The sequence below is a fragment of the Saliniramus fredricksonii genome (assembly GCF_900094735.1).
GTDB lineage: Bacteria > Pseudomonadota > Alphaproteobacteria > Rhizobiales > Beijerinckiaceae > Saliniramus > Saliniramus fredricksonii.
In genome coordinates this window covers 1-228,692 of record NZ_FMBM01000003.1, presented here as the reverse complement: position 1 = coordinate 228,692, position 228,692 = coordinate 1, and the positions used below count along the sequence as shown (strand labels likewise).

Genomic DNA, 228,692 nt, shown 5'->3' with positions numbered 1-228,692 from the left:
TCGCGGATCAGCACAGCGCGGATGGCACGCCAGCTGCGCGCGGCGAGCGAGCGGCGTTCCCCTTGCAGATTCAGGGTACCGCGCAAGGCCATGTCGGTCATCCCGGTCCCGTGCTCGGCAGGGTCTGGCCGTGCGCGCACGCGGTAGACGGCGCCATCGGGGACGGGGCCGTCCTCGCCCGCATGGGCGGGAATGCCGCCGCCATGAACCGAGGCAAGTTCTGGCGCCGAGGCGAGGCGGGCAGTGGCGGTATCGGCGATCTCGGTGATGCGGACCGCGACGGGGCTGCGCGCCGGCGCAGCCGGATAGAAAACCGCCATGCTGCCCGGCGCGACACGGGCAAGATCGGCCTCACCGAGATAGGCCTCGACCAGCGGCGCATCCGGGACGATCAGCGTGGCGAGCCATTCACCGGCGCCGATCCAGTCGCCGATGCCGGTTTCAGGGTCACGCGCGACGATGCGTCCCGCATGCGGGGCGCGCAGGATCAGGCGTTCGGCCTCCCGGGTGAGGCTTGCGCGCTCGGCCAGCGCGCCTTCGAGTTCCCGCCACAGGGCCGCGCGATCGACCCGCGCGCCGGACGCCTCCGCATCCATTGCTGCGCGCCAGCGCAACAGCGCGATGGATCGCGCATTCTCGTCGAGGCGATGCGCCATGTCGGGTGCGGCGAAATTGAACAGCACCTCGCCCTGCGCGACATCCGCGCCGAAGGCGGCATTATCGGTGACGAGCAGCGCATCCGCCGGCGCGAAGATCTGCGTCTGGCGTTCCGCCCGCAACAGGGCCGGGGCGTGGATCGCCCATTGCAGCGGCATCAGAAATAAAGCCGCCAGAGCGAGGCCCGTGCCGAGTGTGACGAGGGTGTTGCGGTTGAGGCGGTAGCGCGCGCGGCGCGCGTACCATTCGCGCAATTCCAGTGCGATCGGGCGTCCAATGAACCAGGCCAGCTCCACGATCATCAGGATGATGCCGAGCGCCTTGAAGAAGAAATGGTAGACGATCAGGGCGATGCCGAGAAACAGCAGAAAGCGATAGATCCAGGTTGCCCAGGCATAGACGATCAGGAGCCGCGCGCGGCCTGCGGGGAAGCGCTCCGGCGGGTTCTCGCCAAATCCGAACAGGGCCTCGCGCAGGCGCCAGCGCGCGAGCCTGAAGGCACGCTCCTGCAGATTGGGCATGTCGAGCAGGTCGGAGAACAGGAAATACCCGTCGAAACGCATGAACGGGTTGAGATTGATCGCCAGAGTCATGATCCAGGTGGTGGTGGCCAGTACGAAGCTGGCCGAGCGCATGGCGCCGTCGGGCATGAAGCTCCAGGCCAGCGTCATCCAGGCGGCGATCGCCAGCTCGATCGCCATGCCGGCATAGCCGATCCGCAGGCGCTTGCGCCGATCAGTGAGGCGCCAGGCAGCGGTCGTATCGGTATAGAGTACGGGATAGAGCACCATCAGCGCCACGCCCATGGTGGGAACCGGCAGCCCCTCGCGTTTCGCGGCATGGGCATGGGCGAGCTCATGGGCGATCTTGGTGATGATCAGCGCGATGGCGATCGCCGCAAGTCCCTGCCAGCTGAACAGATGCAGGAAGGTCGTGGTGAAGACCTCCCATTGCCGCAGGGCCAGCAGCAGCCCGGCCATGGCGGCGATCAGCGTGGCGATCCAGAAGATGCGCGAGAAGAACGGTGCCGCGAGACCGCGCGTCGCCTCCAGGAAGCCGTCCGGGTGCACCAGCGGGATGCGGATGAAGAGATAATTCTTCAAGACGAAGGCGAGCGGTTGCATGCGCGCGGCGTTTGCCTGCTCGGCGAGCATGCGCAAGGCGCGCTCGCCGCGAAGCTGCACCAGATTGGCCCCGGCGAGAAAACGGGCGAAGGCCTCGACCTCGTCCGGCGAGAGCGTGAGCGTGGTCTCCTGTGTTACTGCGGCGGCAATTGCGGCGGGGTCGCCCAGATGCCAGCGCGCGAGCATCTCGATCTCCGCCCAGCCAAGCCGGAAATAGCGCGCGCGCGCTGGATCCTCCAGAGTCCAGCCGGGCGCACCCTCGCGATCCGCCGGGCCCGGATGCAGGATGATCTCGTCGCGCAGCGGCGGCAGTCGTTGCGCGACGACGCCCGCACCCCCCTCGGCGAGGCTGATGCGCGGCCCCGGCTGCGGTGCATCCGCGCCGATCGTGCCCCCGGTCGCCATTACAGGCCGGCCTGCAGCCGCAGCCAGGCGATCGGGCGGCGCAGCAGGTAAAGCACGAGGAGGGTGCGGTCGCCATAGATCCGGGCCGTCCCGCGCAAGCCGATGCGCAGGCGCGGATCATCATCATCGAGAGTGGCGCGCAGCCGATAGGCCATCGTGCCGTCCGGCATCGCGCGTGCGCGATAACCCGCGCGGGTGAGCGAGGCGGCGACCGGATCGGCCGGATCGATATTGAGAAAGAAGCGGATATCGGCGCCAGGTTCGAGATTGATCGCATCGGCGACGCCGAGGTTGATCTCCAGCGCGCGTGCCTGCGGATCGGCAAGAAGCATGATGCGTTCGCCGAGCGCGACCGGGCGGCCCTCCCAATCAGCAATATCGTCGAAGATGGCGATGCCGTCGCGGACGGCAGTGACGTCGATGCGCGTGAGGCGCTCATTGAGGAAGGCGAGTTCCGCGGCATGCTGATCGCGGCGCCCCTCAAGCACGGCGAGGCGGGCGCGCGATTGCGGATCGAACAGGGCCTGCTGGCGGGCCTGGCGCAGTTCCGCCTCGGCGACGCTGAGCTGCTGCCGGGCGATCTGGCGCTGGGTGCCGAGCTCCGAACCGTCGAGCGAGACCAGCCGGTCTCCGGCACTGACGGCCTCGTTGGGCCGCACATGCACGGTCTCGATCACGCCGGCCAGCGGTGCGCGCACGAGGTCCGGTTGCTGCGCAACGATCTCGGCCGGGGCGAGCACGGATTGGCGCACGGGCAGCGCCAGCAGCGCCGTGAGCGTGAGAAGGCCGGCGAGCATGATCACACGGCTGCGCCGCAGGCGTCGCTGCCGGCGGCGCGGGCCGGTCAATGCCGCGAGCGCATGGCCATAGGCATCGGCGAGATGATCGAGTGCGTTGATCTCGCTGCGCGTGAAGGGCTCGTCGCGCGCAAACAGGAGGGCGCCCTGCAGATCATCCTTGTGACGCAAGGGCAGGAGCGCGATCTGGGCCGGCAGATGTGCGCTGAAGAACGTGCGCGCCTCGCTCCACGCCGCGCTGTCCTCAGGCCCGAAAGCCGCGCCCATCCGCGCCGCCGTCAGGCTCTGGGTGCGTGTCTGCGACCGCAGGCTCTTGCGGAAGAAGGCTTCGAGCCTGCGCGTGAAGGGCGCGTCGCGATCCGGCGTGGCCAGACCCGACAGGCTGCGCAGACGATTCGTCGCGGCGCAGAACCAGGCCGCTTGCCGGTAGGGAATCACGAGATGGGTGTCGTTGACCATGAGGAAGCCGAGTGCCTGGGCATCCTCGGCGGCGCGGGCGCGTTTTTCCAGTTCGAGCAATGTGGCGAGGGTGATGCCCTTGCGGGGCGGCTGTTCACTCATGGCGCACCGTCGGGTCCGGCATCCGGCTCGGGCGGGCGCAACTCCGCCTCGCCGCTCATCCCGGCCATGAGCCCCTCCGGCGCCTGCGTGATCGCGGCGAAGATGCGGATCGACTGGCTCACCGGGTCGACCCGCGCACCGATGCGCGACACGCTGGCCTCCAGGGTGGTTTCGAGTTCGTCGATGGCGACTTCGAAAGCGTGTCCGGGCCGCAGCCAGGCGAGCCAGCGCGACGGCACCATCAGCGCGACTTCGAGATCACGGTCATCGAGAATGGCAATGATCGGTTCACCTTCGGCGACATATTGAAACGGTTCCGCCAGCCGCTCGGCCACGCGGCCTGGGAAGGGGGCTGTGATGGTGCAACGCGAGACCGCGATCTCGGACAGGGTCGTCTCGGCCTCTGCCACGGTGAGGGCGGCGACGGTCTCGTCGTATTCGAGCCGGCTGATGGAGCTGAGCGCATCGAGCCGCCCGGCGGTTTCAAGGCGCCGGCGCGCGGATTGCTCCTGTGCGCGCGACCGGTCGCGGCGCGCGATATGGACGGCGCAATCGAAGCCGACCAGGGGATCGCCCTGCGCGAAACGCTCGCCTTCACGCAGGGGGAATGTGGCGATCTTGCCGGATATCTCCGCAGAGAGCACGGTCTGGCGGCGCGGGCTGATCTGGGCGCGCAGAACGGGCCGGGCAAAATCGGCGAGGTCACTGATCGGTGGCCCGCCCAAGGCGGAAGCGTTCGTGTCGGAGCCTTCAAAACCGGTGCCGCGCATGACGGGACCAGCTGCTCCGGGGGTGGAGGAGGCTGGTGGCGCGCCGTCTGTCATCGGTGCGAAGGGGTTGTCGCCCCCCGGTTCACCTGCGCCTGGAAGCGGGACAGGGAGGTTGCCGGCGCTTTGCACGGAGGCAGGCCTATCCGGCGCGGATTGCGCATGTGGCGCTGACAGGGTGGAGCAGAGCGTGGAAGACGTGATTGCAAAAATCAGAATGGCGCGTCGTATCGAAACGACGCTACGGCAAAATCGGGCCCGGACAGAGCGGCCGGACCCGGGTGACGTCGCAGAAAAGATCCGGTCCGCATCCATGTCCTGCCCGTCACGCATGATCGCCGCATCTCTGTTGCGCCTTGTCGCACTCTACTCGTGCGCAGGCTGTGGCGGCCTCGGCGGCGGCAGCATGGCATAGGCCGTGCTTCCATCCGATGCCGGATCATGCGCGGCAATCGGGGTGGCAGCGGCAGGAATATCCGGCAGGCGCGCGCGTCCGGACGCGATTTCGGCGGCGCGGGCGGCGATGGCCTCCTGCAGCGTGGCGAGATCATGATCGGCGATGGTCTCGGGCAGCGGATCGAAGCCGGAAGCGGCGTAGACTGCGCCGAGTGCGTTGTTGACCTCGGCGAAGGCCTGATTGCGCGCGCGTTGCGCGAGAACGGCGGCAGCTGCGGCACGAACACGTTCCAGGCGGTTCTGCGCATCGCTCTCCTCGGCGCTGCGCGTCGCCTCGGCGATGCGCTGCTCGACGCTCTGCAATTCGGCTGCGCGGCCGTAATGCGCCGTGGCGCGCTGATAGCGCCGATAGGCGACGTTGACCTGGGTGAGGATCGCCATGCGCAGGGCCAGTCGGCGCGCGTCGGAGAGGTCTTCGCGCGCCTCCGACTCGGCCTGCATGGCCGGGAGGGACAGCAGGCGCAGCAGGTTCCAGGTCACCTGGATGCCGGCATCGGCCCATGACTGGTTGAGCAGGAAACTGTTGGAATCGTAGTTCACGCCGGCAAAGAGATTCGCGCCCGGCATCAGCGAGAGCATCTGCGAGCGGGCTTCGAGAACGACATTGCGGGCATTGTAGAGCTCCTCGCGGATCTCCGGGCGCTCGACCATGGCCACCGCCTCGAGATCGGCGAGACGATAGGGCAGCCGCGTGGCGCCGTGGCGCGGCGCTGCCAGGCTGAAGCGGGTGCCGGGCGGGAGACCCATCAGCCCGGCGAGCTCGGTCCGGGCGCTGGCGAGCTCGCTCTCCAGCCCTTCCAGCTGCTGGATGATTTCGAGCATGGCCCGCTGGAACTGCAGCGTCTCGAGTGGCGGCATCAGCCGTTCCGTCTCGGCCTGACGGGCGAAGCCGAGCGCTTCGCGCGCTTCGCCGAGGACGCGGCGCACGCGCGGCGCCAGTTGCTCGGCGGTGACGGCCTCCCAATAGGCGTTACGGACCTCGTCGGCGACCGTGAGCACGATGCGGCGGCGACGCTCTTCCGCCGCAAGTGCCCGGTTGGCCTGGGCCTGCGCCCCGAAATAACTCAAGCCGAAATCGAGCACATTCAGCGAAAGCTGCAGATCTGCGGTGCCCGTATCCCGTTCGCTGCTCGTTGAGGGCTCAAGCGATTGGCGGCCCGTCTCGATCGATCGACTTGACGAGGCGGCGATGTTGTCGCGGGTGTTCAGACCGGCACGGCCCGCAAGCTGCGGCAGCAGGTCCATCTGCGCAGTATCGCCGAGTCGTTCTTCCAGCGCACGCTCCATCAAGGCGACGCGATGATCGAGATTGTATTTCAGCGCCCGCGCCATCGCCTCTTCGAGACGGACCGGGCCGGATATCGGCTCCTGCGAGGCATAGATCGTATGGCGATCGGCGGCGGCCACGCTGATCTGTTCCGCAAGGCTGAGCCTTTCTGGCGATGCGGCGCAGCCCGCGAGAAGAGTGGCAGCGGCGATCCCCGTGAGGAGCGGGCGAAGGCGCAAAGCTGACGGCCGCAGCCGGGTTGACGCCGCCCTCGTTGTTGTGGCCGCGGAACTGCCCCGATCTGTGAATTGCACCGAACCCGATTTCATCCGCATGGCTACACGCCCCCAAACTTCCCCGATCGCGACTGCGACCCACCCGTACAATGGCCCGCGCGAGACACTCGCGCCGAAGGCAGCTGTCACCCGCTTCAGATCCCGAGCACCGCTGCGCATGGCCCGCCCCCGAAATGCCCGCCCCGAAATGCCCGCCCCCGCGCGCGGAGCCGGACCCATCGCCACGGCAGCGCCTTGCGACTCGGGAGCCGAACTGTCGGTGCGCTCCTTGCAGGCGCAGGCGGTCCGCCTGGGCGTTTCCATGCATTGCACCGTGCGATCGTACGCTACTAATACCTGTTAGACTTTCCGCTAAATACAGCTTCAGGCTGATAGAAGCGAATCATTGTAATCCAGGATCATATCGTCAGAATATGCTGCTTCTTGCAAGGGCTCTGCCCAGAATTCGACCGCGTCCGTGGTGAAGTCCCCGACAAGTGTTGCCATCCCGACACGGCTTGCCGCGCGGACCACGTCGCTGAAGGCCGGCTTGCCGGCGGCGGGCGCGGTGGCGGGATCGATCAGCATCGCGTCCTCTGCTTCTGCTGCCTGCGCCTCAATGGAGATCGTCAGCGTGACCTGCGCGCTTTCGCCGCCCGGCAAAGTCGCGGTGATCACGATCTCGTAAACCCCGTCAGCCCCCTCCGGTGGATCGATGCTGAAGCTGCCGGTCGCGGCGTCGAAGGACATCCAGTCCGGCAGATCCTCGCCATCGCCAAGGCTGGCGGTGACGGAGACCGGCAGTGTCGTATCGGCCACCACGAAAGTTGCGGCAGGCAGGGTTACGGTGAAAGCATCATCGGCAGCGCTGCTGGTTATCGGTGCGACCAGCGTCTCGGCGCGAATGACTTCGCCCGGTGCCAGAATGCCGGCGGATGGCGCGATAAAGAACCCGGGAACGATGCTGCGCACTTCGCTGCCGCCCGGCCCCGCCTGTTCTGCAGAAGCCGGTTCAGCCTGAAGGGAAGAGGGCAGAGGCGCGAAGGCTCCAGCGGAAACCGGCTGCATCGGTTCGAACAGGACCGTTTGCGGCGGCGGTGCAGGGGGCGCAGCAGGAGGAGGCGCAGCAGGCGGCCGAGGTGGTGAAGGTGGCGGCGCTGACGGCTCGGAGGGCGCCTCGACCGTGAGCGGCGGCCCGTCGATCGTCAGCGTGACGGATGCGCTCGACGTGACTGTCCCGTCCGCGACGAAGATGTCGAAGATCTGCGTGTCGCTTTCGCCGGCATCAAGGCGGTCCGGCTCGGGAACGAAGACCAGCTTGCGGATCGCCTCCTGCGCGTCGGCAGCAGAGGGGATGCCCGTACGGGTATAGACGCCGAGCCCGGTACCGGTGAAACCGGCATCGGCCAGAGAGGCTGCCGTGAAGGTGCCCATGCCAAGCGCATCGGCGCCAATGGTGATGCTCAGCACCTGGCCGGGATCCGGATCGGCGATGGTGACATCGGCAAACAGCGCGATGGTTTCCGATTGCGCCACGCTGGCGTCATCGAACCCGCCGAGCGCCGGCGGATCGTTGACGGCAGTGACCGTCACCGTGCTGCTCTGCTGTGCCGCTGCTGCGACACCGTCATCGACGCGCGCGGTGAGAACGATATCTTCCGTATCACCGGGGGTGAGGCGGTTCTCCACGGGCGCGAAGACGAGGGCCCGCAGGGCGGTCTGCGCCGTCGCGGCATCGGGCGCGGTGCGCTCATGGACGCCGCCGCCGAGATCCGTGAAGCCCGAGTTGGTGAGCGATGCGGCGGTGAAGCCGCCGCGAGCGGGCTCATCGACCGTCACGCGCAGGGTCAGCGGTTGGCCGGTATCCGGATCGGCGATCACGGCCGACGCGAAGGGCGTGCTGGTGACGTTGTCGTTTTGCGCCAGCGTCGCGGCGATGCCGGTGAGCGTGGCTGCGTCATTGACCGAGGTGCTGACGATCTGCGTCTGCGCCTGATCCGTCGCCTCTCCGTCATTCACCAGCACGGTGAGTGTCGTTGTTTCGGTATCGCCCGGTGCGACGCGGTTCTCCGCCGGCGTGAAGACGAGGGCGCGCAGCGCGGTCTCGGCATCGGCCTGGTTGCCGTTGAAGACATAGGAGCCGTCGCCCTGATCGGTAAAGCCGCCGAGATTGGTCAGGCTGCCCTTGGCCGCATCGTCGAGGCTCACGGTCACGGTGAGGGGCACGCCCGGACCATCGATATCCTCTAAAGTGGCGGCGGAGAAAGGTGTCAGGGTGCTGTCGTCATCGGTTGCCTGCGGGCCGGGTGCGATGCCACCGAGTTCCGGCGCATCATTCGCGCCGATCACGGTGACGGCGATATCCGCAGCCGCGCTCGTTGCGGCGCCCGGCCCGGCTGCGGCGTCGCGGATGGTGAGGGTGAGGGTGCGGGCGGATTCGGTCGGCGTTGCGGTATCCAGATTCTCGTAGCCGAGGGCGCGGATCAATGTGGTGACGGCGGCGGGCGTGGCCTCGTCATTGAAGAAAACGACAAGATCGTTGCCGTTCGTCCCGCCGCTAACGGTGCCGATGGTGACACCTGCCGCCTCCACATTCGCCCCGTCCAGGGTGATCGCCCCGGCTTGTTCGATGATGCCCAGCCGGTCTTCGGCTGTGACATTGTTCGCTGTGACCGACAGGCGCAATTCACCCCCGTCGAAATTCGCGGAATCGGCGTCGGTGACAACCGCGTCGAGGGCGGTGTTCAGGCGGACAAGCCCGCTGTCTTCGGTATAGTTGATGGCGCCGGCAAAGCCCGCGATGACGGGCGGGTTGGGCGTGGCCTCGATGGTGAAGGCGGCTGTCGCGGTCGACTGGTCGCCGTTCGGCCCGCCATCCGCGCCGCCATCATCGATGGCGAGGGTGAAGCCGCGTTCGCCGAGGCCGGAGGGAGCTTCGTAGGTGAGGGCGCGCAGGAGCGTCTCGACGCGCGCTTGCGTCGCATCCGTATTGAGATCGACACGCAGCCCATTGCCGGCCTGCCCGTCCTGGCCCGTGGCAACGGTGCCGATCACGGTGCCGCCTATGGCGACGCTTTCGCCCTCGGCAAACTGGCCATCGCCGCCGGAAGTCGCGCCGGTGCCGTCGAGGCCGAAATGGCCGTTGGCGGTGCCGGTATTCTGGGTGATCTGCACGAAGCCGCCATCGAAGACGGTCGTATCGACATCGCTGACGGCTGCATCCGCGAGAAGGCCGATCGCGGCAGGGCCGGTCCCGGCCACGACGCCGCTGGTCTCGCCCGCGACACTGCCGATCACGGGTGCGTCGTTGACGGCGGTGAGGCTGACATTCGAGGCGATGGCAAGCGCCGTCGTATCCTGCCCGCCATCCGCCGTCCCGCCGGAATCGGTGATCTGCGTCAGCGTCACCACGCGCGGCGTGCCGGTTGTGGGGGCGTCACTGTCATTGCGATAGGCGAGCCCGTCGACAAGGGTCTGCGCCGTGGCGGCATTGGCGGAGAGGCCGGTGAGGCTGATCGTGGCGGTGGAGCCGGTCACGCTGATCGCCACGTTGCCGCCGGCGACGGGGCCGCTGGTGGCATCGGTGAGATCAAAGGCGGTACCATCGATGATGATCTTCTCATCGGCGCCGTCAGCCAGATTGGTGATGGTGAGGCTCAGCCCGGTGATCGTCTGCCCCGCCTCGATCGTGTCGATGCTGGCGCCCGAGAACAGGCTCGCCGGGCCGGCGCCCTCGATGAAGGTCGGATTGCTCGCCGTTGCGGTCAGGCTTGGAGCATCATTGACCGGGGTGATGGTGATGTCGGTGGTGCCGGTGACGGTCTCGACGCCGCCGGTGCCCTGGCTGCCTCCGGAATTGCCGTCCGAGAAGCTCCAGCGCAGGCTGGCGGTGGCGGGCGGATCGTCGGATGCATTGGCGTATTGCACGGCGCGCAGGGTCTCGGTGACGAGCGCCGTGGTCGGGATCGTGCCGTTATTCGCGAAGCTGATCTGCAGCTCGCCGTTGCCGGTATCGGCGATGCTGGCGATGACGTTGCCGCCGGCGCTGACCGTGCCGCCGCCATCGGGGCCGCCCGCGACGGTGAGTGCGCCGCCGGTGGCGATGCTGAAGCGGTCGTCACCATTCGCGCCGCCATCGCGGGTGATGGTGAGGCCGGCGCCGGAATAATCACCCGCGCCGGCATTGAGCGCATCGAGCTCGATATCGGCGATGCTGACGCTCGGCGCGATCTGCACGGCTGTGCCGCCCTCGATGAAGGTGGCGCTGCTGGTCAGATCGGTGAAGACCGGGGCGTCGTTCACGGCGGTGACGTCGAGGGTGATGGTGCCCTCAGCGGGGCCGGTATCGGCGGCATCGCGGATGCGGGTGGTGATGGTGACGTCCTGATCCCGGTTCGCGACCGGCGTGAAGGCGACGGCGGCGAGCGCGGCGTTCACATCGGCCACGGAGCCGGTCACCGTCCAGATCCCGGTGCCGGCATCGTAGCTCGAGGTCGCGGCGCCGAACGTGCCGGTGGAGAGGCTGCCGGCTTCCGGAGCGTTCAGGGTGAGCGTCGCGGTGACGGCCTGGCCTACATCCGGCTCGGTAACGACGATGTCGTCAAGCGCCACGGCGCCGCCGGGATCCTCGGTATAGGTGACCACCTGCGTCATGTTGGTGGCGGTGGGCGCGTCGTTGATCGCGGTGGAGACGATTGTGGTGGTGTCGTTGTCCACCGTGGCGACTCCGTCCGAGACCGCGACGGTGAAGGTGGTCGTCTCCGTCGCGCCGGGGGCGACGCGGTTTTCGGCGGGATCGAAGACGAGGGCGCGCAGGGCGCTCTCGGCGGCTGCGGCGTTCGCGAGGCCGGTGGCCTCGTAGACGCCGCCGCCCTGATCGGTGAAGCTGCCGAGATTGGTCAGCACGCCCTTGGCTGCGTCGTCGAGCGTGACGGTGACGGTGAGGGGCTGGCTGGTATCCGGGTCGCTGATCGTGGCGCCGGTGAAGGGGCTGATCGTGGCGTTGTCGTCGACGCTCTGCCCCGCCGTGAAGCCGCCGATCACGGAGGTATCGTTGATCGAGGTGGAGTCCACCGTGGTGGTATTGTCGACGGTGTCCGTCGTGCCGTCATTGACGGTGATGGTGAAGGTGGTGGTCTCGGTCGTGCCGGGGGCGACGCGGTTTTCGGCGGGGTCGAAGACGAGGGCGCGGATGGCGCTCTGGGCATCGCCCGGCGCGCGCGATGTGAGCGTATAGCTGCCGCCGCCGGCATCGACGAAGCCGCTCGCCGTCAGCGAGGCGGCGGTGAAGCCACCCTTGGCGGCATTGTCGAGGGCGATCGTGACGCTGACATTGTCGCCGTCATCATCCGCGATGGTGACGGCGGAGAAGGGCGTGACCGTCGCATCGTCATTGACCGCCTGACCTGCCGCGACCCCGCCGATATCGGGTGCGGCATTGGTCACCGCCGCAGCGATGACCATGTCGTCAATGGCAACTGATGCGTAGAGAAGAGGGACATCCGCGTAATCATCACCATCAAAATGAAACGTGCTGCTCGATCGGATAAGAAATCCCGTTATGTTGTCAAAGCTTCCACTTGTCGATGATGAAAAATCAATGCTGTTGATCGCGTCCATGGATGGCGTATCGATACGAAATGTGCCAACTTCATCACTGTTGTTAAGGCCAACGAATTCAATCCAGTCGACTGTGAAGCTTGCGTTGAGACTGTAGAACACGGTGTCCAGACTGGACAATCTGAAGGCGGAGCCGTCTGTGGAATCCATGCGGGCGTCTATAATACCATCATTCAATCGGATCCACGTGAAGGCGGCGTCGCTGGAACTCACAAGTGCTGTCGGAGCCGGGGAACTGTCGGTGTTGATGAAAGCTATGCGCCCATTGCCGTTGCCAAACTCATACGTGTCGGGTGGATTGGCGCCCAAGGCTTGAAAAAAACGGAAGGAAGCGCTTACGTCGAAGCCGTTCAGAAGTGTTGACGCAGACGCATTGACGGCAACATCTGCCCCGTCTCCAAGCACGGCCTCGCTTGATCCGAAGCCCATTGTCCCCGCCACTGGCCCCGTCAGCACATCATCAAATCCCGACGCAGCCAGCAGCGTCGTGACCTCGCTCTCGGCGATGGGTCCCGTCGCATGTTCCAGCACCCAGTCACCGCCGATTTCATCCGCGCCAGTCGGGTCGATCGAGGCGGCGATATCGGCGCCGGTCTCGGCGGCGACGGTATCGATGAAGGCCTGGCCCGCGCCATCGGCGGCGACGAAGCAGCCATAGAGCAAGATATCGCCGCCCTCGGTCATGGCGGCGCCGATCCGGGAAAGATCATCGGCAAAATCGGCGAGATTGCCCGAATCGACCACGCCGGAGGCGAATTTCAGGGCGCCATTGGCGCCATGGCTGAGGATGTGGACGGCGCCGAGATCCGAGCGCCCCTCGAGATGATCGGCGATCTGGGTCAGGGCCGGAGCATCGCCGTCGAGAATGACGATTTCCGCAGCCTCGCCGATCGCATCGATCAGGGCCTGTGCGTCGGCGATGCCGGAATCGATGAAGACGATTTCCGGCTCTGCGGCCTCATCCTGCGTCATCGCCTCGCCGGTTTCCGCATCGCCATCCTCGGCGGTATCGGCATAGGTGGCGGCGCCGGCGGCATCGAACATGATGCGCGGCTCCAGCGCCAGATTGAACGCTGCGCGCGGGAACGCGCCCGGCAGGCTGCGTGATTCGCCAGGCATGCCCGCCGGAGCGGTGGATCGCAACAGATCCTGCGCCTTTACGGATGGGTGGGGCCGCAATGCCATGGCTCATCTCCTCAATCGCGCCGCCGGCAAGCGGGCGCCGCACGCAACAGAACAGGCCGGTCACGATGCCCGGCTCGCATCTTGCAACCGCTCCCGACCGTCAGGGGCCCTGCCCGGTGGCCGCAATCGCGCATTGCCGATCTGCCACCGAAACGGCGAATCGCGTCAGCCTCCAAGAATCGCAATCCAGAATGGATCATTGCGCTGAAAATGCCAAGGCGCCGGATCGTCTCGAATCCATGAAAGACAATAAAAAATTGCTTATGCGGGCAAAAAAGAAAGATTTTATAATGAAGCTGAATAAAACTTTGCATATTGCGCAATTAAAAATTTTGCAACTCATACATTCTATGATTGCATCATGATGGTGGTGCAGGATGATTCGCCTTGCTCGCCTGATTGCCTTGCCCGCGCCGCTGCCGGCGCCTGTCGACACACGGGAGACGATGATGGATCAACCCTTTATCAGCATGATCATGATCTGGGCGCCGGATTTCGCCCCGCAGAACTGGTCGTTCTGCGCGGGACAGCTGATCGCGATTTCGCAAAACCAGGCCCTGTTCTCGCTGATCGGAACAACCTATGGCGGGGACGGGCATACAACCTTCGCCTTGCCCGATCTGCGCGGCCGGGCGCCCACCGGCGTCGGACACGGGCCCGGGCTCGACCCGATCCAGCTCGGCTGGCACGGTGGAACCAACGAGGTGACGCTGACGCAGGTCAACATGCCGGCCCACAGCCATGATGCCGGCTCGATGAGTGCAGCGACGCAGGCCTGGGATACGCCCGGCACGGACCACAATCCTCTTCCGGGGAAAGGGTTGGCCGCTGCCAAGCAAGGTTCAGGTATCACGGCACAGGATGTTTCCGCCTACGCCGATCCCTCCGGCAACGCCGTCGATCTCGCCGGCGGGCATATCCATGGCACGACCGGCATGGCCGGCGGCAGCCAGCCCTTCGGCATCATGCAACCTTATCTCGGCCTGAATTTCTGCATCGCGATGTACGGACTCTATCCCTCGCGCAGCTGATCGCACGCCGCGCCGCCTTCGGCAAAACACCAAAGGCGGCTGTGCGTGCGGCGCGTCGACAGCGCCGCACGCCTCGATCACTATGCGTCCGGAGGCCGCCGCGCGAAGCGGCCGTCAACGAGAACCGGGCGCCATGATCGACAAGACAGTTCCCACCCTCACCGAGGCGATGGCCGGCATCGCCGACGGCGCCACCATCCTGATCGGCGGATTCGGCTCGGTCGGCCAGCCCGATACGCTGATCGAGGGGCTGATCGAGAGCGGCGCCGGCGATCTCGTCGTCGTGTCCAACAATGCGGGAACCGGGCGCGCCGGGCTCGCGCGGCTGATGGAACTCGGGCGGGTGCGCAAGATCATCTGCACCTATCCGCGCAGCGCCGGCTCCGTCGTCTTCGAGGAGCTCTATGCTGCGGGAAAGATCGCGCTCGAAATCGTGCCGCAGGGCACCCTGGCCGAGCGCCTGCGCGCCGCCGGTGCCGGCATTCCCGCCTTCTTCACCCCCACCGCCTACGGCACCAGGCTCGCCGAGGGCAAGGAGACGCGCCGGATCGACGGGCGCGATTACGTGCTGGAATACGCGCTGCCCGGCGATGTCGCCCTCGTCGAGGCCTGGGAGGCTGATCGCTGGGGCAATCTCACCTACCGGGCGAGCGGGCGCAATTTCAATCCGGTCATGGCCACGGCGGCGAAGCTGACCATCGCCCAGACCAACCATATCCGCGATCTCGGCGAACTCGCCCCCGACATGATCGGCACGCCGGGGCTCTATGTCGACCGGGTGCTGCACGCGCCGCGCGAAGCCGAAGGAGTCTGATCCATGAGCGAGACCGCGCAGACCGGCATCACCGCATGGCAACCCCTCGACCGCAAGGGAATGGCCGCCCGGGTGGCCGAAGACATTCCCGAGGGCTGGTACGTCAATCTCGGCATCGGCATGCCGACCATGATCGCCGATTACGTGCCTGATGACCGCGAGGTGGTGATCCATTCGGAGAACGGTATCGTCGGCATGGGTCCAGCCCCCACGCCCGAGCAGGACGATCCCTGGCTGATCAATGCCGGCAAGCAGCGCGTCACCCTGCGCAAGGGCGGCTCCTACGTGCACCAGGCCGACAGCTTCGCGATCATCCGGGGCGGGCATCTCGATCTGTGCGTGCTCGGCGCTTTCGAGGTGGCGCAGAATGGCGATATCGCGAATTGGTCAACCGGTGACAGCGACATGGCCCCCGCCGTCGGCGGTGCCATGGATCTCTCGGCAGGGGCAAAGCGCATCTGGGTGATCATGCAGCACAATACCCGCGACGGGCGTCCGCGCCTTGTCGAGCGCTGTGGCTATCCGCTGACGGCGCCGGGGGTGGTCAAGCGGATCTACACCGATCTCGCCGTGCTCGATGTCACCCCCGAGGGTTTCGTCGTGCGCGAGATGGTGCCGGGGCTGACGCTGGCGGAGCTGCAGGAACGCACGGCGGCGCGGCTGATCGGCTGAAACGGCGCCTTTACGCCGTTTCCAGCACGTGCACGCGGCGATCGGCGATCAGGTCCTTCACTTTCGCTGCATAGGCGGCCATGTGAGGCGCTGCGGCGTGAGCTTTCAGGGTCTCCGGGCCCGACCATTTCTCGATCACCATGAAGCTGTCCGGGCCGATCTCCGTCTGGAAGGAAAAGCCGGATGCGTCGATGACAGGCTGGTATTCGATGCAGCCCTGTTCGGCATGGACGGCGGGCATGTTGGCGCGAAACGCGTCGAGGATCGCCTCGCGCTTGCCCGGTTTTGCCGTGATGATGGCGACGACGTGGATCATGGCTGGCCTCCCTCGCTTTCTGCAAGCCGAGCCTAGACGCAGCGGGCATTCCGGCAAAGAGTGCGCGCCGCGTGGCTTTCGCCAAAGGCCGATCGGCAAAAGAGACTGGTCAAGCCGCGCCGGCCCGGCTATCGACAGGGCATGCAGAATATGCCGAAAGACACCCCGCGCGCGGATCGCGCCGAACTCCTGGTCACCGACGGCTGGGAGGATTACCGCCTCCTCGATACGGGCGGAGGCCGCAAGCTGGAGCGCTTCGGCCGCGTCGTGCTCGATCGCCCCGAGCCGCAGGCGATCTGGCAGAAGAGCGATCCCGGCCAGTGGAAGCAGGCGGATGCCGCCTTCGAGGCCAAGGAAGATGCCGAGCAGGGGGCCTGGCAGTACCGCAAGGGACGGCTCGGCGACTGGTCGATGCAGGTGATGGATCTGGATATCCGCCTGCGCGCCACCTCGTTTCGCCATGTCGGCATCTTTCCCGAGCAGATCGAGCACTGGCGCTGGATGGAGGCACGCATCGCCGCCGATAAGCGCCCGCTCTCGGTGCTCAACCTGTTCGGCTATACCGGCGTCGCCAGCCTGATCTGCGCGCGCGCCGGGGCGAAGGTCACCCATGTCGACGCCTCGAAGAAAGCCATCGCCTGGACGCGCGAGAACCAGGCGGTGTCGGGGCTCGAGGACAAGCCGATCCGCTGGATCTGCGATGACGCGGTGAAGTTCGTGCAGCGCGAATTGCGCCGCGGCAACAGCTACGACGCCATCCTGCTCGATCCGCCGCGTTACGGGCGCGGGCCCAATAACGAAGTGTGGCACCTGTTCGAGATGCTGCCCGGACTCGTCTCGGATTGCACGAAGCTGCTTTCGAACAAGCCGAGCTTCATGATCCTCACGGCCTATGCCGTGCGGCTGTCCTTCCTCACCCTGCACGAGGTGATGCGCGACCATCTCGCCGGGCACGGCGGGGAGATCGATTCGGGCGAACTCGTCGTGCGCGACCAGGCTGGCGGGCGGCGGCTGTCGACCTCGCTCTATGCGCGCTGGGTGCCCCCGGGCGGGGGCGCGTGATGGCGGAGGAAGCCGGCGGTATACGCGAGATCGTCAGCCTGACCAATCCGCTGGTCAAGCAGCTGCGCGCCCTGCACCAGCGCAAGGAGCGCCGCGAATCCGGGCTGTTCCTGGCGGAGGGCGCGCGCACCATCGTCGAGGCGCTGGATAACGGGCAGGCGCCGGAGATCCTGGTCTATCACCGTGACGGGCGCGAACGCGCGATCATTGCGCGGCTGCGCGAAGCCTGTCTCGCTGCGGGCGGGACCTGCATCGAGACAAACGATACGGTGCTGGCCAAGATCTCGCGCAAGGACAATCCGCAATCCGTCGTCGCAGCCTTCCGCTGGGTGGAGCGCGGTTTCGATGCGATCGATCCTGACAGCGCGCGCGTCTTCGTGGCGCTCGACCGGGTGCGCGATCCGGGCAATCTCGGTACCGTCATCCGCACCGCCGATGCGGTGGGGGCGGGGGGCGTGCTCCTGATCGGCGAGACCTGCGATCCGGCCTCGGTGGAGGCGGTGCGCGCCTCGATGGGCTCGATCTTCGCGGTGCCGGTCTTCGCCGGATCGGAGGCGGATTTCCTCGCCCTGTGCGGGCGCTGGCCGGGCGCCGTCATCGGCACCGCGCTGCCGGCGACGACGCATTACCGCAAGACGGACGCGCCCGCGCCGCATCTCGTCGTCATGGGCAACGAGCAGGCGGGAATCACGGATACGATTGCCGGCGCCTGCACGCATCTCGTGCGCATCCCCATGGTGGGCCGCGCCGACAGCCTCAATCTCGCCGTCTCGACTGCCGTGATGCTCTATGGCATCGCGGAGCCGGAGGAGGGCGGGCTGGGCTGACGGGTGAAAGCGCCCTCAGCCGCGCCCCACCAAGACGCCGTCAGCCGCGCCCGACGAAGGGCATTTTCGTCGCCATCACCGTCATGAACAGCACATTGGCATCGAGCGGCAGGCTCGCCATATGCGCCACCGCATTGCCGGCATGGGTGACGTCCATCAGGGGCTCGGCCTTCGTCGCGCCGTCTGCCTGCAACACGCCGTCCGCCATGCGCCTGGCGAGATCGGTCTCGGCATTGCCGATATCGAGCTGACCGACGGCGATGTCGTATTTGCGGCCATCCATGGAGAGCGTGCGGGTGATGCCGGAGACAGCGTGTTTCGTCGCCGTATAGGCGATCGAATTGGGACGCGGGGCATAGGCCGAGATCGAGCCGTTATTGATGATCCGCCCGCCCCGGGGGCGCTGCGCCTTCATGATCCGGAACGCCCATTGCGCACAAAGGAACGTGCCCGTCAGATTGGCGTCGACCACGGCCTTCCATTTCTCGAAGGGCAGATCCTCGACGGGAACGGCGGGAGCGCCCGTGCCGGCATTGTTGAAGAGAAGATCAAGCCGCGAAAAGCGCGCCTGATGCGCCTCGAACAGGGCATCGACTGAAGCCGGATCGCCGACATCGGCGCAGACGGCCAGCGCCTCGCGGCCGAGCGCGCGGACTTCCTCGGCCACTTTCTCGATCGGCTCGGGGCGGCGGCCCGTCAGGGTGACGTCCCAGCCATCACGGGCGAGAGCGAGTGCGGCGGCGCGACCGACGCCGGTTCCGGCGCCGGTAACGAGTGCATTTTTCGACATGACGATCCTCCCTGAACGCTTCGCGCGCTGTCTGCGGGCAGATTAGCGGTCGGTATGCCGAGAGGCGATGGGCAATTGCGAAAGCGCGCTTGCCGCTTTTCGATATTCGGGTCGCAGGCCGGCTCAGCCGCCGACCTTGCAGTTCTTCGATGCTTCGGTCGCAGGCCGGCTCAGCCGCCGCCCTTGCTCCAGGGGCTGTCACCGCTCCAGGGCGTCGGCGCGGCATTGCTGCTGCCATCGCCGCCCGATCCGGAGCCGGGCATGCCGGGCAGGCCGCTCCAGGGTGTGGGCGGGAAGGGCGGCGCGTTGGCTTCGCCCGCCTGCGCGCCGTCTGCCGCCTTCTCCTGCGCCGCCTGCTCCCGTGCCAGCAACTCCGCCGCACTGGGGCGCAGGGTCAGCTTCTCCGGTGGCGGGCGCCGTCCGCCAGCATGGCGTTCCAAAGCCGCGACGCGATCCTCGATCGCGGGATGGGTGGCCAGCAGTGCGGTGAAGCCGGTGCGCGGGTTCTCGATGCACATTTCCATGATGCTCGACGGCGTCTTGGGCATCTCCGCGCGCCCGGAAATCTTGAGCAGGGCCGAGATCATCGCATCCGGACGCTTGGTGAGCTCGACGGCGCCGGCATCGGCGAGATATTCGCGCGAGCGCGACAGGGCGAAGCGGATCACCAGCGAGAGCAGCCAGGCGATCAGCACGATCGCGGCGGCCACCAGCAGCGCGACAGCCGCACCGCCCCCGGCACGACCGCCGCTGCGCCCGCCACCGCGCCGCATGCCGCCGGTGAGAAGGCGCATGCGCCCGCCATAACGCAGGGAGCGGAAGAGCATCTCCCCGGTGAAGGAGACGACGCCGGCAATGATCACCGCGATCACCATCATGCGCACATCCTCGTTGCGGATATGCGTGAGTTCATGTGCGATCACCGCCTCGATCTCGTCATCCTCCAGCCGCTCGACGAGGCCGCGCGTGAGGGTGATGGTATATTGCTTCTCCTCGAGGCCCGAGGCGAAGGCGTTGAGCGCTTCCGTCTCCATGATCTTGAGCTTCGGCGTGGTCATGCCGCGCGAGATGCACAGGTTTTCCAGCATGCGGTAGAGCCGGGGATCGTCCTCACGGCGGATCTCGTGCGCCCCGGTGACGGCGTCGATCATCTTCTGGTGGCCGAAATAGGCGATGAAGATCCAGGCCAGCACCCCGATCGTCGCGAACGGCGCGGCATAGAGCATGTCGCCATAGGCGCCGCCGAGGTTCATCGAGAGGCTGTCGAACTGGCCCTCACCCATGCCGCGCAGGGCAAGGGCGCCGGCGAAGACCACTGCATAGACCAGGAAGAACAGGCCCAGAAGCAGCGCAACCGAGCGACGGCGATTGGCCTGGATATGCGAATAGAGACCAAAAGCGGGAAACACCGCATCATCCTCCGGCGCCGTCGCGGGGGTGATGGCGGGCGCATCTGCCCGCGCATCAGATCACAATGTCACGCTCAGAACTTGACTTCCGGCGCTGTCTGCAGTGTCTCCCGCTTGTCTTCGCCGATATCGAAATATTCGCGCGCGGAGAAACCGATCGAGCGGGCAAACAGCACCGCCGGGAAGGATTCGATCGCGGCGTTGTATTCCGCCACGGCGTTGTTGAAGAAGCGCCGCGCCGCAGCGAGCTTGTCCTCGACATTGGACAATTCGCTCTGCAGGGCGAGGAAGTTCTGATTGGCCTTCAGGTCGGGATAGGCTTCCGCAAGGGCAAAGAGGCGCCCCAGCGTGGCGTTGAGGATATTTTCCGCCGCAGCCTGATCCGCCGGGCCATGCGCATTCGCAGCCGCGTTGCGGGCCTTGACCACGGCGTCGAGGGTCTCTTTCTCGTGCGATGCATAACCCTTCACCGTCTCCACCAGATTGGGGATCAGGTCGTGGCGCTGGCGCAACTGAACGTCGATATCGGCGAAGGCCTGCGTGGTGCGCTGGCGCATGGCGACAAGGCCGTTATAGATGACGATCGCCCAGACCACGAGCGCGACAACGATGGCCAGCAAGACCCATTCCATGAGCGCAGGCTCCTTCTTCCCGTTGGCGCCCCGGAATGGGGCCGCAGATCCTCCGGGCGGTGATCCGCGCGAGTGTGCGACGAAACCGCGTGAGAGGCAATTCGGCCGCCATGATAGCGCAGATACGTCACGCAATGGTAAACTGCGAGTACCGTGGCGGGTCAGAGTCTGCGAATCCAGAATTGCAGGGGTTTGCGGGTCTCTCCGGCCTGACCGACATCCTTCCATGAGAACTCCGCGATCACGCCTTCCAGCGGCGCGTAGCCACGCTTGCGCCAGAAATCATCGAGCGGGCGGTAACCCGCCGGGCGGGAAGGGTGATCCCCGGGGCGGATCACGGCGCAGAAGGCGCTATGACTGAAACCGTGGGTGCGGGCATGATCCTCACGCAGATCGAAAAAGCGGTGCCCGATGCCGCGCCCGCGCCATTGCGGCAACAGTACCGATTCGGCGCAATAGAACACCTTGTCGAGATCGAGCCCGCTTCCGGCAAGGGCTTGCGCGAAGTCATCGGCGTGATCGGCAAGCGGCGTGCCCGTCGCGGCGCCGACGAGGCTATCGCCATCGAAGGCGCCGACGAGGACCGCGCGCGGGCTCTGCCGGTAGCTCTCAAGATAACGCCGCTCATAGGCGAGATCGCCGTCATAGAGATAGGGAAAATCGGCAAAGACGGTGATGCGCAGCCGCGCGACCGCATCGAGCGCCGCATCCAGGGCTGTACCGGTCAGGGCTTCCACGCGCATGATCTCGCTCCTTCGCCTGCTCATGCGGGGGAAATGGCATGGGCCGGGTTTCGCGACAAGGCTGCACAGGGCGACGGGGCGCCCCCGGTCACGCGCGCACGCCTGTGTGATTTGACCGCAGCGCCCGGATTTGACCACACTCACCCGTCAGCCATAGTAATCCTGTCCGGGCGCGTGCCCCAATATCTGGAATGAAAGCCGGTGACGTATCCCACGCTACGCCGTTTTCCCGCCGACAAGCTCGCGCCGGTCGCGCGCGCGACGGTGTTTTCCATGCTGGTCTTCAGCCTCGCCCTTGCACTGGCGAGCCTGCTCCCGCTGCGCGCGGCGCTTGCGCAGGGCTCGTTCACCATCGTGCGCGATGCCGAGCTCGAAGGGCTGATGCGTGATTATGCGGCGCCGATCCTCGCCGCTGCGGGCATTCCCGGTCGGGCGGGCGAGATCATCCTCGTCAATGATACGTCGTTCAACGCCTTCGTCGCGGACGGGCAGCGCATCTTCATCAATCTCGGCGCCATCCTGCAGACCGAGACACCCAACGAACTGATCGGTGTGATCGCCCATGAGGCCGGACATATCCATGGCGGTCATCTGGCCCGGCTGCGCCAGGAGATCCGGAATGCGCAGGTGCTCTCGATCGCCTCGATGCTGCTCGGCGGCGCAGCGGCGGTCGGCAGCGCACGCGGCGGCGTGGGTGAACCCGGGATCGGCGGAGCCGGCATCGCCATGGGTGGCGGCGAGATCGCGCGGCGCTCGCTATTGGCCTATCAGCGCTCGGAGGAAATGGCCGCCGACCAGGCCGCCATGCGCTTTCTGCGTGCGACCGGCCAGTCGCCGATGGGGATGATCCGCATCTTCGAGCGCTTCGCCAACGAATCACTGTTTCGCTCCAGCCTTGACCCGTATCAGATCAGCCATCCCCTGCCGCGCGAGCGCATCGCCCAGCTGGAGCGCCTTGCCGCCGAGAGCCCGCATCGCAATCGCACCGATCCGCCGGCCCTGCAGCGCCGACACGATCTCGCCCGCGCCAAGATTTCCGGTTTCGTCGAGCGCCCGGAGACGGTCTTGCGCCGCTTCCCGCCGAGCGACAATTCCCTGGCTTCGCGTTATGCCCGCGCCATCGTGGCGCATCGCTCCGGGCGGATGCGTGACGCGATCGGCCTGATGGACGAACTGGTCGGGGCGCAGCCGAACAACCCGCATTTCCACGAGCTGCGCGGCCAGATCCTCCTGGAGAGCGCCCGCCCGCAGGAGGCCGTCTCCTCGTTGCGGCGCGCCGTCAGTCTCGCGCCGGATGCCGCGCCCATGCGCACGCTCTATGGCCAGGCGCTGGTCGCGATCGGGGACGGAGCGAGCCTCGAAGAGGCGATCAATCAGCTGCGCCGCGCCATCCGCATCGAACCCGAATCACCGGACGCCTATCGTCCGCTGGCCATGGCCTATGGCCGAACCGGACAGGTCGGGCGCGCGGAACTCGCCATCGCCCAGCATTATTTCCACGCCGGCGACATCCGCAACGCCCAGAATCAGGCGCATCGCGCCATGAACTCGCTGGTCGAAGGCACGCCCGAATGGTTGCGTGCCAAGGATATCTTCGACTACGTCCCACCCCGTCACATGCGCTGAGGCGCGACGAAACCGGCGTCGATGACAGGGCGCCGGCACGATGATACAAGGATGGATCATGACCCGTTTCCTGCGTGCCCTCGCCACGTTCTCCCTCGCCGCCCTGCTGCTGCTGCCGCTTCCCCGCGCCGAGGCCCAGCCCGTCTTTTCCGAGGACGAGCGCACGGCGATCGTCGAGATCATGCGCGAATATCTTCTGGAGAATCCCGAGATCATCCGCGAGATGATCACCGAGCTCGAGCGCCGCGAGACGGCGGAGCAGGATGCGCGGCGCACGCAGACCCTGAGCGAGGCGCATGATGCGCTCTACGGGGGCGACGACATCGTCATGGGCAATCCCGATGGCGACGTCACGCTGGTGGAATTCTTCGACTATAATTGCGGCTTCTGCGAGCGCGCGCTGGAGCATGTCGACGCCATGATCGCCGCCGACCCGGATCTGCGCGTCGTGCTCAAGGACTTCCCCGTTCTCGGCCAGGGTTCGCTCGACGCCGCGCGCATCGGTCTTGCCGCCATGGAGCAATTCGACAACGAGACCGCAGGCGAGTTCCACATTCAGCTGATGCGCATGCGTGGCCAGGCCAATGGCGACAATGCCGCGCGCCTCGCTGTCGAGCTCGGGGCCGATCCCGACCGGCTTGAAGCTGATGCCAACAGCGCGCGCGTGCGCGATACCCTCACCGAGAATTTCGAACTCGCGGATGATCTCGGCCTCACGGGCACACCCGCATGGGTGATCGGTGATGCCGTCATCTCCGGCGCGGTCGGCCCCGAGCGCCTCGGCGCGGCGGTGGCCAATGTCCGTGCCTGCGGGCTCGCGGAATGCTGAGCGGCGAGAAGCCGCTTGCATGCGTCGTCGCGCATGAAAACGCGCTTCATCACCCTTGGCCTTGGCGCAAGCCTTGGCCTCGGCGCATGGCGGTGGCATCACTGCGTTGATGATGAGCTTTGCGACAACCGGAACGACACCGATCGGCGTCGCCGCAGCGGCGGCGCCGGCGCGGCGTGTGGCGGACGTGATCATCCCGCTCGCCCTCGATACCGCCTACAGCTACGCCGTGCCCGCCGGCATGGAACTCTTGCCCGGCGCGCAGGTGCGCGTGCCGTTCGGGCCGCGTCGCGAGGCGATCGGCGTGGTCTGGGGCCTGCGCGCGGGCGATCCGGGTAATCTCAAACAAGTGATCGAACCCGCCGGCGGGCCGGTCTTTTCCGACAATCTGCGCAGCTTCCTCGACTGGGTGGCGCGCTGGACACTTGCCCCGCGCGGCTCGGTCCTCGCCATGGCGCTCAAGCGTCCGGACGAGGAACGCGGTGAGGTGATTCGCGTCGGCATACGCCTGGCCGGCCCGCCGCCGAAACGGATGACGCCGGCGCGCAGCCGCGTCATCGCCGCCGCCGAGGGCGGGCTTTTGCATGGCAAGAGCGATCTCGCCCGCGCCGCCGGCGTCAGCGCCGGGGTGATCGACGGTCTCGTCGATGAGGGCACCCTCGAAACCTGCGTGATGCCGCCGGAAAACCTGTTTCCGCCGCCTGATCCTGATCACGCGGTGACGCAGCTCGGCCCGGCCCAGGAAGCAGCGGCCCGGAATCTGCGCGAGGCCGTGGCGGCGCATGATGCCGGTGCCTTCCTGCTCGAAGGCGTCACCGGCTCCGGAAAGACCGAGGTCTATTTCGAAGCGGTGGCCGAGACGCTGCGCGCAGGCCGGCAGAGCCTGATCCTGGTGCCGGAAATCGCGCTCACCGCGCAATTCCTCGATCGTTTCGCCCAGCGCTTCGGGGTGCGCCCCGCCGTATGGCATTCCGGCGTGACCGGGCGAAAACGCGAAAAGCTCTATGCCGGGCTCGCCTCGGGGGAGGTGCGCGTCGTCGCCGGCGCCCGCTCGGCCCTGTTCCTGCCCTATGCCGATCTCGGTCTGATCGTCGTCGATGAAGAGCACGAAGCCGCCTATAAACAGGAAGACGGGGTGCATTATCACGCCCGCGACATGGCGGTGGTGCGCGGGCGCATCGATGGCTGCCCCGTCGTGCTCGCGTCGGCCACGCCCACGATCGAGACCCGCGTCAATGCCGCGCAGGAACGCTACCGCCATCTCATCCTGCCAGAGCGCTATGGCGGGCGCACGCTTCCCGCGATCACGGCTGTCGATCTGCGCGGGGCGAAGGCCGGCGGCAAAAGCGACGACAAGCCCGAGGGCGATGGCTGGATCTCGCCGCCGCTCGCCGCCGCGATCGAGGAGACCATGGCGCGCGGCGAGCAGGCGCTGATCTTCCTCAACCGGCGCGGCTATGCCCCGCTGACCCTGTGCCGCGCCTGCGGACACCGCTATGAATGCCCCAATTGCTCGGCCTGGCTCGTCGATCACCGCTTCCGCCGCGCCCTCGTCTGTCACCATTGCGGCCATGTCGCGCGCCGGCCCAGCGCCTGCGAGGCCTGCGGCACGGTGGATGCGCTGGCCGCCTGCGGGCCGGGTGTGGAGCGCATCGCGGAAGAGGTCGCGACGCGTTTTCCCGGCAAGCGCGCCATCACCCTGTCGAGCGATTTCCCGGGCGGCACGGAGCGCATGCGCCGCGAGCTCGCCGATATCGCTGCGGGCAAATGCGACATCGTCATCGGCACCCAGCTTGTGGCCAAGGGGCACAACTTCCCCGGCATGACGCTGGTCGGCGTGATCGATGCCGATATCGGGCTCTCGTCGGGGGATCCGCGCGCGGCGGAGCGCACCTTCCAGCTGCTGCAGCAGGTCACCGGGCGCGCCGGGCGCGGCGAGAAGGCCGGGCGGGCGCTGGTGCAGACCTATCAGCCCGAGCATCCGGTGATCGCGGCGCTGATCTCCGGCGATGCCGAGCGCTTCTACGCGCAGGAGACCGAGAACCGCCGCCTCGCCGGGCTGCCGCCCTTCGGGCGCCTCGCCTCGCTGATCATCTCCTCACGCCACCGCGAGCAAGCCGAGGCGCATGCCCGTGCGCTTGCCCGCGCGGCCCATGCCATGGATCTGCGCGATCCCCGCCTCACCCTGCTCGGCCCGGCGGAGGCGCCGATCATCCTGATCCGGGGGCGCTATCGCTACCGGCTGCTCCTCAAGAGCGCCCGCGAATTCGATCTCCAGAGCTTCATCCGCGACTGGCTCGCGGGCGCGCCCAAACCCCGCGGCGATATCCGCGTGCAGGTGGATATCGACCCGCAGAGCTTTTTCTAAAACCTGGTCAGCGACGGTCGAGGCGGACGGCTTTGCGCAGCGTCTCGTCGATGCGGCTCTGCCAGCCGGGGCCACCGGCCCGGAAATGTTCGAGCACTTCCGGACTGAGCCGGATCGTCGTGCTCACCTTGGTCCTGGCGGCTTTCGGTCGGCCCCGCTGCACCTTTGCCTTCGCGAACTTCTCCTGCCATTCGGGTGCCGACAGGTCCGGTGCGCCGTCATCGAAATCGGGGGGCATAGGCTTTCTGTTCTCGGTCATTGGCCTTCCTCATGCTGATGATCCGGCATGCCTCGCCGCGTGGCGTCCAGACGAGAACGACCATCCAGCCTGCCAGAAACCCGACAGTGATGTAACGCGACTCGCCATACTCGAAACGATCATCCTCCACTGTCAGGTGATCGCCTTCAAACACCTCGGCAGCGTCGGCCATATCGAGACCACGTTCCACGAGCGTGGTTAGCCGCTTGGATGCATCGAAGGCAATCTTCGTCATTGCCGTTACTACAAAAAAGTTGCCGCGTCAATTATTGTTGTAACATTATATGTCTCTCGCGAGAACGCGCAACGGGCTTTCCGCAGTCCCATGGGGGCAGGAAGTCCGCATCAGCAAGCCCTTGACGAGGTAACCCTTGCCACCAACCACACAATGGTGGCAAAGCCTCCGGCACTGCTTCACGCGCCCGGAAACCTGCGATGACCCCTTCCCTCGACCAGTTTCGCCGCGTTGTCATCAAGGTGGGTTCGGCCCTGCTGGTCGACCACGCGCGCGGGCGCCTGAATGCGGCCTGGCTGGCATCGCTGGCGGAGGATATCGCCGATCTGCATGCGCGCGGCAACGAGGTTCTCGTCGTCTCCTCCGGCGCCATTGCGCTCGGGCGCACCGTTCTCGACCTTCCCGCCGGCGCCCTGCGGCTGGAGGAGAGCCAGGCGGCTGCGGCGGCGGGGCAGATCGCGCTGGCGCGCGTCTGGGCCGAGATGCTCGGTCATCACGACGTGCGGGCAGGGCAGATTCTCGTCACCTTTGCCGATACGGAGGAGCGCCGGCGTTATCTGAACGCGCGGGCGACCATCGCGAAACTTCTGGAACTGCGCGCCGTCCCCGTCGTCAACGAGAACGATACGGTGGCCACCAACGAAATCCGCTACGGCGACAATGACCGCCTCGCCGCCCGCGTCGCGGCGATGATCGGCGCGGATCTGCTGGTGCTCTTTTCCGATGTCGACGGGCTCTACAGCGCGCCGCCGGCGCGCAACCCGCAGGCGCAGCACCTGCCGGTGATCGCGCGGGTCACGCCCGAGATCGAGGCGATGGCCGGCGGCGCCGCATCAGAGCTCTCGCGCGGCGGCATGCGTACCAAGATCGAAGCCGCCAAGATCGCCACCCAGGCCGGCGCGCACATGATCATCGCCGACGGGCGTGTGAAGAATCCGCTCGCCCGCATTGCCGGGGGCGCGCGCTGCTCCTGGTTCCTGACCGCCGCCACGCCGACATCGGCGCGCAAGGCCTGGATCGGCGGCAGCCTCGAATCACGCGGTACGCTGCATGTCGATGAAGGCGCGGCGCAGGCCCTGCGCAAGGGCGCGAGCCTGCTCCCGGTCGGCGTGACCCGTGTCGAGGGCGCATTTGCGCGCGGCGACGCCGTCAGGATCTGCGATCCGCAAGGGCGCCTGCTCGGGCGTGGTCTGGTCGCCTTCGATCACGGCGATGCCGCGCGCGTGGCCGGTCGGCGCAGCACCGAGATCGCCGATCTGCTCGGCTATAGCGGGCGCGATACCATGATTCATCGCGACGATCTGGCTCTCGACGCGAACGATTGAGTTCCTGACATGAGGATCGGGCGTGATCGGGCATGCCATGTGCACGCGAATCGGCCTTGCCGCCGCGCCGACGGTACGGCAAGGCTGTGCGCGAAACGGAATATCAGCCCATGAACCTCCTTTTGCGGGAAGCGCAGGCATCGGATCTGCCGGCGATCATTGGCCTGCATGCCGCAGACCGGACCGGCGGGCACGGCGATTGCTGGAGCGAGGCCACGCGCCCCGCCTATGAGGCGGCTTTTGCGCGGATTGCCGCGTCCACGGATTGTACGCTCTTCGTCGCCATGAGACGCGATACGCTTTTGGGCAGTTTCCAGCTGACCCTGATCCCTACCATTACCGGCCGCGGCGGGCTGCGCGCCAAGGTCGAGAGCGTCCAGGTGGCTCAGGCGGCGCGCGGACAGGGAATCGGCGCGGCCATGATGGCCCATGCCGAATCTGTTGCGCGCGATGCCGGTGCGGCTTTCATCGAACTCGCCTCCAACAAGGCCCGCACTGACGCCCATCGCTTCTATGCGCGGCTCGGCTACGACCAGAGCCATCTCGGCTTCAAGAAGAGGCTTTAGCGCGTTCTGATCTGACGGAGTCAGGCCGGGCGCTCCAGGTCATTGTTCGACGCATCATTTCTCCGTCAGCCGGTATCCACCTGACGGAACGATGCTTTGGGCGCGGGCGGAAAGCGACCGGCGCCGGATTGAAATTGGGGCTCACGTTCGGGACCGATTTCGGTTATACGGGGGGCGCAATTGCAGGCAACGAGGTTTCATCATCATGGCGACGGTGCTCGACATCGCCAATCGCAAGGTCACATCCCCGGTGCAGCAGCCGGCGATCGAGAAGACCGCGCAGGTCCCCATGGCGCCCGGCGCCCAGCCGACGCAGCCCTCGCTGGTCGGCCTCACCCGCGAGGAGCTGGCCGAGCGGCTGCAGGCGATCGGAGTGAGCGCGCGCGAGAGCCGCATGCGCGTCGCGCAGCTCTGGCACTGGATCTATTTCCGCGGGATCGACGATTTTTCCCAGATGACCAATGTCGGCAAGGCCCTGCGCGAGAATCTCGCCGCGCATTACACCCTGTCGCGCCCGGAGGTGATCTCCGAGCAGGTCTCGCAGGACGGCACCCGCAAATGGCTGATGCGCATGCCCTCCACCGGCCCCTTCGACAAGGGCGCGGAGATCGAGTGCGTCTACATCCCCGAAACCGATCGCGGCACGCTCTGCGTCTCCAGCCAGGTCGGCTGCACCCTGACCTGTACCTTCTGCCATACCGGCACGCAGAAACTCGTGCGCAATCTCACCTCCGCCGAGATCGCCGCCCAGCTTGTCGTCGCCCGGGATCGTCTCGGCGACTGGCCGGATCGCGAACCGCCGGAGGGCGCCTTCGTGCCGAAGGAGGGCGGGCGTTACGTCACCAATGTCGTCTATATGGGGATGGGCGAGCCGCTCTATAACACCGACAACGTCATCGCCTCGATCAGGATCCTGAGCGACAATGAGGGTCTCGGCCTGTCGCGCCGGCGCATCACCGTCTCGACTTCGGGCGTCGTGCCGCAGATCGGGCGGCTCGGCGAGGAAGCCAACACGATGCTCGCGATCTCGCTGCACGCCGTGCGCGATGATCTGCGCAACACGCTGGTGCCGATCAATAAAAAGTATCCGATCGACGCCCTGCTGCAGGCCTGCCGGGATTATCCCGGCCTCTCCAATGCAAGGCGCATCACCTTCGAATACGTGATGCTCAAGGGCGTCAACGATTCCAATGCCGATGCGCGCGAGCTGGTGCGCCTGCTCAAGGGCATACCGGCCAAGATCAACCTGATCCCGTTCAACCCCTGGCCGGGCTCGCAATATGACTGCTCGGACTGGGAGCGTATCGAGGAATTCTCCGAGATCGTCTACCGGGCCGGCTATGCCTCGCCGGTGCGCACTCCGCGCGGGCGCGACATCCTCGCCGCCTGCGGCCAGCTCAAGAGCGAGACGGAGAAGCTGCGGGCCCGCACCCGGATGATGCTCGAAGCGGGGATCGGCGCAGAGGGGGTCTACGCGCTCGGGCGCGATGCGGACTGACCCGTTACGCCAGAGCGCGTTCCGACCTGACGGAGTCAGGCCGGCGCTCCAAATTATTGTTCGACGCATCATTTTTTCCGTCAGCCGGTATCCGCCTGACACAATGATGCTCTAGCCATCCGGAGGTCTCTTGCGGTTTCTCGGTCGCCTGATCCTGCTGATCCTGGGCCTGATCTTCGCCATCCCCGCCGGCGCGCTGACCCTGGCGCTCGGCATTTTCAGCGAACCGGCGGCGCAGGAGCTCGTCGCCCTGATCGGCACCGCCGTGTTCGATCTGCTCTTTGCCGAAGCCATGCAGAACGGCGATCCGGATGTGGTGATCGCGGAATTCGCACTCGGCTTCGCCTTTGTCTCGCTGGTCCTGCTCGTGGCGCCCGTCACCTTCGTGGCGATCTCCGGCGAGGTCACGGGCACACGATCCGTGATCTTCTATGGCCTCGTGACCGGGCTCATCACCGCAGCAATCCCCTGGCTGATGCGCGGCGGCTTCGTCGAGACGGCGGCGCTCGAAGCGGAATGGCGCATCACCGCCCTGCTCTTCGTCACCGGCGCCGTGGCGGGCTTCGTCTACTGGCTGATCACCGGTCGCAGCGCCGGAAGACGGCGTGATCCCGCAGCAGGTGATTCAACCTCGCTGCGCAGCTGACTTTCCAGACCTCACGGCCACATTCCGGTCCAGGCGAAGGCCAGGGCCAGGCGCGTTATTACGCACGCGAATCGTGATTTATGCACAAGTAACAGGCGGAAATTGGTCAAAACCGTGACAATGCCGCTCAAGGGCGTTAAGAGTCCGTTGACGCTGGCAAGGGAAGCAACAGGAGCGAAGCGATGTACAAACAGATACTCGTCCCTGTCGATCTGACGCATGTTGATCGATTGGGAAAAGCGCTGCAGACGGCGGCAGACCTGTCGCGCCATTATGATGCGCCGGTCTGCTATGTCGGCGTCACACCGGAAACCCCGTCACCGGTCGCGCACAATCCGAAGGAATTCGCCCAGAAGCTGGAAGCCTTCGGCAACCAGCAGGCGAGCGAGCACGGGATCACCGCCACGACGCGCTCCTACAGTTCGACCGATCCGGCCATCGATATCAACAAGACCCTGAAGAAGGCTGTCGAGGAATCCGGTGCGGATCTCGTCGTCATGGCCAGCCACGTACCCAACGTGACCGATTACATCTGGCCCTCGCATGGCGGCTGGGTGGCCGAGCATTCCAGCGCCTCGGTCTTCGTGGTGCGCTGAGCGCCGGTCGACAGCCGAACACTCAATGGGGACGCACAATGAGTAACCAGAACGAAAACGAAAACCAGCCGGATGCGGAGGTCGAAGCGGAAGCCCTGCCCGAACCGGAAGGTGCGTCCGACGTCATCGAAACCGATTACGAGATCGGCCAGGACAATATCACGCCGCAGATCGGGCCGCTCGGGCTCGACATCCACAATCCGGTTTTCGCCATCTCCGCAGCCGTGATCATCGTCTTCGTGGCAGCGGTTCTCGCGGTCGGCGGCGAGGCCTCGGCGTCATTCTTCGGGGACCTGCGCGGCGATCTGACCAGCACCTTCGACTGGTTCTTCATCATTGCCGGCAACATCTTCGTGATCGTCTGCCTCGGCATCCTCGTCTCCCCGCTCGGCAAGGTCCGCATCGGCGGTGTCGATGCGACACCCGATTACAGCTATGCGGGCTGGTTCGCCATGCTGTTCGCCGCCGGCATGGGCATCGGTCTGATGTTCTTCGGTGTGCTCGAACCGGTCTACTATTTCGCCACGCCCTTGGGTGACCAGCCGCTGGGCCGCGAGATCGGCATCGTCGATGGCGAACTGGCTGATCCCGCGACCGTCGAGGCAGCGCGCCTCACGGCCATGGCCGCCACGATCTACCATTGGGGTCTGCATCCCTGGGCGATCTATGCCATCGTGGCGCTTTCGCTGGCCCTGTTTGCCTATAACAAGGGCCTGCCGCTGACCGTGCGTTCGATCTTCTATCCGATCTTCGGCGAGCGCATCTGGGGCTGGCCGGGCCATGTCATCGACATTCTGGCGGTGTTCGCCACGCTGTTCGGTCTGGCCACTTCGCTGGGCCTTGGCGCCAAGCAGGCGGCATCGGGTATCGGATTCGTCTTCGGAATGGACTGGGTCGGCGCAAGCATCCCGGCAGCCGTGGTGTTGATCTCGATCATCACCCTGCTGGCGCTGATCTCGGTGCTGCGCGGCCTTGATGGCGGCGTGAAGGTGCTTTCCGAGATCAACATGGTGCTGGCGGGCCTGTTGCTGGTCTTCATCCTCGCCGTCGGGCCGACGATGACGCTGATCTCGCAGTTCTTCGGCAATCTGGGTGCCTACGCCACGGATATCTTTGCCCTGTCGAACCCGGTGGGCCGCGAGGATGACGGTTACCGCCAGGGCTGGACGGCCTTCTACTGGGCCTGGTGGATCAGCTGGTCGCCCTTCGTCGGCATGTTCATCGCACGCGTCAGCCGCGGTCGCACGGTGCGCGAGTTCATCACCTGCGTACTGCTGATCCCGACGGTCGTGTCGGCCATCTGGATGACCGTCTTCGGCGGCACGGGTATCGACCAGGTGATCGAACTGGTCACCGAGAGCGGCGTCTACAGCTATGTCGTGGCATCCTATGTGCCCGAACTGTCGCTGTTCGGCATGCTGGCCGATCTGCCGCTGGCATCGATCACCTCGGTCCTCGCGATCATCCTCGTGATCGTGTTCTTCGTCACCTCGTCGGATTCCGGCAGCCTGGTGATCGACACGATCACCGCCGGCGGCAAGATCAACGCGCCGGTCAGCCAGCGTGTGTTCTGGGTGCTCTTCGAGGGCGTCGTCGCGTCGGTGCTGCTGATCGGTGGCGGACGGACTCGCGGCCCTGCAGGCCGCTTCGGTCTCGACCGGTCTGCCCTTCGCCATCGTGCTGCTTCTGGCCTGCTATGCGCTGGTCAGGGGCCTGATGGCCGAGCCGCGCGGGTAACCGTCCCGCGATGACCGCTGCCCTGCAGGCGGCTTTGAAACGGCGTCGCGGTCCATCCGTGGCGCCGTTTTTCGTATCCGCCTGCGGGCAAGGGCGCACCACTTTGCTACCATCCGTCACTGGCGAAAGCGCTGTTTTCGGCGCAGTCTGCGCCGATGCGACAGCGCCCGGTCGATATCTATGTTCTGCGCGGTTTGCTGGGGCTGGCGCTCGGGATTCTTGCCGTGGTCGGCTTCGCGATCTGGAGATCCGAAATCCGCCCGCCCCCCTCACGCGTGCCACCATCGCCGCAATTCACATTGGCTATCAGCGAGGACGGGCGGATCCTGCACTTCTCCGGGACCGTCGATTTCGGCCTCACCGCCGCCTTGCGCGAGGCGGTCGCGGCTCATCCGCAGATCAGGCGCATCGTCCTCGACAGCAATGGCGGCTACATTGCCGAGGCGCGCGGCGTGGTCACGGTCTTGCGCGCACATCGCATCGCCACCCATGTCGAGGGCCATTGTGCCTCGGCCTGCGCCCTGATCTTCGCCGGCGGCGCGCAGCGGACGCTGGACCCGGATGCGCGGCTGGGACTGCACGGCTACGCGATGCGCCATGATCGCCATTTCGGCATGATCGACCCGAAAGCGGAAATGCAGCGCGATCTCGCCATTTACCGCGCGCAGGCGATCTCCGAGGATTTCGTCGCGAAACTGGCCGAGCTGCCGACATCACCCATGTGGTATCCCGACCACGCGGAACTCGAAGCGGCGGGCGTGATCACGCCCGAGGCCGGGCCACGCTGAACACGCGGACCGATACGGCATTTCAGCTGCCGGCGTCAGCTTCGCGGATCGCCGCCCAGCTGTTGCGCTCGCTCATCATCGCGCGGATCGATTCGAGCGATTCGGCGACTTCCTGACGTGACAGATCCCGGGCGAGCACTTTCTCCGCCTCGTCGAACTTGCCGCTCAGGCCGAGGACGAGTGCAAGGTTCTGGCGCACCCGCTTATCCGCGCGCGGATGTTCGGCAGCCTGGCGCAGCTTGCTCTCGGCGCGCGGCAATTCATTCGCCAGTGCCAGCGACAGCCCGTAATTCGACAGGATCGAGGGCTCGTCCGGCTGGATCCGCAAGGCGGCCTCATAGTAGCCGCGTGCGCGTTCCTGGTCACCGAGCTGGTCGGCGACGGTCCCCTGCGCGGAGAGGATGCGCCAATCGGGGTTCTCGGGCAGATGCGCCCGCGCAAGGACGGAATCCGCCTCCTCGAAGCGCCCGACACCAGCCAGGGCGCGGCCATAGGCGCCGAGCAGTTCCATATTGTCGGGGGTTCGGATCGAGGCGGATTGCAGCACCGCAACGGCCTGGGCGCGCTGATCAAGCCGGCGCAGCACGCTGGCATAGGCCACCGTGACCTGCACATCGTCCGGATTGCGCGCATGGCGTTCGGCCAATGCCTCGGCATGCGCGCGCAGATCGCTCTGGCTCATCTGCCTGGTGGCCTGCGGATCGATCGAGCCCGTCGTGGTCGGATTGCGGTTGAAGCAGCCCGCAGCTGCCAGTGCGACCAGGGCGACGGTGCACAGACGCCTTGCGGGACGTCCCGTCACGCGGCGGAATATCGACGCCATGCTTGCTCTCCATGCCGGATTCGCTTCGTTATCTCCGGAAATAATTGATTAACCCTAACAGCGCGTTAATCGCGCTTCTTGCATCGCCGCGCATGCATCTGCACTCTGCACGCATGCGGCGGGAATATGCGAGGCACGACAAGGGGCGCGCCATGTCTGATGACCGGGAAAGCGGCAGCACACCGGACGAGATTGCCGGGAGCATCAGCCCCGAGGATGAAACAGGCGCAGCGAAGGGCATGCGCAAACAATGGAAGCGTCTTGCCGACAAGCACTCTGCACTGGCCGGCGGCGGCATGGCGACCTGGCTCGGCATCGCCCTGTGGGCCGGCCTCGGCTGGGGGATCGCTCTGGCCGGGATCGGCATCATTCTGCTGGTCGAGCAGCTGACGCGCCGGCGTTTCGGCCTTCGTTACGATCTGTTCCGGGTGATTGCCGGGGCGACCGGTCTGATCGGCGGCATGCTGATCGAGGGCGGTGCCGATATTGGTTTCGGCCCCGCCATCCTGATCGCATTGGGGGTCTTCATCATTCTCTCCGCGCTCTCTGGCGACAGGTCGAAGCTGTAAGACGGGCGCATGAGAAAGCGCCGGCGGAGACTTGCCGCCGGCGCTCGGGTCTGGATCACAATGCGGGGCGAATCAGGCGGCCTGCCCGGTCGCGAGGCCCTCGCCCTGCAACGCTGCGCGATCACCCGCACCGACATGATCGGCGATCAGCTTGCGGGTGAGCTTCACGAACAGCCAGATCGTGGCGATCTGCACGCCGATGAGGGGCAGATAAAGCGCGCCATAAGCCAGCGAGAACGGCGCCACGACACCGATCCCGACGAGACCGGGATTGATCATGAAGTTGCCGAAGACGAACAGGGCGACACCGGGGCAGACGAGGGCGAAGGCGCCGGGTGACTTCTCGGGGCCATTGACCCAGCGTCCGAAATAACCGACGCGCTGCATCACGGCCCAGCCGATCAGGCCGAAGAGCAACTGGATGCCCAGAAAGGCCGAAAGCAGGGCAAAGATCTCGCCTTCGCTGACAGGCACGCCGAACTGATGTGCAAGGCTCATCTTCAGACGATAGATGCCGATACCGATCACCGTGAGGAGCGGGATCACGATCCACAGGGTGGGAGTCGTCTCGGCCCCGGCACGAAACTCCATCATTGCCCGAAAACCCAGCACCAGCTTGATCGCGCCGAGCACGATGGCGGTGGCGAGGAAGAAGCTGGCACCGACGAAGCCGATCGCGGCGGTGGCCGGCACGGCGCTCATCGCGGCGGAGGCGGAGAAGCCCACACCGATCATGGCGAAGGCGAAGACGGCGATCATCTGGCCGAGATTGTTGCTCTTGGCGCATTCATAGCCACCCTCGACGAGGACGCGGGAAATGAAGGCGAGATAGATCCGGAAGGCGAGAATGCCGATTCCGGCGAAAGCGGCCAGCGCGAGCGGGAACAGCGCCTCGCGCACGCCCCACAGACCCGGCACGAAAACGGCGCCGAGAATGAAGGCAACATTGACACTCATGGCGAGCGCCAGTGGCAGGGCCATCAGCTGGCTCTCCATATTGCCCTCGCGGAACCGGGCGAAAGCCGGCGTACGCCGCCAGGCCGTGTAGCGCCCGAGATTCCAGGCCATCAGGCGCACATGCCAGATCGCAAAAAATGCGATTCCGGCAATCGCCACGGCCATCAGCCCCTGCAGGGCGAGGCCGGCGGTTGCGAAATCGGTGCTCAGCGAGGCGAAATGCGGGATCGGTGAGCCGTCATGCGGCGTCATCCAGAGAAGATACATGAAGAAACTCACCGCGAGCCCGCCGGCGCCGAGCGCGGCGAGGAAATATTGCGGCGTATAGGGAGAGGCCTGCGGCCGGGCGGCATCGGACATGGTCGGCTCCTTTTTGCATGAGCGGCGATGGACGGGGGGCGATGGGTGATCGCCAAAATCTGATGCGAGAATATTAGATAATTCTAATATTAATATCGGGAGGATTACGCATATGGTCAGGCCCACGCCGCGAGGCTGACGGGGAGGGAGCGGTGCTGCCGGATCGATTTCTGCAGCCTTTGCAAAGACCTCTTGTGGCAGCCCCTTGCGCGACGGGCATGCGAACGTCTAGTCAGATCGGTAGACGCGCCCGGCCATTGGACGCGTATCCATCATCGTGGAGCCCTGCATGTCCTTCGATCCCGCGCAATCATCGCCCGCCATCGCTGCCCGCGTGCAGCGGGTCGCGCCCTTCCTTGCCATGGATGTGCTCGCGCGCGCCGCCGAGAAGGAGCGGCGGGGTGATTCGGTGGTGCATATGGAAGTCGGGCAGCCGGGCGCGCCGGCGCCACTGGCCGTGCGCGAAGCCGCCAAGGCCGCGATCGATACGGGGCGGATCGGCTATACCGAGGCGCTCGGCCTCGCGGCCCTGCGCGCGCGGATCGCGCGCCATTATCGCGACGCCTATGGGGTCGAGGTCGGGCCGGAGCGGATCGCGGTGACGACGGGCTCCTCGGCGGGTTTCGTGCTCGCCTTTCTCGCCATGTTCGAACCCGGCGACCGTGTCGCCATCACCGCACCCGGCTATCCGGCCTATCGCAACATCTTCGAGGCGCTGGGCGTCGAGGTGGTAACCATTCCGCTGGAGAAGGCGGATGGTTACGTGATGACGGCGCGGGCGGTGCGCGCGGCGCATGCGCACAAGCCGCTCAAGGGCGTGCTGGCCATGAGCCCTGCCAATCCGTCGGGCACCATGATCGGGCGCGCCGGGCTCGCCGATCTGGGGGCGGCCTGTCGCGAGGCGGGGATCTGGTTCGTCTCCGACGAGATCTATCACGGGCTGACCTATGACGCGCCGGCGCAGACCGCGCTCGCCGTCGATCCCGATGCGGTGATCGTCAACAGCTTCTCGAAATATTATTGCATGACCGGCTGGCGCATCGGCTGGCTGGTGTTGCCGCCGGCTCTGGTGCGCCCGGTCGAGGTGCTGGCGCAAAGCCTCTATATCTCCGCCCCCTACATCTCGCAGGTCGCGGCCATCGCGGCTTTCGAGGCGACCGACGAGCTCGAGGTGATCAAGGCGGGTTATGCGCGCAACCGGGAAATCCTGCTGGAGGCCTTGCCGCGTATCGGCATCACCGACATGCACCCGGTCGACGGCGCATTCTACGTCTATGCCGATATCGCCCGCTTCACCAACGACTCGCTCGATTTCTGCAAGCGCATGCTCGATGAGGCGGGGATTGCGGCGACGCCGGGGCTCGATTTCGACCCGGCCGAGGGCGCGCATCACATGCGGCTCTCCTTCGCTGGCACGGAGGAGGATTGCCGTGAGGGAATGCGGCGGCTCGGGGCCTGGCTCGGCTGAGCCGGCGCAAAAAAGAACCCCTCGCCGGAGCGAGGGGTTCGCGATGATCAATCCTGACCGGTAATGATCGTCTTCGCCTTCGACCACCAGCCGGCACGTTTGGGCCGCTCGGGGTCGGGCGGGGTGAGCACCACCGTGACCGGTTCCGGCGGCGGTGTCGGAGCCTGTTCTTCCTCAGGCGTTTCGACCTGCGCGGCATCGCCATTGCCGGCCGCTTCCGGCTGCAATGCGACACCATCCCCCGAATCGCCTGCGGGAGATGTGGTCTCGGGCTCGGATTCGGGCGCAGCCGCGACGGGCTCCGCCGTGTCACCCTCCGCAGGTGCCTCCGCAACCGCAGTGTCGTCCGGCTTGGCGGCCTTGCGGCGGGTGCCTGCGCGTTTTGCCGGAGCGCGCTTTTTCCTGGGCTTGGCTTCGCCTTCTTCCGCCTCTGCGGATGCCGGCTCCTGCGTACCATCGCCCTCGGCGACCGAATCCGGTTCCGTCGTGGCGGGTTTCGCCGCCTTCCTGCGGGTCCGACGACGCGGTGCGGATTTGGGCTCTTCCGGCGCCTCCGGCTGCGCTGCGGCGGCGTCCCCGGTCTGTTCGGGAGCAGCCTCGTCCGGAGCGTTGCCTTCGCTTATCGGAACATGCACCACATCGCCGTCATCAGCCTGAGCGTCCTGTTCGGCACCATCCTGCCGGCCATCGTCGTTCGCGGCATCGGAGCGCGAAACGGCGTCATCCGGGCCGCGCCGATTGCGGCGACCACCGCGACGGCCCCGGCGGCGTCTGCCCTCGGCTTCGCCCTGATCCTCCGCCTCCTCGCTGCGTGCGGAGGTGTGCGCGGAGGTCTCGGAAGCGTCGCGATCATCGTCGGCCTGGTCGTCGTGCGCCTGCCCCTCTTCCTCGTCGGCGTCATCCTCGTCACCGTTCCGGCCATCGCCGTTCTGTGCGTAGGCTTCGCCGTTCTCGCCGCTGCGTCCACGACGGCGACGGCGCCTGCGCCGCCGGCGCGTACCGGCATCGCCGCCCTCGTCTTCCGAACCCGTTTCGCGCGGGGCGGTTTCCTGATCGGCCTCTTCGGCATCGGCCTCCTCGATGGTTCCGGCGGCCGTCACCGGTTCCGCCGCAATCGCCTCGCGCCCGCGCGGCGCGCCCGCCCGGCTGGCCGGTGCGCCGCGATCGACTGCAAATGGCGTCGAAGAGGACAAGGTTTCGTCTGCGCTCACCGTGATCTCGACGCCGAAACGCTCCTCCAGTTCGCGCAGGGAGCCGCGCTTCTGGTTGAGAATGTAGAATGCGACGGCGAAATCGGTCCGGATGGTGAGATCATGCGCGGCGCTCTTGATCAGCATCTCCTCGACGGAACGCAGCACATGCAGCGCGATCGAGGGCGTGGCACGCACATAGCCGGAGCCGCCACAGGTCGGGCAGATCACGGATGAACTCTCGAGCACACCGGTGCGCATGCGCTGGCGTGACATTTCGAGCAGCCCGAATGGCGATATCCGCCCGATCTGGATGCGCGCCCGGTCGCTCTTGAGCGCGTCCTTGAGGCGTTTCTCGACGGCGCGGTTGTTGCGCTTCTCGTCCATGTCGATGAAATCGATGACGATCAGCCCCGCCAGATCGCGCAGCCGCAACTGGCGTGCCACCTCGTCGGCGGCCTCCAGATTGGTCTTGAGGGCCGTATCCTCGATATTGTGCTCGCGGGTGGAGCGCCCGGAATTGACGTCGATCGAAACGAGCGCCTCGGTCGGATTGATGACGAGATATCCGCCCGATTTGAGGGAGACCTGGCTCGAGAACATGGCGTCGAGCTGTGCTTCGACGCCGAAGGCTGCAAACAGCGGGGTGGGCTCCTTGTAGGCCTTCACTGCCTTGGCGTGGCTGGGCATCAGCATGCGCATGAAGTCCTTGGCCTCGCGATAGCCTTCGTCGCCGGAGACCAGGACCTCATCGATATCCTTGTTGTAGAGATCGCGGATGGCGCGCTTGATCAGCGAGCCTTCCTCATAGACCAGCGCCGGGGCCGAGGAGGACATCGTCGCCTCGCGCACATTCTCCCAGGCACGCATCAGGTAATCGAAATCGCGGCGGATCTCGGCCTTGGTGCGCGATGCGCCGGCAGTGCGCAGGATCACGCCCATGCCATCGGGCACTTCGAGCTCTTCGGCGACAGCCTTGAGCCGCTTGCGGTCATCGGCATTGGTGATCTTGCGCGAGATCCCGCCACCGCGCGCGGTGTTGGGCATCAGAACCGAATAACGGCCCGCCAGCGACAGATAGGTGGTGAGCGCCGCGCCCTTGGTGCCACGCTCTTCCTTGACGACCTGCACGAGCAGGATCTGCCGGCGCTTGATGACTTCCTGGATCTTGTATTGCCGGCGCGGATTCCGGCGCTCGGGCATTTCCTCAAGCGCATCGCCGCCGAGCTGCTCGACGGAATCCTCGTCATCGCCGTCATTGCGGGAATCGCCCTGCCCATCGGACCCGTTGTCGTTATCGGTGTCCTCGGACACGGCGTCATCGCCGTTCCCGCCGGCCTTGAACTTGACCCGCCGGCGGTTGGGGCGCTTTTCCTCTTCCTTGTCCTTCTCCTTCTCGCGGGCCGCCTCGTCCTCGAGCAGGGCCTGCCGATCCGCCGTGGGGATCTGGTAATAATCGGGATGGATTTCGCTGAAGGCGAGGAAGCCGTGGCGATTGCCGCCATATTCGACGAAGGCCGCCTGGAGCGAGGGCTCCACGCGGGTCACTTTCGCAAGATAGATATTACCTCTGAGCTGTTTGCGATTGGCGGCCTCGAAGTCGAATTCCTCGACCCTTTGTCCGCGGACGACCACGACCCGGGTTTCCTCCGGGTGTGATGCGTCGATCAACATCTTGTTTGCCATGGAAAACTCTCGACATGGCGTCGGCCGTCCCGGCGGCTTCTGGCGAGGGGGATGGCGAGGTCGGTGCGCGCCGCGCTACCGCTCGGATCAATCTGGCCATTGCCTGGTCGGGGCCGAACGCCGGGAAGCGCCGCGATGCGCCGCGCTTCGGGTTGACCTTGGGAACCGGAAGACCGCACCGCACGCCAACGGCGGCGGCTGGCGATCCGAGCGCTTGAGGAGAAGCGACGACGAGCATCAAAGCTTGTGTCCTTCCTGCGCTCATCTCCGAACATTCCCTTCGAATTCGATGGGCCGGCAAGCCGGTCATCGGCAAATCACGCGGGCGATTGCGCCGCATGCGTGACACCGCTCCGGCCGATTATCGGGGCTTTTCGCCGGTGGGGGCGCGCGGGTCGGCATTGCATTTGAGGCCGCTCTCCCGAAATCAAGGCGCCCTCGCCGGAATCGGCTGAGCCGGACGGGGTCTTTTTCAATACAGACCATTTACGGGATTTGGCAAGAGCGCGTTTGGCCGTTGCGCAAAAAACACGCTTGTTGCACGAGGCGCGTGACGGCGTTCACGAACTGTTAACCATCGCGCCCTAATGCGGTAGGGCGTGCGCGACGCCGGGAGCACCTGATGAGGCCTGCGCCGATTCCATACTGCAATCAGGAGCGGCATCTGCGCCGCCCGATGGCGAAGCTGCGGCCATTCGCCGATCTCCCGGACATCCTGTGCGCTCTCGCCATGCTCGTGCTCATGCTCGCCCCTGCCAGCATTGCGTTTGCGCAGGAGTCGGAATCGCCCGGCAGCATCGTCGCCATCGACGTCGCGATCGAAGCGGAAGCGCAAGAGACGCGCCTCGTCTTCAAGCTCAGCGGTCCGCTGGAGGGCCGGGCCCTGCATACCGGCTCACCGGAGCGCGTCATCATCGATCTGCCGCGCGTGAATTTTCAGTTGCCGGCCGATCAGGCGCGCAGTGGCGGGCTGATATCACATTTTCGTTACGGGCTGTTCGCGCGCGAGCGCTCGCGCGTCGTGATCGATCTCGCCGGGCCCGCGCTGGCGACTTCGCTCGCCTCGCGTGAGCGGGAGGCGGACGGTGCGCATTTCTTCACGATCACGCTCACCCCCGTGGATCGCGACCGTTTCACCAAGGTGGTTGCGCGTGATACGCAGGATCTGGCAGAGGCCGCCGCGCGCAGCAGTGCCATCGCGGCGCAGATCGGGGAGCTTGATGATCGCCCGGTCATCGTGATCGATCCCGGCCATGGTGGCGTCGATCCCGGCGCCGTCGCCACCGGTGGCGTGCTGGAGAAGGATATCGTTCTCGCTTTCGGCCTGCGCCTGCGCGAGCGGCTCGAGCAGAGCGGGCGCTACCAGGTCATCATGACGCGCGGCGACGATGTCTTCGTTGCCCTGGCCGATCGCGTGCGCATCGCCCGCAAGGCCCGGGCGGATCTGTTCATCTCGATCCATGCCGATTCGATTTCCTCGGCACCGCAGGTGCGCGGCCTGACCGTCTATACGGGTTCGGAACAGGCATCGGATGCCGAATCAGCGCGGCTCGCCGAGCGCGAGAACCGCGCCGATGCCGCTGCCGGTGTCGAGGAAGAGCGCATCGACAACGGTGTCGACGACATCCTGATGGATCTCACCCGCCGCGAGACGCGGGGCTTCTCCCACGGCTTTGCGCGCTATCTCGTCGACGAGATGGAGAATATCGCGCGCCTCAACCGCAATCCGTTGCGACAGGCGGGTTTCAGGGTCCTGCGCGCGCCGGATGTGCCTTCCGTTCTCGTCGAGCTCGGTTATCTCTCGAGCCGGCGCGACATCGCGCTGTTGCGTTCGCAGGAATGGCGCGACAAGACCACCCGATCCATGGCCGAGGCAATCGGGACCTATTTTACGGTCCGTTTCGCGAATCGGGGCCTCGCCCCAGTTTCACCATAGATGCGTTGTGTGTATCAGCCCTCGGTATGGCCGGGCGATTTAACACGGGTGCCGCGATGCGGTAGGATGCGTGCCTCGGGATTTGCGGATCCGGATTCGCGGGTGCGCGACTTGAAGAGACGGCAAAGGGGCTGATCACGTGATCATGCGGCTCATATTGAGATTTTTCGGCATTCTGTTCAGCGCCGGATTCATGCTGTTCCTGATCGGCTCGGCCGTGGCTGCCGTGGCTTTCATGCATTTTTCGCAGGATCTGCCCGATCACGAACAACTTGCCGAGTACGAGCCCCCGGTCATGAGTCGCGTCCATGCCGCAGATGGCAGCCTCGTTGCCGAATATGCCAGCGAACGGCGCCTCTATCTGCCGATCGGGGCGATCCCGGACACGCTCAAGGCCGCGTTTCTTTCGGCGGAAGACAAGAATTTCTACCAGCATCACGGCGTTGATCCCGAGGGCATCGTGCGCGCGGCGGTGGCCAATCTCGCCAGTGGCGGTCGGATTCAGCAGGGCGCCTCGACCATCACCCAGCAGGTTGCCAAGAACTTCCTGCTCTCCTCCGAACAGACGATCAACCGCAAGATTCGCGAGGCGCTGATTGCCTTTCGCATGGAATCCGCCTTCAGCAAGGACACGATACTCGAACTCTACCTGAACGAGATTTTCCTCGGCACCCTGACGCCCGGGCGCAATCTGCATGGCGTGGCCGCCGCCGCGCTGGATTATTTCGGCAAGTCGGTGCACGAGCTCACCCTCGCCGAGATGGCCTATCTGGCCGCGCTGCCCAAGGCGCCCAACAACTACCACCCCTTCCGTCGCGAGGCTGAAGCGGTCGGGCGGCGCAACTGGGTGCTCGATCGGATGGTCGATAACGGCTATGTCACTGCCGAGGAGGCCGAGGCCGCCAAGGCGGAGCCGCTGGTCGTCAACCCGCGCAACGTGTCTCCCAACACCCTCGCCGCCGGCTATTTCGTGGAGGAAGTGCGCCGCGAGATCACGAATTTCTACGGTCCCGAAAAACTCTACGAGGGTGGGCTGTCGGTGCGGTCCACGCTCGATCCGCGCATGCAGGCCATGGCCCGCAAGGCGCTCGTCGACGGGCTGGTACGCTATGACGAAAGCCGGGGTGGCTGGCGCGGGGCGCAGGAGCAACTCGATCTGAACACCGGCGAATGGGGCGCTCTGCTGGCCGAAATCTCCGCGCTGCGTGATGTCGATCCCTGGCGGCTTGCCGTGGTGCTCGAGATTGCCGATGGGGAAGCCCGCATCGGCCTGCAGCCCGAACGCGCATCCAACGGCGAGGTTGTCGCGGAGCGCGAGACCGGCGTGATTCGCGCGGCCGGGGTGGAATGGACCAACCGCTCGGTTGCCGAGGCGCTCGATCCGGGTGACGTGGTCTATGTCGAACCGCTCTCGGGGGATCGCGAATTTCGTCTGCGTCAGGTTCCAGAAGTCTCCGGCGGTCTCGTGGCGATGGATCCCCATAGCGGGCGCGTGCATGCAATCGTCGGCGGCTTCTCCTTCGACCAGAGCCAGTTCAACCGCGCCACCCAGGCGCGCCGCCAGCCGGGATCGGCCTACAAGCCCTTCGTTTATGCGGCTGCGCTCGACAATGGCTACACGCCGTCGAGCATCGTGCTGGACGGGCCGATCACCATCGACAATCCAGGCTCGGACCCCTGGTCGCCGACCAATTACGACAACAGCTTCGCCGGGCCGCGCACATTGCGCTACGGGATCGAGTTCTCCAAGAACCTGATGACGGTGCGCCTGGCACAGAATGTCGGCATGCCGATGATTGCGGAATATTCGCGCCGCTTCGGCGTCTATGACGACATGGCGCCGCTGCTCTCGATGTCGCTGGGCGCGGGCGAGACCACCGTGATGCGGATGACGGCGGCCTATGCGATGCTGGTCAATGGCGGCAAGCGCATTCGCCCCACCCTCGTCGACCGCATTCAGGACCGCACCGGCGAGACCATCTTCCGGCACGACCGCCGCGAATGTCACGGCTGTGTCGCCGATGGCTGGTCGGGGCAGAACGAACCCGTGCTGATCGACGAGCGCGAACAGGTGATCGATCCGCATTCCGCCTATCAGATGACCTCGATTCTCGAAGGCGTCGTCGAGCGCGGCACGGCGCGCACGGTGCAGGCCGTCGGCAAGCCGCTTGCCGGCAAGACAGGCACCACGAACGACGCGCGCGACGTCTGGTTCGTCGGGTTCTCGCCGGACCTCGCGGTCGGCGTCTATATCGGCTTCGATCAGCCGCGCTCGCTGGGGCGCCGGGTCGCGGCGGGCACCTATGCCGCGCCGATCTTCCGCGACTTCATGGCGATGGCGCTCGAAGACGAGCCCGCCACCCCGTTCCGCGTCCCGCCCGGCATCAAGCTGGTGCATGTCAATGCCAGCGACGGCACCCGCAGCGGCCCCGGCGCGCCGGGCACGATTCGCGAAGCCTTCAAGCCGGGTACCGCGCCACCGTCGAATCTGGCGGGAACCGGGCTGGATGCGGATTGGGGTTTCGACAGTATCAGCGAGTTCGACGGCGATGCGGGTGAACCCGGCCCTGATGCGCCGCCTGCCGTTTCGGAGGAATGGAGCCCCTGGAGCGATGTGGGGCCAGGTGACGATTGGGGCGTCGCCGAGGATGCGCCCGGCAGTTCCATCGGCGCGAGCGGGTTGTACTGAGCCTGCCGCGCCGGCGACGGCGTTTTCAATTTTGCCCATCCGCTTCGCGGTGATTCCGCGCGAATGCCGGGCGCGGCTGCGATAGACTGTGCGTCGACAGCCATTGCATGCGAGCGACACAGTGACCACAGCCATCGCCAGCCTCGATACAGAAAGCCTCGGCGCCTATCTCGCCGGAAAGATCGCCGGTTTCGGGACATTGCAGAAAGCGGAGAAATTCGCCGGCGGGCAATCCAATCCCACCTTTCTTCTCACCACCGATACGGGGCGCTACGTCCTGCGCCGCAAGCCGCCGGGGCAGTTGCTGAAATCCGCCCATGCGGTCGATCGCGAATATCGCGTCATGCAGGCCTTGGCTGACACACCCGTTCCGGTGCCGCGCATGCACCATCTTTGCGAGGACGAGAGCGTCATAGGCTCGGTCTTCTTCGTGATGGATTATCTGGAAGGCCGGATCTTCTGGGAGGCGCTGCTGCCCGATTGTGATCGGGCGGAGCGGGTTGCGCTCTATGACGCCATGAACGCGGCGCTCGCAGCACTTCACGATGTCGATCCGGCGCAGGTTGGATTGTCCGATTTCGGCAGGCCGGGCAGTTACTATGAGCGCCAGATCGGACGCTGGGGCCAGCAATACCGCGCCTCGGAGACCGCAGTGATTCCCGATATGGACGCGCTGATCGCATGGCTCGAGACGAACCAGCCGGCGGATGACGGGATGGTCTCGCTGGTCCATGGGGATTTCCGTCACGACAACATGATCTTTGACCCCGCCGCGCCGCGCATCCTCGCCATTCTCGACTGGGAATTGTCGACGCTCGGCCATCCCTACGCGGATCTTGCCTATCAATGCATGCAATGGCGGTTGCCCTCGCAGGGCGCCTTCCGCGGCATGGGCGACGCTGATCGCGCGGCGCTCGGGCTTCCGACCGAGGCGGATTACGTCGCGCAATACTGCGCCCGGCGCGGGATCGACGGGATTCCGGACTGGTCCTTCTATATCGCCTTCGCCTTCTTCCGCCTCGCCGCGATCCTGCAGGGCGTCTACAAACGCGCCCTCGACGGCAATGCCTCCAATCCCGAGCGCGGCATCCGCATGGGCGAGACCGTGCCGCTGCTCGCGCGCATGGCCATGGCCGAGATCGCGGGAGAAGCCTCGTGAGCGCGGATTATGCGGGGAGGGTCGTGCTGATCACCGGGGCCGCCGGCGGTTTCGGGAGCGAAGCCGCCAGATGCTTCTCCAAGGCTGGCGCGAAGCTCGTGCTGACCGATCGCGACGCGGATGCGCTGGCGGCGCTCGTGGGCAATCTGCCGGACGGCGCGGTCGTCACGCAGGCCGGCGACATCACGGATGAGGCCACCGCCGAGGCGGTGATCGCAGCAGGCGTCGCGGGCTTCGGGCGGATCGATGTCGCGATCAACAATGCCGGGATCGCGCCGGATCTGATGCGCCTGTCGGAGACTCCGGCGCAGGTGATGGAGCAGGTGATGCAGGTGAACGTGCTCGGCACGTTTCATGTCATGCGCCGCGAGATCGCGCTGATGCAGGAGCAATTTGCGCGGGACGGATGCGGCGGCGTGATCCTCAACGTCGCCTCGGTCGCCGGTCTCGTCGGCGCGCCGATGCTCGCCGCCTATGCCGCATCGAAGCACGCGGTGGTCGGGCTGACCCGCTCGGCGGCGATCGAGACGGCGAAGCGCGGCGTGCGCATCAACGCCCTGTGCCCGTCATTCGCGGCGACGCCGATGGTCGATGCCATGGTCGAGAGCATGCAGCATGCCCCCGACGAAGCGCTCGCGCGGCTCGTCTCCGCCGTGCCGATGGGGCGCACGGCAACGGCTGAGGAGGTGGTCGGTGCGATGCTCTGGATCTGCTCAGACGCCAACAGCTTCATGACGGGGAACGCCGTGGCTCTCGATGGCGGTCTCTCGGCGGGCTGAGGCCGGGTGTCGGACCCGCTCGCCGCGAGCGCTCACCGCGGACACGCTCGCCTCAAACTTTCTCTTGCAGTCGCAGCAGCGCGATCTGGCCGATCTCGCGCATGGCGGTGTCGAATTCCGCATCCGGATCGTTTTCCAGCCGCGCCTCGAATGCGGCGAGGATTTCGCCCTTCGATTTTCCCTTCACGGCCATGATGAAAGGGAAATCGAACTTTGCCCTGTAGGCATCGTTGAGTTCAAGAAAGCGGTCGCGCTCCTCTTCCGTGAGCGCGGTGAGGCCGGCGGAGGCCTGTTCGGCCTGCGAATCGGGCGCCATATCCGCGACCTGCAGGCGCCCGGCGAGATCGGGATGGGCGCGGATCAGGGCGAGTTTGGCCTCGCGCGGTGCCGCTTCGAGCACCGCCATCATCGCCTGATGCAGCCCCTCTGCCGTGTCGGCCTGGGGCCCGAGTCCGGCCTCGTGGGTGCGCTCGGCGATCCAGCGGGAATGCTCGAACACGTCGCCGAACAGGCCGACGAAGAGCCCGCGCGCCATCTTCGAAGGGGTGAGATGCGCCGGGCGGTGATGGCGCGCCCAGTGACGGGCGATATCGATCCGGCGCGCCACCCAGACCTGCTCGTGGCTCGCGACGTAATTGATGAAGCGCGCCAGCGCCGCCGCGCGGCCCGGGCGCCCGGCGAGGCGGCAATGCAGCCCCACCGACATCATCTTCGGCGCATCCTCGCCCTCGGCATAGAGCGTGTCGAACGTGTCCTTGAGATAGGTGAAGAACTGGTCGCCCGCATTGAAACCCTGCGCGGTGGCAAAGCGCATGTCGTTGGCGTCGAGCGTATAGGGCACGACGAGCTGCGTACCGGCGTCGCTTTCGATCCAGTAGGGCAGGTCGTCGGCATAGCTGTCGGCGCTGTAGAGAAAGCCGCCTTCCTCCATGACGAGATCCAGGGTGTTGGGGGAGGTGCGGCCCTGGTAGAAGCCGAGGGGAGGCGTGCCGGTGAGTTCTTCCTGGATGCGGATCGCCTCGCGGATATGGGCGCGCTCTTCGTCAGCGCTGAAATCCTTGTAATCGATCCATTTCAGCCCGTGGCTGGCGATCTCCCAACCGGCCTCGCGCATGGCGGCGACGGCTTGCGGATGGCGCGCCATGGCGCTCGCCACGCCGAAGACGGTGACGGGCATGTCGCGGGCGGTGAAGAGCCGGTGCAGCCGCCAGAACCCGGCGCGGGAGCCGTATTCATAAAGCGATTCCATGCTGGGATGACGCTGGCCGAGCCAGGGCTGCGCGCCGACAATGTCGGACAGGAAGGCCTCGGAGGCGCGGTCGCCGTGCAGGATGCTGTTTTCGCCGCCTTCCTCGTAATTGACCACGAATTGCACGCAGATGCGCGCATCACCCGGCCAGCGCGGATGCGGCGGGTTGGGGCCGTAGCCGATCATGTCGCGCGGATAATCGGGCATCGCATCAACTCCCGCGATAGGTGGTGCAGCCCCAGGGCGAGGCGAGCAGCGGCACGTGGTAATGCCCGTCCGGCTCGGCGATGCCGAAGCGGATCGGGACCTCGTCGAGAAAGGCGGGTTCGGGCAGGGCGGCGCCTTGTGCACGGAAATAATCGCCGATGGCGAAGACGAGCTCGTAGCGCCCGCAGATGAAGGCATCGCCCGTGAGCAGCGGCCCGTCGGTGCGCCCGTCGGCATTGGTGCGGGTCTCGACGAGGATGGTGCGGCTGCCGTCACCCTCCAGCCTGTAGAGGACGATTACGACCCCGCCCGCCGGCTTGCCGTTGGCGGTATCGAGCACATGGGTGGAAAGACGGCCCATGGCAGCACTCCGTTCGCTGGATGACGATTCGTCTGCGCCCAATGAAGCAGCTTGCGCGCCGGCTTTCCAGCCCCCGGGACGGATTGCGGGGCCCCGCACGCCGAAGCATTGCGGGCGGCATTGCTGTCCCGGAAAGGCCAAGCTTGTTACAGTCGCGCATGATCGTGGCCAATTCTCCTTGCGCGAACGGACTGCCCTGATGAATATCGCTATCCTCCTTGCCGCCCCGCCGGCCATCCAGATCCATACCTTCGCCGCGCTCGGCGCGCTGTTTCTGGGGCTTGCCCAGTTCACCACGCCCGCCGGCGCACCCATCCACCGGGTGCTCGGCTATGGCTGGGTCAGCCTGATGCTGGTGACGACGCTGTCGTCGTTCCTGATCAGCGCCAATCCGATCGTCGGGCGGTTCAGCTGGATCCACGGGTTATCCGTCTTCACCACGGTGATGATCGTCGTCGCCATCATCAAGGCACGCCGGCAAGAGGTGAAGGCGCATCGGGCGATCATGATCAATCTGTTCATTTTCGCGCTGGTTCTGACCGGCGCTTTCACGCTGCTGCCCGGTCGCGTCATGCATGCGGTGGTGTTCGGCTGAACTATCCCCGGCTGAATTGGCCGTAACGCTTGAAAATGCGGGCGAAAACCGCCATCACAAAACCGGATTGTCGTGCAGATTCGGCAGGGTCCGGTACAAGCCCGGTTCCGCGCCGCCCCCACGTTTCGACGAGAAAGAAAAACCTTGGCCGATAACGATCAGACCCGCCCCGATGGTCCGCCGCCCGGCGGCGACGTGAAGAGCATCTCCATCGTCGAGGAGATGAAGAAATCCTATCTCGATTACGCCATGAGCGTGATCGTCTCGCGCGCGCTTCCCGATGTGCGCGACGGGCTCAAGCCGGTGCATCGGCGCATCCTCTATGCGATGCACGAGAGCGGCTACATGCCGGAGAAGCCCTATGTGAAATGCGCCCGCGTCGTCGGCGACGTGATGGGTAAATATCACCCGCACGGCGATTCCGCGATCTACGACGCGCTGGTGCGCATGGCGCAGGATTTCTCCATGCGCCTGCCGCTGATCGACGGGCAGGGCAATTTCGGCTCGGTGGACGGCGATCCGGCGGCGGCCATGCGCTATACCGAGTGCCGCTTGGCGAAACCCGCCGTGGCGCTGCTCGACGATATCGACAAGAACACGGTCGATTTCGATGAGAACTACGACGGCAAGGAGATGGAGCCCGTCGTCCTGCCAGCGCGTTTCCCCAATCTGCTGGTGAACGGCGCCGGCGGCATCGCGGTGGGCATGGCGACCAATATCCCGCCGCATAATCTCGGCGAAGTGATCGATGCCTGCTTTGCCTATATCGCGAATCCGGCGATCTCCATCGACGATCTGATCGAGATCGTCCCCGGCCCGGATTTCCCCACGGGCGGGCTGATCCTCGGATATAGCGGCGCCCGATCGGCCTATAATACCGGGCGCGGCTCGGTGATCATGCGTGCGAAGGCGGATGTCGAGGAGATCCGCAAGGAGCGCGAGGCGATCATCATCACCGAGATCCCCTATCAGGTGAACAAATCCACCCTGATCGAGCGCATTGCGGATCTGGTGCGCGAGAAGCGGGTGGAAGGCATTGCCGATCTGCGCGACGAATCGGATCGCGACGGCATGCGCATCGTCATCGAGCTCAAGCGCGACGCGGTGGCGGATGTCGTGCTCAACCAGCTCTACCGCTTCACGGCCTTGCAATCCTCCTTCGGCTGCAACTTTGTCGCGCTCAATGGCGGGCGTCCGGAGACGATGAATCTCAAGGACATGATCCGCGCCTTCGTGGATTTCCGCGAGAGTGTCGTCAGCCGCCGCACCAAGTTCCTGCTGGGCAAGGCGCGCGATCGGGCCCATGTCCTGTGCGGGCTGGCCATCGCGGTCGCCAATATTGATGAGGTGATCCACCTCATCCGTACCGCGCCGGATCCGAATGCCGCGCGCGCCGCGCTGATGGATCGCGACTGGCCGGCCTACGACATCGCGCCGCTGATCGCGCTCGTCGATGATCCGCTGCATCGCGTTGCCGAGGACGGGACCTACCGCCTGTCGGAGACGCAGGCGCGCGCCATCCTCGACCTGCGCCTGCAGCGCCTCACCGCGCTCGGTCGGGACGAGATCGGCGACGAATTGAAGAAGCTCGCCGACGAGATCCGAGACTATCTCGAGATCCTGAGCTCGCGTGCGCGCATCATGCAGATCATCGGTGAGGAATTCGCCGAGATCCGTGAGGCCTATGCCACGCCGCGCAAGACGCAGATCGTCGAGCATGACGCCGATTTCGACGTCGAGGATCTGATCCAGCGCGAGGACATGGTCGTCACCGTCTCGCATGCCGGCTACATCAAGCGCGTGCCGCTCTCCACCTATCGGGCGCAGCGGCGCGGCGGCAAGGGGCGCTCGGGCATGGCGACCCGCGAGGAGGATTTCGTCACGCGGCTCTTCGTGGCCAATACCCACACGCCGGTACTGTTTTTCTCATCACGCGGGCAGGTCTACAAGGAAAAAGTCTGGCGGCTGCCGCTTTCGGCGCCGAATGCCAAGGGCAAGGCGCTGGTCAACATGCTGCCGATCCATCAGGAGGAGCGCATCACCACGATCATGCCCCTGCCCGAGGACGAGGATTCCTGGGACAATTACGACGTGATGTTCGCGACCGCGCGCGGCAATGTCCGCCGCAACAAGCTGTCGGATTTCGTCAACGTCAACCGCGCCGGCAAGATCGCGATGAAGCTCGACGAGGGCGACGCCATCGTCGATGTGCAGGTCTGTTCGACCGATGACGACGTGCTCCTGACCACGTTGAAGGGGCAGTGCATCCGCTTCGCGGTGCCGGAAGTGCGCGTCTTCAAGGGGCGCGATTCTACCGGCGTGCGCGGCATCGCGCTGGGCCGGGACGACAAGGTGATTGCGCTCGCGATCCTGCGCCATGTCGATGCGACGGCGGAAGAACGCCAGGCCTATCTCAGGCACGCTTCGGCCATGCGCCGGGCCGCCGGTGCCGAGCTGGAGGAGGGCGCGGCCAATAGCGGCCCGCCCGCCGATGGCGAGGATGCCGCCGATATCGAGCTCGGCCAGGAGCGCTATGCCGAGATGGGCGCTGCCGAGCAATTCGTGCTGAGCCTGTCCGAAAACGGGTACGGCAAGCGCTCCTCGGCTTACGAGTATCGTGTCACCGGGCGCGGCGGCAAAGGGATTACCGGCATGGTCACCAATGACCGTAACGGCAAACTCGTCTCCGCCTTCCCCGTCGAGCAGCATGACCAGCTCATGCTGATCACCGATCGCGGCCAGACGATCCGCGTGCCGGTGGACGGAATCCGCATCGCCGGGCGCTCGACCCAGGGCGTCATCGTGTTCAACACCGCCGCTGACGAGCGGGTCGTCTCAGTCGAACATATCGAAGGCGAAACGGAAGCGGCCGTCGTCGATGACGAGGTCGATCTCGGCGAGACGCCGGAAACCGGAGCCGGTTCCGCAGAGGGCGGCGCGTCAGGCGAGACGCCGGATGCCGGGGATCCGGGGGGCGACGATTCTGCGGGAGACGATACCCGGGGAGACGATCCGGAGCGTTGAGCGGGTCAGCAGTCACGATCGGCGGCGATCGGCCAGACGGGCCGGTCGCCGTTTTCGTCCGGAAAACCACCATCGTCGGCGGATCGGCCCTTGGCCGGCGCAACCGGCCCTGCTACCAAGATCGCGATGGTGCCCGGTGCAAGCCGGGAGAATAGGGAAACCGGTGCGCGGATCGCCTCCTGCGAGACGATGTGCAATTCCGGTGCTGCCCCCGCAACTGTGAGCGGAGAGCGCCCCCTTCATGCCACTGCTTCCGGAAACGGGAGCGGGAAGGCGGAGAGGCGCGATGACCTGCGAGCCAGGAGACCTGCCATCGCCGATGCAACACCAGACCGGCGGGGTGTCCGGAGGAGGCCAAATGATCAAAGCGCGCTCACGCGTGTCATGCGTCTGGCAACCTGTGCCCCCTGCTTTCGCAGGCAGAGGGCCAAATGCAGCACGCAAATCCGCATTCTGAGAGCATGAGTCATGCATCGCGTCCGCTTTGCGACGGTCGTTGTCGTGCGTTCATGGCTGTGCAAGGTCCGATGCGGCGCCGGGCAGGATCATGAGTTGCCCGCCTCCCGCCGCCGCCCGGCTCGCTCTTGAGGCCGTCACCTGGGGGAACGGCATCCTGCATCCGGTCAGCCTGGATCTCGCTCCCGGCCGTGTCCTGGGCGTGCTCGGCGCGAATGGTGCCGGCAAATCCACGCTCCTGCGGCTGATCTACCGTTTCCACAAGCCGCAAGCCGGCCGCGTCCTGCTCGACGGGCAGGATATCCGGGCCATGCCCGCGCGCCGCGTGGCGCAGCGCGTGGCGGCGGTGCTTCAGGAGCAGCCGACGGATTTCGCGCTTACGGTCGTGGAGATCGTCGCGCTCGGGCGCGCGCCGCATCGGCGGGCGCTGGCAGGTCTCTCGGCGCAGGATTTGCATATCGTCGATCACGCGCTGGAGCGGCTTGATCTGCATGATTTCGCGCAGCGCCCCTTCGGCACGCTCTCCGGCGGTGAGCGCCAGCGGGTGATGGTGGCGCGGGCGCTGGCGCAGGAGCCGGGGCTTATCGTCCTCGACGAGCCGACCAACCATCTCGATATCCGCCACCAGCTCGAAGTGCTGCGGCTGGTGCGCGGGCTCGGCGCCACGGTCGTGGCCTCATTGCATGATCTCAACCTCGTCCACGGCTTCGCCGATGATCTGCTCGTCCTGGCCGATGGCCACCCGCTCGCCTTCGGGCCGGTGGAGGCGGTGCTCACCCCCGAGCTGATCGCGCGCGCCTTTCGTGTCGTGGCGACGCCGCGCGCATCGGCGGGTTTCGATTTCGCGCTGCCCACCGAGGCGCATTTCCAGGCAACCATGCCAACCATTCCGCAAAGGGAAAAATCGTCATGAACCGTGGCTGCCCGGCTGTTGCCGGCCTGCTCCTCGCCAATCTCGCTCTCGGCCTGCCGATCACGCCGGTAGAGGCGCATCCCGTCACCGTGCAGAGCTGCGACCGCGAGATCACGTTCGACGCGCCGCCGCAGCGTGCAGCCTCGAATGACGTCAATCTCACCGAGATGATGCTGGTGCTCGGCCTGACGGATTCGATGGTGGGCTATACCGGGATTTCCGGCTGGAACAAGCTCGATGAGACCATGCGCGAAGGCGTGGCGGAGCTTCCCGAACTCTCCGCGCGCTATCCCACCCGCGAGGTGCTGATCGGCGCCGATCTCGATTTCTGGTTCGCCGGCTGGAATTACGGCATGCGCGTGGGCGGCGAGGTCACGCCCGAGACGCTCGCCCCCTTCGGGATCACGGTCTACGAGCTCACCGAGAGCTGCATCCACATCATGGAGCGCGATCGCATCGCCATCGACGACATGTTCAACGACATCCGTAACCTCGGCGCCATTTTCGGCGTGGATGAGCGGGCCGAGGGGCTGATCGCCGGCTGGCAGGACGAACTTGACGCGATCGTGCAGGCAATTCCCGAAGGTGAGCCCCTGCGCGTCTTTGTCTATGACAGCGGCGAGGACACGCCCTTTACCGCCGGGCGCTATGCCATGCCGAGCGCGATGATCGCCGCCGCCGGCGGGCGCAACATCATGGATGATGTCGAGACCTCCTGGACGCGGGTGGCCTGGGAGCCGGTGGTCGCGCGCGATCCGCAAGTGATCATCATCGTCGATTACGGCGAGGTGACCGCTGAGGAGAAGATCGCTTTCCTGCGCGGCAATCCGGCGCTCGCAGAGTTGGATGCGGTGGTCAATGACCGCTTCGTGGTGCTCGATTACGTCGAGGCGACGCCCGGCCCGCGCAACATTGCGGCAATCCGCACCCTCGCCGAGGCCTTCCACGGCAGCGAAGGCTTGGCCACCGAACGCGCCCCGGAGTAAGCCGGATGCGCGCCACGCCCGACCCCGAGATCGCCGCGCCCGTCATCGCCGCGCAGGCGCAGGCGCAGGCGCCGCGCCGCACGCGCCCACTGCGCAAGGGGGTATGGGGGATCGGGATCGGTCTCCTGCTCCTGTCGCTCTCGGCGGCGGTGAGCCTCGGTGCTGTGGCGATCCCGATCGGCACCGTCTGGGGCGTCATCCTCGAGCGCATCGCCCCGGGCCTGATCACACCCGACTGGTCCGCCGGGCGCGCCGCCATCGTCTGGGATATCCGGCTGCCACGCGCCCTGCTCGCGGCTTTGGTGGGGGCGGGGCTCGCGCTTGTGGGCGCCGTTCTGCAGGCCGTGACGCGCAACCCGCTGGCCGATCCCCATCTTCTGGGGATCTCGTCCGGCGGGGCTTTCGGGGCGATCCTCGCGCTTTTGCATACGGGGATGTTTCTCGGGCTCGCGACCGTGCCGATCTTCGCCTTCATCGGTGCGCTGGCCGCGACGCTGCTGGTGCTCGCGCTCGCCAGCTTCGCCCGGGCGACCTCCGCCGACAGGCTGGTCCTGACCGGCGTCGCCGTCTCCTTCATCGTGATGGCGCTCGCCAATCTCCTGATCTTCATGGGTGATCCGCGCGCGGCGCATACGGTGGTCTTCTGGATGCTTGGGGGCTTGGGGCTCGCACAATGGGGCCATCTGATCTGGCCGGCGGTGATCCTGGCCGGCGCGGCTTTCTGGTTTCGCCTCGTCGCCGGCTCGCTCAACGCCATGACCATCGGTGACGAGACGGCGGCGACGCTCGGCATCCCGGTCGCCGCCTTCCGCCTCGCCGTCTTCGTCATCGCGGCTCTGGTGACCGGGGTGATGGTGGCGTTTTCCGGCGTGATCGGCTTCGTCGGCCTGATGATCCCGCATATCGTGCGGCTGATCGTCGGTGGCGACAATGCCCGCGTCCTCCCCGCCGCCATGCTCACCGGCGCCATCTTCCTGATCTGGGCCGATATCATCGCGCGCACCATCATGCGCCCCGAAGACATGCCGATCGGCATCGTTACCGGCCTGATCGGCGGAGCGTTCTTCGTCTGGCTGCTGCGCCGGCGGGCGCAGGGTGGGTGAGGTTCGTGGCGTAAACCTGATCTGCTTCGAACGCTTGTCGCGTCCGGGCCAGAACTCCTGTATGCTCGTCGCAAAGCATTGGAGAAGAAATGACATCTCGCCCGAATGACGTAACGTTGAGCAGCCTGCAAGAGACCCTTCCAGTCGAGTATGTTCGCATGGTGCTCAGCCAGCTTCACGATCGTGAGCGATCGCTGGGAGGCGCATCTGTGCGTGTCTGCCTGAATGCGGAATTCGAGCCACCCCATTATTGCATCGATTCCACCACGGATGCGGAGACGGGCGAGGGAACGAATTCGGCGTCATTCCACGGCAAAACGCACAAGCCACTGACCGCGCGCCAGGCTTGCGATGTCGTATGGGGAGCCGAGCGCATGACCTATCGTCAGGTTTCCGATCTGATCGGCGCAATGAGAAATTTCTCGAAGCCGAAGCCCGCCGCCGGTCGGAGATGAAGGCGGGGGCCTGTTCCTCCAAAGCGCGGCGGCCCCAAACCCGCACCCCGACCCTTGACTTTCGCCGCCGCCACCCGTAACGAGCAGGCTCGATTTCGTCGCAGAGCCGAAATGCGAGACGCCGACTGGTCCGCGAGGCCGGAGGTCCACGCCCGACAGCGCGTTGCGCCCTCGGGCGTGTTTTGCGTTACCGCATTGACGCTGTGCAGCCATTCAGGCGGGAAGGAAGCATCATGTTCGAAGGATTATCCGAACGCCTTTCCGGTATTCTCGGGGGGCTGACGCGGCGCGGCAAGCTGTCCGACCAGGATGTGCAGAATGCCCTGCGCGAGGTCCGCCGCGCCCTGCTCGAGGCGGATGTCGCGCTTGAAGTGGTGCGCTCCTTCACCGATCGCGTGCGCGAACGCGCCGTCGGCGCGGAAGTGGTCAAGTCGGTGACGCCCGGGCAGATGGTCGTCAAGATCGTCAACGACGCCCTCGTCGAGATGCTCGGCGCCGAGGCCGAGACGATCAATCTCAATGCCACGCCGCCGGTGCCGATCCTGATGGTCGGACTGCAGGGCTCGGGCAAGACCACGACGACCGCCAAGATCGCGCGTCGCCTCAAGGAGCGCGATAAAAAACGCGTGCTGATGGCCTCCCTTGATACCCGCCGCCCGGCGGCGATGGAGCAGCTCGCCGTGCTGGGCGGACAGGTCGAGGTCGATACGCTGCCCATCGTCACCGGCCAGAGCGCGCCGCAGATCGCGCGCCGCGCCATGGAGGCGGGGCGACTTGGCGGCTATGACGTGGTGATGCTCGACACGGCGGGCCGCGTCACCGTCGACGAGGCGCTGATGGACGAGGCGGCGGAGGTCGCGCGCACCGTTGATGCGCACGAAGTGCTTCTCGTCGCCGATGCGCTGACCGGTCAGGACGCGGTCAACACCGCGCGCGCCTTCGATGAGCGGATGGGGCTCACCGGCATCGTGCTCACCCGCATGGATGGCGATTCGCGCGGTGGCGCGGCGCTTTCGATGCGCGCGGTGACGGGCAAGCCGATCAAGCTGATCGGGACCGGCGAAAAGGTCGATGCGCTGGAGGAGTTCCACCCCTCGCGCGTGGCCAACCGCATTCTCGGCATGGGCGACATCGTCTCGCTGGTCGAGAAGGCGTCGGAATCGATCGACCAGGAAGAGGCCGTGCGCATCGCCGAGAAGATGCGCAAGGGGAAGTTCGATCTGGCCGATCTGCGCAACCAGCTTGCCCAGATGGAAAAACTCGGCGGCGTCGGCGGCCTGATGGGAATGATGCCCGGCATGGGCGCCATGAAGAAGCAGCTCGAAGGCGCCAATGTCGATGACAAGGTGATCAAGCGCCAATGCGCCATCATCGATTCGATGACGCCGAAGGAGCGCCGCAGCCCCGATATCCTCAAGGCCTCGCGCAAGAAGCGCATCGCCGCCGGCGCGGGCATGAAGGTCGAGGACGTCAACAAGCTTCTGAAGATGCACCGCCAGATGGCGGACATGATGAAGCAGATGGGCAAGAACAAGCGCGGCGGCATTGCCGGGGCGCTCGGCTCCATGTTCGGCCTCGGCGGTGGCGGCATGCCAGGCGGGATTCCGGGCGGCATGCCCGGCGGTATGCCGAATCCGAGCCCGGAAATGCTCGAACAGGTCAAGAAGCAGATGGGCGGGCAGTTGCCGCCCGGTATGGGCGGTGGTGGTATCCCGCCGATGCCGCCCGATCTCGGGGGCGGTAAAGGAGCCGGCAAGAAGGATACCCCGTCGCTTCCCGGCCTCGGTGGTGGCTCCGGCGGGCCGAAATTGCCCGGTCTCGGCTTGCCCTTCGGCGGAGGCAAGAAGAAGTGATCAACGCGGTTCCGGTTCTGGAGACGCCCCGTCTCACCCTGCGCGGCTGGCGCGAGACCGATTTCCCCGGTTTTGCGGCATTTTGCGCGGATGAGGCGACGCGGCGTTTCATTCCGGGCGCGGAAACCGGACCGAAGGCCTGGCAGCGCATGTGCGGCTTTGCCGGGCAATGGAGCCTGCGCGGTTATGGCTTCTGGGCGCTGGAGCGCAAGGATGACGGCGCTTTCGTCGGCTATGCCGGCTTCTTTCACCCGCCCGACTGGCCGGAGCCCGAGCTCGGCTGGGGAGCGGTTCCGGCCTATCGTGGTGCGGGCTTCGTGACCGAAGCGGCGCGGCGCATGCGCGCTTACGCTTATCAGAATCTGGGGTGGAAGACGCTGGTCAGCTTCATCCATCCCGAAAACCATCCCTCCGTGCAGGTCGCCCTTCGCCTCGGCGCGATCCATGAGCGGGATCACGAATTGCGGGACATGCGGCTCGGCGCCTGGCGCCATCCGTCCCCTGCGCAATGTCACGACTGAAACAACCGGAGTAACGACAATGGCCCTCAAGATTCGTCTCACCCGTGGCGGCGCCAAGAAGCGCCCGTATTATCGCATCATCGTCGCCGATTCGCGCTTCCCGCGCGATGGTCGCTTCATCGACCGGATCGGCGCCTATGACCCGATGAAGCCGAAGGATGCCGCCGATCGCGTCGTGCTTGATGTCGAGAAGGCGAAGGAATGGCTGGCCAAGGGTGCGCAGCCGACCGATCGCGTCGCCCGCTTCCTCGATCAGGCTGGCCTGATGAAGCGCGCGGCCCGCAACAATCCGGAAAAGGCCAAGCCCGGCAAGAAGGCCGAGGAGCGCGCCGCAGAGCGGGCCGAGAAGGCTGCCGCCGCCGCTGCGCCTGCCGAAGGTGAAGGCGCTGCCGCCGAGTGATCGGCGCGCATTCTGACCGGAAGGTGGCTGCGTGATGGGTGCCGGATCGAAACGGCGCGGATCGCGTCCCCCGGCGGGTGCATCCCGCCGGGCAGGGGATGTGCGCAGCGCTGCGCCTGCCGCTGCGCCCACCGTCCCCGCCCTGCCCGACGATGTCGTACGCATCGGCGAATGCGGGCGCGCGCACGGGCTGCATGGCGAGTTGCGGCTGAAATCCTTCACCGATGATCCGGCCATGCTGGCCCGCTACGAACCGCTCTTCGACGAGAGTGGCGCGCGGCGCGTGATCAAGGCCCTGCGCCCGGCGCCGGGCGGAGCCACGGACCTGTTCATCGCGCGCATCGCGGGTGTCGATGACCGCAATGCGGCCGAGGCACTTAACCGGCGCGGGCTCTACACCACCCGCGCGGCCCTCGCGACGCTCGACCCGCCCGAGGAAGACGAATTCCTGCTCGCCGATCTGATCGGCCTGAAGGCGGTAACGCCGCTGGGCGAGATACGCGGCACGGTGGTCGAGGTGCCCGATTACGGGGCCGGAACGTTGATCGGCATCGCCCCGGTCACCGATGCGAATGCGTCGGTGCGGGCCGGCGCGCGCGGCGATACCGTGCTTCTGCCCTTCACCAAAGCGTTTTTCCCCGAGATCGACATTGCCGGTGGTCGCATCCTGGTCGATGCGCCCGACGATGTCTTTGAAGCCGATTCCGGTGATTTGCCTCCTGACGAGGCGGAGTGAGCCTGATGTGGCGTGCCGATATCCTCACGCTCTATCCCGAGATGTTTCCCGGCCCGCTCGGCGCTTCGCTTTCCGGCGATGCGCTCGCACGCGGGCTCTGGTCGCTCACCACGCATCAGATCCGTGATCACGGGCGCGGGCGTCATCGCGCCGTTGACGACACCCCCGCCGGCGGCGGCCCCGGTATGGTGATCCGCGCGGATGTGCTCGGCGAGGCGCTCGATGCGGTGAGTGTCGCGGATGACCCGCGTCCGCGTCTGTACATGAGCCCGCGCGGGCGCCGGCTCGACCAGGGATTCGTGCGCGAACTCGCCGGCGGACCCGGGGCCGTCATGCTTTGCGGGCGCTTCGAGGGGATCGACGAGCGGGTGATCGCGGGGCGCGATCTGATCGAGGTCTCGATCGGCGATTACGTGCTCTCGGGTGGCGAACTCGCGGCGATGGTGATGCTCGATGCCTGCGTCCGACTCTTGCCGGGCGTCATGGGGGCGAGCGCGTCGGGCGAGGAGGAGAGCTTCGAATCGGGGTTGCTTGAATATCCGCATTATACCCGCCCCCGCGAATGGGAGGGGCGGGCGATCCCTGACATCCTGCTCTCAGGCGATCACGGCGCCATCGCGCGCTGGCGGCGCGAACAGGCGCTCAGGGTCACGCGCGAACGGCGCCCGGATCTGCGCGCCGCATCCGATGATCAGCCGGAATGAGGCAGTTTCGGGTCCCGGCTTGATCTGGCGCAAGGCGGGGCGGGCCGGGTGCGGGCAATCTGGTGGCGAAATCACTCGTCAGCTACGGGGCGCATCGTGACCAAGCTCGCCATTCTCGTTTTCATCTTCACCGCGCCGACTTTCGCCGGCATCTTCGTCATCGGCGTTCTGACGGTCGATATGGCGATGGCCAGCGCCATGCCGATCGTGCTTGCCGCGCTCGCCGGTGTCCTGCTCGCCGCCCCGGCGAGCTGGCTCATCGCGAAGGCGATCGTGAACGCGACGCGCCCGCCCAAGAACGAAAACGCCTGACGGGTCAGTCCGTCACGGTTGGCCCGTCCGGGATCGCCGCGCCGTAGAAGATCACGCTCGCGCCCAGTTGTGGACGGTCACCAAGATACGCTGCGATTTCCGTGAGCGTGCCGAAGCGCGCCTGAGTATCCGGCAGGCTCGCCTGTGTGGCGACGATGCAGGGGGTGTCCGGGGAGAGGCCCCGGGCGATCAGGGCCTCGACGAGCAGCGCGAAGGTGGCCTTGCCCATGAAGACGCAGGTCGTGGCGCCGGGATCGGCGAGCGCGGCGATGTCGAGATCGCGCGGCAATTGCCCGTCGACATCGTGGCCCGTGACGAATTGCAGGCGCCGCGCCACGCCGCGCTTGGTCAGCGAGAAGCCGAGTTCGGCGGCTGCCGCCGTCGCTGCGGTGACGCCGGGGACGATCTCGAAGGGGATTCCCGCTTCGCGGGCGGCGACGATCTCCTCATCGAGGCGCCCGAAAATCGTGGGATCGCCGGATTTCAGCCGCACCACCCGCTGCCCCATCTTCGCATGCGCCACCATCAGCCGGCTTACCTGCGACTGCCTGGGCGAGACCCGCCCCGCACGCTTGCCCACCGCGATCAGCTCGGTCTGGGCGCTGGCGTGCTTGAGCAGCGGCCCGGCGCCGAGATCGTCGAACAGGATCACATCGGCGGCCTCGATGCGTTTGACCGCACGGATGGTCAGGAGATCGGGATCGCCTGGGCCGGCGCCGATCATGGTGATGTGACCGCCCTTCGCGGGTGTCTCGGACATCGGCTTCAGGCTCCGTTACTATCCGCGTCGAGGGCGCTGATCAGGTGGAAGAAGGACCCGGTGACATGGCCGCGCCGGGAACCGGTTTCCGGTACGTCCTTGCCATTGGCGTCGACGACGCGCGCGAGCGGTTCATCAGGCTGTGCCAGGATGGTGGTATAGTGGAATTCGTGCCCGCGCAGGGCCGCGCCCGGCGCATGGCCGGGTATCGGCGCATGCAGGGTGGCGTGGCGGTAGCCCAGATGCATGGAGCGTTTGGCGAAGGAGGTTTCGAGCCCGATCAGCCCGGCCATTTCATGGCGCGCGCCATCGGCATCGATCAGCCCCGCACCCAGCGCCATGTAGCCGCCGCACTCGCCATGGACCGGGCGCGTGCGCGCGCATTCATGCAGGCCCTTGCGGAAGTTCTGCGCCTGGGCGAGCCGCCCGGCATGAAGTTCCGGATAGCCGCCGGGCAGCCAGACCACGTCGCAGGCCGGGTCGGGCGCCTCGTCGGCGAGCGGCGAGAACGGGATGATCTCGGCTCCCGCCGCGCGCCAGCGATCGAGCAGATGCGGATAGACGAAGCTGAAGGCTGCGTCGCGGGCGAGCGCGATGCGCTGACCGGGCGGAGTGACGGGTAAGGCGCGGGTTTCACATATGGAAAGCCGCGAGGGTGCCGCCAGCGCCGTGAGCGCGTCGAGATCGATATGGTCTTGCGCAAAATCCGCCAGTGCATCGAGCCGCGCGGCGAGATCGGCGGTATCGCCTGCCTGGACGAGGCCGAGATGGCGCTCGGGCAGGACGAGATCGGCGCGTTTGGGCATGGCACCGAGCACCGGGATGCCCGCCTTCTCCATGCCCTTGCGCAGCAGCATGTCGTGGCGCGGGCTCGCGACGCGGTTGAGGATGACGCCGGCCAGCGTGATATCGTCGCGGTAGACCCGGCAGCCCAGCGCGATGGCGGCGGCGGACTGGGCCTGGCCGGAGGCGTCGATCACGAGAATCACCGGCCATCCGGTCACGGCGGCGATATCGGCATTCGAGCCGTCGCCGGAAGCGCCGGGCTGCGCCACGCCGTCGAACAGGCCCATTGAGCCCTCGGCGATAGCGATATCCGAATCGCTCCCGCGTGCGAGCAGTTCCGCGAGCTGCGCCCGGGTGAAGGCCCAGCTGTCGAGATTGAAGGAGGGGCGCCGCGCCGCCGCGCTGTGGAAGGCGGGGTCGATATAGTCGGGCCCGCATTTGAAGGGCTGGACGTTGAGGCCGCGCCGGCTGAGCGCGCGCTGGATGCCGAGCGTCACCGTGGTCTTGCCCGAGCCCGAGCGCGGCGCGGCAATGATCAGGCCGCGCAGTGTCGGTGCCGGTGCCGGATTCGGCCTATCGCCCATTTGCATTTCTCCTGACAGAAACCTCGCACGGTCCTATAACGCATTTGATGGAGAAAACAGGCCCGAAGACCGAATTGCGTCGTGGATGGACCACGGGAAGCTGCGCCACCGCAGCCGCCCGGGCCGCCTTCCATGCGCTGCATTGCGGTGATTTTCCCGATCCCGTGACGATCGCCCTGCCCAGCGGCGACCGGGTGGCGTTCTCGCTCGCCATGCATGATCGCGGTGCGGGATTCGCGCGGGCAGGCATCGTCAAGGATGCCGGTGACGATCCGGATGCCACCCATGGGGCGCTGATCATCGCGAAGGTTACGGGCAACGCGCCGGGTGCGGGAATCGCCTGGCGTGCCGGGGAGGGGGTCGGCACGGTGACGCTGCCCGGCCTGCCGCTGCCGCCAGGCGAGCCGGCGATCAACCCGGTGCCGCGCGCCATGATCGCGCAGGCGATCGAGGAGGAAGCGCAGGCTCTGGGCGTGCCCGCCGATGCGGTGGTCGAGATCGCCATTCCCGATGGCGAGGCGATCGCGCGCAAGACCATGAATCCGCGTCTGGGGATTATCGGCGGTCTCTCGATTCTGGGCACGCGCGGCATCGTCATCCCGTTTTCCTGCGCCGCCTGGATTCACTCGATCCATCGCGGCGTCGATGTGGCCCGCGCCGCCGGGATCGACCATGTGGCGGGCGCCACCGGCAACACGTCTGAACGCGCCATCGCGGCGCTGGATGATCTGCCCGAGATCGCGCTGATGGATATGGGCGATTTCGTCGGCGGCATGCTGAAATACATCCGCAAACACCCGATCCCCCGCGTCACCATCGCCGGCGGTTTCGCCAAGATGGTCAAGCTCTCGCAGGGGCTGATCGATCTGCATTCGCGCTCTGGCAGCGTCGATCTCGTGCATCTCGCGCACCTCGCCGGGGAGGCGGGGGCCTCGGATGAACTCGTCGCGGCGATTCCGCAGATGAATTCCGCCCTCGAAGCGCTCCAGCGCGCGGATGCGGAGGGGGTGGATATTGCAGGCACGGTCGCGGCCCATGCGGTCAAGACCGCCGCGCGGCTGGTGCGCGATACCGATATTGGCGTCGATGTCGCGATCTTCGACCGCGAGGGAAAGCTACGCGCCCGCACCCCCGTCGTCAGTGCCGCCATCACCACCACCTGAGCGATAGCGCCGGTGATAGCCGGCATCGTAAAGCGCGCTGTCGCGGAAATCCGAGGCGCCGAGGACGCGCCCGACCACGATCAGTGCCGTGCGCTCCACCGGATCCTTCGCATGGATGGCGCTGATCGTCTCCAGCGTGCCGCGCAGGATGCGCTCGTCGGGCCAGGAGGCACGGTAGACGATGGCGACGGGGCAATCGGCGCGGTAATGCGGGATCAGGCGTTCGACCACGTCGTCGAGCACATGGATCGAGAGATGGATGGCGAGCGTCGCGCCGGTGGCGGCGAAGGCTTCCAGCTTCTCGGCCTCCGGCATGGCCGAGGCGCGCCCGGAGGTGCGGGTGAGGACAAGGCTCTGGGCGACTTCCGGGAGGGTGAATTCGCGGCCCAGAGCCGCTGCGGCTGCGGCGAAGGCGGGCACGCCCGGGGTGATCGTATAGGCAATGCCGCGCGCCTCCAGCCGGCGCAACTGCTCGCCCATGGCGCTCCAGACCGACATATCCCCCGAATGCAGCCGCGCGACATCGAGCCCGGCCTCATGCGCGCGGACATATTCCGCCTCGATCGCATCGAGATCCATCGGCGCGGTGTTGATCACCCGCGCCTCGGGCGGGCATAACGCGATGATCCCGGGCGGGACCAGCGAGCCGGCATAGAGACAGACCGGGCAGCGCGCCACGAGATCGCGCCCGCGCACGGTGATGAGATCCGGTGCGCCCGGCCCGGCCCCGATGAAATGCACGCTCATGGGAAATCCTTCTGCGTCGAATGCGCGAGCGCGACCGCCGCCGTGGCCATCCGGTCGGCGCCGATCATGCGGGGCACGATGAGCCGGGCTTCGCCCCATGGCGCGTATTGCGCCGCTGCGGCGAGTGCTGCCGCTTCGCACAGGCTCGCGCCGGCGGGCAGGCGGGTGACGCGCGTCTCGCGGGTGGTGACGTTTTGCGCCTGTGCGGCGAGTGCCGCAGCGTCGAGGACAAGGATGGTGAGGCCGTGCCGGGCGGCGAGGGTGCGCATGGCAGGGCTCTCGGCCTTGTCCGTCGCGCTCGCGAGAACGGGTGGCGGGCGCGCGCCGGGCGCTTTCGCCATGGCGGCAGCGATGGCCGCACCGAGCACGGCATCGAGGCTCTCAGGGCTCGCTTCTGCGCGAAAGCCGAGGCCGATGATGAAGGGGGAGGGCGTGTCCGTCATCGCCGGTAGCACCATTGCGTCACGGGCATCGCCGCGCGCCAGCCGCGCATCTCGCCCACCGGCGTGACGCGGGAGATGGCGATGCGGGTGAGATCGCCGCCCAGCCGCGCATGCAGATCGATGAGCAGCGCCTCGGTCTCCAGCGTCACCGCATTGATCACGAGCCGCCCGCCGGGTTTGAGCGCAGCGAGGGCCGCGTCGATCACGCCCTCGCGCGAGGCGCCGCCGCCGATGAAGATCGCATCGGGCGGCGCGAGACCTGCAAGCGCGTCAGGCGCGCGCCCGGCGCGGAAATCGACATGCGGCACGCCGAGCGCCAGCGCGTTCTGCACAGCCCGGTCCAGCCGGTCCGGGCGCGCCTCGATGCCGATGGCGCGGTTATGCGGATGGGCAAGGCACCATTCGATGGCGACGGATCCCGCGCCGGCGCCGATATCCCAGAGCAGTTCCCCGGGCCGGGGCGCGAGCGCGGACAGCGTCAGCGCGCGGATCTCGCGCTTGGTGAGCTGGCCGTCATTGGCGAAACAATCATCGGGCAGGCCCGGCGCGCGGGGGATCAGGGCTGCATCGGGACCGGCCTCGACAGTGATGGCGAGGGCGACCGGGGTGGCGATATCGTCGGGCAGGGTTTCATCCGCGTGCAGGCTGCGGATGCGCTCATGCGGGCCGCCGAGGCGTTCGAGCAGGGTCAGTCGCGAGGTGCCGCAGCCGGTCTCGCGCAGGAGTGCGGCGGCCTCGGTAATCGCTGCGCCGTCGCGCACCAGCACGATCAGCCGCGCGCCGTGATGCAGTTGCGGGCGCATCAGGCGGATTTGGCGGGCATGCAGCCCCAGCGTCACACATTCTTCGAGCCGCCAGCCGAGACGGGCGCAGGCGAGGGAGAAGGTTGCGGGGGCGGGGTGGATCGTGAGCGCGTCGATCGGCAGATGCTGCATCAGGCTGCCGCCGGCGCCGTGCCAGAACGGATCGCCGGAGGCAAGAATGGCGATGCGCAGGGCGGGCTCGGCCGCGCGCCGCGCAAGCAGTTCTTCAAGCGATTCGGCAAAGGGCGTGCCCCAGGCGAAGCGCTCCTTGCCGGCAAGCGCCGGGTCGGCATCGAGGAAGGTGAGATGGCGGGCGCCGCCGGCGATCAGATCGGCGTTTTCGAGCGCGGCCCGGCCCCCGGCCCCGAGCCCGGCGAGCCCGTCCTCGCCGATTCCGATCACGCTGATGCGCGGATGCGACGATGACGCTTGATCCGCAGCGTGATTGTCGGGCAAGTGGTCAGGCATGATTGCCTCCGAAAGACGCTCCGCGAAAACCCGCAATATCCTCCTGCTCGGCGGCACGGGGGAGGCCAGCGCGCTGGCGCAGGCGCTCGCCGCGCGTGTTGATCTGAGCGTCACGCTCTCCTATGCCGGGCGCGTGGCGCAGCCGAAAGCCCAGCCTGTGGCGATCCGCGTCGGCGGGTTCGGCGGTATTGCCGGCTTGCGCGATTATCTGCAAGCGCAGGCGATTGATGCGGTGATCGACGCGACGCATCCTTTCGCCGCGCAGATGAGCGCGAATGCCGTTGCGGCCTGCGCCGGGGCAGGCGTGCCGCTCGTCGCGCTGGAGCGTCCCGCATGGCAGGCAATGCCGGCGGATCGCTGGATCGATGTTGCCGATCTGGAGGGCGCGGCGGAATATCTTGCGCAAAGCGAGGCCACGCCGCGCAACGTCTTCCTCGCGATCGGCCGGCTGCATCTGCATCATTTCGCGCGCGCGCCGCAGCATCGCTACACGGTGCGGCTGATCGACGAGCCGGGGGAGGCGCTGCCGCTTCCGCAGGTCGCGGTGCTGATCGCGCGCGGGCCCTTCACGATGGAGGGCGACGCGGCGCTGATGCGCGAACGCGGGATCGAAATGATCGTCGCCAAGAATTCCGGCGGCGCCGGGGCGTTTGCCAAGATCGCGGCGGCCCGCAGCCTCGGCCTGCCTGTCATCATGATCGCACGTCCGGATATCCCCGCGCGGGCGCGCTGCGAGAGCGTCGCGCAGGTGATCGCATGGCTCGATCATGCCGCACCCTCCGGCGGCATCCCGGCCCAGCGCGGCGTGTAGACGATCGGGCGATCTGCGCCGCGCTCGATCAGACGCGTCAGGGAGGAGCCGACAATCACCACACTGCGCATATCCGCCTGTTCGGGCCTTGCTTGCCCGAGCGTGGTGATGGCGAAGCGCTCGTCGTCGCGGGTGACGTTGCGGGCGAAGACGATGATGGTATCAGGCCCGCATTCCTCGCGCAGGATCTCCAGGGTGCGGGCGAATTGCCAGGGGCGCGAGCGGGAGGAGGGGTTGTAGAAGGCCATGGCAAAATCGCCGCGCGCGGCATGGCGCAGGCGTTTCTCGACGAGTTCCCAGGGTTTGAGATTATCCGACAGGTTGATGGCGCAGAAATCATGCCCGAGCGGCGCACCGAGCCGCGCGGCGGCGGCGAGCATGGCGGTGATTCCGGGTATGACCGTGATCGCGACGCCCTCCCAGCGCGCCGGATCCGCCTCCAGCGCCTCGAAGATCGCCGCCGCCATGGCAAAGACGCCGGGATCGCCGGATGAAACCACGGCGACGCGCCGCCCCGCCGCCGCGAGATCGAGTGCATGGCGGGCGCGTTCGATCTCGACGCGGTTGTCGGAAGCATGGCGCTCCTGATCGGGCCGCAGCGGCACGCGCGCCACATAGGGGCCATAGCCGATGATATCCTGCGCCGCGCTCAGCGCGGCCTGCGCATCGGGCGTCACCGCCCCCTCCGCGCCGGGGCCGAGGCCGATGATGCTGACGTGACCTTTCTCACGCCCGCTCATGGTCGCCGTCCTTTCATGGCCGCCGTCCTTTCATGGCCGCCGCCCCTGGCCGTGGACGATGATCATCGAGAAATACGGCGCGTCGTCGGTTTCCTTTTGCGATAGCGGCATCACCTGCTGCTGCGGCATCGCCCCATAGGCGACATAGAAGGCGCGTTCAGCGAGCCCCGCGCGCTCGAGGGCGCGGCGCACCTTGGGGAGGTTGCGCCCGAGCTTCATCACCACGAGCGCATCGGCCTCGCGCATGCGTGCGACCAGGCTCTCCTCGTCGAGCGTGCCGGCGAGGACGCAGAGCACGTCGTCGCCATAGGTGATCGGCTGGCCCGTCGCCGTCCAGCAGGCGGACATGCCGGTAATGCCGGGCACCACCTCCACCGGGCAATGGCCGAGGAGGCGGGAATGCAGATGCATGAAGGAGCCGTAGAAGAAAGGATCGCCCTCGCAGAGCACGACCACGTTGCGCCCCGCGCGCACCATGGCGAGAAGCTTTTCGACGCAATCTTCATAGAACGCCTTCAGCGTTGCCGCGTAGGCCGGATCGTCGAGGGGGATTTCGGTGGTTACGGGGTATTCCATGGCGAATTCATGCACATCCGCCCGCAACAGCCCGTCGACGCTGGTGCGTGCGCGGCCCCTGCGCCCGCTCTTGCGAAAGTAGGCGATATCCGTGGCATTGCTGACGAGGCGATGTGCCTTGACGCTCATCAGATCCGGATCGCCGGGGCCGAGGCCGACGCCGTATATGGTGCCGGTCCCGCTCATTCGCGCTCACTCGCCAGCGCGTTGATCGCCGCGACCGTCACCGCCGAGCCGCCCCGGCGTCCGCGCACGATCAGGCCGGGGACCCGGCCATCCGCCATCAGCGCTTCCTTCGATTCCACCGCACCGACGAAGCCGACCGGGATGCCGATGATCGCGGCGGGGCGGGGTGTCGCGGGATCGTCGAGCATTTCGAGCAGCCGGAAAAGCGATGTCGGCGCGTTGCCGATGGCGATGACAGCGCCTTCGAGATGCGGGCGCCACAACTCCATCGCCGCCGCAGAGCGGGTCGTGCCCATCTGCGCGGCAAGATCGGGGACGCGGGGATCCTGCAGGGTGCAGATCACGGGGTTGTCGGCGGGGAGCCGCGCGCGGGTGACGCCCTCCGAGACCATGCGCGCATCGCACAGGATCGGCGCGCCTTCGCGCAGGGCCGCCTTGGCCGCTTTGGCGAAGCCGGGGGCGAAGATGATGTCGCCTGCGAGATCGACCATGCCGCTGGCATGGATCATCCGCACGGCGACCTTCTCCTCGTCGGCGTCGAAGCGCGTGAGATCCGCCTCGGCGCGGATGATGGCGAAGGAGCGCTCGTAGATCGCGGCGCCGTTCTTTTCGTATGCGTAGCCCATTCCCGTTCCCGTCATTGCCGCGTCGCGACATGCTTGCATTGCGCGATCAGCGCCGCGCGCGTGAGCGCCTGCGCAACCGGTTTATCGCTCACCTTGCCATCCTGCACCAGATCATGGCCCTGCGCGGTGCCGATCACCGTGAGTGCCGCCGGCGCGGAGCGCGCGCAACCCTTGCCGCAGCCGGAAACATGGAGCCCCCGATCGCGCATGGCGCGCGGCAGGGCCGCGGCGATTTCGCGGGCGAGCGAATGGGTTTCGATCATCCCGGAGGCGCAAGCCGGAGCGCCGGGGCAGGTATCGATGCCGGTGAGCGGGTCATCCGGATCGGTGATGAAACCGATCGCGGCGAGCGTCTCTGCCAGGGCGGGGTCGGCGCCGGGGAGCCAGAGCGCGCGCCAGGGGGTGAGGCGCGGCACGATACCGGTCCCGTCCAGATGGTCCGCGAGGCGATGCAGGGCCTGCGCATCGGTCTGGCCAAAAGGCAGGGCGGCGAGGAGGCCGCCGCTCGAAGCGCCGGGTCGCGGCGGCGCGCCGGCATCGGCGGTGCGCGCCGGGGCCAGATTGGCGAGCCCGGCATCGCGATACAGATCGCCGCCTTCGCCGCTTTCAATCAGCGCCTGCATGCGGTGGAAGCGCCCGGCCATAACCACGGGGTGGCGCGCGAAGGCGCGGGCCAGGGCCAGCGCGTGCGCAACAGCATCCGCCGTCGTGACCGCCACGGCCTCATCGCATGCCGCTGCCCGCAGACACAGCCCGCCATCCAACGCGCGTTCGATGCGGATATCGCCGGGTGTGGCGGCAAGGCGGCGGGGATTGCCGAGATCGATCAGGAAACCGAATTTCGCCGGCAGCGCCGCCAGCCCGGCATCCTCGCGCGCGGCTTCGACGAGCGCGCGCTCCAGCGCAAGGCCGGGATGGTCGGATGTGGCCAGCGGATCATGCACCACCTGCCGCGCGCTTTCCGCCGCCGCATCATCATCAACGAGGCCCTGCGCCTGCAGATCGGCGCGCAGCGAGGCCGCGTCATCCTCATCCGCGATGCCCCGGATCTGGAGCGCGGCGCGGCGGGTGATCTCGATGACGGCGTTGCCGTAGCGCACCGCGTCGTCGGCGATGCGGCGCAGATCTGTAACAGTGAGCCTGCCGCCGGGTGGGCGCAGACGCAGGATCAGCCCGTCTCCGGAGCGCATCGGGCGCCAGGCGCCGGGGCACCAGCCCTTGCGAGAGAAGCCCGTCGCTGGTGCAGGCGCGGTCATGAGGCAAGCCGCGTATCGTGCGCGTCGCCTTCAAGCTCGGGCACGTCCTGTGCCAGCGTGGCGATGACGCTGTTGCGCAGGGGCTTCCAGTAGCCGTATTCGCGCATCGCCTCGAACCGGTTGCGCATCTGGCGCAAGGCTTCCGGATTGGCGTTGGCGAGGAAGTCGCGCACGCTCTCGTCGCCGAGCGTCGCATCGAAATAGAGGTCGAAATGATGGCTCCCCACCACCTCGGCGAGGGCGGCGAAGCGGGCCATCTGGTCGAGCGTGGCGGCGATCTCCGCCGCGCCGCGATAGCCGTGGCGCATCTGGCCGGCGAGCCAGCGCGGATTACTCGCCCGCGCCCGCACCAGCCGCGCGATCTCCTCATGCGTGGCACGGATACGCGTCTGTTCGGGGCGGGTGGTGTCGAGATGATAGAGCGCGGGTGCGCCGCCTTCCTCCCCGCGCAGGCTGCGGGCAGCGGCGGCGAAACCGCCCTGGTGCTGGGCGTAGTCGGGCGCGCTCAGGAGGTCGCTTTCAGCCAGATCATGGGCATGCACATAGGCCGAGGCCTGCGCCACGCGGGCCTCGAGGCCAGCCTTGTCGTAACGTCCTGCCTTGTCTCCGCCATAGGCGAAGGCGGAGGCTGCGAGCCAGTCCTGCCCGGCCTTGTCGATCGTCTCGCGCGAAAAGTCCTGCGTGAGATGATCGACACCCGCGCCATAGCTGCCCGGTGCCGGGCCGAAGACATGGGCGGTGTCGGCAGCTTCCGCGTAATACGGGTTCTCGCCCTCGGGCTCGGCGCGTTTGCGCAGGGCGGCCACGGCCTGTTCGAACAGATCGGCAAGGCCGGGAAAGACGTCGCGGAACAGGCCGGATATGCGCAGTGTTACCGCGATGCGCGGTCGCCCGAGGATGGCGGGGGCGAGGATCTCGAAGCCGGAGATCCGGCTCGAGCCGTGATCCCAGACGGGTTGGGCCCCGATCAGCCGCATCGCCATGGCGAAATCCTCGCCGGCGGTGCGCATGGTGGCCGAGCCCCACAGATCGACCACGACGCCTTGCGGGTAATCGCCATGATCCTGCAAATGTCGCATGACCAGCGCCTCGGCCATGCGCGTGCCCTGTTCGACCGCCGCGCGGCTGGGCACGGCGCGCGGATCGACGGCGAAGAGATTGCGCCCGGTGGGCAGCACATCGCGGCGCCCGCGCCAGGGCGAGCCGGCGGGGCCGGGGGCGACGAAACGTCCGTCGAGCGCCGCGATCAGCGCCGCGCGCTCGCCCTGCGGGCAGGATGCGAGCGCATGTGGATCGAGAGCTTGCGGATCGAGCGCGCCTTCGTCTTCCGCGCGCGCCGGTTCGCCGAAGACGTGGAGCCCGTCGGTGAACTGGGTTTCCTTGATGTCGCAGACGAAGGCATCGACGCGCGCGATCACCTCCTGCTTGCAGGTCTCCGGCGTGATCTGGAGATCCTCGACGATCTGCGTCGCCTGCGCGGCGTCGATGATGGCATCGACGAGCCGGTCGCGGCGGCGCGGGTCGAGCCCGTCGGCGGTGGAATATTCGTCGAGCAGGCGCTCCAGCCCGTGCAGCGTCTCTGGCATGGCGCCGCTGCGCACGGGTGGCGTCATATGGCCGATAGTGAGCGCGCCGATGCGCCGCTTGGCCGTGGCGGCCTCGCCTGGATCGTTGACGATGAAGGGATAGATCACCGGTACCGCGCCGGTCAGCGCCTGCGGCCAGCATTCGGATCCGAGCGCCACGGCCTTGCCGGGCAGCCATTCCAGCGTCCCGTGTGCGCCGAGATGAATCAGCGCGTCGATGGCGCATGCCTGGCGCAGCCAGAGATAGAAGGCGATATAGGCGTGACGCGGGGCGCGGGCCAGATCGTGATATTCCTGCGCGCGATCAGCGCTGTTGCCGCGCTCGGGCTGGAGCGCGGTGATCATATGGCCGTGCTCAAGCGCCCGGAAATGGAAGGCGCCGTCGCGGCAATCGGGATCCTCCTCCGGCGCACCCCATTGCGCTTCGAGCGCGTCGCGCAGGCTCTGCGGCAGGGCAGCGAGCGCAGCGTGATAGGCTTCGAGCGGCCAGCTGATGCGCGATGTGCTCAGCGCGCCGACGAGGCCGTCGCCATCGGCAGGTGTCTCACCCGTGTCATAGTCGTGCTCGGCCAGGAGCCCGTAGAGGCCGACGGCGCTCGCCGGCGCATCGAGGCCGATCGCGTGGGCGTGCTGGTCCTCGCGTCCGGGATAGGTCGAGAGGATGAGGGCGAGACGACGCTGCTCGGGCGGCTTGCGGCGCAGATTGACCTGCGCATGCGCCTTGGCGGCAAGCGCGGCGATCTGGCCCGGATCGGCGCAATGGGCACGGCGTGCGAAGCCGAGATCAGGGTCACGCGCCTCCTGCTCCTTGAACGAGACGACGCCGGCGAAGATGCGGCCATCGACTTCCGGGAGCACCACATGCATGGCGAGATCCGCCGGCGAGAGCCCGCGTTCGGCCTCGCTCCAGGCCTTGCGGTCGGAATTGGCCAGCGCCACCTGCAGAACCGGCGCATCGGCGATGTCAAGCGGCGTGCCGCCTTGCGTATCCATGCGCGCGGAGAAGGCGGTGGCGTTGATGATCACGTCGGGTTCCAGCCGGGCGAGATGGCGGCGCAGCCAGCCGGCGGCATCGGGGGCCTTCAGGCTCGGCACGAAGATGCCGAAGGAATCGAAGCCGCGTTCCTCCAGGGCCGCGATCATCGCCTCGACCGGGCCGGTATCGGCGGCGGTGAGGAAGGAGCGGTAGAAGATCACCGGCGCGAGCGGGCGCGAACCGGCGCGCGGCAGGGCCAGCGGACAGACGATTCCGGTGCCGGGACGGAAGAAGCCGACCGGCGCCATCGCCTTCACGCCCATCACCGGATCCGCATAGAGCCCGCCGGCCAGCGCGAGCTGGGCGAGGGCTGCATGCGCCGCGCCCTGTCCGCCCTGGTCGCACAGATGCGCGATGCGCCGCAGGGTCGAGACCGGCAGGTTCGACGCCGCATCGAGCCGTTCATCCGGGCGACCGTCAGCCGGGATCACGGCGAGCGCGATGTTCTCGCGGGCGGCAAGCTTCTGGATCTGCTCGATCCCGTAGGGCCAGTAATCCACCCCGCCGAGGATGCGGATCAGGATCGCGCGCGCGCCCGACAGTGTGTTCTCGCAATAGGTATCGACGGAGAGCGGATGGATCAGCGATGCGATATTCGCAAGCCGCAGGCTCGGCATCCCCTCGCGCGCCGCCCGCCAGGCAGCGGCGAAGGCGCCGAGATCGCTGTCGGAGAAGGACAGAACGACGAGATCGGCCGGGCTCTGCCCCAGATCCCGGGGCGCGCCGGCTTCTTCGAGGCCATGGCTTTCGCGAAAGACGACATGCATCGCTGAAAACCCGCTCAGCCGTTGAGCACGGATTCGATGGCCGTGCGGTTGATGTGATCATGCTCGGCGATCACGACGAGCCGCGAGGCACGTTCTTCCTGCGGCGCCCAGGGGCGGTCGAACTGGGTGCGCACCCGCGCGCCGACACCCTGGACGAGGAGCCGCATCGGCTTGCCGGGCACCGCGACATAGCCCTTCACCCGCAGGATGTTCTGCTCGCGCGCGAGACGCTCGACGCGTGCCACGATCTCATCGGGCGAGAGCCCCTCCGGCAGGGAGACGATGATGCTCTCGAAATCCTCGTGATCATGCTCGTGATCATGATCGTCGTGATGCGAGGGCCGCGCCGCGAGATCGTCCTCCGCCGCCTTGCCGAGCCCGATCAGCACGCGCGGATCGAGCCTGGCCTCGCTGGCTTCGAGGATCGGCACCGGACGCGGCGCTTTCTTCTCGACGATGGCCCGGGCGCGCGCCATGGCATCTGCATCGACGAGATCGGCCTTGTTGAGAATGACGAGATCGGCGCAGGAAATCTGGTCTTCGAAAAGCTCGGAGAGCGGGGTCTCGTGATCGACACCCTCATCGGCGAGACGCTGGGCCTCCACCGCTTCGGGATTGGCCGCGAAACGCCCCGCAGCCACCGCCTCGGCATCGGCGACCGCAATGACCCCGTCGACGGTGATGCGCGAACGCAGATCCGGCCAGTCGAAGGCCTTGAGCAGGGGTTTTGGCAAAGCAAGGCCCGACGTCTCGATGACGATGTGATCGGGCTTTTGCGGCAGCTTCATCAGTGCTTCGATGGTGGGTACGAAATCATCGGCGACGGTGCAGCACAGGCAGCCATTGGCGAGTTCGAGGATCGAATCCGCCGGACAGTTCTCGTCGGCGCAGGATTTCAGGATGTCTCCGTCGACGCCGACATCGCCGAACTCATTGACGATCACGGCAAGCCGCAGGCCCTGCGGGTTTTGCATCAGATTGCGGATCAGCGTCGTCTTCCCCGAGCCGAGAAAGCCGGTGATGATGGTGACGGGCGTCTTGCTGACCGAAGGGGCGAAAGCGTTGCTCATGCAGATTGGTCCTCGCTGGCGCGGGCCGGGTTGGCGGCGGGCGCGGCGGAATGGGAAGATGAAAGCGGGAAGGGCGGGATCCGGGCGATCACCCCTTGCGGAAGATCTGCGGGCGCTCGCGCCAGGGCACGATACCGTCATCGGTGCCGGCATAGAGCGTGGCGCCGGCAATGATGTCGTCGATGCTCCCGACCGGATCGAGATCGCCATAGACATAGCTCCAGCGCATCGGGCTGGTCAGCCCCACGGTGCAGGCGCGCTTGCAGTTTGAGAGGCATTCGACGCCCCTGACCACGAAGGGGGCGTCATCCGGCAGGGCGGCGGCGAGATTGTCATGGAGGCGCGTCCCGGCGCGCGGCCCCTCCGTCTCGATGATCTGACCCTCGGCGTCGCGCTGCCGGCAGGTGAGGCAGACATGGAGGATCGGGCGCGTGTCTGGCTGATATGTCGTTTCAGGGGCGGCATCGGTGCCGCGCGTATCGTCCTGGCTCATGGTGTCGTGTCCAAACCTCGAAGGCCGGGTGAGCCCGGCATTCGCGTCCGGCAACGGACCTGCGCCCCGTCAGCCGATCATTTCCCCCGGTGCACCCCGCCCGGATCGATCATCAATGCAGGCGACGGCAGGTCTCCTGGCTCACGGGTCGTCGCCGCCAGCTCCTTCCCGGCCATGGGCCAGTGGTTCACGCTGGAAGCTCGCCGCTCACAGTTGCGGGGGCAGCTCCGGCACGGATATGGCGGGACGAGGCCCGCACATCCTTCCGGCATTCCCTTGAAAGCCGCGCCCGAAAGCGCGGCACCGTCGGCTTGTTCAATGGTCTAACGGAGCGCGGGGCGATGTCAACCGAGGGCTGCCCGCTCCGCGCCGCTTCGAAATGGCTCAGCTCTTCGTGTCGCCGTTGTGATCATGATCGTCGTCATGATCGTGGTCATCGGCTCCCACGGGCGCCTCGACGCCGACCTCGGCGGTGATCGCGCCGGCATTCGCGAATTCGAACACGATGTCGAAATGATCGCCTTCGCGCAGCACGCGCTGGACGTTGGGCAGGACCAGCGTGATGCCGCCCTGCTGGAAGCTGATGGTCTGGCCGGGGGCGATCTCGAGCGTCGGCGCCTCGACGACACGCAGGGCACCGTTCTCGAAGGCCGGGGCCTGAAGCCTGCCGTGACCTGTAAAGCGCGTGGTCGCGGCGATGAGTTCATCGCCCTCGAGGCCGGTATTGTCGATGGTCAGATAGACCTCGATCGCATCCGAGGTGGCGCTGGTGGCATGGGTCCACAGATGGCTGACGATGATCTCGCCGGACTGGTAGACATCCCCGCCGTCATGCGCCTTGACCGGGGTGACGATGCTGGTCGGCATGGCGAGCAGGAAAGCGGCGACGAGCGCCGTGAGGAACTTGTTCATCATTATTCTCCCACGAGGACTCCCGCCCTCGTCGATCAGGGTTGCTTCACGTCGGCAGGTCTCCTGGCTCTCGGGTCATCACCGCGATGTCCACCTTCCCGGTGCGCGGGGCACCAGTGGCTTTCGGACGGGCTCACCGATTACAGTTGCGGGAGCAGCACCGGTCTCGCACCGGTTTCCCTGTTGGGCCCGAAAGGGCGCCGACCACGGCAAGGGGCCACATGGAAAGGGGCGAGTCAATCGGGCGTCCCGCATGACGAGGCCGATCGCGCCTCTACCGGAATGGCGCGTGACGGACCAAATCCCTGTCAGATATCGAAGAACACGGTCTCGCGCGGGCCTTGCAAAAAAATCTCGAAACGGTATGCGCCCGGCGCCACTTCCTGCGCGATCAGCGTCGTGATGCGCGCGCGATGCTCGATTCGGGCGAGCACCGGATCGCCGGAGAGATCATCTTGTGGAAAATACATGCGCGTATGCAGGCCCAGATTGATGCCGCGCGCAACGATCCACAGGCTGACATGCGGCGCCATCAGCGTGCCACCCGGTCCCGAAACCGCGCCGGGGCGGATCGTCTCGAAGCGGAATTCGCCGGTCTGCGGATCGGCGGCGCAGCGCCCGAACCCGGTGAAGAACGGGTCCCCATTGCCGCGCGGATCGCCGCGCCCGGGATGGATGCCTTGCGCATCCGCCTGCCATATCTCGATGAGCGCGTCGCGCAGGGGCGCCTCCATCCCGTCATGCACGCAACCGGTGACGCTGATGCGCTCGCCGCGCGTCTCGTCGCTGATCATGATGGCGCCGAGATCCGCATGCGGCCAGTCGAGCCCGGCTGCCCGCGGGGTACAGCCGATATGGAGATACGGCCCCGCCGTCTGCGAGGGGGTCTGCTTCAGGTAATCGGGTCGATCATGCATCAGGAGCCCTCCGGACGGTTCTCGAAGAAGGTGGCGCGGCGCCCGCGCAGGACGATGTCGAAACGCCAGGCGATGGCGTCCATCGGCTGGGTGGCGCGCATGTCGAGCCGGGCCGTGAGCGAATTGATCGCCTGAGGGTCGGGGATGGTGTTGACGATCGGGCACAGGCCGATCAGCGGATCACCCGCAAAATACATCTGCGTGATCAGGCGCTGCGCGAAGGCGTGGCCGAAGACGGAGAAATGGATATGGGCGGGGCGCCAGTCATTGGCCCGGTTCGGCCAGGGATAGGGGCCGGGCTGGATGCTGCGGAAGGCATAGGCGCCCTGCTCGTCGCTGATGGTGCGCCCGCAGCCGCCGAAATCGGGATCGAGAGGCGCGAGGTAGCCGTCCCGCTTGTGGCGATAGCGCCCGCCGGCATTGGCCTGCCAGATTTCGATCAGCGCATCAGGCACCCCGCGCCCGTCCTCATCGAGGATACGGCCATGCACGATGATGCGCGGGCCGATCGCGCTGTAGCCGGAGCGGGCATGGTTCATGGTCAGATCCGCGTCATGCGGGCCGATGATCTCGTGACCGAAGACCGGGCCGGTGAGTTCCGACAGGGTCGCGGGGAGGGCGACGAGCGGCTTTTGCGGACTGCGCAACAGGCTCGACTTGTAAGCCGGCGTCAGGGCCGGCGGATGGCGGGAGGTATCGCGTTCGGTATAGCTCATGAATCCGCCTCCTGCGCATCCATCGCCGCGAAGATCTCTTTCGCGATCTTCAGTGCGTGGTTGGCGCGCGGCACCCCGGCATAAACCGCCACATGCATCAGCGCCTCGCGCACATCCTCGCGGCTCGCCCCGGTATTGCGCGTGGCACGCAGATGCAGGGCGAGCTCCTCGTCATTGCCCAGGCCAGCGAGCAGGGCGATCGTCACGAGCGAGCGCTCACGCGGCGTGAATTCCGGGCGCGTCCAGAGCATGCCCCAGGCGGAGCGGGTGATGAAATCCTGAAACGGTGCGTCGAAACCGGTCTTGCGCGCCTCGGCGCGATCCACATGCGCGTCGCCGAGCACCTTGCGCCGCACGCGCATGCCCTCATCGTGCAAATCACTCATTACGGCTCTCCCATGCGGCCCGCGATCTCCTGCGGTGATGCGACACCGGCTCGCGGGACATTGTTATTCGTCGCCTTGCGCGACAGATTAGGCGTGTCGGCTGCGCCTGTCATCGTTTCGATGCGTCATCGGACGCGGCGGCGGGTGCTTTCGCGGCGTGGCGCTTTGCGCTATGCGACGGTGGAGATCGAGGAGGGTGAGCGGTCATGGCGAGCGGCAGGTTGCGTCTGGGTGTGAATATCGATCACGTCGCCACGGTGCGTAACGCCCGTGGTGGCCCCCATCCCGATCCGGTGCGCGCGGCGCATCTGGCCATCGAGGCCGGGGCCGACGGCATCACGGCGCATCTGCGCGAGGATCGCCGGCACATCCGCGATACCGACATGGAGCGGCTGCGTGCAGAGATCGCCAGACCGCTCAATTTCGAAATGGCCGTGACCGACGAGATGGTCACGATCGCCACGCGCCTGCGCCCGCACGCCGCCTGTCTCGTGCCGGAAAAGCGTGAGGAACGCACGACCGAGGGCGGGCTCGATCTCGATGCGCGCCCTGACGCCTTGCGCGATGCGATCAAGGCGCTCGCGGATGCGGGTTGCCGCGTCTCGCTCTTCGTCGAACCGGAGGAGCGCGTCATGGATGCCGCCCGCGCGCTCGGCGCGCCGGTGGTCGAATTGCATACGGGACGTTATGCGGAACTCTGGCTCGCCGGCGACGACGCCGGTATCGCAAGCGAACGCGAACGGCTGCGCCGCGCGGCAGCGCATGGGGCTGCGATCGGGCTCGAAATGCATGCGGGCCATGGGCTCACCACGGAGAATGTCGGCCCGGTGGCGGCGATCGGGGAATTCGTCGAGCTCAATATCGGCCATTACCTGATCGGCGAGGCGATCTTCGGCGGGCTGCCCGAGGCGATCGGCGCCATGCGTGCGGCGATGGATGAAGCACGATCGGGGCAATCCGCATGATCGTCGGGATCGGCTCGGATCTGTGCGATATCCGGCGCGTCGAAGCCTCGATCGCGCGCCATGGCACCCGCTTCACGCATCGCGTCTTCACCGAGGGCGAGCGGGCGCGCTGCGAGGCGCGTGTCAATCCCGGCCCCTGCTATGCGCGCCGTTTCGCCGCGAAGGAAGCGGCGGTGAAGGCGCTCGGCACCGGCATTGCCGAGGGGGTGTTCTGGCGCGATATCGCGGTGGTCAACGATGCGGCGGGCCGCCCCACGCTGGAACTGACAGGCGGTGCGGCAGAGCGGCTCGCGGCGCTGATCCCGGAAGGCCATGAGGCGCATGTCCATGTCAGCCTCACGGACGAGCCGCCGATGGCGCAGGCCTTCGTGATCATCGAGGCGCTTGCGAAGAGGTGACGTGCCGGGCGCTCGTCATGGGCGCGGATGCTCCATGTAGAGGGCTTGCGGATCATAGCTTGCGAGTACCGCCGGCTGCGCGATTGGGCGGGTCGCGAATCCATGCCTTTGCCAAAAGCCGGTGGCGGGGCCGGTACTGATCAGTGCGATCACCGGGTAACGGGCGAAGGCTTCGCGCTTCAAGGTCGCGAGGATTGCCGCAGCATCGCCCTTGCCGCGCCGCTGGGGGGCGATGGCAAGGTCGTGGATATACAGGCAATCGGGATCATCGGGCAGTGCGCCAATCAGGCTATCGAGGGCGGGCGGGGCGCCACGGCGCCAGGGATGGGCCAGGAGGTAGCCATGAAGCTCGGCGCCGGCGGCTAGAACGCGGCACCATTGCGGGGCGAGGGCGCGGCGCTCGCGTGCGATCTCCGGGCGCTCCGGATAGGCCGGGTGGATCTGCTTCGAGAGAGTGAATACGGCTGGAAGATCGGCATGCGCCATCGGGCGCCATGCGTAGCGATTGCGCGCATCGGCCATGCTGGTCTCCCGCACCGAATCGATGCGCCGGGCCTCGCGGGCCCGGCGATATCACGGTTGCGATCAGAACGACTTGACGATCTCGTCGACCATCTTCTTGGCGTCGCCGAACAGCATCATGGTATTGTCGCGGAAGAACAGCTCGTTCTCGACGCCGGCATAGCCCGAACCCATGCCGCGCTTGATGAAAAGCACGGTCTTGGCCTTGTCCACATCGAGGATCGGCATGCCGAAGATCGGCGATTGCGGATCGGTCTTGGCGGCGGGGTTGGTCACGTCGTTGGCGCCGATCACGAAGGCGACATCGGCCTGGGCGAACTCGCCGTTGATATCCTCGAGCTCGAAGACTTCGTCGTAAGGCACGTTCGCCTCGGCCAGCAGCACGTTCATGTGACCGGGCATGCGGCCCGCCACCGGGTGGATGGCGTATTTGACCTCGACACCTTCCGCCTTCAGCAGATCCGCCATCTCCCGCAGGGTGTGCTGCGCCTGCGCCACCGCCATGCCGTAACCCGGCACGATGATGACCTTGGCGGAGTTCTTCATGATGAAGGCCGCATCATCCGCCGATCCCTTCTTGACGGGCCGCGTTTCGACGCCGCCCGCTGCCGCTGCCTCGCTCTCGCCGCCGAAGCCACCGAGAATCACCGAGATGAAGGAGCGGTTCATGCCCTTGCACATGATATACGAGAGGATCGCGCCCGACGAGCCGACCAGCGCGCCGGTGATGATCAGCGCCAGGTTGCCCAGCGTAAAGCCGATACCCGCCGCAGCCCAGCCGGAATAGGAGTTGAGCATCGAGACGACGACCGGCATGTCGGCACCGCCGATCGGGATGATCAGCAGCACACCCAGCGCCAGCGCGACGAGGACGATCAGCCAGAAGGCGACGGCGCTCTCGGTGGCGATGAAGATCGCGAGCAACAGCACCATGGCGATGCCGAGGCCGAGATTGATCGCATGGCGCGCCGGCAGCATGATCGGCTTGCCGGACATGCGACCATCGAGCTTGAGGAATGCGATGACCGAACCGGTGAAAGTAAGCGCACCGATGGCGCAGCCGAGCCCCATCTCGAACAGGGTGACACCGGAAATGCTCCCGGGTGCCCCGAGATCGAAGGCCTGCGGTGCATAGAGCGCGGCCGCCGCGACGAGCACCGCGGCCATGCCGACCAGCGAATGGAAGGCGGCGACGAGTTGCGGCATCGCCGTCATCGGCACGCGCCGGGCGATCACCGCACCGATGCCGCCACCGATGGCGATCCCGATGATGACCAGCAGCCAGCCACCGAGAGAGGGATTGGCATAGACCAGCGTCGTGGCCACAGCCAGCCCCATGCCGACCATGCCGTAGACATTGCCCTGGCGAGAGGTGGTCGGATGCGACAGGCCGCGCAGCGCCAGAATGAAAAGGACGCCCGAGACGAGGTAAAGCAGGTTTGCGATATTGGCGCTCATCCCGTCAGCCCTTCTTCTTGTACATGGCGAGCATGCGCTGGGTGACGAGGAAGCCGCCGAAGATGTTCACGGAGGCCATGACGAGGGCGAGGAAGCCGAAGACCTGTGCGCCCCAGCCGGCCCCGCTATCGGTCATCGCGGCAGCGGCGGGCATGCCCACGGCGAGCAGTGCGCCGACCACGATCACCGAGGAAATCGCGTTGGTCACCGACATCAGCGGCGTGTGCAAAGCGGGCGTCACCGCCCAGACCACGTAATAGCCGACGAAAATGGCGAGCACGAAGATCGCGATGCGAAACACCGTCGGATCGACGCCGCCACCCGTGGCCACCGTCGCGGCAGCCGCCAGCGAATCGGCATAGCCTTGCGCCGCATCCGCCGCCTCGCGAGCGACTTCCGCCGCCGCCTGTGCGCGTTCGAGCGCCTGTTCGGGAGTGAGGTCCGTCATCGTTTCCCCCCTCTGTCCTTATGCTGCCGCGCTCACGCGTCCGGCTTGAAATTGGGATGGACGATCGCGCCGTCACGGGTGAGGAGCGTCGCCTTGACGAGCTCGTCCTCCCAGTTCACGGCAATCGCCTTGGCCTCCTTGTCGATCAGCGTCTCGACGAAGGCATAGAGGTTCTTGGCGTAGAGCGACGAAGCGCTCGCGGCGAGGCGACCGGGCATGTTGAGATGGCCGACGATCTTGACGCCCTGGTGCTCGATCACGTCACCCGGCTCGGACAATTCGCAATTGCCGCCGCGCTCGACCGCGAGATCGACGATCACCGAACCGGGTTTCATGGATTCGACCATGGCGCGATCAATCAGGACCGGCGCAGGCCGACCCGGGATCAGCGCGGTGGTGATCACGAGATCCTGCTTGGCGATGTGGGCGGCGACGAGCTCGGCCTGCTTGGCCTTGTATTCCGCCGACATTTCCTTGGCATAACCGCCTGCCGTCTCGGCTTGTCTGAACTCCTCGTCCTCGACGGCGATGAACTTGGCGCCGAGACTCTCGACCTGTTCCTTCACCGCAGGGCGCACATCGGTCGCGGAGACGACGGCGCCAAGGCGGCGTGCCGTGGCGATCGCCTGCAGACCGGCGACGCCGGCCCCCATGACGAAGGCGCGCGCAGCGGGAATGGTGCCGGCTGCGGTCATCATCATCGGCATGGCGCGGCCATATTCCGCCGCGGCGTCGATCACGGCGCGATAGCCGGCGAGATTGGCCTGGCTGGAAAGCACGTCCATGACCTGCGCGCGGGTGATGCGCGGCATCAGCTCCATGGCGAAACCGGCAATGTTGCGCCCGGCCATCTCGGCCAGCGCATCCTGCGCGCCATACGGGTCCATGATGGCGACGACGATGGCGCCTTCCTTGATGACCTCGATCACGGCGCTTTCCGGGCGGCGCACGACAAGCACGATATCCGCACCATCAGCCGCCGTGCCGGGGCTCGCCGCAATCGTCGCGCCGACCGCCTCGTAATCGGCATCCGTGACGCCGGAAGTCAGGCCCGCTCCGGCCTGAACGACGACATCCGCGCCGAGCGCCTTGAACTTCTTCACCGTGTCCGGTGTCGCGGCAACCCGGCTCTCGTTCGCCTCGGTTTCCGTGAGTACGGCGATACGCATGCAATACCCCCCTCGCATTGAGCCGGGACCGGCAGGCAGCGTCACGTCCGATGCCGGTGAGGCGTGCACGTCCTGCTGTCGGTGCCGCTACCGGATCTGCGTTACGCGCCCCATCCCCTCTGCCGCCGCTGGCGGAGACCGCCCCGCGACATTCGCAACAGGCACCGTTTCCCGATGCTCTTCATCATCTTCCCACACCCGATTCGCCCGCTCGTCCTGCTCCGCCCCATATGGCGCACCCCTGCCAGGATGCAAGACGATGCGAATGGAGCGGCCGGCGTTCAGATCACCAGAAAATGAAGAATCATGAGCCCGAACACGGCTGCCGGCGCCTTCCAGGCAACCGTGCGCGATACGGCGCCGATGGCCCCGGCCACACTCGAGAGCACGACATAGACGATCGCGGCGACCCAGGCGCCCTTGATCCCGCCCAGGGCGAGCGCGAGCACCCAGCACAAAACGACGAGCGTGGACAGAGTGGTGAATTCCACGAACCCGTCATAGGTTTTCTCGTGGATTTCCCCATCCATCTCGGGCCTGTATTCCTCCGTCGGACGACGGTTCGTATCCGCCATGGCAGCCATGTCCTGTTTTTCCTACTGAAACTGTCCATCGGCTTTAGCCCAACCGGGCGCGTCTCGCAATCCATTGATGCAGCGCAAGTGTGGCTTTCGACAGGATAGATCGCAAATCCCGGTTCGGTGTGTCACGCCGGCATGGGCTCCAGGCCCGCGCGCGCAAGTGCCGCGTTCTGCCGCTGCGCGAGGGCTTCGATGTCGAAACGGGCGATTTCTTCTTCGAACAGCTGATGATAATTCAGTTCCGCGCGCAGATGCAGATAGACCGCGCCCAGCCCGATTGCGGCGCGATCCATGAAGACGAATTCGCGCGGCACCGTCACGGGGCCCTTCTCCTTGAGCGCCCGGTGCACCTCGAAGGCCTGCCGGCGCCCGTATTCGCCTGGTTTCACGCCATCGGCGATGGTACGGACGCGATCCTCGAGCAGTGGACCGTAGATGAAGCGCGCCCAGATATTGAGAATGTCGATCAGCTCGTTGGTCAGCCCCTTGAAGCCCCAGGTCTCGTAGGCATGCACCGTGCGCTCGCGGTCATCATGCTGGAGCCCGCGATAGAGATCGACGACGCCACTGACGAATTTCGGCGGGAAGATGCGGATACAGCCGTAATCGAGCAGATTGATGCCCATCGGTTCGCCGGCTTCCTCGAACACCGTGTAATTTCCGAGATGCGGATCGCCATGGATCACTGCCGCATGGCTGAACGGGTGCCACCAGGCCTTGAACATGGCGATGGCGAGACGGTTGCGGATCTCGACCGGATGCTCCTTGTATTCGAGAATGCGCTTGCCCTCGAGCCAGCCCAGGCTCAGCAGGCGCTTTGTGGAAAGATCGAGATGCACTGACGGTACACGCACGGCATCGACGCCCCGGAGGGCGTCGTCATAGAGCGCGACATGCCTGGCTTCGCGGGCGTAATCGAGTTCCTCGCGCACCCGCTCGCCGATTTCCGTGGCGATCTCGCGGGTGTCGATGGCCGGGTCCATGCGCCGGTGGATGGCAAAGACCATGCCGAGCTGGCGCAGATCCGCCTCGACGGCGGATTGCATGTCGGGATATTGCAGCTTGCAGGCCAGCGGCTCGCCGTCCTTCGTGGTGGCGCGATGCACCTGGCCGAGAGAGGCTGCGGCGGCGGGCTTGAGGTCGAATTCGCCGAAGCGTTCGCGCCATCCCGCGCCGAGCTCCGTCTGCATGCGGCGCTTGACGAAGGCGGCGCCCATGGGCGGGGCTTCCGATTGCAGCTTTTGCAATTCCGCCGCGTATTCCGGCGGCACCGCTTCCGGGATGGTGGCGAGCAGCTGCGCCACCTTCATGATCGGCCCCTTGAGGCCGCCCAGCGCCTGGGCGAGAGCCGCGGCGTTTTCCGGATTGGCCTGCCCCCTGGTCCCGAACAGGCGCGATCCTGCGGCACGCGCAGCGACCGCGCCGACATTGGCACCCACGCGGGCATAGCGGCTCGCGCGTGCTGAAAAACGGTTTGCTTCGCGATCACGCGTGCTCATGCGGCGGCCTCCGGCGCGGTTCTGGAACGGTCTCCATCAGATAGCGTCAGGCGGCCACATGAGAAGGGGAGGCGTCACTGCGCGGCGGGGGCCTGCGCTTCCGGGCCATCCTGCGCCGCCTCCGCATCCGGCGGTAACACGAAGACCTGGCCCGGATAGATCAGGTCCGGATTGCGGATCTGATCCTGATTGGCTTCGAAGATCTCGGTATAACGGATGCCGCGCCCATAGACCTGCCGGCTGATGCGCCACAGACTGTCGCCGCGCTCGACCGAGGCGGTGGACAATTCCGGAACGACCACCGTCGCTTCGGGGCGCTCCGCGACGGTTGCCGGCGCCTCGGGAGGCGATTCGGCTTCGGTGGCGGTGCCAGGCAACGCGTCGGCGGATTCGGCCTGGCGTTGCGGCTCGCGCGCCGCGCTGTCCTGAGCCTCGGCGATTTCAGCCTCTGTTGCCTCGGGCGCGGTTGACGGGGATCCGGCCTGCTCGGCCTCGCCAGCCTGCACGGCTGGAGGCGTCGGCGCGCGTGCTTCTGCAGCGGGAGCCGGTTGCGGCTCCGGCTGCGCCGCCGCCACCGCTTCGGGGAAGGTGAATCCGACCTCGGCGCGTGACAGCACCGTGCCGGTCTCCGGATCGACGTCGTCGAGCCGCACCTGATAGCGCCCGGCCCGCACACCGCGCCTGATGGCGAAGGAAACGCCACCGGCGTCATCGGCCTCGGCGCGAGCGACCAGGGTATCGTTCAGATAGAGCCGGATCGCCGCCTGCGCATCAGCCTCGCCGGAGACGAAGAGCCCGCCCCCGGTCTCGGCCTCGACGGCGACGATGCGCACCCCGGGACGCGCAGCGACGGGCTGCGCCGTATTATCGGCGTCCGGATCGATTGCGGCGACCGTCGTCTCTGTTTCGTCGGTCGCCATTGCGTCGCTTTCGGGCATGGCCGTCTCTGCAGTACCGGGCTCGCGCGGCATTTGCTGTGCGACATCCGCCCCGGAGGCATCGCTTTCTTCGGGCGACCCGGCAACGTCATCGGGCTCGACCGCGTCGCGGGTCGCGCGCACTTCCGCCGGTGCTTCGGAGGACGTCGTTTCCTGCACGGCGACCTCTGCAACCTGCGCCGGTTCGGGACGCGATAGCACTTCGGTGGGACGCCCGGGCGCCGTGAGCGCCACCATCGGCATCTGCAAGCGATCGGCATCGACGATGATGGTGACGCTTTCGCGCGACATCAGCACATTGCCGTCCGCATCGGTGGCGCGCAGCGCGACATCGCTGGTGCCGACCGGAAACGGCTCGGGAATGAAGACGAAGGCGCCTGACGGGCCGGCATAGGTCTCGTCGTAAACCTCGCCGTCGCGCAGCAACGCCACCTCGCCCTGCGGCGCATCCCGCCCGGCAATGACGGCCTCGCCCGTGGGCTCGACGCGGACCGTATCGAAGGCCGGCAGGCGCGGTTGCCCGTTTTCCGGCTCCGCTTCCGGCGCCGGAGCGGCGGGATCGCCGAGGGCGGTGACATTCTCCTCGATCGGTGTTTCGATCTGCGCGGTGCCGGCATCGCTTTGCGAGACAGCGTCTTGTGGCACGCCTTCAATGCCGTCGCGAGTGGCTTGCGCATCGGTCTCACCTGTCGCCCGCGCCCGGTCAGCGGGCTCGTTGGATGGTCCCGGTTCGATCGCTTCCCGCTCCGCCTCGACCTGCGCCGTCTGGTCCGCAGGCGCCCGCACCTCGGCCTGCGACGGCGCGGCATCCTGCCTGGTCACAGATTCCCGTTGCGCGACGGGCGCGCTACGCTCATCCTCGCTCATGACATACCAGAGCCCGCCCGCTGCACCGGCAGTGGCGATGAGCCCGGCGAAGAAGACGGTACGAGACAGACCAAAGATCACGGCGCGGTCTCCAATGCGGTTGCGCCAATCCGTTGCGGCGCAAAAATACGCGTAGACGGCAAGGGTTTACACGGTTCGGCAAGGCCTGAAAACGGCTAAATGCAATGGTTGGGCCAAACTTGGGACAAAAACGGACGAAATGATGAATACCATCCGCTCCATCTGTGTTTATTGCGGCTCCGGTTCCGGCAGCGATCCGGCCTTTGCCGAGGCGGCGAAGGCGCTCGGGCGCGCCATGGCTGCGGAAAATATCGGCCTCGTCTATGGCGGCGGTGCCGTCGGGCTTATGGGGACGGTCGCCCGCGCGGTACTCGATCACGGCGGCCATGTCACGGGAATCATTCCCGATTTCCTCATGGACAAGGAGCGCACGCTTTCCGGCGTTCAGGATACCATCGTCGTCTCCGACATGCATACCCGCAAGCAGATGATGTTCGAGAAAGCCGATGCCTTCGTTGCCCTGCCCGGCGGGATCGGCACGCTGGAAGAACTGGTCGAACAGATGACCTGGGCCCAGCTCGGTCGCCACCGCAAGCCGATCCTGATGCTCTCGGTCGCCGATTTCTACAAGCCGCTGCTGGTTCTGCTCGCCCATATGCGCCAGAGCGGCTTCATCCGTGCAGGAATGGAGCTGAATTATCTCGTGGCCGAGCGCCCGGAAGACGTGATCGGCATGCTGCGCGATGCCGCCCGCCGGCGTGGTGAGGGCGATGCGCATGACGAATCGCTGATCGAGAGCCGGTTCTGAGAGAGGCAAGGACCAGCCGCGCGAGGGCGCGGGCGCGGGGGGCGAGCCCGTATCAAGCCGCTTGCCTTCCCCGCCGCCCCCGGCTAACCCTTCCTCAAGCATTGCCGGTGCAGATTCGGATCTGGCACACGCGGACGTGGCGGAACTGGTAGACGCAAGGGACTTAAAATCCCTCGACTTCGGTCATGCGGGTTCGATTCCCGCCGTCCGCACCAACGCTCCCGATGATCGCCAGATCAGTTGCTGGGCAATTCCGAGGCGCCGCCATGGGCCGCCGACCATTTTGCCGGCTCGTTGAGGAAAGTCTCGACTTCGCTGAGCGTATTGACGTCGAAATATTCCATCGTGCGCGCCACGCGCAGAACGTCCCACCAGGTGGCCAACGCATGCATGGCGACACCGTTCTCGCGCAGCATGTCCTTGGTCTGCGGGAAAATGTCATAGTGGAAGACCACGAAGGCGTGCTCGACGATCAGGCCACTCTTGCGCATGGCATCGACGAACTTGATCTTGGAGCGCCCGTCCGTGGTGAGGTCTTCCACCAGCAGCACGCGTGAGCCCTCGATGTAATGGCCCTCGATCTGGGCGTCGCGCCCGAAACCCTTCGGCTTCTTGCGCACATATTGCATCGGCATCGACAGACGGTCGGCGATCCAGGCGGCGAAGGGGATACCCGCCGTCTCGCCACCAGCGATCGCGTCGAGTGTCTCGAAACCGACCTCGCGCAGGATCACGGAAGCGGCGAAATCCATCAGCGTGTTGCGCACGCGGGGAAACGAGATCAGCTTGCGGCAATCGATATAGACCGGGCTCGCCCAGCCGGAGGTGAAGCGGAACGGCTCATCCGCGCGAAAATGCACGGCCTCCACTTCCAGCAGCATCTTGGCGGTCATGTCGGCGATCAGGGTCCGGTCGGGAAAGCTGGTCATGGGGCACCTCGTCTGGCGGCAACGCGCATTTGCCGTTCCTGTGGCAGATGGCGGAGATCAAGGCAAGTCGCAAGCAGAAGGCAAGCCGCAAGCTGTGGGTAAACGACTCAGGCCGCCTCGCTCGTGCCGACGATGATCTGGCGGGCCTGGGCGGGCGTCAGCGGCTCACCGAAGAGATAGCCCTGTGCGTAATCGCAGCCGAGCTGTGAAAGCTCGACGGCATCCGACTCGGTCTCGACCAGATCCGCGACGACTTCGAGCCCGAGATCCTGCGCCATGCGGATGACCGGCGAGAGCAGGGCCGAGCGCTCGCCCGAGGGCCGCTCGCGCATGAGGCTGCGATCAAGCCGCATCATTTCGAGCGGCAGGCGCTCGAGATAGGCGAGCGCGCAATAGCCGGCGCCGAACCCGTCCAGCGTCATGCCGGCGCCGAGATCGCGCAGACGCAGGAAGAGCTGCGCGGCATATTCCGGATTCTCCATCACCATGCGCTCCGGAAAGGCGAGACGCAGGCTGCGCGGCGCGACGCGCGCGCGGGAGAGCACGTTCTTTACGTCCGAAAGCAGTTCGTGGCGCATCAATTCCGGCGACAGGATCGGCGTGTTGACGAAGATGGGCGGATCGACATCCAGGGCCCCCTGCCAGAAATTCAACTCCTCGGCCGCCCGTTCCATGGCGAAAGCGACGAGGTCGCCCGCTGCTCCACTTTCCTGCGCGATCGCGGCGAAGACGTCATCGGCGATGCGCCCACGCTTGGGGTGATCCCAGCGCAGAACCGTCTCGAACCCGGCGATGGTGCGGTCATCGAGCCGCACGATGGGCTGGAACAGGGCGCGGATCTCGTTCTGCTCCAGCGCCCGAGCGAGATCGGCGGCGAGCGGCAGATCCTCTGTCTGCACGCTGCGCAGGGTGGGGCGATAGACATGGGTACGGTCGCCGCCCAGGCGCTTGGCCTCGGTCATGGCGAGATCGGCATTGTCGAGCATGGCATCGGGCTTCAGCGTCTGGGCGTCATAAAGCGCGACGCCGATCGAGGCGGTGAAGAAGATCTCGCGTTCGGCATAGGTGACGGGTGTGGCGAGGCTGCGCCGGACGGCATCGGCGAAGCCCATGATGCGATCGGGATCGCGCTCGCTGAGCAGGATCACGCCGAAGCGGTCGCCATTGAGGCGCGCGAGGGTGTCCTGCGGGCGCAGCAGCCGCGACAGGCGCCGCGACAATGTGAGCAGGATGGCATCGCCGGCGGAGAGTCCCGCTTCCTCGTTGACCTGCTTGAAGCGATCAATGTCGATGACGATCACCGTCGGCGAATGCCGCGCATCCTGCGAGGCCAGGATGAGGGCGGCACGCAGGCGATCATCAAAGAGGCATCTGTTGGGCAGGCCGGTGAGATTGTCGTGCACCGCATCATGCAACAGCCGCTCCTGGGCGGTGCGTGTATCGGTCACGTCGGCGATGGTGCCGACCACGCGGATCACCTCGCCGTCACTGCCGATGACCGGGCGTGCACGCAGGCGCAGCCAGTGATAGGGCCCCTGCCCCGAGCGCAGACGAAATTCCTGCGAGATGCGACCGCGTTTCTGCTCGATCACCGCATCGAGCGCGGTGCGGTAGCGATCCCGGTCGAAGGGATGGACCAGGTCGAGCCAGTTCGCCACCGATCCCTGCAACGCACCGCGCCTGAGCGAAAGCTGGTCCTCGATCTCGGGGCTGACGAAGACGCGGTCGGACAGCACGTCCCAGTCGAAGACGATATCGCCGGCGCCGGAGAGCGCCAGCGCCCGCCGCTCCGAATCACTCACCAGCCCCTGCGCGAAGGCGCCGCCGGCAAAGGCGTGCTGCATCACGGTGAAGCCGATCAGCATGACGATCAGGACCAGTCCGCCGATCAGCGCCTGCGAGACGAGATCCCCGGTGAGATAGCCCGTCACGGTAAAGCCGGCCGCCGTGACCCAGGCGATCAGCAGGAGCCAGGTCGGGATCAGCATCACCGCCCGGTCATAGCCGAGTGTGGCGAGATGCAGCACCAGCAGGAAACCGATCCCGGCAACGGCCGCGATCGAGACCCGCGCCACCCCCGCCGCGACAGGCGGATCGATCACGGCGAGACCGACAAGCGCGGCGAGGAAGGCGAGCCAGAAAAGCGTGACGTAGCCGTAGCGGACATGCCATCGGTTGAGATTGAGATAGGCGAAGAGGAAGACGAGCAAGGTCGCGGCGAGGATCGCCTCGGCGGCGGCGCGGTAGATCCGCTCGGCCGGCTCCTCCACGGGAAAGACGCGCTGGAAGAAGCCGAAATCGATTCCCGCATAGGCCAGCACCGCCCAGGCGATCGCGGCGGCAGCGGGGAAGATCACGGCGCCCTTGACCACGAAGACAACGGTCAGGAACAGGGCGAGCAGCCCGGCAATCCCGATGATGATGCCCTTGTAGAGCGTCAGCCCGGATATCTTGGCGCGATAGGCATCAGGCTCCCACAGATGCAGCTGGGGCACCTGGGCTGCGCGCAGTTCGCCAACATAGGTGACGGTCGCGCCCGGATCGAGGGTAATGCGGAAGACATCCGCCTCGGTGGAGACCTCCCGATCCGGCCGGATACCCTGGCTGGCAGTAATCGCGGCGATGCGCGAGGAGCCGAGATCGGGCCAGACCACACCGGAATCCACCAGCCGGAAATGCGGTGCGACCAGCAACCTTTCGAGCTGTTCGGAGCTTTCATTGGTGAGTGCGAAGACGATCCAGTCAGGCCGCAACCCGGCTTCGCGCGCGGTCACCGCGATGCGGCGCACGATGCCGTCGGGCCCCGGCGCGGTCGAGATCTGGATGATGTCGCCATCGGAGCGATAATGCTCGATCGCATCCGTCAGATCGATCGCCGTGGTGGCGCGATCCACCCGCACCGCATCGACCGCATGAACCGGCGCGCCGAGACCGATGATCAGGACGGCGAGGGTCAGGGCCAGGGCGAGGCTGTGGCGGATTACGGACAACGCTGGGCTACTTTCGTCTGGTGCGGCGGAACGGGCCGGGAGGAGGCGGTCAGGCCGGTTTCCGCGCCCGGGGCGATGCCAGGACCGCCACCCGGCACGCGGAAGCGTTCAGCAAAGCGGCACAACACGCCCGAATCAAGGCGCGGGCGATGCCTTCCTTCACCGCCCATCAGCGCCGACCGGAGACGAGGCCCGCTTCGATGATGTAATTCGAGCCCACCCGCGCCGGAACCGTCAGATTGTCCTCGACCAGAGTGAAGGTGCCCGAACTCGCTCCCTGCTCCACGGTCGCGGATGCCTGGACGCGGCGATCCTCGAAAGTCTCGCTGTTGTTGCGCAGAACGATGCGAAGTGGCGCATCGTAGCGTCCGGGTCCACCGCGGGGGCCGAGCAGGGCACGGCCTTCGACGCCGAGGGTGATGATGAATTCCTGGCCGTCGGAAGAGACGACGCATTCACGCGCCAGATTGGCGATGGAGATCTGTGAACGCAGGTTCTGGTTCGATTCGGCTCCGGCGAAATTGCGGATCGCGGCGCCACCGGTAATGACGTCAACCTGCGGGCAGGGGGCGAATTCCGGAATATCGGGCACGAGCTCCGGTGCCGTTGTCGAGCCGAAGCGCACGAGATTCGAGAGCGGCGTGCCTTCCTCGGACCTGATCACGCCGTCCGTGGAAGCTGCGCCCGCCTCTGCTCCGGGCGAGCCCGAGCCGCCGGGCAGGGCCGTGCAGGCGGCGAGGGTCGATATGACGAAGGCGACCGTCGTCAGGCGTCCGAACTGGGCCAGCATGTTCACTCCCGCTTCCTCATGCCGCAGATGGTGCGGCCCCCGATCGGATACCCGATCTCTGCGCATTGATAAACGCCGTCACTCCAGACTGTCGAATCCATCCGCGAATCCGTCGAGGGAGACCGGGATGCCGATACCCTCTTCCGGCGTCTGGAAGACGATGAACGTGGCCTCTTCTCCGCTGCGCAACTGGCCGATCAGGGTTTCGTCCATCACCACCTCGGCGACGCAGCCGGTGGCCAGACAGCGCACGAAGCCGGCACGCCCCACATCCTCCTCGTCGATCAGCAGGCCGAGACCCGCAGGCAGGAGCACGCCCAGAGGCGCGACCACCCGCAGCAGCATGCTCTCGTCATCCGCTGTTGGCAGCACGATCACGAGCAGCGTCAGATTGGGACGGTCCTCTGCCGCAACATTCTGGACGATGGCGCATTGCTCCTCGGTCGCGCCGGCAGGCGTCTCGCAGCGCTTCTGCCAATCGCCGAAGACATCGCGCACCGCACCCTGCGCTGCGGCCCGGTTCACCGTCAGGGTCAGCGCGAGTGTGAGCGCGAGGGCGAAGACGACGATGAGCGCATGCCGCCGGGACTTGTCGCTCGATGCTTGGAACTGAAAGGACATCACCACTCCGATGGACGCGGACATCTGTGCGATTCGGCGCAGACAGCGCCGGGCCGCAGGACGGGATCACGCGACGGCGCGAGCTTGTCAAGGCGCATCCACCAGCCGTTTCCGGCATTTCACGCTGGCCGCGCGGCAGGCAGAGGCGATCCGGCTCCAATCCGCGACCCCTGCGCATTTTGTCGCAGTTTGGGCGGGTCGCCAAGCATCTTTTCAAGCATAATTCGACGTTTGCGCGCGCTGCAGGCCGTCCGGCGACGAATTTTGCCGCTGCGGGGCCCGGGTCGGGTGAGTGCGCTCCGCCCGCAACAGGTTGCGGACGCCCCGGCACGTGCGACCACGATGACATTGCACTCATGGCGACATTGTGGTTTTGACTTGTATCAATGTGGAAGTCGTGGCTGTAAGGGCTCGCTTTTCCGGCGGGGTCTTGCTAAGCCCGCCGGAATCGTTCCGGGGTCGCGGGACGGGCGGAAGGTCGCGATGGCGCTGGGGGTGCCGTCCACCGAGCGAAGAATCGAAACGGAGCTTCGAGAGAACGATGCCAATGGAACAGACCGGATCCCGGGAAACGCGCCTGCGTCGCGCAATGCCGCGCCTCGTGACGGGCGCCGCGGCAGGCATGGCCGCGCTGGCGGCGGCGGTACCGGCCGCAGCCGAAGTCATCAACCAGCCGCAACCGTGGCAGATGGGCATGATGCCGCCGCAGAGCGACGTGGCGCAGAGCATGGTCAGCTTCCACAATGGTCTGCTGTGGATTATCACGCTCATCACTGTCTTCGTCGGTGCGCTGCTGCTGATCTGCATCTTCCGCTTCAGCGAGAAGAAAAATCCAAATCCTTCGCGCACCTCGCACAACACCATGCTCGAGGTGGCCTGGACGGTGATTCCGATCCTGATCCTCGTTGCGATCGCCGTCCCGTCCTTCCGGCTTCTGCGCGATCAGCTGATCATTCCGGAGCCGGATGTGGTGGTCAAGGCGACCGGACATTCCTGGTATTGGGAATACGAGTATCCGGAAGATCAGGGTGGCTTCTCCTTCATTTCCGCCATGCTCGAGCGCGAAGAGGCCGAGGCTTCCGGCCAGCCCTATCTGCTCGCTGTCGATAATGCGATGGTCGTGCCGGTCGGGGCCAATGTGGCCGTGCAGGTGACAGCGCAGGGTGTGCTTCATTCGTTTGCGATGCCGTCTTTCGGCATCAAGACCGATGCAGTGCCGGGGCGGCTGAACGAAACCTGGTTCCGCGCCGAGCGTGAGGGCATCTATTACGGGCAGTGCTCCGAATTGTGCGGTTCGGGCCATGCCTTCATGCCGATCGCGGTGCGGGTGGTCAGTGACGAGGCCTATGCCGAATGGCTGGACGAGGCGCGCGCCATGTTCGCCTCGGTCGATGACGAGCGCCGGGTGGCATCGTCGGATTGACACCATGCGGGCGTCGCGCGGGCGGCGCCGGGCCGGTGGCGGGCTGCGGTGTCACGTGGCGCGTCGTTCGGTCGCCGGGGCGGTCGCGGGTGATCGCCATAGTTTGAGAAACGTGGCAGCGATTCATCGCTGAAGAGGCTGCAAGAGGGCTATTCATCATGGCAAGTGTCGCCACCAATGCGCCGGGTCATGCGGACGACCATCCTACCGGATGGCGTCGCTGGATCTATTCGACGAACCACAAGGACATCGGCACGATGTACCTGATCTTCGCCTTCATGGCGGGGGTGGTGGGTGGTCTGTTATCGATCCTTATCCGGATCGAGCTGCAGAGCCCCGGGACGGATCTGTTCGTCAATCCGCAGATGTACAACGTGGTCGTGACCGGTCACGGGCTGATCATGGTGTTCTTCCTGGTCATGCCGGCCCTGATCGGCGGGTTCGGCAACTGGTTCGTGCCGCTGATGATCGGTGCGCCGGACATGGCGTTCCCGCGGATGAACAACATCTCGTTCTGGCTGACGGTTGCGGCCTTCTGCCTGCTGATCATGTCACTGTTCGTCGAGGGCGCCCCCGGGTCGCTCGGCTTCGGCGGCGGCTGGACGGTGTATCCGCCCTTGTCCACGATCGGCCATCCCGGCCCGGCTCTGGACTTCGCGATCCTGTCGCTGCACCTCGCCGGTGCCGCTTCGATCCTCGGCGCGATCAACTTCATCACCACGATCCTGAACATGCGCGCTCCGGGCATGACGCTGCACAAGATGCCGCTCTTCGCCTGGGCGATGCTCGTCACCGCCTTCCTGCTGCTGCTGGCCCTGCCGGTTCTCGCCGGCGCCATCACGATGCTGCTGACGGACCGCAATTTCGGCACGACCTTCTTCGATCCTGCCGGTGGCGGTGATCCGGTCCTGTACCAGCACCTGTTCTGGTTCTTCGGGCATCCGGAAGTCTACATCATGATTCTTCCGGCCTTCGGCATCGTCAGCCACATCATTGCGACCTTCTCGCGCAAGCCCATCTTCGGCTATCTCGGCATGGCCTATGCCATGGTCGCGATCGGTGTGGTCGGTTTCGTGGTCTGGGCGCACCACATGTACACGGTCGGCCTCTCGCTGCAGACGCAGGCCTATTTCGTCTTCGCCACGATGGTGATCGCGGTGCCGACCGGCATCAAGATCTTCTCCTGGATCGCGACGATGTGGGGGGGATCGATCCGCTTTACCGCGCCGATGTACTGGGCAGTGGGCTTCATCTTCCTGTTCACCGTCGGTGGCGTGACGGGTGTGGTCCTCGCCAATGCCGGTATCGACCGCTACATGCACGACACCTACTACGTGGTGGCGCATTTCCACTATGTGCTTTCGCTCGGTGCCGTGTTCATCATCTTCGCCGGCATGTATTACTGGTTCCCCAAGATGTCGGGCTACATGATGCCGGAATGGGTCGGGAAACTGCATTTCTGGATCGCGTTCATCGGCTCGAACATCCTGTTCTTCCCGATGCACTTCCTCGGGCTCGCCGGCATGCCGCGCCGCTACGCGGATTATCCGGATGCCTTTGCCGGCTGGAACTTCGTCGCCTCGATGGGTTCCTACATCTTCGCCGTCGGCATCTTTGTCTTCCTCTACGGCGTCTACATCGCCTTCCGCGACAAGGTCGTGGCTGGTGACAATCCGTGGGGCGAGGGTGCGACCACGCTCGAATGGACCCTGTCCTCGCCGCCGCCCTTCCACCAGTTCAACGAACTGCCGAAGATTGCGGAAGCGAAACACTGACCACGAGACCGGGCGGGAAACTCCCGCCCGGCTCTTTCTCCCGCCCGCCCGGATTCCGCGTCACGCGGGGCGGGCGGGAGAAGGAGCCGAGGCTCCGTGACGGTCTCGCCGCCGGGCGAGACATTGTCTTATGGACGGGTGCGCCCGTTCTGATTTGCACATTCGACAGGTCGGGCCGAGCAAGCGTATGACTGGCATGATGAATCCGATTCAATCCGCAGCACCGCATGCGCAAAGCCGCTATGGCGGTGAGGGCTACGAGACAGTGGTCGTCTCCAGCGGCGAGGCCCGCGACTTCATCGCCCTGCTGAAGCCCCGGGTGATGTCGCTTGTCGTCTTCACCGCGCTGACGGGCATGGTCGTGGCGCATGGCACGATCCATCCGGTGCTCGCCTTCGCGGCTCTGCTGGCGATCGCGGTCGGGGCGGGCGCTTCCGGCTGCCTGAACATGTGGTACGATGCGGATATCGACGCGGTCATGTCGCGCACCGCCAAGCGACCGATCCCCGCCGGCAAGATCACGCCTTCCGAGGCTCTGGCTTTCGGGATGACCCTCTCGGTCGGCTCGGTCCTGTTCCTCGGGCTGGTGGCGAACTGGCTGGCTGCCGGGCTCCTGGCATTCACCATCTTCTTCTACGCCGTGATCTATTCGATGTGGCTGAAGCGCTGGACACCGCAGAACATCGTCATCGGCGGTGCGGCGGGGGCCTTTCCCCCGATGATCGGACAGGCGGCCGTGACCGGGGCGGTGACGCTCGATACGGTCATTCTCTTCGCCATCATCTTCATCTGGACGCCGCCGCATTTCTGGGCGCTGGCCCTGGTGAAATCGGGGGATTACGCCCGCGCCGGTGTGCCGATGCTTCCCAATGTGCGTGGCCCGGATGAAACCCGTCGGCAGATCCTGTTCTACACGCTCCTGCTCGCACCTGTGGGTGTTCTGCCCGCGCTGAGCGGTTTCGGCGGGATGCTGTATCTGGGCGTCTCCGTGGCGACCGGTGCCTGGATGCTGCTGCTGGCGGCGCGCGTCTATCGTCGGCGTGACGGCGATGCGGCGGCAAAAGCATGCTGGTCGCTGTTCGGATTCTCGATCGTCTATCTGTTCGGCCTGTTCGCGGTACTGATCGCCGAGCACGGCTTCGGGCTGATGATGCCGGTGATGGGAGGCTGAATATGGTAGAAGCTGAACACAAGCCGGATGAGGCTCGCGAGATTCACGCTGCACCGGATAAACAGGTCAAAGGCGAGCCCAGGGCACCCGATCGTGACGCGCAGGGGCTGACGGATGTCGACCGTCGGCGCCGGCGCTCGCGCTCCATCGCGCTCGCCGTGACCCTGGGGCTTCTGGTCGCCTTGTTCTATGTCGTCACCATCGCCAAACTCGGTCCTGGCGTTCTCGATCGGCCGATGTGATCGGCCGCCGCAGGCACGCTCGGACAATGTTCGTACAGGGATGTCATGACACAGCATAATCACAGCCCCGCGCAGAAACAGGCAATGCGCAAGACGGTGGTCACCTGCCTGGGCGTCGTGTTCGGCATGGTCGGGCTGGCCTATGCATCCGTGCCGCTCTACGACCTGTTCTGCCGCGTGACCGGCTTCGGCGGCACGCCGATGGTCGGTACCGCCGATGCCGGGACAGTGCTGGAAGAGACAGTGCGGGTGCGGTTCGATTCGAACGTGGCACGGGCGCTTCCCTGGGAATTCGACGCCGAGCGCTCCGTCGTGCAGACGCAGATCGGCCAGACCGAGACCGTGTTCTACCGCGTCGCCAACATGGCCGATCAACCGGTCGACGGCATGGCGACCTACAACGTCTCGCCCGAGAAAGCGGCGCAGTATTTCGTCAAGCTGCAATGTTTCTGCTTCGAGGAAAATACCCTGCAGGCTGGTGAGGAGATGGATTCGGCCGTCGTCTTCTACGTCGATCCCGCAATCGTCGAGGATCCGGACTTCGAGAGCATGCGCACGATCACGTTGTCCTACACCTATTGGCCGGCTGCGGGTGGTGATCCGATCACGACGTCTGCGCTCGACACCACCGAGTGAGCCTCCAAGCATCTGCGCGGCGAAAGCCGGACGGGGAAAACGGGTGATGAAATCGGGCTTGCGCATCGCGCGACTTGATTTTTTCTTCCCAGAGTTGGAAAACGCCGATAGATATCCGAAGGAACGCGGATAAGGCACCGGAGACAAGAACATGGCCGACGCCCACGCCAAGAAACACGATTACCATCTCGTCGATCCCAGCCCCTGGCCGTTCATCGGGTCATTGAGTGCGCTGATTCTCGCCGTCGGCTTCATCGCCTTCATCCGCGACATGCCGATTGCCGGTCTCCAGATCGGCGGTCTCGTCTTCGGCCTTGGTATCATTGGTGTGCTGTACACCATGGCTGCCTGGTGGGTGGATGTCGTCAAGGAAGCGCAGGCGGGGGATCACACCCGCGTGGTGCAGTTGCACCATCGCTACGGGATGATCATGTTCATCGCCTCGGAAGTGATGTTCTTCGTGGCGTGGTTCTGGGCCTATTTCGACGTTGCGCTCTTCCCCTCCGATGCGATCCAGTTCCAGCGCGCTGAACTCACGGGCGGCGTCTGGCCGCCGGAAGGGATCAAGACCTTCAACCCCTGGCATCTGCCGCTCTTCGGCACGCTGATCCTGCTCACGTCCGGCACCACGGTGACCTGGGCCCACCACGCGATGATCGAGAACGACCGTCAGTCGGTGAAGTGGGGATTGTGGCTGACCGTGCTGCTCGGCGTGGCCTTCAGCTTTGTTCAGGCCTATGAGTACATCACCGCCTATTTCGGCTTCTCGGGCCACATCTACGGCGCGACCTTCTTCATGGCGACGGGCTTCCACGGCGCGCATGTCATCATCGGGACGATCTTCCTCGCCGTCTGCCTCTGGCGGGTCTATCTCGGCCATTTCACGCCGAAGCAGCATCTCGGCTTCGAGTTTGCCGCCTGGTACTGGCACTTCGTCGACGTGGTCTGGATCTTCCTCTTCGCCTCGATCTATGTCTGGGGCTATGGCGGTTGAGCGCATCCCGGGATGACACGGCGCCTTCAGCGCACTACATCAAGGGCGGCCTTCGGGTCGCCCTTTTCGCTTGAGGCGCAAGCAGGGACTGCGTCGTCACATATCCAGGACGCATCAAGGATCAATCATGGCGTATCAACCGGGAAACGAACCGTCCCCCGTCGCAGCCGGCCTGCATGGGCGGTGTCCCCGCTGTGGCGAGGGGCACATGTTTGACGGGTTCCTCGCTCTTCAGAAGACATGCGAGCAATGCGCGCTCGATTACGATTTCGCCGATTCGGCTGACGGGCCGGCCGTGTTCATCATGTTCATCGTCGGCTTCGTCGTGGTGGGGCTCGCCATGTGGGTCGAATTCACCTTCATGCCGCCGATCTGGCTGCATCTGGTCATGTGGTTTTCATTGACGATCGCGCTGGCGCTCGTCCTCGCGCGCCCGCTCAAGGGGGTGATGATTGCCCTGCAATACCACCACCGCGCCGAGGAAGGGCGCCGCGAGAAGTGAATACACCGATGCCTGATCCGCAGGTCGCATCTCCGGGAGCGTTTGCGGGCTCACATCGTTCCGGCCCGTCGAACCGCGCGCTGATCGCCGCCGCGATCGCTACCGTGATCTCGCTCGTCATCCTGATCAATCTTGGCAACTGGCAGATGGAGCGCCTCGCCTGGAAGGAAGGGCTGATCGCACAGATGCAGGCGCGCGCCTATGGCGAGCCGGGTGCAATCCTGCCGCCGGAGCAATGGGCCGATTACGTGCCGCAGGAGGAAGAGTATCGCAGGGTCAGCGTGACCGGGCGATTCCTGCATGGGGAAGAGGTCGCCGTGCACGGGCTGATGCCGACCAGCACCCGCGGTAATCCCGTGCAGGGCTTCTATCTGCTGACCCCGCTCGAAATTGCAGAGGGTGCGCTGGTCTTCGTCAATCGCGGCTTCGTACCGACCTCCATGCGCGATCCCGCCGCCCGCCCCGCGCCCCCTCCGGAAGGGGAGGCCCGCCTGACCGGCCTCGTGCGCGCGCCGGAGGAGCGGGGGCTGTTCGTGCCCGAGAACATTCCGCAGGACGAGCGCTGGATGGTGCGCGATATCGCGCAGATGGCCGATGCGCGGGGTCTCGCCGGGGTCGCGCCGTTCTATATCGATGCGGAATTCGATCCCGGCGCGCCGGACTGGCCGCGGGCTGGGGCCACCGTGCTCGATCCGCCCAACAACCATCTGCAATACGCCCTGACCTGGTACGGCCTGGCCGCCGTGCTCGCGGTGATCTTCCTGTTCTATGCCCGCCCGCGCCTGCGCAAGCTGCTGCGGCGTCGTTGAAGGCTGCGGCGTTTTGAACCGCCGCGTCATTGCAACACTTTCATTGTGCCTGCTCTATGTCACGGGTCGCAAGAGGCGCGTGGAAGTCACGCCGTGGCGGGGAGGAGAGCATTGATGTCGGTGGCAGCCCTGATCGTCGTCGCGCTTCTGTTCGGAGGCATGGTGCTCTATGCGTTCGGTTTCGCCGCCTTCGTCTTCAAGGCCTTGCCGGCGGAGGCGGCAGGTACGCTGATCCGCCAGGCTTTCCCGCATTTCTATTTTTTCGTCATCGTCGTATCCGGGCTCGCAGCATTGCTGCTGGTGCCTGTGGACGGGGTGAGTGCGACGCTGATGGCGCTCGTCGCGGTGAGCACCATCCCCACGCGACAGGCCCTGATGCCGGCGATCAACAATGCCCGCGATGCCGGCGCCATGCGCCGCTTCGCCTGGCTGCATGGCGGATCGGTGGCGATCACGCTCGCGCATATTCTCGTCAGCGGCTACGTTCTGACGCGTTTCATCTGAACCGGATTCACGCTCTCCAGGCAGGTCACGGCCAGTGCCGGGAGGCGTGTTCGCGCCCTGCATGTTCCCCACCGTCAATCTTTCTCCGGCATGGAAGTTACCAATCCGGAAAGGTTAATCAAATACATATCTTGCGAGCACTGGCCCAGCTTGAGAAATCGCTGATGGTTTCGCATTTAAATTTGATTCACGACAATAGGTAAACTTGAAATTCATCCTGTTATTTAAACTCGTTTTCATCCGCGAAACTTATGTTCGTCTCAGAAACAGATCGGGCTCCATGGCCTGGCATCAACAACAGTGAGGCGCGTTATGAGCAATCTTGCGAAAGCTTTGAAGGATCCGGTGGAGCAGGCGGAAGGTACGGAGATCAAGCCGCAATATCTGGAGGCGCTGCATCTCGTGGAACGCCTGCATCGCCGCCTGCTTGACGTCATCAAGGACGAGTTCGAGCGGCGCGGGCGTGACGATGTCAACAGCGTCCAGGCGCTGCTCATCTACAATATCGGCGACAAGGAACTGACCGCGAGCGAATTGCGCACGCGCGGCTATTATCTCGGCTCGAACGTCTCGTACAACGTCAAGAAACTGGTCGAGATGGGCTATCTGCACCATGCCCGCTCGCGGGTCGACCGCCGCTCGGTGCGCATCAGCCTGACCGAGAAGGGGCGCGACATTCACGACATGGTGCGCTCGCTCTATGAAAAGCACTCGCGCACGATCCAGCCGATCGGCGGCATCTCGGACGAGGATTTCGAGCGCCTCAACACGGCTCTGAACCGCCTCGAGCGCTTCTGGACCGACCAGATCCGCTATCGGCTGTGATCGCTGGAGGCGGGTTCAGGAAGGCAGGGTCTTGTCGCGGTAGCGGCACAGATCGATGATCGGGCAGCGCGGGCAATCGGGTTTGCGCGCCTTGCAGATATAGCGCCCGTGCAGGATCAGCCAATGATGGGCGTGGCGGCGATAGGGGGCGGGAACGATCGGCGTCAGCGCCGCTTCCATCGCGTCGGCGGTCTTGGCGTATGCCAGCGGAATCCTGTGCGCCACACGGAAAATATGGGTGTCCACCGCAATGGTGGCTTCGCCGAAGGCGATATTGACCACGACGGCGGCCGTCTTCTTGCCGACACCGGGCAGCTTTTCGAGCGCCGCGCGCGATGGCGGCACGGCGCCGCCATATTGTTCCACCAGGATCCGCGACAATGCGATCACGTTCTTCGCCTTGGCCCGATACAGGCCGATGGTGCGGATCTGTTCGCGCACCGCGTCCTCACCCAGAGCCAGCATCGCCTCCGGTGTGTCGGCGCGCGCAAACAGCCGGCGCGTCGCCTTGTTGACGCCGGCATCCGTCGCCTGGGCCGAAAGCACCACCGCGACGAGCAATGTATAGGGGTCGCGGTATTCGAGATCCGAGCGCGGTTCGGGATTGGCCCTGGCCAGACGGGCGAAGATTTCCTTGCGGGCTTTCGGCCCCACCGGTTTCGGAGACGCGGATCCGGACGACGCGGTTTTTGGTGCGGTCGATCCGGTCTCGCGCGCGGGCGCGGCTTTTCGTCTCGCCTGGGTCACCCGGCGCCCTCCCTTCAATCTGATCCGTAACGCGTTATAATAGGTAACTTGTTTGCGGCAAGATGTTCGGACAGGTAGTGCGCATGGTATCCCCCGATCTGCGCCCGGCAGGGCAGACAGCGCCGGAAGAGCCGGTCTTCGCTGCGGTGATCACGCCGCATCGCTCGCTTGATCGCGATTCGACGCGGCTGGTGCTCACCCTGTGCTGCATCGCGACAGTCGTCTCCAGCATCCCCTTCATCGTGCTCGGCGCCTGGCCCGTGGCCTGGTTCTTCGGGATCGATCTCGCGGCTCTGTTCCTCGCCTTCCATCTGAACTTCCGCTCCGCCAGGCGCATGGAGGAGGTGATTCTCACGCCGATCGATCTGCTCTTGCGCCGCATCGGCCATCGCGGCGAGCAGTTCGAGCAGCGCTTCAACCCCCTCTGGACGAAGCTCGACCGGCGCGAGGACGACGAATTCGGCCTGCAGGAGATCTGCCTCGTCTCGCGGGGCGAGCGCGTCGTGATCGCGCGCGATCTCTCCCCGCATGAGCGTGAAAGCTTCGCCCGCGAGTTCGGCGCGGCGCTCGCCCGGGTGAAGAAGGGGGCGCCGGTTTGAATCCGGCTTCGCGCCTGCTTGCGGTGGCGCTCGCATCGTCCGTGGCCATGCTCGGTGCCGGTCCGGCGCTGGCGGAGATCATCACCCTGAACGTCGAGAACCGGTATGGCGCGCCGCTGGAATTTCGCGCCGGCAGCGGATTTCAGGGGCGGCTTGATGCAGCCATGCCCCGCGTGATCGCACCCGGCGAGACGATCACCCGGCGGCTGCGTACGGCGTTTCCCAACAGCCAGGGCGGCGGCTTCCGTTATGGGGATGGTACGGGACGCGAATGCGATTTCGGCATGTCGCGTCTGCGCGATCCCGGCGGCCCCTGGCAGATGCCGGTTCTGCGTGCCCGGGCCTCGCGCGCGGGGATCGGTTGCCGGGCCGAGCCAGAATCGATCGAGCCCGGTGGAGATTTCAGCATCCGGTTCATTGTCGAGTAGGCGTTGATGCCAGCTCCTCACCGGTTATCCTGCACGTCAATGCAGGTGCTACCGGGGGAAACCAGCATGGCCGCACTCAAGGACATCATCGCGCGTGATTACGGCACGCCCGCCGTGGTCATCGATCTCGACATCGTCACGCACAACATTGCGCGGCTGCAGGCGGCCTGCGAGGCGCGCGGGCTGGAAAACCGCCCGCATATCAAGACCCACAAGAGCCCTGAACTCGCCGCCATGCAGCGCGAAGCCGGCGCGGCGGGGATCACCTGTCAGAAACTCGGTGAAGCCGAGATCATGGCCGATGCCGGCTTCGACGACATCCTGATCAGCTATAACCTGATCGGCGAGGAGAAGATCGCCCGGCTCGCGGCGCTGATCCCGCGCGCGCGCATCATCGTCGCCGCCGACAATCCGGTGGCAGTTGATGCCTATGCCGAGGCGGCCAAACGCGCCGGCAAGCCGCTGGAAGTGATCATCGAATGCGATACCGGGCGCAAGCGCGCCGGCGTCGAGAGCGTGGCCGATGCGATTGCACTGGCGGAGCGGATCAAGGCCAGCCCGCAGCTGCGCTTTGCCGGGTTCATGCTCTACAATCCCGAAGACGCGGTGGCGCAGACGCAGGCCTTCCTCGACGAAGCCCTCGCCGGCATCCGCGGGCTCGGCCTCGAGGCCTCGATCATCTCGACCGGGGGCACGCCGAATCTGAGCAATCTCGGGCGGATTCGCGGCACCACGGAGCACCGTGCGGGCACCTATATCTTCAACGACCGGATGATGCTCGCCTGCGGCGCGGCCGAGCTCGCCGATTGCGCCCTGCATGTCTATACGACGGTGGTCAGCCGTGCGGGACCCGAGCGCGGCATTCTCGATGCCGGTTCCAAGACGCTGACCTCCGATATCGGCGGACTCGACGGGCACGGCCTGATCCGCGAATTCCCCCAGGCCAGGATCGCGCGCTTTGCCGAGGAACATGGCTTTCTCGATCTCTCGGCAAGCTCGCGCAAGCCGGCAATCGGCGATGTCGTGCGGGTGATCCCCAACCATGTCTGCGTCGTGGTCAACATGGTCGACCGCCTCATCGCCGTGCGCGGCGACGAGGTGGTGGGTGAGATACCCGTGGCCGCGCGAGGGCGGATCGTCTGAGGCGCAGCGCGGAGCGGGCCGGGTCAGCGGAACTGGCCGTGATATTCCGGATTGGGGCGCATATCGACGGCGGATGCCATCCGGTTCGACATGTTGAAGAATCCGGCAACAGCGCCGATATCCCAGATGTCGCGCTCGCTGAACCCGGCTGCGCGCAGTGATTCGCGATCGGGTTCGTCGATCGCCCAGGGCTCGCGGGTCAGCTTGTCGGCGAAGTCCAGCATGGCGCGGTGGCGCTGCGAGAGTTTCGCGGCGCGGTAATTCACCGCCATCAGCTCGCCGAGGATCGAATCGCCGGAATATTGCCGCACGGCGGCACCGTGAGCCGTGACGCAATAATAGCAGTGATTGCGACCGGAAACGACCACCGCGATCATCTCCCGCTCGAGCTTGGAGAGCCCGGAGGGTGCCAGCATCAGATCGTTATAGAAACCGGCGAAAAGCGCGAGCTTGGTGTCGTCATGGGCATAGGCGCGTAGCACATTGGGTACGAATCCGAGCTTCTCGTTGCATTTGTCGAAATAGCCCTGCATCTCCGGCCCGAGCGTCGCGGGCGGCAGGTCGAGCGCCATAACGCTGTCGTCGCGATCCTGCGGCGGGGGCATTTCACCGGATTTTTTGTGCGCTGCATCGGATTTTTCCGGGTTTTGACCCGCATTTTTCGAATCCATGGTCCTTCCTCCGCAATTTTTGTTGTAGGAATGGCTGAACTCCGGTTCGAGCGGAGTTCCACGGCGTATCACCCTCACGCGCCGGCGTAACAAAGGCAAGAAGGATCGCAAGATCATGACGCGCGACGCGGCCAATCCCCTCTCGGCAGCTTCCCAGGCCCTCGCTGACAAGAGCCGCCGGCTCACGCCGCCCGGCATGGTCTCCTGCCTGTTCGGACGCGCGCCGGTGGAGGATCTGGCGCAATATACGCCCGATGCGCTGGCCTCGCTCGCGACCTCGGCGCATGAGCATCTGATGGCGCCACGCCGGCCCGGGCACTGGGATATCCGCCTGCTGGATTTCGAGATGGTCACCGAGGAGCATCGCCGGGAATATACCGTGGTGCAGGTCGTCAATGACGACATGCCCTTCCTGCTCGACTCGACGCTCTCCGAACTCACCGATCAGGGTTACGAGCCGCATCTCGTCGCGCATCCGATCCTCGCCGTGAAGCGCGACGACGAGGGTGAGCTGGTCGGCTTCGAAGGCGAGGCGACGCTGGCGCCGAGGCCGTCGATCCAGCGCGAGAGTCTCATCCACATCCATATCGACCGGATCGACAGGCCGGAGGCCCGAGAGCGCCTGATTGCCGGCCTGCAGCGCGTCTATGCCGATGTATCGGTATCCGTCGCGGACTGGTCCAAGATGCGCGCGCGGCTGATCGACGTGATCGGCGATTATCGCGACAACCCGCCACCTCTGCCCCAGGACGAAACCGAAGAGGGGCTGGCTTTCCTCGACTGGATCGTCAACGACAACTTCACCATCCTGGGCGTGCGCGAATATCGCTTTCCCGATGGTGATGCGGCGGCGGATGTGGTCGAGGGTTCGGGGCTGGGCATCCTGCGCGATCCGTCGGTGAAGGTGCTGCGGCGCGGCTCCGAACTCGTGATCATGACGCCGGAAATCCGCGAATTCCTGCAAAAGCCGCGCGCGCTGATCATCACCAAGGCGAATGTGAAATCGCGCGTGCACCGGCGCGTGCATCTCGATTACATCGGCGTGAAGCTGTTTTCACCGGACGGCACGCTGGAAGGCGAATTGCGCGTCATCGGGCTGTTTACGGCCAACGCCTATACCGGCTCCACCGCCACGGTGCCCTTCCTGCGCCTGAAGGTGCAGAAGATTCTCGAGCGGGCCGAGTTCGATCCGAAAAGCCATGCCGGGCGCGCGCTGCTCAACGTGCTTGAGAGCTATCCGCGCGATGAACTCTTCCAGGTCGAGGAGGATACGCTCTACGCCTTCGCGCTGGAGATCATGAGCCTGTCGGATCGCCCGCGTGTGCGCGTTCTGGCGCGCCCGGACAATTTCAACCGCTTCGTCTCCGTACTCGTCTTCATCCCCAAGGATCGCTACGACACCAATGTCCGCCGCCGGGTCACCCAGTTCCTCGCCGGCGTGTTCGAAGGGCGCCCCTCGGCGGCCTACCCCGCCTATCCCGAAGGCATGCTCGCGCGCACCCATGTGATCATCGGGCGCGACGAGGGTGAGACCCCGGTGATCGATCGCGCGGTGCTGGAAAAAGGCGTCAGCGCCATCGTGCGCACCTGGGGCGACGCCTTGCGCGAGGAGCTGATGGACCAGCTCGGCGGTGCCCGCGCGCGCCAGCTCGCCAATACTTATGCGGATGCGTTCAATGCCGCCTATCGCGAGGCGTTCGATGCCCGTGACGCGATTCGCGATATCGGCTCGCTGGAGCGTCTTTCGGATGAGCGCCCGCGCGCGGTGGATCTGTATCGGCGCGAAGGTGATCCGCTCACGCGGGTCAATCTCAAGGTCTTCTCCCGGGGCGCCAGCATCCCGCTCTCCGAGCGCGTACCACTGCTCGAAAATCTCGGTTTCCGGGTGGTCAACGAGCGGACCTACCGCGTCACGCCCGCAGGTCTGCGCGAGGAACAGGGCGTCTGGCTGCACGACATGACCCTGGAGCGCGCCTCGGGTGGCGATCTCGACATCGCCGCGATCGAGCGCCCGATCGAGGCGGCCTTGCTGGCCCTGTTCCGGGGGCTGGCCGAATCGGACGGGTTCAACAAGCTCGTGCTCGAGGCCGGGCTCGGCTGGCGCGACGTCGCCATGATCCGGGCGCTCGCGCGCTATCTGCGTCAGGCGCGCATCGCCTATGCGCAGGATTACATCGCCAATACGCTGGCCCGCAACGGTGCGATCGCGGAGATGATCGTCGATCACTTCTATGCCCGCTTCGACCCTCATGCCGCGAGAAAGCGCACGCCTGACGAGGCGCAGGCGAAGACGCGCGAAAAAATCGAGGCGGCGCTCGCCGATGTGGCGAGCCTCGACGATGACCGCATCCTGCGCCGTTTCGTCAATCTCATCGATGCGGGATTGCGCACCAACTATTTCCAGATCGGCGAGGACGGCCATCCGCGCTCGACCATCTCCTTCAAGTTCGATTGCGCGCGCGTCGAGGGCCTGCCACTGCCGCGTCCGCTCTTCGAGATCTTCGTCTACAGCCCCCGCGTCGAGGGTGTGCATCTGCGCTACGGCAAGGTCGCGCGCGGGGGCTTGCGCTGGTCGGACCGCCCGCAGGATTTCCGCACCGAGGTGCTCGGTCTCGTCAAGGCGCAGCAGGTCAAGAATGCGGTGATCGTGCCGGTCGGCGCGAAGGGTGGCTTCGTGCCCAAGCAATTACCCTCCCCCTCCGACCGTCAGGCCTGGCTGGAGGAGGGCACGGAAAGCTACCGTATCTTCATCCGCACCCTGTTGCAGCTCACCGACAACATCGTCGATGGCGAAACCATCCCGCCAGCGGATACATTGCGCCATGACGGCGACGACCCCTATCTCGTCGTCGCCGCCGACAAGGGCACCGCCACCTTCTCCGATACGGCCAATGCCATCTCGCTCGACAAGAACCACTGGCTCGGCGACGCCTTCGCCTCGGGGGGCTCGAACGGCTATGATCATAAAAAGATGGGCATCACCGCGCGGGGCGCCTGGGAGGCGGTGAAGCGCCATTTCCGCGAGATCGACATCGACATCCAGAACGAGCCCGTCACCGTGTCCGGCGTCGGCGACATGTCGGGTGACGTCTTCGGCAACGGCATGCTGCTCTCGCGTGCGCTCAAGCTCGTCGCGGCCTTCGATCACCGCGACATCTTCATCGATCCCGATCCCGACCCGGCCCGCTCCTGGGAAGAGCGCAAGCGGCTGTTCGACATGCCGCGCTCGACCTGGCGCGATTACGACGAGAAGCTGATCTCGAAGGGCGGCGGCGTGTTTTCGCGGCAGGCGAAGTCGATCAGTCTGACGCCGGAAATCCGCAAGCTCCTCGATCTCGACAAGGAGCGCGCCACCCCGCAGGAGGTGATGCGCGCCATTCTCGCGATGCGGGTGGATCTGCTCTGGTTCGGCGGTATCGGCACCTATATCCGCGCCGAAAGCGAGAGCGACGACGAAGTCGGTGATCGCGCCAATGATTCGATCCGCGTCACCGGCAGTCAGTTGCGTGCCCGGGTGATCGGCGAGGGGGCCAATCTCGGTGCCACCCAGCTCGGGCGCATCGAGGCGGCGCACAAGGGCGTGCGTGTCAATACCGATGCGATCGACAATTCCGCCGGGGTGAACACCTCCGACGTCGAGGTCAACATCAAGATCGCGCTGACGGAGGCCGAGCGCAGCGGCCAGCTCTCGCAGGACAGCCGCAACAAGTTCCTCGCGGAGATGACCGACGAGGTCGGCCAGCTCGTCCTGCGCAACAACTATCTGCAGAGCCTGTCGCTGTCGCTCTCGCAACGGCGCGGCTCGCGGGAGATCGGCTTCCAGCGCCGTCTGATGCAGATGATGGAGCATGAAGGGCGGCTCGACCGGGCGGTGGAATATCTGCCCGACGAGGGCGCACTCACCGAGCGGGCCCTGCGCGGCGAGGGGCTGACGCGGCCCGAACTCGCGGTGCTTCTGGCCTATGCCAAGCTCTCGCTCTACGACCGGCTGCTTGACAGTCCGGTGCCGGACGACCCCTATCTGGGGCGGGAATTGCAACGCTACTTCCCCAAGGTGATGCAAGACCGCTTCGGCGATGCCATCGAGAATCATCGGCTGCGGCGCGAGATCATCGCCACCCAATTGTCCAACGCCATCGTCAATCGCGGCGGCGCCACTGTGATCGCCCGCCTCGTCGACGAGACCGGCGCGGATGGCGCCACCATCGCGGCGGCCTATGCCACGGTGCGCGAGACCTTCGACACGATCGGGCTCAACCAGGCGCTCGATTCCTGCGACAACCGTATCGCGGGTGAGTTGCAGCTCTCGCTCTACGCGCAGGTGCAGGATCTGACGCTCAACCGGATTGCCTGGTTCATCCGCCATGTCGATTTCGGCAACGAGCCGCTGGAAGCAATCATCACGCGTTTCCGCGACGGCATCGCGGCCTTGCGCGATTCGCTTGAGACGACCCTGCCGGAAGCCTCGCTGAAACTGTGGCGTGACAATGCCCGCGCGCTTGCCGGCAAGGATGTCGATCCCGATCTCGCCCAGCGTCTGACCGCCCTGCCGATCCTCTTCGCGGGACCGGATATCGTGCAGATCGCCGAGGAGACCGGGCGCCCGATCTCCGAGATCGCGAGCACCTATTTCGCGGTTGACGACACGTTCAAGCTCAGCGCACTCGTGGCGCAGGGGCGTGAGGTGACGATCTCGGATTACTATGACGGCCTCGCCCTCGACCGCGCCATCAGCGGCGTCGCCCTCGCCCATCGCCGGCTCACCGCCGAGATCGCCGGCGATATCCGCGATGTGACGGGATCGGAAGCGGTGACGCTCTGGGGCCAGAATCGCGGCGGGGAGGTGGTGCGTATCCGCTCCTCCGTCGATGGTATCGTCGCCTCGGGGCTGAGCCTGTCGAAGCTCACGGTTGCGGCGAGCCTGCTCGGCGACCTGGTGAAAAGCTGATATCCACCGCGCGACAGCCGGGCGATTTCGCTTTCGCCCGGCCCCGGCTTTCGGATAGATAGCGGCACGGACCATACGGATCGAGAGTTGCGATCATGGATGCAATGAGTGAAGCACGCGGCGAAGCGCACGGGGATGGCGATGTCGGCACCCTGATGCAGGCTATCGGCACCCGTGCCCGGGCGGCGGCGCGGCGCCTCGCACGCGCACCGGAATCCGGCAAGAACGCCGCGCTCGCCGCCATGGCGGAGAACCTGCGCAAGGCCGCGCCGGAGATCCTCGCGCGCAATGCAGAGGATGTGGCGCTCGCCCGCGAGGCCGGGCAGAACGCCGCCTATCTCGACCGTCTCTCCCTCGACGCGGCGCGGATCGGAGCGATCGCTGCGGCGGTCGAGGCGATTGCGGCCTTGCCCGACCCCGTGGGACGGGTACTGGCTGGCTTCGAGAGGCCGAACGGCCTGAAAATCGAGCGTGTCGCCACGCCGCTCGGGGTGATCGGCGTGATCTTCGAGAGCCGCCCCAATGTGACGGCGGATGCCGGGGCCCTGTGCCTGAAGGCGGGCAATGCCGCGATTCTGCGCGCGGGTTCGGATTCGCTCGGCACGGCCATGGCGATGGCGCAGGCCATGCGCGCCGGGCTGGCCGAGGCGGGCCTGCCGGAAGATGCCGTCCAGATCGTGCCCACCCGTGATCGCGCGGCGGTGGGTGCCATGCTCACCGGTCTTCAGGGCTGCATCGACGTGATCGTCCCGCGCGGCGGCAAGAGCCTCGTGGCGCGTGTGCAGGAGGAAGCGCGCGTGCCGGTCTTCGCGCATCTGGAGGGGATCTGCCACGTCTTCGTGCATGGCGATGCCGATCTCGCCATGGCGCGCGCCATCGTGAAGAACGCCAAGCTTCGCCGCACCGGCGTCTGCGGCGCCGCCGAGACTTTGCTGGTCGATGAAGCCTGTGCGCAGACACATCTCGCCCCGCTCGTCACCATGCTGCTGGATGCCGGCTGCGCCGTGCGCGGCGATGAGCCGACCTGCGCCGTCGATCCGCGTGTCACCCCCGCCAAAGATGCGGATTGGGATACCGAATATCTCGACGCGATCATCGCCGTGCGCGTGGTCGCCGGTCTCGACGGGGCGCTCGAACATATTGCGCGCCATTCCTCCGCCCATACCGAATCGATCATCACGCAGGATGAAGCCGCCGCGCAGCGTTTCCTGGCGGAGGTCGATTCCGCCATCGTGATGCATAATGCCTCGACGCAATTCGCCGATGGCGGGGAGTTCGGCTTCGGCGCAGAGATCGGCATCGCCACCGGGCGCATGCATGCGCGCGGCCCGGTCGGCGTCGAGCAGCTCACCTCGTTCAAATACCGCGTATGCGGCACGGGCCAGACCCGTCCGTGAGGCGCATCCGTCGAGCGGGTTCGTGAAGGCGGGTTGGCAATCCGGGCGATGAGACCCATCTGAAGGCGGAGCAGCCGGGGCTTGCCCCCGGCCCGGGCCACAGGGCATCATTGCGTCATGACGAAGATCAGGACCAGCGAACCAGACGATCCAGGTGCTGCCGGCGATGCCTTCGCGCGGCTTCTCGCCGCTGCCGGGGACCAGAAGGGCAAGCCGCCGGTCGAGCGCTGGAATCCGGAATATTGCGGCGAGATCGATATGCGTATCGCCGCCGATGGCACCTGGTTCTATCGTGGCACGCCGATCGGGCGTCAGAAGCTGGTGCAGCTCTTCGCCTCCATCCTGCGCAAGGATCCCGAGCGGTACGTCCTGGTCACACCGGTAGAGCGGGTCGGGATCGATGTGGAGGACGCTCCGTTTCTCGCGGTCGAGATGGCGGTCGCGGGGGAGGGGGCGTCGCGGGCCCTGTCGTTTCGCACCAATGTCGACGACCTGGTACAGGTCGGCCCGGATAACCGGCTTCGCTTCGAGACGCAGCCCGATGGCGGGGTGAAGCCTTATCTGCGTGTGCGCGGCGATCTATGGGCGCTGGTGACGCGGGCGCTGATGTTCGATCTCATCGAGATGGGCGAGGAGCGGATCGTGGATGGCAAGACCGTCTACGGCCTTGATGCCGGCGGCGTGTTCCATGTGATCGCAAGCGATGGCGGGCATGCTCCCGGGATTGCCTGATGCCATGCGGGCGCGATGCCGAGGATTTCGTGACGCGTGCTGCCGGGCGTCTGCATCGGGCGCCGCCGGATTTCGATGCGCCGCGCGGTGATCACGATCTCAATCCCGACTGGCTCGAACCGGAGGCGGGACGGCGCTACAAGCCGGCGGCGGTGCTCGTTCCGGTGATCATGCGCCGGCACGGCCTCACCATCATGCTCACTCATCGCGGCTCGGCGCTGCGGGCGCATTCCGGGCAGATATCCTTTCCCGGCGGCAAGGTCGATGACGGCGATTCCGGCCCGCTATCCACGGCCTTGCGTGAGGCGCAGGAGGAGATCGGACTGGCTGCGGGCCATGTCGAACTGATGGGCTATGGCGATGCCTACCGCTCCACCAGCGGCTATCTGGTGACGCCGGTGGTGGCGCTGGTGGAGGAGGGGTTCCGGCTGTCTCTCAATCCGTTCGAGGTGGCAGAGATTTTCGAGGTGCCGGTCGCTTTTCTGATGAATCCCGAAAACCACGAGGTGCAGGTGCGGCTTTGGAACGGGCGTTTGCGTCAATATTATGCCATGCCCTATGACAGGCATTATATCTGGGGCGTGACCGCCGGCATATTGCGGCATCTCTACGAGAGGCTCTATCATCCATGACACGCGCTCTCTTGACGGAATTCGCGTTCTTTCTGATTCCGTTCGCGATCTTCTTCATCTATCTGCTGCTGCGTCAGCGTAATCCGCTGACGTTCTCGGCCTGGGAAAAGTCCATACCGATCCTTGTCCTGGTCGGCGGCGGGCTGGTCGTCGCATCGCTGCTCTATACCGGCTTCACGGCCGAGCGCAGCACGGGGACCTACACGCCGCCGAGCCTGCAGGACGGTCAGGTTGCGCCCGGCCGTTTCGACTGAGCGTCAAACATGGCCAATCTGCCGCCCGGCCTTGATCGCCGCCATCTCGACGCCATCCTGGACGAGCCGCGCCTGCGCCGGCTGCTGGCCGTGCTCGATGGTCACGGCGAGGAGACGCGTGTCGTCGGCGGCGCTGTGCGCAATGCACTGTTCGGGCGTCCGGTCAAGGATGTCGATCTCGCCACGACCGCCCTCCCGCAGGTGACGCAGGCACGGGCGGAGGCGGCGGGGTTCAAGGTGGTGCCGACGGGAATCGCGCATGGCACGCTCACGGTGATTGTGGCTGGCGAACCGTTTGAGGTGACGACGCTGCGCGAGGATGTGGAGACGGATGGTCGCCACGCGGTGGTGCGATTCGGACGCGATTTTGCCGCCGATGCGCTGCGGCGCGACTTTACCATCAACGCGCTCTCGGTCTGTGCGGATGGTGAAATCCGCGATTATGCCGGCGGTCTCGACGATATTGCCGCGCGCCGGGTGCGCTTCATCGGATCCGCGCGCGGGCGCATCCGGGAGGATTATCTGCGGATCCTGCGCTTCTTTCGCTTCTTCGCGGAATACGCCACGGGGCCGGTCGATGCCGAGGGGCTGCATGCCGCGATCCATGAGCGGGCGGGGCTGGAGCGGCTGTCGCGCGAGCGTATCCGCAGCGAGTTCCTGCGCCTGCTTGCAGCGCCGCGCGCCCGCGAGACCGCCGCGCTGATCACGCATGCCGGTCTGCTCGATCGTCTGACCGGCGGGATCGGCGATCCGGGGCGGCTGGCGCGCGTCATCGCGCATGCGCCGCCCGACCCGGTCCTGCGTCTCGCCGCCTTCGATGTCGCGAGTGGCGCCGATGCGGCGCGGCTGGTGGAACGGCTGCGGCTGTCGAATGCCGAGGCCGCCCGGCTCGCCGCCTATGCCCGCGCCTTTCCGGCCCTGCGGGGGCGTATGCCGGCGCCGGATGCGATGCAGATCCGGCGCCTCGTCGCGGAATTCGGCGTCGAAGCCGTCAGCGATGCGGCCTATGCTCTGGATGGTGAGCCGCGCCCGGTCCTCGATGATCCGGCCCGCGCGGCGCTCGCGGCGTTTCGATCCGGTGCCGAGCCGGTACCGGAAATGCCGCTCGCCGGGCGCGATCTCCTGGCACGGGGCGTGGCACGCGGACGCATGATCGGCGCGGCACTGGCCCATGCACGGGAAGCCTGGCTCGCCGGCGGATGCCGTGGCGGAGAGGCCGAGCGTGAGCGCCTCATCGCGATCGCCATGGAGGTCGCCGGGCAGAGTGCGGGCGCACGATCGCGCTGATTCGCCAAAAGTCGGAAAAGGCGGCATGATCAGGTATCTGGCGATGCCTTGTGGCGAAGAGATGCGGGACAGACAGCCATGGTGCGATCGGGAAATCGGAACCGTCCCGAAGACATCGCGCGGCGCGTGGCGGATCGGTTCAACAGGCAGGATTCGTCTGCTGATGCCCGGCGCGGACAAGCGCGCGACGTGTTCAGCCGCGAGACCTTCCGCCTGCCGCGCGAGCAGGCCCGCGAGACGGCGCGCGCCTGGTTCGAGCGCTATCCCAAGGCCGCCTACATGACCCGGGTCGAAAGCTGGCGGGTGATGGATGACGGGCGTATCGAATTCACCATGCGCCGCCTGCCGAGCGCCGATTGAACGGATCATCCCGATGTCCGGATTCGGGTGTCGCGCGGTCGCACAGATCGCCTAATCTGCCAGAAGATGCAGGAGTCCGTTCGATCATGTCGTCATCGCGAACCGTCGCAGATACCGTGTCGTGCGCACAGGCCGCCGAGCCTGTGGCCGATCCCGGGCAGCATGCCCGCGATTACGAGCAGGTGCGCGCCATCATCGCGCATATCTCGCAGAACTGGCGCGACCAGCCCGATCTGGAGCGCATCGCGGCCGATCTCGGCCTCTCGCCGGTGCAGGTGCAAAGGCTGTTCCGGCGCTGGGCCGGGCTGACGCCGAAGGCGTTTCTGCAGGCTGTTACACTGGATGCGGCCAAACGCATGCTCGCGGATTCGGCGAGTATTCTGGATACCGCCTACGAGACAGGGCTGTCGGGGCCCTCGCGCCTGCATGATCTCTTCGTGACGCACGAGGCGCTGTCGCCGGGCGAGTTCAAGAGGCGCGGCGGCGGGGTCGGCATGCTCTACGGCTATCACCCCACGCCCTTTGGCGAGGCGATCATCGTGGCGACGCCGCGCGGGCTGGCGGGGCTCGGCTTCGTCGATGACGGCGCGCGTGAGGCCGCGCTTTCCGACATGCGCCGGCGTTGGCCCAATGCGGATTTCACGCATGATGACGCCGCGACGGCGGATCATGCAGCGCGCATCTTCTCGCGCGAGGCGTGGCGTCCGGATCAGCCGCTGCGCGTGGTCATGATCGGGACGGATTTCGAATTGCGGGTCTGGGAGACGCTGCTGCGCATCCCGTTCGGGCATGCGGCGACCTATTCCGATATCGCCCGGCAGATCGGGCGCCCCAAAGCGGCGCGGGCCGTCGGGGCGGCGGTGGGCCGCAATCCGATCTCCTTCGTCGTGCCTTGCCACCGGGTGATCGGACGCTCCGGCGCCCTGACCGGCTACCACTGGGGGCTGACCCGCAAGCGGGCCATTCTGGGATGGGAATCGGGGCTCGTCACCGCTGATGAGACGGGCGCCTGAGCCACGTTCTCAAGCGGCCATCGTCTTGCGCTGCGGCAGATGCGCCCCGAGATCGCGGATCTTGGCCAGTCCGAGGGCGAGTTCGGCATCGTCGCGCACCGAGGTCATCGAGCAGCGTATGAAATCCCCGCCCTGACGCGTCATGCTGAAGGCGCTCGCGGGAGCGATGTCGACACCCTGTTTCTCCGCGAGCCTGGCGAAATTGCTGCCCGGGGGCGTTGTCAGCCACAGATGCGTACGCGGTGTATCCGGGGCATCGGGAAAGATGCGTTTCACGACGGGCCAGCGTTCTTCGACGATGCGTTTCTGCTGCCCGGCATGGTTCATGGCAACGCCATTGGCGATCAGTTTCGTCGCCGTTTCGATCATGATCGGCGCAGCGAACCAGCTCGACATCGAGACTTCCCTCTCCAGGCGCGCCACGGCGGGATGGTCCCCCACCACGAAACCGAAGCGCAGCCCGGGCGCGAAGGCCTTTGACAGGCTCGAAACAAGGATGTGCGGGCCTGCGCATTCCGATACGAGAGGTGCAAGCCCGGTATAACTGCCATAGGCGTCGTCCTCGATCAGCAACAGCCCGAGGCGCGCAATGGTCGCGGCGATCGCCTTGCGCCGTGCCGGCCCCATGATCGCGCCGGTGGGATTTTGCAGGTTGGGCGTGGCGAAGAGAATCGTCGCGCCGGTGCGCTTGTGCGCCTGTTCGAGTTCCTCCGGGATCAATCCTTGCGCATCGCAGGCGATCCCGACGGGTTTGATGCCGATCAGATCGGCCGTGGTGCGCAGGCCGGGAAACGTATGTTCTTCGACGAGAATGGACTGGCCGGCGCGTAAAAGCATGGACAAGAGCGCCTGCAAACCCGCCTGTGCGCCCGCCGTGATCGCCACATGGGCGGGATCACGCGTCAACCCGCGCCAGCGAATCCAGTCGCGCACTGCGTCGCAACCGCGATGCAGTTGCAGCAGGGAAGGATAGGCGAAGGCCTCGTCTGCGCGCTCCGCGAGAATCGTGCGCAGGGTCTCGGTGATGATGGCATCATCGATTCGCGGTGGCGTGATGCGCGCCATGTCGATCCGCGCGGCCATGGCCATCGTCTCCGCGAACAGGCTCGCGGCACGGCTTTGCGGCATGACGAATGTGCCACGCCCGATCTCGCCGGAGATCAGCCCTTCCTGCGTCGCTTGTTCGAAGGCGCGCGTCACGGTGGAGAGATTGACCCCGAGCCTGTGGGCCAGCTCGCGCTGGGCCGGCAGGCGCGTATTGGCCGGCAACTCCCCCGTTTCGATCGCCATGCGCAGGGCGCGCACGATAGCCACGGTCCTGGCGATGCCTTCTTCCAGTCTGGGGACCCACATTGCTCTCACTCCAGCATTGTTTTGCATACATTATTTCCATTGACTCATACAATGCAACCCGAAAATGTCGAGAGGGGCGGGATATCGAAAATCTTTCATGGTGCGGCAATGAATCATCACGAATCGCCAAGGCGGCAACGCGAGTGGCTGTGCTTCCGCCATCTCGCGCTTGATCCGTTACGGGCGATCAACTTCGCCGATGGTCGGGAACTGCCTCATGAACAGGGCGCCGCATGCATCGACGCTGCCATGGATGGTATCGTCAGCCGTTGCAAATGACGTTGTGAACACGCGAAGTTTCTGAAACAGTCATGCGTCAGGTTGTGGCCCGAGGATCTGCTCACGAGAGATTACAGCATGATCGAAATCTGGGGATTTGCCCTGTTTGCTTATGTCGCCTCGGCGACGCCCGGCCCCAATAACGTGCTGCTCACCGCCGTCGGCGCATCCGTCGGGATCAGGCGGGGCTTGCCGGCGCTGGCGGGGATCGCCGGCGGTTTCGCCATGATGATCTTCGTGCTCGCCCTGAGCGTCGGGCAGACGGTGATGCTGACCGATTCGAACGTGCAGATCGGCATGCGCCTCGTAGGTTTCGCCGTGCTGCTCTGGCTGGCCTGGAAGATTGCGACGTCGCCGGTGACGCCTGAAGGTGCGCCAAAGGATACGGATGAGCCGCAGGAGCCCGGGCGGGTGGTCGGGTTTTTCGGCGCCGCCCTGTTTCAATGGGTCAATCCCAAGGCCTGGATCGTCTGCGCGGCGGCGATCGCGGCTTATCTCAATGTCGAGCAGGCCGTTTTGCCGCAGGCGGTCATGCTCGCGCTGACCTTCGTCGGCGCCGCCATCCTCGGCTGCCTGCCCTGGCTCGCCGTCGGAACGCTGGTCGGGCGCTATCTGAAAGGCAATCGGGCCCGCGCCTTCAACTACGCGATGGCGGGCTTGCTGGTCGTCTCGGTCGTGCCGATGCTGCTCTGATGCCGGCGATGCGCCGTCTCACCCGGTCAGCGCTTCCAGCATTGCCGCGTAATCGGCTGCCGTGACCGGGCGGGGATTGGTGGCGGTGGAATGGTCGCGCTCGGCCTTTTGCGCGATATCGGCGATGACCTGCTTGCCGACGCCCATTTCCGCGAGATCGGCGGGCATGCCGATGCGGGCGTTGAGCGCGGCGATCTCGCCGGCGACATCGGCATTCTCGGCGAGCCCCATGGCGCGGGCGAGGCGGGGATACTTGTCGTCGGCGTGCCCTTCGTTGAAGCGCAGGACCGGCGGCAGCACCACGGCGTTGAGGGTGCCGTGATGCAGCGAGGGCTCTTTCAGCGAGCCGAGCGCATGCGAAAGGCCATGCACGGCGCCGAGCCCTTTCTGGAAGCACATGCCACCCATCAGCGCGCCGATCATCAGCTCCTCGCGCGCCACCATGTCTGCGCCATCGGCGACGGCGCGTTCGAGATGGCGCATGATCCGCCCGGCGCCATCAAGCGCGATCGCATCCGCAGGCGGGTTGAATCGCGGCGAGAGAAAGGTCTCGATGCAATGCGAGAGCGCGTCCATCCCGGTCGCCGCCGTGAGGCGCGGTGGCATGCCGGCGGTGAGATCGGGATCGCAGATGGCGCGTTGCGGGATCATGTGCGGCGCGACGATGCCGACCTTGCGGCCATCGGCGAGGTTCATCAGAGCCGCGCGCCCGACTTCACTGCCCGTCCCCGCCGTGGTGGGGATGGCGATGATCGGGGCGATGGCGGCGGTGATCTTCGCAAGCCCCCCGTCGATCAGGGCGTATTGCGAAAGCGGCTCGGGATGGGTGGCAAGCAGGGCCACCGCCTTGGCCAGATCGATCGGTGAACCGCCGCCGAAACCGATCACCCCGTCGCAGCCCGCAGCCCGATAGACCGCGAGTGCTTCCAGTGTCGCCGCTTCGGTCGGATTGGTCTCGACCCCGTCGAAAATGGCGGGCGCGGCCCCGCCCATTGCCGCTTCGAGTTTCGCGAGCAGGCCGGCGGCGACGATGCCCTTGTCGGTGACCACGAGCGGCTTCGTCATGCCGCAGGCGGCGATGTCTTCGCGCAATTGCCCGATGACGCCGCGTCCGAAGCGGATCGTGGTGAGATAGGTGATCAGCGACATGGGTGGCCTCCGCGCGATGCTCATCTGCGGCCGTTGCCGCAATCCGATGCGCCGTGGTCAGACGGCGCGTTGCTTCCGGGCTCGACATTCTCCCGCAACAATGCTGCGCACAAGAACCATGCCTGCCCATACGGTGGGGGAAGGGATGCGCCACCAGCGTGAGGGGGCCTCTCTGTGCTTTCATGTTGCGATGCAGCAATGTGCGGGCTATCGATATTGCAGTGCGGGATCGCATTGGCTGTCGGGTGCGGAGAAAGAGCAAATGGCGGGCATACTGGTCATCATTGCGGCGCTCGCAGCGCTGATGTATCTCGCCTACCGGGGTTTCAGCCTGCTCCTGCTCACGCCCGCACTCGCGATCCTCGCGGTGCTCGTCGCCGAACGGGGCCCGCTTCTGGCGAGCTATACGCAGATATTCATGGAGGCCACCGGCGGCTTCATCATCCAGTATTTCCCGCTCTTCCTGCTCGGCGCGGTGTTCGGCAAGCTGATGGAGGCGTCCGGCTCCGCGCGCGTGCTCGCCGACGGGATTATCCGCAGGCTGGGGCCGCGCCGGGCCATTCTCGCGGTGATCCTCTCCTGCGCGGTGATGACCTATGGCGGCGTCTCGCTCTTCGTCGTCGCCTTCGCGGTCTGGCCGATCGCCTCGGCCCTGTTTCGCGAGGCGCAATTGCCGCGCGTGCTGATTCCGGCCACGATCGCGCTCGGCGCCTTCACCTTCACCATGACGGCCTTGCCCGGGACGCCGGCCATCCAGAATGCGATTCCGATGCCGTATTTCGGCACCACGCCCTTCGCCGCGCCTGGGCTCGGGATCATCACCGGGGCGCTGATGCTGGGGCTTGGCTGGGCCTGGCTGGAGCGGCGTGCGCGCAGCCTCGGCCCGGGCTACGGTGAAGGCGCGGATGAGGGTATGGGTGAAATCGTGCGCGCCATGCCCGGTCTGGCGATTGCCGCGACGCCGCTGATCATGGTGCTCTTGCTCAATCTGGCATTCACCTTCGTGATCGTCCCCCGGATGGATACCGCCTATCTGGCACAGCCCGAATTCGGCGCGACGGATGTCGGGGCCCTGCGCGGTGTCTGGTCGATCATCGCGGCGCTGACCTTTTCCTCGCTGCTCCTGATTGCGCTGAACTGGCGGCGTCTTGCCGACAGCCTCGGGGTGACGCTCGATGCGGGTGCGAGGGATTCCCTCAAGCCGATCTTCAACACGGCCTGCCTCGTCGGTTTCGGCGCCGTGATCGCCTCGCTCGGCGCTTTCGGGGTGATCCGCGACTGGGTGGTGACGGTGGGCGGCGACAATCCGCTGATCTCGCTCGCCATCGGCACCAGCCTGCTGGCGGGCATGACCGGCTCGGCATCGGGGGGCATGTCGATCGCGCTCTCGACTTTGGGCGAGACCTATCTCGCCATGGGCGAGGCGGCCGGCATATCGCCGGAACTGCTCCACCGGGTGACGGCGGTGGCGACGGGCGGGCTCGATGCGCTGCCGCATAACGGCGCGGTGATCACCCTGCTCACGATCTGCGGGCTCAGCCACAAACAGGCCTACAAGGATATTGCGGTGGTCGCCGTGGTGATCCCGCTGATCGCCCTCGTGGTGCTGGTCACGCTGGGCACGCTGTTTGGCAGCTTCTGACGCGCAGTCTCCGACGCATTATCGCGCGCCGCTGGAACCGTGACGCATGCGAGCCCGTTATCGATGCGACAGGCAGCGGATGGCGCTGCCCGTGCGAGCCATGAAAACCGGCTCCGGCACAAGACATCAGCATCGATGGAGAGAGACATGAACTGGGATCAGATCAAGGGCCAGTGGAAGCAATATACCGGCAAGGCGCGTGAAAAATGGGGTGAACTCACCGATGACGATCTTGAGCGCGCCGCAGGCAGTCGCGATCAACTTGTCGGCGTGGTTCAGGAGCGCTACGGCATTGCCCGCGAAGAGGCGGAAAAGCAGGTCGATTCCTGGAGCAGGGAACTGGGCTGATCCGGGCATTTGCGTCGCGCCGGCAGCCACTTTACGCTGGGCCAATCGGCGCAAGCCGAAGGCTGCCGAAAAGTAATTCATAGAAGATAGCTTGCGCAGCGCCGTTACGGGCGCTGCGCGACGTTAAAGGGGAGGGTATCATGGACGCCAAGACAGGTGTGAACAAGGACAATCCGCTCGCATTGAAGGATCCGAGCCTGTTGCGGCAGGCCAATTACATTGACGGCGCCTGGGTCGGAGCTGATGATTCCGCGACGCTGGATGTACGCAATCCCGCGACCGGTGCCGTCATCGGGACGGTGCCCAAGGGTGGCAAGGGCGAGACGCGGCGGGCGATCGAGGCGGCGGAACGCGCCCTCGTCGACTGGCGTGCGCGCACTGCCAAGGAGCGCCATGCCATCCTGATCCGCTGGTTCGACCTGATGATGGAGAATCAGGAGGATCTCGCCCGCATCATGACGGCGGAGGGCGGCAAGCCGCTGGCGGAAGCGCGCGGTGAAATTGCCTATGGCGCAAGCTTCATCCAGTGGTTCGCCGAGGAAGGCAAGCGCATCTATGGCGACACCATCCCCTCGCCCGTGGCCGGGCGCCGGATGATGGTCATCAAGCAGCCGGTCGGCGTATGCGGTGCGATCACACCGTGGAATTTCCCCAATGCGATGATCGGGCGCAAGGCCGGCCCGGCGCTCGCAGCCGGCTGCACCATGGTGCTCAAGCCCGCCTCCGCGACGCCCTATTCCGCGCTGGCCCTGGCGGAACTCGGCGAGCGCGCGGGTATCCCCAAGGGCGTGTTCAGCATCGTCACCGGTTCTGCCAGTGCAATCGGCGAAGAGCTCACGACGAATCCGATCGTGCGCAAGATCACCTTTACCGGCTCCACCGAAGTCGGCAAGCAGCTGATGGCGGCCTCCGCCGGCACGGTGAAGAAGGTCTCGATGGAGCTGGGCGGCAACGCGCCCTTTATCGTCTTCGACGATGCGGATGTCGATGCCGCCGTCGAGGGGGCGATCGCCTCGAAATTCCGCAATACCGGGCAGACCTGCGTCTGCGCCAACCGCATCCTCGTGCAGGACGGGATCTACGATGCCTTCGTGAAGAAGCTCGCCGCCGCGACCGAAAATCTGAAGGTGGCCGACGGTTTCGAGGACGGTTCGCAGATCGGGCCGCTGATCGACGATGCGGCGGTGGCCAAGGTCGAGGATCATATCAAGGACGCGACGGGCAAGGGCGCGAAGGTGCTCACCGGCGGGGAACGCCATCCGCTGGGTGGCAGCTTCTACAAGCCCACCGTGCTCGCGGATGTCACGCCGCAGATGAAGGTGGCCCGCGAGGAGACCTTCGGGCCGCTCGCCCCGGTCTTCCGCTTCAAGGACGAGGCGGAGGCGATCCGCATGGCCAACGACACCGAATTCGGCCTCGCCGCTTATTTCTATTCCCGAGACGTGGGCCGCGTCTGGCGTGTGGGGGAGGCGCTGGAATACGGCATCGTCTCGATCAATGTCGGCGTCTTCTCCAACGAAGTCGCACCCTTCGGCGGCGTCAAGGAGAGTGGCGTCGGGCGCGAAGGCTCGAAATACGGGATCGACGATTATCTCGAGATGAAGTTCCTCTGCCTCGGCGGCATCGATTGAGGCCGAGCAACGGCTGACTGCCTTCGCGCCCGGTCCATTCCGGTGGACCGGGCGCGTTCACGTCTGTTCGGAAGAATCCGCGTCAGCGGGTGAGCACGATCGATCCGCCATTGGGGCCAAGGCCCGGCGGGATCGGGACATCCGAGAGGTGGTAATCGGTATTGAGCACGATTCCGGTTTCGCCTTCGAAGCTCAGTTCCGGCCCCTGTTGCAGCGTAAAACGCTGCGCCACGATAATGGTGAAGGGGGAGCGATCAGCGATGGTGACGCCGGAACCCACGGAAAAATGCCCGTCGGGGAGATAGATCGTGCCCGTCAGAACCGATGCGTGTGCGCTGCCGAAATAGTAGCGCTGGTGACCACCACTTGGTTGCTGCCCGGTCAGTAGCAGCCCGGCCATGGAGCCGCTACGCGGTGCCGTGAGCGCGATGTGCGCCTCGCGACCGACAGTTAGAACGATGTTGTGATCCGGGCCGACGCCATGGAAATGCAGGTTGACCTCATCTCCCGCAAGCCGCGCACCGTCGAAGATCCGCAGCGCGCCGGCAAAAACGTAGTTCCCGGGGCGCAATTCGATATCCGCGCCTGGTCGCAACTCGATCACGCCGCAATAGGTTCCCGGATCGAGAATGCGGCGGTCACTGATACGGTTGCGCCCATCCATGATGCACGGCCCCGGCTCTGGGAGTGCACGGCTGCGCAGCGGATCAGCGACCGGCGGGCAATCCGTTTCGCGATGCGCGCTCGAGCTGAAGGCGCCGCTGGTCGCGATCCCGCCAGTTGCGCAGACGAGCGCGGCCTCGAGCGTTGAATTGCCCTGGATATGAACCGCGCGATGGTGCGTCGAATTGGCGTAGAAGGCGCAGCCGGGCGCGTCGACGCGGGTACGGGTGCTGAACTGCATGCTGTGGTTTGCGCTCTCATCCAGGGTCACGAGGCAGAGCGGGTACTCCCCGCCCACCGACATGGCGACCGCCTCGACGGAAACAACGGAGGTCTCGCCACGCAGAGCCTTGATGAAGAGTGTTTCGGGATAGCCTTCGAAAACGATGCGCACACTGTGTTCATGCTTGTCGATCAACGCGCTGATATCGGCGACGAGCCCTTCCTCCGCGACATGGCTGCGCCCGCGCGCTTCCAGATACGCCTCCAGCGCCGCGAGATCGCGTTGCCGCAGCTGCATTTCGCGTGCGCCGGAGAGAGCCAGATGATCGGCGATGTTCTGGAGACTGGCCCGGGTCATCGTCATGCGCGACAGATCGACCGCAAGGCCGGCCATTGCGGCAAGCAGAGGCAGGGAGAGCGCTGCGACAATGGCAACGCTGCCGCGTGTATCGGTGCGCAGCCTTCTGCGCCAGGACGCCCGGAAAAGCGAGGTGATCTTGCCGATTGCCGGCATGGCTGTCTCCTCGATGACAGCACGGTTGCGCTGTCGGTGGTCTCTCATATCGTTGCGGCAAGAATTGATTGATCGTTTTGCAAGCAATTCAGCGCAGATTACGAAACGTAAGATGCGCTGATTCATTAAAGATTGTTTGAAGCGAATTGTCGGGAATCCGAAGTATCCTGTTTTTTGCAAGCGAACTGGGCGTCGTTGAATCGGACGCCGACATTGCGGCCGTTGCGCCGCACGCAGATACAGGCGCGCTTCAATGCCTCGGCTCCCGCGATCAGAAGAACGAAGCGCTCCGGCAACGCGCTCTTGCGGTCGATCTGAAGGCCCGCCCCCGTTGCCGAGAGATTGACCAGTGTGCAGGGCAGGCGGATGTCCTGCGCCGGATCGAAGATCAGCGAGGGAATTCGCAGGTTTCGCCGTGTCGCGCCCCTGCGCTCCTGCCCGGGCGCGTGACCCGGCCATGGCGCGTCATCAGACCGGGTCTTGTCCATCGCATCCTCCAATACGGTATTCAGGCATGGGCGGTAGCGCCGCCAAGGGCGCGATGCGCGCGCAGCAGGAACTTGATCTGATGGCTGAGCAGCCGCCAGTTCATCGGCTTGACCGCGAATGATGTCGCGCCGGCATCGAAGGCAGCGTCAATCGAGGCCATGTCCTCGCGCCCGGTGATGACCATGATCGCCATATCGTCGAAACGGTGATCGGCGCGTAACTGCCGCACCAGCGAGATGCCGTCCATGCCATCGAGATCGACATCGACCAGCGCGATGTCGAAACATTGCGCCTCGAGAGCCGAAAGCGCTTCTTCAGCCGATTCGACCGTGTGGACCTCCGCCACGGGCGATGCCAGATAAACCTGCGAGAACTCCCGCTGGATCGGGTCGTCATCGATGACGAGCAGGCTCACGGCTTCGTCCAGGACGAAGCGGAAGCGCTGTTTCGTTTCATGCGGGTCACCCATTCCGGCATCTCCTGTCGCGTCACCAGTGGCCATGCATGTGCGGAGATAACGGAAAAGGCTGAACGAATTCTTTGGTGAATTGACCGGTTGCTCGAAGAAGCATCCGTTGCGTATCGCCAGGGCAGATATCCGGGCAATAGAGAATTGTTTTTTGAAGTTCATGAAGCTTATGAGGGCAATGGAATTATAATTTTAGTTGTATTATCATGTGATTAGTGCTTCAAGATTGGTTTTTGTTGTTGCGGGAAGCCATCTGCATAAGAAATCTTAGGGGTTGCGGGTCATCATCGGCGCATGACACGCCCATCCGGAACGACGATCCGTACCCGCCTGCTGCTGATGATCGCCATCGCGATCGCGGCTGCCCAGGCTGTGGCGCTTGTTTTCGCCGGCTGGAACGAGCTGGTTCGCTATGGCGAGGCCAAGCGCGATGTTCTCGTCGCTCAGGCCAATGTCCTCGCCGGGGCGGCTGCAGAGGGCATGCGGCGCGGGGATGATCGTGCCGTGCAATCGGCGCTCGCCTCGGTGGGACGCATCGACGGGCTCGTCCATGTCGCCATCCGTGATTCCGACGGCCGGATCATGGCGCGCAGCGGGCGCACGGAATTGCTGGCCGGGGGGGCCGTCCTGGAAGGGCCCGATGCGGCGCTCGCCCTGCGGGATCTGTTTTTCGCGCAGACCATCGCCATCGTCACGCCGGTGACACGCGGCGGCCGAGAGATCGGGGAATTGCGGCTGATCGCCGATACGCGGGATTTGCCGGCAAAGCTGCGCGATGCGGTGGGCGTCACCCTGATCGGCGCGCTGCTCGCGCTCGTGATCGCGCTGCTTATCGTCCTGCCCCTGCAGCGCGCCATCACCCGTCCGCTCGCGCTCCTGAGTGCCGCCATGAGCGGCCTGGGCCGGGGGCCGCGCGAACAGGTCGCGGCGCGACCGCTCGATGTCCCGGCGCGGGCGGGGCGGGAGATCGATCTGCTGATCGCCGGATTCAACCGGATGATCGCCGATATCGCCCAGCGCGATGCCGCACTCGCGCGCCATCGTGCGGATCTCGAGCAGGAGGTGCGTGAACGCACCGCCGATTACCAGCGCGCCGCTGCCGAAGCGGATGCGGCCAATGCGGCGAAATCCGCCTTCCTCGCCACCATGAGCCATGAAATCCGCACGCCGATGAACGGGGTGCTTGTCATGGCCGAACTCCTCGCCGAAGGGCGCCTTGCGGATGCGGAGCGGCACAAGGCTCAGATGATCGTGCGATCAGGGCGCAATCTGCTTGCCATCATCAACGACATTCTGGATTTCTCGAAGATCGAAGCCGGCAAGCTCGACATCGTACCCGAGCCGCATGATCCCGGCGAGACGATCGCGGCGGTGCATGCGCTCTATGGCGATGCGGCGCGCGAGAAGGGGCTGGCATTCACCTGCGAGAATGCGCTCGAACCGGGACGCGGTGTCATGGCGGATCCGGTGCGGCTGGGACAGGTGGTCTCCAACCTCGTCGCGAACGCTATCAAATTCACGGGCGAAGGCGCGGTCGGGATCAGCGTCGCGCCACTGCCGGAAGATGCACAAAGGGTCTGCTTCACGGTGCGCGACAGCGGGATCGGCATCCCGCCGGACAAGCAGGATGCGATCTTCGAAGCTTTCACCCAGGCCGACCAGACCACGCATCGCAGCTATGGCGGGACCGGGCTGGGCCTCTCCATCGCGCGGCACCTCGTCGAGGAGATGGGCGGCGTGATGGAACTGGAGAGCGTCGAGGGGGAGGGCACGTGTTTTCGGTTCACCCTGCCCGGCTGCGCGGTCTCGACATCCGGGCAGGAAACCGCGGCGGCGCAGATCGCGCAGCTGGATTTCTCGGCTGCCCGGGTGCTCGTGGCTGATGACAGCGAGACCAATCTGGCGGTGGCGCGCGCGGCACTCGGGCACTTCGGCATCACGCCCGATTGTGTGCAGGACGGGCATGAAGCCGTGGCGGCGCTGGAGGGGGGCGGTTACGATCTGGTGCTGATGGATGGCTGGATGCCCGGCCTCGACGGCTATGCGGCGACCCGCGAAATCCGCGTCCGGGAGGTTCGGCAGGGGCGCGCGCCGGTTTCGATCGTGGCGCTCACCGCGCATGTGGTCGGCGCGCAGGCACAGGCCTGGCGCGAGGCGGGCATGGATGCGGCTTTGTCGAAACCCTTCACGCTCGCGCAATTGCAGGAGACCCTGATGCACCATCTGCCGGCGGCGCGTCGGCAGGCGGGTCGCGCCGCGCCGGAAACCGGGGTTCTGCAGGCCGCAACGGAACCGGCGGACGGGCCGATCGATCCGGCGGTTCTGGAAGATCTGATCGATGCTGCCGGCGGGTCAAAGGTGATTGCCGAGCGGGTGGTGGGGCTGTTTGCCAGCGAATCGCAAAGGCGGCTGGCGGAGTTGCGCGAAGCGGTCGAAGCACGCAATGCCGAGCATCTTGCCGCAGCATCCCATGCGCTGCGCTCGATCAGTCTGAATGTGGGTGCGGTGGAGCTCGCGCACATGCTGTCAGACTACGAAAACGGCGCGAGGGAAGGCGGGGCGGTGATCACGGCGTGCGAGGCCGATGCGATCGCGGAGGAGATCGTGGATGTCAATGCCGCGCTCGGGGCATTCTTGCGTCAGGGCAGCTGATCGGCGGCGTTTGCACCGGCAGGCAGGATCGCCATGCCGCCGGAATCGGCGATCAGCGCGGTGATGTCATCGGCGCAGACCGGGTGCGAGAACAGAAATCCCTGAAGGAAGTGGCAGCCGGATCCGCGCAGGATCCTGTGTTGTTCCTGCGTCTCCACTCCCTCTGCCGTCACGCGCATTCCCAGCGATCGCGACAGCGCCACGATGGACTGGACGATCGCCGCTGAACGCATCAGATGAACGTCCTTGATGAAGGATTTGTCGATCTTCACCTTGTCGATCGCGAGGTTCATCAGATAGGTCAGGCTGGAATAGCCGGTGCCGAAATCGTCGAGCGCAATCCTGATGCCCGCTTTGCGCAAGATCGCGATATTCGCCGCAGCGCGGTCGAAATCGCGAATATAGGCGTTTTCGATCAGTTCCAGCTCCACGCGATCGCGGGCGAGTCCCGAGGCGTCGACCCGTGCGATCGCCTCTTCTGCGAAGCCGGCATGCGCGAAATGCGGGGCGCAGATGTTGACGCTGACGCTGAGGCCGGGCCAGGCCCTGGCGTCACGACAGGCGCGTTCCAGGACCCACCAGTCGAGTGCCCGCAATTCGTCTGGCTTGTGCAGCAGATCCAGCACTTCCCAAGGGCCGAGCCATCCTTCATGCGGATGCTTGCGGCGCAGCAGGGCTTCCACCGAAATCACCCGGTTGTCGAGACGCGCGACCTGCGGCTGGTAGAACAGTTCCAGCTCGGTCGTCGAGACCGGTCCAATGTACTTGCCCGGCGCTTTGTCGCCCATGGCAGTCCCTGTTCCCGTTGTATGGTGGGCAGGACGATCAGGCAGATCATGGTTCGTGATCCGTATTTGCTGATCCATCGGTTCTGCCTCGACCTGGTCCGTGTTCGGGTGATCCGTATGGCCCGTCTTGGACCCGTTGTGCGGCGGGGGGCGGATGATTGCCGGCTCCGCCCCCCCCGTTTGTCCGTGACAGGGCGGACGAACCATACGTGTTTCCGCAGGGGCCGTCATGCGACGACAGGGCCGCCCCGGAAACACCGGGAGAGTAGGCGAAGAAGTGTTTTCTGATTATTTATGCAAATTAATAGAACCGCTTGTTTCTCGGTGTAATTTCCGGAAGGTTGTCATTTATTGATTGTGCGGCGCGGGCGATCCGGGATGTGCCGGCCGTGCTGCGAAATCTCGCTGCGCACTCTTCATGCAAGCTCTTCATGCAAGCTCTTCATACGAGCTCTTCATACGAGCTCTTCATACGAGCTCTTGCGGTTCGCATTCGGTCCGGTTAACGTCGTGCCTGCCGTTGGGGTGCCCGTGAGGGCTGAGAGGCGCGATCCGCCAACCCATCGAACCTGATCCGGGCAATGCCGGCGTAGGGAACGGGCTCTTCGACGATCATTCGTCATCTGACCTGTCTCTTCGTGCGCATGGCCGGCGCGAGGAGTGCAGATGGTTTGTGCCAGATACAGATCGATCATCCTCACGGTGACGGGCGCAATGCCCGGGGCCGGCGCGTCGCCATCCGTGCATCACGGGGGGCGCTCACAGCGTCACCGCCGCTGCGGCGCGCATCCGGGTCAGCCCGCAGATTCCGGACAGATGGATGATACCCTTATGCATGCCTTGAAGAAGAAAACTCTCCCCGCTCTCGCCGGCGCGCTCGCCGCATCCCTGATGCTGTCGGTCGCCACGATCACGCCTGCCGCTGCGCAGGATCGGATCGAGGTGATCCTCGACTGGTTCGTCAATCCCGATCACGGCCCGATCATCCTTGCCGAGGAACTCGGCTATTTCGAGGAAGCCGGGCTGGAGGTCGATGTGGTGGCGCCGGCCGATCCGACCGATCCGCCGCGCATGGTGGCGGCGGGGCGCGCCGATATCGCGATATCGTATCAGCCGCAGCTGCATCTCAACCTGCATCAGGGCATGCCGCTGGTGCGGGTGGGCACCCTGGTCTCCACGCCCCTGACCTGTCTCGTCGTCCTTGCCGATGGCCCGATCCGGGAGATGACCGATCTCGCCGGCGGCAAGGTCGGCTTCGCCGTGGCCGGCATCCAGGAGGTGATGCTCGAAGCCATGCTCGCCCATCACGGCATGAGCGGTGAGGATGTCGAGCAGATCAATATCGGCTGGTCGATCTCGCCGGCGCTGATGAGCGGCCAGGTCGACGGGGTGATCGGGGCGTTTCGCAATTTCGAGCTCAACCAGCTTGAGATCGAAGGCACTTCCGGGCGTTGCTTCAACCCAGAGGAAGAAGGCATTCCTGCCTATGACGAGTTGATCTACGTGGCCAATCCGGAAACCATGGACAAGGACGTAATCGCCCGCTTCCTCACGGCGACGGAGCGTGCCACGCATTACATTCTCAACAATCCGGAAGATGCCTGGGAGATCTTCGCGGCGACGTCCGACGAACTGCGCACAGAGCTGAATATCCGTGCCTGGGGCGATACCTATCCGCGTTTCGCCAGCCGCCCCGCAGCCTTTGATTACGGGCGCTATGCCGATTTCGAGGCCTTCCTGCACGAAGCCGGAATGATCCCCGAAATCCATCCGGTCGAGCGCCTCGCCATCGATGTGACGCGCCCGTGACCATGTCTGGCGCATCCGTGCAGATGAAGACGGGGGCGGGCGCTGCGTCCGCTCCCGGCATCACGCTTGCGGGTGAAGGCTATTCCGGCGAGGCGCTGCTCTTCGCGCCGCTGACGCTGACCCTGCCTGCCGGGCGCTGGACGGGTCTGCTCGGGGCGTCCGGCGTGGGGAAATCGACGCTGCTGCGGGTGATTGCGGGGCTGGAGACGGGGGTGCGCTTCGTCGGAGAGGTGCGCGTGAGCGACGGGCTGCCGCTCTCAGGGCGGGTGGCGCTGATGGCGCAGAGCGATCTGCTGGTGCCGTGGCGCGACATTCTCGGCAATGTCACCATCGGTGCGACCCTGCGCGGTGCACGGGCCGATCGCGATCGCGCCATGGCGCTTCTGGAGCGCGTCGGCCTCGCCGATCACGCGCACAAGCGCCCGCATATGCTCTCGGGCGGTCAGCGCCAGCGCGCCGCTCTCGCGCGCACCCTGATGGAGGATCGCCCGGTCATCCTGCTCGACGAGCCGTTTTCCGCGCTGGATGCGCGCATGCGCGCGCAGATGCAGGAGCTCGCCGGCGCGTTGCTCACCGGGCGCACGGTGCTGCTCGTCACGCATGAGCCGGCGGAGGCTGCGCGGCTGTCGCATGCCGCCTGGCTGATGCATGCGCGCGGGCTCGAGGCGCTGGAATTGCCGCAGACGCCGCCGGTGCGCGATCTCGAGGATCCGGCCTTTCTGAGCGCACAGGCAGCTTTGTTCAGGCGTTTGCGGGCCCGCGATCCGGGTGTCCCGGAACGCGCCGGGGAGGGCGCGTGATGGGGCCCCTTACGTTGCGCCGCAGCGCTCCGTTCCTGCGCGGGCTCGCCGTCTTCGCCTTCGCCATCGCCCTGTGGCAGGGCATCGTCTGGGGCACGGGCGTGCCGCATTTCATCCTGCCGGGGCCGGAGCGGGTCTGGCGGGCACTGGTCAGTTCCCGCACGATCATTCTCGATAATGCCTGGATCACCTTCGCGCAGATCCTGACCGGGCTCGTTCTGGGCGCCACGCTCGGCGTCGTCACGGCGCTGCAACTTGCCATCTCGCCGCTGGCGCGGCTGGTGATGCGCCCGATCCTCGTCTTCGCGCAGGCGATCCCGATCTTCGCCCTGGCGCCGATCCTGACGCTCTGGCTCGGCTACGGCATGGGTTCGAAGATCGTGATGGTGATCCTGATCATCTATTTCCCCGTCGCCTCCTCCTTCTTCGACGGGCTGATGCGTACGCCGCGCGGATGGCTTGATCTGGCGCAGGTGATGGGCGCCTCGCCCAACCGCGCGATCTTCCTGCTGCGCGCGCCGCACGCGCTGCCGTCGCTTGCCTCGGGCCTGCGGCTGGCCGCGGTCTATGCGCCGTTCGGGGCGGTGATCGGGGAATGGGTGGGGGCGTCGAAGGGGCTCGGCTATCTGATGCTGCTCGCCAATGGCCGGGCGCAGACGGATCTGATGTTCGCCGCTCTGTTCGTCCTCGCGGCCTTCACCGTGCTGCTCTATCTCGCCATCGACCGCGCCGCCGCCGCGCTGACGGCCCGCTTCACCGAGCCGAGCGGGTAGGGGCGCCTGCAGGATGAAGGGGCGTTCCCCGCCTCATGGCAGGGAGGCAAGGCGCGTACTTCATCATGCGCACGCTTTATTCGGCTGCGCATTCAATCCTGTCAGCTTGGCAGGAAAGCCTGATGCGCCCGCGCGGTCAATGGCATGTGCGATGCGATGACACGTGCGATGCGATGACCCGGCATGTGCAATCAGCCGGCGCACAGCGTCTCGTCCAACGCGCCGTCAACGCTTTATCAGCCTTTATGGGCCAGCTTGTGGGTATCAGGCAGAAGAGGTTCGGATGTCGACAGCCGCACATATGACAGATGATCGCACGCGCCCGGATTCCGCGGCTGGCGGTCGTCGTGCGGCGGACGGCTTGTCGAACGATTACCTCAACCATTTCAACGAAGTGCTGATGCTGGTGGAGATCGCGGCCGATGCGCCCGAGATCGTTGCGGATCTGCAGGATTGGCGCCCCGTTTCCTACCCGGAGTATTTCGCGGCCTCCAATCTGCGCCATGCCCCTGAGGCGGGCGCCGCTTATGATCGCGTCGCGGTCGATCGCCGCGCGGCTTTCGAGGAACTCGTCCATGCCATGGACCGCCTCGCCATGACCGCGATCCGCGCGCTGCGCCCGCCCTGCGAGGCTGAAGATGCGGGTCTGGTTGCCGAAGTGACGGCGCCCGCCCTGCGCGCACTCATCGCCCAGGCCGGCGCCTTCCTCAATTCCGGCGGCCGGGACATTCCGGATTCGACCGAGATCGAGGAGGCGCAGCTCGTGATCGACAGGCTGCTTGCGCATGTGAACGCCGATGATGGCGTTCAGTTGATCACCTGACCGGCAAGCCGCGCGGTCGCGCCGTCAGAACGCGCCGAGGTGGAACACCCTGTGGGGGATGAATTCCCCATTCTCGACATCGCCGACCGCGACCAGTGTCCCCGCCAGCGAAACGAAGACCTGGCCCTCGATCGGCGCGTCGCGCCCGCGCAGGATCACGGACTGGCCGCGCATGATCCGTGTTGCGGCATCGCGTGAGACGGGGATCTCGTCGACCTCGTCCAGGGCGGACTGAACCGGCAGGATCAGATCACCGAAATCGATCGGCGCAGTTCCTGCTGCGGCGTCGGTCATGGCCTCGATCTCCGCCGGCGCGACGGCGTCCTCTTCGGTGAAGGGGCCGACGCGGGTGCGGCGCAGGGCGGTGATATGGCCGAGACACCCCAGCTCGCGGCCCATGTCGCGTGCGAGCGCGCGCACGTAAGTGCCCTTGCCGCATTCAGCCTCGAACACGCTCCTGCCCTCGGCATGATGCAGCAGCGTCAGGCGGTCGATCTCGACGGGGCGCGGCTGCAGCGCGACCTGCTCGCCGTCGCGGGCGAGGTCATAGGCGCGTTCCCCGGCGATCTTGATGGCGGAGAATTGCGGCGGCGTCTGCATGATCTGGCCGGTAAAGCGTGGCAGCAGCGCCTCGACATCGGCGCGCTCGGGCACCGCATCGGTGCGATCGACGACATTGCCCTCGGCATCATCCGTATCGGTCTCCACGCCCCAGGTCACGGTGAAGACATAGGCCTTGCGCCCGTCCATGACGAAGGGGACGGTCTTCGTTGCCTCGCCCAGAGCGATCGGCAGCAGCCCGGAAGCGAGCGGGTCGAGCGTGCCGGCATGGCCGGCCTTCTTCGCGTTGAGGCAGCGCTTGACCATGCCGACCGCCTGGGTCGAGGTCATGCCGACGCCCTTGTCAAGCACCACCCAGCCGTTCACGTCGCGCCGCTTGGGGCGATCACCCTGACGCTGGCCGCGCCCGCCGCGACGCGCGCCGGCTTGTTTGCCTCCCGGCTTGCCGTTACGCGGGCGCGCGACCGCTGCATCGTCGCGCGGCTGGTCGGGCGGAGCGGAAGGTGCGCCGGGCTGCGAAATCTCGTCGGACATACGGGGGGTTCCTGTGCAGGTTTCCTGATCGGAATTCTGGTGTCGTTTTGCAGGGCCGTCGAAGCGGCTCAGTCTCGCGGATCGCCCTCGCCCGGATGCCCTGCCGCGTCGGGACCGTAATCGCCGTCGGAGGGCACGTCGAGATCGCGGCGGACTTCATCGGTGCGCAGCAATGCCTCGATGCGGTCTGCCTCGTCGAAGGTTTCGTCGCGGCGAAAGCGCAATTCGGGCGCAAATTTCAGATTGACGCGCCGCGCCACCTCGGCCCGCAGCAGCTTGCGATGGCGCTCAAGTGCGGCGAGGACCGGTTTCTCGTCCTGCCCGCCCATTGGCATGACATAGGCAGTAGCGAGCTTGAGATCCGGCGACATGCGCACTTCCGGCACGGTGACAATATGGCTTGCAAGCACGTCATCGGCGATATCGCCGCGCTGAAGGACTTCCGCGATCGCATGGCGGACGAGTTCGGCCACCCGCTGTTGACGCTGGGATGGGCCCCGCGCTTCGAAACGCTTCGGCATGACCGCCTCCGCTCCTGATCCTGGTTATATCCGGGCCGGCCCGCGCGCCGCCTTCAAGCGGCCAGACGCGTTGTTCGCGACCGGTCATGATCCGGTGCTGCGGCGGTTCGGACGCCGCATCCGGAATAAAGATCAAGCCGGCGCGCATGGCGCGCCGGCCGAGATGCAACACTTACAGCGTGCGCTTCACCTCTTCGACGGTGTAGCACTCAATCACGTCGCCCTTGCGCATGTCCTGATAATTCTCGAAGGCCATGCCGCATTCCTGTCCGGCGACCACCTCGCGGGCATCGTCCTTGAAGCGCTTGAGCTGGCTGAGCTTGCCTTCGTGGATGACAACGTTGTCGCGGATCAGGCGGACATGGGCGCCGCGCTGGACGTTTCCATCGAGCACGCGACAACCGGCCACCTTGCCGACCTTGGAGACGTTGAACACTTCGAGGATCTCGGCTTCGCCCAGACGCGTCTCGCGCAGGGTCGGCGCCAGCATGCCCGACATCGCCGCTTTCACATCGTCCACAAGATCGTAGATGATGTTGTAATAGCGGATTTCGGTACCGTTGCGGGCGGCGAGTTCGCGCGCTTCCTTGAAGGCGCGAACGTTGAAGCCGATGACGATCGCATCCGAGGCTTCCGCGAGGGTCACGTCGGATTCGGTGATACCACCGACTCCGGCATGCACCAGACGGGCGCTGACTTCGTCGTTGCCGGCCTTCTCCAGTGCGCCCGCAATCGCCTCGACGGAGCCCTGCACGTCACCCTTGATGACAAGCGGGAATTCCTTGCGCTCGGCACCTTCCTTGAGGTCGCGCATCATGTCCGCGAGCGAGCGGCTGGTGCCGCCGGTCCGCGCGGCCATGAGATCACGCTTGCGGCGTGACCGGTACTCCGTGACTTCGCGGGCACGAGCCTCGTTCTCGACGACCGCAACGCGATCACCGGCTTCGGGGGTGCCGTTGAAGCCGAGGATTTCGGCCGGCATCGAGGGGCCGGCCTCGTCGATCTTGTCGCCGGTATCGCTGATCAGGGCACGCACGCGGCCCCATTCGGCGCCCGCCACGACGATGTCGCCGGTCTTCAATGTGCCGCGCTGGACGAGGACGGTGGCCACGGGGCCACGTCCGCGATCGAGCTTGGCCTCGATCACCGTACCCTCGGCGGGGCGATCCGGATTGGCCTTGAGATCGAGGATCTCGGCCTGCAGCTGCAAACCTTCGAGCAATTCGCCGAGCCCGTCGCGGGTCTTGGCGGAAACCTCGAATTCGAGCGTGTCGCCGCCCATGGATTCGACCTGGATGTCATGCTGCAGCAGTTCGGTGCGGACACGCTGGGGATCGGCCTCGGGCTTGTCGATCTTGTTGATCGCCACCACGAGCGGGACACCCGCCGCCTTGGCATGGCTGATCGCCTCGATGGTCTGGGGCATGACGCCGTCATCGGCGGCCACGACCAGAACCACGATATCGGTGACCTGGGCACCACGGGCACGCATCGCCGTGAAGGCGGCGTGGCCGGGCGTATCGACGAAGGCGACCTTGCCGCCGCTCGGGCTCGTCACCTGATAGGCGCCGATATGCTGGGTGATGCCGCCCGCCTCGCCCGAGACCACGTTGGTCTTGCGGATGGCGTCGAGCAGCGAAGTCTTGCCGTGGTCGACATGGCCCATGATGGTGACGACCGGTGGCCGCGTGCGCAGCACCTCCGGAGCATCGGCATCGTCGAACAGGCCTTCCTCCACGTCGCTTTCGGCCACGCGCTTGACGGTATGGCCCATCTCCTCGGCCACGAGCTGCGCAGTGTCGGCATCGATCACGTCGGTGATCTTGTGCATCGCACCCTGCTTCATCAGCAGGCGAATCACGTCGACGCCACGCTCGGCCATGCGGTTGGCGAGTTCCTGGATGGTGATCGTCTCGGGGACGATGACCTCGCGGGCAATCTTCTCCTTGGGCTCGGAGGAGCCCTTGCCCGTCAGGCGCTGCATGCGGCGACGGAAGGATGCGACCGAACGGGTGCGCTCGTCGTCACCCGAAAGCGCCTTGGTGACGGTCAGGCGGCCTTTGCGGCGATCGTCTGCGCCCTTGGGAGTCTTCGGTGCGGCCGGAACCTTCGCGGCGCCCTTGCGACCACCGCGCGGTGCATCATCCTCCTCGGTGGCACGGGCACGGGCCGGTGACGGCTTGGCAGCGGGTCGCGCCGTGTCCTTGGTCGCAGCCTTGCCGCTTTCCGCAGCCTTGGCTTCGGTCGGCTTCTCCGCCGGCTTTTCGGGCGCAGGCTCGGGCTTTGCCAGATCGTCGAGACTTGGCGGCTTGCGCATGTCACGCATGGGCCGCGCAGAAGCCTGAGCCGGCTCCGCGGCCTCAGGCGCGGCGGGCGCGGCCTTCTCGGCAACGGGTGCGGCCTGAGACGGATCGGCCTTGGGGGTTGCAGCCGATTGCGCGCTTTCCGCAGCCTCGGCCTCCTGACGCTGACGCGCCTCTTCCTCGGCCTTGCGGGCAGCTTCGGCCTCGGCCCTGGCGCGTGCCTCCGCCTCGATGCGGGCGCGCTCCTCGTCCGCGCGACGCTGGCGGTCCTCTTCCTCGCGGCGCTTGGCATCGGCGAGCGCTGCCGCACGGGCATCGATCTCGCTCTCGCTCAGCGTGCGCAACACGACACCGCCGCCGCGTCCGGGACGGGCCGGCTGGCGCGGCGGAGCGGATTCCCGCGACGAGACGGGCTTTGTCGCGGACGGACCCGGCGCAGCCGTGCGCGCCGCCTCTTTCGGGGCGTCCTTGCCGGCATCCCTGCCACCATCCTTGGCCGTCTCGCCGGGGCCGACGCTACGCCGTTTGACCTTCTCGACCACGACCTGCTTGGTGCGGCCATGGGAGAAGCTCTGGCGAACAGTTCCCTGCTCGCCACGGCGCTTGAGGGTCAGCGTCTTGGGGGACGAAACCTGAAGAGTCTTGTCGCCCGGGTTCTTCGTATCAGACATTCCGCTCACAATCCTGCGGGTTCGTTATCATCAAGGCTGCGCTCCTCCTCATGAGGGGCGTCAGACATGGCGATGGATCCGCGAAACACGCATAGCCGCCGCCAGCGCTCCAGGAAGCCTCGGCTCCCGGCGCCCGCGACGAGCGCTGCATGTATCACACGAGACCGGCCCAAAGCCAAATCCAAATCGTCACCGGAGAGAAAATCGATCACGGGGATCGTTTCCGCACCGTCACCGAGGCACCGTCGCAGCGCCTGTGCGAGTTTGCGACGCCCGTCCGCAGCAGCTTCCGCCGCATGGATGAGCACCACAACGTCACCGGATGCAATCGCGCCTTCCACCTTGTGGAAGCCCGTGACCACGCATCCGGCCTTGTTGGCCAGGGCAAGAGCCTGGCGAAGATCAATGGCGAGATCGGCCTCGATGCGGTCGGCCAGATCGGCCGGCGCATTCACCGAAGCCTTGAAGGCGCGGGCGAAGGCCTTGCGCCGCAAGGCCGCCTCGACCGCATCGCGCCTGGCACTGACCCAGGCGCCACGCCCGGGCAGACGCGCTTTCAGATCGGGAACAACGTCGCCCTGCGGGCTCACCGCGAAGCGGATGAGCTCGTCGGGTTCGCGCACCTCACGGGTGGCGATGCAGGTTCGACGTTGTTCACGACGCGGCACGCAGGCGCCTCCTTCACCGCCCTGGGGCGGTCATTGGTCATCATGACCGGACAGGCCCGGAAGGGCCCGTTCACCGGTCCGTTTCCACATTCTCACCGACGGGAAGGGCAGTATCCTCCGCAGCAGTCGCAGTTGCCTGCGTCACCTCTTCCGCCTCACCTTCATCACCTTCGAGCGTCTCGACCGCCTCGGTCGGCGCCTCGATCCAGCCGGCACGGATGCGGGCATCCATGATCATCGCTTCGGCATCAGCGCGCGACAGGTCGAACCCGTCGAGGAAGCCGGCATGGCGCACGGCCTCGGCACCGCGACCTTCCGTGTAGCCGACGAGATCATCGGTTGCACATCCGGCAAAGTCCTCGATGTTCTTCACGTCGTTCTCGCCCAGGGCAACCAGCATTGCCGTGGTGATGCCGTCGATATCGCGCAATTCATCGGCAACGCCGAGCTCGCGGCGCTTGGCGTCATTCTCTTCCTCGATCCGCTCGAGATATTCCCGTGCGCGGGTCTGGATTTCCTGCGCGGTCTCCTCGTCGAAGCCCTCGATATTGGCCACCTCGTCGACCTCGACATAGGCGATTTCCTCGATCGAGCGGAAGCCTTCCGAGGCGAGCAGCTGGCCGACCACCTCGTCGACGTCGAGCGCCTCCATGAACAATTCGGAGCGCTCGTTGAATTCCTTCTGGCGGCGCTCGGATTCCTCGGCTTCGGTCAGGATGTCGATATCCCAGCCGGTAAGCTGTGAGGCGAGGCGCACATTCTGACCGCGCCGACCGATGGCGAGGGAGAGCTGCTCATCGGGCACGACCACCTCGATGCGCTCGCTATCCTCGTCGAGCACGACCTTGACGACTTCCGCCGGCTGGAGCGCGTTGACGATGAAGGTCGCCTCGTCCTCGGACCAGGGGATGATATCGATCTTCTCGCCCTGCAATTCGCCGACCACGGCCTGCACGCGCGAGCCGCGCATGCCGACACAGGCGCCGACCGGGTCGATCGAGGAATCGCGCGAGATCACGGCGATCTTGGCGCGCGAGCCCGGATCGCGGGCCACGGCCTTGATGGTGACGACGTTGTCGTAGATCTCGGGCACTTCCTGACCGAAAAGCTTGGCCATGAATTGCGGATGCGTGCGCGACAGGAAGATCTGCGGTCCGCGCGTCTCGCGGCGCACGTCGTAGAGATAGGCGCGGATACGGTCGCCGGGGCGGAAGGTCTCGCGCGGGATCAGATCGTCGCGGCGCACGATCGCCTCGGCCCGGCCGAGATCGACGATGACGTTGCCGTATTCGACGCGCTTGACCTGGCCGTTGATGATCTCGCCGACGCGATCCTTGAATTCCTCGTATTGCCGGTCCCGCTCGGCATCACGCACCTTCTGCACGATGACCTGCTTGGCCGATTGCGCCGAGATGCGCCCGAAATCGAAGGGCGGCAGGGTCTCGGCGATGAAGTCTCCGACCAGCGCACCCGGGTTGCGATGGCGGGCATCCTCGAGCGAAATCTCGGTGGCCGGATTGTCGACCTCCTCGACCACCTGCAGGAGCCGCGACAGGGCGATCTCGCCGGTGCGCGGATTGATCTCGGCGCGGACCTCGGTCTCGCTGCCGTAGCGGGCGCGGGCGGCCTTCTGGATCGCATCCTCCATCGCGGCGAGCACGATCTGGCGGTCGATCACCTTTTCACGCGCGACCGCATCGGCGATCTGCAGAAGTTCAAGCCTGTTGGCGCTGATGGCCATCGAGGTCACTCCTTCGTGGACTTGCTGGCGTTGTCGTTGTCGGGATGATGCGGCATCTCGGTCGCATCATCCGTCTCGGAGCCGTCGTTGCCGGCGGCCTCGAATTCTTCGGTTTCCTCTGCGTCATCAGCGGTCGGGGCCGTGCCCCGGCGCAGCGATTCGCGAATCAGATCATCCGTCAGGACCAGCCGCGCCTCGCCGATATCGCCGATGGGCAGGCGTGCCAGCGGGTCCGTCCCCTCGGGCGCGTCGGGCAGGCGAATCAGTGCAATTGCCCCTTCTGCGCCCTCGATCATGCCGCGATAGCGCTTGCGGCCCTCGATCGGTACGGCCATCTCGATCTTCGCCTCGTATCCTGCCCAGCGGGTGAAGTCCTGCGGACGCACCAGCGGGCGATCGATACCCGGCGAGGAGATTTCGAGATGATACGCGCGATCGATCGGATCGTCCACATCGAGCGCCGGCGAAACCGCATGGCTGACGGTCTCGCAATCGGAGACGCTCATCGTGCCGTCCGGGCGCTCGGCCATGATCTGGACCGTGCAGCCATTCGTCCCGGTCACGCGCACACGCACGAGGCGATAGCCGAGATCGACGATTACGGGTTCGACGATCGCCGCAACCCTTGCGGCGACGCCTGATTCCTTCACAAGACGCTGTTCGTTCGCGCTCGACATCACTCAATCCGTTTCGTCCGGCGGGAGGTGCATCGCGTCGCTTTAAAGACCCGACGAAGTCGATGGTCCAAAAATTTAAGGAGCGGACCCGGCGGGGCCCACTCCCGACATACGATGCAGCGCATCGCAACCAGAGCTGACAAGACCGATATAGCCGCCCGCGCCGGGTTTTTCAAGCGCAATCGCGCGAAGGCGCCGTCACCGCGCCCCGGTGAGCCGCTCGAAGCGCCATTGCACCGGCGCTGCGCCGGCGAGATCGAAGCGCAGGACCAGTTGCTCGCTCTTGCGCGCGCCATCCGTCGCGGCGAGGAAGACGCTTTCCTCCAGCGCGAAGGTGAGGCCCGGCGCGCGGGCCTGCCAGGCTTCCCCGTCAGGCAGGACGAGCATGGCGATACGCCCGGCCTGGGCGAGGCTCGCGCGAATCGCGGGATGCAGGTGGAAGCGGATTTCGGCGCGGGTTGCGGGCGCGCCGGTAAAATCGCCCTCGATCCGGTCCTCGCCCTCGAGCATGTCGCCATCCGGCGCCAGCGTGATCCGGCGCTCGTGGGTGATGCCGAAAGCGGGCGCATAGCCGTCATGGCTCATGCGAAAGCGTAACGGGCTCGGGCGCTCGACCCTGACTGCGCGCGGCCCGCGCAGCATGACGGGGCCGAGTCGGCGGATCAGCCAGCGCGCCACGAGGCGGCGCCCGATCCAGCCGGTTTCCGTCAGGAATTGCGCACATGAGGTGTCGGCGATGCCAAGCGTGCTGTGCGCGGCGGTGCTGCGGGCGGGCAGCGCGATAGGATCGTCATGACCGCGCGGCGCGCCGCAATTCACGATCATGCGCTGGCCGCGCACGGAGAATTCGAACGCCCCCGGCCCCGCCCCCGCTTCCGCCGCATGGATGGCGGGCGGGCAGGCACCGGTATCGGCGATCAGCAGGGCATCGCGCGCCTCGATCCGCTCGAAACCGGAAACGAGGGCGCGTTGCAGGGGGCTGCCACGGGCCTCGTCATAGAAGAGCAGCGTGGTGAGATGATCCACCGGTGTCGAGCCCATGCCGTTGAACAGGGCGAGCGTGCCGTCACCATGGCGCATCAGACGCAGCAGCGGCGGGATCCGATCGAGCGCCTTGAGCAACTCCCCCGGCGGCTCGATACCCCGGGCGAGATAGACCTGCTTGAGCGGCAGCAGATCGAGCAGCAATTCCAGCACGGTCCTGGGATTGCGCCCGACATGGCCGCCATCGGGCAGGATCTGCGCCTCGAGCTCGCGCGCGAGAATGCGGGAAGCGCGCCGGGCGACGCCTTCGAAACCCTCCAGGCTGAGCCCGGCATAGGTGACCGCGACTGCCGCACGCAGCCGCGCGAGGGGGCGGGGATGGGAGAGCATGGCACGCTGCAGCCGGCGCAGATCCCGCCCCAGAGCGCGCATCAGCTTGTGATAGAAGGCGTGATCCGCCCCGTCCAGGATCAGGGGGGACTGGCTGAGAAAGGCGATGACCCGCCTTGCGCTGACATCCGTCTCGCGCGCCGCCGGATCGGGCGGACGCGACAGAAATTCCCCGACGAGCGCACGCGCATTGGCCCGCGCCAGCGCCGTGTCAGCCGCTCGCAAATGCCGCAGCCAGCCGAAACCGTAGAGCAGTTCCGCCCAGTGACGCGACGGCGGCGTCAGGCTGAAGGGCGAGCGCCCGCCCGTGGTGACGGCCCGCCCGCCGAAGACGAAGGAGCCGGCATAGATGTCATTGGCGATGGTGGCGTCCGAGGTGCGCAGATCCGGCGGAACGATCAGCAGCCGCTCGGGCACGCGCTTGCGCACCGAGCCGATGCCGAGCACGCGCCGCGCGCCATCACGCAAAGCGCGCCCGGCTTCACGCAGGGCCAACCCGTAGATGTGCCAGCGATCGGAGCGCGCGCTCAATCAACCCCCCACCCGCAATTGCCTGCCTGCGCTGCCGTTTCGCCGAAACGGACGAGCCCCGTTCGGCGAGGGAGACGGCGTGGATGCGACAGATCTGCCCCTATCTTCTCACCTGAACCGGCCATGGTTAACAAGCGGTTTCCCACTTGCCACAAATACAGGCAATCGCGGCGCAAATTGCGAGGAACGCGCAGGCGCTCTCCCGCGAGCAGCGCGTCAGGCGGGATCGTTTGCAGCCGGGAGCTTGCGGAAACGCGCGGCGAAGAAACCGTCGAGCCCCTCGACGAGCCCTGATCCGCCGCGATGGGGCAGAGCGCGGAAATCGCCCTGCGCATCGATCAGGCCGGCAAGGTCCGCAAGCGCCCCCGATGCGGCGAGTTCGTCGGGCGTGATCGCGATGCGCTGCATATCGCCATGGCGCTCCAGCAGGTAGCGCGCCTGTGCCTCGCCCTCCTCCGGCTCCAGCGAGCAAGTGCAATAGACGAGCCGCCCTCCCGGCGCGAGCAGCCCGACGGCCTTGTCGATCAATCGGCGCTGCAGATCGGCGAGTTTGGCAATATCCTCCGGCGTCTTCGTCCAGGCGACATCCGGATTGCGGCGCAGCGTGCCCGTGGCGGAACAGGGAGCATCGAGGAGGATCGCGTCGAAGCGCAGATCATCTTCCAGCGCCAGAACGTCGGCTGCGCGCAATCGCGCGGTGAGCCGCAACCGGGCGAGATTCTCCGCAACACGCGTCAGGCGTTTCTGCGAGCGGTCGACGGCGAGCACATCCGCGCCCCTCGCCGCAAGCTGGACGGTCTTGCCGCCGGGTGCGGCGCACAGATCGGCGACGCGCTCACCGGGGCCGACCGCGAGCAGGCGCGCGGGAATGGCGGCAGCAGCATCCTGCACCAGCCAGGCGCCGTCGTCGTAACCGGGCAGCGTCTCCACGGCCCGGCGATCAGCAAGACGCAGCGACCCCGTCGGCAGAATGCGCGCATCGAGCCGCTCCGCCCAGAGCGCGCGCGCCGGCCCGTCCTGATCGTCGCGCAGAGTGAGATCGAGCGGGGCTTCCCGGCGCAGCACACCAGCCATGGCGATGCATTCCGCTTCGCCCCAGCGCGAGAGCCAGCGCGCATGCAGCCATTCGGGAAGATCATCCAGCGGCCCGGCCTCGGCGAGAATCGACTCGCGCTCACGCGCGATCCGCCGCCCAAGGGCGTTCACCAGTCTGGCGTAATGCTTGAGATCGGGATGGCTACGCGCCAGCGCCACGCCGGTGGCGACGGCAGCGTGATCGGGCACGTCGAGAAACAGGATCTGTGCGGCGATCACGGTGAGCAGATCGCGCAACTGACCTTTTGCAGACTTGCCTGTCATGCGCGCGGCCAGAGCGGCGCGGATCGTGCCCATCCTGCGGAAGGCGACGATGCAGATGGCGCGTGCCAGAGCCGCGTCACGCTGGGGGATGTCCGCCTTCATCGCAGCCAGGGCCTGCGGGAAGGCATCGTCGAGGGGGCGACGGCTGCGCAGAACCTCGCCGATGACCGTGAAGGCAAGGCGCCGGGCGGCGAGCCCTTCGCCATCATCGCGCGCGGCGCCCGCGCCACGCGGTTTGTGCGTCCTGGCGGGCGATGAGGCTGAGCGCGATTTACGACCGGTGTCGTCCGGCGGTTTTTGAGAAGGCGATGTCATGTGGCGACAACCATGCGCGATGCGCGTCAAAGAAGAAAGGCTGCGGCAGGCTTATCCCACCGCAGCCCCGAAAGCGAGCCCATGCAGCCTTGTGCTGATGATATGCCGTAGCGCGCCCGATCAATCCTTCTGCGGTGCGATCGCGACATCCAGATCGATCATGTGGCCGGCACGATCGCGCTTGGATGCGAGGTAGCGGACGTTTTCCGGATTGGTGCGCCCGATCGAGCGCTCATCGGCGACGACATCCAGTCCGGCTTCCCGGAGAGCGCCAATCTTCACGGGATTGTTGGTGAGCACCCGCACACGGCTCACCCCGAGCTCGGTGAGCATCTGGGCGGCGAAATCGAAGCGGCGCTGGTCGAGACCGAAGCCGAGGGCCGCATCGGCGTCATAGGTGTCAAAGCCTTCCGATTGCAGCTTGTAGGCCCGGATTTTATTCGCAATGCCGTTACCGCGGCCTTCCTGATCGAGATAGAGCAGGATGCCGCCCTCTCCCTCGGCCATGGCCTGGACGGCGCCGCGCAGCTGATCGCCGCAATCGCATTTCAGCGAGCCGAACAGATCGCCCGTCAGGCAGGCGGAATGCAGGCGCACGAAGACCGGCTTGTCAAAATCCGGCTTGCCGACAATGATCGCGACCTGGTCGCGCATGCCCTCACCACCGCGAAACACGACGAATTCGGTTTCATGCGCGCCTTCGAGCGGCACCGGCGCGCGGCTGGCGATGCGCAGAAGCTTCGCCTGCTGCTTGCGGAAAGCGCGAATGGCTTCACCCGTCACGGTGAGGATGCTGGGCTCGTGTTCCATGCCCTCGGGAAGCGGAATCACCAGCACGGCGGGAGTCACGAACGACAATGCCGCCAGTTCAAGCGCATCGAGATCGACCTGTGTGGCTGCACGCACAGGCGCATCGACGCGCGCATCGACGCGTCTGGCGAGAAGAGCGATCCGCTCCGCATCCACCACGGGCATCGCCACCGCGCCCGCATCCTCGCGCTCCAGTCCGATCCGGCGCAGGCGTGGCCCCGTGAGGATCAGCCGCGCGCGACCGCCTGCCACCGCATCGATGCGACGGCACAGGGCATCATCGAGATCCTCGATGCCGAGAACCAGCGCCCGCATATCGTCGTTTTCGATGATGACAGGGCGCGCATGCCGGAATTCCGCAATGGCACGTTCCACATTCATCAAAATGGTATCGTCTGAATAACCGAGTACAAGACGCATCATCGACCAAGGTTTCCTGTATCGTGCGGCCCGCGCCCCGAGAGAACATGATCCGACACCGGATCAAACCTGTTCGCAAGAGGGACAAACCCTACATTACCCCACATGCAAGCGCCGCCCGGATTATCAAGATATCATCTGCTGGATATCGTTCCGGGTTGGCGCAATTGCAAATGCTTCTACGGCTCATCAGTTCCGGCGGATCAATATGAGAGCGATTTCAAGCCTGCCCGGCGCTCCGGCATTCGGGAATTTCGGCGACGCCACCCCGGCCGCACCCTTCGTCGTGGCCCAGCTCGGCCAATCCCTCGACGGGCGGATCGCCACGGTGACAGGGCACTCCTTCTATATCAACGGCGGGGGTGCGCTCGACCATCTGCATGCCATCCGCGCGCATGTCGATGCAGTGGTGGTCGGTATCGGGACCGTCATCGCCGATGATCCGCAATTGAATGTGCGGCGCGTGGCGGGGCGCGATCCCGCGCGGGTGGTCATCGATCCCAACGGTCGTCTGCCCGCATCGGCCCGGATTCTGCGCGATGACGGCGCAAGGCGCCTCGTCCTGCGCCGGGCGGGCCGGGGTGAAAAGCTTCCCGAAGGCGCCGAGGAGATCGTTCTCGACGCGGTGGAAGCGGGCCCCGTCGCCCCGCAGCAGATCCTGAAACTGCTGCGCCAGGCGGGGTTCCGGCGGATCCTGCTGGAGGGCGGGGCGCGCACGATCTCGGATTTTCTCGCGGCGCGTTGCATCGATCGCCTGCACATGCTGGTGGCACCCATGCTGATCGGCTCGGGCAAACCCGGGATCACCCTGCCCCGATCGAAACCCTCGATGACGCCTTGCGACCGGCGACATCCGCCTATTTACTGGAGCAGGGTGATGTTCTGTTCGATTGCGATCTGCGCCGGTCGAGCGATGCGGTCGCGACCTGAGGCGAAGGAGGTATGCAATGAGCAGTGACGCTTCGACGGCGAAGGCGGCGCCGGCAATTCCCGAAAGGCGCTATTCCGGTATCCAGATCGCGCTGCATTGGGTTATCGCGCTGGTCATCATCGGCATGATCCCGGTTGGATTGGTGATGACCCGGCTCGACCCGTCCACGCTCACGAACCTGCTCTATGAAATGCATAAATCCTTTGGTCTGATCGTGTTCGGTCTTGCGGTCGTTCGAATCGGGGCGCGATTCGCGCTCGGCGTACCGCCACTCGCGCCGAACATGCCGCACTGGCAGATCAGGGCCGCGCGCATCAGCCATGCTGCGCTTTATGTGCTGATCATCCTGGTTCCGCTCACCGGTTGGGCCGCGACTTCCGCCTGCTGTGCGCCGGTCAATCTGTTCTGGGCGATCCCGTTGACACTGCCCATCGGGGGCGGCTTCGAGACCGCCGGCCCGATCTTCCTGCTGCACAACATCTCCACCATGACGCTGATCGCGCTGGTGCTGCTGCATTCCCTGGCAGCGCTCTACCACCATTACGGGCTGAAGGATGGTACCCTGCGCAAGATGATGCCAGGCGCGAAACGCTGAGCCGGCCTTGCCGGAATGCGGCGATCATGGGATGAAGATCGCGCCCTGCGCAGCATCGCAGCTCGGGAAGGGCGCTCCCGTTGCCGTCGGCGGGGCAAAACCAATTCGAAGGGATTGTCATGCCGGGACCGATCCGCGCCGTTGCCTTCGACATCATCGAAACGGTTTTCTCGATCGAGAGCCTGAGATCGGGTCTGACACCGCTCGGCCTGCCGGCAAACACCCTCGACACCTGGTTCGCCGCGAGCCTGCGTGATGCGTTCGCCCTCGCGGCCATGGATGATTTCGCCCCTTTCCGCAGAATCATGGGCGATGCGCTGGCCGATCTCCTGCAACGGCATAACCTTCCCGTCATGGAGAACCGCATTGCCGCCTTCCTCGACGGCATGAAGAATCTGGAGGCCAGACCCGACGCAGATCGCGCCTTCGCGATGCTTGCGCAGGCGAATCTGCCGATTGTCGCCGTCAGCAACGGTGCCGCTGCAGCGACACAGCACCTGCTTGAGCGCGCCGCGCTGGCGCCACGCGTGCAAAGGGTCTTTTCGGTCGACGAGATCGGCCTGTCGAAGCCGCGGCGAGAGGTCTATACGCACGTCGCGCAGAGCCTTGACCTGCCTGCCTCAGCAATCTGCCTCGTGGCCGCGCATCCATGGGATGTGCATGGCGCGCGTTCGGCCGGGCTGCACGGGGCCTTCGTCTCGCGCGGCCAGCCCTGGCCGGCCTCCATGCGCAGACCCACCATGATCGGGGACGAACTCCTCGACACGGTCGAGGCAGTGCTTGCGCATACGGGCTGACAGCCGGGTTCAGGTCTTCATGTCGATCACGGTACGCGCCATCTCGGAGGCCGTCGAGAAGACCTTCGCATTCGCCTTGAAGGCTGCGACGGAAGCGGCCTGGTCGGCGATTTCGCGCGTGTAATCGACATTCGGCGCCGCCACCATGCCCCGGGCATCGGCGAAAGGCGCATCGGGTTGATAGCGCAATTCGTAAGCAGGAAGCCGTTCGCTCATCCGCGCCGCAGTGCCGCTGCCGGTGGAGACCTGCACCACATCGACGGGCTGGTAGACACTGCGCGGGTCATCGCTGCGCGGGACCGGGCGATCAGGCGGCGTCTGCGGAACGGGGCCGTTGCTGCGGGCATTGGCGACGTTCGAAGCACTCGCCTCGATGCGAAGCGCCGAGCCATTCATACCGCTCGCGGCTATGGTCAGTGAGGACGACATGCCCGGACAATGTCGCCCGCCGCGTTACGACACGATCAAGCGGAACAATTGCATTTTAGGGATTTGTCGAAAAAGCCGGGCAAAAAAAATCGCATGACGACCGGAACCGGTGGCGGCTGCGGACGTTGGCACGCTAACCGACCTTGATCTGCCCCCACCGGTCGGCAACTCTAAGGCGCATCCGGTGATCCGGATGCGCCTTTTTCGCATCAGTCCAGATCATGCGGCGATGTCGCGGGCATAGGCCCAGTAGAGTTCCCGGGCGCGCTGGTAGATCGGCCCGGGCTGGAGCCCGTGCTCCTCGATCCGTGTCACCGGCGTGACCTTGGCATAGTTGCCGGTGCAGAAGATTTCATCTGCATCGAGGAATTCCTCGTAGCGCAGCACCCGCTCGATCACCTCGACACCGCTGTCGCGCAGCAGGGCGATGACACGCTGGCGGGTGATCCCGTTGAGGAAGGTTCCGTTGGGAATCGGCGTGTGCACGACACCGGCCTTGGCCATGAAGATATTTGCGGTTGCCGTCTCGGCGACGCTGCCCAGCATGTCGAGCACGACGGCGTTGTCGAAGCCGCGCGTGCGCGCCTCGCGCAGGATGCGGGCATTGTTGGGATAGAGACAGCCTGCCTTGGCATCGGTGGGCATGGTCTCCAGCGTCGGGCGGCGGAAAGCGCCCTTCGTGACGGCGGCGCCGGCAGGCTCTGCCATCGGCGCCTCGAACAACGTCATGCAGAAGCCGACATTGTCGGGATCGGTCGTGATCGTACCGGGCCCCTCGCCCTCGCCCCAATACATCGGCTTGACGTAGAGGGCTTCGCCGGATTCGAATTTCTTCGCCCCTTCCAGGGCCAGTGCGACCATTTCTTCCGTGCTCACCGTCGGATTGAGATCGATCGCCTTGGCGGAACGGTTGACACGGGCCATGTGCAGGTCGAGATCCGGCGCCACGCCGTCGAAGATGCGTGCGCCATCGAATACGGTGGAACCGAGCCAGCTGGCATGGGAACGCGGGCCGATGATCGGCGGGTTGCCTTCGTGCCAGTCTCCTGCATACCAGGTCCAAGTCTTCGAATACCAGGCCACGCGTTTTCTCCTTCCATGCACTGACGACGCAACGCATGCGTCGTCCCTATCCAAGAGATGCCCGGCCCCGCCTGTCAATCGGCAAGTTTCCCCACCATGTCTTGCAGGCGATGCCCGCCGCTGCGCGCGGCCAATGAGCATGGCAATCGCACAAGAGCGTCGCGATCCGACGGTAGAGCCGTTGAAGCGCCGCCCGCAAGCCCGGAATCTGCAAACACTGCGCGCATGCCAAAACACCCAAGCCGGATGCCCGCAAGCTGGGCGCGTCTGGACAAGCCATCGCACGAGTGAAGGTGCCGCATCCCGTCATGGATCGGCCACTTTCGACGCACGAGCGGGAAGCGGCAGGACCGACAGGTCGAGTACCGGCACGCAGTTTGATCGCATGAAAAAATGACCGTAGTGCAGCGGTGAGACACGAACCTGCGTGAACCGGCCCGGCCAATTGTTCAAGCCTGGCTGCGCAGCCTGTCCCGGGTTTCGGCAAGGGCGGCGATGGCCGCATCGATCTCGTCACGCTGGCCTTCGAGATGCGCAATCTGCTCCTCGACCTTGGTCAGGGAGAGCTTGAGATCAATTCCACCCTTGCCCCCCTGCTCGGTCGGTGTGAGCATGTCCTGGATCTCGGCAAGCGTGAAACCGAGCTGCTTGCCCTTGAGAATCACCGAAAGGCGCTCACGGTCGCGGCTCGAATAGATGCGCATGGTACCGATACGCTTCGGCGCGAGCAGGCCACGATCCTCGTAGAAACGCAGCGCCCGCAGCGTGACGCCGAATTCTCGCGACAGATCGCTGATCAGGTATTCCTTCGCTTCGGAACCGCCTTCTTCGGCGAATCCCGAAACTTCCGGCGAAATCGTCTTGACACTATCCATGTACGACACAAAGACCCCCTTTGTTCGATACCCGCCGCCGGACGCCCGTCCGCGCAGAGAACCGCTTCGGACAATCTCGCCCAACCTGAAACGCACAACACTCCGATTGGAATAATCAGAGATTGCCTTGCCGGGCAGACGAAAGCCCGATCCGGCCGCCCGGACCAGACCCGAGACCTTCCGGAACCAGCACTCGGACTATGCCCCAGACAAAGCCCGGTGCCAATATCAAGCTGCATTAAATTCGTATAGCAACCTTTAAGAAACGTCACCGTTGCATATCCGCTACGGCATCGCGCGGGAAACCTGCGTCACCCGGCGATGATCGCGCTGCGCCGGCTCAATCCGGCTCGAAGCATTTCCGCCTTTTTACCAACCGCGCGCTGCGTCACCGTGGCGAAAGCGTCGCGGAGAGATACCGGACTCACACCCGGCCCCGGATTGAAATATCACGACGCATGGGCAACGCACCCGAACGACGCTCTCGCCGAACGCGGCAGAGGGGCGGAGGGGCCGAGGGGCCGAGGGGCCGAGGGGTGGAGGGGCACATGCTTCGCAAGAGGCTTCGCGAGCAGGGGCGGCCATGGAGGCTCATGCGGGTTGCATGTTGCGACCGATGAACCCGACCAGACCCCGCTTCCCGGAAGGACCTTGCAACCGGACTTGTCGCGTGACCCGGCGCATCAGGGCGCTGGTCAGCGGGAAACCCGCCCGATCAGGGATATGCTAGAGACATGACACGTTATTGCGCTCGATCTCATCGACATTGCGCACGGGCCAGGGCGTCGTTTCGCCAAGTTCGAGATCACCGATGATCGCATAGCCGATCATCGGGGTATAGACATTGGCGACTTCCGCGAGAATGAAACTGCTGTCGGGAACGGCGAAGCCCGCGGGAATATCGACGCTGCTGCCCGTCGCGCGCGGCCCGATATCGCGCCCGTCGCTCCAGCAGACACGGCCGACGAGGCTGCCATTGTCATCCTCTATGACGACCGAGGAAACCCGCATGGTCACGCGGGAGATGTCATAGGGCGCCATGACGGAGAGGGCGGCGTTGAAGACCTCCTCCATCTGGGCATTGTCGATGCCGTCCGACGACCGGCTGGTGATATCGGCAATGGTGCGCGACAGGATCGTGACCTTGCGATTGATGTTCACGCCCTGCGTGACCTCGGACATGCCGAGAAACAGAAGCAGCATCACCGGCAGGATCATGGCGAATTCGACGGCTGCGACACCGGCGGTTGCCAGCGGGAAGGCCCGTGCGCGCCGCCAGGTCCCGCGACATTCCGCGAGCGCCAGATGCAGACCATAATGCAAGACCGGGTGGAACCGTCCACCTGTCCACAGACGCATCATCGCGTGCTTCATGAATCCGGTCATGTCCACCCTCACTGTGTGAACGGTTCGTTGCGGAAAGCCGACGTGGCCATGATCAGACGCCCGCCACCATTGAGCATGGTCTCGCGCGAGCCGAAAATTCCAACGAAAGCCGGATAGTTCATGGCGGCACGCACCACCACGATTTCATCAGGGCCGGTCGCCTGATAGTCGAAATCGGATGCGTCGAATTCACCTTCCGGCGTGACCGGAGTCGCCAGCGTGGCGCCGGGAAAGTTCGGGAAGGAGCGGACATCAACCTCGACGAGATCATTGCAGTTGAACAACGCCGTCACCCGGCTGCAGATCTCGTCACGGAAAGCATCCGCGCTCTGCCCGCCGGCATTCTGGAATTGCCCCGTATAGATCTGCCGCGATGCATCGGCGACGGCGTTTTCCAGCACCTGCGTGGCCCAGAAGGTCAGGGCGACTTCGATGATCGCGAAGATGATGCCGAAGAAGGGCAACGCCACCAGCGCGAATTCGACCGCCGTGGCACCCTCGCGATCCTTCAGGAAATGCCGCAGGACCAGCCGGCGCCGCAAACTGTCGCCGCAGCGGGTGCCCGTGCGGCCTTTCCGCGCTGCTCCCCCGGCGCCCGAGACGGGAACATTTGCCGGACACATATCGGGAGCATCAAATGATTGTGGACAATTCATCGACCCAATCCTCGTCTCTTCCAGCGAACCGATCCGCAGCGCGCGCCGCGCCGGATACGCGTCATGAGATCCATCCTCGATAGCGCGAAATGATTTCCCGAGCGTTATCCGGAATGATGAAACCCGGGACAGTTCACCGCTATATTATCAAAAATTGTGATAATTTGCATCTATAAATCATCGATGAGGCTTAATAAAAACTATTTAATATACATAAAGATTATAAAAATATTAAAATTTGATAATTCAAATCGGAAAGCCGCCGCGCCTGCAGGACGCGACGGCCATATCGGGAAAGCGTGTTGGTCGGGATGGCCCGGAAGCGATCAGCGGCGGGTCGCCAGTTCGTTGCGCTGTGTCGCCTGCGCGCCGACGCCATCGAAGAAGCCCGGATTATCACCAAGTTGCAGCGACGGCTGGCAGGTCGGCGTGCAGGAATAGGATTCACGATTGAGCCCGCGCTGAACCGTCACCACCGAATCCTGCGGGGCCTGCACGCTGATCATGGATTCAGCGAGAAGTGCGCCGGACCCGTCGAGGGCAATCATGTTGGTTGACCCGAAGCTCTTGCCCGTCACCACGAGGATGCCGTTGCGCTGGACCGTGACGTCCGCAATGATCGGGTTTCCCACGATCACGGTCTGGGTGCGTTCGGGCAACTGCACGACCTTGGCATGATCGACATGGACCACGAAAGCGCCGTCATCGACGGTCGCGCCCGCGCCGGGAGCGGTCGCTGCGGCACCTGAGGGGATCGACACGGTTTGCGCGGCGGGTGCGACGGCTTCGCCCTGGCCGCCTTCGACCGGATCCTGCGTGCGGGGTTCGCCGCCGGCGAGAGGCGCATCACTGACATTGCGGGGAGCGACTGGCGCGGGTGGCGCCACCTGCGCCGTCTGTCTCGCCTGCACGTCCGGCGTACCGTCCTCTTGCATCGTGACGTCTTGCCCGGTGGTTTCCTGCCCGGCGGCTTCCTGCCCGGCGGCTTCCTGCCCAGCGGCTTCCTGCCCGGCGGCTTCCTGCCCGGCGGCTTCCTGCGCCGTCGCCTGCCAGGGGGAAAGGTCGCCGGTGAAGAGCGCCAATGCGGTGGCGGACACGATCGCAATACCCAGCGGACGGGTCAGGCGGGCGGGACGGATAACACGGTTCAGCCGAGGCGCCATGGTTTCGCTCACTTCGCGGTCTCTTGGAATCACCCTGTGGTTCTAACCCGGAATGGTGAATGAATGACTAACTACCGGGCATTGTCCGATTTTTTTCACGCAAAAGTGGCATTTTGAATCAAATGCTGCTATATACAGTCTTGCGCGGCTTTATACAGTCTTGCGCGGCTTGGCGCCGAGTGGGCTTTTGCTGTCTGATGCAGGGAGCCGCTCGACTACATGTTAACGATTGATTAGTCTTGAATAACTTGATGCATTCACTGAGATACTTCGGAGGTGCAAATAGCCTTTATAAAGAATTACGCAGAGATTTGTTAACCATCCGGGCCTGATTTCAAGTATTAATTTGTTTCGACGATGAAATTAACTTCATTGAAACAGAGCCCTCCTACATTGTCCCTCGTCCTCGGCGGCGTGCTGCGGCGCGGCGCTCGCGGACATCAACAGGCAACCGTGACAGGAGCTTACCGACCATGAAAAATCTTTTTTCCCGTTTCGCCAATGACGAATCCGGCGCCACCGCCATCGAATATGGCCTGATCGCCGCCCTCATCGCCGTCGTGATCATCGGCGCCCTCGAGCTTCTCGGCGAAGAACTCGAGTCCACCTTCGGAGATGTCTCGACCGCCATCAGCGGTGATTGATCTGCCACAGCGGTTCGGTTGAACCGTCACGCGACAGCGCGCCTCGAACGGCGCGCTGTCATGATAGGCGATCCTGCGTTCAACTATCCGCAAGCAATCGCGTTGCGTGGCTTGATGCAAGTCACGCGATATCTCGGGCATGCGTTGCGCCCCCCTTGACGTCGGTTCGCATCATTGAACGCACGGAGGTTGCCGTGAGAGCCTTGCTTGCGCGTGCCATGAACGACGAATCGGGATCAACTGCCACGGAGTATGCCGTGATCGCAGCCGTCATGGCCATCGTCGTGGCAGCCGGCGCACGCAGCGTCGGTGCCGAAATCTTCGAACTCTATGGCTTCGTGAGCACGAATATCGCCGAGGCTCTGCAGGGCGGCGAAGCCGAACCCTGAGCCCATGAACCCTGATCCCATGAACCCTGAGTCCATGCACGAACCGTCCTTGCCGAACGGCGGGTGACGATGGCGCATGCGGTCGGGCTTGCGCTCCGTGCAGCGCCGAGCCCAGCTCCCCCGACAGGCCCGCCAGACGATATCGAACACGGCCTCGAACGCAGCCTCTGGCACAGATACGCCCTGCCCGCGACGTCTCGGCAAAAAATTTATCAAAAATTGTATTGCTGGATCGGCAATTGACGCCAGGCCAAGGCGTTCAAAGGCTCACAGAGCAAGTTGTCAGCATCCCCTGGTTGATTTTTTTCGTCGATTCCGGGGAATGATACGTCTGATTAACCATAAGTTGACGATTGCGTGTTCGAATTCGGGCGTCAACACAAGCGACGCGTGGATTTTAGCTGCCATGAAACGAGCCCAGATTGTCGTCCTCGGCATCGCCGTCACCGCCGGTATCGGCGCTATGTTTCTGATGCGCGGCGGCAACGAGCCGCCGCCACCGAGAGAAGTCGTCACCGTGTCCGAGCCCTCGGCACCCGCGATGGAAGTCCTGGTCGCTGCGGCGGACTTGCCCATGGGGCGGCGCCTCAACCGCGCGGATCTGCGCTGGCAGCCCTGGCCGGCCGATTCGGTGCCGGTCGGACTGATTACCCGCTCGGCTGCCTCCGAGTCACTTGACCAGATTGCCGGCTCTCTGGCGCGAAGCCAGATCCTCGCCGGTGAGCCGATTCGTCGCGAGCGCCTGATCCAGTCGGAGAACGGCGGCTTCATGTCGGCGATTCTTCCTGCAGGAAAGCGCGCCGTCGCGATCTCGATCGATACGCGCGGCTCATCGACAGCCGGCGGCTTCATCCTGCCCAATGACCGTGTCGACGTGCTGCGCACGTTCCGCACCGACGATGCCGGCGGCCAGGGTGATCAGCAGGCGACCGAGATCCTGTTGCGCAACATCCGCGTCCTCGCCATCGGCAGGAACGTGCAGACGGATGATCAGGGCAACTCGAGCGCCGAGGGCGAAACCGCAACCCTCGAGCTCACCCCGTCCCAGGCCGAGATCGTCACGCTGGCCCAGCGTACCGGACATGTCTCCCTGGCCCTGCGGTCTCTGGCGGATGCCGAGCTTGGAGAGGATGAACTCGACGAAGGCGGACGCGGACTCACGGTCGTGCGCTTCGGCATCCCACGCCAGACGACGACCCCCTGAGGCGACCATGTCCAGATCCGATTCCCGCATGCGCAAACCGATTCGCGACCCGCGTCGTTCGAGCCCGGCGACACCGGTCCGCGCCGAAGCGCCGGCACCGCCAGCAGGCCTCGCCGCCCGCATTCTGCGAGAGAGAAAAGCCATGACAGCAGAAACTTCAGCCGCAGCGCCCGCGCCGTTCCGGAACCGCATCCGGACCTTCGCAACGGCGGCGCACCAGGCCCCCTCCAAAGCCGGAACGCGCGGCGGGGTGCGCACAAGTCGCAAGCTCGGCTTCACGATGCTCTGCGCCACCGCAGCGCTGACATTGTATCTCGCCCCGCTATCGGTGCAGGCCGCAGATTTCGATTCGGGCGGCCAGGGCGGTTTCGGCAAGGGCGGCTTCGGCAAGGGGCAAGCGGCGCAATGGTCCGACCAGTCGTTCGACAGTGAATCGACCGTGCGCATCGGCGATCATGAAGGTCAGCGGACCCGGCGCATCGGGCTGGGCATCGGCAAGTCGGTAATCGTCGATCTGCCGCGTGACGCCAAGGAGGTCTTCGTCGCCAACCCGGCCGTCGCCAATGCGGTGGTACGCTCGACCCGCAAGATCTTTCTGATCGGCCAGGAAGACGGCGAGACGTCCGTCTTCATTTTCGACGCGGATGGCCATCAGCTCGCGACGCTGGAAGTCTCGGTGGGTCGCGAACTGGGCGAATTGCGCGATACCCTGCGCCGCTCCTTCCCCCGGGCGCGCATCGATATCCAGCCGGCAGGCGATTCGATCATCCTGACCGGCTCCGTTTCAAGTGCGACCCAGGCTCAGCATGCCGTCGATATCGCGGAAGCCTTCGTCGGTCGCGAGGGCGGCGATCTCGGCGGACGTGGCGCGGTGATCAACTCGCTCACCATCGAGGAGCAGGATCAGGTGATGCTGCGCGTCGCCGTGGTGGAGGTGGCCCGCGCCGTGGTCAAGCAGTTCGGCATCCAGACCAATGTCGGCTGGGATACGCTGGAAGCCGAGGATATGACCTCGCTCTTCCCGCTCAATCCCGGTCTCGACAGCACGCGCGGCAGCTATACGGCGAATTTCGGTGGCAGCGGCTTCGATGTGAAAGCGACCCTGCAGGCCTTCGAGCGCGCCGGTGTCTCGCGCACCCTCGCCGAACCGACGCTCGTCGCCGTCTCGGGGGAATCCGCAAGCTTCATGGCCGGCGGGGAGATCCCGGTTCTCACCCCTTGCCCGCCGAGCGAGCCAAACTGCGTTCCGTCGGTCAATTTCAAGCCCTTCGGCATCAATCTGGACTTCACCCCGGTCGTGCTGGCCGAGAACCGGATTTCGCTTCGTGTCTCGACCGAGGTATCCGAACTCGATTTCGAAAACAGCTCGACCGTACTCGGCAGCAGCGTGCCCGGCATGAAGGTGCGCAAATCCGAGACCAGCGTCGAACTGCCCTCGGGCGGCACCATGATGACTGCCGGACTGATCTCGACGCGCACGGGACAGACGGTCGCCGGCATGCCGGGCCTGATGAATCTGCCGATCCTCGGCGCGCTGTTCCGCTCGCGCGACTACCAGCGCCAGGAAACCGAACTGATGATCCTGGTCTCGCCCTATATCGCCAAGCCGATGGAGCAGGCCGAGGCAGAACGCCCGGATGACGGTTTCATCGAAGCCTTCGACCCGCAGGCCGTCCTGATGGGCCGGTTCAATCAGATGTACGGCACGACCGGCGACTCGCAGCCCGCACGTGGCACGCCCGGCCGCTTCGGCTTCATCGCGGATTGAGGGAGCAGCCGTCATGAACCCTCCCGTGCTCGCCAATCCATCCAACCGCGCACCCCATGAAGCGGCACATGATGCGACATCAAGGAATGCTGGCATGACTCAGCCCAAACCTACCATCCGGAGCGGCTCACGAAGCCTCGGCATCACCCTCGTCGCGCTGTCCGCCTTCGCATTGGCCGCCTGCGCGCAGGACCGCGTGGTTCAGACCGGCTCGATCTACCCTTACGACTACCGCGATCGCCACCCGATCGTGCTCAGTGACAAGCCCCATCACCTCGATATTTTCGTCCGCGGCAGCCGGCTCGACGACCGCCAGACGGAGGATCTTGACAGCTTCGTCGAAAAGTATCGCAAGGAAGGCAAGGGGCGCATCAGTATCCAGGTGCCGCGTTCCGAAGCCGGAGCCGGGCGCACCCTCGATTCGCTGCGTGTCCGGCTGCGCGATGCGGGCATTCCGTCCAACGCCTATTCCGTGTCGCATTACGACCCGACGCAATCGGGTCTCGCCGCGCCGATCCGCCTGAGTTTCCGCCACATGGCGGCGCAGGTCGAGGGCCCTTGCGGGCTCTGGCCGCAGGATCTCGGTGTCAGCGATGCCGGGTTCAACATGCGCAACGAGCCCTATTGGAACCATGGTTGTGCCACCCAGAGCAACGTCGCTTCCCAGATCGCCGACCCTGTCGATCTGGTCTGTGGGCGCACTCCGGGCGCGGTCGATCCGGTTCGGCGTTCCGCGAATATCCAGAAACTGCGCGAAGGCAACGATCCGTCCACCAACTACCAGCAAGATGGGCGCAGCGGCATCAGCGATGTCGGCGACTGATCACGCGTGAACGGATGCCAATCCTGACAGGACAACGTCGCGAACGAAGGATAATGAAGTCATGAGTCACAGTGAAGACGACATGATCGCGCCGGTACCGCGCGTCACGATTCAGGCGTTTTGTGATTCGCCCGATATCGCGACAGCGCTGGAATCAGCGGCGACCGACCGGCGCATGCAGAAGGCGCATCTGCGCGTTCAGGCCGGGGGTGCCGCCGGTGCCGTCGCGGCCTTCGCCCAGGCTCCCACGCCGAACGTGATCATCCTCGAAGTCGGTCAGAACGAGCAGGCCCAGTTCCTTCGCCACCTCGACGAGCTTTCCGAGGTCTGCGATACGGGCACCCGGGTGCTCGTCGTCGGCCATGTCAACGACGTCCTGCTCTATCGCGATCTGATCCGGCGCGGCGTCAGCGATTATCTGATCGCACCCCTCTCGCCTGTCGATATGGTGCGCGCCGTATCCGGCCTGTTTACGACGCCGGGCTCCGACCCGGTCGGTCGGATCGTTGCCGTCATCGGCGCGAAAGGCGGCGTCGGCGCCTCGACGGTTGCGCATAATCTGGCCTGGTCGTTTTCGCGCGATCTCGATATGGCGACAGTGGTTGCCGATCTCGACATCGCCTTTGGCACCGCCGGGCTCGACTTCAACCAGGATCCGCCGCAGGGCATCGCCGAGGCGATCTTCGCGCCCGACAGGCTCGATGCCAATGTGGTTGATCGCCTGATGTCGAAATGTTCGGACAAGCTGTCGCTGCTCGCGGCTCCCGCCGTGCTCGACCGTACCTGCGATCTGACGGAGACCACTTTCGACCAATTGCTCGACCTGCTGCGCGCCAACATGCCCTGTATCGTGCTCGACGTGCCGCATCTCTGGAGCGCATGGACGAAACGCATCCTGCTTGCCGCCGACGACATCATCGTCGTTGCGGAGCCGGAGCTCGCTTCGCTGCGCAATGCGAAAAATCTTGCGGATCTGTTGCGCCAGCAACGCCCGAATGATCGTCCGCCACGCTTGATGCTCAACCGTATCGGTCTGCCCAAGCGTCCGGAGATCTCAAGCGCGGACTTCGCCAAGGCCGTGGGTCATGATCTGGATGCGCAGATGCCCTTCGATGCCCAGCTCTTCGGTTCGGCCGCCAATAACGGGCAGATGCTGGCTGAATTGCAGCCCGGATGCCGGCCAGCGGAAATCTTCACGGAGCTGGCGGCCACGCTCATCGGTCGCACGGAATTGAAGAACAAGCGTGCCGGCCTGCTGGATCCGCTGCTGTCCAAATTCCTGAAACGCAAATCGGCTTCGTGACCGGCCCGTTCAGGGCCCGTCGGGCAGCCGCCGGCTAACGACAAACCGCGCAGAGAGTGATCCATATGTTCGGCAAGAGGTCCTCGATCGGAAATCAGCAACCGGCGCAGCCGCGCATGCCTGCGGCACGACCGGAGGCCGGGCCGGCGAACACGGCGAGCGAGCCGGCGGTCCCCGTCCTGCCGGTCGAAAACCCGCGACCGAGCGGGAGTTTCAACGCCAGCCCCCTGCCACCGCCGGAGCCGGCGAAGCAGAAGCCGGTTGCCGTGGAGACGCGACAGCGCTCAGACGAATATTACCAGACGAAGAGCATGATCTTCGGCGCGCTGATCGAGGCCATTGATCTGGCACAGCTCGCGCGCCTCGACGCGGATTCCGCCCGTGAAGAGATTCGCGACATCGTCAACGAGATCATCGCACTGAAGAATGTCGTCCTCTCCATCGCGGAGCAGGAAGAACTGCTCGACGACATCTGTAACGACGTTCTCGGCTACGGCCCGCTCGAGCCGCTGCTGGCGCGCGACGACATCGCCGACATCATGGTGAACAATGCGCGCAAGACCTATATCGAAGTTGACGGCAAGATCCAGCTGACCAACGTCCGCTTCCGCGACGAGCAGCAGCTGATGAATATCTGCCAGCGGATCGTCAGCCAGGTCGGTCGCCGCGTCGACGAATCCAGCCCGATCTGCGACGCCCGCCTTCCCGACGGCTCGCGCGTCAACGTGATCGCGCCACCGCTCGCGATTGACGGGCCGGCGCTGACGATCCGCAAGTTCAAGAAGGACAAGCTGACCCTCGACCAGCTGGTCAAGTTCGGGGCCATCTCTCCGCCGGGCGCGGAAGTGCTCAAGATCATCGGCAAGGTCCGCGCCAATGTCGTGATCTCGGGCGGTACGGGCTCGGGCAAGACGACGCTTCTGAACTGCCTGACGAACTATATCGAGCACGACGAACGCATCATTACCTGTGAGGATGCGGCGGAGCTCCAGCTGCAGCAGCCGCATGTGGTGCGTCTCGAAACCCGCCCGCCCAATCTGGAAGGTCAGGGCCAGGTTACCATGCGTGATCTCGTCCGCAACTGCCTGCGCATGCGCCCCGAACGCATCATCGTCGGCGAGGTGCGCGGCCCGGAAGCCTTTGATCTGCTGCAGGCAATGAATACGGGCCATGACGGTTCGATGGGCACCCTGCACGCGAACTCACCGCGTGAATGCCTGTCGCGTATCGAATCGATGATCACCATGGGCGGCTTCGCGCTGCCTTCGAAGACGATTCGCGAGATGATCGTCTCCTCCATCGACGTCATCGTCCAGGCCGCGCGACTGCGCGACGGCTCACGCCGGATCACCCACATCACCGAGGTGCTGGGCATGGAGGGCGACGTGATCGTGACCCAGGATATCGTGCTCTACGACGTGCTTGGTGAGGACCAGAACGGGCGCCTGATCGGCAGCCACCGCTCGACCGGCGTCGGACGCCCGGGTTTCTGGGAACGTGCGCGTTATTACGGCGTCGAGGAGCAGCTCGCAACGGCGCTCGACGCGATGGAAGCGGCAAACGAGCCTGCTTGACGACGATCGGGAGATCAGGACAGGGCCATGGAAATACGCGACATTCTTCTCGTCATGCTGATCGCGATCGCCGTCGGCGGCATCGCGCAGGTCTTCCTGTACCCGCTCCTCTCGGGGGAAAAGCGCGCGGAAAAGCGTCAGCAGGCCCTGATGGCGAAGACGCCCAACCAGCGTGTCGAGCGCGTCCCGCGCGATTCCGCCCAGCGTCGCGATCAGATCGTGCAGACCCTGCGTGAGATCGAGGAGAAGCGCGATCGCAACAAGGCTTCTCTGGAAGAGCGTATTGCCCATGCCGGACTCGACTGGACGAAATCGCGTTTCTTCCTGATGAGCGCTGCGCTGGGATTGCTGGTCGGCCTGTTTCTCTTCATCCTCACGGGGGGAGCTTCATCGTGGCGGGGCTCGGCACCTTCGCTGGCGGGCTCGGCCTGCCGAACTGGATTCTCGGCTATCTCGCGAAGAAGCGCGTCGAGAAATTCATCACCGAACTTCCCGATGCGATGGACATTATCGTGCGCGGCATCCGGGCCGGATTGCCGTTGGGCGACTGCATGCGCGAGATCGCGGCCTCGGCGGAAGAGCCGATCCGCAGCGAGTTTCGTCTGGTTACCGAATCGCAGGCGATGGGTGTGACCCTCTCGGATGCGCTCGAGCGCCTGGCGGAGCGGGTCCCGGTGGCCGAATCCTCGTTCTTCGCCACGGTGATCACCATTCAGACCAAGGCCGGCGGCAACCTTTCCGAAGCCATCGGCAACCTGTCGCGCGTCCTGCGCGAGCGCAAGAAGATGAAGGGCAAGATCCAGGCGATGAGCATGGAGGCCAAGGCCTCTGCCGCAATCATTGCGGCCCTGCCCTTCATCGTGGCTCTGATGACCTATATTTCCAGCCCCAGCTATATCGAACTGCTCTGGCTGACACTCACCGGCAAGATCGTGCTCGGTGTCTGTGCGATCTGGATGCTGTTTGGCGTGATGGTCATGAAGAACATGATTTCCTTCGATATCTGATCGGAACGGAGCAAAGCGATGATCATGCAGGCCCTTTCCGACCCGCAATTCCTGGCAATGGTCCTGGCGGGAATCGCCGCAGTCGCGACCGTCTTCACAGTCGCGATGCCGCTGATCGCCAACGACAATCTCGACAAGCGCATGAAGGCCGTCGCGGTGGAACGCGACCGGATCAGGGCGCGCGAGCGCGAGCGTCTTACGCGGCAGAACCGGGGCTCCCTGCGCTCGAGACCCGCCGAGCGCATCCGCCAGTTCGTCGAACAGTTCAAGCTTTCGGACTGGCTCGGGACCGAGACGGCCAAGATGCAGTTGATGCAAGCCGGTTTTCGGGGTCAGAAATCGGAATATACGTTTCTGGTTTTTCGTCTGGTTCTGCCCATCAGCTTCACACTGATCGCGGGGGCGTACCTGTATTTCATCGATGATTTCGAGCTCAGCCTGATCATCCAGCTCGGTATCGTGATCTTTGCGGCGTATATCGGGATCAAGGCTCCGGAGATCTTCCTGCGCAATGCCATGCAGAAACGCCAGCTCTCCATCCGTCGGGCCTGGCCCGATGCCCTTGATCTGCTGCTGATCTGCGCCGAATCCGGCACGTCCATGGAACAGGCCTTTCGCCGGGTCAGTACCGAGATCGGACGCGCCTCGATCGCGCTTGCGGAAGAACTCGCTCTCACCACCGCAGAGCTCTCCTATCTGCCCGAGCGCCGGCAGGCCTACGAGCATCTCGCCGAACGCACCGGACTCGAATCGGTCAAGGCCGTTTCGACGGCACTCATCCAGGCGGAGCGTTACGGCACGCCCATCGGTCAGGCCCTGCGCGTGCTCGCCCAGGAGAGCCGCGACCAGCGCATGAACGAGGCCGAGAAGAAGGCGGCTGCCCTGCCGCCCAAGCTGACTGTCCCGATGATCCTGTTCTTCCTCCCGGTCCTCTTCGCCGTGATCATGACTCCCGCGCTCATTCAGGTCTTCGACTGGCAGTGAGCCGCCCGCGCATGGCGGGGTTGCCTCGCCAGGCATGGCCTTTCCCGTCCGGCTTTGCTAGATCCGGGCCGTGACGCGTGACCGCGCGTCGCCGGATCAAGCGAGCGACGAGGGTTCATGTCATCCGCACCGGGCCAGCCCGACACCTCCCCGGGCACGACCGGCCTGCCGAGCGCATCCGGCCTCGGCCTCGCCTTCGCAAGCGCCGGGGCAACGGCTTACGGGATCAGCATCGTCTTTGCCCGCATGGCCGCCGATTCGGGATTGTCCGGTGTCTCGGTCGCGCTTTACCGCGTCATCGCGATGTTTGTCGTCGCCGCGCTCGTCGCCGCCCTGTGGCGCCGGCTGCCGCGTATCGCCCCTGGTGAAGGCCGTGCCATGATCGCGCTCGCGCTCGGCGGTGCGGGCGTGGGGATCGGCTACATGAGCGCGGTAACCTTCATTCCGGTCTCGGTGGCGGTGGTCATCTTCTTCACCTTTCCGATCGTGATCGTGCTGCTCTCGCCGCTCGTGGATGGCGGGAGCCTGCGTCCTGCCCTGCTCGTGCTGGCAGGCATGGCCTTCACGGGCGTGGCGCTGGTGATCGGGCCCGGCTTCGGCACCCTCGACTGGCGCGGCGTCGCGCTGGCCGGGCTGGCGAGCGCCTCGGCAACCCTGCAATTCTTCTCCGGCACACGTTCGCCGAAAACGCCGACACTGGCCAAGATCTTCTGGGTCAATCTCGCCGTGATCCCCGCCTGCATCATCGTCGGCGCCGTGCTCGGCGCGCTGGATCCGCCGGCAGTGCTGACGGTGGCGCCCGCTGCCGTGGCGCTTCTGATCGCGACCTATATGGCGGGATTGTTCTTCCAGCTCGTCGCCCTCGTGCGCGCCTCGGCAGTGGTGGTCGGCCTCGCCTTCTGCGCCGAGCCGGTGGTCGCGACCGCCGCCTCGGCAATCCTGCTCGGCGAACGGCTCGTGCCCCTGCAATTCCTCGGTGGTGCCCTTGTCGTTGGCGCCGTCGCCACCAATGTGCTCATGGAGAACCGGCGCAGCCGTGCGCTTGCCACGCGCCGCGCCCTGACGGAGTAGGATGCATGACCGATCAGAACAGCGCACAACCCGCCGCCGGACGCCGCCCGGAGCCCTTGCCGCTGACGGTGCTCACCGGGTTCCTCGGTTCCGGCAAGACGACGCTGCTCAACCGCATCCTCACCGACCCCGCCATGTCTGACACCGTGGTGATCGTGAATGAATTCGGCGAGATCGGGCTCGATCACATGCTGGTCGAGACGGTGGACGAGGGCATGATCCTGCTCTCGGCCGGCTGCCTGTGCTGCTCGGTGCGCGGCGATCTGATCCACACGCTCGAGGACCTGCTGCGCAAGCGCGACAATGACCGCATCATGCCCTTCAAGCGTGTGATCATCGAGACCACGGGGCTGGCCGATCCGGCACCCATCCTGCATGCGGTGCTCTACCATCCCTATCTCTCGATGCGCTTTGCCGTGCAGGGACTCGTCACCGTGGTCGATGCCATGGCGGGCGCGGCGACGCTGGACACACATGAGGAAGCCGTACGCCAGGCCGCGATGGCGGACCGGCTGGTTCTCTCCAAGACGGATCTGTCCGATTCCGGAGCGGTCGCGGCGCTCACAGCCCGCTTGCGCCAGCTCAATCCCGGTGCCGCGATCCTCGATGCCGGGGATGCGCTCGATCTCGAAAGCATGGTCATGTCGGGTTTGTTCGACACGCAGGGCAAGATCGGCGACGTCGCGACATGGCTTTCAGCCGAGGCCATCGCCGAGGCGGAAGATGCCGCGCACCGGCGCCAGCATGAGCATGATCACGGGCATGGACATGGCCATGGACATGACGAACACCACGACCACCACCATCACGACGTCAACCGCCACGACGCCTCGATCCGGGCCTTCTGCCTGACGAGCGACGCGCCAGTGCCCCAGCGCAGCCTCGACCTCTTCCTCGATCTCCTGCGGGCGAGCCACGGCGCCAAGCTGCTGCGCGTCAAGGGAATCGTCTGTATTGCCGAAGATCCCGATCATCCCGTCGTGCTGCATGGCGTACAGCATGTCGTTCACGTCCCCGCCATTCTCGATGCCTGGCCCGACGATGCCGACCGGCGCACCCGGCTCGTCTTCATCGTCAAGGATCTGGATCGCGCGGAAGTCGAAGCGCTGTGGCAGGCGTTTCTCGGCCAGCCCGGCATTGATCGTCCGGATGCGCAAGCCCTCGCCGACAACCCATTGCGGGTCGCCTGGGGCGGCTGAAGGCGCCGGCCACTCGTGAAGGCTGAGCCGGAGGCGTGGCATCCGGCTCCATCGCCATTCAAGAGTTTGTTAACCTTAACGAAAACTTGCCAGCTACCGGCGCCTCACCCTACGTCATTGCGGTATGGTTCTTGAACCGTGAACGCCCATGGACATTCACATGCGTTGATTGTTCTGTTTCGGAACAGGACAGGCAGGCGACATGCAGAAAGCGGGAGGCGATCATGGTGGCACCGATGTGGGCACGTTCGAATGAGGCGGCATCGGAGGCAACGCGTTCGGGGCCTCATGGCGCGCGCGGCATCGCCTTCGATCCCGCCACGCATGGCGGCGAGGATATCGCCGGGTTCCGCCTCTGCCTGCTCCCGGCGCGGGCGGCGGAGAGCCTGTGCACCGCGTGGCAGCGGGTCGCATCGCGGGCACTCGTTCCCGATCCCTTCCTGCATCCGCTCTGGCTCGCCGCAGCCGCCCGCCACGACAACACTCTGCGCGATCTGCAGATCCTGACGGTCTGGCGCGCCGGGACCTTGTGTGGCCTGCTCCCGCTGCGCACGACGGCCGGTTTTCTGACGCGCAGCTGGCAGATCGTACGCCCGCATCCGGCCGCGACCGGCGCGCCCTTCCTACTGCGCGGAGAGGCGGAGTGGGCCTTCGCCGCAGCCTGTACGATGCTTGGCAGGCGCGCGACGACGCTGCAGTTCGAACTCCCGCAGACGCCCTCGGCCTTCGCGGCGCTGGTTCGCAACCAGAGCGACCGACAAGGTTCGCAATTGCGCGAGGGTCCGCTTTGCCAGCCCGCCCTGCGCCCCAGAGCGACCGCAGCCGGACCGGATATGAACAACACACTTACGTTCCAGCGCAGCAGCGATGCCGCCTCCCTGCGGTCGGGCGTGGAACATCTGCTCGATTGCGACGCCCGCGCAGCCGCGCGTCAGGGGCGCCGTGCGTTGCTTCAGGATGTCGGTATCGTCAATACCATCCGCGCAGCCAGCCGCGCCATGGCGGATGACAGGAGTTGTCAGGTTGCGCTCCTGCGCGAGGGTGACGCGGTTCTGGCTGCCGCCCTGGTGCTGTTTGCTCATGGCCGCGCGGTGATCTGGCACGAAGCGACCGATCCGGCCTGTCCTGGCGCGGCGACGCTCCTGCGCGCGCGCCTCGCATCCGCACTTGCACGCCGCCGTGACAAGCCGGAACTCGCCTCTATCGACAATGGTCTGCAGGGCTGGCGCAGCTGCCGGCTGCGTCTCACTGCCCGGCATGATTTTCTCGGCGGATTCGCCCGTCGCCGTGACGCGTCAACGGATGCCGCTGACGCGCATCAGGTGATCCGGCGCGCGGGTCGGGCCGTTGGAAATCCCGGACACAGCGCCGCGCCCTCCGCGAGGCCGGCGGGCGCCCCCGTCCCGCCCGCACGTCGCGCCTCCTGAAGCAGCGCGGCTTCTCAGGCCGGCCTCAGGCGCCTTCCGATCCGGCGCCCTGTGGCGCAGGCGCCGGACTGCTGCTGCGGCGCAGCCACATGATCAGCGGCGTGACCCAGATCAGCAGCGTCACCACACCGAGCCCCGCCGCGATCGGGCGTCCGAAGAAGGCAAGGAGTTCACCGTCACTGCGGATCATGGTGGTGATGAAATGCTGCTCGACCATGCCGCCCAGAACGATTCCGAGAATGCAGGGCGCAACCGGTATGCCGTTGTCTTCCATGAAGAAGCCGAGGATACCGAAAGCCAGCATGATACCGATATTGAACACGGCGTTGTTGGTGGCAAAGGCGCCGACCATGCAGAAGGCGAGGATCACCGGCATGATGATCCGCCGCGGGATGCGCAACAATTGCCGGCCCGCCCTGATCGCCAGATAGCCGAGCGGTATCATGATCAGATTGGCCAGAATGAAGATCAGGAAGATGGCGTAGATGTTCTGGGGGTTGAAGATGAACAGGGTCGGCCCCGGATTGAGCCCCTTGACGAAGAGCACCCCGATCACGATCGCCGTGATCGTATCACCGGGAATGCCGAAGACCAGAGCCGGCACCCATGCCGCCCCCACCGCCGCATTATTGGCGGAGGTGGCCTCGACGATGCCTTCCACATGCCCCTTGCCGTATTTCTCCCGGTTCTTCGAAAAACGCCGGCTCACGGCATAGGCGATCCAGGCGGCGAGATCGGCGCCTGCACCGGGCAGCGCGCCCACGCCGACGCCCACGGCATTGCCGCGGATCTGCTGGCGCCAATAGGTGCGCAACATCCGCCCCCAACCACGCAGGGGATTGCCGATCGGCACTTGCGGCACGGGCAGGTTACGCGCCCCGCCGGCGGCGTTGCGCAGGATTTCGGAGACCGCGAACAGGCCAATCATCGCCGCGATGAAATCGATCCCGCCCATCATTTCCGTATGCCCGAAGGTGAAGCGCGGCAGCCCGGCCGGGTTGTTGAGCCCGATCGTGGCCACGGACAACCCGATCAGCAGGCTGACCAGCCCCTTGACCGGCGATCCCGAACTGATGAAGGCGGCGCAGGTCAGGCCCAGCATCGCCATCCAGAAATATTCCGTGGAAGAGAATTTCAGCGCGACTTCGGCGAGATGCGGCGCGGCGAAGATCAGCACCGCCGTCCCCACCAGACCACCGACTGCCGAGAAGAGCAGATTGGCACCCAGCGCCGTCTCCGCCTCGCCCTTGAGTGTCATGGCATAGGCCTCGTCGGTATAGGCGGCGGAAGCCGGCGTACCGGGTATGCGCAAAAGCGCGCCGGGAATGTCCCCGGCGAAGATCGCCATGGCCGCGCAGGTCACCATCGCCCCGACGGCGGGGATCGGCTCCATGAAGAAGGTGACCGGCACAAGCAGCGCGATCGCCATGGTCGCGGTCAGGCCGGGTATGGCGCCCACGAACATGCCGAATACGGCTGCGAAGAAGATCGTGACCAGAACGTCCCATTGGAAGACCAGCCCGACAGCCTGCTCGATCGCACCCATCGTTCACCACCAGCGTATCGGCGCGAGCAGACCCCAGGGAAGCGGGACCAGCAGGAAGCGACCGAAGAGATATTGCATGCCCAGAACCGCGATCACGGCAATCGTCAGCGAAAGCAGCCAGCCGACACCGAACAGGCGCAGCATGATCAGGATGATCGGCGCCATCGTCAGCATGAATCCGAGTTGGCGCGAGAAAACGATATAGACGACCACGAGGCCGATGATCACCACGACATTGCGGATCCCGTCGGGCTCGCGGGTCCAGTCCGTCCATACGATCGCGGGCAGGCGGCTGCGCAGACCGGCGATCACGAGAATGACGCCGCACAGGGCGAAGCCGGTCGCAAGCACGGTCGGAAAGGCGCCAGCGCCGATCTGCTGGCCGGGAATCGGCTTGAAATCGCGTGAGCCGAGATAAAGCGCAGCCGCTACCCCGAACAACAACAAACCCAGAAGGGCATCGTTGAGCCGCATTCCCGTCTCCGATCGAGAGTCGATTCAAGGGAAAGCGGGTGCCGTGCCTGGAGGGACGGACACGGCACCCGTGGCAGACCTCGCAAGGGGCGAGGCCGAACTTACTCGGCGAGGCCGACTTCGCGCATCACGTCGCCGAGATTCTCGTTGCTCTCACCCATGAAGGTGACGAGATCGTCGCCGACCGCCCAGCGCATACCGAAGCCCTGACCGGACATGAACTCGGCATACTCGTCGCTGTTATAAACGGTCTCCAGTGCGGCGGTGAGCGTCTCGACGGCTTCCTCGGGCAGCCCCTGCGGTCCGACGATCGCGCGCCACGCGCCGATATTCCAGGCCACGCCGACGATTTCCTCGGTGGTCGGCACGTCGGGGAAGGCGGCGTTGCGTTCGCTCGACATCACCGCGAGCGACTTGACGCGCCCGGCATCGAGGAGCGAACGGGCCTCGGGGATCGAGGAGGGCACGATGTCGACGCCGCCGGCGACGAGATCCTGCAGACCCGGCGCCGCGCCCTGGCTCGGCACCCACGGCACCGATGTCGGATCCATGTCGAGTTCGGAAAGCAGCCCCGCAATGGCGAGATGCCAGATACCGCCCTGGCCCGTACCCGAGGCGCGATGTTCCCCGGGATTGTCGCGAATCGCGTCGAGCATGTCATTGAGATCGCCCCACTGCGAATCGGCACGCACATGCACGGCGGCGGGATCCTCGTTGACCAGTGCGAGCGGGGTGTAATCCTCCCAGGTCAGATCGGTGAGGCCCTGCCAGTGCATCATGTTGATCTCGACCGTGGCCATGCCGATCGTGTATCCGTCCGGCTCCGCTTCCGCGATGGCGGAATGCCCGACCACGCCGGATCCGCCGGTACGGTTGACCACATTGACCGGCTGGCCGAGTTCGCCCTCGAGCAGCGACGCGACAATGCGCGCCGTCGCATCCGTACCGCCGCCGGCGCCCCAGGGCACGATCAGGGTGAGCGGCCGATCGGGATAGCTTTGCGCCTGCGCGGCGCCGGACATGCCGACCGCACCGATGACGACCGCAGCCGCGCTGGCCATCAGCCAGCCGCGACGCGTCTTCCCTTGCGGACGCATAGTCATTTCGATCCTGGAACGAGTTTTCATGACGTTTTCCTCCGTTTATGTGAGTTTCAAATAATGAAACCCTGTTTCGTTTATTGAAAACGATGTATTGTGGTGCTAGTTCTGTCAATCGAAAAAAGAGAAATCCGGTTTGCGCGCAAAACCGGAACTGTGAGGCGCCGTGAACGAACAATCTCCTTCGGATGGAACCGTAGGGAAGGCCTTGTCCCTGCTCGACAAGGTCGCCGCCTATGAGCGACCGGTGCGGTTTTCGGAGCTGCTCGCGGAATCCGATCTGCCGAAGGCGACGCTCTACCGTCTGCTGCAGACCCTCGTCAGCCAGCGCATGCTCACCAGTGACGCCAGAAGCCAGGGCTACAGCCTTGGCCCGCGCCTGATCCGCCTCGCCCATGCCGCCTGGCGCCGCGCCTCCCTCGCCCCGGTCGCGCGCCAGCATCTCGATGCGCTCTCCGCGCTGACCGGCGAGACGATCCATCTGGCCCAGCTCGACAATGCGCAGGTGCTCTATGTCGACAAGCGCAACGCCACCCGTCCGATCCCGATGTTCTCAGATGCCGGAAAGATCGGTCCGGCCTATTGCACCGGCATCGGCAAGGCGATCCTCGCCTTTCTGGACGAAACCGAGCGCGAGCGCGCCATCGCGCAACAGAGTTTCTATCGCCACACACCGCACAGCCTGACCGATGCACAGGCCCTGCGCGCAGAGCTCGAAACCGTACGTGTGACCGGCATCGCCCATGATCGCGAGGAACACGAACCGCAGATCATCTGCATCGCAACGCCGATCCTCGACGCAAGCAGTCGCCCCCTGGGCGGCATCTCGGTCACCTCCTCGACGGCGCGCACCTCGCTGGATGCGCTGGGTCGTTACCGGGACGATCTGCGTGCTACCGCCGCCGCGATCGCCCGCGATTTCGCCGTGTTCAGCCTGCTCGATACGGGCAATCGGGACCGGGAGACCGTGTGATGCCACCGGATTTGCCCGGCGCGCCGGCGCTGATCGGTCTCGACTGGGGGACGACGCGCCTGCGCGTCATGCTCCTCGACGCCGCCGGCAACGTGATCGCGATACGCGAAAGCGACGAGGGTATCCGCCGCGCCCGGGGCGCCTTCGCGGAGACCTTCGCCAAGGCGATCGCCCCCTGGCAAGCGCAGCATGCCGGCTTGCCTGTCTACGCGTCCGGCATGATCACGAGCCGCAATGGCTGGGTGCAGACGCCGTATCTTCCGCTTCCCGCCGATGCCGGCGCGCTCGCGGCCGGACTCGTGCGCCATACAATGCCCGACGCTACTGTCATCGCCTTCGTGCCGGGTCTGTGCGACGATCGCGGCACCCATCCTGACGTGATGCGCGGCGAGGAGACCGAGATCGTTGGTCATCTGGCCCAGAATCCGCAATCTCCGGATGATCCGGCGCGGCTTCTGATCCTGCCCGGCACCCATACCAAATGGGTCGAGACCGCGCAGGGCCGGATCACGCGGTTTCGCACCTTCATGACCGGCGAGCTCTACGCTGCCATGAGCCGCCACAGCATCCTCGGCGATCTGATGCCGCCGCATGACGAGGCCGCGCCGTGCGACCGGGAGGCCTTCGCGCGGGGCGTTACGGCGGCGGGCACGGATGGGGGAGACCTTCTGGCGAAACTGTTTTCGGCCCGCAGCCTCGTGCTTTTCGAAAGGCTCGCACCGGCGCAGATCGGCGATTACCTTTCCGGTCTGCTGATCGGCACCGAAGTCGCGCAGGCAAGGGCAGCGATGGGCGAGCGGGGCGAGATCGCCGGCGCCGCTTCTGCAACCGCCTGCACCATCATCGGACGCGGAGATCTCGCCGCGCGCTATGCGCAGGCCTGCGAGGCGCATGGTCTGGTCGCGCAGATCGCAGCGCCGGGCGCTGCCGGGGCGGGGCTCGCGGCCTTGCACGCGCGAGCGGCGCAAGACAGCCGGTGAACGAAATCGCGCCTGGGGCGTTGGCCAACATAGACCATCGGTTTGCGTCTACGCCGAGGAAGCCCCGGAGGCCAGCATGAATGCCCGTGTCATCGTTACCGCAATCATCTTCCTGCCGCTGGTCGCGATCATTTCGAACCTTCTCGGGGCCCTCCTGCCGATCTTGCCCGGCGTAACAGATCCGGCGGCGGTCTTTCCGATCGTGCTGATCCTCTCGATCATTCTGGCCTTGCCGGCTGCGATCGCGCTATCGGGCGTTCTGATGCGCTCGCGCTTCGCCAACCGCCGCAGCCGCGAGGACGCACCGCCGGCCCTGCGCTACGACAGGGGCCGCGACGAGCGCCCCGCCGCCAATGGCAATGGCGGGAAAGACAAGACGGCGCGTTGAAACCGAGCCGCTGACGGCACGGCATGCGCGGGCTTTCGCTTGCCCGCTGCAACGCCTATATAAGGATGTAACGAGCCGTCTTCATGCGCGGGCCGGAAAAATGCCGGTCGTTTCGCCAACCATTACGAGATCTCCTTGCCCACACGCCTCACCACCCGTCGCCGCAAGGCGAAAGCCGCCTCTGACGCACAGGGCGGTGATCATGCCAATCTGCCCGCGCGCGAGGAGATCATCGCCTTCATCAAGGAGCAGACCGGCAAGGTCGGGCGCCGCGAGATCGCGCGCGCCTTCGGCATCAAGGGCGGCGACCGCATCTTTCTCAAGCACCTGCTGAAGGAGCTGGAGGAAGAAGGCCTCATCGATCGCAAGCGCAAGCGTCTGACCGGCAAGGACATGCTGCCGCCCGTGGTGCTCGCCGATATCGTTTCGCGCGACGAGGACGGCGAGCTGATCGCCGTGCCCGCCGATTGGGACGCGGCGGATGACGGCGCCGCGCCGCGCATTCTCGTCACCCTGTCGCGCCGGCCCAGACCCGGCCAGCCCGCACCGGGCATCAATGATCGTGCCCTTCTGCGCGTCCAGCGCAATGACGAAGACGAGGACGGCCCGGCCTATAGCGGGCGGGTGATCAAGGTCCTGCCGAGGCAGAAGGCTCAGATTCTCGGCATCTTCCGACCGCTTCCCGGTGGCGGCGGGCGGCTCATCCCGGTCGACAAGAAAATGCTCGGCAAGGAGCTCGCCATCGCTCCCGGCGACGAGGGTGGCGCGGGTGACGGCGATCTCGTGGCGGTGCATGTGGCGCCGCAAAAGCGCTACGGTCTCGACATGGCCAAGGTGCGCGAGCGGCTGGGCTCGATGAAATCGGAAAAAGCCGTCAGCCAGGTCGCCCTGCATGTCCATAACATCCCGCATGTCTTTCCCGATCAGGTGATCGCGGAGGCCGAGGCGGCAAGGCATGTGGGGCTTGCCGGTCGCGAGGATTGGCGTGATCTGCCGATCATCACCATCGATCCCGCCGATGCCAAGGATCATGACGACGCGGTGCATGCGCGCCCTGATGATGATCCGAAGAACGAGGGCGGCTTCGTCCTGACCGTCGCCATTGCCGATGTCGCGGCTTATGTCCGCCCCGGCTCCGCGCTCGACCGCGAGGCGCTGGAGCGCGGCAATTCGGTCTATTTCCCCGACCGCGTCGTGCCGATGCTGCCCGAGCGCATCTCAAACGATCTGTGTTCGCTGCGCCCGCTCGAGGACCGCCCGGCAATCGCCGTGCGCATGGTGATCGGCGCTGATGGCCTCAAGAAGCGCCATTCCTTCCACCGGGTGATGATGCGGTCGGCGGCGCGCCTGTCCTATCAGCAGGCCCAGGCCGCGATCGACGGGCGCCCCGACGGCGTGACCGGGCCGATCCTGGAACCCGTGCTCAAGCCGCTCTGGGATTGCTATCGCTGCCTCGCGCGCGCCCGCGACGAGCGCCAGCCGCTGGCGCTGGACCTGCCGGAGCGCAAGATCATCCTCAATGCAGAGGGCATGGTCGATCAGGTGCTGGTGCCCGAGCGTCTCGACGCGCATCGGCTGATCGAGGAATGCATGATTCTCGCCAATGTCGCCGCCGCCGAGGCGCTCGAGAAAGCGAAGATCCCCTTCATCTACCGCGCCCATGACGAGCCCTCGCTCACCAAGATGCATGCTCTGGGCGAAGTGCTCGCCTCCGTGGCGCTGAAAATGCCCAAACAGGGTGCGCTGCGCCCCACCCTGTTCAACCGTATCCTCAAGGCGGTGGAAGGGCTGGAGCATCAGACCTTCATCAACGAGGTGGTTTTGCGCACCCAGTCGCAGGCGGAATACACATCGCAGAATTACGGCCATTTCGGCCTCAATCTGCGCCGCTACGCGCATTTCACTTCGCCGATACGCCGCTATGCCGACCTGATCGTGCATCGCGCGCTGATTTCCGCCCATGATCTCGGCAAGGACGGGCTCCACCCGGAGACCACCCATGACCAGCTCGCCGAGATTTCCGCACGCATCTCGGCAGCCGAGCGGCGCGCCATGGCGGCAGAGCGCGAGACCATCGACCGCCTGATCGCCTATCACCTGGCCGACAAGGTCGGAGCGACTTTCGAGGGCCAGATTTCCGGGGTCACCAAATCCGGGCTGTTCGTCAAGCTCGACCATACCGGCGCCGACGGCTTCGTCCCCGCCTCCACCATCGGCGACGATTATTTCCGCTACGAGGAATATGGCCACGCCCTTGTCGGCGACCGCACGGGCGAGACATACCGTCTGGGCGACCGGGTCAGCGTCAAGCTGGTCGAGGCGGCGCCGGTCCAGGGGGCTTTGCGCTTCGAATTGCTCTCCGAGGGCCGCAAGGGCGCGGCCCCGCTGCCGCATGGCCGGCGCGGCAGACCGGGCGGGGGAAAGCCCGGCGGGCGCAAAGGCGCGGGCACGAAAGTGCGCATCGGCTCCACCGCCCGGCGCAAGGGTGGCAAAGGGCGCACATGAGGGGCGGGGCATGATGCAGGACCGGAACGGCACAGGGATCGGGAACCGGATCGGCAAGAGTCTTGCGGCCGGCTCGGGCGAGTGGAAACGCGCAATCATGCGCGGCCTCGGCTGCCGCTGCCCCGCCTGCGGTGAGGGGCGCGCCTTTTCCTCCTATCTGAAGATACGCCCGGCCTGCGACGCCTGCGGGCAGGAACTGCACCACCACCGCGCGGACGACTTTCCGCCCTATCTCACCATTTTCGTGGTGGGGAAGATCGTCGGAACCGGGATATACATCTGTGAAATGCATTACGCGCCCCCTTTATGGTTTCATGTGGCCACCTGGCCGCTCCTGACGGTCGCTCTCTCGCTCGCGCTTCTGCCGCCGATGAAGGGCGCCGTCGTGGGGCTGCAATATGCGCTCGGCATGCATGGATTCGGCGAGGCCGGTCCCGCAGGCCGGGAAGGCGACAACGAACGAGGAAACACAGCGTGAGTGCCACGACCGATACCAAGCCCCCCGCCGGTGCGGAGCAGGCCGGCAACCCGATGACCGACCGTCTGACGAAGACCGAGCGCGAGCGGCTCTGGCCGAATCTGCGCCCGCGCGACGCCGCGACGCTGATCGTGCTCGACCGGACGGGACCAGAACCGCGCGTGCTGATGGGCAAGCGTCATGACAGCCACAAGTTCATGCCCGGCAAATTCGTCTTTCCCGGCGGGCGCATCGAACCCGGCGACCGGCGCATGCTCGCCGCCGGCATGCTCGACGACCGCACGGACGCCGCCCTCTCCGCCCGCGTCGTGCGCCCCACCTCCAGCCGCAACCGCGCCCTCGCCCTCGCTGCGATTCGCGAGACCTACGAGGAGACCGGGGTGATGCTGGGCTCGGCTGATTACGGCGCGCCCGAAATCGAGATCGACGGGCCCTGGCGCGCATTCGTCGAGGCGGGGGTGTTTCCCGAGCTCGACATGCTGCAATTCGTCGCCCGCGCCATCACTCCGCCGCGCCGGCCCAAGCGTTTCGATACCCGCTTCTTCGCGGTGGATCGCGAGATGGTGGCGCGCGAGGAACCCGGCTTCGTGGGGCCCGATTCGGAACTCACCGAACTCGTCTGGGTGCCCCTGTCGCAGGCGCGTGGTCTGGATCTGCCGACGATCACCCATGTGGTGCTCGACGAGCTCGATATCCGGCTCGAGGCCGGATTCGATCCGATGCTGCGGGTGCCGTTCTATTACGAGAAACGCGGCGCCTTCGTGCGCGAATACGTGTGAGGATGGCTCTGCATGAGCGATGCCGAGAGGCAGGATGAGGCTTTGAGCAGCCGTGCGCTGGTTCGCGCACGCAACGCCTCCATCGCGGCTGCGATCGGCTGCATCACCGCCGTCGGTGTCGGCCTGAGCCTCTCGGTGCCCTTGCTCTCCCTCGAAATGGAACGCATGGGCGCGTCGGGCACCCTGATCGGCGCCAATACCGCGATTGCCGGGATCGCGGCGATCATGACGGTGCCCTTCGTGCCGCGTATTGCCGCGCGAACCGGCGTGCTGCCGCTGCTCTGGGGGGCGGTGATCCTTTCCGCGCTGTGCCTCGTCGCCTTCAAGCTCACCTACGACATCGTGATCTGGTTTCCCCTGCGTTTCGTCTTCTCGATGGCGCTGGGCGTACTCTTCGTGCTGTCGGAATACTGGATCAACTCCGCCGCCCCGCCCGGGCGACGCGGCTTCGTCATGGGCATCTATGCCACCGTCCTGGCGCTCGGCTTCGCTGCCGGTCCGGCGGTTCTGGCGCTTGTGGGAACGCAGGGCTGGGCGCCCTATCTTGCCGGGGCCGGCCTGTGCCTCGTTGCGGCGCTGCCGCTGCTGCTTGCTCGCGGGATCTCGCCGCGCATCGATCATGGCACCGGGCGCACCGTGCTCTCCTTCCTGCTGGCGGCGCCTGCCGCAACCGTGGCGGCGCTGATCTTTGGCGCGGTGGAGAGCGGCGGCTTCGCCATCCTGCCGCTCTACGGGCTGGAACTTGGCTATACGGCAGCCAATGCGGCCTTTCTGGCAAGCATCATGGCGCTCGGCAATGTCCTGTTCCAGATCCCGATCGGGACGCTTTCCGACCATGTTGATCGCCGTCTGGTGCTTGCCGTCATCGCCACGATCGGCCTGTTCGGTGCGCTGGCCATGCCACTGGTCGCGCATAGCGTGATCGGGCTCGGCCTGCTGCTCCTGATCTGGGGCGGTGTCGCCGGTGCGCTCTATACGGTCGGGCTCGCCCATCTGGGCGCGCGCTTTTCCGGCGGCGATCTGGCGGCGGCGAATGCGGCCTTCGTCATTCTCTACAATGCCGGCATGGTGATCGGCCCGCCGCTGGCCGGAGGCGGCATCGATCTCTACCGCCCCCACGGCTTCGCCTTCGCCATGGCGAGCCTGTTCGCTTTCTATCTCGCGGTGATCACCATCCGCATGCGCGCGGGGACGCGGTATTCGTAGGCCCTCTCAGCCGCGCGCCTCTCGGATCATCGCCAGAGCCTGTGTCGGGTCGATGCGCCCGTCATACAGCGCGCGGCCCGAAATCGCACCGGCGAGCGCGGCGCAATCGGGCTGGAGCAAGCGGGCCACATCCTCGATCGAGGCGAGGCCGCCTGACGCGATGACCGGGATCGAGACGGCTTCCGCCAGCGCCAGCGTCATCTCGATATTGAGGCCCTTGAGAATGCCGTCGCGGGCAATGTCGGTATAGATGATGGCCGCGACCCCGGCATCCTCGAAACGCCGCCCGAGTTCCTCCGCCGTCAGGGTCGAGGTCTCGGCCCAGCCCTCGACCGCAACGCGCCCGTCCTTGGCATCGATCCCGACCGCGATCTTCCCCGGATGCAGCCGCGCCGCCTCGCGCACGAAGGACGGATCCCGCACCGCAGCCGTGCCGATGACGACCCGGGCGACGCCTTTCTCTAGCCAGGCTTCCAGGGTGCGCATGTCGCGGATGCCGCCGCCGAGCTGGACGGGGATGTCGATCGCGGCGAGGATCCGGTCGACCGCCGCGCCGTTCATCGGCTTGCCGGCAAAGGCGCCGTCGAGATCGACGCAATGCAGCCATTCGAAACCCTGGCGCGCGAAGGTGGCGGCCTGATCGGCGGGATCGTCGTTGAAGACCGTTGCCTGCTCCATGTCGCCCTGGATGAGGCGGACGCAATGGCCTTCCTTCAGATCGATCGCGGGAAAGAGAATCACGGGCGCCACCTCAGAAAATTGGCAATCAGGGCCAGACCCAGCTTCTGGCTCTTCTCGGGATGGAATTGGGTACCGGCAATGTTGTCGCGCGCCACGATCGCGGTGACGGGGCCACCGTAATCGGTGACGGCGACGACGTCTTGCGGATCATCCGGTGTCAGCGCGTAGGAATGCACGAAATAGGCATGCAGCCCGTTCGGGCCGGTGGGGATATCTGCGAGCAGCGGATGCGCGCGCTGCGGATGCAGCACGTTCCAGCCCATATGCGGGATCTTGAGATGCGCATCACGGGGGCGAATGATGGCAACGTCGCCATGGATCCAGTCGAGACCCTGGGCGGTCTCGTGCTCCAGCCCGCGCGTGGCGAGAAGCTGCATGCCCACGCAGATTCCCAGAAACGGCTTGCCGTGCGCCCGCACCGCCTCGTGCAGCGCCTCGGTCATGCCGGCCACGGCATCGAGCCCGCGCCGGCAATCGGCGAAGGCGCCGACGCCCGGCAGCACGATGCGCTCGGCTTCGCGCACCTTCTGCGGATCGTCGGTGACGATCACAGGCACGGTGATGCCGGCCTCGCGGGCGGCGCGCTCGAAGGCTTTCTGCGCCGAATGCAGATTGCCCGAACCGTAATCGATAATGGCGATGCTCATCGCGAACGCTCCGGAAAAAGACCGATCACGCCGCTCTCGCGCCGAGGCGCATCACTGCGGGCGGGCTTGGGCCAGTCGAAGGACGAGGGTGGTGGCGGTGGGCCGTCGGGACGGCTCTCGCCGCGCGCCAGCCAGCGCGCACAGGCCTTGGCCTCGGCCTCCTCCTCGTCGGCGCCCGAAACGACGTCGACCATGGCGAAACCGTTGCGGCCACAAGTCCAGCGCTTCAGGCTGGAGGCTTCGAGCCCGATCAGCGTGGAGGCGAGGACATGCGCGGCAAGCCCCGCCCAGGGCGCGAGAGCCAGACGGTCGACGATGAAGCCGAACGCGCTCAGCCCCACGAAGACACCGATCGCGGCCAGCCAGAGGCGGTGATAGAGAAACCACAAGACGGTGAAGAGAAAGGCCCAGACATGGAACCCGTCTCGCACCAGCACGGCCTTCTCGAAAGCCTCCGCATCACCCGGGCGGGCCTGTGCGGGCAGATGGACCGTATAAACATGCATGCCGGATGCAAGCTCCCGTCGTCGATCAAAAAAACTGCCGCGCAGCGATCATGCGCGATTCCGCTCACAGGCGCCCTTGTCACAGGCGCCCTTGTCACAGGCGCCCTTGCCTCACAGCATCCCCTTGGTGGAGGGAACGCGCCCGGCTTCGCGCGGTTCAGCTGCAACCGCCCGTCGCAAGACCCGCGCCAATCCCTTGAAGCAGCTCTCGGCGATGTGGTGGCTGTTGTCGCCGTAGAGCGTCTCGACATGGAGCGTGACGCCGGCATTGGCGGTGAAGGCCTGGAAGAATTCGCGCACCAGCTCGGTATCGAAGCTGCCGATCTTCTGGGTGGGAAACGGCGTGCGGAAGACGAGAAAGGCGCGGCCCGAAATGTCGATCGCGACACGGGTCAGCGTCTCGTCCATGGGCATGTGCATATCGGCATAGCGGGTGATGCCTGTTTTATCACCCAAAGCCGCGCGGAAGGCCTGCCCCAGCGCGATGCCGACATCCTCCACCGTGTGGTGGTCGTCGACATGCAGGTCGCCCTTCGCCGTCAGGGTCAGATCGAACAGTGCATGGCGGGCCAGCAATTCCAGCATGTGATCGAAGAAACCGATCCCGGTCTCGATCGTGATCGCCCCGGTCCCGTCGAGATCCAGGGTCAGATCGATATCGGTTTCGGCGGTGCGGCGCTCGACGCGAGAGCTGCGCGATGTCTGGCTCATGATACGGCTCTTTGACGGCGCGCCGGAAAGCGGGCGCGAGCGGGTTCTAGCAAGGCTTGCTTCAAAATGCCATACGCGTTGGAAATGGCGACGATAACGCTTAAGTGGAGGGAACAGGTTTTCAACGGAGTGCACGATCTTGTCCACAGACGATGCCCGCAACGGCTCCCCCTCGATGCATGCCACCACGATCCTGATGGTGCGCAAGGAGGGCAAACTGGTAATCGGCGGTGACGGCCAGGTCAGCCTCGGCCCCACCATCGTCAAGGGCAATGCCCGCAAGGTGCGCCGTCTCGCCAAGGGCGAGGTGATCGGCGGCTTTGCCGGCGCCACGGCGGATGCCTTCACGCTGTTCGAACGGCTGGAGACGAAGCTCGAGCAATATCCCGGCCAGCTCCTGCGTGCCTGTGTCGAGCTCACCAAGGACTGGCGCACCGATCGCTATCTGCGTCGGCTCGAGGCGATGATGCTGGTGGCCGACAAGGACGTCTCGCTGCTGCTCTCGGGCTCGGGCGATGTGCTCGAACCGGAGGGCGGCGTCATGGCGATCGGTTCGGGCGGCAATTACGCGCTCGCCGCCGCACGCGCACTCGCCGATACCGATCTCGACGCCGAAACCATCACCCGCCGCGCCCTGCAGATCGCCGCTGATATCTGCGTCTACACCAACGGCAATCTGGTCATCGAGACAATGGATTGCGAAAGGTGACGCGCATGTCGCGCAGCCCACTGCAATGACGTGAACGCGGCCTCACCCGATCACCCGGGCGGAGCGAAGCATCGTGCAGCGCCGGAAACCATCTTTGCAAGTACCATCGACGGCAACCTAGACATTCCTTCATTTTCGAAACACACCTGTATCGCTTGCGGCCGGTTCCGGTCGCGATCAGGGAGCGTGCAGGATGATCGACAGGAAAGTGCTGGCCGCAGCGCAGGCGCGTAACATTCTCACTGCCGATCAGGCAGAGCAACTCGTGCGGCTGGCGGCGGAAACGACTGGGGTGGACGAAGTGCCCCGCGATAACGAGCCGCTGCGTCTCGTGACGGGGTTTTCCGATATCTTCATCATGATCGGGATTTCCATATTTCTGTGGTCGGGCTTCGCTCTGGCAGCGCAGATGTTTTCCCCCGCCATCGCCTTTGCGCTTCTCGCCGGCGCCGCCTGGATGCTGGCGGAAGCGTTCACGCTTCAGCGCCGCCAGGCTCTGCCGAGCCTTTCTCTGATCGGGAGCTTTGCGCTGTGCGTCTTCGCCGCCTCGAACCTGTTCCTTCGCGACGTATACGGGGACGGAACCGAAACGACCGCCCAGAGCATATTCTACCTCTTCACATCGCTGCATCGCCTGATCATCGGCTTTAATGGCGCCATGACGCCGGCAGATATCGGGGCAGCAGCAATCACCGCATTTGCAGTTGCTCTCCACTATCTTCGATTTCGGGCGCCGATCAGCATCGCCATGGGTGGAATCTTTCTCGTGGCGAACATACTCGGCATCCTCGATTGGGCGTTTCCCAGCTTTTTCGAAAATGCATTCCGTTGGCTCCTTCTGGCTGCGGGGCTGGCGCTCTTCGCCGCAGCGATGAGGTTCGACCTGTCCGACCCCGAAAGGCGAACGCAGCGGTCCGATATTGCCTTCTGGCTGCACCTCTACTCCGCTCCAATGATCCTGAACGCCCTCGTGAATCCATTCTTGCAGGGGAGCGGATTCACGCCGTTTGCAAACCCCGCCGGCATCCTGCTCCTCGCTTTCATGCTGGCGGTTGTCTCGCTCGCAATCGATCGCCGTGCGATCCTCTTTGCGAGCCTGCTATCCATCGGACTGATGTTCGGGTCTGTGGCGATTCTGGCGGGGATGTTCGGGTTTGGCCTTCCGATCATGTTTTTCATTATCGGTGGATGCATTCTCTTCATGGGGGCCGGGTGGAACCCGATGCGCAAAGCGGTCCTGCAGCACCTCCCCGAGAGCCTCGTACGGCGCCTGCCGCGACCGGTCGGGTAACCGCAGCATCGATCCCAGTCGGTCCGAGCACGAAAACCGCGTGGCGCACGGAATGCGGGCGATACCGTCAATGGGACAGCGGAACTCCTCGCCGCCAGACGCAAGGCCAAAAGCTGGAGCCATAGCCTTGAACGAAAAAACCCAGGCCCCGGACACCCCCGAAACCGCTAGCGGCCCCTCACCGCGCCACGAGGCAGCATCGGACCAACCGACGCTGGCAGATGATGGCGCACGACATGAGCGGCGAAAGCGTGACGCGCATATAGCGGAAGATGTTGTTGTTCTGATCAGCATCGGGCTTGTCTATGTCATAATTTTTTCACTAGGCCGCCAGCTGCTCAATCCACTAGCCATGCATTTTGGCCTCGGCCTCCTTGCCTGGATAACAGCGGGCTTCATTTCTAAAAAAAAGAAATACAACCTAAGCATCACAGTGCTATTGATCATATTTGGCTATAACTGTCTTTTGGCATCTAGCATTTTGATGCACAATTTCTTTGGACTGAAGAGCTATTCATTCTATCTTTCAACAACAATATTTTTAATATTATTATATATTTTTTGCTTAAAATATATCAATTTATTTAGATATGTAATTATTATTACTGCGTTTATTTTTGCTTCTACAATATTTTCTTTTGAGTTTTATCCTGATTTTGTAAAAAGAAATTATGAATCAATATTTCTTTTACTCGGATTTTCAATTTTTTCTGTAGGATTTGTAATCGATTTAATCTATCAAAAAATTGACAAACAGAAGTATTATCTTATTTTGTTTTGTTATATAATTGGATCGCCTATTGTGTTTTTAGCACTACTTATCAATATTTTCCCGCAAACCGAAATTTACATTTATTTATTCTATCCTGTTCCATTATTGATAATGTTGTTTCCAGCCCTTCTGATAAACAGAATTTCCATAATCCTGTCTTGCACTGTCGTAGCATTTATAATGGTGGCTGTGTTCGTTGTAGGCTCGGATTTTGACCTCGTGACCATGTTCGCAGGGTTCTATATCATTTTCGGCTTCACTCTGATTTTCGCCCTTGGCTGGCGGCGCCTTCGCAACGGGCTTTTGTCTGCATTCCCCGAGCGGATCAGGCGAAACCTGCCCGGGCGTTGCCGATGACGGCATGGGCCGGAGCGCGGTCTCGCAATCCCCCTCCCGCGCCCCAATCCCCTTGCGCTCTGGCAGATGCCTCGCTCAGGCACTAAGTTCGGGGGCGACGCACATGCGTCTTCGGCAGCGCCATATGCTTCCATTCGAGATACAGGATCAGGCATGACCACATTTTCCCCCCGCGAGATCGTCTCGGAGCTCGATCGTTTCATCGTCGGCCAGAAGGATGCCAAGCGGGCGGTGGCGATCGCCCTGCGCAATCGCTGGCGGCGTCAGCAGCTGTCCGGGCCGATCCGGGACGAGGTGATGCCGAAGAACATCCTGATGATCGGCCCCACCGGCTGCGGCAAGACCGAGATCGCCCGGCGCCTCGCCAAACTCGCCCATGCCCCCTTTACCAAGATCGAGGCGACGAAATTCACCGAGGTCGGCTATGTCGGACGCGATGTCGAGCAGATCGTGCGCGATCTGGTCGAGATCTCCATCGGTCTCGTCAAGGAGGAGAAGCGGCAGGCGGTGAAGGCGAAGGCGCAGCTCGCCGCCGAAAACCGCGTGCTCGACGCGCTGGTGGGCGCCAATGCCTCGCAGACCACGCGCGAGGCGTTCCGCAAGAAACTGCGCAATGACGAATTGAACGACAAGGAAATCGAGATCGAGATGCAGGCCGGCTCCTCCGGCATGCCGATGTTCGAGATGCCGGGCATGCCCGGGGCCTCGATGGGCGCGATCTCGCTGGGCGACATGTTCGGCAAGGCTTTCGGCGGGCGCACCAAATCGCGCCGCACCACCGTCTCGGAGGCCTATGAGCCGCTGGTGGCGGAGGAGAGCGACAAGCTGCTGGACCAGGAATCCCTCACCGAGGAGGCGATCCGGGAGGTGGAGAACAACGGCATCGTCTTCCTCGACGAGATCGACAAGATCTGCGCCCGCGAGGGGCGCGGCGGGGCGGATGTCTCGCGCGAGGGCGTGCAGCGCGATCTGCTGCCCCTGATCGAGGGCACCACGGTGGCCACCAAGCACGGGCCGGTGAAGACGGATCATATCCTGTTCATTGCCTCCGGCGCCTTCCATGTGGCGAAACCCTCGGATCTCCTGCCCGAACTGCAGGGCCGCCTGCCCATTCGCGTCGAGCTCAACCCCCTCGACGAGGATGATTTCCGCCGCATCCTCACCGAGACCGAGGCGAGCCTGATCAAGCAATCGGTGGCGCTGATGAGCACCGAGGGCGTCGAACTCGTCTTCACCGACGATGCCATCGATGCCCTCGCCAGGGTCGCCGTCGAGGTCAATGGCAGCGTCGAGAATATCGGCGCACGCCGGCTGCAGACCGTGATCGAGCGCGTTCTCGACGATATTTCCTACACCGCCACCGACAAGACCGGCGAGACCGTCACCATCGACGGCGATTACGTGCGCGCGCAGGTTGGCGATCTGGCCAAGAACGCGGATCTGAGCCGCTACATCCTCTGAGCCGGCATCGAGCCCGCTTGGCGATGCGAGGCACGCTTGGCGATGCGAGGCGCGCTTGGCGACGCGAGGCGCGCTTGCGAGATTGCAAGAAGAAAAGCCGGGAAATCGCGGGTTTCCCGGCTTATATTTTTCTTCAATGCAAACAGACCGGCGATAGCGCGTTGATCGCGGCGTCGCCGCCGCAACCGGACAGGAAAGGAGAACGCCATGGGCCTTCTCGTCGACGGACAATGGCAAGACCAGTGGTACGACACCGAATCCACGGGCGGGCGCTTCAAGCGCCAGGAATCGCAATTCCGCAACTGGGTCACGCCTGACGGCGCCCCCGGCCCGAGCGGTGAGGGCGGTTTCAAGGCCGAGCCCGGGCGCTACCACCTCTATGTCAGCCTCGCCTGCCCCTGGGCCCACCGCACCCTGATTTTCCGCAAGCTCAAGGGTCTGGAGAGCATGATCTCGCTCTCCGTGGTGCATTGGGCCATGCTCGACGAGGGCTGGACCTTCAAGGAGGGTGAGGGCGTCATCCCCGATCCGGTCAACAATGCCCGCCTCATGCATCAGGTCTATACGGCGGCGGATCCGGTCTATACCGGTCGCGTCACGGTGCCGGCGCTGTGGGACAAGCAGCGCGAGACCATCGTCAGCAACGAATCGGCGGAGATCATCCGCATGCTCAATTCCGCCTTCGACGGGATCGGCGCGACGCCAGGCGATTACTACCCGCAAGCCCTGCGCGCGGAGATCGACGCGATCAACGCGCGCGTCTACGACACCGTCAATAACGGCGTCTACAAATCCGGCTTCGCCACCACGCAGGAAGCCTATGAGGAAGCGGTCACTCCGCTCTTCGCCACGCTTGATGATCTCGACGAACGGTTCGCGACGCGGCGCTATCTCACCGGCGACACCATCACCGAAGCCGATTGGCGTCTCTTCACCACACTGGTGCGTTTCGATGCGGTCTATGTCGGGCATTTCAAGTGCAATCTGCGCCGCATCGCCGATTACCCGCATCTCTCGGGCTACCTGCGCGAATTGTACCAGTGGCCGGGCGTGCGCGAGACGGTGAACTTCACCCATATCAAGAACCACTATTACTACAGTCACGAGACCATCAACCCGCACCGCATCGTGCCACTGGGCCCCGTGCTCGATCTCGACGCGCCGCATGGACGCGATGGAATCGGCGGCTGACGCTTCGAGCGGCGCGGGTGATGCCGGCGTTCCCCTCTGCCTTGCGGATACGCAGACTAGCGCGTTCCGACCTGACGGAGTCAGTCCGGGTGCTCCAGGTCATTGTCTGGCGCATTATTTTTCCCGGCAGCCTGTATCCACCTGACGGCATGATGCTCTAGAGGGAGAGAGGAGATTCTCCTGCATAAAACGCCCGCCAGAACGCCCGTGGTGGGGAAAGGTACAGGCGGGGAACTCGCGACAGACCGGGCGTGCCGCCGCCGCCCACCGAACCAGCCGGGAGATGATCATGTGCGGGCGCTTCGCTGTTACATTGCCGCCGGAGCGCTTTCGCGAGGCCTACGGCTATGAAGAGGCCCCGAACTTTCCGCCGCGCTACAACATCGCACCGACCCAGCCCGTCGGCGTGGTGCTGCAGGATGGCGAGGCGCGCCGTTTCCGCCTGATGCGCTGGGGGTTCCTGCCGGGCTGGGTGAAGGACGCCAAGGATTTTCCCCTCGTCATCAATGCGCGACGCGAGAGCATCACGCAGAAACCGACCTTCCGCGCGGCAATCCGCCGCCGCCGCTGCGTTTTTCTGGCGGATGCGTTCTATGAATGGCAGCGCGAGGGTGACCGGAAGGTGCCTTTCGCCGTGCGCATGCAGAGCCTCGGCCCGATGCCGATGGCGGGCATCTGGGAGACCTGGAGCGATCCGCAGGGCGGCGAGATCGACACGGCGGCGATCGTCACTACGGATGCGAACGGTCTCGTCAGCGCCATTCATCATCGCATGCCGGTGATACTCGGCAAGGCCGGGCTCGCCACCTGGCTCGACCCGGACACACCGCTTGACAGGATCGGGGCTCTCACTGATCCCTGTCCGGATGACTGGCTGCGGCTCGACCGGGTTTCGCGCCGGGTCAACAAGGTCGCCAATGATGATGCGGGGCTGCTCGAACCCGTCACGGATGACAAATCGGCGCGCGGGGACGACGAAGGTGTCCGGGAGACGGACGCAGTTCAGGCCGATATGCAGGAGCAACAGCAAGAGGAGGAGCCGCGTCAGGGGTCCCTGTTCTGAGCATGCGCCGCCGGCGCTTCACAGTCCGGATCATGCGCCACGAGCGCTTCAGACCAACGTGCGCACGATGACCAGCAGCGTCACGCCGACGACGAAAGCCAGCCCGAAGCGCTGCCACATTTCCAGGCGATCCCAAAAACGCCAGAACCGGTTCATCTCGATTATCCCCCCGCGCGTATCGATTTCGAGGATCGTGAGGCAGCGACCGGGCTGCGTCAACCATGGCGAAAGGGTTTCAGCCATGCCGTTCACGCAGGGCGCACCTGCCGCGACTCCGTGGGGGCTTTGAATGCGCCGGGGGGCGTGATAGTACCGCAACGGTTTTTACGGGCGCATCCGTCGCGCCCGCCTCAATTCACGTGCGCGCCCTGCGCGCCGGACGGTCGAAACGACCGGTAACCGAGAGGATGATATGAGCGTAAGCCCGATCAAAGCCGACCAGAATTCGAATCATCTGTCGAACGCCTTCTTTTCCGCATCCCTGCGCGATGTGGATCCGGAAATCGCATCGGCGATCGATCAGGAACTGGGCCGCCAGCGCGAGGAGATCGAACTGATTGCCTCGGAGAACATCGTCTCGCAGGCGGTGCTCGAGGCTCAGGGCTCGATCATGACCAACAAATACGCCGAAGGTTATCCCGGGCGGCGCTATTATGCGGGCTGCCAGTTCGTCGATATCGCGGAAAAGCTCGCAATCGAGCGCGCCTGCAAGCTGTTTGGCTGCAACTTCGCCAATGTGCAGCCCAATTCCGGCAGTCAGGCCAACCAGGCGGTCTTCCTCGCCCTGTTGCAGCCGGGCGATACCTTCATGGGGCTCGACCTCGCCGCCGGCGGCCATCTCACCCACGGCGCCCCGGTCAACGTCTCGGGCAAATGGTTCAACGTGGTGGGCTACAATGTCCGCCCCGAAGACCAGCGCATCGACATGGACGAGGTCGCCCGGCTCGCGCATGAGCACAAGCCGAAGCTGATCATCGCCGGCGGCTCGGCCTATCCGCGCCATTGGGATTTCGCCCGTTTCCGCGAGATTGCCGATGAAATCGGCGCGTATTTCCTCGTCGATATGGCGCATTTCGCCGGGCTCGTCGCCGGCGGTGTGCATCCCTCGCCCTTCCCGCATGCGCATGTGGCGACCACGACGACGCACAAGACCCTGCGCGGCCCGCGTGGCGGCATGATCCTCTCGAATGACGAGGCGCTTGCCAAGAAGTTCAACTCGGCGATCTTCCCCGGCATCCAGGGTGGCCCGCTGATGCATGTGATCGCGGCCAAGGCCGTGGCTTTCGGCGAGGCGCTGCAGCCGGAATTCAAGCTCTATGCGCAAGCCGTGGTTGATAATGCCCGCGCGCTCGCCGCGACCATCGCCGAGGGCGGCTTTGCCATCACCACGGGCGGCACCGACAACCATCTGATGCTGGTCGATCTGCGCCCCAGGAAGCTTACCGGCAAGGCGGCGGAGGCCTGTCTGACGCGTGCCCACATCACCTGCAACAAGAACGGTGTGCCCTTCGATCCGGAAAAGCCGATGGTGACCTCCGGCATTCGTCTGGGCACTCCGGCGGCGACGACACGGGGTTTCGGCGTAGCCGAGTTCCAGGAAGTCGGGCGTCTGATCGTCGAGGTGCTCGACGGGCTGGCCGCGAATGGCGAGGAGGGCAATGCCACGCTCGAGGAAGCGGTCAAGGAGCGGGTGCATGCGCTGACCCGCCGTTTCCCGATCTACGGCTGAGTCGCGCGCGACCATGCGCTGCCCGTATTGCGGAAGCCTCGATACGCAGGTGAAGGATTCGCGACCGACGGAAGATTCGGCCGCGATCCGGCGCCGACGCGTCTGCTCCGATTGCGGGGGGCGCTTTACCACCTTTGAGCGGGTGCAACTGCGCGAGCTCTTCGTGATCAAGCGCTCGGGCAAACGCGCTGCATTCGACCGGGACAAGCTCAAGCGCTCGATCGATGTCGCCCTGCGCAAGCGCAGCGTCGATCCCGAGCGGGTCGAGCGCATGCTCAACGGCATCGTGCGCCAGCTTGAAGCCACCAGCGAGGGCGATATTCCCAGCGAAAAGCTCGGCGAACTCGTCATGGAGGGGCTCAAGGGTATCGACGATGTCGCCTATGTGCGCTTCGCCTCGGTCTACAAGAACTTCCGCGAGGCCCGTGATTTCGAGGAACTGCTCGGCGGGCTGGGCCGGCGTGACGCCATGGCGGGCGCCGAACCGCAAGCCACCGAAGACGATCCATCCGGGAAACGGGAATGAGCCCGCGCCTTCACGATCTGGCGCAAGCGCATGATGCGCATTTCATGCGCGCCGCGCTCGCGCTGGGCGAACGCCATCTCGGCGCGACCTGGCCCAACCCCTCGGTCGGTGCGATCATCGTCGATTACGCCTCCGGCGTGCCCGTCATCGTGGCGCGCGGGATCACCCAGGCAGGCGGGCGCCCGCATGCCGAGCGCGTCGCCATCGATCTCGCCGGGCCCGCAGCGCGCGGCGCCACCATCTACGTGACCCTCGAGCCCTGCTCGCATCACGGCAAGACGCCGCCCTGCGCCGAGGCGATCATCGCCTCCGGGATTGCGCGGGTGGTAACGGCGCTTTCCGATCCCGATCCGCGCGTCGCCGGGCGCGGGCATGGTTTGCTGCGCCAGGCGGGATTGCTGGTCACCGCCGGTATCGAGGCGCAGGCGGCGGCGCGCAGTCATCGCGGACACGTCCTGCGCGTCACCCAGGGACGCCCCGCCGTGACCGTCAAGCTCGCCCGTACCGCCGATGGTTACGCAGCGGCGGCCGGTGCCGAGCGGCTGATGATCACCGGCGGGATTGCCAATGACCGGGTGCATCTGATGCGCATGCATGCGGATGCGATCATGGTGGGGGCGGGCACCGTCGCTGCCGATGATCCGCGTCTCGATGTGCGCCTGCCCGGCCTTTCCGCCCGCTCGCCGGTTCGCGTCGTCATCGATAGCGGGCTCTCGCTCGCGCTCGAATCGCGGCTCGTGCAGAGCGCAGGCGATCCCCCGAGCTGGGTGATCACCACGGTGGGCGCTCCCGTCGAGGCCGAGCGGCGGCTCGTCGCGGCCGGGCTCGAAGTCATGCGCGTCGGCGCGGACGATGCGGGGCGGGTGCGCCTCGACGAGGCGATGCGCCTGCTCGGTGCGCGGGGCATCACCCGCGTCTTCTGCGAGGGCGGGCCTGCCCTGGCGGAGGGGCTTTCGCAGGCCGGCCTGATCGACGAGGCGGTGCTCGTGACCGGGGCGCAAAAGCTCGACCGTCCCGGATTGCGTGCTGTCGGACCGGCGCTGGCGCACTATATCCGCAATCGCATGCAGGCCTTTGCCAAGGAATATGCGGGGCCGGATCAGTTTTCATTCTTCGAAAGGAGCGCGTGAATGTTCACGGGCCTCGTCACCGACAAGGGCGAAATCGCCGCGGTCAGCGACCAGCAGGATCTGCGCCGTATCCGCATCCATTCCTCCTACGATCCCGACGGCATCGCGCTGGGCGCCTCGATTGCCTGCAACGGCCCCTGCCTCACCGTGGTCGACAAGGGCCCCCGCGAGGGTGGTTCATGGTTCGATGTGGATGTCGCCGCCGAAACGCTGGCACGCACCAATGCAGGGGCCTGGCAGGTGGGCGATGCGCTCAATCTGGAGCGCTCCCTGAAGATCGGCGACGAGCTGGGCGGCCATATCGTCACCGGTCATGTCGATGGCGTCGCGACCATCGTCGCGCGCGAGGAAGTCACCGGTGCGGGCGAATGGGGGCCGACCGCGCGCTTTACCATCGAGGCGCCCGCGCAACTCGCACGCTTCATCGCCGAGAAGGGCTCGATCTGCCTCGACGGCACCTCGCTCACCGTGAACAGCGTCTCGGGCAATTGTTTCAGCGTGCTGCTGATCCCCCATACACTGGCCGTCACCACCTGGGGTGAACGCAAGGCCGGAGACGGGCTCAATATCGAGATCGACCTCATGGCGCGTTATGCCGCGCGGCTGGTTGAGGCGGGAAACGGATCGGGGGTCAAGAGCTGATCGGCGTTCAGGCGCGCCATAACCGCTCGCCGTAAGCCAGCGCGAATCGCTGCGGATCGGCGCCGATCCCCGCCATGGCGCGCAGGATCACCGCATCCTCGAGCATCAGGGCGAGCGGCATGGCCCGGGCGAAGGCATCGACCGGGGCCTTCCCGGTGAAATGCCGCCGGAATGTCTCCGGCTCGATCAGCCGCGCCAGCGCATGCAACACGCCCCCGCGCAGGAAGACCCCGCCAGTGGCGCCGAAGACGAGGGCGAGATCGCCGGCAGTGCGCGCCAGAAGCTTCAGGAAGATCCGCGCTGTCGCCGCCGCATGCGGGTCGTTGCCGGCAAGCGCGGCTTCCGCGATCTGCGGCGGCGGGACAGCCCCTGCCTCGGACGGGTCCGCGCCGAAATCGGGGGCGAGCGCGGCATGCAGCCGTTGCAGGCCGGGGCCGCAGAGCAGCGTCTCGGCCGTGACACGCCCATGCTGGCGCGCGATGCGCGGCCAGTAGTTGTCATCCTCCGCATCCTGCGGGCCAATCCCCACATGCCCGCCTTCGCCGGGAAGCGGCAGGAAGGTCTCGCCGCAACGCGCCAGAGCTGCGACGCCGAGCCCGGTTCCCGGTCCGAGCACCAGTTTCGGGCCTCGTCCGGCCACGATGCTGGGGCCGATCGGGGAGACGTCACCCTCCTCGACAAAGGCCAGGGAGAGCGCTGCCGCCTCGAAATCATTCAGCAAAAGCCCCTGTTCCAGACCGCAGGCCTGGGCGATGGCCGGGCCGTCGAAATGCCAGGGCGCATTGGTCAGGCGCGCCGTGCGCCCGGTGACGGGGCCGGCGGCGCAGATGATGGCCGCACGCGGGCGTGCCTCGCCGCAGGCGGCGATCGCCTCGTTCAGGGCGTCTTCCGGCCCGGCATGGGCGGCGGTCGCCAGCTTGGTGACGAGACGCGGCGGCTCGCCCGGCGCGCGGGTGAGGGCGAAACGCGCATTGGTGCCGCCGATATCGGCGACGATGAGGGGATGCGCAAAAGCCGAGAATTCGCTCATTGCAACAGACTACGGCAGCCGCACCGGCGGTGTGAAGGGCGATTCGTCACGACAGGTCAGCCCGCTTTCTGGCGGCGGCGTTCGATCGACGACGGTATGCGCAGGGATTCGCGATATTTCGCCACCGTGCGTCGGGCGATATCGACGCCCTGTGCCTGTAACGCCTTGACGATGGCGTCGTCGGAGAGAACGCGTTTGGGGTCTTCCTGATCGATCATCTGCCTGATGCGATGGCGCACGGCCTCCGCCGAATGGGCATCCTCGCCGGCGGATCCGGGGATCGCGGCGGTGAAGAAATATTTCATCTCGAACGTACCGCGGCTGGTGCCGATCGACTTGTTCGAGGTCACCCGCGAGACGGTCGATTCGTGCATGCCGATGGCATCCGCCACCGTCTTCAGATTGAGCGGACGCAAACCCGCCACGCCATGGGCGAAGAAGGCGTCCTGCTGGCGCACGATTTCGGAGGCGACCTTGACGATGGTGCGGGCGCGCTGGTCGAGGGAGCGGGTCAGCCAATGGGCGTTCTGAAGGCATTCGCCGACATAGGCCTTCTCGGCCTCGGTCCGTGCCGCAGCCGAGACGCGGGCATAGTAACTCTGATTCATCAGGACGCGTGGCAGTGTCTGCGGGTTGAGATCGACGAGCCATGTCCCGTCGGGGGCTGCGCGCACGAACACGTCCGGGATCAGGATTTCCGCCGGCGCACCGCCGAAGACCCGGCCAGGCTTGGGATCGAGGGCGCGCAACTCGGCGATCATCTCGGCGAGATCGGCCTCGTCGACCCCGCAAAGCCGCCTGAGCGCGGCGAGATCGCGCTTTGCCAGCAGGTCGAGATGGGCGAGCAGCGCCTCCATGCAGGGATCGTAGCGGTTGCGCTCGCGCAATTGCAGCGCGAGGCATTCCGCGAGATCGCGCGCACCGATTCCCGTCGGCTCGAAACCCTGTACCACGGCGAGGACGGATGCGACCTGCGATGGCGCCACCGACAGCCGATCGGCGATCGCCTCGATGCTTTCGATCAGATAGCCGGCCTCGTCGATCGCATCGATGATGAATTGCCCGATCAGCCGCGCGTGCGGATCGGTGACGGCGAGGTCGAGCTGGCCGATCAGGTGGTCGCGCAATGTGGCTTCGCGGGTGAGGTTGCGCTCCATCCCTTCGTCATCCTCGAAGGACCCGCCGGATCCCACGCCGCTCCACATCCCTTGCGAGAGCGCGAATTCGTCGCCACCGGTGATCGGCGCCTCGCCGGGATTCTCGTTCTGGAAGACGTTTTCGAGGGAGGTGTCGAGCGCGCTCTCGATGGTTGAGCGCTCCGGGGCCATGTCGGATGCGAGCCATGGATCGGGAGCGCCCTCCGTCGCGATGCCGGAATCATCGCTTGCCGCATGACTGTCGGCCGCGTCATCCCGGGTGCCGTCACGGGAGCCGTCCCGGGTCTCGTCGCGCGCGTCGTCTTCAGCGCCCGCGCCCGCGCCTTCGCTGCTCTCGTCACGTTCCAGCAACGGGTTGCGTTCGAGTTCGGCATCGACATAGGCGACGAGGTCGAGATGCGACAATTGCAGCAGCTTGATCGCCTGCAGCAATTGGGGCGTCATCACCAGTGACTGCCCCTGACGCAGCTCCATGCGCGGTGCGAGACTCATCGATACCCCGTCGGTTCCGGAGGTCGCGCCCGACGGCCCGACCTTCCGGCATGGTTCTTGCATAATTTCCTTGAGGATTCGTATCGCGTCTCGTCGCCCGCGTCAAAGGGCGCGGGCAATGCTGCGATGATCCGGGTGCGGGGAGGGCGCGGGGCAGGCTCCTCGCGGCTTACCCGGTGACCACCCGCGCCGGCGGAAACACGACTTCGGCGAGCGTGCCTTCATTCTTGCGCGAGGTGATGCGCAGGTTCCCCTGATTCGCCTCGACCAGAGCCTTGGTCAGCGGCAGGCCGAGACCGGTTCCGCCCGCCTTGCGCGCCGTGGCGAGCTGGCGGAACGGTTCGAGCGCTGCGGTGACCTCGCCCTCGTTCATGCCGATACCCGTATCACGCACCCGGAAGATGATGTCACCTTCGCTGCCGCGCGCCGTCGAGACGATGACCTGCCCGCCCGGATCGGTGAATTTCACCGCGTTCGAGAGCAGGTTGATCACGATCTGGCGCATGGCCCGCTCATCGACCAGCACCGGCGGCAGGGCGTCGGCGAAGGAACTGCGCAGCACGATACGCTCGCGCGCGGCTTCCGGCTGCATCATCGCCACGCCCGCATTGACCAGATCGTTGAGCGCCACGGGGGCGAAATTGAGCTCCATGCGCCCGGCCTCGATCTTGGCGAGATCGAGCAGATCGTTGACGAGGCTGATCACATGTTCGCCGGAGGCGTGGATATCGGTGAGATAGTCGCGGTAGCGTTCATTGCCGACAGGGCCGAAGCGCTCGTCGAGCATGACTTCGGCAAAGCCGATAATCGCATTGAGCGGCGTGCGCACCTCGTGGCTGATCCGGGCGAGGAATTCCGATTTCTGGGCGCTCGCGGCCTCCGCCGTGCGGCGTGCGGCGATCAGCTCGTTTTCGGTCTGCTTGAAGGCTGTCATGTCGCGCAGGACGGCGCAGAACTTGCGGTCGAGCCCTTCACCCACGCTCCCCAGCGTCATGAAGAGCGGGATCGCGCCCCCCTGGCGCACGCGCCCGAGCACCTCGCAGCCGTCATTGAGGACGCTGCGCATGGCGTCCTCGCGCATGGATGCGAGATAATCCAGCGCATTGACATGGCTTTCGGTTTCGAGAAGCTGCGTCAGGCTCTCGCCGGCGATCTCGCGCTGGTCGTACCCGAAAAGGGCTTCCGCCGCGCGGTTGAGCGAGAGGATGCGCCCGCTCTGGTCGAGCAGGATGACGCCGTCCGTCGCCGTATCGAGGATCGCGGTCTGCTCGCGCAGCCGCTCCTCGCGCGCGGCGAGATCGGTTTCGAGGGCCCGCAGGCGCTCGACCGGGTCGGTCTCGGCGATCTTGCGCAGCATCAGCATGCTGGCCGGGTAGCCGAGCCAGTCGATCGTTGTCAGCCGCACCTCGACAGCGACCGATTCGCCATTGCGGTTGGCGATGATCAGTGGCGCGGTGCTCTCCTGCGCCGCTTCGGACAGGGCGGCCGGGCGGGCGCGGAAAAGCCGCGCGAGACCGCCTGCCTCGATGAAGGCCGCGAGATCCGCATAGCCGAGCAGATCGAGAAGGTAGCGGTTGATGAACAGCGCCTCTTCGCCCCTGTGGACCACGACGCCTGCGGGCAGGCGATCAAGCACGGTGCGGATATCGGGGGCGCGGTCATTTGCGGCGGTGATGATGACGGGTGCCGAGCCGGTGCCGCGACCGCCCTCCGCGCCCGCCGCTGCGGCGTCATCCGGCGCGGGCGCTTCGGGTGCGTCTTCGTTGCCTTCGTCTGATACGCCGCCATGCGTCTCACCCGCTTCATGAATCGCCGGTGAGCCGTCATCGCCGAAACGCGCGCCGAGGGCTTTCGCGATTTCGCGAAAGGCGTTGCGCTCCTCGCTGGAAAGGGGCGCCGGTCCTGGTGACTCCGTCTGCGCGGTATCGGGCGCTGCGCCGTCCGGCTGCGCTGCATCCGCTTCAGCGGTTTCCGGTGTGGTGGGTACGGGCGTGGCGGGTACAGGGTCGGCGGGTACGGGGTCGGCGGGCTCCGGGGCGGGTGCGGTTTCGGCTGCGGCCTCCTCGACAGCCACCTGCTCGACAGCCACCTGCTCGACGGTGCCATCCTCGGTGACCGCATCTTTCCCGGTCGCAGCCTGCTGGTCGGCAATCTCGCGGGCCGGAGGCGCGGCGGTCGTCGTCTCGGCCTCACCGACGATGCGCAACGGCGTTTCGCCGTCGCCGAGGCGCCCGCCGATCCGCGTCGCGAAGCCTGCCATGGCATCTGCCGTGCCCTGCTGCCCGAGCGCCGCGATGTCGAACGTGGCCGCTCCGAAAGCCGCCGTCACGGCGACCGGGGCAGGAGCGGGTGCCGGCGCATCCGGCATTGCCGCGTCTTGCATTGCCGCATCTTGCATTGCCGCATCCGCTGCGGGTTCCGGTTCGGGCGCGGGCTGCGCGGGTGGGACGGGCGCTGCGGCGTCCTGCGTCTCGGGCATCGTCTCGGGCATTACGCCAGGCTCCGGGACCAGACTTGCCAGCGGGCTCGGTTCGGATGGCGCTGCGATTGCCCCGGCAGGCTGTTGCTGCGGGACGTCGTCTTCCTCGGCAGGATGGTTCTGCCCCTGCGGTACAAGTGAGGCCCAGGCGCAGCTGATTTCCGGGCGGGCGATGCCGAAGCCGCGATAGGCGCCGGCGCGCCCTGCAGCGCCGGGCGCCGGAAAGCCGGCGAAATCCACCGCGATGGCCGTCTCGCCCCACGCCTTCCAGAAGATCCGACGGCCCGAGAAGGTCTCGCGGCGGGCGATCAGGTCGAGAACCATATCCTTGGGATCGTGAGCCAGCGCATCCTGTCTGGTGCTATCGAGGATCGCGCTCAGGCTGCGCCCGACCAGATCGGCATGGGACGCCCCGACGACGCGCGCGAGATCGCCGCTGATTCGCGTGATCGCGCCGCCGTCATCGCATTCCCACAGAAACCGGATGGGGCCGGTGACGGGTTCCGGCTCGGGGGGCGCCTGCGGTGCTGCCTGCGGCTCACCGGCTTCGACGGGATCCGGCTGTGCATCCTGGCCGCCCGGGGCCTGTGTCTGCGCCGGGCCGGCGCTTGCCGGGCGGCGTATCCGGGGGAGGCGGTCGATGAAGGTGAGGATGAGCGCGGCGCTGCCGTCCGGCATGGTGATGCGCCGGAAAGCGCAGGTGGTCAGCGGGGCGAGGGTGCTGGTCTCGAACCGGATCTTCTCGAAACGCTTGCCCGTCATCGGCGCTTCGCTGCGCGCGAGCGCCTCGATGCGCCGCGCCGCCGGGAAGGCGGGATCGATCCGCCCGTCAGGTGCGATCACGATGGCGCAGGCGAGGGCGTTCGTATACGGGCTCGACCAGAGCAGCCGCAGGGGATCGGCGGCGAAGACGAGCGCAGAAGCCCTCGGCCCCAGAAGCGGGGCGAGATCCGCATCGCTTGCCATTGTCGCGATGGCTTTGTCGATCTCTTCGAAGGTCACGCCGCCACACCTTATAATTGCGCTGCTTCCGTTCACCAATGATTAACCGATCCCGACTCGGAACGCATCCCTGTTAGCGCGCGTAACCTTGCATCAACCTTAATGAGCCAGCGACGCGACGGTTGATTTTGCAGTGCACAATGTGTATATTGCGTCGCAATAACACGGTCGGACGCGGTGATCGGTTGACGGGATCCGCAAGCTGGGCCGAGGATGCTTCCGTCTTCGTCAGACGCCGTGTTCCAAAGGAGGATTATGATGACCGACAAGAACCCGAAGCTCGAAGTCCCGACCGAAATGCGTGAATTCGCCGAGCGCAGCATCGATCAGGCCCGCAAGGCCATGGATGGTTTCGTTTCCGCCGCCATGAAGGCGATGGATACGTTCGAGGGCTCCACCTCGACCGCCGGCACCAGCATGAAGGACATGCGCCACAAGACCTTCAGCTATGCCGAGCAGAATCTCACGGCGGCTTTCGATCATGCCCAGAAGCTGGTCAAGGCGAAGGATCCGTCCGAGGCGATGAAGCTGCAGGCGGAGTTCATGCAGAGCCAGTTCGCCACCATGCAGAAGCAGATGGCGGAATTCGGTGAAGTCGCCAAGGCCAGCATGACCGATGCGCAGAAGACCATGGCGGAAGCGTCGAAGACCATGACGGAAAACGTCTCGGCCGCGACCAAGGCTGCCACGGATGCCGCCCAGCCGAAGAAGTAAGAGCTTTGCGCGCTCCGGGCGCGCCTGATTCCCGGGTGCGGCGGTAATTGTTCGCCGCGCCCCCGCGCATCCGCCGCGCGTGTGCCGGTAAGCATGAAACCGCGTTCCGGCCGATCATTGTGGCGGGTCGTTATGAAGAGGCCGGACCCTCGGCCATAGCGGACAGGACAGGCATATCATGACGACGAAGACCAAGCCGCCGCAGGCCGCCACCAAGCCGCCGCAGGCAAATCCGAAGCCGGTTCAGAGCGTGACCGCTCAGACAAAACCTGCCGCTGCGGCCAAACCTGAAACATCCGCGGCGCCGGCACCCCGGGCGGCCACCGCCAAGGCCGCCCCTGCATCTGCATCGACGCCTGCGCCGACAAATTCTGCGCCGACAAATCCTGCGTCGAGCCCCGCACCGAAGGCCGAGGCCAAGGTCGCTGCTGCGCCCGCCCCTGCATCGACCCCTGCGCCCACGGCTTCGCCGAAGGTCGAGACCAAGGCCGAGACCACGGTGGCACAGAAAGCCGAGCCGAAGCCGGAAAAGGCGCCGGCTCCGGCAGCTTCCGTCGCAAGCAAACCTGCTGCGAAGCCTGCCACCCGGGCGACTACCAGGGCTGCCTCGAAGAGCGCGGCGAAGGCACCTGCGAAAGCAGCTGCCCGCAATGCGAACCCGCAGAGCGTGAAGAGCGACACGACCGCCTCTGCCGGCGAAACGGTCAAGGCCGATACCGCGAAGGCGCCTGAGAAAGCATCCAAAGCGAGTCCCGCGCCCGCCGCTGCGCCCGCCACTTCCTTCAAATTCGCGCCTGTCAAATCCGAACCCGCCGCAGCGGAAACCGCGCCCCCGTCGCTCGGTTTCGATCTTCTGCCCGGTGGCGATGCGGTCGCAAAGCCTCTGCGCATGGCGCTCGATCTGTCGACGCAGAGCGCACGTGACGGCTATGTGCGTGCACGCGAATCGCAAGATGCGCTCCAGAAGGCCTGCGCCAGCAGCGTCGATGCCGCCTCGCGCGGTCTGGTCACGCTGAATGCGCAATGGATCGATCTGATGCGCATGCACAGTGACGCGACGCTGGGCCTGTGGCGCGCCACGATCACCGCACCCTCTCTGTCGGAAGCAGTCAAGGCGCAGACGAGCGGCATGCGCCAGGCCTATGACAGCACGGCTTCGCAGCTCAAGGCGATCGCCGAAACCGGTACCCGCGTCGCCAGCGAGACGACCGAACCTTTGCGGAAGGTCTTTCCGGGGGCCTGATTCGCGGATGTGCGAATCTGTTGCGAAAGAAACGCATCCGGGGGCTTGCGAAATGCCGCCGGATGCGGCATTCAATGCGCCGTCCTGATCGGTGCCCTTGCGCCCGGCGGGACGCGCCACGCACGAGACATGCCGTGCACGAACGTGCAGCTGTAGCTCAGTAGGTTAGAGCGTCGGATTGTGGCTCCGAAGGTCGGTGGTTCGAGCCCACCCAGCTGTACCATTTCCCTGATCGCCATACCGCATGACGCCAAACATCCCGGTCCGGATCCGACCGATTCGCCGCCGCGGACCGTTTCGCCGCCGCGAGCACGCGGCGACGATCTTCGGCACCCAGCCGTCTCGAAAAACCCGTGAAGCCTGCAGCTTCACTCCGCCGCCTGTCGCGGGCCATAGCCCAGCCGCTCGTTCAGCTCGGCGATGAGCTTCTCGGCGGCTTCCGCGATCACCGTGCCGGGCGGGAAAATGGCGGAGGCGCCCGCTTCGATCAGCGCATCGAAATCACCGGGCGGGATCACGCCGCCGACGACGATCATGATGTCCTCGCGGCCATATTCGGCGAGCGCGGCGCGCAGCGCGGGCACCAGCGTCAGGTGGCCTGCGGCGAGGGAGGAGACGCCGACCATGTGGACGTCGTTCTCGATCGCCTGGCGCGCCGCCTCCTCGGGCGTGGCGAAGAGCGGGCCGATATCGACGTCGAAGCCGAGATCGGCAAAGGCCGAGGCGATGACTTTCTGGCCCCTGTCATGCCCGTCCTGCCCCATCTTGGCGACGAGGATGCGCGGGCGGCGCCCGTCATTCTCCTCGAAGGCCTCGACCCGTTCGCGCACGCGTTCGATCGCCGGGGACATGGCGCCCACCTCCCGCTTGTAGACGCCGGAGATCGACTTGATCTCGGCCTGGTGACGGCCCCAGACGCGCTCCAGGGCCGCAGAAATCTCACCCACCGTCGCCTTGGCGCGCCCGGCCTCGACGGCGAGCGCGAGCAGATTGCCCTCGCCGGTCTCCGCGCTCTTCGCCAGCGCGTCGAGAGTGGCATCGACGGCGGACTGGTCGCGCTCGCCGCGCAGGCGGGCGAGCTTGTCGAGCTGCATCTTGCGCACATTGGCGTTATCGACCTTGAGCACTTCCACCGGGCGATCCTCGCTCGGGCGATGGGCGTTGACGCCGGTGACGATCTGCTGGCCGGAATCGATGCGCGCCTGGGTCTTGGCCGCCGCTTCCTCGATGCGCAGCTTGGGCACGCCCTTCTCGATGGCGCGCGCCATGCCGCCGAGCCCCTCGATCTCGCGGATATGCTCGCGCGCCCGCGCCACCAGATCGGCGGTGAGGCGCTCGACGTAGTAGGAGCCGCCCCAGGGATCGATGATGCGCGTGGTGCCGCTTTCCTGCTGCAGGAACAGCTGGGTGTTGCGGGCGATCCGGGCGGAGAAGTCGGTGGGCAGGGCGAGCGCCTCGTCGAGGGCGTTGGTATGCAGCGACTGGGTATGCCCCTGCGTCGCCGCCATCGCCTCGATGCAGGTGCGGGTGACGTTGTTGAACACGTCCTGCGCCGTGAGCGACCAGCCCGAGGTCTGCGAATGGGTGCGCAAGGCCAGCGATTTGGCATTCTCCGGCGCGAATTGCTGCACGAGCTCGGCCCAGAGCAGGCGTGCGGCGCGCAGCTTGGCGACCTCCATGAAGAAATTCATGCCGATCGCCCAGAAGAACGACAGGCGCGGCGCGAACTGATCGATACCAAGTCCAGCCGCCATGCCGGCGCGGATATATTCGACCCCGTCGGCCAGGGTATAGGCCAGCTCCAGGTCCTGCGTCGCACCGGCTTCCTGCATGTGATAGCCGGAAATCGAGATGGAATTGAACTTCGGCATGTTCTGCGAGGTATAGCCGAATATGTCGGAGATGATGCGCATCGACCCCTTGGGCGGGTAGATATAGGTGTTGCGCACCATGAATTCCTTGAGGATGTCGTTCTGGATCGTGCCCGAGAGCTTGTCCGGGCTCACTCCCTGCTCCTCGGCGGCGACGATATAGAGCGCCATGACGGGGAGCACCGCGCCGTTCATCGTCATCGACACACTCATCCGGTCGAGCGGAATGCCGGAGAACAGCGTGCGCATGTCGTAGATCGAATCGATTGCGACCCCGGCCATGCCGACATCGCCAGAGACGCGCGGATGGTCGGAATCATAGCCACGATGCGTGGCAAGATCGAAGGCGACCGAGAGCCCCTTCTGCCCGGCGGCAAGGTTGCGCCGGTAGAATGCGTTGGAATCCTCAGCCGTCGAGAACCCGGCATATTGCCGGATGGTCCAGGGCTGGTTGACATACATCGTCGGATAGGGCCCGCGCAGATAGGGCGCGATGCCGGGGAAGCTGTCGACACCCGGCAGGCCGTCACGGTCCTGCGGCCCGTAGACCGGCTTGACGGCGATCTCCTCCGGCGTCGTCCAGACAGCCGCATCCGCGATATTGCGGGCGGGTATTGCGGTGGGCGCGTAGGCGACCCTCGTGTAATCCGGCAAGACTGACATCCGGCGTGATCCCCGTATCGACGATTTCCTCTGTGGCATTGTAAGCGAGCATGCGGCGCGGGCAAATCCCCCCCTCGTCGCATATGGTTGGCGCCTGCACGCTCAGCTGAAACCGGGCAGGGCGGGGCTGGCCGGGTGGCGCAGGCCCAGCACCTTGAACAGCCCGCCCATCGCTTCCGGCGTCGCATCGACGAGGCGTGCCCGCGCGGCTGCGATCTCGGCTTCGCGCTCCGGCGCGGCGGCGGCCAGTGCACGGGTGCGTGCGTCGATCCCCAAAGCCCGCAGGAAAGCGCCCTGGGTGACGACGGGCTCTGTCTGCGCCCCGGCGCTCTGCGCGGCGGCAGCGAGCTGGGCGAAATCGACATGGGCGGTGACATCCGCTTCGCCGGGCTCGGCCAGAACATCGGTGAAACCGTGATTGCGGATCGCCTGCAGTGTATCGGAGAGGCCGGAGCGGATATGCCCGTAATCGATGGCGAGCGCCGCGCCGCCATCGCGGGCGAGGCGCCCGGCAAGCGCACGCATCTGGGCGATCCCAGCCATCGGCCATTCGACCACCGCCCCCTCGCGCCCCGCAACGGTGATCTCGGGCATGGCCTCGCGCGCAAGGCCGAAACACAGCGATCCGTCATCGGCGAGCCCGACCAGCCGCTCGCGCCAGGCGCCCTCGGCGCGCACGAATTGCCGAAGCGGCAGGGCGTCGAAGAACTCGTTGGCGATGACGATGGCCGCGCCCTCGGGCACCGTATCGAGCGCCATGTGCCAGGTGCAGGGTACCGGCGCGCGCGAAAGCGTGTCACGCTGGCGGTCGATCAGGACGGGGCTCGTCTCGACCATATGTACCTGTGCCGCGTCGAGAAAACCCGGCGCCACGGCAGCGGCACGCAGGGCATCGCGCATCAGCGTCCCGCGACCAGGGCCGAGTTCGATGATCTGCACAGGCGCGGGGCCGCCGCGATCCAGCCAGACCTGCGCGGCCCAGAGGCCGATCAGTTCGCCGAACATCTGGCTGATTTCCGGCGCGGTGATGAAATCACCCTCCAGCCCGAGCGGATCGCGGGTCATGTAATAGCCGAATTGCGGATGGGACAGGCACAGCCCCATATAGCGCTCGACCGTGATCGGCCCGTCGAGGGCGATCATACGGGCGATCTCGCGCGCCAGGGGAGTGGCCGGCGCGCTCACGCCGATCCGGCCTTCGCCGATGGCGGACCACCGGGCCCGGTCAGGCCGCGCCGCGCGGCAATGATCGCCACGATTCCAACCAGCGCCAGTGGGAGTGATAGCAGCATCCCCATGGTCAGCCATTCGCCCATCAGGAAGCCGATCTGCGGATCCGGCTCGCGGAAGAACTCGCAGAAGACCCGCGCCACGGCGTATCCGATCGCGAAGATGCCTGCGAGCATGCCCGGACGGCGCATACCGAGAACGGCCACCGCGATCAGCATCACGATGAAGAGCACGAGGCCCTGGGTGGCGGCCTCGAAGAGCTGGGAAGGGTAGCGCGGGACGGGGCCGGCGAACGGGAAGATGACCGCGAAGGGAAAATCGGGCGCCGGGCGACCCCAGAGCTCGCCATTGATGAAATTCGCAATGCGCCCGAAGAACAGCCCGATCGGCGCGGTCACCGCCACGATATCGAGCATCGAGAGCCCGATCAGGCCATTTCGCCGCGCGAAGACAAAGGAGGCGATCACGGCGCCGAGGAGCCCGCCATGGAAGGACATGCCGCCCTGCCAGACGAAGAGGATCTCGTGAGGGCGCCCCAGATACGCGCCGAGATCGTAAAACAGCACATAGCCCAGCCGTCCGCCGAGAATCACGCCGAGCGCGATCCAGACGATGAAATCGTCGATCTGCTCCTTGCTCGGGCGCGGCACCTTGCCCCACAGACTCTCAGCGCCGGCGAGGCGCCGCGCCACCAGCCAGCCGCCGAGGAAGCCGGCGAGATAAGCCAGCGCATACCAGCGTATGACCAGGGGGCCGAGGGAAAACGCGATCGGATCGATATCGGGAAAGGACATGCGCGGCAAAACACTCCGGTTGCGGGTGGCGCCGGGCTGCTTGCCGCGACGACACCGAATCAGGTGAACTGCTTCATGCGGCGCGTCAAGATCATTGCGTGACGCCGACATGATCGCCAGATAACAATCTGGTCACGAGCCGCGACATGCCATAACACATGAGGCGGCACATGACGGCGACCGGGCTTGAGAGCCCGGCAACCGAAAGAGGAGGCGACCATGGCGCAATCATCGAACCGTATCCTGGAAGAGTTCTCGCGTCTGTTCACGGATGCGGCTGGCGCCGCGACGGGCGCCCGGCGTGAGGTCGAGGCGATCATGCGTGCCCAGGCGGACAAGTTCCTCAAGGACATGGACGTCGTCACCCGTGAGGAATTCGAGGCCGTGCGCGAGATGGCGATCGAGGCGCGCAACGAGAACGAGCGTCTCGCCGAGCGCATCGACGAACTCGAGGCCCGCCTCGTCAAGCAGACCAGCCGGCCGGACTGAGCGCGCCGCCGTGTTTCAATCGGGCAGGCGTCTCAATCATGAAGGCACCAGTCGATCGGCGCCTGCCCGCCGGCGTGCAGCCAGTCATTGGCGATGGCGAAATGCCGGTTGCCGCGAAAGTCGCGCTTGCGGTTGAGCGGCGAGGGATGGCCGCTCGTCAGGACGAGATGTCCGGTATCGCCAGCATGAGCCGCCACCTGCTCCGCCCGCGCGATCGCCCGCGCGCCCCAGAGCATGAAGACGATGCCCCGCTCCTGACGGGCGAGCGCGCCGATCACCTCGTCGGTGAGCGCATCCCAGCCGATCCGCAGATGCGCGCCGGAGCGCCCTGCCTGTGTCGTCAATGCGGTGTTGAGGAGCAGCACCCCCTGGCGCGCCCAATGACTCAGATCGCCGGTGCGGGGCATGATGCAAGCGCAATTCTCTGCCATTTCCGTGAAAATCACCTTCAGCGAGGCCGGCAGGCGCCGTGCGCCCACATAGGAGAAGGCGAGGCCATGGGCATCGCCGGGCGTAGGATAGGGGTCCTGGCCGAGAATCACCACCCGCGTCTGCGCGAGCGGCGTGAGCGTGAGCGCATTGAAGACGTTTTCCGGCGACGGGGTGATCGCCGTGCCGGCGGCGATCTCGGTATCGACTCGCGCCGCGACGCCATCGGCGCGCCCGTCGTGAAAGAACGGCAGATCAGCCCAGCCGCCGGGCGGGTTCGCGTCGCGGAAATCGGCCAGGGCCGCACGCACCGTATGCACCGTCATGACCACTCCGGAGTCACTTGCAGGATTTGCCGAAAGGCTCTGATAACAGAGCCCGTATCGCGCGGCGAGAGCCGCCTCGAGCCGTTGCGCGGTGGCCATGTCTCCCGTTCCACCGCGAAATCGCTGCGACCTCAATCGCAACCATTGACCGGCGCTTCACGAACCCTTATTGAAACCGGCGCCGGAGACGTGGCCGAGTGGCTGAAGGCGGCGGTTTGCTAAACCGTTAGGCGGGTATTCCCCGTCTCGGGGGTTCGAATCCCCCCGTCTCCGCCATGTCTTCTTCGGCGGAATCAGGTCGTTGGCGGTACCTGGTCGGGTTTGTCGGGTTCGCGTCACAGGCTCTTCATCATGATCCGCATGTCGTCGACGAAGCCTTGGGTGCGATAGGCGTCTATGGCTGCCTGGTTGGCGGCGAGGACGGTGATGGCGAGGCGGGGGAGGGCTTGTGCGCGGGCGGCATCCTCGACGCTGCCGATCAGGGCGCCGCCGATTCCGCTGCCGCGCCTTTCGCCTGCGACGACGAGATCGGTGATCAGCGCATAGCGACGCAGATGCGCCTGCAGATAGGGCTCGCCTTCCTCGATGACCCAGCTGATCATGCCGACGATGTCCCCCTGACATTGCGCCACGTTCACACCGCCGCCTGTGCGCGCAATACGTGCATCAAGGCTCGCCAGACATTCCCGTGCAGCCGCGAAATCGGTGCGCCGGTCGTCCGTCAGCGCCGCCTCGTGCCGGTTGAGCGCGTCGATCAATGCAACGAGGGCCGGCGTATCCTGCGCGGTGGCGGGGCGGATGGTCAGGCTGCTCACAGGGCGATGCTTTCGAGTTTCGCTGCCGGGTCGCCGTTCTCGATGCCCTCCATCAGGGTCTGAACCGCTTCCAGGCCGCCATCCTCGAACAGGCTGACATGCCCGCTCTCGGGAAAGGCGAGGAAGCGCTTCGGACCCGGCAGCGCTTCGTAGAGTTTGCGCCCGTCGGCGAACGGGACGACCTGATCGCGGCGTCCGTGCATGATCAGGGCCGGCGCCGTGATCTCAGCGACGAGATCGATCGAGCGGAACTGGTCGAGCATCAGAAGCCGCACCGGCACGATCGGATAGAGCCGCGCCGCGACATTGGCGGTGGAGGTGAAGGGGGCATCGAGAACGATGGCGCCGAGCGGGTTGTCGGCGGCAAGCCGCATGACCACGCCGGTTCCCAGCGATTCTCCGTAAGCGAGGATACGCGCGGGCTCCGCGTGCTCGCTTGCGAAGGCATAGGCGGCGCGGGCATCCGCATGCAGGCCGTCCTCCGTCGGAGAGCCGGTCGAGCCGGAATAGCCGCGATAACTCACCATCAGAACGCCGCGCCCGTCTTCCGCCAGCGCCTGGGCGCGAAAGCGCCGGTTCCACAGGCTGCCGCCATTGCCATGGAAATAAAGCACCAGCGTGCGTCCCTCTTCAGGTGGCTTCCAGAAGGCGCGCAATTCTTCACCGTCCTCAGTGGTGATCACCACATCGGAAAAACCGGAAAGCTGCGCTTCCTCGACATCCGTGACGCGCGCAGAGGCCGGGTATTGCAGCGCACGCTGGGTGGTGAACAGCATCGCCACGAGGCCGATATAGGCGACGAGGCCGATGATTGCGGTCCGCAAGATCCAGCGCATTCCCGGCCCCCGATTCACGCCGTCATGGATTCGATGGCGTGCGATTGCAAAGGAGATGGGCGAATATGGGGCAGCGCGCCGTTTCTGTCAGCCCTCCAGCTCAGCCTTGCCGAGGAGCTCAGCTGTTGAGGCGCGCGTCGCGCTCCGCCTCGAGAGCGGCGATGAGGATGCACAGGGCGATGCCCTGCGAGGCCGTGCGCACATCCTCCAGGGGCGGGAAGCTCGGGGCCAGGCGCAGATTGGCATCCTGCGGATCATGCCCGCCCGGCCATGTGGCGCCGGCCGGCGTGAGGGCGATGCCGAGCTCGCGCGCCAGCGTCACGACCTTGCGCGCCGTTCCCGGGCGCGCATCGACGCTGATGAAATAGCCGCCCCGTGGCCGGCGCCATTGCGCGATGGCGAGATCGTCGAAACGCTCGCGAAGCGCGGCATCAACAGCGTCGAATTTCGGTGCAAGGATGGCGCGATGGGCATCCATATGGCGCTTCAGGCCTTCCGCATCCCCGAAGAAGCGCAGGTGGCGCAGCTGGTTGAGCTTGTCCGGCCCGATCGAGCGCCGCCCCGCCATCTCCAGGAACCAGCCGACATTCGCCGGGCTCCCCCCGAAAAACGCGAGCCCCGCACCGGCGAAGGTGATCTTCGAGGTGGAGGCGAAGACGAAGGCGCGGTCGTCATGGCCCGCCTGCGCGCAGGCGGGGAGAATATCTTCCAGCACCGCTGGATCCGGGGTGAGATGGTGCACCGCATAGGCGTTGTCCCAGAAAAGCCGGAAATCCGGCGCGCCCGTGGGCATCTGCGCCAGCCGGCGCACCGTTTCCGGGGAGTAGATCTCGCCCGTGGGATTGGAATAGAGCGGCACACACCACATCCCCTTGACCGCAGGGTCGCGCATATGGGCCTCGACGACATCCATATCCGGACCCTCGCCGGTCATGGGGACCGGGATCATGCGGATGCCGAAGGCCTCGCACAGGGCGAAATGCCGGTCATAACCCGGTGAGGGGCACAGGAAGGCGGGTGCGCTCTCGCGCGACCAGGGCTGCGTCGAGCCCGGCACCCCGTGCAGCATCGCCCAGGCGAGGCAGTCATGCATCAGCGCGAGGCTCGAATTCTCGCCCACCACGACCTGCTCCGGCGGCGCCCCGAGGAGGCCCGCGAAGAGGGCGCGCACTTCCGGCAGCCCCTGCAATCCGCCATAATTGCGCGCATCTTCGCCGGATGCCGTGAAGACGTCCTGTGGACCGAGATTGCCGAGCATCGCATCAGCGAGATCGAGCTGCGCCGCCGAGGGCTTGCCCCGGGTCATGTCGAGGTGCAGCTTAAGAGCCTGGAAGGCCTCGAAATCCGCCCGCGCGGCGGCGATGCGGTCCTGCAGGGCAGAGAGCTCGAGATCGTGAAGCTGCATGGGGCGGGCTCGTTTCGGATCATGGCGCAGCCGCGCTGCGGCGCAAATGGCATATTGCCTGATACTATCACGATTTTCGGTCGATTTCTCAAGGTCGAAGGCGTTTTTGCGGTTGTGGCCGTGATCCCGGATACCGTGCGGCCCCCTCGGGCCGGTCACGGTCATGCCGTCAGCGCCACAGAGCCTCCGGGCGCGCGGTGCCCAGAGCGGCCAGCGCGCCGATCAGGGAGGGGATGACGAGGAAGCCGTAGGTGAAACTGTAGGAATCGGTCAGGGCGTGGATCTGCACGAAGGCCGGTGGCGCAAACAGCACGCCGGCAAAGGCGGCGAAGGTGCCAAGCCCCGATGCTGCGCCGATCAGCCCCGGCGGCGAGACCCGCACGATCTCGGAGACGAACACCCCGTTCCAGCCCACTGCCGAAACGCCGAACGCCACCGCGAGCCCATAGCTGACGAAGCCGGGGGTTTGCGGGGTGATCAGCGCGAAACCGAGCGCCGATGCGGCGCTGATCAGGCCGATCACCACCAGCACCGCGCCATTATGCTGGATCCGGTCGGCGACGATGCCCCAGGCGATGCGCCCGATCACGCCGGAAACCTGGATCACAGCGAGCAGCGTCCCGGCCCGCACGAGGCTCATGCCGAGTTCGAACACGGCGAAGGTGACGACGAAGGTCATCAGGCACAATTGCACGCCGCCGAAGCAGAAGGCGCACAGGCACAGCCAGCGCAGACCCGGCAATTGCAGCGCCTCGCCCGCACCGCGCAGGGCGCCGATACCCACCGAGGCCCCGGGCGTGCGCTCGGCATCCCAGGCCGGACGCGGCGGGGCGAGCGCGAGCACCGCCAAGAGCGCCACCGGGGTGATCGCGATCAGGGCCACCTGCCAGCCGAAGGCGATGGCAATGGCCGGCGTGATGATCCCCGCCGCGATGCCGCCAAGCGGCACGCCGGTCTGCTTGATCGAGAAGATCAGGCCGCGATTGCCCTTGTGGGTATGGCGCGCAAGCAGATGCGCAGCGGACGGATTGGTCAGCCCGTGCGCGGCACCGATCACGATCGAGGCGACGACGATCGCCGCCGCGCCGGGAAACGTCGCCACGAGGCAGCCCGCGCCGCAGGCCGCGAGCGCGATCTGGCTCACCCGCGCGCCGCCGAAACGCGTCACCAGCGAGCCGGCGAGCAGCGAGACGCCGGCGCCCACCGCATAGACGATGGCGATCTGATAGCCGATGACGATGGCCGGCAGCCCCACGCTCTCGGCCACGACCGGGGCCATGGCGGCCAGCGCGAGCACGCTCCAGGAGACGAGGATCTGCGTCGTCAGGGTGGCGGCCAGCACCGCGCCGAGTTCGCGCCGCGCGCTCATGTGCGGGCCCGCATCAGAACGAGGCCGAGAGGCCGGCATCCACGGTCAGGATGTGGCCGTTGACATAGGATGCGGCGTCGCTGGCGAGAAAGACCGCAGCACCGGCGATCTCGTGCGGTTCCCCCCAGCGGCCGAGCGGGATGTGTTCCTCCACGAAACGCTGCACCCCGGGATCGCGGGTCATCGCCGCGTTGGTCTCGGTCGCGAAGAAGCCGGGCGCGATGCCGTTGACGAGCACGCCATGGGGGGCAAATTCCATCGCCATGGCGCGTGTGAGAGCAGCGAGCCCGCCCTTCGCAGCCGTATAGGCGGCGTCGTTGGGGCGTGCGCGCGGGCCGGCGATCGAACAGATATTGATGATCCGTCCTGCGCCCCGCGCCATCATGGCCGGGACGAGCGCCCGGGTGAGGGCATAGGGCGCGGCGAGATCGGCATCGAGCAGATCGAGAAAGGCGGCATGGTCAATCGCGCTGACGGGCCCGCGATGGCGGCGCCCGACATTGTTGACGAGGATATCGATCGTTTGGCCCGCCCCGGCGAGATCCGCCAGCGCAGCCTCGCGCCCAGCCGCATTGGCGATGTCGAAGGCGCAGGCCTGCGCGCGCCCGCCCGCTTCGCTGATCGTCTCGACCACCGGCGCGAGCCGGTCCGCATCCCGCCCGTTGACGATCACATGCGCGCCCGCCTGTGCCAGCGCTTGCGCAATCGCCCGGCCCAACCCACGCGAGGCGCCGGTGACGAGGGCGGTGCGATGGCCGAGAGAAAACATCATCGGATAAGTCCGGGCAGGAAGGTGACGATCTCAGGCACCAGGATGATCAGGCCGATCACCGCAAGGATCGGGATCAGGAAGGGCAGCACCGACATCACCACCTGTTCGAAGCGCAGCCCCGTGATCTCCACGAGCACGAACAGCACATTGCCGAATGGTGGCGTGATCACGCCCACCGAAAGCGTGATCACCATCAGGATGCCGAAGAAGACCGGGTCGATCCCCAGAGATTGCACCGTCAGCATGAAGATCGGCGTGAAGATCAAAACCGCCTCGACCACACTCATGAAGCAGCCGATGACGAGGAAGAACAGCGCGATGAAGATCAGGATCACGGTCAGGCTGACATCGAGATCCATCAGCATCATCGCCAGTTCCTGCGGAATCCGCAGCCGCACCAGCAACCAGCCGTAGAATGTGGCGATGGCGATGATGAACATGATGATCGAGGTGAACCGCACGGTGCGGGCGAGCACGTCGATCAGATCCTTGAAGGTCACGTCGCGATAGACCACGAAGCCGAGGAACATCGCATAGAGACAGGCGATGGCGCCGGCCTCGGTGGGGGTGAAGATGCCGGTCCAGATGCCGCCGATGATGATCAGCGGGGTGAGCAGCGGCGGCAGGGCGCGCCAGAACAGCCGCACCAGCTGCATCAACTGCGGGCGTGGCGAGCGCGGCATCTCGATCCAGTAGGAAACGACGAAACAGGTGATCATCAGGGCGATGCCGATCATCACGCCGGGCACCACGCCGGCGACGAAGAGCGCCGCGATCGAGGTTCCCGAAAGCCAGCCATAGACCACCATGGCGATCGAGGGCGGGATCACCGGGCTGATGATCGAGGCCGCGCCGGTGATGCCGGCAGCGAAGCGCATCGGATAATTGCGCTCGCGCATCGCCTTGATCTCGAGCTGGCCGATGCCGGCCACATCCGCCACGGCGGTGGCCGACATGCCGGCGAAGATCATCGAGGCGACGACGTTCACATGGCCGAGCCCGCCCCGGATGAAGCCGACGAGTGCATTGGCGAAATCGAAGATGCGGTTCGTTACCGAACCCACATTCATCAAAGACGCGGCGAAGATGAAGAAGGGGATGGCGAGGATGGGGAAATTGTTGAGCCCGCGCAGCATCTGAAGCGCGAACAATTCCGTCGGAATCGCCTGCCAGCCCCCCTGGATGACGAGCACCGCAAGGCAGGTGAGGCCGATCGAGACCGCGATGGGAACGCCCAGTGCAAACAGGACGATCATCAGGCCTAGGAAGATGTAGAGGTACTCCATTCGAGCCCCGCGTCGAGATCGGCGACCATGGCGCGCCCGCGTATCAGCAGGCGCACGAGATGCAGAAGGGAAAAGACGATCATCGCGCCGACACCCAGCGCGAGGGCGAGATACAGCCAGGTATAGCTGATACCGAGCGCCGTCGTCGCCATATGCGCGCTGGAGCGCATCATGCCTGCGGCGCCGGCGAAGATGATCACGAAGAGCGACAGCGAGGCGAGCTCGATGAAGATGCTCAGGATCCAGCGGGCCGTCAGCCCGACCCGGCGCAAAAGCACGTCGATCGCGATATGGCGACGGCGCGACCAGGCAGCGGCCGAGCCCAGCATCACCATCCAGGCGAGCAACCCGGCGCCGATCTCCTCGGACCAGGGCACCGATATCCGCAGCACCTGACGCCCGAAGACCGACCAGGCGATCACGCCGACGAGGATCAGCATCATCACCACGGCGACGAGTTCGAACAACCGCGCGACGCGGGTTTCGAGCCGGTCGATCCTGTCCAGCATGATGATTATCCCGAAAATGATGAAAGAGGGCGGCATCAACGCCGCCCTCGGGATGTGCTCGTGCGAGCCTTACTGCGTCGCGGCGATGGCGGCGTCGATGTCGCCCATCACGCTATCGGCCTTGTCGGCCAGTGCCCGTTCGACGGCGGGAGCGGCCTTCTCGCGGAAGGGGCCCTGATCGACGTCGATGAACTCCATGCCACGTTCGATAAGCGCCTCGCGGTAGTATTCGTCACGCTCCATCTCCACGGCGATGCCGTGCTGGCGCGCTTCCTCGACCGCTTCGAGCACCATGGCGCGATCATCCTCGCTGAGACCATCCCACCAGGAGGCGGAGGCGACCCAGTGCCAGGGGAAGGAGAGATGCGCCGTGGTGATGATATAGTCCTGCACCTCCCACATCTGGCGGGTATAGGGCGAGGCGAGCGAGTTCTCGTGCGCCTCGACCTGGCCGGTGCGCATGGCGAGATAGATATCCGGCGCGGGGATGACGACCGCCTGCACGCCGAGCTCTTCCCAGACATCCACCCAGACGGGGATCTGCGGCAGGCGCATGGTCAGGCCGTCGAGATCGTCGGGCGAGTTGATCGGCTTGGCCGAGGTCATGTGGCGGAAGGCGCGCATCTGGGGCCCGAGATAGACGAGATTGCCGCGCTCCAGTGCTGCCGCCTGAAGCGCCTCGCCGGATTCCGTTTCCATGATGTAGTGCTCGACCGCATCCCAGCTGGGGAAGACGAAGGGCACCGAGACGGCGTCGTAATCGGCGGCGTATTCACCCATGAAGGCGCCGCCGGTCAGCGCCATCTGGGTCTGGCCGAGGCTGAGCAGCTGCAACACGTCGGTTTCGTTGCCGAGCTGGCCGCCGAGATAGATGTCAACGCCCAGACGACCGTCGGAACGCTCGGCGATGATTTCCTGGAAGCGCTGCAGGGCGGCTTCTTCCGAGCCGCCGGCGCTCATCGTATTGTGGATCTCGATCTGCTGCGCCTGCGCATCGCTGACGCCAAGTGCACCGAGGGCGAACAGGCCGGCGACCGTAGCGGCGGGGATGGTCTTTTTCAGAGTATGTAGCATTCGTTTCCCTCCCTTTGAATGATCCGGCATGCTTGTTGCCGGTTTCTTGCATGCCCTTGCGGCGTTGGCCCCGTTGAGCGTCTCATCGGTAACCTTCACCGTTACGACATGCAATCTCCTTCACCCGGACCGCTGCGCGAGACGTGCGCGCAGGGGGCCGAGAATCTCTTCGTCATGCGCGCCGAGCTCGGGTGCCGGCAGGCGTGCCTCGCATGGCGTCTCGCTGAGCTTGACGGGAAAGCCGAGCATGCGCACGTCGCCATGGCCGGGATGATCGACCGAGATCACCATTTCCTGTGCCGCGACCTGCGGATCGGCGAAGACCTCGCCGAGATCCTGCACCTTGCCGCTGGGTACGCCGGCGGCGTTGAGGGCCGCGATCCAGTGCGCCTGGCTCTCGTCCTGCATGCGCGCGTCGATGATTTCCTTGAGTTCGTCGCGCAGGGGAAAGCGCTTGGTATTGTCGTCGTAGCGGGGATCGTCGAGCAGATCTTCGAGGCCGATCGTGCGCATGAACTTGCGCAAAACGACATCGTTGCTGGCCGCCACCGCGACCTCGCCGTCGCTTGCCTTGTAGAGCCCGTAGGGCGCGACGAGGGGATGGTTGTTGCCGGTGCGCAGCGGAAGCTGGCCGGTGAGCAGGTGCTCGCTCGCCAGATAGGCCATGAAGGAGAGAATGCCGTTCATCAGCGCGCTCTCCACATGCTGGCCGCGCCCGTTGAGATCACGCGCACGCAGGGCACAGACGATGCCGAAAGCGGCATAGAGCCCGCCCACGAGATCGGTGATCGGCTGGCCCGAGCGCATCGGCTCCTGATCGGCGCGCCCGTTGACGCTCATGAAGCCGCTCATTGCCTGGATGATGAAATCGAAGGCGGGCAGATCCGCCATCGGCCCGGTGCTGCCATAACCGCTGATATTGGCCGTGACGAGCCGGGGATTGAGCGTGTCGAGCCGCGCCTTGTCGAAACCCATCTTCGCGAGCACGCCGGGGCGGAAATTGTCGACGAGGACATCCGCGTCGCGGATCAGTTCGGCCAGCAGCGCCTTTCCCTCATCTGCGTAGAGATCAAGCGTGACGGATTTTTTATTCCGGTTGAAGGAGGCGAAATACCAGGACAGGCCGTCCTTCAGCGTACCCTGCCCGCGCACCGGATCGCCCTTGCCGGGCGGCTCGACCTTGATCACCTCCGCGCCCATATCGCCGAGCAGCATCGAGCAGAACGGGCCGGACAGCACACGGGTGAGATCGACGACGCGGATGCCGTCGAGGGGTTGCTTCAGATCCGGCATCTCTTCACCCGCAGGCCGTGGCGACGGCATCCAACGCGCTGGTCTTCAGCCGCGGGCCTGCCTTCGCCGCCTGACCGGGGAGCTTGCGTCCCATCACCCCCTCCATCCAGGCGGCGGCCTCGGTGACGGCGATGGCGTCGATGCCGGTCTCGACCCCGCATTCATGCAGCATGTAGACGAGATCCTCCGTGGCGATGTTGCCTGTGGCGCCCGGCGCGAAGGGGCAGCCGCCGAGCCCGCCGATGGAGGATTCGAAGATCGTGATCCCCTCTGCCAGCCCCGCATGCACATTGACGAGGCCGATGCCGCGCGTGTTGTGGAAATGCAGGGCGATCTCGGATTCCGGCACCTCCCTGCGCAGGGCCTTGCAGCGCTCCGCCACGAGCGGCGGCGTCGCCATGCCGGTGGTATCGCCCAGCGTCACATGGGTGATGCCCATCTGCGCATAGGCCTTCGCGATATCGGTGATCGCACCGACATCCACCTCCCCCTCGAAAGGGCAGCCGAAGCTGGTCGCGATGGCGCCCTGGACCTTGATGCCGGCCTCGCGGGCGATCGCCACGACTTCGCGAAAGCCCTCCAGCGATTCGGCGCGCGCGCGGTTGACGTTTTTACGATTATGGCTCTCGGAAGCCGAGAGGAAGACGACCATTGCGTCCACACCCGCCTCGGCCGCCGCCACGGCGCCGCGCGGATTGGGCACCAGCGTGGTGAGGCGGATGGGCCGCCCGCGATCCACCCCGGCGACGACTTCGGCTGCGTCGCGCAATTGCGGCACGGCGCGGGGCGAGACGAAGGAGGTCGCTTCGAATTCGCGTATGCCTGCTGCCGCAAGCCGGTCGATCATCGCGATCTTGTCTGACGTCGCCACGAATTCCGGCTCGGCCTGCAAGCCGTCGCGCGGGCCCACCTCGACGATACGAACCCTTTGCGGAAAGCCGTAGCGTCGCGCATATGCGGCGTTGCGATTCATCATTCGTCCCCTGCCGGCCCGGTCCTGCACTGGTTTTTCAGCGCCTTGACGGGCACCGTCTTTTTCTTTTCGCCCAAATGGCGTACCATGATGGTATACCAACCAGATCAGCGCCGGCAAGCCGCCGCAGACGGAGAATTCGGGTTGAACGAAGCATCCATGACGGGCGAAGCCGCACAGGCCGGTCTATCGGAGGGGGGCGGACGGGCGCAGGACATCTATGAAAGATTGCGCGACGATCTGCTCGCGCTGCGTCTCGTGCCGGGCGAGCGGCTCTCCGAGCGCAATCTCGAGCGCCGGCTCGGCGCCTCGCGCACGCCGATCCGCGAGGCGCTGATGCGGCTCGAAGCGGAGGGGCTGGTGCAACGCGGCGAGGGCGGGCTGCGCGTGGCGCCGCTCGATCTGGACGAGTTGCTCGAGGTTTTCGAATTGCGCATCGAGACCGAGGCGCTCGCCGTGCGGCTCGCCTGCAGCCGCGCCGATCATGCCCGGCTCGATGCCTTGCAGGCACGCATGGACGGCGTCCTCGCCGATCCCTCCCCTGATGCCTGGTACGCGATCGGCACCGATTACCATATCGAGCTCGCCGCATTGTCCGGCAATCGCTTCGTGCATCGCAGCGTGCGCGACGCCGTGACCCGCATCGCCCGGGCGCGCTGGCTGATGGCGAGTTCCGAAGCGGGGCGCTGCGCCGCCCATCGCGAGCACAGCGCCATCGTGGCGATGATCCGCGACAACCGCCCCGACGAGGCCGAGGCGGCGATTCGCGCCCATATCGGCATCGTGCGCGACAGCCTCGTTACCGCCATGCGCGAGGAGCATCGCGGCTGGAAGGCGCGTGGCGTGCAGATGATGATGGGGCAGGGATAACGCGGATCTGATGCATCGCCGCAAACGAGGCAACCCGTGCCTGCCGGCGCAGAATCGGGAAAATCTGACAGACTTGGGAAAATGGACTTGGGAAAATGGACTTGGGAAAATGGACTTGGGAAAAATTGGTCGGAGTGGCAGGATTTGAACCTGCGACCCCCTCGTCCCGAACGAGGTGCGCTACCAGGCTGCGCTACACTCCGAACCGCTGGTGGGGCATCCTATAGCGCCCATGGACGTCGCTCGCAAGCATCAAATTGCCCGATCGGACCTGCAAAAAGGCGTTGCATCCCCGCACGCGCGGCACTATGTTCCGCGCGCTTTCCAATGGGGCGTAGCCAAGTGGTAAGGCAGCGGTTTTTGGTACCGCCATGCGCAGGTTCGAATCCTGCCGCCCCAGCCAATCAGCCTTCAAGTATCTGAAATATAACGGGAAAATTCCCCGTTATCAAGGCTCGGACTCCAAGTGTAACACAGCGCTGCAACACAGGGCTGGCACACATGGCACAGGTCTCCTACATCCACAGATGACGGGCGGTCTATTGATGGCGGCGGCGTCTCGGGGACATGGCACCCGCCTGTCCGCACGGTATCCTCGCGATCAGTCTCGCGACGAAGGACCTGGCCGTCGCCCGCCGGCGTGGAGCGGAAATGACGATGATGAGCGAGGAAATCGCGATACAGATCAAGGAGGGGCGTCTCTCTCGTGCTGATGCAACGACATTGCTCAAAGCGGTGGCTCGCAAACACGTCAAGAAACTCGATTCGATCGCACGGGTTGATTTAAGCCGATGGCGATACCGACACGCTTAATGGTGTTCGTGGTGATCGTATTGCAGGTGCCGTGTACAGACTGGTTGCGATGAATGGCGCAGGCGCTCAGCCTGCCGATATCGACGATGAATAACGGCTGAGTTGCGGTCTGAATCCAGCGGTCAAACCCATCATGATCCGAACGCTCGAACAGCATCGCCATCAGGGATTGATCCCGCCCAATCCGGAGAAACTTGCTGATCTGCACAAGACGCATGTCTCCGGGAACCCGGTGAGCGCGTTGAAACTCATTGACGCGAAAGACGCCTCTCTGCGCAAAATGGCGCCTGCCTGATTTCTCACACAGCGGCGCCGGAGCGACAAGCGCGACGCTGATCCCGCCGGAACGGCAGTGCCGAGCGGTCGATGCAGCGCTCCCTCCCCTCTCCCTCCTGTACAGACTGGAGACAAGGTGAACAGGTGTTCGGGGACATGGTGAACACTTTGAGGCATGAGCGGGGAGGGTTCGCGCTCACGAGCTATGCGGGATTTTGGGTGATACGGCCTGATCAGGCGGCGCGGTTTTCGGTACCGTTTACGGCGACACCGTTGGTGAATCTGACACCTTCGATGACCATTGGCAACTGCTTCGCGCCCTTCAGGCGGCGCCATGTCTTTGCGGCGGCCTGAACGAGCTTGAAGACCATGAGCTTCGCGGTCTTCTGCGACAATGCTCCCTTGGTCCGCACGGTTCGATGCCTGACGGTGGCGAACACGCTCTCGATCGGATTGCCGGTGCGCAGGTGATCCCAGTGATCGGCGGGGAAACCGTAGAATGCCAGCAAGGCTTCGCGGTCTTTGGTGAGACAGGTCACGGCCTTCTCGTATTTGGCGCCGTATTTCTCGGCGAAGGTGTCGATGGCGGTTTCCGCCGCGGCGCGGGTTTCGGCCTGCCAGATCTCGCGCAGATCGGCCTTCACCGCCGGCTGCATGGATTTCGGGAACTTGTTCAGGACGTTAGCCGTCTTGTGAACCCATGTATGGATGCCCCCGTTCGTGCAAGAGGTTTCTGCTCGGCTCAAGCGCGTGATCGGGTGCGGTCATGTATCAGGCCTTGAGATGCGGCTCTGAACGGACCGCGGGCCAGTATGGAGATACGCGGATCGAGTGCACATCAACAGCGCGAGCTCGAGGCTCTTTGGGTTCAAATGCTTTTCTCGATCCCGATCTGACCGATCGTTTGCCCTTACCTTGCTGTCGACTTCCTCACACGCCCAACGGCCCGGCTGCCTCGGCTGATGTCGTCATCAGACCGCGGCGACCGGACCCCTGAAGTTCTCTCCCCGCGTCGACATCGCCCAGATCCCGCGCGCCATCTTATTGGCCAGCGCGATGGCGACGACCATGCGTGGCTTGCGGGCCAGCATGCGTGCGAGCCAACTGCCTTCCGGCGCGCCCTTCCTGACGGCCCAGCGGACCACCGACATCGCGCCGATGATCAGGAGACGCCGTATGTCGCGCTGCCCCATCTTGGACGTTCGTCCGAGGATCTGCTTCCCACCGGTCGATCGCTGGACAGGGACGAGCCCCGTCCAGGCTGCGAAGTCGCGTCCACGCCTGAACGTCTCCATCGGCGGGGCGAAGGTCTGGACCGCCATCGCAGTCAGCGGGCCCACGCCAGGCATGGTCATCAGTCGTGCGGTGTCTTCTTCCCGCGCCGCTTCGCGCTTCAGCACCTTGTCGAGATCCGCGATCCTGCCGGAGAGCAGTTCGATCTGCTCGAGATAGAGGCGCCCCAGCTCGATCACGAGCGTCTCGAGACGCGAGCCGGCTGCCTCCAGCGCGTCCGCCAGCACCTTGACATGAGCCGGCCCCTGCGGCGCTATGAGGCCGTGCTCGGCGAGGTGGCCCCGCAGTGCGTTGATGAGCTGCGTGCGCTGCTTGACGAGGAGGTCCCGCGTCCGGAAAGCCATCGCCTTCGCCTGCTGCGCCTCGGATTTGACCGCGACGAAGCGCATGGTCGGGCGACCCGCCGCCTCGGCTATCGCCTCTGCGTCGGCCGCGTCGTTCTTCTGCCGCTTGACGAACGGCTTGACGTAGATCGGCGGGATCAGGCGGACCTCGTGACCGAGCTCGCCGATCGCGCGGCCCCACTCGTGGGCCGTCGCACACGCTTCCATAGCAACGATGCAGCGCGGCTGCTTGGCAAAGAAGCCGAGAACCTGCGAGCGACCCAGCTTCTTGCGGAAGCCGACGCTACCGTCCGCTCGCGCGCCGTGCGCCTGGAAGACCCGCTTTGCGAGGTCAAGGCCGATGATGCTAATGTTGTCCATGGATGCTTCCTCCTCTCGTGAATGACCTGCAGATCACCACGTTGGCACATTGCGATGCCGTTGGGAGGGGGCATCCAATCCATCAACAGCGCTGATGATGCGTTCCCGGGAAGACCTCGTCGAGGGCCTTCCAGAACCCCATGCCGCCATCGCCCACGGCGATCTCGGGCGGCACCTTGAGGCCGCGGGCCTTGATGTCGACCAACAGTTCGCGCCAGCTCTGCGCGCTCTCGCGCATGCCGACCTGGAAGCCGACGAGCTCCTTCTTCCCCTCCGGCGTGGCGCCGAGAATGACCAGTATGCACTCGGCCTGCGGTTCCATGCGGGCCTGCAGATAGACACCGTCGGCCCAGATATAGACATACCGCCGGGCCGAGAGATCACGGCCCTGCCAGCGATCGTATTCCTGCTGCCAATCGCCCGTCAGACGGGAGATGACACCAGGCGACAGGTTCGGTGCATCTACCCCGAGCAACGCTGACAGCGCTTCCTGGAAATCGCCGGTGGAGATCCCGCGCAGATAGAGCACCGGCAGCAGGGCATCGAGGCTTTTCGACCGCCGGGCCCATTTCGGCAGGATGCTTGAGGTGAAGCGGACCTTCTTCTCCGCGGGCATATCGGTGGCCCGGTCGCGGACTTTCGGGCGGCGCACGTCGAGCGGACCGATGCCGGTCTGAATGCTGCGCTGTGGCCCATAACCATGCCGGACGATCCGTTGCCGGCCATCCGGCAAAGCCTCCTCGGCATATTGCTCCACAAAGGTATCGGCTTCGGCCCGAAGTGCCGCCGCAAGCATCCTGCGGGCGCCGTCACGGGCAATTTCTGTCAGAGGATCCGCAACAGATCCGGGCTGGTACAGCGGGGTAATCGTGATATCATCTTTCATAGGCGTATCGTTCCTTTTGGAAGTTCTGGCAGGCTTCAGCACCCGCCACGATACGCCACCTCCTCAAACTGCGTCACCCAGATTCGCGTATAGCTCCGCGCTCACCGTTTCAGGAGTGTTCGATTGTGGATCAACGCGAGGAGTTTGGTCGTGTCGCGAAGGTGGTGGAAATTTGAAGGCGGCGTAATCTCCGGGTGATTCAACCCACCCAACCGGCGGCAGCAACCGCCAGGGAGATCACGCCATGGACCAGACTACAGACACGACCACGCCAGCGCTACTGTGCAGCGACGTCGGCTACGATCCCATCGAGGATCGGCTTCGGCAGAACATCCGCGCTACGATCGAGGCGCTGTTCGAGGAAGAGCTCGCGGCCGTCATCGGGCGCTGCCGCTATGACCGCGGCGGCGGCTTGAAGAAGGGCTATCGGCACGGCCATCGCGACCGCCAGCTCGTCGGCACCTTCGGAACCGAAACGGTCAGCGTGCCGCGCGCGCGGATCGAGAACGAAGAGGGCAAGATCACGGAATGGCGATCACGGGCGCTGCCGCGTTATCAGCGTCTGACGAAGAAGGCCGAGGCCCTGATCGCCTCGGTCTATCTGGCCGGCACGAACACGCGGCGGGTCAAGCGCGCGCTGTTCGGCCTGTTTCAGGGGGCGGTCGGCAAGGATGTCGTCAGCCGGGCCTGGCGCAAGGTGAAGGTCGACTGGGACGCGTGGTGCGCACGCAGCCTCGCCGATGAGGACATCGTCCGTCTGATCCTGGACGGCACCGTCATCAAGACCCGTCTGGACCGCAAGGCCACGAACATCTCGGTGCTGGCGGCAATCGGCGTGCGCCGCGACGGGCAGAAGGTGTTGCTCGCCATCAAGAACACGGGCGGCGAAAGCAAGGCGGCATAGGGCGGGTTCCTCGGGCGGGTTCCTCGCCGATCTCGATGCGCGTGGCCTGAAGCGACCGGACTTCGTCATTGTCGATGGCGCTCCCGGGCTGGAAGCCGCCCTCATTGCGCTCTGGGGCGAAGAGCTGCCGATCCAGCGGTGCACGGTGCACAAGCACCGCAACCTTCTCGGCCATGCCCCGAAGCGCATGCACGACGAGCTGACCGAGGACTACCGCGACATGATCTACGCCGACACCGCTGCCGAGATCGAAATCCGGCGCAAGGCGTTCCTGCGCAAATGGCGCCTGAAATGCCGTGCGATCACCGACAGCCTCGAGGAAGCCGGGGATAGGCTCTTTGCCTTCACCTGCCTCGATCCGTCCCAGTGGAAGTCGGCACGAACGACAAACGCGATCGAGCGGCTCAACGAGGAATTCCGCCGCCGGATCAAGACGCAGACCGTGCTGCCCTGCGCCGAAACCGTGCCGATGCTGCTCTGGGCACTGCTCGCCTCCGGTCAGATCCAGCTGCGCAAGGTCGATGGATGGGAGACGCTTTCTCAACCGATCGAACCGATCAAGCTTGCCCTCGCCGCCTGAGAAGCGGAACCTTCACATGCCCGGAACACATCGCCAGGGAATTTCCACCAGATATAAGACACGACCTTCCTCGGCGCGCATATCGAGAGATTGTGCGAAGAGCTTGCTGAAGAGCAGGCGCTCGTCATGGCTGTTCGCATCCTGCCGAGCAACCGTCTGCCGTTGCGATTCGGTATCGCTTTTTGAGATATCGCGAGGCGTTTTGTCGGGTAGCGTCCAAGGAGCTGGTGTAATTTCAGTGCCGTCAACGGTGTGATCCTGGGTGGCCATCGAGGTGTATGGTCGAGGTGGAGTTTGCTGACTTCAACCCCGGACCACATGGAGACCCCGATGACCAAGACGAACATGGACCTGTCCGAACTTCTGGCCAAGCACGATCAGGGAGACTTTCTGCGCAGCGTTGCCGAGGCCGTCCTGCAGCTGATCATGGAGGCGGATGTTGAAGGCCTGATCGGCGCTGGCAAGCACGAGCGCAGCGGCGAACGCACAACGTGGCGTAACGGGTATCGAGAGCGCGCTCTCGATACCCGTCTGGGCACGCTGAACCTGCGGGTTCCCAAGCTGCGTCAAGGCAGTTACTTCCCGGGCTTTCTCGAAGCGCGCAAGACCTCGGAACAGGCGCTGGTGGCCGTCATCCAGGAGGCGTGGATCAGTGGTGTCTCGACCCGTCGCGTCGATGAGCTGGTGCAGGCCATGGGGCTGAGCGGCATTTCGAAGAGCACGGTGTCGAAGCTGTGCAAGGACATCGACGAACGTGTCGGCGAGTTCCTGAACCGCCCGCTCACCGGCGAATGGCCCTATCTCTGGCTCGACGCCACCTATCTGAAGGTGCGCCAGGGCGGACGGATCGTACCAGTCGCCGCAATAATCGCCGTGGCCGCCAACACCGAGGGACGCCGTGAGATCATCGGCCTCGGTATCGGCCCGTCCGAGGCCGAGACATTCTGGACCGAGTTCCTTCGATCCCTGCGCGTTCGCGGCCTGGGGGGCGTCAGACTGGTCATCAGCGACGCGCATACAGGCCTCAAAGCCGCCATCGCCCGGGTCTTCGAAGCAACCTGGCAACGCTGTCGCGTCCACTGGATGCGCAACGCCCTGGCCCATGTCTCGCGTGGTCAGCATACTGTCGTCGCCGCTGCCATCCGACAGGCCTTCGATCAACCCGACCGCACCCATGCCGGCGAAACCTGGCGCAAGGTCGCAGAGCAACTGCGCCCGCGCTGGCCAAAACTGGCCGATCTCATGGATGCCAGCGAGCACGACGTGCTGGCCTACATGTCATTCCCGCGCCAGCATCGCACCAAACTGCACAGCACGAACCCAATTGAACGTCTGAACAAGGAGGTCAAGCGACGCGCCGACGTCGTCGGGATCTTCCCCAATGAAGCATCCATCATGCGTTTGATCGGCGCCGTGCTCTTCGAGCAGAATGACGAATGGCAGACATCAAGCCGCTACATGATGGTCGAGGCATTCGCACAGATCGACAAGGAAGAGATCGATCCCATCCTCAGCATAACCACAAAAGCCGCCTGATCATGACCTCAGGCCATCCAGAAAATTACACCAGCTTGACGGACGCGACCTTTTGTCGGAAACAGAACACAGATTGTCCGAATGCGTGGTGCCCGTAGCACTTTGCGGAACAATGGCATGTCCGAGCATATGTGCAGGGTCAGCGATGTCGGACGAACGCAAGCCGGGTGTCTCACCGTCTCTTGCAAGCCCGAGCGCAGCACGGACACCTTGTGCCCGCGCGTACCACTCATGTATCGGCAATGCCCTCCAACCTGAGCCAAGACCGTGGCGGCACGCGATCGCAATGGCGGTATCAAGGTAATGCAGGGCGAGTGCAAGATTGAGACGGCGGCCTGCTACACCAAGCACAAGCTGATCATCTGGAACAGGCAGATTCGCAGCGTCAAAGCGCTCCTTGACGAAAACGTCATCGTAAAGAGAGCGGCCTTGGTCATGTGCCACAAGAAGTTCTCGGGCCCTCTCTAAATGAATGAGCGCCTGATTCCACGCAGACATGCCCGTCACCCGCCCACGCAGACATGTGTCGTGACGCTTCGGCATCATGCGTCCCTCGCCCCGACGGACAGCCCGGCGCAAGAGCGCGCCGTCCGGCTCGCAGAAGGGTCGGCGTGAGCGGCTGTTGCACGGCGATTTGTGCCGGTGGACAACATTAATCGAGACCCTTGAGATGGTGCTGAGCCCGGAGCCCGGAGCCCGGAGCCTCAAGTGTCTGATTTAATTGTTTTTATCCGAAAAAACTGGCTGGGGGACCTGGATTCGAACCAGGACTAGCGGAGTCAGAGTCCGCGGTTCTACCGTTAAACTATCCCCAGCATTCGCGGCGAACCATCCGCGAGGGGCGATGCGACGCAGCGCCGCCGATCGATGGCGCGTATTTAGCGAGCGCAGAGCGGCTTGTCCAGTCCCTTCACGCAGCGAAATCCGGCTTTCATTGCGCCGTCCAGCCGCCATCGACCAGGAGCGAGGTGCCCGTGACGAGGCGCGAGGCGTCGCTGGCGAGAAAAACCACCGCGCCCATCAGGTCCTCGGCCTCGCCGACACGACCGAGTGCGATCTTCGACACGACGCTCTGCTCGAATGCGGGATCGGCCAGCATGCCCGCCGTCATCGGTGTGCGGATGAAGGTCGGGCACAGTGTGTTGACGCGGATACCCTCCTTGCCGACCTCCCAGGCAAGCGCCTTGGTGAAGCCCTCCATGGCGTGTTTCGTGGCGCAATAAACCGTGCGATTCGCACCGCCGACATGCCCCATCTGCGAGGACATGTTGATGATCGACCCGCCCTTGCCGGCGGTGATCATGCCTTTCACCACCGCCCGCATCAGGAAATAGGCCGCGCGCACGTTCAGATCGGTTACCGCGTCGTAATCGGCGGGTGTCATCTCGGTGAGCGGCGCAGGGCGGTTCATGCCGGCATTGTTGACGAGGATGTCATAAGGGCCGTTTTCTGCAACGAAGGCGGCGCTCGCATCGATATCGGTGACGTCGAGCGCATGGGCGCGGGCCGCAAAGCCCTCCTTGCCGAGCGCCTCGGCGAGGGCGGTGATCTCGTCGCCGCTGCGTGCCACGAGATCGACGGATGCGCCCGCCTGGGCCAGCGCACAGGCGGCGGCGAGGCCGATGCCGCGTCCGGCGCCGGTCACGAGGGCACGTCTTCCATCGAGGGAGAAGGAGGGGGTGCGCGGCAGCGGTTCCATGACGAGGCTCCTTGCGAAAAGCGGCGCTGACGGCGTCAGCGGATATACTGGTCGATATAATCGGCCCCGAGACCGTTTTGCGCATAAAAGGCGCGGCATTTGTCGAGCCGGGTGAAGACGTCGTCATAGCCCGTGACATTGCCGTCGGGATCGACATAGATCATCGCGCCGTTGACCTGAAACAGCGTGATCATTTCCTCGACATGCGGATCGACCACGAGCGTATGGGTCTCGCCCGGCGCCTCATAGACATAGCCGCCCTCGCGCGCCACCCAGTCATGCTCCAGATAGCGCCATTCGCCGCGCAGCACGAAAACCGTGCACGGGCTGGGGATGGCGATGACGCGAGAGCACGCCGGATTTGCGCACGCGCAGAAGGTTCATCCAGTAGCCGCGCGTGACGCTCAGGCAGAGCGGGCGGAACCAGACATTCTCCTCCACCGGCACCCAGACGCGCTCATCCGTGGGGATGGCGTCGGGGACGATCAGCTCGGGGGAGATTCGGCAGGCTGAGGGTGGCGGTAGGGGGTCCATTTGTCGTTCATGGTGTTTCCTCCAAATCGTTCAGACGCTCGCATAACCGCCATCCACCGGCAGGATCGTGCCGGTGATGAAGCCGGCGGCGGGTGAGGCGAGAAAGAGCGCGGGCTGCGGCGATCTCCTCCGGCGTTCCGAAACGGTCCATCGGCGTGCGCGCGAGGATCGGACCGGCGCGGGCGGGATCGTCCTGCAGGGCCTGTGTCAGGGGCGTGGCAATCCAGCCGGGTGCGAGCGCATTGACGCGCACGCCCTGCGGCGCCCAGGCGGCGGCGAGGCTGCGGGTGAGCTGCGCGATGCCGCCCTTGGAGGCAGAATAGCCCGGCACGCGCGGCCCGCCGAAGAAGCTCAGCATCGAGGCCAGATTGATGACGCAGCCGCGCCCCGCCGTGAGCCGCTCCAAAGCAGCGCTGCACAGGCGCATGCTGCCGTTGAGATTGATGTCGATGACCTGCGCGAACACGTCCGGATCATGCTCCGCATCGCGACGGATGATGCCCGCGGCATTGACGAGCACTGCGAGGCGCTCGGGCAGTGCGTCGATACAGGATGTGATGGCGGCGGGGTCGCGCACGTCGAGATCGATGAAGCGGATGCCGGCATTGCCGGGGTCGCGCGCGGCTTCATCGGGGAGGGATCGCCGACGCCGCCGGCTATGACCTGCGCGCCATGATCGCGGAAGGCACGGGCGCAGGCGAGCCCGATCCCGCTGGTCCCGCCGGAGACGAGCACATGCTGCCCGGCGAAGAGATCGCCGGCGAAGGTGGCTTTGGTCGCGGGCGTCGCGTTCATGGCGTTCTCTCGGGTCGACATCGGCTGTCCCTGCCGTTGCGGCAGGTGCGGTATCAACGACTATCGTTGCGTGAGCGGGCCCGATCAATGGGCGTTTCGCGCATGTGCGTGTTGAGCGATCCCGGAATGGCGCCAGGCGGGATCGCATGGCGGAGCGCGCGCGGCTATGCTCGTGCGAACCACTTCTTCATCGAGGGATGCGGGATCGCGCGGCTCATGCAGGACAGTTTCGCCAATCCGTGGCGCGGCAGTGGAATCGCTGTCGATGCGCCGTTTCCGCTCGACGATGCCGGTGATGTCGCCCGCCTCCTCGCCGCTTGCCCGGCCCATGCGCCGACGCCGCTGCATGAGGTTCCCGCGCTCGCCACGCGCGCCGGCGTTGCACAGATCTTCCTCAAGGACGAGCGCGCCCGGATGGGGCTCGGCAGCTTCAAGGCGCTGGGTGCCGCCCATGCGATCGCGCGCGCAGCGTCGCAGAATGTGCAGGACAATGATTGGGCGCACGCGCTTTCCGGGTGGATCTACGTTACCGCGAGCGCAGGGCAATCACGGGCTCTCGGTCGCTGCCGGTGCGCGTCTGTTCGGGGCGCAGGCGGTGATCTATCTCGCACACAGCGTGCCCGAGGCCTTCGCCGAACGGCTTGCGGCGAAGGGGGCGCAGGTGGTGCGCGCAGGCGCGACCTATGAGGAGAGCATGGCGGCGGCTGAGAAGCCGCGCGCGCGCCGGGTCATACGCTTCTGTCGGACAGTTCCTGGCCGGGCTACACGGAACTGCCCCTGCGGGTGATGGAGGGGCTATCTCCAGCTCGCCGCCGAGGCCACAGCGCAGATTCATGCGGCGCCGACGCATATCCTGCTCCAGGCCGGTGTCGGCGGGCTCGCCGCTGCCGTCGCGGCCATGCGCGGGCCGTCTGGGGGGATGCGCCGACCATCATCGTCGTGGAGCCGCAAGCCGCGCCGGCATTGATTGCGAGCATCCGGGCCGGCCACGCGGTCACGACGCAGGGACCGGTCTCCGCCATGGGGCGGCTCGATTGCAAGGCGCCGTCGCTGATTGCGCTCAAAGGGCTTTCGCGCGATGCGGATATCTTCGTCACGATCAGCGAGGAGCAGGCCGCGCGGGCCGTGGGCATCCTCGCGCAAGAAGGCTTCGCCCGACACCATCGGGCGCTGCCGGGATCGCGGCGCTCTTCGCCGGGCTCGATTGCGGGCACGACGCGCGGGTGATGGCGATCCTCAGCGAGGGGCGGGGGGGGCGTGAAACCGCGCCTCAAGCCACCCGCTTTCCCTTCACCCATGTGACGACCGGGGTACCGTTCACCTCGCGAAAGCGGATGATGTCGGCGCGCAAGCCCGGTTCGAGCGCGCCGCGATCGGTCAGGCCTGCGGCGCGGGCGGCGTTGCGGGTGACGGTGGCGATGCCGGCCGGCAGATCGTCGCTCTGGCGTGCCAGCG

The 228,692-nt window shown here is 65.6% G+C and carries 207 protein-coding genes, 6 tRNA genes, 7 pseudogenes and 4 riboswitches (1 of these 224 running past the window's edge); of the genes and pseudogenes, 115 read left to right on the top strand and 105 right to left on the bottom strand.

The window, feature by feature from the left end; translation table 11 throughout:
* The 5 genes from GA0071312_RS18360 to GA0071312_RS18340 all read right to left on the bottom strand — a co-directional run.
* On the bottom strand, positions 1–2,186 hold the 5' portion of the coding sequence (locus GA0071312_RS18360; protein ID WP_083204743.1) for an efflux RND transporter periplasmic adaptor subunit. It extends 13 nt beyond the left edge of the window; the window shows 2,186 of its 2,199 coding nt (coding positions 1–2,186); the start codon lies at positions 2,184–2,186; the stop codon falls past the left edge of the window.
* Complete coding sequence (locus tag GA0071312_RS18355; protein ID WP_074446474.1) at positions 2,186–3,544, bottom strand: efflux RND transporter periplasmic adaptor subunit; 1,359 nt, start codon at positions 3,542–3,544, stop codon at positions 2,186–2,188. Before GA0071312_RS18355 ends, GA0071312_RS18360 begins: the two co-directional genes overlap by 1 nt.
* On the bottom strand, positions 3,541–4,314 hold the full coding sequence (locus GA0071312_RS18350; protein ID WP_074446473.1) for an efflux RND transporter periplasmic adaptor subunit: 774 nt from the start codon (positions 4,312–4,314) through the stop codon (positions 3,541–3,543). Before GA0071312_RS18350 ends, GA0071312_RS18355 begins: the two co-directional genes overlap by 4 nt.
* Positions 4,315–4,677: 363 nt before the next feature.
* Complete coding sequence (locus GA0071312_RS18345; protein ID WP_165604074.1) at positions 4,678–6,174, bottom strand: TolC family protein; 1,497 nt, start codon at positions 6,172–6,174, stop codon at positions 4,678–4,680.
* Positions 6,175–6,693: 519 nt separating this feature from the next.
* A complete protein-coding gene (locus GA0071312_RS18340; protein WP_083204740.1) occupies positions 6,694–13,113 on the bottom strand; it encodes a DUF4347 domain-containing protein in 6,420 nt (2,139 codons plus the stop codon).
* Between GA0071312_RS18340 and GA0071312_RS19815 the strand changes: the two genes are divergently transcribed.
* The 4 genes from GA0071312_RS19815 (at position 13,107) to GA0071312_RS18325 (ending at position 15,630) form a co-directional block, all read left to right on the top strand.
* Positions 13,107–13,478 (top strand): hypothetical protein, encoded by a 372-nt coding sequence (locus GA0071312_RS19815; protein ID WP_131817868.1) that lies wholly within the window; start codon positions 13,107–13,109, stop codon positions 13,476–13,478. The genes GA0071312_RS18340 and GA0071312_RS19815 overlap by 7 nt on opposite strands.
* 84 nt (positions 13,479–13,562) lie before the next feature.
* Positions 13,563–14,144 (top strand): phage tail protein, encoded by a 582-nt coding sequence (locus tag GA0071312_RS18335; protein ID WP_074446599.1) that lies wholly within the window; start codon positions 13,563–13,565, stop codon positions 14,142–14,144.
* 136 nt (positions 14,145–14,280) lie between these two features.
* Positions 14,281–14,958: a 3-oxoacid CoA-transferase subunit A gene (locus tag GA0071312_RS18330; RefSeq protein WP_275262376.1), complete on the top strand. Its 678-nt coding sequence runs from the start codon at positions 14,281–14,283 to the stop codon at positions 14,956–14,958.
* Positions 14,959–14,961: 3 nt separating this feature from the next.
* Positions 14,962–15,630 (top strand): 3-oxoacid CoA-transferase subunit B, encoded by a 669-nt coding sequence (locus tag GA0071312_RS18325; protein WP_074446470.1) that lies wholly within the window; start codon positions 14,962–14,964, stop codon positions 15,628–15,630.
* Positions 15,631–15,640: 10 nt separating this feature from the next.
* Here the strand turns inward: GA0071312_RS18325 and GA0071312_RS18320 are convergent, their stop codons facing one another.
* The gene (locus tag GA0071312_RS18320; protein ID WP_074446469.1) at positions 15,641–15,946 is read right to left on the bottom strand and encodes a putative quinol monooxygenase; all 306 of its coding nucleotides are present in this window, start codon (positions 15,944–15,946) and stop codon (positions 15,641–15,643) included.
* Positions 15,947–16,096: 150 nt separating this feature from the next.
* Here GA0071312_RS18320 and GA0071312_RS18315 point away from each other — a divergent pair, with 150 nt between their 5' ends.
* Both GA0071312_RS18315 and GA0071312_RS18310 read left to right on the top strand, forming a co-directional pair.
* Positions 16,097–17,008 (top strand): class I SAM-dependent methyltransferase, encoded by a 912-nt coding sequence (locus GA0071312_RS18315; RefSeq protein WP_074446597.1) that lies wholly within the window; start codon positions 16,097–16,099, stop codon positions 17,006–17,008.
* A complete protein-coding gene (locus GA0071312_RS18310; RefSeq protein ID WP_074446468.1) occupies positions 17,008–17,835 on the top strand; it encodes a TrmH family RNA methyltransferase in 828 nt (275 codons plus the stop codon). Before GA0071312_RS18315 ends, GA0071312_RS18310 begins: the two co-directional genes overlap by 1 nt.
* A gap of 40 nt (positions 17,836–17,875) precedes the next feature.
* On the opposite strand, the gene GA0071312_RS18305 is transcribed toward GA0071312_RS18310, so the two are convergent.
* The 4 genes from GA0071312_RS18305 to GA0071312_RS18290 all read right to left on the bottom strand — a co-directional run bounded on the left by GA0071312_RS18305 (position 17,876) and on the right by GA0071312_RS18290 (position 21,409).
* On the bottom strand, positions 17,876–18,625 hold the full coding sequence (locus tag GA0071312_RS18305) for an SDR family oxidoreductase (RefSeq protein ID WP_074446467.1): 750 nt from the start codon (positions 18,623–18,625) through the stop codon (positions 17,876–17,878).
* 170 nt (positions 18,626–18,795) lie between these two features.
* The gene (locus tag GA0071312_RS18300; RefSeq protein ID WP_074446466.1) at positions 18,796–20,034 is read right to left on the bottom strand and encodes a M48 family metallopeptidase; all 1,239 of its coding nucleotides are present in this window, start codon (positions 20,032–20,034) and stop codon (positions 18,796–18,798) included.
* 74 nt (positions 20,035–20,108) lie between these two features.
* On the bottom strand, positions 20,109–20,666 hold the full coding sequence (locus GA0071312_RS18295) for a LemA family protein (protein ID WP_074446465.1): 558 nt from the start codon (positions 20,664–20,666) through the stop codon (positions 20,109–20,111).
* Between the two features lie 161 nt (positions 20,667–20,827).
* Positions 20,828–21,409, bottom strand: coding sequence for a GNAT family N-acetyltransferase (locus GA0071312_RS18290; protein WP_074446464.1), 582 nt, complete (start codon positions 21,407–21,409; stop codon positions 20,828–20,830).
* 201 nt (positions 21,410–21,610) lie between these two features.
* Between GA0071312_RS18290 and GA0071312_RS18285 the strand changes: the two genes are divergently transcribed.
* From GA0071312_RS18285 to GA0071312_RS18275, 3 genes are all read left to right on the top strand, one after another.
* A complete protein-coding gene (locus tag GA0071312_RS18285; protein ID WP_238947333.1) occupies positions 21,611–23,035 on the top strand; it encodes a M48 family metalloprotease in 1,425 nt (474 codons plus the stop codon).
* A 58-nt stretch (positions 23,036–23,093) separates the two neighbouring features.
* A complete protein-coding gene (locus tag GA0071312_RS18280) occupies positions 23,094–23,864 on the top strand; it encodes a DsbA family protein (protein ID WP_074446463.1) in 771 nt (256 codons plus the stop codon).
* Between the two features lie 112 nt (positions 23,865–23,976).
* A complete protein-coding gene (locus GA0071312_RS18275) occupies positions 23,977–26,232 on the top strand; it encodes a primosomal protein N' (protein ID WP_083204772.1) in 2,256 nt (751 codons plus the stop codon).
* A 7-nt stretch (positions 26,233–26,239) separates the two neighbouring features.
* Here GA0071312_RS18275 and GA0071312_RS18270 read toward each other — a convergent pair whose 3' ends face one another.
* Together GA0071312_RS18270 and GA0071312_RS18265 are read right to left on the bottom strand one after the other, a co-directional pair.
* Positions 26,240–26,491, bottom strand: coding sequence for a BrnA antitoxin family protein (locus GA0071312_RS18270; RefSeq protein WP_074446462.1), 252 nt, complete (start codon positions 26,489–26,491; stop codon positions 26,240–26,242).
* Positions 26,451–26,726, bottom strand: coding sequence for a BrnT family toxin (locus GA0071312_RS18265; protein ID WP_074446461.1), 276 nt, complete (start codon positions 26,724–26,726; stop codon positions 26,451–26,453). Before GA0071312_RS18265 ends, GA0071312_RS18270 begins: the two co-directional genes overlap by 41 nt.
* A gap of 200 nt (positions 26,727–26,926) precedes the next feature.
* Here GA0071312_RS18265 and proB point away from each other — a divergent pair, with 200 nt between their 5' ends.
* From proB to GA0071312_RS18230, 7 genes and pseudogenes are all read left to right on the top strand, one after another.
* Positions 26,927–28,051: a glutamate 5-kinase gene (gene proB / locus GA0071312_RS18260; protein WP_074446460.1), complete on the top strand. Its 1,125-nt coding sequence runs from the start codon at positions 26,927–26,929 to the stop codon at positions 28,049–28,051.
* A gap of 110 nt (positions 28,052–28,161) precedes the next feature.
* A complete protein-coding gene (locus GA0071312_RS18255; RefSeq protein ID WP_074446594.1) occupies positions 28,162–28,617 on the top strand; it encodes a GNAT family N-acetyltransferase in 456 nt (151 codons plus the stop codon).
* A 205-nt stretch (positions 28,618–28,822) separates the two neighbouring features.
* Complete coding sequence (gene rlmN / locus GA0071312_RS18250) at positions 28,823–30,115, top strand: dual-specificity RNA methyltransferase RlmN (RefSeq protein ID WP_074446459.1); 1,293 nt, start codon at positions 28,823–28,825, stop codon at positions 30,113–30,115.
* A gap of 130 nt (positions 30,116–30,245) precedes the next feature.
* Complete coding sequence (locus tag GA0071312_RS18245; RefSeq protein ID WP_074446458.1) at positions 30,246–30,761, top strand: hypothetical protein; 516 nt, start codon at positions 30,246–30,248, stop codon at positions 30,759–30,761.
* 182 nt (positions 30,762–30,943) lie between these two features.
* Positions 30,944–31,357 carry a universal stress protein gene (locus GA0071312_RS18240; RefSeq protein WP_074446457.1) on the top strand — a complete coding sequence of 138 codons (414 nt, stop codon included), beginning with the start codon at positions 30,944–30,946 and terminating at the stop codon, positions 31,355–31,357.
* 38 nt (positions 31,358–31,395) lie between these two features.
* A pseudogene (locus GA0071312_RS18235) lies at positions 31,396–33,094 on the top strand (BCCT family transporter).
* A 155-nt stretch (positions 33,095–33,249) separates the two neighbouring features.
* On the top strand, positions 33,250–33,882 hold the full coding sequence (locus GA0071312_RS18230; RefSeq protein ID WP_074446456.1) for a COG3904 family protein: 633 nt from the start codon (positions 33,250–33,252) through the stop codon (positions 33,880–33,882).
* Between the two features lie 22 nt (positions 33,883–33,904).
* Here the strand turns inward: GA0071312_RS18230 and GA0071312_RS18225 are convergent, their stop codons facing one another.
* Entirely contained in the window at positions 33,905–34,705 is an 801-nt protein-coding gene (locus GA0071312_RS18225; protein ID WP_074446455.1) for a tetratricopeptide repeat protein, read from the bottom strand.
* A 152-nt stretch (positions 34,706–34,857) separates the two neighbouring features.
* Here GA0071312_RS18225 and GA0071312_RS18220 point away from each other — a divergent pair, with 152 nt between their 5' ends.
* On the top strand, positions 34,858–35,274 hold the full coding sequence (locus GA0071312_RS18220; RefSeq protein ID WP_131817867.1) for a hypothetical protein: 417 nt from the start codon (positions 34,858–34,860) through the stop codon (positions 35,272–35,274).
* A gap of 72 nt (positions 35,275–35,346) precedes the next feature.
* On the opposite strand, the gene GA0071312_RS18215 is transcribed toward GA0071312_RS18220, so the two are convergent.
* Entirely contained in the window at positions 35,347–36,591 is a 1,245-nt protein-coding gene (locus GA0071312_RS18215; protein ID WP_074446453.1) for a TsoY family (seleno)protein, read from the bottom strand.
* A gap of 289 nt (positions 36,592–36,880) precedes the next feature.
* On the opposite strand from GA0071312_RS18215, the gene GA0071312_RS18210 reads away from it, so the two are divergent.
* The gene (locus GA0071312_RS18210) at positions 36,881–38,059 is read left to right on the top strand and encodes a pyridoxal phosphate-dependent aminotransferase (RefSeq protein ID WP_074446452.1); all 1,179 of its coding nucleotides are present in this window, start codon (positions 36,881–36,883) and stop codon (positions 38,057–38,059) included.
* A gap of 47 nt (positions 38,060–38,106) precedes the next feature.
* On the opposite strand, the gene GA0071312_RS18205 is transcribed toward GA0071312_RS18210, so the two are convergent.
* Positions 38,107–40,935 carry an Rne/Rng family ribonuclease gene (locus tag GA0071312_RS18205; protein WP_074446451.1) on the bottom strand — a complete coding sequence of 943 codons (2,829 nt, stop codon included), beginning with the start codon at positions 40,933–40,935 and terminating at the stop codon, positions 38,107–38,109.
* Positions 40,936–41,557: 622 nt separating this feature from the next.
* Here GA0071312_RS18205 and GA0071312_RS18200 point away from each other — a divergent pair.
* The 4 genes from GA0071312_RS18200 (at position 41,558) to GA0071312_RS18185 (ending at position 47,498) form a co-directional block, all read left to right on the top strand.
* Positions 41,558–42,871 (top strand): N-acetylmuramoyl-L-alanine amidase, encoded by a 1,314-nt coding sequence (locus tag GA0071312_RS18200; RefSeq protein WP_108721938.1) that lies wholly within the window; start codon positions 41,558–41,560, stop codon positions 42,869–42,871.
* Between the two features lie 145 nt (positions 42,872–43,016).
* Positions 43,017–45,560, top strand: coding sequence for a penicillin-binding protein 1A (locus GA0071312_RS18195; protein ID WP_083204771.1), 2,544 nt, complete (start codon positions 43,017–43,019; stop codon positions 45,558–45,560).
* Positions 45,561–45,681: 121 nt separating this feature from the next.
* Positions 45,682–46,719 (top strand): phosphotransferase family protein, encoded by a 1,038-nt coding sequence (locus GA0071312_RS18190; protein ID WP_238947331.1) that lies wholly within the window; start codon positions 45,682–45,684, stop codon positions 46,717–46,719.
* Positions 46,716–47,498, top strand: a complete 783-nt coding sequence (locus GA0071312_RS18185; RefSeq protein WP_074446449.1) for an SDR family NAD(P)-dependent oxidoreductase — start codon at positions 46,716–46,718, stop codon at positions 47,496–47,498. Before GA0071312_RS18190 ends, GA0071312_RS18185 begins: the two co-directional genes overlap by 4 nt.
* Before the next feature lie 52 nt (positions 47,499–47,550).
* On the opposite strand, the gene puuE is transcribed toward GA0071312_RS18185, so the two are convergent.
* Both puuE and uraH read right to left on the bottom strand, forming a co-directional pair.
* On the bottom strand, positions 47,551–48,954 hold the full coding sequence (puuE, locus tag GA0071312_RS18180; protein WP_074446448.1) for an allantoinase PuuE: 1,404 nt from the start codon (positions 48,952–48,954) through the stop codon (positions 47,551–47,553).
* 4 nt (positions 48,955–48,958) lie between these two features.
* On the bottom strand, positions 48,959–49,315 hold the full coding sequence (gene uraH / locus GA0071312_RS18175; RefSeq protein ID WP_074446447.1) for a hydroxyisourate hydrolase: 357 nt from the start codon (positions 49,313–49,315) through the stop codon (positions 48,959–48,961).
* Between the two features lie 199 nt (positions 49,316–49,514).
* Between uraH and GA0071312_RS18170 the strand changes: the two genes are divergently transcribed.
* The 12 genes from GA0071312_RS18170 (at position 49,515) to GA0071312_RS18115 (ending at position 61,373) form a co-directional block, all read left to right on the top strand.
* On the top strand, positions 49,515–49,910 hold the full coding sequence (locus GA0071312_RS18170; RefSeq protein ID WP_074446446.1) for a DUF2306 domain-containing protein: 396 nt from the start codon (positions 49,515–49,517) through the stop codon (positions 49,908–49,910).
* A gap of 144 nt (positions 49,911–50,054) precedes the next feature.
* Positions 50,055–52,934: a DNA gyrase subunit A gene (gene gyrA, locus GA0071312_RS18165; protein WP_083204738.1), complete on the top strand. Its 2,880-nt coding sequence runs from the start codon at positions 50,055–50,057 to the stop codon at positions 52,932–52,934.
* A 110-nt stretch (positions 52,935–53,044) separates the two neighbouring features.
* Positions 53,045–53,263: riboswitch (cobalamin riboswitch) on the top strand.
* Between the two features lie 218 nt (positions 53,264–53,481).
* Positions 53,482–54,303 carry an ABC transporter ATP-binding protein gene (locus GA0071312_RS18160; RefSeq protein WP_074446445.1) on the top strand — a complete coding sequence of 274 codons (822 nt, stop codon included), beginning with the start codon at positions 53,482–53,484 and terminating at the stop codon, positions 54,301–54,303.
* Positions 54,300–55,289 carry an ABC transporter substrate-binding protein gene (locus GA0071312_RS18155; protein ID WP_074446444.1) on the top strand — a complete coding sequence of 330 codons (990 nt, stop codon included), beginning with the start codon at positions 54,300–54,302 and terminating at the stop codon, positions 55,287–55,289. Before GA0071312_RS18160 ends, GA0071312_RS18155 begins: the two co-directional genes overlap by 4 nt.
* Before the next feature lie 5 nt (positions 55,290–55,294).
* Positions 55,295–56,392, top strand: a complete 1,098-nt coding sequence (locus tag GA0071312_RS18150) for a FecCD family ABC transporter permease (protein ID WP_083204737.1) — start codon at positions 55,295–55,297, stop codon at positions 56,390–56,392.
* An 89-nt stretch (positions 56,393–56,481) separates the two neighbouring features.
* The gene (locus GA0071312_RS18145) at positions 56,482–56,847 is read left to right on the top strand and encodes a hypothetical protein (RefSeq protein WP_131817866.1); all 366 of its coding nucleotides are present in this window, start codon (positions 56,482–56,484) and stop codon (positions 56,845–56,847) included.
* Positions 56,848–57,080: 233 nt separating this feature from the next.
* Complete coding sequence (gene ffh, locus GA0071312_RS18140; RefSeq protein WP_074446442.1) at positions 57,081–58,700, top strand: signal recognition particle protein; 1,620 nt, start codon at positions 57,081–57,083, stop codon at positions 58,698–58,700.
* A complete protein-coding gene (locus GA0071312_RS18135) occupies positions 58,697–59,221 on the top strand; it encodes a GNAT family N-acetyltransferase (RefSeq protein ID WP_074446441.1) in 525 nt (174 codons plus the stop codon). Before ffh ends, GA0071312_RS18135 begins: the two co-directional genes overlap by 4 nt.
* A 19-nt stretch (positions 59,222–59,240) precedes the next feature.
* Positions 59,241–59,621 (top strand): 30S ribosomal protein S16, encoded by a 381-nt coding sequence (gene rpsP / locus GA0071312_RS18130; protein ID WP_074446440.1) that lies wholly within the window; start codon positions 59,241–59,243, stop codon positions 59,619–59,621.
* Between the two features lie 34 nt (positions 59,622–59,655).
* Positions 59,656–60,357, top strand: coding sequence for a ribosome maturation factor RimM (gene rimM, locus GA0071312_RS18125; protein ID WP_074446439.1), 702 nt, complete (start codon positions 59,656–59,658; stop codon positions 60,355–60,357).
* A gap of 5 nt (positions 60,358–60,362) precedes the next feature.
* Positions 60,363–61,061, top strand: coding sequence for a tRNA (guanosine(37)-N1)-methyltransferase TrmD (trmD, locus tag GA0071312_RS18120; protein WP_074446438.1), 699 nt, complete (start codon positions 60,363–60,365; stop codon positions 61,059–61,061).
* A gap of 96 nt (positions 61,062–61,157) precedes the next feature.
* Complete coding sequence (locus GA0071312_RS18115) at positions 61,158–61,373, top strand: hypothetical protein (RefSeq protein ID WP_074446437.1); 216 nt, start codon at positions 61,158–61,160, stop codon at positions 61,371–61,373.
* Positions 61,374–61,377: 4 nt separating this feature from the next.
* Here the strand turns inward: GA0071312_RS18115 and cobA are convergent, their stop codons facing one another.
* Positions 61,378–62,133 (bottom strand): uroporphyrinogen-III C-methyltransferase, encoded by a 756-nt coding sequence (gene cobA, locus GA0071312_RS18110; protein ID WP_074446436.1) that lies wholly within the window; start codon positions 62,131–62,133, stop codon positions 61,378–61,380.
* 5 nt (positions 62,134–62,138) lie between these two features.
* Positions 62,139–63,503, bottom strand: a complete 1,365-nt coding sequence (locus GA0071312_RS18105; protein ID WP_238947329.1) for a cobyrinic acid a,c-diamide synthase CobB — start codon at positions 63,501–63,503, stop codon at positions 62,139–62,141.
* A gap of 47 nt (positions 63,504–63,550) precedes the next feature.
* Between GA0071312_RS18105 and GA0071312_RS18100 the strand changes: the two genes are divergently transcribed.
* Positions 63,551–64,666 (top strand): cobalt-precorrin-5B (C(1))-methyltransferase, encoded by a 1,116-nt coding sequence (locus GA0071312_RS18100; RefSeq protein WP_074446435.1) that lies wholly within the window; start codon positions 63,551–63,553, stop codon positions 64,664–64,666.
* Here GA0071312_RS18100 and cobM read toward each other — a convergent pair.
* The 3 genes from cobM to cbiE are packed head-to-tail and all read right to left on the bottom strand — an operon-like array spanning position 64,619 to position 67,127.
* Positions 64,619–65,413: a precorrin-4 C(11)-methyltransferase gene (gene cobM / locus GA0071312_RS18095; RefSeq protein WP_074446434.1), complete on the bottom strand. Its 795-nt coding sequence runs from the start codon at positions 65,411–65,413 to the stop codon at positions 64,619–64,621. The genes GA0071312_RS18100 and cobM overlap by 48 nt on opposite strands.
* Entirely contained in the window at positions 65,410–65,856 is a 447-nt protein-coding gene (locus GA0071312_RS18090; protein ID WP_074446433.1) for a cobalamin biosynthesis protein, read from the bottom strand. The genes cobM and GA0071312_RS18090 overlap by 4 nt, the downstream gene beginning before the upstream one ends.
* Complete coding sequence (cbiE, locus tag GA0071312_RS18085) at positions 65,853–67,127, bottom strand: precorrin-6y C5,15-methyltransferase (decarboxylating) subunit CbiE (RefSeq protein ID WP_108721937.1); 1,275 nt, start codon at positions 67,125–67,127, stop codon at positions 65,853–65,855. The genes GA0071312_RS18090 and cbiE overlap by 4 nt, the downstream gene beginning before the upstream one ends.
* Between cbiE and GA0071312_RS18080 the strand changes: the two genes are divergently transcribed.
* A complete protein-coding gene (locus tag GA0071312_RS18080) occupies positions 67,126–67,938 on the top strand; it encodes a cobalt-precorrin-6A reductase (protein WP_074446431.1) in 813 nt (270 codons plus the stop codon). The genes cbiE and GA0071312_RS18080 overlap by 2 nt on opposite strands.
* Here the strand turns inward: GA0071312_RS18080 and cobJ are convergent.
* The 11 genes from cobJ to pcaC all read right to left on the bottom strand — a co-directional run bounded on the left by cobJ (position 67,893) and on the right by pcaC (position 79,205).
* A complete protein-coding gene (gene cobJ / locus GA0071312_RS18075; protein WP_074446430.1) occupies positions 67,893–68,678 on the bottom strand; it encodes a precorrin-3B C(17)-methyltransferase in 786 nt (261 codons plus the stop codon). The genes GA0071312_RS18080 and cobJ overlap by 46 nt on opposite strands.
* Positions 68,679–68,708: 30 nt before the next feature.
* Positions 68,709–69,440: a precorrin-2 C(20)-methyltransferase gene (locus GA0071312_RS18070; RefSeq protein WP_074446429.1), complete on the bottom strand. Its 732-nt coding sequence runs from the start codon at positions 69,438–69,440 to the stop codon at positions 68,709–68,711.
* The gene (locus GA0071312_RS18065; protein ID WP_074446428.1) at positions 69,437–70,066 is read right to left on the bottom strand and encodes a precorrin-8X methylmutase; all 630 of its coding nucleotides are present in this window, start codon (positions 70,064–70,066) and stop codon (positions 69,437–69,439) included. The genes GA0071312_RS18070 and GA0071312_RS18065 overlap by 4 nt, the downstream gene beginning before the upstream one ends.
* 11 nt (positions 70,067–70,077) lie before the next feature.
* A complete protein-coding gene (locus tag GA0071312_RS18060) occupies positions 70,078–71,322 on the bottom strand; it encodes a hypothetical protein (protein WP_074446427.1) in 1,245 nt (414 codons plus the stop codon).
* Positions 71,319–74,711: a cobaltochelatase subunit CobN gene (gene cobN, locus GA0071312_RS18055; RefSeq protein WP_074446426.1), complete on the bottom strand. Its 3,393-nt coding sequence runs from the start codon at positions 74,709–74,711 to the stop codon at positions 71,319–71,321. The genes GA0071312_RS18060 and cobN overlap by 4 nt, the downstream gene beginning before the upstream one ends.
* A gap of 14 nt (positions 74,712–74,725) precedes the next feature.
* Entirely contained in the window at positions 74,726–75,781 is a 1,056-nt protein-coding gene (gene cobW / locus GA0071312_RS18050; RefSeq protein ID WP_074446425.1) for a cobalamin biosynthesis protein CobW, read from the bottom strand.
* Between the two features lie 88 nt (positions 75,782–75,869).
* Complete coding sequence (locus tag GA0071312_RS18045; protein WP_074446424.1) at positions 75,870–76,274, bottom strand: DUF1636 family protein; 405 nt, start codon at positions 76,272–76,274, stop codon at positions 75,870–75,872.
* A 109-nt stretch (positions 76,275–76,383) separates the two neighbouring features.
* Positions 76,384–76,597: riboswitch (cobalamin riboswitch) on the bottom strand.
* Positions 76,598–76,658: 61 nt separating this feature from the next.
* Positions 76,659–77,186: a copper chaperone PCu(A)C gene (locus tag GA0071312_RS18040; protein ID WP_165604073.1), complete on the bottom strand. Its 528-nt coding sequence runs from the start codon at positions 77,184–77,186 to the stop codon at positions 76,659–76,661.
* A gap of 35 nt (positions 77,187–77,221) precedes the next feature.
* Positions 77,222–77,406, bottom strand: a riboswitch (cobalamin riboswitch).
* A gap of 88 nt (positions 77,407–77,494) precedes the next feature.
* Entirely contained in the window at positions 77,495–78,103 is a 609-nt protein-coding gene (pcaG, locus tag GA0071312_RS18035) for a protocatechuate 3,4-dioxygenase subunit alpha (RefSeq protein ID WP_074446422.1), read from the bottom strand.
* Complete coding sequence (pcaH, locus tag GA0071312_RS18030) at positions 78,103–78,819, bottom strand: protocatechuate 3,4-dioxygenase subunit beta (RefSeq protein WP_074446421.1); 717 nt, start codon at positions 78,817–78,819, stop codon at positions 78,103–78,105. The genes pcaG and pcaH overlap by 1 nt, the downstream gene beginning before the upstream one ends.
* Positions 78,816–79,205 (bottom strand): 4-carboxymuconolactone decarboxylase, encoded by a 390-nt coding sequence (pcaC, locus tag GA0071312_RS18025; protein ID WP_074446420.1) that lies wholly within the window; start codon positions 79,203–79,205, stop codon positions 78,816–78,818. Before pcaC ends, pcaH begins: the two co-directional genes overlap by 4 nt.
* Before the next feature lie 206 nt (positions 79,206–79,411).
* Between pcaC and GA0071312_RS18020 the strand changes: the two genes are divergently transcribed.
* Positions 79,412–80,170, top strand: a complete 759-nt coding sequence (locus GA0071312_RS18020) for a pyridoxine 5'-phosphate synthase (protein WP_074446419.1) — start codon at positions 79,412–79,414, stop codon at positions 80,168–80,170.
* Positions 80,167–80,568, top strand: coding sequence for a holo-ACP synthase (gene acpS, locus GA0071312_RS18015; RefSeq protein ID WP_074446418.1), 402 nt, complete (start codon positions 80,167–80,169; stop codon positions 80,566–80,568). Before GA0071312_RS18020 ends, acpS begins: the two co-directional genes overlap by 4 nt.
* Positions 80,569–80,583: 15 nt before the next feature.
* Here the strand turns inward: acpS and GA0071312_RS18010 are convergent, their stop codons facing one another.
* From GA0071312_RS18010 to GA0071312_RS17980, 7 genes are all read right to left on the bottom strand, one after another.
* Positions 80,584–81,090 (bottom strand): GNAT family N-acetyltransferase, encoded by a 507-nt coding sequence (locus tag GA0071312_RS18010; RefSeq protein WP_074446417.1) that lies wholly within the window; start codon positions 81,088–81,090, stop codon positions 80,584–80,586.
* Positions 81,091–81,153: 63 nt separating this feature from the next.
* A complete protein-coding gene (locus tag GA0071312_RS18005) occupies positions 81,154–82,548 on the bottom strand; it encodes an NAD(P)(+) transhydrogenase (Re/Si-specific) subunit beta (protein WP_074446416.1) in 1,395 nt (464 codons plus the stop codon).
* Positions 82,549–82,552: 4 nt separating this feature from the next.
* Positions 82,553–82,996: an NAD(P) transhydrogenase subunit alpha part 2 gene (locus tag GA0071312_RS18000; protein ID WP_074446415.1), complete on the bottom strand. Its 444-nt coding sequence runs from the start codon at positions 82,994–82,996 to the stop codon at positions 82,553–82,555.
* Between the two features lie 32 nt (positions 82,997–83,028).
* Entirely contained in the window at positions 83,029–84,165 is a 1,137-nt protein-coding gene (locus GA0071312_RS17995; protein WP_074446414.1) for a Re/Si-specific NAD(P)(+) transhydrogenase subunit alpha, read from the bottom strand.
* Between the two features lie 281 nt (positions 84,166–84,446).
* Positions 84,447–84,740, bottom strand: a complete 294-nt coding sequence (locus GA0071312_RS17990) for an aa3-type cytochrome c oxidase subunit IV (RefSeq protein WP_074446590.1) — start codon at positions 84,738–84,740, stop codon at positions 84,447–84,449.
* 131 nt (positions 84,741–84,871) lie between these two features.
* Positions 84,872–86,245, bottom strand: coding sequence for an ABC1 kinase family protein (locus tag GA0071312_RS17985; protein ID WP_074446413.1), 1,374 nt, complete (start codon positions 86,243–86,245; stop codon positions 84,872–84,874).
* Positions 86,246–86,319: 74 nt separating this feature from the next.
* Positions 86,320–88,131 (bottom strand): LysM peptidoglycan-binding domain-containing protein, encoded by a 1,812-nt coding sequence (locus GA0071312_RS17980; RefSeq protein ID WP_074446412.1) that lies wholly within the window; start codon positions 88,129–88,131, stop codon positions 86,320–86,322.
* A 142-nt stretch (positions 88,132–88,273) separates the two neighbouring features.
* On the opposite strand from GA0071312_RS17980, the gene GA0071312_RS17975 reads away from it, so the two are divergent.
* Positions 88,274–88,879, top strand: coding sequence for an LOG family protein (locus tag GA0071312_RS17975; protein WP_074446589.1), 606 nt, complete (start codon positions 88,274–88,276; stop codon positions 88,877–88,879).
* 130 nt (positions 88,880–89,009) lie between these two features.
* Positions 89,010–89,094 (top strand) — tRNA-Leu (locus tag GA0071312_RS17970).
* Between the two features lie 21 nt (positions 89,095–89,115).
* Here the strand turns inward: GA0071312_RS17970 and GA0071312_RS17965 are convergent.
* The 4 genes from GA0071312_RS17965 to GA0071312_RS17950 form a co-directional block, all read right to left on the bottom strand.
* Positions 89,116–89,808, bottom strand: coding sequence for an orotate phosphoribosyltransferase (locus GA0071312_RS17965; RefSeq protein WP_074446411.1), 693 nt, complete (start codon positions 89,806–89,808; stop codon positions 89,116–89,118).
* A 107-nt stretch (positions 89,809–89,915) separates the two neighbouring features.
* Entirely contained in the window at positions 89,916–92,789 is a 2,874-nt protein-coding gene (locus GA0071312_RS17960) for an EAL domain-containing protein (protein WP_074446588.1), read from the bottom strand.
* A 178-nt stretch (positions 92,790–92,967) separates the two neighbouring features.
* Positions 92,968–93,588 (bottom strand): hypothetical protein, encoded by a 621-nt coding sequence (locus GA0071312_RS17955; protein WP_131817865.1) that lies wholly within the window; start codon positions 93,586–93,588, stop codon positions 92,968–92,970.
* A gap of 78 nt (positions 93,589–93,666) precedes the next feature.
* Complete coding sequence (locus tag GA0071312_RS17950) at positions 93,667–94,209, bottom strand: invasion associated locus B family protein (protein WP_083204734.1); 543 nt, start codon at positions 94,207–94,209, stop codon at positions 93,667–93,669.
* Positions 94,210–94,756: 547 nt separating this feature from the next.
* Here GA0071312_RS17950 and coxB point away from each other — a divergent pair.
* The 10 genes from coxB (at position 94,757) to ldtR (ending at position 103,090) form a co-directional block, all read left to right on the top strand.
* The gene (coxB, locus tag GA0071312_RS17945) at positions 94,757–95,632 is read left to right on the top strand and encodes a cytochrome c oxidase subunit II (RefSeq protein WP_074446409.1); all 876 of its coding nucleotides are present in this window, start codon (positions 94,757–94,759) and stop codon (positions 95,630–95,632) included.
* A gap of 158 nt (positions 95,633–95,790) precedes the next feature.
* Positions 95,791–97,407, top strand: coding sequence for a cytochrome c oxidase subunit I (ctaD, locus tag GA0071312_RS17940; protein ID WP_074446408.1), 1,617 nt, complete (start codon positions 95,791–95,793; stop codon positions 97,405–97,407).
* A 187-nt stretch (positions 97,408–97,594) separates the two neighbouring features.
* The gene (locus GA0071312_RS17935; protein WP_083204733.1) at positions 97,595–98,578 is read left to right on the top strand and encodes a heme o synthase; all 984 of its coding nucleotides are present in this window, start codon (positions 97,595–97,597) and stop codon (positions 98,576–98,578) included.
* Between the two features lie 2 nt (positions 98,579–98,580).
* Positions 98,581–98,820 (top strand): hypothetical protein, encoded by a 240-nt coding sequence (locus tag GA0071312_RS17930; RefSeq protein WP_074446407.1) that lies wholly within the window; start codon positions 98,581–98,583, stop codon positions 98,818–98,820.
* A gap of 45 nt (positions 98,821–98,865) precedes the next feature.
* Entirely contained in the window at positions 98,866–99,456 is a 591-nt protein-coding gene (locus GA0071312_RS17925; RefSeq protein WP_074446406.1) for a cytochrome c oxidase assembly protein, read from the top strand.
* Positions 99,457–99,607: 151 nt separating this feature from the next.
* Positions 99,608–100,450: a cytochrome c oxidase subunit 3 gene (locus GA0071312_RS17920; RefSeq protein WP_074446405.1), complete on the top strand. Its 843-nt coding sequence runs from the start codon at positions 99,608–99,610 to the stop codon at positions 100,448–100,450.
* 208 nt (positions 100,451–100,658) lie between these two features.
* Positions 100,659–100,952, top strand: coding sequence for a DUF983 domain-containing protein (locus GA0071312_RS17915; RefSeq protein ID WP_338056880.1), 294 nt, complete (start codon positions 100,659–100,661; stop codon positions 100,950–100,952).
* A gap of 8 nt (positions 100,953–100,960) precedes the next feature.
* The gene (locus GA0071312_RS17910; protein WP_074446403.1) at positions 100,961–101,761 is read left to right on the top strand and encodes an SURF1 family protein; all 801 of its coding nucleotides are present in this window, start codon (positions 100,961–100,963) and stop codon (positions 101,759–101,761) included.
* Between the two features lie 111 nt (positions 101,762–101,872).
* A complete protein-coding gene (locus GA0071312_RS17905) occupies positions 101,873–102,265 on the top strand; it encodes a DUF4149 domain-containing protein (RefSeq protein WP_074446402.1) in 393 nt (130 codons plus the stop codon).
* Positions 102,266–102,577: 312 nt separating this feature from the next.
* Positions 102,578–103,090, top strand: coding sequence for a transcriptional regulator LdtR (gene ldtR / locus GA0071312_RS17900; protein WP_074446401.1), 513 nt, complete (start codon positions 102,578–102,580; stop codon positions 103,088–103,090).
* Between the two features lie 15 nt (positions 103,091–103,105).
* Here the strand turns inward: ldtR and nth are convergent, their stop codons facing one another.
* Positions 103,106–103,744, bottom strand: coding sequence for an endonuclease III (nth, locus tag GA0071312_RS17895; protein WP_238947327.1), 639 nt, complete (start codon positions 103,742–103,744; stop codon positions 103,106–103,108).
* Positions 103,745–103,899: 155 nt separating this feature from the next.
* Here nth and GA0071312_RS17890 point away from each other — a divergent pair, with 155 nt between their 5' ends.
* The 3 genes from GA0071312_RS17890 to GA0071312_RS17880 all read left to right on the top strand — a co-directional run bounded on the left by GA0071312_RS17890 (position 103,900) and on the right by GA0071312_RS17880 (position 106,007).
* On the top strand, positions 103,900–104,436 hold the full coding sequence (locus tag GA0071312_RS17890; RefSeq protein ID WP_338056879.1) for a DUF2244 domain-containing protein: 537 nt from the start codon (positions 103,900–103,902) through the stop codon (positions 104,434–104,436).
* Complete coding sequence (locus tag GA0071312_RS17885) at positions 104,433–104,864, top strand: hypothetical protein (RefSeq protein WP_074446398.1); 432 nt, start codon at positions 104,433–104,435, stop codon at positions 104,862–104,864. Before GA0071312_RS17890 ends, GA0071312_RS17885 begins: the two co-directional genes overlap by 4 nt.
* 66 nt (positions 104,865–104,930) lie before the next feature.
* The gene (locus tag GA0071312_RS17880; RefSeq protein ID WP_083204770.1) at positions 104,931–106,007 is read left to right on the top strand and encodes a D-TA family PLP-dependent enzyme; all 1,077 of its coding nucleotides are present in this window, start codon (positions 104,931–104,933) and stop codon (positions 106,005–106,007) included.
* A 23-nt stretch (positions 106,008–106,030) separates the two neighbouring features.
* On the opposite strand, the gene GA0071312_RS17875 is transcribed toward GA0071312_RS17880, so the two are convergent.
* Positions 106,031–106,612 carry a peroxidase-related enzyme gene (locus tag GA0071312_RS17875; protein WP_420819979.1) on the bottom strand — a complete coding sequence of 194 codons (582 nt, stop codon included), beginning with the start codon at positions 106,610–106,612 and terminating at the stop codon, positions 106,031–106,033.
* 181 nt (positions 106,613–106,793) lie between these two features.
* Between GA0071312_RS17875 and GA0071312_RS17870 the strand changes: the two genes are divergently transcribed.
* The 8 genes from GA0071312_RS17870 (at position 106,794) to GA0071312_RS17835 (ending at position 117,301) form a co-directional block, all read left to right on the top strand.
* Positions 106,794–111,626 (top strand): NAD-glutamate dehydrogenase, encoded by a 4,833-nt coding sequence (locus tag GA0071312_RS17870; protein WP_074446395.1) that lies wholly within the window; start codon positions 106,794–106,796, stop codon positions 111,624–111,626.
* A 95-nt stretch (positions 111,627–111,721) separates the two neighbouring features.
* On the top strand, positions 111,722–113,023 hold the full coding sequence (locus GA0071312_RS17865; protein ID WP_074446394.1) for a glutamate-5-semialdehyde dehydrogenase: 1,302 nt from the start codon (positions 111,722–111,724) through the stop codon (positions 113,021–113,023).
* A gap of 117 nt (positions 113,024–113,140) precedes the next feature.
* Complete coding sequence (locus GA0071312_RS17860; RefSeq protein ID WP_074446393.1) at positions 113,141–113,755, top strand: DUF1285 domain-containing protein; 615 nt, start codon at positions 113,141–113,143, stop codon at positions 113,753–113,755.
* On the top strand, positions 113,755–114,387 hold the full coding sequence (locus GA0071312_RS17855; RefSeq protein WP_074446392.1) for a CoA pyrophosphatase: 633 nt from the start codon (positions 113,755–113,757) through the stop codon (positions 114,385–114,387). The genes GA0071312_RS17860 and GA0071312_RS17855 overlap by 1 nt, the downstream gene beginning before the upstream one ends.
* The gene (locus GA0071312_RS17850; RefSeq protein ID WP_074446391.1) at positions 114,384–114,641 is read left to right on the top strand and encodes a DUF6111 family protein; all 258 of its coding nucleotides are present in this window, start codon (positions 114,384–114,386) and stop codon (positions 114,639–114,641) included. Before GA0071312_RS17855 ends, GA0071312_RS17850 begins: the two co-directional genes overlap by 4 nt.
* A 9-nt stretch (positions 114,642–114,650) precedes the next feature.
* Positions 114,651–115,928, top strand: a complete 1,278-nt coding sequence (locus GA0071312_RS17845; RefSeq protein ID WP_074446390.1) for a CCA tRNA nucleotidyltransferase — start codon at positions 114,651–114,653, stop codon at positions 115,926–115,928.
* A 78-nt stretch (positions 115,929–116,006) separates the two neighbouring features.
* Positions 116,007–116,288 carry a hypothetical protein gene (locus GA0071312_RS17840; RefSeq protein ID WP_074446389.1) on the top strand — a complete coding sequence of 94 codons (282 nt, stop codon included), beginning with the start codon at positions 116,007–116,009 and terminating at the stop codon, positions 116,286–116,288.
* Between the two features lie 86 nt (positions 116,289–116,374).
* Positions 116,375–117,301: a methylated-DNA--[protein]-cysteine S-methyltransferase gene (locus tag GA0071312_RS17835; protein ID WP_074446388.1), complete on the top strand. Its 927-nt coding sequence runs from the start codon at positions 116,375–116,377 to the stop codon at positions 117,299–117,301.
* Positions 117,302–117,310: 9 nt separating this feature from the next.
* Here the strand turns inward: GA0071312_RS17835 and GA0071312_RS17830 are convergent, their stop codons facing one another.
* Positions 117,311–118,654: an aminotransferase-like domain-containing protein gene (locus GA0071312_RS17830; RefSeq protein ID WP_074446387.1), complete on the bottom strand. Its 1,344-nt coding sequence runs from the start codon at positions 118,652–118,654 to the stop codon at positions 117,311–117,313.
* A gap of 51 nt (positions 118,655–118,705) precedes the next feature.
* On the opposite strand from GA0071312_RS17830, the gene GA0071312_RS19810 reads away from it, so the two are divergent.
* Positions 118,706–118,933, top strand: coding sequence for a hypothetical protein (locus tag GA0071312_RS19810; protein WP_131817864.1), 228 nt, complete (start codon positions 118,706–118,708; stop codon positions 118,931–118,933).
* Between the two features lie 78 nt (positions 118,934–119,011).
* Positions 119,012–119,626 carry a LysE family translocator gene (locus tag GA0071312_RS17825; RefSeq protein WP_074446386.1) on the top strand — a complete coding sequence of 205 codons (615 nt, stop codon included), beginning with the start codon at positions 119,012–119,014 and terminating at the stop codon, positions 119,624–119,626.
* Between the two features lie 18 nt (positions 119,627–119,644).
* Here GA0071312_RS17825 and GA0071312_RS17820 read toward each other — a convergent pair whose 3' ends face one another.
* Entirely contained in the window at positions 119,645–120,775 is a 1,131-nt protein-coding gene (locus GA0071312_RS17820) for an iron-containing alcohol dehydrogenase (protein ID WP_074446385.1), read from the bottom strand.
* Between the two features lie 262 nt (positions 120,776–121,037).
* On the opposite strand from GA0071312_RS17820, the gene GA0071312_RS17815 reads away from it, so the two are divergent.
* From GA0071312_RS17815 to gabD, 3 genes are all read left to right on the top strand, one after another.
* Positions 121,038–122,417 carry a GntP family permease gene (locus tag GA0071312_RS17815; RefSeq protein WP_074446384.1) on the top strand — a complete coding sequence of 460 codons (1,380 nt, stop codon included), beginning with the start codon at positions 121,038–121,040 and terminating at the stop codon, positions 122,415–122,417.
* Between the two features lie 147 nt (positions 122,418–122,564).
* Positions 122,565–122,765 (top strand): CsbD family protein, encoded by a 201-nt coding sequence (locus tag GA0071312_RS17810; RefSeq protein WP_074446383.1) that lies wholly within the window; start codon positions 122,565–122,567, stop codon positions 122,763–122,765.
* Between the two features lie 140 nt (positions 122,766–122,905).
* Positions 122,906–124,396, top strand: a complete 1,491-nt coding sequence (gene gabD / locus GA0071312_RS17805) for an NADP-dependent succinate-semialdehyde dehydrogenase (RefSeq protein WP_074446382.1) — start codon at positions 122,906–122,908, stop codon at positions 124,394–124,396.
* Positions 124,397–124,478: 82 nt separating this feature from the next.
* Here the strand turns inward: gabD and GA0071312_RS17800 are convergent, their stop codons facing one another.
* The 3 genes from GA0071312_RS17800 to GA0071312_RS17790 all read right to left on the bottom strand — a co-directional run bounded on the left by GA0071312_RS17800 (position 124,479) and on the right by GA0071312_RS17790 (position 126,753).
* Positions 124,479–125,795, bottom strand: coding sequence for a pilus assembly protein TadG-related protein (locus tag GA0071312_RS17800; RefSeq protein WP_074446381.1), 1,317 nt, complete (start codon positions 125,793–125,795; stop codon positions 124,479–124,481).
* Positions 125,796–125,920: 125 nt separating this feature from the next.
* A complete protein-coding gene (locus GA0071312_RS17795; protein WP_074446380.1) occupies positions 125,921–126,283 on the bottom strand; it encodes a PilZ domain-containing protein in 363 nt (120 codons plus the stop codon).
* A gap of 20 nt (positions 126,284–126,303) precedes the next feature.
* Positions 126,304–126,753 carry a response regulator gene (locus GA0071312_RS17790; RefSeq protein WP_074446379.1) on the bottom strand — a complete coding sequence of 150 codons (450 nt, stop codon included), beginning with the start codon at positions 126,751–126,753 and terminating at the stop codon, positions 126,304–126,306.
* A 294-nt stretch (positions 126,754–127,047) separates the two neighbouring features.
* Between GA0071312_RS17790 and GA0071312_RS17785 the strand changes: the two genes are divergently transcribed.
* The gene (locus tag GA0071312_RS17785; RefSeq protein WP_074446378.1) at positions 127,048–129,405 is read left to right on the top strand and encodes an ATP-binding protein; all 2,358 of its coding nucleotides are present in this window, start codon (positions 127,048–127,050) and stop codon (positions 129,403–129,405) included.
* Here the strand turns inward: GA0071312_RS17785 and GA0071312_RS17780 are convergent.
* The gene (locus GA0071312_RS17780) at positions 129,393–130,193 is read right to left on the bottom strand and encodes an EAL domain-containing protein (RefSeq protein WP_074446377.1); all 801 of its coding nucleotides are present in this window, start codon (positions 130,191–130,193) and stop codon (positions 129,393–129,395) included. The two genes, GA0071312_RS17785 and GA0071312_RS17780, sit on opposite strands and share 13 nt — an antisense overlap.
* A 511-nt stretch (positions 130,194–130,704) precedes the next feature.
* A riboswitch (TPP riboswitch) is annotated at positions 130,705–130,806 on the top strand.
* A gap of 227 nt (positions 130,807–131,033) precedes the next feature.
* Here GA0071312_RS17780 and GA0071312_RS17775 point away from each other — a divergent pair.
* From GA0071312_RS17775 to GA0071312_RS17760, 4 genes are all read left to right on the top strand, one after another.
* A complete protein-coding gene (locus GA0071312_RS17775) occupies positions 131,034–132,002 on the top strand; it encodes an ABC transporter substrate-binding protein (RefSeq protein ID WP_420819978.1) in 969 nt (322 codons plus the stop codon).
* A gap of 2 nt (positions 132,003–132,004) precedes the next feature.
* On the top strand, positions 132,005–132,802 hold the full coding sequence (locus GA0071312_RS17770) for an ABC transporter ATP-binding protein (RefSeq protein ID WP_083204728.1): 798 nt from the start codon (positions 132,005–132,007) through the stop codon (positions 132,800–132,802).
* A complete protein-coding gene (locus tag GA0071312_RS17765; RefSeq protein WP_108721935.1) occupies positions 132,802–133,575 on the top strand; it encodes an ABC transporter permease in 774 nt (257 codons plus the stop codon). Before GA0071312_RS17770 ends, GA0071312_RS17765 begins: the two co-directional genes overlap by 1 nt.
* A 283-nt stretch (positions 133,576–133,858) precedes the next feature.
* On the top strand, positions 133,859–134,398 hold the full coding sequence (locus tag GA0071312_RS17760; RefSeq protein WP_131817863.1) for a hypothetical protein: 540 nt from the start codon (positions 133,859–133,861) through the stop codon (positions 134,396–134,398).
* A gap of 24 nt (positions 134,399–134,422) precedes the next feature.
* Here GA0071312_RS17760 and truB read toward each other — a convergent pair whose 3' ends face one another.
* The 9 genes from truB to ribA all read right to left on the bottom strand — a co-directional run bounded on the left by truB (position 134,423) and on the right by ribA (position 146,844).
* Positions 134,423–135,493 (bottom strand): tRNA pseudouridine(55) synthase TruB, encoded by a 1,071-nt coding sequence (gene truB, locus GA0071312_RS17755; RefSeq protein ID WP_074446375.1) that lies wholly within the window; start codon positions 135,491–135,493, stop codon positions 134,423–134,425.
* Positions 135,494–135,561: 68 nt separating this feature from the next.
* Complete coding sequence (rbfA, locus tag GA0071312_RS17750) at positions 135,562–136,014, bottom strand: 30S ribosome-binding factor RbfA (RefSeq protein ID WP_074446374.1); 453 nt, start codon at positions 136,012–136,014, stop codon at positions 135,562–135,564.
* Positions 136,015–136,186: 172 nt separating this feature from the next.
* Entirely contained in the window at positions 136,187–138,988 is a 2,802-nt protein-coding gene (gene infB / locus GA0071312_RS17745; RefSeq protein WP_074446373.1) for a translation initiation factor IF-2, read from the bottom strand.
* A 5-nt stretch (positions 138,989–138,993) separates the two neighbouring features.
* A complete protein-coding gene (locus GA0071312_RS17740) occupies positions 138,994–139,656 on the bottom strand; it encodes an RNA-binding protein (RefSeq protein ID WP_074446372.1) in 663 nt (220 codons plus the stop codon).
* A gap of 70 nt (positions 139,657–139,726) precedes the next feature.
* Positions 139,727–141,397, bottom strand: a complete 1,671-nt coding sequence (gene nusA / locus GA0071312_RS17735) for a transcription termination factor NusA (protein ID WP_074446582.1) — start codon at positions 141,395–141,397, stop codon at positions 139,727–139,729.
* A 5-nt stretch (positions 141,398–141,402) separates the two neighbouring features.
* Positions 141,403–142,074 carry a ribosome maturation factor RimP gene (rimP, locus tag GA0071312_RS17730; protein ID WP_074446371.1) on the bottom strand — a complete coding sequence of 224 codons (672 nt, stop codon included), beginning with the start codon at positions 142,072–142,074 and terminating at the stop codon, positions 141,403–141,405.
* A gap of 198 nt (positions 142,075–142,272) precedes the next feature.
* Complete coding sequence (locus GA0071312_RS17725) at positions 142,273–143,979, bottom strand: heparinase II/III family protein (RefSeq protein WP_074446370.1); 1,707 nt, start codon at positions 143,977–143,979, stop codon at positions 142,273–142,275.
* Positions 143,980–144,195: 216 nt separating this feature from the next.
* Positions 144,196–145,653, bottom strand: coding sequence for an RsmB/NOP family class I SAM-dependent RNA methyltransferase (locus GA0071312_RS17720; protein WP_083204727.1), 1,458 nt, complete (start codon positions 145,651–145,653; stop codon positions 144,196–144,198).
* A gap of 120 nt (positions 145,654–145,773) precedes the next feature.
* Complete coding sequence (gene ribA / locus GA0071312_RS17715) at positions 145,774–146,844, bottom strand: GTP cyclohydrolase II RibA (protein WP_238947325.1); 1,071 nt, start codon at positions 146,842–146,844, stop codon at positions 145,774–145,776.
* A 247-nt stretch (positions 146,845–147,091) separates the two neighbouring features.
* Here ribA and GA0071312_RS17710 point away from each other — a divergent pair, with 247 nt between their 5' ends.
* The 3 genes from GA0071312_RS17710 to GA0071312_RS17700 all read left to right on the top strand — a co-directional run bounded on the left by GA0071312_RS17710 (position 147,092) and on the right by GA0071312_RS17700 (position 149,206).
* Entirely contained in the window at positions 147,092–147,841 is a 750-nt protein-coding gene (locus GA0071312_RS17710) for a RibD family protein (RefSeq protein ID WP_074446369.1), read from the top strand.
* Entirely contained in the window at positions 147,831–148,409 is a 579-nt protein-coding gene (locus GA0071312_RS17705; RefSeq protein ID WP_238947324.1) for a cytochrome b, read from the top strand. The genes GA0071312_RS17710 and GA0071312_RS17705 overlap by 11 nt, the downstream gene beginning before the upstream one ends.
* A 119-nt stretch (positions 148,410–148,528) precedes the next feature.
* Positions 148,529–149,206: a haloacid dehalogenase type II gene (locus GA0071312_RS17700; RefSeq protein WP_074446368.1), complete on the top strand. Its 678-nt coding sequence runs from the start codon at positions 148,529–148,531 to the stop codon at positions 149,204–149,206.
* 9 nt (positions 149,207–149,215) lie between these two features.
* On the opposite strand, the gene GA0071312_RS17695 is transcribed toward GA0071312_RS17700, so the two are convergent.
* The 6 genes from GA0071312_RS17695 to GA0071312_RS20415 all read right to left on the bottom strand — a co-directional run bounded on the left by GA0071312_RS17695 (position 149,216) and on the right by GA0071312_RS20415 (position 154,396).
* Positions 149,216–149,635 (bottom strand): flagellar basal body rod protein FlgC, encoded by a 420-nt coding sequence (locus tag GA0071312_RS17695; RefSeq protein WP_074446367.1) that lies wholly within the window; start codon positions 149,633–149,635, stop codon positions 149,216–149,218.
* 219 nt (positions 149,636–149,854) lie between these two features.
* A complete protein-coding gene (locus GA0071312_RS17690; RefSeq protein WP_074446366.1) occupies positions 149,855–150,718 on the bottom strand; it encodes a branched-chain amino acid aminotransferase in 864 nt (287 codons plus the stop codon).
* A gap of 449 nt (positions 150,719–151,167) precedes the next feature.
* A complete protein-coding gene (locus GA0071312_RS17685) occupies positions 151,168–151,593 on the bottom strand; it encodes a MerR family transcriptional regulator (protein ID WP_074446365.1) in 426 nt (141 codons plus the stop codon).
* A gap of 726 nt (positions 151,594–152,319) precedes the next feature.
* Positions 152,320–152,979, bottom strand: coding sequence for a TadE/TadG family type IV pilus assembly protein (locus GA0071312_RS17680; protein ID WP_131817862.1), 660 nt, complete (start codon positions 152,977–152,979; stop codon positions 152,320–152,322).
* 8 nt (positions 152,980–152,987) lie between these two features.
* Positions 152,988–153,521 carry a TadE/TadG family type IV pilus assembly protein gene (locus GA0071312_RS17675; RefSeq protein WP_074446578.1) on the bottom strand — a complete coding sequence of 178 codons (534 nt, stop codon included), beginning with the start codon at positions 153,519–153,521 and terminating at the stop codon, positions 152,988–152,990.
* 440 nt (positions 153,522–153,961) lie between these two features.
* The gene (locus GA0071312_RS20415) at positions 153,962–154,396 is read right to left on the bottom strand and encodes a pilus assembly protein N-terminal domain-containing protein (protein ID WP_074446577.1); all 435 of its coding nucleotides are present in this window, start codon (positions 154,394–154,396) and stop codon (positions 153,962–153,964) included.
* An 875-nt stretch (positions 154,397–155,271) separates the two neighbouring features.
* Here GA0071312_RS20415 and GA0071312_RS17665 point away from each other — a divergent pair.
* From GA0071312_RS17665 to GA0071312_RS17610, 12 genes and pseudogenes are all read left to right on the top strand, one after another.
* Positions 155,272–155,442, top strand: a complete 171-nt coding sequence (locus GA0071312_RS17665; RefSeq protein WP_074446363.1) for a Flp family type IVb pilin — start codon at positions 155,272–155,274, stop codon at positions 155,440–155,442.
* Between the two features lie 194 nt (positions 155,443–155,636).
* Complete coding sequence (locus GA0071312_RS17660) at positions 155,637–155,831, top strand: Flp family type IVb pilin (protein WP_108721944.1); 195 nt, start codon at positions 155,637–155,639, stop codon at positions 155,829–155,831.
* 406 nt (positions 155,832–156,237) lie between these two features.
* Positions 156,238–157,035: a Flp pilus assembly protein CpaB gene (cpaB, locus tag GA0071312_RS17655; RefSeq protein WP_074446361.1), complete on the top strand. Its 798-nt coding sequence runs from the start codon at positions 156,238–156,240 to the stop codon at positions 157,033–157,035.
* A gap of 142 nt (positions 157,036–157,177) precedes the next feature.
* Positions 157,178–158,803, top strand: coding sequence for a type II and III secretion system protein family protein (locus GA0071312_RS17650; protein WP_074446360.1), 1,626 nt, complete (start codon positions 157,178–157,180; stop codon positions 158,801–158,803).
* 94 nt (positions 158,804–158,897) lie between these two features.
* Entirely contained in the window at positions 158,898–159,626 is a 729-nt protein-coding gene (locus GA0071312_RS17645) for a CpaD family pilus assembly protein (RefSeq protein WP_074446359.1), read from the top strand.
* Between the two features lie 61 nt (positions 159,627–159,687).
* Positions 159,688–160,929 (top strand): CpaE/TadZ family protein, encoded by a 1,242-nt coding sequence (locus GA0071312_RS17640; RefSeq protein ID WP_074446358.1) that lies wholly within the window; start codon positions 159,688–159,690, stop codon positions 160,927–160,929.
* Between the two features lie 65 nt (positions 160,930–160,994).
* The gene (locus tag GA0071312_RS17635) at positions 160,995–162,503 is read left to right on the top strand and encodes a TadA family conjugal transfer-associated ATPase (protein ID WP_074446357.1); all 1,509 of its coding nucleotides are present in this window, start codon (positions 160,995–160,997) and stop codon (positions 162,501–162,503) included.
* A gap of 27 nt (positions 162,504–162,530) precedes the next feature.
* Positions 162,531–163,510, top strand: a pseudogene (locus GA0071312_RS17630) (type II secretion system F family protein).
* Positions 163,511–163,528: 18 nt separating this feature from the next.
* On the top strand, positions 163,529–164,494 hold the full coding sequence (locus tag GA0071312_RS17625) for a type II secretion system F family protein (protein ID WP_074446356.1): 966 nt from the start codon (positions 163,529–163,531) through the stop codon (positions 164,492–164,494).
* A gap of 117 nt (positions 164,495–164,611) precedes the next feature.
* Entirely contained in the window at positions 164,612–165,565 is a 954-nt protein-coding gene (locus GA0071312_RS17620; RefSeq protein ID WP_074446355.1) for a DMT family transporter, read from the top strand.
* Positions 165,566–165,570: 5 nt separating this feature from the next.
* A complete protein-coding gene (locus tag GA0071312_RS17615) occupies positions 165,571–166,764 on the top strand; it encodes a CobW family GTP-binding protein (protein ID WP_074446354.1) in 1,194 nt (397 codons plus the stop codon).
* A gap of 224 nt (positions 166,765–166,988) precedes the next feature.
* Entirely contained in the window at positions 166,989–168,191 is a 1,203-nt protein-coding gene (locus GA0071312_RS17610) for a GNAT family N-acetyltransferase (RefSeq protein WP_074446353.1), read from the top strand.
* A gap of 25 nt (positions 168,192–168,216) precedes the next feature.
* Here the strand turns inward: GA0071312_RS17610 and GA0071312_RS17605 are convergent, their stop codons facing one another.
* From GA0071312_RS17605 to GA0071312_RS17595, 3 genes are all read right to left on the bottom strand, one after another.
* Positions 168,217–169,737, bottom strand: coding sequence for a tripartite tricarboxylate transporter permease (locus GA0071312_RS17605; RefSeq protein ID WP_074446352.1), 1,521 nt, complete (start codon positions 169,735–169,737; stop codon positions 168,217–168,219).
* 3 nt (positions 169,738–169,740) lie between these two features.
* A complete protein-coding gene (locus GA0071312_RS17600; protein WP_074446351.1) occupies positions 169,741–170,211 on the bottom strand; it encodes a tripartite tricarboxylate transporter TctB family protein in 471 nt (156 codons plus the stop codon).
* A 101-nt stretch (positions 170,212–170,312) separates the two neighbouring features.
* Complete coding sequence (locus tag GA0071312_RS17595; RefSeq protein ID WP_238947323.1) at positions 170,313–171,338, bottom strand: tripartite tricarboxylate transporter substrate binding protein; 1,026 nt, start codon at positions 171,336–171,338, stop codon at positions 170,313–170,315.
* Positions 171,339–171,477: 139 nt separating this feature from the next.
* Here GA0071312_RS17595 and GA0071312_RS17590 point away from each other — a divergent pair, with 139 nt between their 5' ends.
* The 7 genes from GA0071312_RS17590 (at position 171,478) to GA0071312_RS17560 (ending at position 178,620) form a co-directional block, all read left to right on the top strand.
* Positions 171,478–172,284, top strand: a complete 807-nt coding sequence (locus GA0071312_RS17590; protein WP_074446349.1) for an IclR family transcriptional regulator — start codon at positions 171,478–171,480, stop codon at positions 172,282–172,284.
* Positions 172,284–173,264 (top strand): 2-dehydro-3-deoxygalactonokinase, encoded by a 981-nt coding sequence (locus tag GA0071312_RS17585; RefSeq protein WP_074446348.1) that lies wholly within the window; start codon positions 172,284–172,286, stop codon positions 173,262–173,264. The genes GA0071312_RS17590 and GA0071312_RS17585 overlap by 1 nt, the downstream gene beginning before the upstream one ends.
* Before the next feature lie 76 nt (positions 173,265–173,340).
* Entirely contained in the window at positions 173,341–173,652 is a 312-nt protein-coding gene (locus tag GA0071312_RS17580) for a hypothetical protein (RefSeq protein ID WP_074446347.1), read from the top strand.
* Between the two features lie 210 nt (positions 173,653–173,862).
* Positions 173,863–176,157, top strand: coding sequence for a ribonuclease R (gene rnr / locus GA0071312_RS17575; RefSeq protein ID WP_074446576.1), 2,295 nt, complete (start codon positions 173,863–173,865; stop codon positions 176,155–176,157).
* A gap of 10 nt (positions 176,158–176,167) precedes the next feature.
* The gene (locus GA0071312_RS17570; RefSeq protein ID WP_420819976.1) at positions 176,168–176,635 is read left to right on the top strand and encodes a DUF983 domain-containing protein; all 468 of its coding nucleotides are present in this window, start codon (positions 176,168–176,170) and stop codon (positions 176,633–176,635) included.
* 53 nt (positions 176,636–176,688) lie between these two features.
* Positions 176,689–177,414 (top strand): NUDIX hydrolase, encoded by a 726-nt coding sequence (locus GA0071312_RS17565; protein ID WP_074446574.1) that lies wholly within the window; start codon positions 176,689–176,691, stop codon positions 177,412–177,414.
* Positions 177,415–177,426: 12 nt separating this feature from the next.
* On the top strand, positions 177,427–178,620 hold the full coding sequence (locus tag GA0071312_RS17560; RefSeq protein WP_074446346.1) for an MFS transporter: 1,194 nt from the start codon (positions 177,427–177,429) through the stop codon (positions 178,618–178,620).
* A 6-nt stretch (positions 178,621–178,626) separates the two neighbouring features.
* Here GA0071312_RS17560 and hisA read toward each other — a convergent pair whose 3' ends face one another.
* The 4 genes from hisA to hisB all read right to left on the bottom strand — a co-directional run bounded on the left by hisA (position 178,627) and on the right by hisB (position 181,225).
* Positions 178,627–179,370, bottom strand: a complete 744-nt coding sequence (gene hisA / locus GA0071312_RS17555) for a 1-(5-phosphoribosyl)-5-[(5-phosphoribosylamino)methylideneamino]imidazole-4-carboxamide isomerase (RefSeq protein ID WP_108721933.1) — start codon at positions 179,368–179,370, stop codon at positions 178,627–178,629.
* Complete coding sequence (gene hisH / locus GA0071312_RS17550) at positions 179,358–180,008, bottom strand: imidazole glycerol phosphate synthase subunit HisH (RefSeq protein ID WP_074446345.1); 651 nt, start codon at positions 180,006–180,008, stop codon at positions 179,358–179,360. The genes hisA and hisH overlap by 13 nt, the downstream gene beginning before the upstream one ends.
* On the bottom strand, positions 180,005–180,514 hold the full coding sequence (locus GA0071312_RS17545) for a DUF2628 domain-containing protein (RefSeq protein WP_074446344.1): 510 nt from the start codon (positions 180,512–180,514) through the stop codon (positions 180,005–180,007). The genes hisH and GA0071312_RS17545 overlap by 4 nt, the downstream gene beginning before the upstream one ends.
* Before the next feature lie 111 nt (positions 180,515–180,625).
* Positions 180,626–181,225, bottom strand: a complete 600-nt coding sequence (gene hisB / locus GA0071312_RS17540) for an imidazoleglycerol-phosphate dehydratase HisB (RefSeq protein WP_074446343.1) — start codon at positions 181,223–181,225, stop codon at positions 180,626–180,628.
* 136 nt (positions 181,226–181,361) lie between these two features.
* Between hisB and hslV the strand changes: the two genes are divergently transcribed.
* The 6 genes from hslV to GA0071312_RS17510 all read left to right on the top strand — a co-directional run bounded on the left by hslV (position 181,362) and on the right by GA0071312_RS17510 (position 188,069).
* Positions 181,362–181,934: an ATP-dependent protease subunit HslV gene (hslV, locus tag GA0071312_RS17535; RefSeq protein ID WP_420819977.1), complete on the top strand. Its 573-nt coding sequence runs from the start codon at positions 181,362–181,364 to the stop codon at positions 181,932–181,934.
* A 193-nt stretch (positions 181,935–182,127) separates the two neighbouring features.
* Positions 182,128–183,225: a hypothetical protein gene (locus GA0071312_RS17530; RefSeq protein ID WP_074446341.1), complete on the top strand. Its 1,098-nt coding sequence runs from the start codon at positions 182,128–182,130 to the stop codon at positions 183,223–183,225.
* Between the two features lie 40 nt (positions 183,226–183,265).
* Positions 183,266–184,354, top strand: a complete 1,089-nt coding sequence (locus tag GA0071312_RS19805; protein ID WP_131817861.1) for a hypothetical protein — start codon at positions 183,266–183,268, stop codon at positions 184,352–184,354.
* A 153-nt stretch (positions 184,355–184,507) separates the two neighbouring features.
* On the top strand, positions 184,508–185,815 hold the full coding sequence (hslU, locus tag GA0071312_RS17520; RefSeq protein WP_074446339.1) for an ATP-dependent protease ATPase subunit HslU: 1,308 nt from the start codon (positions 184,508–184,510) through the stop codon (positions 185,813–185,815).
* 207 nt (positions 185,816–186,022) lie between these two features.
* The gene (locus GA0071312_RS17515; RefSeq protein ID WP_074446338.1) at positions 186,023–187,006 is read left to right on the top strand and encodes a glutathione S-transferase family protein; all 984 of its coding nucleotides are present in this window, start codon (positions 186,023–186,025) and stop codon (positions 187,004–187,006) included.
* Positions 187,007–187,295: 289 nt separating this feature from the next.
* The gene (locus tag GA0071312_RS17510; RefSeq protein WP_074446337.1) at positions 187,296–188,069 is read left to right on the top strand and encodes an SOS response-associated peptidase; all 774 of its coding nucleotides are present in this window, start codon (positions 187,296–187,298) and stop codon (positions 188,067–188,069) included.
* Positions 188,070–188,117: 48 nt separating this feature from the next.
* On the opposite strand, the gene GA0071312_RS19800 is transcribed toward GA0071312_RS17510, so the two are convergent.
* Positions 188,118–188,312, bottom strand: coding sequence for a hypothetical protein (locus GA0071312_RS19800; protein WP_131817860.1), 195 nt, complete (start codon positions 188,310–188,312; stop codon positions 188,118–188,120).
* 169 nt (positions 188,313–188,481) lie between these two features.
* Here GA0071312_RS19800 and glyA point away from each other — a divergent pair, with 169 nt between their 5' ends.
* The 4 genes from glyA to GA0071312_RS17490 are packed head-to-tail and all read left to right on the top strand — an operon-like array spanning position 188,482 to position 192,096.
* The gene (glyA, locus tag GA0071312_RS17505) at positions 188,482–189,798 is read left to right on the top strand and encodes a serine hydroxymethyltransferase (protein WP_074446336.1); all 1,317 of its coding nucleotides are present in this window, start codon (positions 188,482–188,484) and stop codon (positions 189,796–189,798) included.
* A 13-nt stretch (positions 189,799–189,811) separates the two neighbouring features.
* The gene (nrdR, locus tag GA0071312_RS17500; RefSeq protein ID WP_074446335.1) at positions 189,812–190,324 is read left to right on the top strand and encodes a transcriptional regulator NrdR; all 513 of its coding nucleotides are present in this window, start codon (positions 189,812–189,814) and stop codon (positions 190,322–190,324) included.
* Positions 190,321–191,454, top strand: a complete 1,134-nt coding sequence (gene ribD / locus GA0071312_RS17495; protein WP_074446334.1) for a bifunctional diaminohydroxyphosphoribosylaminopyrimidine deaminase/5-amino-6-(5-phosphoribosylamino)uracil reductase RibD — start codon at positions 190,321–190,323, stop codon at positions 191,452–191,454. Before nrdR ends, ribD begins: the two co-directional genes overlap by 4 nt.
* Positions 191,455–192,096: a riboflavin synthase gene (locus GA0071312_RS17490; RefSeq protein ID WP_074446333.1), complete on the top strand. Its 642-nt coding sequence runs from the start codon at positions 191,455–191,457 to the stop codon at positions 192,094–192,096.
* A 7-nt stretch (positions 192,097–192,103) separates the two neighbouring features.
* Here GA0071312_RS17490 and GA0071312_RS17485 read toward each other — a convergent pair whose 3' ends face one another.
* From GA0071312_RS17485 to GA0071312_RS17475, 3 genes are all read right to left on the bottom strand, one after another.
* On the bottom strand, positions 192,104–193,126 hold the full coding sequence (locus tag GA0071312_RS17485; RefSeq protein WP_074446332.1) for a glucokinase: 1,023 nt from the start codon (positions 193,124–193,126) through the stop codon (positions 192,104–192,106).
* A 56-nt stretch (positions 193,127–193,182) separates the two neighbouring features.
* The gene (gene rpoN / locus GA0071312_RS17480; RefSeq protein ID WP_074446331.1) at positions 193,183–194,775 is read right to left on the bottom strand and encodes an RNA polymerase factor sigma-54; all 1,593 of its coding nucleotides are present in this window, start codon (positions 194,773–194,775) and stop codon (positions 193,183–193,185) included.
* A 169-nt stretch (positions 194,776–194,944) separates the two neighbouring features.
* Complete coding sequence (locus GA0071312_RS17475) at positions 194,945–198,256, bottom strand: PAS domain-containing sensor histidine kinase (RefSeq protein ID WP_074446330.1); 3,312 nt, start codon at positions 198,254–198,256, stop codon at positions 194,945–194,947.
* Between the two features lie 258 nt (positions 198,257–198,514).
* On the opposite strand from GA0071312_RS17475, the gene GA0071312_RS17470 reads away from it, so the two are divergent.
* Positions 198,515–198,970: a phasin gene (locus GA0071312_RS17470; protein ID WP_074446329.1), complete on the top strand. Its 456-nt coding sequence runs from the start codon at positions 198,515–198,517 to the stop codon at positions 198,968–198,970.
* A 258-nt stretch (positions 198,971–199,228) separates the two neighbouring features.
* Here the strand turns inward: GA0071312_RS17470 and GA0071312_RS20185 are convergent, their stop codons facing one another.
* A complete protein-coding gene (locus GA0071312_RS20185) occupies positions 199,229–199,651 on the bottom strand; it encodes a hypothetical protein (RefSeq protein ID WP_074446328.1) in 423 nt (140 codons plus the stop codon).
* Here GA0071312_RS20185 and GA0071312_RS20180 point away from each other — a divergent pair.
* Entirely contained in the window at positions 199,638–200,213 is a 576-nt protein-coding gene (locus GA0071312_RS20180) for a phasin family protein (RefSeq protein ID WP_074446327.1), read from the top strand. The genes GA0071312_RS20185 and GA0071312_RS20180 overlap by 14 nt on opposite strands.
* A gap of 146 nt (positions 200,214–200,359) precedes the next feature.
* Positions 200,360–200,436: transfer RNA gene (locus GA0071312_RS17455), tRNA-His, on the top strand.
* A gap of 145 nt (positions 200,437–200,581) precedes the next feature.
* Here GA0071312_RS17455 and scpA read toward each other — a convergent pair.
* The 3 genes from scpA to lgt form a co-directional block, all read right to left on the bottom strand.
* On the bottom strand, positions 200,582–202,747 hold the full coding sequence (gene scpA, locus GA0071312_RS17450; protein WP_074446326.1) for a methylmalonyl-CoA mutase: 2,166 nt from the start codon (positions 202,745–202,747) through the stop codon (positions 200,582–200,584).
* Positions 202,748–202,849: 102 nt separating this feature from the next.
* Positions 202,850–203,932, bottom strand: a complete 1,083-nt coding sequence (locus GA0071312_RS17445; protein WP_338056876.1) for a class I SAM-dependent methyltransferase — start codon at positions 203,930–203,932, stop codon at positions 202,850–202,852.
* Entirely contained in the window at positions 203,929–204,771 is an 843-nt protein-coding gene (lgt, locus tag GA0071312_RS17440; protein ID WP_074446325.1) for a prolipoprotein diacylglyceryl transferase, read from the bottom strand. Before lgt ends, GA0071312_RS17445 begins: the two co-directional genes overlap by 4 nt.
* Before the next feature lie 219 nt (positions 204,772–204,990).
* Between lgt and GA0071312_RS17435 the strand changes: the two genes are divergently transcribed.
* A complete protein-coding gene (locus tag GA0071312_RS17435) occupies positions 204,991–205,260 on the top strand; it encodes an accessory factor UbiK family protein (protein WP_074446324.1) in 270 nt (89 codons plus the stop codon).
* A 32-nt stretch (positions 205,261–205,292) separates the two neighbouring features.
* Here the strand turns inward: GA0071312_RS17435 and GA0071312_RS17430 are convergent, their stop codons facing one another.
* Positions 205,293–206,015 carry a uracil-DNA glycosylase gene (locus GA0071312_RS17430; protein ID WP_074446571.1) on the bottom strand — a complete coding sequence of 241 codons (723 nt, stop codon included), beginning with the start codon at positions 206,013–206,015 and terminating at the stop codon, positions 205,293–205,295.
* Positions 206,016–206,198: 183 nt separating this feature from the next.
* Here GA0071312_RS17430 and GA0071312_RS17425 point away from each other — a divergent pair.
* Positions 206,199–206,291 (top strand) — tRNA-Ser (locus tag GA0071312_RS17425).
* 59 nt (positions 206,292–206,350) lie between these two features.
* Here the strand turns inward: GA0071312_RS17425 and GA0071312_RS17420 are convergent.
* From GA0071312_RS17420 to GA0071312_RS17375, 10 genes are all read right to left on the bottom strand, one after another.
* Positions 206,351–206,830, bottom strand: a complete 480-nt coding sequence (locus GA0071312_RS17420) for a GNAT family N-acetyltransferase (protein WP_074446323.1) — start codon at positions 206,828–206,830, stop codon at positions 206,351–206,353.
* Positions 206,827–207,666: an alpha/beta hydrolase gene (locus GA0071312_RS17415; RefSeq protein ID WP_074446322.1), complete on the bottom strand. Its 840-nt coding sequence runs from the start codon at positions 207,664–207,666 to the stop codon at positions 206,827–206,829. The genes GA0071312_RS17420 and GA0071312_RS17415 overlap by 4 nt, the downstream gene beginning before the upstream one ends.
* 118 nt (positions 207,667–207,784) lie before the next feature.
* Entirely contained in the window at positions 207,785–209,071 is a 1,287-nt protein-coding gene (locus tag GA0071312_RS17410) for an aspartate aminotransferase type Ic (RefSeq protein WP_074446321.1), read from the bottom strand.
* A gap of 169 nt (positions 209,072–209,240) precedes the next feature.
* Positions 209,241–210,440, bottom strand: a complete 1,200-nt coding sequence (locus GA0071312_RS17405) for an MFS transporter (protein WP_074446320.1) — start codon at positions 210,438–210,440, stop codon at positions 209,241–209,243.
* 13 nt (positions 210,441–210,453) lie between these two features.
* A complete protein-coding gene (locus GA0071312_RS17400) occupies positions 210,454–211,212 on the bottom strand; it encodes an SDR family oxidoreductase (protein ID WP_074446319.1) in 759 nt (252 codons plus the stop codon).
* Positions 211,209–212,498: a TRAP transporter large permease gene (locus tag GA0071312_RS17395; protein ID WP_074446318.1), complete on the bottom strand. Its 1,290-nt coding sequence runs from the start codon at positions 212,496–212,498 to the stop codon at positions 211,209–211,211. Before GA0071312_RS17395 ends, GA0071312_RS17400 begins: the two co-directional genes overlap by 4 nt.
* Positions 212,474–213,007, bottom strand: coding sequence for a TRAP transporter small permease (locus tag GA0071312_RS17390; protein ID WP_165604072.1), 534 nt, complete (start codon positions 213,005–213,007; stop codon positions 212,474–212,476). Before GA0071312_RS17390 ends, GA0071312_RS17395 begins: the two co-directional genes overlap by 25 nt.
* Positions 213,008–213,076: 69 nt before the next feature.
* The gene (locus GA0071312_RS17385) at positions 213,077–214,081 is read right to left on the bottom strand and encodes a TRAP transporter substrate-binding protein (RefSeq protein ID WP_238947322.1); all 1,005 of its coding nucleotides are present in this window, start codon (positions 214,079–214,081) and stop codon (positions 213,077–213,079) included.
* A gap of 120 nt (positions 214,082–214,201) precedes the next feature.
* Entirely contained in the window at positions 214,202–215,374 is a 1,173-nt protein-coding gene (locus tag GA0071312_RS17380; RefSeq protein WP_074446316.1) for a CaiB/BaiF CoA transferase family protein, read from the bottom strand.
* A 4-nt stretch (positions 215,375–215,378) separates the two neighbouring features.
* Positions 215,379–216,350, bottom strand: a complete 972-nt coding sequence (locus tag GA0071312_RS17375; protein ID WP_238947321.1) for a hydroxymethylglutaryl-CoA lyase — start codon at positions 216,348–216,350, stop codon at positions 215,379–215,381.
* 141 nt (positions 216,351–216,491) lie between these two features.
* On the opposite strand from GA0071312_RS17375, the gene GA0071312_RS17370 reads away from it, so the two are divergent.
* On the top strand, positions 216,492–217,217 hold the full coding sequence (locus GA0071312_RS17370; RefSeq protein ID WP_238947320.1) for a GntR family transcriptional regulator: 726 nt from the start codon (positions 216,492–216,494) through the stop codon (positions 217,215–217,217).
* A gap of 126 nt (positions 217,218–217,343) precedes the next feature.
* Here GA0071312_RS17370 and GA0071312_RS17365 read toward each other — a convergent pair.
* Positions 217,344–217,420 (bottom strand) — tRNA-Pro (locus GA0071312_RS17365).
* A gap of 125 nt (positions 217,421–217,545) precedes the next feature.
* Between GA0071312_RS17365 and GA0071312_RS17360 the strand changes: the two genes are divergently transcribed.
* Positions 217,546–217,620, top strand: a tRNA-Gln gene (locus tag GA0071312_RS17360).
* Between the two features lie 348 nt (positions 217,621–217,968).
* Here the strand turns inward: GA0071312_RS17360 and GA0071312_RS19795 are convergent.
* From GA0071312_RS19795 to GA0071312_RS17340, 4 genes and pseudogenes are all read right to left on the bottom strand, one after another.
* Positions 217,969–218,193, bottom strand: coding sequence for a hypothetical protein (locus tag GA0071312_RS19795; RefSeq protein ID WP_131817859.1), 225 nt, complete (start codon positions 218,191–218,193; stop codon positions 217,969–217,971).
* 346 nt (positions 218,194–218,539) lie between these two features.
* A pseudogene (locus GA0071312_RS17350) lies at positions 218,540–219,007 on the bottom strand (transposase); the annotation flags it as partial.
* Between the two features lie 270 nt (positions 219,008–219,277).
* Complete coding sequence (locus GA0071312_RS17345) at positions 219,278–220,303, bottom strand: IS110 family RNA-guided transposase (protein ID WP_074443356.1); 1,026 nt, start codon at positions 220,301–220,303, stop codon at positions 219,278–219,280.
* A gap of 85 nt (positions 220,304–220,388) precedes the next feature.
* Positions 220,389–221,189: pseudogene (locus GA0071312_RS17340) on the bottom strand (IS256 family transposase); the annotation flags it as partial.
* Positions 221,190–221,433: 244 nt separating this feature from the next.
* Between GA0071312_RS17340 and GA0071312_RS17335 the strand changes: the two are divergent.
* Positions 221,434–222,673 (top strand): annotated as a pseudogene (locus tag GA0071312_RS17335) (IS256 family transposase).
* A gap of 12 nt (positions 222,674–222,685) precedes the next feature.
* On the opposite strand, the gene GA0071312_RS19790 reads toward GA0071312_RS17335, so the two are convergent.
* Positions 222,686–222,943: a hypothetical protein gene (locus GA0071312_RS19790; protein ID WP_131817856.1), complete on the bottom strand. Its 258-nt coding sequence runs from the start codon at positions 222,941–222,943 to the stop codon at positions 222,686–222,688.
* A gap of 60 nt (positions 222,944–223,003) precedes the next feature.
* Here GA0071312_RS19790 and GA0071312_RS17330 point away from each other — a divergent pair, with 60 nt between their 5' ends.
* Entirely contained in the window at positions 223,004–224,209 is a 1,206-nt protein-coding gene (locus GA0071312_RS17330) for an IS256 family transposase (RefSeq protein ID WP_074444054.1), read from the top strand.
* Here the strand turns inward: GA0071312_RS17330 and GA0071312_RS20175 are convergent, their stop codons facing one another.
* The 5 genes and pseudogenes from GA0071312_RS20175 to GA0071312_RS17310 form a co-directional block, all read right to left on the bottom strand.
* On the bottom strand, positions 224,210–224,755 hold the full coding sequence (locus tag GA0071312_RS20175) for a hypothetical protein (protein ID WP_165604068.1): 546 nt from the start codon (positions 224,753–224,755) through the stop codon (positions 224,210–224,212).
* A gap of 195 nt (positions 224,756–224,950) precedes the next feature.
* Positions 224,951–225,024, bottom strand: a tRNA-Gln gene (locus GA0071312_RS17325).
* A gap of 116 nt (positions 225,025–225,140) precedes the next feature.
* Positions 225,141–225,908 (bottom strand): SDR family NAD(P)-dependent oxidoreductase, encoded by a 768-nt coding sequence (locus GA0071312_RS17320; protein WP_074445963.1) that lies wholly within the window; start codon positions 225,906–225,908, stop codon positions 225,141–225,143.
* A 35-nt stretch (positions 225,909–225,943) separates the two neighbouring features.
* Positions 225,944–226,453: pseudogene (locus tag GA0071312_RS17315) on the bottom strand (2,4'-dihydroxyacetophenone dioxygenase family protein).
* Positions 226,454–226,472: 19 nt separating this feature from the next.
* Positions 226,473–227,237 (bottom strand): annotated as a pseudogene (locus GA0071312_RS17310) (SDR family NAD(P)-dependent oxidoreductase).
* Between GA0071312_RS17310 and GA0071312_RS20410 the strand changes: the two are divergent.
* From GA0071312_RS20410 to GA0071312_RS20400, 3 genes are all read left to right on the top strand, one after another.
* Positions 227,118–227,924, top strand: coding sequence for a pyridoxal-phosphate dependent enzyme (locus GA0071312_RS20410; protein ID WP_238947348.1), 807 nt, complete (start codon positions 227,118–227,120; stop codon positions 227,922–227,924). The pseudogene GA0071312_RS17310 and the gene GA0071312_RS20410 sit on opposite strands and share 120 nt — an antisense overlap.
* On the top strand, positions 227,833–228,024 hold the full coding sequence (locus GA0071312_RS20405; RefSeq protein WP_238947319.1) for a hypothetical protein: 192 nt from the start codon (positions 227,833–227,835) through the stop codon (positions 228,022–228,024). The genes GA0071312_RS20410 and GA0071312_RS20405 overlap by 92 nt, the downstream gene beginning before the upstream one ends.
* A 152-nt stretch (positions 228,025–228,176) precedes the next feature.
* Entirely contained in the window at positions 228,177–228,464 is a 288-nt protein-coding gene (locus tag GA0071312_RS20400; protein ID WP_238947318.1) for a hypothetical protein, read from the top strand.
* Positions 228,465–228,507: 43 nt separating this feature from the next.
* On the opposite strand, the gene GA0071312_RS19465 is transcribed toward GA0071312_RS20400, so the two are convergent.
* Positions 228,508–228,692: amidohydrolase family protein (locus GA0071312_RS19465; protein ID WP_165604083.1), on the bottom strand; the 185-nt coding region annotated here is incomplete at its 5' end.

Bases quoted from the DNA above. Each gene is read 5' to 3' on its own strand.
- cobA (WP_074446436.1), bottom strand. From the start codon at position 62,133: ATGTCCGAGACACCCGCGAAGGGCGGTCACATCACCATGATCGGCGCC.
- GA0071312_RS17830 (WP_074446387.1), bottom strand. From the start codon at position 118,654: ATGTGGGTCCCCAGACTGGAAGAAGGCATCGCCAGGACCGTGGCTATC.
- GA0071312_RS17485 (WP_074446332.1), bottom strand. From the start codon at position 193,126: ATGAGCGAATTCTCGGCTTTTGCGCATCCCCTCATCGTCGCCGATATC.
- GA0071312_RS17700 (WP_074446368.1), top strand. From the start codon at position 148,529: ATGCCGGGACCGATCCGCGCCGTTGCCTTCGACATCATCGAAACGGTT.
- GA0071312_RS18255 (WP_074446594.1), top strand. From the start codon at position 28,162: ATGAACCTCCTTTTGCGGGAAGCGCAGGCATCGGATCTGCCGGCGATC.
- GA0071312_RS17615 (WP_074446354.1), top strand. From the start codon at position 165,571: ATGACCGATCAGAACAGCGCACAACCCGCCGCCGGACGCCGCCCGGAG.
- GA0071312_RS17650 (WP_074446360.1), top strand. From the start codon at position 157,178: ATGACAGCAGAAACTTCAGCCGCAGCGCCCGCGCCGTTCCGGAACCGC.
- GA0071312_RS17985 (WP_074446413.1), bottom strand. From the start codon at position 86,245: ATGAGCACGCGTGATCGCGAAGCAAACCGTTTTTCAGCACGCGCGAGC.
- GA0071312_RS18145 (WP_131817866.1), top strand. From the start codon at position 56,482: ATGACATCTCGCCCGAATGACGTAACGTTGAGCAGCCTGCAAGAGACC.
- GA0071312_RS20175 (WP_165604068.1), bottom strand. From the start codon at position 224,755: ATGATGCCGAAGCGTCACGACACATGTCTGCGTGGGCGGGTGACGGGC.
- GA0071312_RS17390 (WP_165604072.1), bottom strand. From the start codon at position 213,007: ATGCTGGACAGGATCGACCGGCTCGAAACCCGCGTCGCGCGGTTGTTC.
- infB (WP_074446373.1), bottom strand. From the start codon at position 138,988: ATGTCTGATACGAAGAACCCGGGCGACAAGACTCTTCAGGTTTCGTCC.
- GA0071312_RS17665 (WP_074446363.1), top strand. From the start codon at position 155,272: ATGAAAAATCTTTTTTCCCGTTTCGCCAATGACGAATCCGGCGCCACC.
- GA0071312_RS18010 (WP_074446417.1), bottom strand. From the start codon at position 81,090: ATGGCCGATGCGCGCAATCGCTACGCATGGCGCCCGATGGCGCATGCC.
- GA0071312_RS17515 (WP_074446338.1), top strand. From the start codon at position 186,023: ATGGGCCTTCTCGTCGACGGACAATGGCAAGACCAGTGGTACGACACC.
- GA0071312_RS17415 (WP_074446322.1), bottom strand. From the start codon at position 207,666: ATGCGCTGGATCTTGCGGACCGCAATCATCGGCCTCGTCGCCTATATC.
- GA0071312_RS18355 (WP_074446474.1), bottom strand. From the start codon at position 3,544: ATGAGTGAACAGCCGCCCCGCAAGGGCATCACCCTCGCCACATTGCTC.
- pcaH (WP_074446421.1), bottom strand. From the start codon at position 78,819: ATGAGCTATACCGAACGCGATACCTCCCGCCATCCGCCGGCCCTGACG.
- GA0071312_RS17780 (WP_074446377.1), bottom strand. From the start codon at position 130,193: ATGGGCGACAAAGCGCCGGGCAAGTACATTGGACCGGTCTCGACGACC.
- GA0071312_RS17400 (WP_074446319.1), bottom strand. From the start codon at position 211,212: ATGATGTTTTCTCTCGGCCATCGCACCGCCCTCGTCACCGGCGCCTCG.
- GA0071312_RS17470 (WP_074446329.1), top strand. From the start codon at position 198,515: ATGACCGACAAGAACCCGAAGCTCGAAGTCCCGACCGAAATGCGTGAA.
- proB (WP_074446460.1), top strand. From the start codon at position 26,927: ATGACCCCTTCCCTCGACCAGTTTCGCCGCGTTGTCATCAAGGTGGGT.
- GA0071312_RS17645 (WP_074446359.1), top strand. From the start codon at position 158,898: ATGACTCAGCCCAAACCTACCATCCGGAGCGGCTCACGAAGCCTCGGC.
- ribD (WP_074446334.1), top strand. From the start codon at position 190,321: ATGAGCCCGCGCCTTCACGATCTGGCGCAAGCGCATGATGCGCATTTC.
- GA0071312_RS18000 (WP_074446415.1), bottom strand. From the start codon at position 82,996: ATGACGGACCTCACTCCCGAACAGGCGCTCGAACGCGCACAGGCGGCG.
- GA0071312_RS17605 (WP_074446352.1), bottom strand. From the start codon at position 169,737: ATGGGTGCGATCGAGCAGGCTGTCGGGCTGGTCTTCCAATGGGACGTT.
- GA0071312_RS17860 (WP_074446393.1), top strand. From the start codon at position 113,141: ATGACGAAGATCAGGACCAGCGAACCAGACGATCCAGGTGCTGCCGGC.
- hslU (WP_074446339.1), top strand. From the start codon at position 184,508: ATGACCACATTTTCCCCCCGCGAGATCGTCTCGGAGCTCGATCGTTTC.
- pcaC (WP_074446420.1), bottom strand. From the start codon at position 79,205: ATGAGTGATTTGCACGATGAGGGCATGCGCGTGCGGCGCAAGGTGCTC.
- GA0071312_RS18305 (WP_074446467.1), bottom strand. From the start codon at position 18,625: ATGTCGAAAAATGCACTCGTTACCGGCGCCGGAACCGGCGTCGGTCGC.
- rimM (WP_074446439.1), top strand. From the start codon at position 59,656: ATGGGTGCCGGATCGAAACGGCGCGGATCGCGTCCCCCGGCGGGTGCA.
- GA0071312_RS17695 (WP_074446367.1), bottom strand. From the start codon at position 149,635: ATGTCGTCCTCACTGACCATAGCCGCGAGCGGTATGAATGGCTCGGCG.
- GA0071312_RS17770 (WP_083204728.1), top strand. From the start codon at position 132,005: ATGTCTGGCGCATCCGTGCAGATGAAGACGGGGGCGGGCGCTGCGTCC.
- GA0071312_RS17930 (WP_074446407.1), top strand. From the start codon at position 98,581: ATGGTAGAAGCTGAACACAAGCCGGATGAGGCTCGCGAGATTCACGCT.
- GA0071312_RS17595 (WP_238947323.1), bottom strand. From the start codon at position 171,338: ATGAAAACTCGTTCCAGGATCGAAATGACTATGCGTCCGCAAGGGAAG.
- GA0071312_RS17565 (WP_074446574.1), top strand. From the start codon at position 176,689: ATGACCGACCGTCTGACGAAGACCGAGCGCGAGCGGCTCTGGCCGAAT.
- GA0071312_RS17845 (WP_074446390.1), top strand. From the start codon at position 114,651: ATGGCCAATCTGCCGCCCGGCCTTGATCGCCGCCATCTCGACGCCATC.
- nusA (WP_074446582.1), bottom strand. From the start codon at position 141,397: ATGGCCATCAGCGCCAACAGGCTTGAACTTCTGCAGATCGCCGATGCG.
- GA0071312_RS17975 (WP_074446589.1), top strand. From the start codon at position 88,274: ATGAATACCATCCGCTCCATCTGTGTTTATTGCGGCTCCGGTTCCGGC.
- GA0071312_RS18350 (WP_074446473.1), bottom strand. From the start codon at position 4,314: ATGCGCGGCACCGGTTTTGAAGGCTCCGACACGAACGCTTCCGCCTTG.
- rpoN (WP_074446331.1), bottom strand. From the start codon at position 194,775: ATGAGTCTCGCACCGCGCATGGAGCTGCGTCAGGGGCAGTCACTGGTG.
- glyA (WP_074446336.1), top strand. From the start codon at position 188,482: ATGAGCGTAAGCCCGATCAAAGCCGACCAGAATTCGAATCATCTGTCG.
- GA0071312_RS17765 (WP_108721935.1), top strand. From the start codon at position 132,802: ATGGGGCCCCTTACGTTGCGCCGCAGCGCTCCGTTCCTGCGCGGGCTC.
- puuE (WP_074446448.1), bottom strand. From the start codon at position 48,954: ATGCCCGATTATCCGCGCGACATGATCGGCTACGGCCCCAACCCGCCG.
- GA0071312_RS17915 (WP_338056880.1), top strand. From the start codon at position 100,659: ATGTTTGACGGGTTCCTCGCTCTTCAGAAGACATGCGAGCAATGCGCG.
- cbiE (WP_108721937.1), bottom strand. From the start codon at position 67,127: ATGCCTGACCACTTGCCCGACAATCACGCTGCGGATCAAGCGTCATCG.
- rpsP (WP_074446440.1), top strand. From the start codon at position 59,241: ATGGCCCTCAAGATTCGTCTCACCCGTGGCGGCGCCAAGAAGCGCCCG.
- GA0071312_RS19795 (WP_131817859.1), bottom strand. From the start codon at position 218,193: ATGGCGATGCTGTTCGAGCGTTCGGATCATGATGGGTTTGACCGCTGG.
- hisH (WP_074446345.1), bottom strand. From the start codon at position 180,008: ATGAGCATCGCCATTATCGATTACGGTTCGGGCAATCTGCATTCGGCG.
- GA0071312_RS18170 (WP_074446446.1), top strand. From the start codon at position 49,515: ATGAATATCGCTATCCTCCTTGCCGCCCCGCCGGCCATCCAGATCCAT.
- GA0071312_RS17890 (WP_338056879.1), top strand. From the start codon at position 103,900: ATGTTCGGACAGGTAGTGCGCATGGTATCCCCCGATCTGCGCCCGGCA.
- GA0071312_RS17910 (WP_074446403.1), top strand. From the start codon at position 100,961: ATGCCTGATCCGCAGGTCGCATCTCCGGGAGCGTTTGCGGGCTCACAT.
- hisB (WP_074446343.1), bottom strand. From the start codon at position 181,225: ATGAGCCAGACATCGCGCAGCTCTCGCGTCGAGCGCCGCACCGCCGAA.
- GA0071312_RS18335 (WP_074446599.1), top strand. From the start codon at position 13,563: ATGGATCAACCCTTTATCAGCATGATCATGATCTGGGCGCCGGATTTC.
- GA0071312_RS17880 (WP_083204770.1), top strand. From the start codon at position 104,931: ATGGCCGCACTCAAGGACATCATCGCGCGTGATTACGGCACGCCCGCC.
- lgt (WP_074446325.1), bottom strand. From the start codon at position 204,771: ATGTCCTTTCCCGATATCGATCCGATCGCGTTTTCCCTCGGCCCCCTG.
- GA0071312_RS18155 (WP_074446444.1), top strand. From the start codon at position 54,300: ATGAACCGTGGCTGCCCGGCTGTTGCCGGCCTGCTCCTCGCCAATCTC.
- GA0071312_RS17705 (WP_238947324.1), top strand. From the start codon at position 147,831: ATGAGCAGTGACGCTTCGACGGCGAAGGCGGCGCCGGCAATTCCCGAA.
- ldtR (WP_074446401.1), top strand. From the start codon at position 102,578: ATGAGCAATCTTGCGAAAGCTTTGAAGGATCCGGTGGAGCAGGCGGAA.
- ffh (WP_074446442.1), top strand. From the start codon at position 57,081: ATGTTCGAAGGATTATCCGAACGCCTTTCCGGTATTCTCGGGGGGCTG.
- GA0071312_RS17530 (WP_074446341.1), top strand. From the start codon at position 182,128: ATGATCGACAGGAAAGTGCTGGCCGCAGCGCAGGCGCGTAACATTCTC.
- pcaG (WP_074446422.1), bottom strand. From the start codon at position 78,103: ATGCATGATCGACCCGATTACCTGAAGCAGACCCCCTCGCAGACGGCG.
- cobN (WP_074446426.1), bottom strand. From the start codon at position 74,711: ATGCATGTCGTCTTTCGCGAAAGCCATGGCCTCGAAGAAGCCGGCGCG.
- GA0071312_RS17625 (WP_074446356.1), top strand. From the start codon at position 163,529: ATGATCATGCAGGCCCTTTCCGACCCGCAATTCCTGGCAATGGTCCTG.
- GA0071312_RS17570 (WP_420819976.1), top strand. From the start codon at position 176,168: ATGATGCAGGACCGGAACGGCACAGGGATCGGGAACCGGATCGGCAAG.
- GA0071312_RS18070 (WP_074446429.1), bottom strand. From the start codon at position 69,440: ATGAGCGGGACCGGCACCATATACGGCGTCGGCCTCGGCCCCGGCGAT.
- GA0071312_RS17920 (WP_074446405.1), top strand. From the start codon at position 99,608: ATGGCCGACGCCCACGCCAAGAAACACGATTACCATCTCGTCGATCCC.
- truB (WP_074446375.1), bottom strand. From the start codon at position 135,493: ATGTCCGACGAGATTTCGCAGCCCGGCGCACCTTCCGCTCCGCCCGAC.
- GA0071312_RS18150 (WP_083204737.1), top strand. From the start codon at position 55,295: ATGCGCGCCACGCCCGACCCCGAGATCGCCGCGCCCGTCATCGCCGCG.
- GA0071312_RS17345 (WP_074443356.1), bottom strand. From the start codon at position 220,303: ATGGACAACATTAGCATCATCGGCCTTGACCTCGCAAAGCGGGTCTTC.
- GA0071312_RS18310 (WP_074446468.1), top strand. From the start codon at position 17,008: ATGGCGGAGGAAGCCGGCGGTATACGCGAGATCGTCAGCCTGACCAAT.
- GA0071312_RS17955 (WP_131817865.1), bottom strand. From the start codon at position 93,588: ATGCTGGCCCAGTTCGGACGCCTGACGACGGTCGCCTTCGTCATATCG.
- GA0071312_RS17795 (WP_074446380.1), bottom strand. From the start codon at position 126,283: ATGGACAAGACCCGGTCTGATGACGCGCCATGGCCGGGTCACGCGCCC.
- GA0071312_RS18005 (WP_074446416.1), bottom strand. From the start codon at position 82,548: ATGAGCGCCAATATCGCAAACCTGCTTTACCTCGTCTCGGGCGTCCTT.
- GA0071312_RS17610 (WP_074446353.1), top strand. From the start codon at position 166,989: ATGGTGGCACCGATGTGGGCACGTTCGAATGAGGCGGCATCGGAGGCA.
- GA0071312_RS17635 (WP_074446357.1), top strand. From the start codon at position 160,995: ATGTTCGGCAAGAGGTCCTCGATCGGAAATCAGCAACCGGCGCAGCCG.
- GA0071312_RS18270 (WP_074446462.1), bottom strand. From the start codon at position 26,491: ATGACCGAGAACAGAAAGCCTATGCCCCCCGATTTCGATGACGGCGCA.
- GA0071312_RS17580 (WP_074446347.1), top strand. From the start codon at position 173,341: ATGAATGCCCGTGTCATCGTTACCGCAATCATCTTCCTGCCGCTGGTC.
- GA0071312_RS17560 (WP_074446346.1), top strand. From the start codon at position 177,427: ATGAGCGATGCCGAGAGGCAGGATGAGGCTTTGAGCAGCCGTGCGCTG.
- GA0071312_RS18080 (WP_074446431.1), top strand. From the start codon at position 67,126: ATGATTGCCTCCGAAAGACGCTCCGCGAAAACCCGCAATATCCTCCTG.
- GA0071312_RS19790 (WP_131817856.1), bottom strand. From the start codon at position 222,943: ATGGCCACCCAGGATCACACCGTTGACGGCACTGAAATTACACCAGCT.
- uraH (WP_074446447.1), bottom strand. From the start codon at position 49,315: ATGGGCCGTCTTTCCACCCATGTGCTCGATACCGCCAACGGCAAGCCG.
- cobM (WP_074446434.1), bottom strand. From the start codon at position 65,413: ATGAGCGTGCATTTCATCGGGGCCGGGCCGGGCGCACCGGATCTCATC.
- GA0071312_RS17855 (WP_074446392.1), top strand. From the start codon at position 113,755: ATGCCATGCGGGCGCGATGCCGAGGATTTCGTGACGCGTGCTGCCGGG.
- rbfA (WP_074446374.1), bottom strand. From the start codon at position 136,014: ATGCCGAAGCGTTTCGAAGCGCGGGGCCCATCCCAGCGTCAACAGCGG.
- GA0071312_RS17785 (WP_074446378.1), top strand. From the start codon at position 127,048: ATGACACGCCCATCCGGAACGACGATCCGTACCCGCCTGCTGCTGATG.
- GA0071312_RS18160 (WP_074446445.1), top strand. From the start codon at position 53,482: ATGAGTTGCCCGCCTCCCGCCGCCGCCCGGCTCGCTCTTGAGGCCGTC.
- GA0071312_RS18090 (WP_074446433.1), bottom strand. From the start codon at position 65,856: ATGACGGACACGCCCTCCCCCTTCATCATCGGCCTCGGCTTTCGCGCA.
- GA0071312_RS17435 (WP_074446324.1), top strand. From the start codon at position 204,991: ATGGCGCAATCATCGAACCGTATCCTGGAAGAGTTCTCGCGTCTGTTC.
- GA0071312_RS17585 (WP_074446348.1), top strand. From the start codon at position 172,284: ATGCCACCGGATTTGCCCGGCGCGCCGGCGCTGATCGGTCTCGACTGG.
- GA0071312_RS17850 (WP_074446391.1), top strand. From the start codon at position 114,384: ATGACACGCGCTCTCTTGACGGAATTCGCGTTCTTTCTGATTCCGTTC.
- trmD (WP_074446438.1), top strand. From the start codon at position 60,363: ATGTGGCGTGCCGATATCCTCACGCTCTATCCCGAGATGTTTCCCGGC.
- rimP (WP_074446371.1), bottom strand. From the start codon at position 142,074: ATGTCGAGCGCGAACGAACAGCGTCTTGTGAAGGAATCAGGCGTCGCC.
- GA0071312_RS17640 (WP_074446358.1), top strand. From the start codon at position 159,688: ATGAGTCACAGTGAAGACGACATGATCGCGCCGGTACCGCGCGTCACG.
- GA0071312_RS18315 (WP_074446597.1), top strand. From the start codon at position 16,097: ATGCCGAAAGACACCCCGCGCGCGGATCGCGCCGAACTCCTGGTCACC.
- GA0071312_RS17825 (WP_074446386.1), top strand. From the start codon at position 119,012: ATGATCGAAATCTGGGGATTTGCCCTGTTTGCTTATGTCGCCTCGGCG.
- GA0071312_RS17935 (WP_083204733.1), top strand. From the start codon at position 97,595: ATGACTGGCATGATGAATCCGATTCAATCCGCAGCACCGCATGCGCAA.
- GA0071312_RS17720 (WP_083204727.1), bottom strand. From the start codon at position 145,653: ATGACATCGCCTTCTCAAAAACCGCCGGACGACACCGGTCGTAAATCG.
- GA0071312_RS17820 (WP_074446385.1), bottom strand. From the start codon at position 120,775: ATGTCGCTGATCACCTATCTCACCACGATCCGCTTCGGACGCGGCGTC.
- GA0071312_RS17995 (WP_074446414.1), bottom strand. From the start codon at position 84,165: ATGCGTATCGCCGTACTCACGGAAACCGAGGCGAACGAGAGCCGGGTT.
- ctaD (WP_074446408.1), top strand. From the start codon at position 95,791: ATGGCAAGTGTCGCCACCAATGCGCCGGGTCATGCGGACGACCATCCT.
- GA0071312_RS19815 (WP_131817868.1), top strand. From the start codon at position 13,107: ATGCCATGGCTCATCTCCTCAATCGCGCCGCCGGCAAGCGGGCGCCGC.
- GA0071312_RS18280 (WP_074446463.1), top strand. From the start codon at position 23,094: ATGACCCGTTTCCTGCGTGCCCTCGCCACGTTCTCCCTCGCCGCCCTG.
- GA0071312_RS17990 (WP_074446590.1), bottom strand. From the start codon at position 84,740: ATGGCGGATACGAACCGTCGTCCGACGGAGGAATACAGGCCCGAGATG.
- GA0071312_RS18040 (WP_165604073.1), bottom strand. From the start codon at position 77,186: ATGAACAAGTTCCTCACGGCGCTCGTCGCCGCTTTCCTGCTCGCCATG.
- GA0071312_RS18265 (WP_074446461.1), bottom strand. From the start codon at position 26,726: ATGACGAAGATTGCCTTCGATGCATCCAAGCGGCTAACCACGCTCGTG.
- GA0071312_RS17395 (WP_074446318.1), bottom strand. From the start codon at position 212,498: ATGGAGTACCTCTACATCTTCCTAGGCCTGATGATCGTCCTGTTTGCA.
- GA0071312_RS18325 (WP_074446470.1), top strand. From the start codon at position 14,962: ATGAGCGAGACCGCGCAGACCGGCATCACCGCATGGCAACCCCTCGAC.
- GA0071312_RS18295 (WP_074446465.1), bottom strand. From the start codon at position 20,666: ATGGAATGGGTCTTGCTGGCCATCGTTGTCGCGCTCGTGGTCTGGGCG.
- GA0071312_RS18220 (WP_131817867.1), top strand. From the start codon at position 34,858: ATGTCTGATGACCGGGAAAGCGGCAGCACACCGGACGAGATTGCCGGG.
- GA0071312_RS17385 (WP_238947322.1), bottom strand. From the start codon at position 214,081: ATGCTACATACTCTGAAAAAGACCATCCCCGCCGCTACGGTCGCCGGC.
- GA0071312_RS17510 (WP_074446337.1), top strand. From the start codon at position 187,296: ATGTGCGGGCGCTTCGCTGTTACATTGCCGCCGGAGCGCTTTCGCGAG.
- GA0071312_RS17545 (WP_074446344.1), bottom strand. From the start codon at position 180,514: ATGCATGTTTATACGGTCCATCTGCCCGCACAGGCCCGCCCGGGTGAT.
- GA0071312_RS17620 (WP_074446355.1), top strand. From the start codon at position 164,612: ATGTCATCCGCACCGGGCCAGCCCGACACCTCCCCGGGCACGACCGGC.
- GA0071312_RS17875 (WP_420819979.1), bottom strand. From the start codon at position 106,612: ATGCCCCCGCCGCAGGATCGCGACGACAGCGTTATGGCGCTCGACCTG.
- GA0071312_RS17815 (WP_074446384.1), top strand. From the start codon at position 121,038: ATGGCGGGCATACTGGTCATCATTGCGGCGCTCGCAGCGCTGATGTAT.
- GA0071312_RS17835 (WP_074446388.1), top strand. From the start codon at position 116,375: ATGTCGTCATCGCGAACCGTCGCAGATACCGTGTCGTGCGCACAGGCC.
- GA0071312_RS19810 (WP_131817864.1), top strand. From the start codon at position 118,706: ATGCAACCCGAAAATGTCGAGAGGGGCGGGATATCGAAAATCTTTCAT.
- GA0071312_RS18045 (WP_074446424.1), bottom strand. From the start codon at position 76,274: ATGAGCCAGGACGATACGCGCGGCACCGATGCCGCCCCTGAAACGACA.
- GA0071312_RS17800 (WP_074446381.1), bottom strand. From the start codon at position 125,795: ATGCCGGCAATCGGCAAGATCACCTCGCTTTTCCGGGCGTCCTGGCGC.
- GA0071312_RS17410 (WP_074446321.1), bottom strand. From the start codon at position 209,071: ATGCAGCTTCACGATCTCGAGCTCTCTGCCCTGCAGGACCGCATCGCC.
- GA0071312_RS17865 (WP_074446394.1), top strand. From the start codon at position 111,722: ATGGATGCAATGAGTGAAGCACGCGGCGAAGCGCACGGGGATGGCGAT.
- GA0071312_RS18205 (WP_074446451.1), bottom strand. From the start codon at position 40,935: ATGGCAAACAAGATGTTGATCGACGCATCACACCCGGAGGAAACCCGG.
- GA0071312_RS17685 (WP_074446365.1), bottom strand. From the start codon at position 151,593: ATGGATAGTGTCAAGACGATTTCGCCGGAAGTTTCGGGATTCGCCGAA.
- GA0071312_RS18290 (WP_074446464.1), bottom strand. From the start codon at position 21,409: ATGCGCGTGGAAGCCCTGACCGGTACAGCCCTGGATGCGGCGCTCGAT.
- GA0071312_RS17430 (WP_074446571.1), bottom strand. From the start codon at position 206,015: ATGACGGTGCATACGGTGCGTGCGGCCCTGGCCGATTTCCGCGACGCG.
- GA0071312_RS18230 (WP_074446456.1), top strand. From the start codon at position 33,250: ATGCGACAGCGCCCGGTCGATATCTATGTTCTGCGCGGTTTGCTGGGG.
- GA0071312_RS17680 (WP_131817862.1), bottom strand. From the start codon at position 152,979: ATGACCGGATTCATGAAGCACGCGATGATGCGTCTGTGGACAGGTGGA.
- GA0071312_RS18195 (WP_083204771.1), top strand. From the start codon at position 43,017: ATGCGGCTCATATTGAGATTTTTCGGCATTCTGTTCAGCGCCGGATTC.
- GA0071312_RS17405 (WP_074446320.1), bottom strand. From the start codon at position 210,440: ATGAGCGCGCGGCGCGAACTCGGCGCGGTGCTGGCCGCCACCCTGACG.
- GA0071312_RS18225 (WP_074446455.1), bottom strand. From the start codon at position 34,705: ATGGCGTCGATATTCCGCCGCGTGACGGGACGTCCCGCAAGGCGTCTG.
- GA0071312_RS18210 (WP_074446452.1), top strand. From the start codon at position 36,881: ATGTCCTTCGATCCCGCGCAATCATCGCCCGCCATCGCTGCCCGCGTG.
- cobJ (WP_074446430.1), bottom strand. From the start codon at position 68,678: ATGAGCGGGCGTGAGAAAGGTCACGTCAGCATCATCGGCCTCGGCCCC.
- GA0071312_RS17925 (WP_074446406.1), top strand. From the start codon at position 98,866: ATGACACAGCATAATCACAGCCCCGCGCAGAAACAGGCAATGCGCAAG.
- cobW (WP_074446425.1), bottom strand. From the start codon at position 75,781: ATGAGCAACGCTTTCGCCCCTTCGGTCAGCAAGACGCCCGTCACCATC.
- GA0071312_RS17810 (WP_074446383.1), top strand. From the start codon at position 122,565: ATGAACTGGGATCAGATCAAGGGCCAGTGGAAGCAATATACCGGCAAG.
- nrdR (WP_074446335.1), top strand. From the start codon at position 189,812: ATGCGCTGCCCGTATTGCGGAAGCCTCGATACGCAGGTGAAGGATTCG.
- cpaB (WP_074446361.1), top strand. From the start codon at position 156,238: ATGAAACGAGCCCAGATTGTCGTCCTCGGCATCGCCGTCACCGCCGGT.
- acpS (WP_074446418.1), top strand. From the start codon at position 80,167: ATGATCGTCGGGATCGGCTCGGATCTGTGCGATATCCGGCGCGTCGAA.
- GA0071312_RS17490 (WP_074446333.1), top strand. From the start codon at position 191,455: ATGTTCACGGGCCTCGTCACCGACAAGGGCGAAATCGCCGCGGTCAGC.
- GA0071312_RS17710 (WP_074446369.1), top strand. From the start codon at position 147,092: ATGAGAGCGATTTCAAGCCTGCCCGGCGCTCCGGCATTCGGGAATTTC.
- GA0071312_RS18105 (WP_238947329.1), bottom strand. From the start codon at position 63,503: ATGGGCGATAGGCCGAATCCGGCACCGGCACCGACACTGCGCGGCCTG.
- GA0071312_RS19800 (WP_131817860.1), bottom strand. From the start codon at position 188,312: ATGGCTGAAACCCTTTCGCCATGGTTGACGCAGCCCGGTCGCTGCCTC.
- GA0071312_RS17950 (WP_083204734.1), bottom strand. From the start codon at position 94,209: ATGTCCTTTCAGTTCCAAGCATCGAGCGACAAGTCCCGGCGGCATGCG.
- GA0071312_RS17330 (WP_074444054.1), top strand. From the start codon at position 223,004: ATGACCAAGACGAACATGGACCTGTCCGAACTTCTGGCCAAGCACGAT.
- GA0071312_RS17870 (WP_074446395.1), top strand. From the start codon at position 106,794: ATGACGCGCGACGCGGCCAATCCCCTCTCGGCAGCTTCCCAGGCCCTC.
- gabD (WP_074446382.1), top strand. From the start codon at position 122,906: ATGGACGCCAAGACAGGTGTGAACAAGGACAATCCGCTCGCATTGAAG.
- coxB (WP_074446409.1), top strand. From the start codon at position 94,757: ATGGAACAGACCGGATCCCGGGAAACGCGCCTGCGTCGCGCAATGCCG.
- GA0071312_RS18060 (WP_074446427.1), bottom strand. From the start codon at position 71,322: ATGACCGCGCCTGCACCAGCGACGGGCTTCTCTCGCAAGGGCTGGTGC.
- scpA (WP_074446326.1), bottom strand. From the start codon at position 202,747: ATGTCAGTCTTGCCGGATTACACGAGGGTCGCCTACGCGCCCACCGCA.
- rlmN (WP_074446459.1), top strand. From the start codon at position 28,823: ATGGCGACGGTGCTCGACATCGCCAATCGCAAGGTCACATCCCCGGTG.
- GA0071312_RS18320 (WP_074446469.1), bottom strand. From the start codon at position 15,946: ATGATCCACGTCGTCGCCATCATCACGGCAAAACCGGGCAAGCGCGAG.
- ribA (WP_238947325.1), bottom strand. From the start codon at position 146,844: ATGAATGTGGAACGTGCCATTGCGGAATTCCGGCATGCGCGCCCTGTC.
- GA0071312_RS17375 (WP_238947321.1), bottom strand. From the start codon at position 216,350: ATGATGAATCGCAACGCCGCATATGCGCGACGCTACGGCTTTCCGCAA.
- GA0071312_RS18240 (WP_074446457.1), top strand. From the start codon at position 30,944: ATGTACAAACAGATACTCGTCCCTGTCGATCTGACGCATGTTGATCGA.
- GA0071312_RS17790 (WP_074446379.1), bottom strand. From the start codon at position 126,753: ATGGGTGACCCGCATGAAACGAAACAGCGCTTCCGCTTCGTCCTGGAC.
- GA0071312_RS17840 (WP_074446389.1), top strand. From the start codon at position 116,007: ATGGTGCGATCGGGAAATCGGAACCGTCCCGAAGACATCGCGCGGCGC.
- GA0071312_RS18340 (WP_083204740.1), bottom strand. From the start codon at position 13,113: ATGGCATTGCGGCCCCACCCATCCGTAAAGGCGCAGGATCTGTTGCGA.
- GA0071312_RS17380 (WP_074446316.1), bottom strand. From the start codon at position 215,374: ATGCCGGATCTGAAGCAACCCCTCGACGGCATCCGCGTCGTCGATCTC.
- GA0071312_RS18200 (WP_108721938.1), top strand. From the start codon at position 41,558: ATGAGGCCTGCGCCGATTCCATACTGCAATCAGGAGCGGCATCTGCGC.
- GA0071312_RS18215 (WP_074446453.1), bottom strand. From the start codon at position 36,591: ATGTCCGATGCCGCCCGGCCGCAGGCCTCTCCCTATACGCCGCAATAT.
- GA0071312_RS17320 (WP_074445963.1), bottom strand. From the start codon at position 225,908: ATGGAACCGCTGCCGCGCACCCCCTCCTTCTCCCTCGATGGAAGACGT.
- GA0071312_RS17965 (WP_074446411.1), bottom strand. From the start codon at position 89,808: ATGACCAGCTTTCCCGACCGGACCCTGATCGCCGACATGACCGCCAAG.
- GA0071312_RS18020 (WP_074446419.1), top strand. From the start codon at position 79,412: ATGGCGAGCGGCAGGTTGCGTCTGGGTGTGAATATCGATCACGTCGCC.
- GA0071312_RS17760 (WP_131817863.1), top strand. From the start codon at position 133,859: ATGTCGACAGCCGCACATATGACAGATGATCGCACGCGCCCGGATTCC.
- GA0071312_RS18065 (WP_074446428.1), bottom strand. From the start codon at position 70,066: ATGGGCTACGCATACGAAAAGAACGGCGCCGCGATCTACGAGCGCTCC.
- GA0071312_RS17600 (WP_074446351.1), bottom strand. From the start codon at position 170,211: ATGCGGCTCAACGATGCCCTTCTGGGTTTGTTGTTGTTCGGGGTAGCG.
- GA0071312_RS18100 (WP_074446435.1), top strand. From the start codon at position 63,551: ATGGAGAAAACAGGCCCGAAGACCGAATTGCGTCGTGGATGGACCACG.
- GA0071312_RS18275 (WP_083204772.1), top strand. From the start codon at position 23,977: ATGAGCTTTGCGACAACCGGAACGACACCGATCGGCGTCGCCGCAGCG.